We start from the raw sequence: 230686 nt of genomic DNA on the forward strand, positions 1-230686 counted from the left end.
TGATAGTGAATGCTGGCGGATTTGATGCCGATTTCAGCCGCGATGTCGCGAAAACTAAAGGCATAATAGCCGCCTTGTCGCGCCATTCGCTCGGCCACATTCAATATGCGATTGGCGGTTTCTGACAGGGGTTTTTCCGTTTTGGGCATCTGCGCCTCAATCTAAAAGTTACCTATCACTAGATAGGGGGTTGCAATTCATTTTCCAAGTTCAATATATCTACCTATCAGTAGATAGGGAATCTGATCATGACACAGAAAACAACACTCATCATCGGTGGATCCAGTGGAATGGGTTTGGCCACAGCACAACAGATCGTAGCCAATGGGGGACATGTAACCATTGTCGGGTCATCTGCTGCTAAGCTGGAAGCGGCAAAGACCGAACTTGGTAACGCAGCAGACACATATTGCGCGAACCTGCGAGATGCGGCAGACGTCGAAGGGCTGATCGTCCGCATCAAATCAGATGCCCGCCACATTCAGGGATTGGTAAATTCAGCCGGAACCTTTGCACCAAAACCATTTCTGGAACACACAGCCGAGGATTATGACAGCTATCTGGACCTGAATCGCGCGACCTTTTTCATCACGCAGGCCGTAGTAGAAAACATGAAGACCAATGGAGGTGGAAACATTGTCAATATAGGCTCTATGTGGGCAAAACAGGCGGTCCGCGCAACACCGTCCTCGGCCTATTCGATGGCCAAGGCCGGGCTTCATTCTCTGACACAGCACCTGGCTTTGGAATTGGCGGAACACAACATCCGGGTGAATGCGGTTTCACCGGCGGTGGTTGTGACCCCCATCTATGGAGCGTTCATCGCACCGGATCAAATCGAGGCAACCCTGACCGATGCCTTCGACGCGTTCCACCCGATCGGCCGCGTTGGTCGGCCTGCGGATGTGGCGCATACGGTCACGCATCTTCTGTCCGATAACGCGGATTGGGTTACCGGCGCAATCTGGGACGTTGATGGAGGCGTGATGGCGGGGCTCGTCTGACACTTCCCTTGCGGGCGGGCGCGCGTTAAGCCGGATGGCATGAAATTTGCCACCCCTTTGATCCCCGCCCGCCTGATCCGACGCTACAAACGTTTTCTGGCCGATTGCCAGTTGGAGGACGGGCGCGAAGTAACCGCACATTGCGCCAATCCGGGTTCCATGCTGGGTTTGGCCGAACCGGGTGAGAAGATCTGGCTGGAGCCCAACGACGACCCGAAGAAAAAGCTGAAATACGGCTGGCGCCTGGTCGATCATGAAAACGGGCATTTTACCGGGGTGGACACCTCTGTTCCAAACAAGGCTCTACGCAAAGCGTTAGAAGCCCGAGCGATCCCAGAGTTCGCCGATTATCAGACAGTGCGGGCAGAGGTGAAATACGGCCAGAACAGCCGCATAGACTTCCTGCTTACACAACCGGACTTGCCCAACGCCTATGTCGAGGTCAAAAGCGTGACCCTTTCCCGTGAGCCCGGCCTGGCAGAATTCCCCGACAGCGTCACCGCGCGTGGCACCAAACATCTGGGTGAGTTGTCGGACATGGTGGCGCAGGGACATCGCGCGATCATGCTGTATCTGGTGCAGCGCACGGATTGCGACCGATTTGGTTTGGCGGCGGATATTGACCCTGCCTATGCGGCGGCATTTGAAACGGCACAGGCGAAGGGTGTCGAGCGATTGGTGTGTGGTACGCAAATTTCGCCCGACGGTGTTTGGGTGGATACCACACGGTTCGGGGACTTTAACCTGCCCGGATAATGTCACTCGCCCCCGTCAGGTCCCGCTCACCCCTTGTTTTGGCATTCGAACTGGGTTGCTGAAAGGGGCATCACCATATCACTGGCCTCAAATCTGGACTGCAGCGCCGACAGCATTTCGGCTACAACCGCATCCGGATCGACACCTCCGCGCGCTCTGATTTCGTCAATCAACGGATTTCCATACACCAGGGCTGTTGCAAATTTCTCAAGATCGGCGATTGGTTTGTTCAACCTGATGGTTTCGTGCGCAACGGTCCCCCAACCTGCGGCCGCAAGGTCCGCGTGTACGATGTCGGGGTCGCCATAGTGGAACGGGACCTTGTAGAATCCGGGTGGGTTTTCGGGAAAGAACGTCATCGCCGCTTTGTGGGCTGTCTCGGAAAACGGGTTTTCGGACATATCGCTCCAGACATTGAACACGTACCGGCCACCTGGCTTCAGAACACGGGCAGCTTCGCGATATGACGCAGTTTTGTCAGGAAAGAACATCACGCCAAACTGGCAAACAATCAGGTCAAAACTGTTGTCTTCGAATGGCAGTTCCATTGCGTTCGCTTGGTCAAACTCGACATTCTCACTGCCGGCGAGCTTGGCTTTTGCAATCTCCAACATGGGCGGATTAAGGTCCGTAACCGTCAGTGAAACAGACGGATTTAACGCGTCGCGCAGCTTACGGCTGACAATTCCCGTTCCTGCGGCAAGCTCCAGAACGCGACCCGTTTCAAGGCCGCCACACAGCCCGGTTAACCTGTCGGCATAGTCTTCGAAAATGTTCGGTCCCAGCCCCTGATCGTAATGGTGTGGAATTTCACCGACAAAATTGGCAGAATTGCTGGACATTTCGATCCTCCAAAACGATCTCACTGGGGAAAAAACAACATTCTATCTGAAATTATGATTTTGAGCGAATTTGACAGACTTTGCAGCCTTGATCTGGGGGCGTTCCGGGCCATCTAACACCCGCAAACGCGCACCCTCTGGAACTTTCTGCACAAGCAGCGTAAAAGGCAGGCTGCGCGCAACATTTGGAGCTTAGCGTCGATGAAAGAACATCGTGGCCGCCTGACAAAAGACGGCATCCGCATTTACGAACAGGGTGACTTTGCTGGCATGCACGCCGCAGGGGCCTTGGCCGCGCGGATACTCGACGATATCGCAGAACATGTCTTTCCAGGCCAGACCACTGGGGCGCTTGACGGCATGATCACGCAGATGGTCGAGGATGCGGGCGCGACATCGGCGACGATTGGCTACAAGGGCTACCAGCACGCCAGCTGCATCAGCGTGAATCACGTGGTCTGCCACGGCATTCCCGGCGACAAACGGCTGAAGGATGGTGATATCCTGAATATCGATGTCACGGTCATCGTGGATGGCTGGTTCGGCGATACTTCGCGCATGTATGTTGCGGGAAAACTGCCCCGCAAGGCCGAACGTCTGATCCAAGTAACACATGATGCGCTGTTCAAGGGCATCGAAGCGGTCAAGCCGGGCAATACGTTCGGCGATATCGGTCACGCCATTCAGGCCTATGTCGAGGCGCACCGGATGAGCGTTGTCCGTGATTTCTGTGGTCACGGACTGGGCCGCGTGTTCCACGCGCCGCCGAACGTTCTGCACTATGGACGTCCGGGCACCGGCGCGGTTCTGGAAGAGGGCATGTTCTTCACCATCGAACCGATGGTGAATCTGGGTCGCCCTGAGACGAAAACGCTGGCCGATGACTGGACCGCTGTGACCCGCGACAAGTCGCTGTCAGCGCAGTTCGAGCACTCGGTGGGCGTTACATCAGATGGCGTCGACATTTTCACCCTGTCGCCAGGCGACAAATTTCATCCGACCTATTCGTCCTGATCGACGGCCTGTTCGCGCAGGAGTTTCAGCAGCAATGTCTCTGACCCCCACGGTGTGATTGCATCGTGGATGAAGACAGGCGCCTGCGTTGGCTTAGGCTCAGGGCCGGTGCGGGCTTCGGCGTCCTTCGAAGGTGTCCAGAGAGGTGAGGTCAAAGCGCGATCCATGGGCCGAGCTTACCATGGTCAGGTCAGATTCCCAAAAGGGTGGGAACCTCGGTCATATCGGAAAAAACCTCAGCTCCAATTCTGGCAAGTTGCGCGCCATCATCATGCGCTGCATAGCCCAGGCACCGCATACCGGCGCGGATTGCTGCTGTGGCACCGCTGGCGCTGTCTTCGATCACGACCGACGACTTGGCCCCGAAGTGGCGCGCTGCAGTCAGAAACATGGTTGGATCGGGCTTGCCAACACCCAAAGTATAGGCCGAGAACATCACGTCCTTGAAGCGATCCCAAAGGCCATTCTGCCCCAGCGTGACTCGCATTTTGTCCGGCCCACCATTGGAAGCAACGCAGAAAGGTATTCCCCGCTCATCCAAAAGCGTTAGCAATTCCGCAACGCCCGGGACCAAAGGAACACCCTGCCGCAAGCGGGCATTTGTTTCAGTATCGAAATCCTCGATCCAGTTCTCAGGCAGATTAGCGCCCAAATCGCGCGCGATATCCTGCACTTCCGGCATGGTCTTGCCGGTAAAAATCCTGTGGCACTCATCTTCTGTCAAAGAGAGTCCGTGTCGGGCAAAGTTCGCGACCATCACCTGATTGGACAGGGGCTCGCTGTCGACCAAGACACCATCGCAATCGAAAATGACGAGGTCATGCATCCGGATCGCCACTCCACATCAGCGCGATATGCGTGTCGCCGTACTTTCGGCTGTCTTGTAGAGTGAAACCTTCGGGCGGCTGCATTGGGGCGTTTTCCTCCCACACGATCAGCGCGCCATCAGCGATCCAGCCGTTGGACAAGGCCGCAACGGCCTTTTGACCGAGCCCCTTTCCGTATGGTGGATCCAGAAAGATCAGATCATAGGGCGCGTTTGTATTCTCGCTCAAGCGTGTCGCGTCGCGACGGATCAGGTCCGTACGGTCAGCGCTGCGCGTCAGATCAATGTTCTTGCGGATCAACCCCTGTGCTACCCGCCCGTCATCCACAAACGTCACATGCGCCGCTCCGCGCGAGAGCGCCTCTAGCCCCAATGCGCCGGTACCGGCAAACAGGTCGAGAACACGCAGCCCATCAAAGTCGATCTGATGGCTCAGCACATTGAACAGGCTTTCGCGCACCCGGTCCGTGGTGGGGCGCAGGTGCGCCCCGGCATCACCTTTGCCGACCGAAGCCAAGGCACGGCCCCGGAAATCTCCGGCGATGATCCTCACGCTTTGAGCAACGGTTTCAGGTCCGCGTCTGGGTCTGCCACGATCGTCGGATCGGCAGTCTTGCCCGCGTCTATCAGGCGTTTTCCGACCATGTAAGCGCGCGGGTCGTTCATGGCATCTACCGCAATCAGCTGATCGCCTTTGTAGTACCAGAAGGACACCGTCTGCCCGTCACCCTTACGGGTCACGACACGGTCATACCCGGCATTTAGACCCGCAATTTGCAATTTGACATCATACTGGTCCGACCAGAACCAGGGCGTTGCCACATAGTCCTTGGCGGCACCCAGCATGTTCTGCGCTACGATTTCGGCCTGATCAATTGCGTTCGGAACGCTTTCCAGCCGGATGCGGCCACTGCCATGCGGGAAGGACGCACAATCGCCCGCAGCCCAGATCGACGGATCGGACGTGCGGCCATGAGCGTCCGTTTTGATGCCGTTGTCCAGCTCCAGCCCAGCCATCTCGGCCAGTTGGGTCGACGGTGCAATGCCCACACCAACCACGACGAAATCGACTTCAAGCTCGGTGCCATCGGTCAGGACGGCTCCGGTGACTTTGCCGTCGTCGCCCACCAGACGATCCAGTCCGACGCCTTCGCGGATGTCGGCACCGTATTCGGTATGCAAAGCACGGAAGTAATCGCTGGTTTCCGGCGCCGCAACGCGTTGCAAAATACGCTCTGCCATCTCGACCAGTGTGACCTTGACCCCGCGCTTGGCGCATACGGCAGCCGCTTCAAGCCCGATATAGCCACCACCCACAATCAAGGCGCGCGCACCCTCGGACACGCGGGGCTCCATCTCGTCGATATGGGTCAGGTCGCGTACGACATGAACACCTTCAAGGTCACCGCCAATGGCCGCGGGCAGGTAACGCGGATCAGAACCGGTTGTCAGGGCCAGTTCGTCATACGCAATCACTTCGTCGCCCAGCGAAACAGTCTTGGCCTGCGGGTCGATCGCGGTCACGCGCTGACCTAGACGCAGGGTGATGTTGTTGTCGGCATAAAAGCTTTCAGGGCGCAGGAACAGGCGTTCAAGTTCCATCTCACCCAACAGATAAGCCTTAGACAGGGGCGGTCGCTGGTAAGGCAGGTGCGGTTCAGCACCGATCAACGTGATGTCGCCTTCAAACCCGTCCTTACGCAGCCTCGCAACAAGGGATGATCCCGCCTGCCCGGCTCCGATCACAACAATATGGCTCATCTTCGTTCTGCCCCGTCAAATTCCCGTGGTTTCATTCACTGGCTCACCTATATTGCGGCTGAGGCCGACTCTGCAAATCCAATCGACAGGAGGAACAAGATGATTTCAACCGGTGATACGCTTCCCGACGCAACGTTGACGCAAATGGGGGCAGAAGGACCCGAAGAGGTTCGGATTTCGGACAAGACCAAAGGCCGCAAAGTTGTGCTATTTGCGGTACCCGGTGCATTCACGCCGACCTGCCACTCAGCCCACGTGCCCAGCTTTATGCGCACCAAGGAACAGTTCGACGCAAAGGGCGTGGACGAGATCATCTGCATCTCGGTCAACGATCCCTTTGTAATGAACGCATGGGGCGAAGCTACTGGCGCGACAGCTGCCGGTCTAACCATGCTGGCCGACGCCGCGTCCGAGTTTACCAAAGCTATCGGCATGGATTTCGACGCCCCTCCCGTCGGACTGATTGCGCGTTCAAAACGCTATGCGATGTTGGTCGAAGATGGCAAAGTCGTTGCGCTGAACCTTGAAGAAAACCCTGGTGCCTGCGAGATTTCGGCGGGCGAGGGTCTGCTTGAGGCCATCTAAGTCACTCGGGCCCCGGTTCGGCCGGGGCCACGTTAACCCTATTTCACTTGATGCGAATTCCTGATGGGTCGATACTTGGCCCAGTCTTTCAGGGAGTTTTTTTGATGAAGCTCAAAATCATCACAGTCATTCTGGGTGCCACGGGTGCACTGGCCGCGTGTGGCCCTGCTCCGACACCTCAACAACAGCAGGCGCGGCAGCATGAAATTGCCTGCCTCGGCGGCACGTTGGGCGGCGCGCTGATCGGTGGCGCGATCGGCAATCAATTCGGCGGAGGCACGGGCAAAGACATCCTTACTGCGGCAGGCGCTGTGGCCGGTGGCGCCTCGGGCCAGCGTTTCGCGTGCTGAGAAGGGAATGATGATGAAAACAGCGATTTTGACGGCAACAGCGATAGTTTTGGCCAGTGCAACCTTTGCGGAAACCGTGGCCGAGCTGCATGAAAAACAACTGAATGCAATTGATGCAAATAATGACGGCTTCCTGTCCAAGGACGAGTTCAACGCCTTTTCGGATTATGCCTTTCAGGCAATGGACGAAGACAAGAACGGAACGCTGGGTCTGGAAGAGGCCAAGCCGTTCTTGGACATAAAGCAGTTTCAAAACGTTGACCGCAACAACGACAGCTTTATCTCACGATCAGAGTATGACCGGCAGATGGGCGATGATTTCTCTACCGCCGATCAGGACGGAAACGGCCAGTTGAATTGATCGAACGACCGGGTTGAACGATAGGAGCGTGGTATGAAAAAGTGGATAGCCCTCGGCATTCTGGGGTTTCTTGCCGCCTGTGATACGCAGCAAGCCCCTGTGGTGACCGGACCGGACGGTCAAGCCCGGATCCAGATCAATACTGCGGGCCTGACGTGCTATGATACGCGTTGTTTGGACATCAATCCAGCGGCGCGAAGCGTTCGATCGGTTGGGAATCGGACAACCGGAATTCCACGAGACATCGACGTTAGTAACGGCACGGTCACACCCGCCGATTTCCGACGTCTTGGTGAAATCGCTTCTCTGGCCGGCGGTATGGGCTCCAGAGGAGACCGTTAGACGAGGCTGTCCATTTTTCGCGCCAACTTGGCGTCCAGCGACGATAACCCACCAACATCATGTGTGGACAGGACCACCTCGACCGTGCGGTACACGTTTGACCATTCTGGGTGATGGTTCCATTTCTCGGCAAAGATCGCCACCTGGGTCATCCAGCCAAAGGCGTGGACAAAATCCTCGAAAATGAAGGTCTTGGTGATCGCGTCCCGGTCCGTGACCATGGTCCAGCCGTTGTCGAACAGCGGATCAAGAAGAGGGCCGCGAGTTTCGGTCGACAATAGTTCCGTCATTGCTGTTCCTCCGGATTCGATTTTCTGAACGGACCGTAATCCGTCAGAATCTCGATCTCTTCTCCCACTGCGTGGGCCTCGGCGTCCAGATATTTCTTTACCGCATCGGCAAAGCCCGGGTCATTGACCCAATGCAAGCTATGCGTGTACGTGGGCAGATAACCTCGCGCCAGCTTGTGTTCACCCTGCGCGCCTGCTTCGACCCGTGCCAGACCTTCCGCGATGGCAAAGTCGATCGCCCTATAATAGCACAATTCAAAATGCAGGCAGGCGTGATGCTCGGTGCAGCCCCAATAGCGACCAAAGAGCGTCTCGCGGCCGATGAAATTAAGCGCACCGGCAATTGCGTGCCCGTCCCTCTCTGCCAGAATCAAGGCCATGTCATCCGCCATAGTTTCATGTGCAATATCAAAGAACTGGCGGGTCAGGTAAGGCACACCCCATTTCCGCGATCCGGTGTCCTGATAGAATTGCCAGAAAGCGTCCCAGTGTTCGCGGCGCAGATCATCCCCTGACAGCGTGCGAACCTCGCCGCCAAAATCGTTGGCCTGCGCACGTTCTTTCCGGATGTTTTTGCGCTTGCGCGAAGATAAAGCCGCAAGAAACCCGCCAAAATCAGCATAATCATCATTCAGCCAGTGAAACTGCTGAGAATGGCGCAGCATCAGGCCCATCTGCTGGCCTGCCAGCGCCTCATCCTCGGTGCAGAAGGTTGCGTGAATCGAAGACACCTGATTGTCCGCGGCTAGTTGCTCCGCCCCCTGCACCAGGGCCGACATGCCCATTGCCTCATACCCGGGACGAACCAGAAACCTGCGCCCGGTGGCCGGGGTGAACGGAACTGCGATCTGCAGCTTGGGATAGTAACGCCCACCGGCGTTCTCATAAGCATGGGCCCAATTGTGGTCGAATATGTATTCACCCTGACTGTGGGATTTTGCATACATCGGAGCCGCCGCGACCAGCATGCCGTCGAGATAAGCCGTCAGGTATTGGGGCTGCCATCCGGTGCCGCGTCCGACCGAGCCACTGTGTTCCAATGCAAGAAGGAACCGATGCGTAGTGAACGGATCAAACGGTCGCCCGCCGTCTACGACCTCGGGACAGGCGCAGCTATCCCAATCCGCCGCAGATATCTGCGATAATGAGCTTAGTACCCGAACCTCAATCTGCGCCTGATCCATTTGTCCTCCGCGTCAGACCTTTATCTGTGACGTCGCAGGGTCGGTTCAACCCGGATGCGCGGCCAGGTAGCCTTCGAAGGTCACATTGTCGGCAATTGCGCGGGCTTTCGCCTCTTGTTCAGGCGATCGCACAGTCCAACACAAGATCGGCACACCACGCGCCTTCAGCTCGGCTACGCGAGGGCGTTCAAGGTCTTCGACCTCGTGACTGATGAAGCTGGCACCGACTCGGTCGAAATCGGGAATGTCGCGCAGATGGTCACAGACGCTCTGGGGTAAAAGTTCTACCTTTGGCTGGTAGGAACCTGTCACGATGCCGCGCGGCAGGTGCGGTGCCAACTGCGCCAGTTCCGCAACCGAATTAGGATTAAACGACATAACCGCCACCGGACCCGTATAGCCCTGTAAGGCGCGCACTGCGTCTTGTTCCATTGGGCCTACGGATGTGCCCATCGCGCCGTCCTGATCCTTGAACTCGATCAGCAGCGGGACCTTGCCCGCCACGATCTGCAGAACCTCATCCAACGTCGGGATGCCATCATCTGCGTGCAGCAGAGTGGTGCCTGACGCCTGCGCCGAAGTGATCTGCTGGATCGGTCCGGGCTGCCCGGTCAGGCGGGTCATGTCATAGTCATGAAACACCATAGCCCGGTTATCTGAGGTTCGTTGCAGATCAATCTCGATCCCATAACCGGCGTCGACCGCAGCCCGGATGGCCGCCCGGCTGTTTTCCGGGCGGTGGTCTTCTTTGTCATGCAGCGCCCGGTGCGCCAACGGGACTTGAAGAAATACGTCAGGTAGTTTGGGCGTCATTGAACTTCGAAAATACCTTCGATCTCAACCGCCACACCCAAAGGCAGCGCTGCCGCGCTGACAGCGGAACGCGAATGGCGACCCGCATCGCCCAGCGCCTCGACCAGAAAGTCCGACGCGCCGTTGATCACCTGCGGCTGGGCAGTGAAATCGGCGGTCGAATTCACGAATCCGGTCAGCTTGATCACGCGCACCAGCTTTTCGATGTCGCCTCCGCAAGCTGCTTTGACCTGTGCCAAAAGGTTGATCGCACACACCTTTGCAGCAGCAGCGCCAGCCTCGACCTCCATGTCGGCACCCAGCTTGCCGGTAATCAGGTCGTCATCCTTCGAGATCTGTCCCGAGACATAGACGATATTGCCCACGCGCACGAAGGGCACATAGTTGGCAGCTGGCGCAGGCGCGTCCGGCAGATTCACGCCCAGGCTTTCCAGTTTCGCCGCGATGCTCATGAGGTCTCCTCCCAGTTCTGAGTCGGGGCGAAGCTAACCGGGAAGGCGAGGATCGAAAAGTGCGAAAACGGCGATGTGACCTCAATCGTATGTGGGCGTAACTTTTCTTATTCCGAACTGTTGAACGTGTGTCACTTTACGTTGACCGCTTCGGCGGGTTAAACGCTATCTGTTTCATATTGGTGGCGAAACGCTTATGTGAATTTGGATAGGCCGGGCACAACGGCCAAAGATAGTATTGATTGAGTGTTCGGGTACGGATTGTCCCGACTTTTTGGAGTGGCAACGACCGTGTTGAGCAGAATCAGCCTGAAACCCCTGATCATTCTGTCCGTAATGGCAGTTCTCAGCGCCTGCGCAACGCGCCCTCCCGAAGGCGCGCCGCAGGGCGAAGTATTTGATCCGTATGAAAACAACAACCGGGGCATCCACAAGTTCAATCTTGGCGTCGACCGGTTTCTGTTTCGTCCGGCCTCGAAAGGGTACGTGAAGATCGTGCCTGACCCGATGGTGACAAGCTTCAACCATTTCGCTGAAAACCTGACGATGCCCGGCCAGGCAGTTGACTACCTGCTGCAAGGCAACGTCAAGCAATCCGGCAACGCACTGTTGCGGTTTGTGATCAATTCGACCGTTGGTGGGCTGGGGTTGTCAGCCCCCGCCGACGAGTTGAACCTTCCGCCTGTGGATACCGACTTTGGTGAAACACTGCACGTATGGGGGTTCGGAGAAGGCGCCTATGTCGAGCTGCCCCTATACGGCCCGTCAACGCAGCGGGATTCGATTGGCGTTATCGTCAACCTGTTCTCGAATCCGATAAACTTCTCTCCGGTCCGTCCCGTCGACAATATTGGCGTTTATGCCGAGGTCGTGCGCCGGATGGGTGATCGGGGCCGTTTCTCGGACACGGTCGACTCAATCCTGTATGAAAGCGCCGACAGTTACGCGCAGGCGCGGACCATTTACCTACAAAATCGCCGCTTCGAACTGGCGAGAGACGATGAGGAAGCCTATCTGGGTCTTTACGACGACCCTTATGCAGACAATGGAACCGACCCAGTCAGAGATCCCTACCTAGACCCATACGAGGACCCCTATGAGGACCCCTATGCCGAGTAACTCTATGAACCGTCGCGGTTTTGTCGCCACCGGCCTTACAGGTCTGGCACTTGCCGCCCTGCCCATTTCCGCCTTTGCCCAGACGGAAGCCAGCGCCAAGGCTCTGGTCGTCAGTGTCGTGGATGATATCAACCGTGTTATTGCTTCGGGCAAATCCGAAAAGGCAATGATCCGCGATTTCGAAAAGATCTTTGTGCAATATGCCGATGTGCCGATCATGGCACGTTATGTGCTGGGGGCAGATGCCCGTTCAGCCAGCCCATCACAGTTAAAAAAGTTCACCAGAGCGTTTCAGGGCTATATCTCGAACAAATATGGCCGACGTTTCCGCGAATTCATTGGTGGGCAGGTCACTGTCCGGAACGCCCGCAAGATCAAGGCTGGCTATGAAGTACGGACCTCGGTCAAGCTGCAAGGCTCGTCCCCCTTCGAGGTGACATTCCTGGTGTCTGACAAATCGGGGCGCGACAAGTTCTTCAACATGTTCATCGAAGGCGTGAATATGCTGCTGACCGAGCGGACCGAAATTGGCGCAATGCTGGACGCCCGTGGCGGCGACCTGAACCGTCTGATCAAGGACATGGGCTAAACCAAGGTTAGTCGACCCGGTTAAGAATTAGAAAAACGCCGCGCGATAGGGTTCGCGCGGCGTTTTTTTTGACTCAATTCAGTCGCTCGCCGGTCTCTTTGGCGAAATAGGACACCTTGCTCATGTCAAAGGCCAGGTTCAGCATTTTGCCTGCCTGGGCACTGGTTTCCGCGTGCAGACGCGCAGTGACCTGCTTGCCGCCCAGTTCCGAGACCACATAGGTGTCGGCCCCTGCGGGTTCAACCATATCAACCATGCACGCGGCTTCCTGTACGCCGTCACCAGCGCGGAATCCTGCCTCAGCGATGTCCTCGGGGCGCAGGCCCAGAATCACATCCTTGGGTAGCGACAGATCGCGCGCCTCGTTCAGAACCAGCGTCTCACCTGTTTCGCGCGAGATGGCAATTTGAGTACCCGACCCGTTTTTGGAGACCTGCGCCGGGATCAGGTTCATCGCGGGCGAGCCCATGAAATCAGCGACAAACAGATTGGCTGGATTGTTGTAAATTTCAGCCGGGCTACCGATTTGCTGAACGATACCGCCTTTCAGGACGACGATCTTTGTGGCCAGTGTCATCGCCTCGATCTGGTCATGGGTGACATACACTATGGATGCATCCAGCGTCTGGTGCAGCTTCTTGATCTCAGTTCGCATCTCAACCCGCAGCTTGGCGTCGAGGTTCGACAATGGCTCATCAAACAGGAACAGTTTCGGGTCACGCACCAGCGCACGACCCATCGCCACCCTCTGACGCTGACCACCGGACAGCTGGCTGGGGCGACGGTTCAACAGCGGCTCAATTTGCAGCAACGAGGCAACGTCCTTGAGCTTGGCATCCTGCGTCGCCTGATCGACCCCGCGGACCTTCATGCCGAAAGTGATGTTCTTGGCCACGCTCATCGTTGGATACAAAGCATATGACTGGAACACCATCGCGATGTCGCGGTCCTTGGGGCTGACATGAGTCATGTCCTTGCCACCAATCGCCAGGGTCCCGCCGGTGATTTCCTCCAGCCCTGCAATACAATTCAGCAGGGTGGATTTACCGCAACCCGAAGGGCCGACCAGCACCAGGAAATCGCCCGGTTCGATCGAGATGTTGATGTCTTTCAGAATTTCGGTCGCACCGTAATTCTTATAGAGTTTGTTAATATCGAGGATGGGAGCCATGGGTTATCCCTTCACTGAACCAGCGGTCAGGCCGCGGATGAAATATTTACCGGCAACGACATAGACAAGCAGCGTCGGCAGCCCCGCGATGATCGCGGCGGCCATGTCGACGTTGTACTCTTTGACGCCGGTGGTGGAGTTTACGATGTTGTTGAGCGCAACGGTCACGGGCTGAGTGCCTGCCTGGCTGAATGACACGCCGAACAGGAAGTCGTTCCAGATCTGCGTGAACTGCCAGATCACGGTCACCACGATGATGGGCAGCGACAGCGGCAGGAAAATCGACCAGAAAATCCGCATGAAGCCCGCGCCATCAACCCGCGCGGCCTTGGTCAGCTCGGCCGGAATGGTGACATAGTAGTTGCGGAAAAACAGCGTGGTGAAACCCAGTCCGTAGATTACGTGGACAAAGATCAGACCCGGAATGGTCCCGGCGATCCCCATCATGCCCAGCAGACGCGCCATCGGCAGCAGAACAACCTGAAACGGGATGAAGCAGCCAAACAGCATCAGCGAGAAGATGATGTTGGCCCCTTTGAACCGCCATTGCGCCACGACATAGCCGTTCAACGCACCCAGCAGGGTCGAGATGGCAACCGCAGGAACCGCAATCAGGACCGAGTTCCAGAAATAGGGCCGCAGGCCTTCACACTGGATACCGGTACAGGCGCCAGACCATGCCGTTTTCCAAGCATCGAAACTGACTTCGCGTGGCAGTGAGATCAACGATCCGGTGCGAATTTCCTCAAGGCTTTTCAGCGATGTGGTCAACATCACGAACAGCGGCATCAGGTAATACAGCGCAAACAGGCCAAGCAGGACATATAGCAACCAGCGCAAGGCAATCTTGCCAGTGGCACTTTGCGTGCGGGTTTGGGTTTGGGGCATCGACAGATCAGTCATTTTTCGCCCTCAGCTCTGAGTAAAGGTAGGGAACCACGATCGCAAACACGACAAGCATCATAATCATCGCGGACGAGGCCGCCTGACCAATATCGCCGCGCGAGAACGCCATGGCGTACATGTATGTTGCGGGCAAATCGGTTGCGTAACCCGGACCACCGCCTGTCAGGGCAATGACAAGGTCAAAGCTTTTGATCGCAAGGTGCGCCAGCACGATGAAGGCCGATAGGAAGATCGGAGCCATCGACGGGATGATGATCGCCGTATAGATGCGCCAAGTGGGAATACCATCGACCTGCGCGGCCTTGATGATTTCGCCGTCCACCGAACGCAGACCTGCCAGAAACAACGCCATGACAAAGCCCGAGCTCTGCCAGATCGCAGCGATTACGATCGTGTAGATCGCGTAGTCAGGGTTCACCAGCCAGTCGAACTCGAAATTCGGAAAGCCCCAGCCCTGCACCATGGATTCGATACCCAGACCCGGGTTCAGAATCCACTTCCACGCTGTGCCGGTCACGATCATCGACAGCGCCATCGGATATAGGTAAATCGTGCGGATCGCACCTTCGACGCGGATTTTCTGATCCAGCAGGATAGCAAGCAACAGGCCCAGCACCATCGCGATCACGATGAAAAGCGCGCCGAAAATATACAGGTTATTGATTGCCGTGTCCCAGCGGGGAGAATCAAACAGACGTTCATACTGAATGAAGCCCTTGATCTCGTATTTCGGCAGTAGTTTCGATCGTGTCAGCGACACCCATGCAGTCCATCCGATAAAGCCGTAGACAAAGATCAATACGGCGATGAACGACGGTGCCAGCACCACCTTGGGCAGGTGGTTTTCCAGCCATTCGGACATTTTAGCCTCCGGGGAAAGATGCTCTGCCCCTCAGTATAAGGGGGCAGAGCGTATTGGATCAGTAGCTGTTGGCCACTGCGTCCGCCAGTTGCTGAACAGCATCAGCCGAGGACATATCCGAGTTGAAGTGCGCGGTCACAACGTCGGTGATCGCACCCGACTGCGACCCGCGCAGCGCCATGCCGTGGGCATAGGACGGCAGCAGCGAACCTGCGTCCGAGGTCGAGCCCATGTCTTCGGCCGACAGGTTGGCGCAGATGTCGAAGTCATCCAATGCCACGTCGGTGCGCGCAGGGATCGAGCCTTTGTTCAAGTTGAACACTTTCTGGAAGTTCGGTGCCACGATCAGCTTGGCCAGCAGGTCCTGACCGGCTTTCTTGTCGTCACCGTCCACGTCGAACATGGCAAAGCTATCGACGTTGTACAGGTAGCCGTCACCGGGGGTCGAGGCGCACAGGAAGTCCTCGCCCGGCTTCTTGCCAGCCGCCAGGAATTCGCCCTTGGCCCAGTCACCCATGATCTGGAAGGCCGCTTCGCCGTTCATGACCATAGCTGTTGCCAGGTTCCAGTCACGACCCGAGAAGTTTTCGTCCACATAACCACGCAGGGTGCGCATCTGATCAAATACTTGGACCATCGTGTCCGAAGTCAGTGCCTCGGGGTCCAGATCAACCAGCGCTTTCTGGAAGAACTCAGGGCCACCAATGCCCAGAACTACGGTTTCGAATACAGTCGCGTCCTGCCACGCCTGACCACCATGGGCCAACGGGATCACGCCAGCGGCCTGCAGCTTTTCAGCGGCGGCGTTGAATTCGTCCCACGTGGTCGGCATTTCGATGCCATTGGCCGCCAGAACGTCGGCGTTGGCCCAGATCCAGTCTACGCGGTGCACGTTTACCGGTGCTGCACACCAGGTGCCTTCGCACTTCATGTGACCAGCGATCGATGCGGGCAGCACTTCGCCCCAGCCTTCGGCCTCAGCAACGGCCGAGATATCGGCCAGAACGCCTTCTTCATACCATTCCTGAATAGCGGGGCCCTTCAACTGAACGGCGGTCGGAGCATTGCCGGCCAGAACGCGGGCACGCAGCGCAGTCATTGCAGCGTCACCGCCACCGCCAGCAACGGGCATATCGGTCCAGGTGCCACCGTTCGAGGCGAACTCTTCCTGCAGAACGGCAACCGATTTGGCTTCACCGCCCGAGGTCCACCAGTGCAGAACTTCAGCCTGCGGCTCAGCCACAGCACCCGACGCGGCCGCAACGGCCAAGGTCGAAACGGTGGCAAATGCAAAACGATTCATTTCTTGTCTCCTCCCTGAGAACTCAGTGACTGCCGAGGCAGCGATGGCGCTATTACTGAGATCAGTTGCCCTTCTGACAACTTGGAAATCACGTTAAGACGCGGACACCGCCCAAATTTTCACCACTTCTGTTACAGCGTGTTACGTTGACATTGAATCTGTTTCCGTTCGTTACAATGGACGGAAACAGAACAAGAAGATTGGGAGGACAGACAGAGTGAGCATTCCGCGGCTGCTGGTGGTGGATGACGACCCTGATATGCGGTCGATGATGACCCAATTACTGCAAAAGAACGGGTTCATTGCCCTGCCTGCCAGCGCTGAGCGGGAAATCCGCGCGCACTTGTCCAATGGTCGGATCGACCTGATCCTGCTGGACGTCATGTTGGGGGATGAAAACGGCATCGACATCTGCGCACGGTTGCGACGCGAACAGGACGTGCCGATCATTCTGGTCTCGGCCTTGTCCGCCGACCATCAGCGCATGGCGGGGTACGAGGTCGGGGCAGACGACTACATCGCCAAACCATTCAACCCCCAACTGATGCTAGCCCGTGTCCGGGCAGTAATGCAGCGCGCAAGGCGGTCGTCTTCGTTGGCCTATCGCCGACGTACGCGTACTTTCCGGTTCAACGGTTGGGTCTTTGACGGCAAGCGCGACGACTTGCATTCGCCCGAAGGCTATCTGGTCGCGCTATCGCAAAGGGAAACCGCCCTACTCAAGGTCCTGCTGGCCAATCCGCACATACCACTGACCCGCGATGAAATCGTCGCGGCGCTGGATGTCACGGGCGACAGCGACAAGCCCGAAGCCCAGGGGCGCGCCATCGACATGCTGGTCGGCCGTTTGCGATCCAAGATTGAGGCCAACCCGAAAGATCCACAAATGCTGCGCACAGAACGCGGGGTCGGCTATATCTTTGCCGCCGACATTTCGGTCGAAGAATGACGCTGCGCCTGCGCAATTTGGGATGGCTGTGGACCCTCTCGGCCTTTGTGGCCGGGCTTGTCTCGGCCGGGATGTGGTTCGCATCGGCCCGCGCCTGGAACGACTACCTGCTGCAGTCCTTTGTCGCCGGTTTCACGGTCTACGAAGAACTTCGAACCGGCATGGCCCCGTCCGAAGGACTGTCGATCACTCGATTGCCACCCCAAGACACTGCCCTTGCCGAAAATGGTGAGTTCCAACGGTTGCCTGGGTTTTCAGACCGCCGCTTCGTCACCAACCTTTCGATCCTTACCGATAGTTCCTCACCGCTGAGCGGGCGTGAGTTAACCGTGGCGATTCTGTCTGATCGGCTGGTGTACCCGGTATCGGATATTGTGTCGGGCAATGATCAGACCGGACCCGAGAAAATGGGGAACCTGACCCGGTTGCTGGCGACATACTGCAGTGAACCAATCCTGATCGCGAAATTCGGACGCGAGGCCTGGCGTCAGGTCGACGGAACCAAGATCTGGGGCTGTCAGGCTGCGCCCGTTGACCTGCGCCTGCCTGCGGTTCTTTTGGGGATCGTCGCCCTGGCGATCATCCTGTCTTCGGTCAGCAATGTGTCAGAAACCTTCACCCGATTTGCCAGCGCGCTGCGCGAACGGCAGCGCCTTGGCGGGCCGGAAAGCTATGAAGTGGATGGCCCGGATGAGCTGCGCGACATCGTTTCGGCGGTGAACGCCAATCTCGAGGCCGAGCGCGCTCAGCTTGAAAAACGGGCGACGGTCCTGTCCGGTGTCAGCCACGATCTCGGCACACCTGCCACCCGCGTGCGACTCCGTGCAGCCCTGATCCCCGACGACGAACTGCGTGAGAAACTCGAGGCGGATGTCGATCAGATGACGGGCATGATCGAAAGCGTCCTGACCTACACACGGTCCGAACTGGATGTTGAAGAACCACGCCAGATCTCCCTGACATCGCTGGTCGAGTCTCTGGTCGCCGACTATCAAGACATGGACCTGCCGGTCACGCTGAAAAAGACCGAGCCGGTTTCAGTCGAAGGCGCCACCTCGGTTTTCATGTCCCGGCGCGGTCACGGACAGCTGACCGAAACACGTCGCGTTCTGGTCATGGCGCGCCCCATATCGCTCAAGCGCGCGCTGACCAATCTGATCGACAATGCGTTGAAATATGGTCGGCATGCCGAAGTGCAATTGGAAACCGATGCAACCACCGCAACGATCACGGTAGAAGACAAAGGCACCGATCTGTCTGTCTCGGACATCGAAAACCTGATGGCCCCATTTAGGCGCGGCTCTAACACCGGGTCATCCGATGGCTACGGCCTGGGCCTGACGATCGCTGCAACTGTGGCCGAGCAACACGGTGGAGAAATGCGATTTGAGGCTGGAGACTGCGGCCTGCGCGCCTGTTTGCAAATCGCCCGGCATTGAGAATGCTAGGTCGCATAGCTGCGCACCAGCGCGCCTGCGATCAGCGACCATCCGTCAGCGATGACAAAGAACGCCAACTTGAATGGCAACGAAACCGTGGCGGGCGGTACCATCATCATCCCCATCGACATCAGCACCGCCGCAACCACAAGGTCGATGATCAGAAACGGTAGAAAGACCAGAAACCCGATCTGAAAAGCTCGCGCAATTTCAGACAACATGAAGGACGGCATCAGGATGGACAGCGGCGCTTCGGGCGACAAGATTGTGGGGTCACCGTCGGGGCGCAAGGCGGCCATCGCTTGAAATGTATCGGGATCCAGCCGTGCAGCCATGAAATTGCGGAATGGCTGCAAGGCACGCTCTAATGCAGGCTCAACTTCCATCGTTTCGTCGACCAACGGCTGGATTCCTGTTGTCCAGGCCTCGGAAAAGACCGGTTCCATGATGAAATAGGTCAAAAACAGCGCCAAACTGACGATCAGCATATTGGGAGGAGATTGCTGCAACCCGATACCCTGACGCAAGATCGCCAAAACGGTGATCAGGAACGGAAAACATGTGATCATGATCGCCAGTCCCGGAGCCAGGCTGAGCACTGTGATCAAAAGGATCAACTGAATCGTGCGCGCAGATATCGAACCGCCCTCGCCCAGCGAAACAGATAAGTCCTGCGCCGTGGTTAAAGACGGGGTCAGCACTGCAAGCGCAACCGCCAGCATCATAATACGGCGCATCAGCCGATCCCGTTTTGAAGGTCCGCGATTTCAGTCAGTCGCACGGCCAACTGACCCGCTTGCTCTCCCTCCACTTCCTCCAGCAATCCGCGCGCAACAAGCTGGTCACCGACATACAAGTCAACCGGATCCTCAATACGTTTGTCCAGCATCAACACAGCGTTTTCCCCCATGCTCAGAAGGTCTCGGATCAGAGGACGCGCCCGGCCAACCGAAACGATGACTTCAATTGGAATGGCTTCGAATGGATTGGGCTTTTCGGAATTCGGGGTTTGCGGATCACTCATTGGTCACTGCCTCTTTTGCCTGAAACAAATACGCCTGAAAGGCTTGATCGACCGCAGCAAGCAATCCGCTGCAATCCACTTCGCGTTGGGATATCCCGACCTTGAGCCGGGCTTTACCCGCCTCCAGCGACGGATCTTCGATCACCTCCGCTGGCGAGGACAGTTCGACGGGGATCAGGCCCTCCACCTCGGGCGCACTGCCTACGGGCACGAATATCTGCATGGGTTGCCCGATCTGCGCACGCGCCATATCGACAAGCTGTTCAATAAGACGAAAAGCAAAGCCGCGGTCCAGCATTTCAGGCAATACCACCTTTGTTAGGCTCTGAAACATCGGCTCCAGCGACAAGGCCATCCGGGTGATGGCCTCATGGTAAGTAAAGGACATGTCTTCCAACGATTTGGCCAATTCGGCCGAGACCTGCCCCCGGCTTTGCTCTTGCGCGTGGATCGCGTCTTCCCAACCCGCGCTATAGCCTTGCTCGAACGAGGCCAGTCTCTGCTCTTCCAACGCGTCCTCATCAAGGACGTGCAACTGCCCGCCACTTGCCTGTAATGTGAAGTCTTCAAGAAGATGGGCTATCGACATCACACACGTTCCTCACCTTCTTCCAGCCAACTACGCAGGATTTCGACGGTCTCTTCCTGCTTGTCGCCGATCATCGCCCTGAGCCGATCCACCGGATCCGCCCCGGCAGCCGTTGCCAGCGCCGGAACGTTCCTGGTGGGCACTTGCCCCGGCAACGTGGTGAACTGCCCATCCTCTTCAGTCGAAATTTCGCCGTTCAGGTAAGAGTCAGGATCCTGATCGGCATCCGAAGGCAACAGCGCAGGTGCGGTTGCCGGCTGCGTCAAAATGGGGCGGATGACAAACACGCCAAGCACCAGCAAAACCAGCGCCAGCACCGCCATTTGAATCAGCGACATCGCGTCAATATGAACTTTCTGCCACAGCGAGGCGGTTGCCAGACTGCCCTGCGGCTCCACCACCGGAAGATCCAACGATTTCAATGTAATCACATCTCCACGTTCGGCATCGTAGCCTACCGCCGATGCCACCAGCTCTTGCAACGCATCCAGTTCGGTCTGCGGCATCGGCGTGAACGTTTCAATTCCGTCTGCGTCCTTGGTTTGCGTACCGTTTACCAAAACCGCAACTGTCAGCCGTTTGATCGCACCGGGACCATTGTGTACCTCAAGCTCTGTCTCGGAAACCTCGTAGTTGACCCTCTCTCGCGTCTGGGTCGCGTTCGAATTGGATTCGTCCCCGCCTGCGCCATCACCGTCCGGCAGGTTCGATGCAACCGTCACATCTCCGGACTGGTTGCGAGCGCTATCCGAACGCTCTTCGACATCGGTGCTGATGGCCACGCGGCCATTGGGATCAAAACGCCGTTCGCGGATTGACTCCGTCTTGGTGACTGTATCCACACTCACCTCGACCACAGCATTCCCCGCGCCAACACGAGCCTCGACCAGACGCAGAACCCGCTCACGCAGTTGGTGCGACTTGTCGTCCGCTGTATCCGCAGCCACCGGGCTGTCCTGCGCGCCGATGACTGCGCCATTCGAATCGATGACCGCAACATTTTCCGGAGCCAATCCGCTGACTGCAGACGATACCAGAAACCGAATCGCCTTTGCCTGATCGGACGTGATGTCCGTACCCGACGCGACCACGTAAACCGACGCTGTCGGCGCAATGCTGCGCTGAAACGGATTGGATGATCCGTTGGCAATATGCACACGCGCCTGACTGATATAGGGGCTGCCGACGATGGTTCTGGCCAGCTCTCCTTCTTTAGCGCGCCAATAGGCGGCGTCGAACATCTGCGAAGTTGTGCCAAACCCGCTGAGCGAATCCAGTAACTCATACCCGCGATTTCCGGTTGCAGGCAGGCCCTCGCTGGCTAGCGTCAAGCGCAACTCATCCCGTTGTGACCCCGGCACATAGATCGAGCCGCCGCGAATCTCATACTGCACACCGCGCTGATCCAGCGAGCGAACGATATCCCCCGCAGCGCCGCTTTCCAGCCCAGCATAAAGCAAGGTCATCGACGGCGTCGTCACCAGGCGCGACATCGCAAGGATGCCCAAAAATACCAGTACGGCCGCACCAGCGACGATGATTTGTTTACGCCTGTTCAAACTTGCCCAGACAGTTCCGATCTGCTGCACGATCACCTCCGACTCGCCGACATTCTGTGCGACGCATCCCTTGTTTGGACGATTGCCCTTAACAATCGGTTAGTCCCTGTCGGGTTATGACGACTGCAGATTAAGAAATGAGGACGTCATGACCGACGCGACTGCAGAACAGGCCGAAGCCCCAGAAATGTCTGAAAAAAAGGGAATGATTATTGGCGCGATTCTGGCTGTGGTCGGCGCTGTGGGCGGCTATTTCCTGACAACATCGGGCCTGTTGCCTATTGGCGGGAAGCCTGCGGCGGAAAAAGCCGAAGAGAACAAGCCCGCCAAGGCCTTGCCCAAGGTCGGTTTCGTTGACCTCGCGCCGGTCGTCGTTTCGGTAAACACCTCCGATTCGCGGCACCTGAAGTTTCATGCCCAGCTTGAGGTGAACGCGCCGTACATGGCGGATGTGGAAAAGATGAAACCCCGGATCATGGATGTTCTGAACGGATATCTGCGCGCGGTCGAGGTATCGGATCTTGAAGATTCCCTCGCACTTATACGCATCCGCGGACACCTGTTGCGACGTATCGAAATAGTCGTCGGCGAAGGCCGCGTTCGCGATGTTCTCGTCATGGAATTCGTACTGAACTAGGAGGCGAAGATGGAGCTGATTGCAGATATTTTGCTGGTCGCAGGCGCCTTGGGTGCGGGTCTTTATTGTTTCATTCTGTCCCGGCGGTTGAAACGCTTTACCGACCTTGAAAAGGGCGTCGGTGGTGCGGTGGCCGTGCTGTCTTCGCAAGCGGAAGAGTTGAAAAAGTCACTGGAGGCCGCGCGGGACGCCTCGGATCAGTCTGGCGTCATTCTTAAGGAATTGACCGAACGCGCCGAAACAGTGGCACAGCGGCTTGAACTGATGATGGCCTCAATGCATGACGTCGTGCCCAATGAGGTAACGGTGGACAAGACCTCCACGCCTGAGCCTGAGCCTGAGCCTGAGCCTGAGCCGAAGGTTTCCGAGGAGCAGGCCGAAACCAACAAAAAGTCCGAAAAGGAATATGCCGCTCCTGACGAACCGCGGGTCAAACGCTCAGGTGGGTTGATGTTCCTGCGCCACAGTCACAGCGAGGCAAAAACATGAGGCGAAAACGAGCAGATAGTCGCCCCAAAGGCGGCGTTCTCGCGGTGATTGCGATGCTTATGATTGGTTCCGCCGTGATCAGAATAGGATTCGAGGCCGGACCCGCGCTGGCCAAGGGATCCGACTCCTCCCCATCGCCCACAGGAACTGGCCAAACCAACCAGCCCGGTGCGCGAGAGTTGTTGAACGAATTGCTTCGCCGTGAAGACGCGCTCAAAAAAAGAGAGGCTGCTTTAGTAAACAAGGAAAAGGCGCTGGATATCGCGGATCAGGCGATTGAGACCAGATTGGCTGCCTTACAGGAGGCTGAAGAGTCGCTGCGACAAACGCTAGCCTTCGCCGAAAAGGCCGCCGAGACCGATCTTACGCGCTTGACCGATGTTTACCAAAGCATGAAGCCCAAGGACGCGGCCGCCCTATTTGAAACCATGGATCCCGGTTTTGCGGCGGGTTTTTTGTCGCGAATGCCGCCTGATTCTGCTGCTGGTGTTCTGGCCGGTCTCAGCCCCGAAGCCGCATACACGATCAGCGTGATAATGGCTGGTCGCAATGCTGCCGCCCCACAGCAATGACAGCCATGTATTTCACCCCCGCACGTGACATTGCAGGAGACCGCACATGATCGGAATCATTGGAATCGTCGTCATTTTCGCCATGGTGTTCGGCGGTTATCTAGCCGCTGGCGGCAAGATGACGATCATTTTGAAATCGCTCCCGTTCGAGATGATGATGATCGGGGGCGCCGCCGTTGGCGCGTTTATGATCAGCAACGACATGAGTGCCGTCAAACATACGATCAAGGACATGGGCAAAGTGTTCAAAGGTCCCAAGTGGAAACCGGAAGACTATCGCGACCTGCTGTGCCTTTTGTTTTCTCTGATCCGGATCGCGAAAGCCAACCCTGTCGAAGTGGAACAGCATATCGAAGACCCCGAAAACTCGACCCTGTTTTCGGCCTATCCAAAGATTCGGGCGGACAAGGAAGCGGTCGATCTGATCTGCGACACGATGCGATCCGCGTCGATGAACTACGACGATCCTCATCAGGTCGAGGAGGTTCTTGAAAAACGAATGGACGCGAACTTTAACCACGCCATGCATTCCAGCCACGCGCTGCAAACTGTCGCCGATGGCTTACCTGCGCTTGGAATCGTGGCTGCTGTTTTGGGCGTTATCAAGACGATGGGGTCCATCGACCAACCTCCTGAAGTGCTGGGCAAACTGATCGGCGGTGCATTGGTCGGGACGTTTCTGGGTGTGTTTCTGGCCTATGGCCTGGTTGGGCCGTTCGCCGGCAAACTGAAAGCGGTGGTCGAAGAAGACAACCATTTCTATCAACTGATCAAAGAGGTTTTGGTCGCCAACCTGCACAACCACAATGCGGCTATGTGCATCGAAGTCGGTCGCCAGAACACGCCAACGCATAACCGACCGGGGTTCTCGGAACTGGAAGATGCGCTGAAAGAACTCAAACAGGCAGCGGCATGATCCGGAAAGTTGCCCTTTCTTTCGTTTTAGCCACAGCGGCAGCGCAAGTTCAGGCACAGGATGTGCAGGTTCGTACGGGCGAGCATGATGGGTATACGCGGCTAGTCGCACAGATTCCGCCGGGCACTAAGTGGGAGCTGACGCAAAAGAAAAATGGTGCGCGTCTGAATGTCGAACTGGAAAAGGTGAACTTCGACACAACGACTGTGTTCCGGCGCCTTACTCAAAACCGCTTGGCCGCTATCTCTCAGTCAGAGCCGGGCGGAGCGCTTGATATGCAATTTGGTTGCGACTGTGCCGCTTCAGCCTTTTTGTATAAGGGCACAATGATCGTAGTAGATATTGCACCCGACTCGGCATTTGCCCCCATCAACACCAACGTACCACCGCCGGTTTTGCCCACGACACTGAAGAAAAGAAATCCGTTGGTTGCGCAAAATCTGGAGGACCTGGATTTACCATTACTTGACCTCAACGCAGAGCGCTTTGAAAAACAGCTTTCAACTCTGCTGCTGCGCGGCTCTGACCGGGAAGTTGTGGATTTAAGGCTTGCGCCAGTCGGGCCTCGGCTGTCGGTCCCCAGGGGGGATCTATCGATCCCCACAGACCTTAATGCCAATATTCATGTAACATCTGTTCTGGACGGGCTAAACGAACGTTTAGGGCCGTCCTTGCCGCAACTTGAGCACCGCCCACCCTGTATCACGAGCGAAGAGCTTGGGTTCGACGGTTGGTCTGGGACGGCCCCTTTTCCGGAACAGGTGGCTTTGCTGCGAGCGGCCTTGTTTGAGGAATTCGATCAGGTCGATGAAGAAACGGCGCTGAAACTGGCAAAGCTATATGCCCAATCCGGGTTCGGTGCAGAGGCCCTGCAGGCACTGGAATTGCTTGTACATCCTTCGCCGGACGAGAATCAGGTCGCTGCCATAGCCCGGCATCTGGATAGCGCTCAGCCATCGCAGCCGAATCCGTTTACCGGTCTTCAGCGATGCGAAAGCGATGCGGCGCTCTGGGCGCTTTTGATCGAAGGTGAGTTGCAGGAAGAGGCCCAGTTGCAATCGATCGAACGGTCATTTGTGCGTTTACCAGACCATTTGCGTCGTCACCTCGGGCCGACATTGGCAGAAATTTTGACGGATGCCGGAAAACTGGAACCGGCGAGGCGCGTGTTGCGCGCGGTCGACCGGGTGGAGAGTGAGAACAGCACTGATACATCCCAGGCCAAGGCCAAGGTGGCGGCTGCCGAAGGCGACAGTTACAAATCAGAAGCCCTGTTGAACGAAGTCATCGCCTCCCCGGGCGCAGAGTTGGAGGCACCATTGGCGCTTGCAAGATTGGTCGACAAACGATGGTCGGAACGCGGGGCCGTATCACCACAAGAGCTGGATCTTGCTGCATCCTACGTCGTGCAGTTTCGCCGATCTGAAATCGGGCCACGCATGTTACAAACACAGATTGTCGCTTTGAGTTTAGGTCATGAATTCGACAAAGCGATGGATCTGCTGAGCGCTCAGAATGCAAATGTCCAAGCCTCCGAAACACTAAACCGCGTCGCTCAGATCCTGACCGAACGCGCCGACGACGTGACATTCCTAAGGCGGGTGGTGACCCTGACACCCGAGCAGAAACATGCGCTTTTTACAAACACGAGCTTGGCGGTGGCCGAACGATTGGTCACTCTTGGCTTTGCTGACGCGGCGCTGGAGCTGGCCAATCGGCCGCAAGATAGAGCGCGGGGTGCTGAAAGGGCGCGAATACGGGCGAACGCCGCACTACTGCAACGACGACCACATCAAGCAATGTTAGAGCTGGCCGACGATCCATCGGATGCAGCCCGGCTTTTGCGGGGCCAGGCGTTGCAGATGACTGGTGACTACGTAGCAGCCGGTGAAGCTTTGCTTGCTTTGGGCGAGGATGAAAAAGCTGATAGGTACTTTTGGTTGGCCGATCACGCGAAAACGATCGGGCCCGAACGCGACACCAAGTTCCTTGCGGTTCAGCAATCAACGCAGCTCTTGTCTGTGCCGCCAGTCCGAGTACCGGACAAGCCATTGGCTGACGCAAAAGGCTTATTGGATGACAGCTCCAATATGCGCCAGCTCATTTTGAATTTGCTTTCAGGGGTGGGCCATTAACCAATTATGTCCGCGGTGCTGGTTTCCTTGGTTTGTCTTTCATCGGGAATCCATCAAGTTTCACGGATCAAAAACCAAAGGCATCAGGTCTGACAGTCTGGAAGCGGGCTCGACCAAACCCAATATGGCCCCGCAGATCGCGCCCGCGCGATCCGAACCGATGACGGGCGTGGCAAATTCGGTGTACTTGGCGATAACTTCGTCCCTGCTGAGCGGCGCCTCCGGCCCTCCGCGCGCATGAATGTCACCAGATTCGAACACCCGCCCATCCGTCGATTTCAAGGTGACATCGGCACAGCGCCCCTGTGGGAACCGCGCGCTATGACGCCGATCTTCCCGAACATGAATACGTGGTATCAACTCTGCCACGTTCGGGTCAGACAGGCCCGCGCCCGAGATATGTTCAACGCCGATCCGTCCATGGATCGCCTGAACGGCCACAGCAAAGGCCAACGAATACTGGGCCTGAGACGTGGTATCAGGCATCCCGCCATACAGGCAGGCCGCTTCGTGAAAACTGTTGATATGAACGGATTGGATATGGTCATGAGTCAGATCGTTTTCCATCATCAATGCCCGAACACCGTCAATAGCCGCATGTGCCCAGCGACATATCGGATAGGGTTTCACGTACTGATGTTCGACCTGCCAGAACTGACCCAAATCAGCCCAGAACGGTGCGACACTGGCATCCTCAATCGTGATTGCTGGGGCACCGGTGAAACCCCGCTCGGCCAGGATCGCCGAGGATATGCCGACCATCGCGCCCCAGCCCGATCCGTCGTGCAGCATCGTCGGATTCGCAATCTCGCGCATCATCTGGCTTCGGGGTCCGTGATACTCTGCTACTCCCAGTGCCTGTCGAAACTGATTGGGCGAGTGACCACGCATGCGCGAGGCCAGGGCAACCACACCAAGGGCATTCCAGGCACCCGAAGTGTGATAATCGCTGACCGACGCGTGCAGTGACAAACCGGCACGTCCCGCAATTTCATATCCCGTGATGACTGCAGCCAGGGCGTCTGGGCCGGACAAGCCGGGGCAATGTGCACCGAGTGAAACCAACGCGGGCAGAACAACAACACCGATATGTCCCTTGGTTGGGTTGTAGCCGTCATGCCCATCCAAGTTGTCGGTTTGTGTGGCCGCAGCATATGCTGCGCCTGCCATGCTGACAGTGCGGCCGTCAAACATCATCGGGACACTGAAGGCCGCATCGGTGCTGGCATAGAGCAATGCAGCTGTATCGCGGGCGATCACGCCAGCCTCCATTGGGCCGGACGCAATCAGGATTCCCATAGTATCCAGCATCATCAGGGCGGCAGCTTCTTTTGCACTGTCAGGCATCTCCTGCGCCGAAAGGTTCAGCGCAAAATCCGTGACCTGATCAAGCGTGCCCGTCATTTGGCCGGCTCCATCACCTTGAGTTGGACATCGCGCAGCCGGTGCCCTGATGGGTCAAAGGGTGGCTCGGCCAGAATTCTGGCTTTGTGCGATCTGCCAAGGATGAAAATTTCTACTGTATCCCCCGGCTGCGCAACTGCCGGATTTGCATAGCCGATTGCCAGGGACTTGCCGACCGAATAGCCATAGGCGCCAGACGTCACACGTCCGACAGGAGCGCCATCTGGGGTAAAAATGGGTTCGCCACCTGTCGCGTCAGCATCTGAGACTTCGACCTCAAAGATCGACAGAACCTCACGCGCGGCTAAATCTTTGACTTTCAGATAAGCCTCCTTATGCAGAAAATCTTTGTCCAACTTGATCAGGCCCGAAAGCCCAACCTCTTGTGGCCAGTATTCCTGAGAATACTCACGACCCCAGGACCCGTATCCTTTTTCGATGCGTAGCGAAGCAAGCGCACGGCCGCCAACCGGACCTCCACCCAACTCGTTGGCGGCATCCAAAAGCGCTGTATAGAGCCTAATCTGATCCTGTTCGGCGCAATGAAGTTCCCAACCCAGGTCCCCGGTAAAGCTAACGCGGATGGCAAGACAGGCGACGCCCGCCACTTCGATGGTTTGCGAACGCATGAACCGGAACGCCTCGTTCGACAGGTCAACATTTGTCAACCGCTGCAAAAGATCGCGCGATTTTGGTCCCGCAACGTTGAAGCCCGCGATCCTGTCTGTTGCCACCTCAAACGTGGTGCCTTGGGGCAGGTCGATCATATTGAAGAACCGCTGATGATAGCGCTCGGCCATCCCCGATCCGATCATCATGTATTCATCTTCAGCGACTTTGGTGATGGTGAAATCCCCGGCGACCCCGCCGCGGACTGAGATCAGCGGCGTCAGACAAGACCGCCCAATTTCGGTCGGCACCCGGTTGGCAACCAGACGATCCAACCAGTCATAGGCTGCGGAACCTTTGATGGCGTAGTTGGCGAAGTTAGAGATGTCGATCACGCCGACGTTTTCGCGCAGCATCTGCACCTCACGGCCAACCGGTTCCCACCAGTTTTGGCGGGTAAAGCCGATCGTCTCTTTCGTGTCGGGCTGATCGGCAAACCAAAGCGGGTGTTCCCAGCCACAGTTCAGGCCAAAGACACAGCCCATTTCCTTTTGCATCTCGTACGCCGGGCGAACGCGGGCGGGGCGGCCTGCGCTGCGTTCCTCGTTTGGGAAATGAATGGCGAAACGGTGGGTATACTGGTCCTCGACCCGCGCCTTGGTGAAATTCTTATCCGCCCAGTCGCCAAACCGTGCAAGATCCCAGGCGAACATGTCGTATTGCGGCTCACCCTCGATCATCCATTGCGCCGCCAGCAGACCCAATCCACCCGACTGCGAGAAGCCCGGGATCAGGCCGCCGCAGAGGAAATAGTTCTTCAACTCGGGAACCGGACCCCACAGGGCGGAACTGTCCGGAGACCAGATCATCGGCCCGTTGATCACCCGTTTCACACCAGCCGTCGCCGCCGCGGGCACACGTTCGGTTGCGCGGATCACGTTCTCCATAATCCGGTCCAGATCATCGGGAAACAGCTCGTGGGCAAAATCCAGCGGGGTGCCCTCTTCGGCCCAGAACTTCATGTCTTTCTCATAAGCTCCGATCAGCAGCCCGTTGCCTTCCTGACGGAAATAGTACTCGCCATCCCGATCGGCGATCGAGGGCAAGCGGCGGCCGAGGTTGGCGACTTCATCGATGGATTCGGTCACGAAATACTGATGCTCGGTCGGCTGCAACGGCAAGGTCAGACCTGCCAAGGCCGCTACTTCGCGCCCCCAGAGACCTGCAGCATTCACCACCCATTGCGTATGAATGTCACCCTTTTCGGTGCGCACTATCCAAGACCCGTCGGCCTGCTGATCAGTGCCTAATACTGGGCAAAATCGCTCAATCGTCGCACCCATCGCCCGGGCACCCGCCGCATAGGCGTGTGGCACGCCCGACGGGTCTACGTTGCCACCATCGGGTTCATACATGATACAGCGGATATCGTCGAACTGCGCCAGCGGGTGCAACTCCTTGGCCTGTTCGCGGCTGACCTCGTAAAAATTCAGCCCATAAAATCGAGCCTTGGCTTCCTGCAGACGCAGCTGATGTTCGCGGTCTTCGGTCTGGGCTAGGTAAAGCGAGCCGGGTTGAAAAACACCGCAACTTTGACCTGTTTCCTGCTCCAGCTCTTTATACAGGTTCATCGTGTAATGCTGGATGCGGGTGATGTTGTTGTTGTCGTGCAGTCCGTGAATGTTGGCCGCCGCATGCCAGGTTGATCCGCTGGTCAGCTCATCCCTCTCTAGCAGGACAACGTCCCGCCAACCGAGCTTGGCCAGATGATACAGGATCGAACAGCCTGCCAATCCTCCGCCGATGACTACGGCCTGCGCGTGCGTTTCCATGAACTTGACCTCCCGCCGATGGTGCCGAAAACAGCACCCTTGGGAGAAGTCAGCCACATGTCGTATGTGGCTTATGCTCTGTTCCCGACGCGAAATGTCGGGAACAGAGTTTGAATGGCCGGTTTTGATCAGTAAGGCGCTTCGACGTCGTTCATCGAAACGTAGACTGTCTTCATTTCACTGAAGTGATTGATCGCCAGTTTCGAGTTTTCGCGCCCGACACCTGACATTTTAGATCCACCAAAAGGGGCCTCGACCGGAGCCAGGTTATAGGTGTTGATATAGCAGGTGCCGGCCTCGAACCCGGCAACGATGCGATGCGCACGGGTCAGGTCGTTGGTGAAAACACCGGCGGCCAATCCAAACTCGGTGTCGTTGGCGCGGGCAATAACCTCTTCTTCGGTGTCAAAGTCCAGCACGGACATCACCGGGCCAAAGATTTCCTCGCGCGCGATGGCCATATCGTCGGTTACATCCGCAAAAACGGTGGGCTGCATGTAGAAACCGTCGCCTTCGATCCGCTTGCCGCCGAATACCAGACGTGCGCCCTCCGCCGTGCCCTTTCCAACGTAGCTTAGTGCGATATTCATCTGGTTTTCGCTGACCATAGGGCCAAAATTCACATCCTCATCCAGCGGATCGCCAATTTTCGCGGTGGCCAGACGTTCTGAAAGGCGGTTCAGGAACGCCTCTTTGATGCCTTTCTGCACAAAGACACGTGTGCCGTTCGAGCACACCTGACCCGAGGAATAGAAGTTCCCCAAAATCGCACCGGACACAGCGTTTTCGATATCTGCGTCATCAAAGACGATCATCGGGGACTTGCCGCCCAATTCCATCGTGACATGCTTCATGCCATCGGCGGCAGCTGCATAGACCTTGCGCCCGGTCGGGACTGAGCCAGTGAGCGAGACTTTGGCCACACGCGGATCGGTCACAAGCGATGCGCCAACATCGCCATAACCCTGAATAACGTTGTAGATCCCTTTGGGCGCGCCAGCCTCGATCAGGATCTCGGCCACTTTCAGCGCCGACAAAGGCGTGGTTTCCGAGGGCTTGAAGACCATCGTATTGCCGCAGGCCAGTGCGGGGGCCCCTTTCCAGCAGGCGATCTGAGTTGGGTAATTCCATGCGCCGATACCAACACAAACACCCAGCGCCTCGCGAATAGTGTAAACAAAGTCACCACCACCAAGCGGGATGTGCTCGCCCGTCAATGACGCGGCCAACCCACCGAAATATTCCAGCGCATCCGCCCCCGATGTCGCATCTGCAACAAGCGTTTCCTGCAAGGGTTTACCGGTATCATGAGTTTCAAGAACCGAAAGCTCGTGGTTGCGGTCTCGCATGATATCTGATGCGCGGCGCAGGATGCGACCACGCTCAGTCCCAGACATTGCGGCCCATTCGGCCTGGGCGCTTTTTGCACTTGTTAGAGCCTGATCTACGATGTCAGGCGTTGCGGAATGCAGCCGAGCGATGACTTCACCGGTGGCCGGGTAGATCACGTCTATCGGGGTTCCGCCAGTATCTTCGACATATGCGCCGTTGATAAAATGGCTCGCCTTAGGCTGGAATTTCATGCCGATTTCCTTCTCAGAAGTCCTTTCCTTCGCGTCTATATTTTATTGACTGGTCAGTCAACAAAAGTGAATCACGGCGGACTCCCGCTGATGTGAATCGGCCCCCTCTTGAATAAATAGGTTAATGTTCCATTTATGTTCTACATAGTCAGAGGAACATTCCGATGTCTTACCAAGCCCGAAACTCGGCCCTGAATGGCCCGTCGAACGACTATCACCTGCTGCCTGTCACCGACCGGCAAATGCGATACGCCCGTGCAATTGCACAGCAGTCAGCTCTGGAGATCCCGGTCGAAGCACAACGGGATCGCAAATCAATGTCAGCCTGGATTTCGGCGCACAAGCCGGTCGATCCGTCGCCCTTTGCGAACTATCCAACCGGTAAGCAGGTTGCCTTTGCCGAGAGGATTTCTCGCAGCAAGCGCAGACCTATTCCGTCAGAGTGTTTCCGCGACAAACAGATGATGTCCCGCTGGATTGATCAGAACAAATAGTGGCAGTCTAATGCTTGTGGTGGCGGGTATAGAGCGCAACCGTAGCAGCAACAAACATACCCAAAAGGATGTACCCGGTAACGGCCTCAGCGACGGCCAGTCCGCGACACAGGCCGGTTGGGATCATGTCACCATATCCGACTGTGGTGAAGGTGACGTATGAAAAATACAGGAAATCGGCTGGGGCATCTGCACCGACAACGCAATTATCGGTGTAGCCGAAAGCCCCATACGCCGCCGCGAATAAGAACGGCACGACCTGAATGAATGACACACCCATCAGAAACAAGCGTCGATGCGGTAGTTTCACCTGCGTCATGTAGTACCAAGATTGCGATGCGACCCAAACCACTAGGCAGACCGACACAATAGTACCAATGGTTTCGCCTGCGGCCGCTTCACTCAGGCGCGACAGACCATACCACGCGAAAAAACTGGCAATTACCAGTCCGACCGCTGCGATTAGCGTCGATTTCCACTCTTCCAGTGTTGTAGGTTCGCGGTGCATAAAACCTCCGATAGACTAGGTTTTTCCGCGATCATCAGGGTTCCGGCCTGTACCCGCAACCCAAATCATTCACCTGTCATTCGATGCCCAGATGTTCCTGCCCGCGCTGACGCGACAACAGGATCTGCTTTTGGCGTTCCCGGAATCTCGTCTTGTCCGCATCCGAAGTCTCGTTGATGCACCGATGACAAGACACGCCGTGCTCGTATTCCGCGCGCTTCATATCCTCTGGCAGAATCGGCCGGCGGCAGCCGTGGCACAACTTGTGCGGCCCCTCGACCAACCCGTGCCCGACCGACACGCGGTTGTCGAACACAAAGCACTCGCCCTGCCAGGTGCTGTCCTCGGCGGGCGTCTCTTCGAGATACCGCAGGATGCCGCCTTTCAGGTGGTACACATCTTCAACCCCTTGCCCCAGTAGGTAGTTGGTGGATTTCTCACAACGAATACCACCAGTGCAGAACATCGCGACCCGTTTGTTGTGAAAGCGGTCTTTGTTCTCTTCCCACCAGACTGGGAATTCACGGAAACTGGCCGTTTCAGGGTCTACTGCGCCCTCAAATGTGCCAATGGCCACTTCGTAGTCGTTGCGTGTGTCGATAACGACCACATCGTCAGACCGGATCAGATCATTCCAATCTTCGGGTTCGACGTAGTTGCCAACCCGGGCACGCGGATCGACGTCCGGCTGGCCCATGGTAACGATCTCTTTTTTCAGGCGCACCTTCATTTTGCCAAAGGGCGGGTGGTCAGATGTGGCCTCTTTCCACTCGAGATCCGCACATCCGGGCAGAGCTTTGATATGGGCCAGCACCGCGTCGATGCCACTGCGCGGGCCGGCAATAGTCCCGTTGATCCCCTCAGCGGCCAGCAACAAGGTACCTTTGACCGATTGATTACGGCAAAGATCCAGAAGCGGGTCACGCAGCGCTACGTGATCCGAAAAACGAGTGAAGTGATAGAGAGCAGCGATCGTATACATGCGCGCGGTCTAAACCCGCTGGGCCAGAGTCGCAAGGGACCGGATTGACGCCCCCCGCCCAGCCCCCTACCGATAGGGCAATGTGAGGAGACCCCGATGACCCATGCCTTGATTGTAGTTGACGTTCAGAACGATTTTTGCCCCGGTGGTGCGCTGGCCGTGCCCGGAGGTGACGAGATCGTGCCCCACATCAACGCTATGATGCCTGAGTTTGACGCCGTAATCCTGACACAGGACTGGCACCCTGAGGGGCATTCGTCCTTTGCCAGCGGACATGACGGCAAGTCCCCATTTGAAACAACCGATATGCATTACGGGCCGCAAGTTTTGTGGCCAGATCACTGTGTACAGGGCACCGAAGGTGCGGAATTCCACCCAGACCTGAAGACCCATGCCGATCTTGTCATTCGCAAGGGCTTTCGAAGCGGTATCGACAGCTATTCCGCATTTTTTGAGAACGACCAAAAGACACCGACCGGTTTAGAAGGTTACTTGAAATCACGCGGGATCACCAAACTGACCCTAGTTGGGCTTGCCACAGATTTCTGTGTTCATTTTTCGGCTGTTGATGCTGCCCGCTTGGGTTTTGATGTCACCGTGCGCATGGACGCATGTCGGGCGATAGACATGGATGGGTCACTGGCAGCCGCCAAGGCCGCGATGCGTGACGCCGGTGTTGCGCTGATCTAAGGCGCAGCGCCTTTTTCGGCAAGATACCTGAGCACTGCGAACAAGATCACCGCCAGTCCCAATGCAACGCCAATTCGTCCGGGCAATGTTCGGCGCTCGGGCGTTGCGGGTGATTTGTAGCGCGGGTTCGGCGTCCAATTCTCGACTTTTGGGCGCTGATCGTTGCGCGGTTTGGCCGTTTTGACATTGTCCAAAAAGCGATGAAAATCGAACTCACCGCAATATTCGCCACTGATGCCAAGTTCCCGAATATTCGTGAACAACGCGCGCAAAATCCGCTCGCGTTCGGCTACATCCCGTGGAGGGTAATACCCGTGCAACATGTCGCTGTCAGTTGAATCCAGATCGAACCCGGCTTCCTGAAAAATCAAACGAATCTTAGGTGACGCCGATCTGAGCGCGTCAGCCGTTTTCACATGACGGAATCGCGCGCGTGTGGCGCACTGGTCCAATTGCTCGGAACCGGTTTCCTCATCCGCTTGTTCGTTAACAACGATGTCAAAATCATACTCGAGAACCATTCACCAAATTAACCTCGTTCAACCATCCCTTTCTTTTCACTAAACTGTGAAAAGATCACACAATATGCTCGTAATGTGACCTGACCTTGTCATTGTTATCATTCTAGCGACTCTTGCCATTCCACGCACCGATTGATCTAACAACGGAAATCGCAGGAGTTCCCCATGGTCGATATTGCGACACGCGTGTACAATCATAAATGGAAGATTGACCCGATTGTACGGTCTTTGATCGACACGGATTTCTACAAACTGCTGATGTGCCAGTCAGTGTTTCGAAATAAGCCCCAAACGGATGTGGCTTTTTCGCTGATCAACCGGTCGAATCACATCCCATTGGCCAAACTTATCGACGAAGGCGAGCTGCGTGAGCAATTGGATCATATCCGATCGCTTAGCCTCAGCCGGGGCGAAAGCACTTGGCTGCGGGGCAATACATTCTACGGCAAACGCCAGATGTTCCGTTCGGATTTTATGGAGTGGTTCGAAAACATGCGGCTGCCACCGTATCACCTGGAACGGAAAGGCGATCAGTACGAGCTGACCTTTGAAGGCAAATGGCACGAGGTCATGCTGTGGGAAATCCCCGCGCTGGCGGTTCTGATGGAGTTGCGTTCACGCGCGGTGCTGAACGACATGCGGCGGTTCGAGCTGCAAGTGCTGTACGCCCGCGCCATGACCCGCGTCTGGGAGAAGATCGAGAAGCTGCGGGACATAGACGGGCTGGGGATCGCGGATTTCGGCACCCGGCGGCGACACAGCTTCCTTTGGCAAGATTGGTGCGTGCAGGCCATGATCGAGGGTTTGGGGCCGTCGTTTACCGGCACGTCGAACTGTTTGATCGCTATGCGGCGCGAAGTTGAGGCCATCGGCACAAACGCTCATGAATTGCCAATGGTGTATTCGGCGCTCGCCAATGACGATGCCGAACTGGCGCAGGCACCCTATGACGTACTGAGCGATTGGCATGAAGAACATGATGGCAATCTGCGCATCATTCTGCCCGACACCTATGGCACGCAAGGCTTTCTGGATCGCGCACCGGATTGGCTGGCCGGATGGACCGGCATTCGCATCGACAGCGGTGACCCCGCAGCAGGTGCAGAAACCGCGATCAAATGGTGGCAGTCTCGTGGAGAAGACCCGCTGGAAAAACGTGTGATTTTCTCAGATGGTCTGGATGTAGAAAAAATTCGCGAACTGCACGCTCAGTTTTCCCACAGGACCAAGATCTCGTTTGGGTGGGGCACATTGCTAACCAACGATTTCCGCGGGCTTGTGCCAAACGACGCGTTGGCACCGTTTTCACTGGTCTGCAAGGCCGTGTCAGCCAATGGTCATCCAACCGTGAAACTGTCGGACAACCCAGAAAAGGCGATGGGGCCGAAAGATCAGATCGAACGGTACAAACGTGTGTTCGGCGTCGGGGCGCAGCAGGCGATCGAGGTGATCGTTTAGGCTCTAACCATGGTAAGCCGCGACTGTTTTCAACTGTGAAAAACCATATAGGGCCTCAAATCCTTTCTCGCGGCCGTGACCAGATTTTCCGACACCACCAAACGGCAGCTCAACACCACCACCCGCCCCATAGTTGTTGATGAACACCTGCCCCGAGCGCAGTTGCTTTGCCAGCCGCATCTGCCGCGCCCCGTCGCGGGTCCAGATACTGGCGACCAGCCCGTAATCGGTGCCGTTAGCGATCTTCACCGCGTCTTCTTCGGTATCGAATGGGATTAGAACTTGAACGGGACCGAATATTTCGTCCTTGGCCAGGCTGTGATCAGGCGGAACATCGGCAAACAGGGTTGGCAAAACATAGGCACCTTCCGACGGGGTACCATCTAGAATCCGCCCCTGCCCTGCAATGGTCAGATCCGCACCCTTTGCCAAAAAGCTCGAAACAATGTCTTGCTGACGGGTTGATATCAACGGACCAACACGCAGATCGTCCATCGCGGGGCCGACAGTCAAATCCGCATAGGCTGCTGCCATGCCTTGCGTGACCTGCTCGTAAATCCCACGCTGAACCAAAATTCGGGATGAAGCCGAGCAAGTTTGTCCGGCATTCTGTATCCCGGCGTTGACCAGAAAAGGCAGCGCCGCATCCAGATCAGCATCGTCAAAGACCAGTTGAGGCGACTTGCCCCCAAGTTCCAGCGTCACAGGCACCACATTTTGACCTGCGGCCTGCTGAACCAGCGCCCCTGTGGCGACCGATCCGGTGAACGAGACATGGTGCACACCTGAATGACCGGCCAGCGCAGCCCCCGCCTCTGCCCCCAATCCGGGAACAACATTCAAGGCACCGGCGGGCAATCCGGCCGCTTGCGCCAATTGAGCAAAGCCCAGCGCGGTCAAGCAAGCCTCTTCCGCAGGTTTAAGAACGCAGGCATTGCCCATCGCCAGTGCAGCCCCGACCGACCGTCCGATAATCTGCATCGGATAGTTCCACGGCACGATATGCCCTGTCACACCATGTGGTTCGCGCAGCGTATAGACTGTATAGCCGTCGAGATACGGAATCGTATCCCCCATGACCTTATCAGCGGCCCCACCGTAGAATTCGCAATACCGGGCCAATGCAACTGCATCCGCACGTGCTTGCGTCAGAGGCTTGCCGACATCCATTGCCTCCAGTCTGGCTAGGTCCTCGACGTGGTCGGTCACCAACTGCCCGAGGCGGGTCAGGATACGTCCACGTTCCAACGCCGTCATACGGCCCCAATCCCCACCAAAGGCATGCTGTGCCGCTCTAACAGCAGCATCCACATCCTGCGCATCACCCTTTGCGATCTGACAGATCTCGGACCCGTCAGAGGGGTTAATCAAAGGCAATGTCTGTTCCGCGGCGGGTGCAACCCAGTTGCCGCCGATCAGACACAGGCCGGGGTCAAACCAAAGGGTTCTGGGCATAGAATACTCCTGTTTTTAGCTCCAAAAAGCAATTTATGCTACATTCTGACCAATATCCGGCAATTTCGGTGCGGCATTGATCAGGTTTTTCGTGTATTGGTGCTGCGGGTCAGAAAAGACACTTTCGGTGTCGCCTTCTTCGACGATCTTGCCGGCCCGCATCACCATGACACGGTCTGTGATGGTGCGCACAACACTCAGATCGTGGCTTATGAAAAGATAAGTAAGATCATAGGCTTCACACAGCTCCGCCAGCAGATCCAGGATCTGTGCGCGGACCGAAACGTCGAGGGCCGAGACAGCCTCATCAAAAAGGATCAATTCGGGGCGAATGATCAGGGCACGGGCGATGGCAATGCGCTGCCTTTGACCGCCCGAGAATTCGTGGATGTACTTACCCATGTCGTCGGGGGTTAGGCCCACTGCCGTCAGCATTTCGGCGATCCGGTCCTGTCGCTCGGATCCCGTAGGTGCGGGATCGAGCAGATAGAACGGCTCGGTAACCAGACGAGCCACGCGGTGACGTGGATTGAAGCTGCCATAAGGGTCCTGAAAGACCACCTGCATTTTGCGCCTTACGGCGAGATTCGGCTTGTGACCCGAGAAAACGAGTTGGCCATCCAGACGGATGGCGCCACCCTGAACATCTTCAAGACCCAATATTGCCTTTGTTAGGGTCGATTTTCCGCAACCTGACTCGCCGACCAAGCCCAGACGCTCTCCGCGATTGAGGGTAAAGCTGACATGATCCACCGCCCTGTGATGCTCTGGAGTATCGAATAGGCGCTTGCGGGGCAGACGATAGTCACGAATGACATTTGTCACTTCAAGCAAACGGCGGGATTTTGCCGGTTCGGGCAAAGATACTTGGTGTCCCGATGCCTCAAACAGCATGCGGGTATAGGGATGCTGCATGTGTTGCAGTATGTGACCGGTGGCCCCGGATTCGACCACTTCACCGTGACGCATAACAACGATTTGGTCGGCCATGTCCGCGACCACGGCAAGGTCATGGGTGATCATCAGCAGCCCCATGTTGTATTCGGTCACCAGCCCTTTCAGAAGTTCAAGAATCTGTGCCTGCGTCGTGACGTCCAGTGCCGTAGTCGGCTCATCCGCGATCAACAGCTTAGGGCGTAACGCTATTGCCATGGCAATAACGACGCGCTGGCGCTGACCGCCGGACAGTTCGTGCGGATAACGCGACAATGGGAACCGGTCTGGCGGCAAGCCCACGCGGGTTAGAACCTCCTCTGCGCGGGCACGGGCCTGCTTGGGCGGCATGGCCTTGTGGATAAGGATGGTTTCCATCACCTGATCACCGATAGTTTTGACCGGGTTCAAGGCGGTCATCGGTTCCTGAAACACCATTCCGATCGAAGCACCGCGCAGGGCGCACATATCTGCCTCGCTGCAGTTGAGAAGGCTTAGGTCGTTCAGTTGGACTGCACCATCGATCTCGGCCCCATTCGGCAAAAGTTGCATCACCGCAAGCGCAGTCATTGATTTGCCGGACCCACTTTCTCCAGTTACCGCTACAATCTGACCAGGCGCAATGGACAGACTGACCTGTTTCAGGATGCCCGTGCCGTGAATGGATAGCGACAGGTTGTTGACCTCAAGCAAACTCATGCGCGGGCCACCCTGATCCTGGGATCCAGCCAGTCGCGCAGCCCATCCCCCAAAAGGTTCAGCCCCAGCACCGTAACAATGATCGCAAGACCAGGAATCAGAGCCAAATGCGGAGAAAAACTGACCATTGTCTGCGCGTCGGCCAGCATTCTGCCCCAGCTGGGTGTGGGGGGTTGCGCACCCAAGCCGACATAGGACAGACCGGCCTCAGCCAGAATACCCAGCGAAAACTGGATGGTGCCCTGAACGATCAGAAGGTTGGCGACGTTGGGAAGGATATGTTCGGCCGAAATCCGTGCTGCACCCTTGCCAGAAACACGCGCAGCCAGGATGAACTCCCTCTCCCACAATGAAAGCGCCGCACCACGGGTGATGCGTGCGAAGACGGGGATGTTAAAGATGCCAATGGCGATAATGGCGTTGATGGCTCCGGCACCGAATACGGCGGTGATCAGGATAGCGATGACCAGAGACGGGAAGGCAAAGACCAGATCGTTGCCGCGCATAATCAGCTCGTCCAACAACGAGCCTTTGCGCGCAGCCGCTGTCAGACCCAAAGGCACACCCAACGCCATGCCAATCCCCACAGCCACCAGAGCCACAGCGATAGACGTGCGCGCACCGACCATAATCATCGAGAACATGTCGCGGCCGAAATGATCCGTACCGAACCAATGCCGAGCGTTTGGCGGTTGCAGCTTTTCGGGGATGTTCAGTGCAGCGTAGTCATAGGGCGTCCAGACAAAAGAAACCAAAGCCGCCAGCAGCACCAGCGAGGACAGGCAGGCTCCAAGGATCAGGCTGCGGCTCATGTCCGGCTCCTTAACCTTGGATCAACGGCGGCATAGGCCAGATCGACCAGAAAATTCACAGTGATGACCGCAAAGACCAGCAGCATGACCACGGATTCCACGACGATCAGATCGCGGGCCGAGATTGCCTGAAACACCAATCGTCCAAGGCCGGGCAGATAGAAAACCTGTTCAATGATGATCGATCCCGCCAGCAGGAATGAAAACTGCAGCCCGATGATGGTCAGTACCGGAATTAGTGCATTCCGCACGCCGTGCCGCCAGAGCGCTTGGCGTCGCGATAGCCCCTTGGCCCGCGCGGTGCGCATGAAATCCTCACCCAGTATGTCCAGCAGAGACGACCGCATGACGCGCGCCAGAATTGCAGCCTGTGGCAGTGCCAGCGCAATGGCCGGTAAGGTCAGCGAATGCAGGCCTACCCAGACCCCATTGTCCCAGCCCGCGAACCCTCCGGCATTGAACCAACGCAGGTTGATGGCAAAGATCAGCACCAGCATCATCGCGAACCAAAAATTTGGCACCGCTATCCCTAACTGTGTTGCCCCCATAACCGTCAAATCGCCCGGTCTACCCCGGCGCGCAGCGGCATAGATCCCCACCGGAAACGCAATCGCGGTGGACAGGGTCAGCGCATACAGTGCCAGGGGCAGCGAGACCCACAGCCGGTCTGTGATCATCTGCGAAACAGGCGTGCGATAGGTGTAAGAAGTTCCGAAATCCCCCACCATCATCCCGCCAACCCAGTTTAGGTACCGCTGCACCTTGGTGACGTCCAAACCCAGTTCGGCGCGCAGGGCGGCGAGCGTATCCTCTTGCGCGTTGACGCCCAACATGAACGACGCCGGATCGCCCGGTGCAACCTCGATCACGGCGAAAATAACCACCGAGGCAACAGCCAGGCTGATCATCAGCGAAATCAGACGTTTGAGGGTATAGCGAAGCATTGAGGCCAAGTTAGGATCACATGTGGCGCAGGTCCAGCATCTATGGCACCAATAGATAAGCAAAAATCGCGTAGCCAACGATAGCGGCATAGCCAAGCGGGTAGATCCACTTGATCGCGTAGTTATCCAGCTTTTTGGCCCCATCTTCGCGCCCCGAGACCTTGAGCTTGCGCAGCGCCACGTTGAAGACAATCAGCGCACCGGTCATCAGAAACATGCATTGCAGAACGAAATCCAGAAATGTCAGGTATCCCAACTTTGGCAGATCGGCCGAAATCGCCCAGTTGAAAGCCACAAACACCAGCAGGTTACCCCCGGCGATTTCGATACGTCGACGGTATTCATCCAGAAAGAACAGCGCCCAACCGACCGAGATCAGCACCAGCATCGGAAGAAAGACCCGAATGACATAGTAAGTCAGGTGCCGGTGGCCCTCGAAAACCAGCGCAACCTGATCGCTGTCCTGACCTGACAGGCCTACGACCTGAGAGGTTTCAATCCGTGGGTTGTCCAGTATCCACTCTTCTTCGCCCAACAGGTCCCCAAGACCCGAGAATTCCTCCAAGGGATGATAGGACACGTATTGGGACGGAAAGATCGAAACGATCTCGAAATGGAATTCCTGCGTGTCGAAGGGGTATTTGCGAAAGTCGAAATGCGGGGCTTGCAATGTCAGCGATGACTTCTCGGCGTACAGCACGCGCCCATCGTACCGCAGTGACGCTGCGGATTCGTGAATCCACCTGTTAGACTGCTGGTTGTGAATGACGAATGCAGGCACCACCGTCCCGATCTCAGCCGCATGATCGGCCAACGCCGGAGGGTTGAATACCCGGAATTCGCGCCCAGCCTCCTTCGGATCAAAAGCCAGCGCCGGATCAGTCCATTCAACGCGCAGCACAACAACTGCGCCGTAGTTTTCGGCCTTTTGATCAACGCTTGTGATCTGATCAATTTTGATGCCGATACCAACATCCAGCGGATTCTCGGGTGTTCCGATGGGCGTATCCAACCGGTTGTCCAGAATATTCTGCGCCCCGAGCGGTCCAACCGACGCTGCTGACAGGGCAGCGGTCACAAAAATCAGTAACAGGGCACGAAACAAAATCATCTGTGGCTCACTCGGTAACAGTAAAATGCAGGGGCCTTGAACCAGAGGCCCCTGCCTTGTTTTATTCGGACCAACTGATCTGCGTCAGATCGATTGCGGCTGTTGGTGCGTTTTCCCAAAGCCCTTGAACGCCGGCCTTGGCAACACCCAGTTTGGCCAGTTGGAACAGGTAGCCATTGACGTAATCGCTTGAGATCAGGCGCTGCGCCTCACCCAGCAGGCGGGTGCGTTCCTCGGGGTCGGTGGTCGAATTCAGCGTGTCCATCAGCGCCTGGAAATCGGTGCTGTCGTATTGGAAGTAATAATCGGGCCGCGCATAGATGCCGATATCCATCGGCTCGGTATGACTGACGATAGTCAGGCCGAAATCCTTGCCTTTGAAAACCGATTCCAGCCACTGGGCCCATTCGACGTTGACGATATTGGCCGTGATCCCGACTTCAGCCAGTTGGGCGGCAACGATCTCGCCCCCCCGCCGGGCATACGATGGCGGCGGCAGGTGCAGCGTTGTCTCAAATCCATCAGCATAACCCGCATCAGCCAGCATCTTGGCAGCCTTTTTGGGGTCGTAGGCCGAGTTCCCGGTCAAATCGACATAAGCCGGATTGTGCGGCGCGAAATGGGTGCCGATAGGCGTGCCATAGCCAAACATCGCTCCATCAATGATCGCCTGACGATCGATGGCATGTGCCAATGCCTGACGCACCTGGATGTCATCGAAAGGGGGCATCTTGTTGTTTGTAGACAGGATGGTTTCCCCTTCAGTCGAACCGACAAGCACCTGAAAACGGGGATCGGCCTCAAACTGAGGCAGATTTTCTGGCGCGGGGAAATTGTCGAACACATCAATATCTTCCGCCATCATCGCGGCAAAAGCCGCCGTCGGGTCCGAGATAAACTTGAAGGTTGCAGTCTCTAACGCGGGTTGATTGCCCCAATAGTTCGGGTTGCGGTTGAGGGTAATGCTGTCACCCTGCACCCATTCACCAAAGGTAAAGGCCCCGGTTCCAATGGGATTGGTTTTGATGCCCTCGATACTATCGGGCGCGACAATGACCGCGTCGCCCCAGGCCAGGTTGAAAAGAAAATTCCCATTCGGCTCGGATAGGGTCACCTTGACGGTCAGTGGGTCGACCACTTCGACATTTTCGATCCCCGCAAACAGGGCTTTCTGCGCGTTTGCGCTGTCCTCGGATCGGGCGCGATCCAGACTGAACTTAACGTCTTCGGCATCCATCGTGGTGCCGTCGTGAAAGGTCACCCCATCGTGCAGCTTGAAGGTATAGACCTTACCATCGTCAGAAATTTCCCAACTTTCAGCCAGTCCGGGAACCACCGAGCCGTCGCCCATAAAACGGGTCAGTCCTTCAAAGATATTGGTATAAACCACCGAATCGATGGCCTGCGCTGCAGCACTGGTCGGGTCCAGATGCGGCGGTTCAAGCTGCATCGCAATGGTGATGTCAGATTTGGCCAAAACCTGCGTGGCAAACAGGCTGGCGCTGACCGCCAGCACCGAGGCAAAGGACCGAAATGTCTGCTTTGTCATGTAAATTACTCCCTGCTGAAAACTGGACCCCTGTTGTATTTTGGGCCTTTCTGCACCCAATTTCCCTTTAAACCTTAGGTCATTCAAGGAAATGTTCGCGCAACCGGGGTTTCTATAGCCCGTTCCCATCTGTTATGCCGCGCTGCAACATGACAATCGGAGGAGCGACAATGAGCGCCACCGCCCGCAAAAAAGCCCCGAATGCGCAGGATATTCGCGCCCGCAAAGGCGGCGAGCCGCTGGTCAGCCTGACCGCCTATACGACGCCGATGGCGCGGTTGATGGATGACCATTGCGATTTTGTGCTGGTGGGCGACAGTGTCGGCATGGTGCTGCACGGGCTGGAATCAACGCTGGGCGTGACGATGGAGATGATGGTGATGCATGGCCAGGCTGTCGCGCGCGGTTTGGAAAGTGCGATGATGGTCATCGACATGCCCTTTGCCAGTTATGAGCATTCGCCTGCCGAGGCATTCCGGAACGCCGCCCGGCTGATGTCTGAAACTGGCGCAGGTGCAGTCAAGCTGGAAGGCGGCGTCGAAATGGCCGACACCATCCGCTTTCTGGTCAAGCGCGGCATCCCCGTCATGGCGCATATCGGCCTGACGCCCCAGTCGATCAACACGCTTGGTGGCTACAAGGTTCAGGGCCGCGACGAACAAGCCGAGGCCGTTCTGGACGATGCGCGTGCTGTGGCCGAGGCGGGCGCGTTTTCCATTGTGCTGGAAAAAGTCCCACAGGGTCTGGCCGATCAGATTACGGCAGAAATCGCGATCCCGACCATCGGCATCGGGGCCTCTGCCGGCTGCGACGGCCAGATACTGGTTGTGGACGACATGGTTGGCTTTTTCACGGCCTTCAAACCGAAATTCGTCAAACGTTATGCTGAGCTTGGCCCATTGGCCGAAGCCGCAATTGCCGAATACGCCGCCGAAGTACGTTCGCGAAGCTTCCCGGCGGACGAACATGTCTTTGCTGATCAAGCTCCGGCCAAAGGGCCCAAGACATGACTGCCCCAATCCTTCGGCGCCTGGCTGATCTGCGCGCTCTGACCTCGGATTGGAAGTGCAAAGGAGAGGCGATCGGCGTGGTTCCGACCATGGGTGCGCTGCATCAGGGGCATCTGTCGCTGGTTGAGGCCGCAAAGGCGAACTGCGACCGCGTGATCGTCACGATTTTTGTGAACCCGAAACAGTTCAACAACCCCGAGGATCTGGCGAAATACCCCCGCACCGAAAACGAGGATGCCGAAAAACTGGCGCCCTTTGGTGTTGATGCGATCTATGTCCCGGAGCCCGAAGAGATTTACCCGCAGGGCTTTGCCACCACCGTTTCCGTCGCGGGCCTGACCGATGTGATGGAAGGTGAATTCCGTCCCGGACATTTCGACGGCGTCGCCACAGTTGTGGCCAAACTGTTCCTGCAAACGCAGGCGGATAGAGCCTATTTTGGGGAAAAAGACTATCAGCAGCTGATGATCGTAACCCGCATGGCCCGCGATCTGGACATTCCGACCGAAGTCGTTGGATGCCCGACGGTTCGCGAACCCTCTGGTCTGGCCATGTCCTCGCGCAACCTGCGCCTGTCGCCTGAAGGGCTGGACGTTGCTGCCCACAAGAACCGGATCATGCGTGAGCTGGCGGCGGCGCTGAATAACGGCGCACAGTTTGATCCGTTAGCCTTACAGGCCGAAACCGATCTGCTGGCCGCCGGGTTCACGCAAGTGGAATACATCCAGTTGCGCTGTGCCGAAACGCTGGAACCTCTGACCCACGCCAACCGTCCTGCCCGTCTGTTCGCCGCAGCCTGGGCCGATGGGGTGCGACTGATCGACAACATTCCTGTCTGAACGCTCTGGCACGTGTGTCATTGTTTGCGCTAAAGTCCCGCAAAACGAAACGGGAGGGGCGCAGGCGTGACCTATATTCTTGCCATTGATCAGGGCACCACATCATCGCGGGCAATTCTGTTCGACGCAGACATGCAGCGCGCAGGCACCGCACAGCACGAATTCACCCAACACTTCCCGCAGGAAGGCTGGGTCGAACATGACGCAGAGGAAATCTGGGACAGCGTCCTGCGGGTTTGCCGCGAAGTAATGGACAGTGTCGGGGTAACCTCTGATCAGATCGCGGGTATCGGCATCACCAACCAGCGGGAAACCACCTTGGTCTGGGACCGCACCACCGGCGAGCCCATCCACAACGCCATCGTCTGGCAGGACCGTCGAACAGCCGAGATCTGCGCCCGCTACAAGCAGGCCGGGTGCGAGGATGACGTGACCGCCCAGACCGGGCTGCTGCTGGACCCCTATTTCTCGGGCACCAAGGTCAAATGGTTGCTGGACACCGTCCCCGGAGCGCGGGAAAGGGCCGAGGCCGGAGAGCTGATGTTCGGCACGATCGACAGCTTTTTGATCTGGCGCCTGACTGAAGGGCGCAGCCACGCCACCGACGCCACGAACGCTGCGCGCACCCTGCTGTTCGACATTCACAAGGGCGAGTGGAGCGCCGAGATTTGTGATCTGTTGGACGTTCCGATAAACATGCTGCCCGAAGTACACGATTGCGCGGCAGATTTTGGAAATACGACCCTGTTTGGGGGAAATATTCCTATTTTGGGCGTGGCCGGTGACCAGCAGGCCGCCACAATCGGGCAGGCCTGTTTCCAGCCGGGCATGATGAAATCGACCTATGGCACCGGTTGTTTTGCTCTGCTGAACACAGGGGAAAAACCGGTCGAGTCAAAGAACCGTCTGTTGACCACCATCGCCTATCAATTAGACGGCAAACGGACCTATGCGCTGGAAGGGTCGATCTTTGTAGCCGGAGCTGCCGTTCAATGGCTGCGTGATGCGTTGCAGATCATCGAATCCGCGCCAGAAAGCGGTGAGCTGGCCCAAAAGGCAGACCCAAACCAGCACGTGGTGCTGGTGCCTGCCTTCACAGGTCTCGGTGCGCCTTACTGGAAACCGGATTGCCGAGGTGCGGTGTTCGGACTGACGCGGAATTCGGGCCGCGCCGAATTTGCCAAGGCAACACTGGAAAGCATCGCGTACCAGACGCGCGATCTGTGGCACGCCATGCAGGGCGATTGGGGCGCGGATACTGACGTCACGCTGCGGGTGGACGGCGGGGCAAGCGCGTCCGACTGGGCGATGCAGGGATTGTCAGATTACCTCGGCGCAGAGGTCGACAGGCCAGTGATGCAGGAAACCACCGCATTGGGCGCAGCCTGGCTGGCCGGTATGCGCGCGGGTGTTTATCCGGATCAACAGGGATTTGCGGAAACCTGGGCGCTGGATCGCCGCTTTAAACCAGAACTTTCGTCTGAAGAGCGCGACGCAGCCTATGACCGTTGGAAGCGTGCGGTTTCGGCAGCAATGGCGTTCTGAAAGGAATGAAGGATCAGCTGTGATCCTTCATCAACCGCTGCTTTTGACGTGACCAGTCACGTTTGGCCTGGGTTTCACGCTTGTCATGGGTTTTCTTACCCTTGGCGATGCCGATTTTGATCTTGGCCATGCCCTTGTGATTAAAATACAGAACCAACGGCACCAGCGTCATGCCCTTGCGCTGGGTCGCATTCCACAAGTTCGACAATTCCTTTCGCGACACCAGCAACTTGCGACGGCGACGCTCTTCATGCTTGAACGTCTTGGCCTGCTCGTAAGGCGCGATGTAGCTGTTGATCAGCCACAACTCACCATCATCGACCGAGGCATAACTGTCGGCAATGTTCGAACCGCCAATTCGCAGAGACTTGACCTCGGACCCTTCCAGCACGATGCCGCACTCGATATCGTCCTCGATTGCATAATCGAAACGCGCACGCCGGTTTTCGGCGATGACTTTGTAATTCGGGTCTGTCTTTTGCTTGGCCATGAGGCGTTGATTTATGCGGCTTGAGCGGCCCTTGCAAGGCGTAGCCGTCAGGAGGTGGCCGAGATTATCAGATCCGGGCCGAATATCGTATCGGCGTGATTGTGCAAATAGATCTTGAGCCACGGCGTAAAACGCTCGGGATACCGCTGCACTTCGGCAAGAAGATCGTGATAATCGACCCAGCGGATTTCCATAACCTCTTCCGGGTTGGGCTCAATCTTCAGCGGGCCGCGTACATGGGCCAGAAAGATATCAACCACTTCGTGTTCGATCATGTTGTTGCCAACATCAGCGTGATATTCGAGCCGGTGTCGGTATTCCGGATAAAGTCCGGAGATTCCCAATTCCTCGCGCAAACGGCGCACAGCGCAAACAGATGGTGTTTCGCCCCAATCGGGATGGGTGCAACAGGTATTCGCCCACAGACCGGGGGTATGATATTTGCCCAACGCCCGACGCTGCATCAAAATCTCGGTCCCGCGCACGACAAAGACCGACACCGCCTTGTGCCGCAGGCCCTTTTCGTGCGCCTCAAGCTTGTCCACGGGGGTCAATTCGCCATCAACCCAGGCCGGGATCATGATTCCCATCTGTCGTCTCCTGCTGCCGATCCGCCTGAAGCGCCGGAAATTTGAGATTGGCTGCCGCCAGGTCGGCTTGGCTCTGCGAAGCTATGCGTGCATTGCACGAAAAACTGTGCGTTTTCAAATTGGCCCTGTTCAACGCGGTTATCAAGCGCACGAAAGGCCGCAGGGGCTGCGGCCTTTCTTCACTTTGAGCGGAGTTGTGCCTGACGACTTATTCGCCAGAAACGCTTACGATATAGGCGTAAACATCCTCGGCACCCTTCTTCAGCTTGAAGGTCATCTTGGATTTGGCCGAGGTTTCACCCAAGTAGTCTTTCAGAAACGCCTTGGGATCTTTTGCGTATTCCACAAAGGTTGTCTCATCCCAGACCAACCCATTTTCACCGGCGGCAACGATGCTATCGCCATATTTGAAATCTTCGACGGTCCCTGCGGTCCGGCCTGCTATCCCATAGAGGTTCGGTCCGGTTTTGCCGCCCTTTACGATAACTTCACCTTCAGAGTCGGCAATCTGGTGACAGGATTTGCATTTGTTGAAGGTCTTCTTGCCGGCTTCGGCGTCACCTTCGGCATATGCGGGAAGGGCCAGAAGGCCGGCGATTGCGGTCGCGAGGATGCGATTCATAGCTTTTGCTCCGATACGAATTGGCTGCACCGAATGGACCGTCGGCGCAAAAAAGAGTCAACGCGCAGATTGCCGCGCGAGGGCACTGTGCCACTGCGGCATATAGGCCGTCCTTAACTTAAGTCATGTAAGTCGGACCAACAGGGCAAAAGATCTCCCAGCGCGGGGACCGCCAAAAACACGGCTCGTGCGATCGCCCGCGCCAGACAGATCGAAGCCACGTGGCCGAGAAGCCCCAGTTCGCCCTCGGACAGCTGGTGATTGCCCGTGCTGACGCCGAACACCAGATCGCCATCTCCCGGCGTGTGCGCGGGAACAATCGCCCGCGCGATCCCGTCATGTGCCGCAACCGCCAACCGTTTGCACTGCGACTTGGACAGCGCGGCATCTGTCGCAACAATTGCAATGGTGGTATTGCCCTTGTCCGGTTCAGTCGGTCTCATTGCCGTTGCTTTGCGGCTAGTCATACTGCGACCGAGGCCAGTACTGGTATCAGGCCCTAATCCGCCGAACTCATCGCCCATTTCAAACGGTGCTGCCCAGAAATGACGGTCACCGGGCGTGGTGACACTGCCGAGCGGATTGGCGGCAACCAAGGCGCCAACCGTGACCCCGTTTTCCATCACAAACGAAGCAGATCCCAGCCCGCCTTTGTGCATGGCAGCCAATGCCCCGGTCCCAGCACCAGCGGTGCCCAGATCAAACTGATCGGACACGCCTTCAAATGCGCGACGCCCCAGCGCGCGATAGGGGTTCTCGGCCCAGGTTTTGTCGCCGCCGTTGAGCAGGTCAAACAGGATCGCCCCCGGAACGATGGGGACGACGACATTGCCAACCTCAAAACCGCGGTGTTGTGCGCGCAGGGCATCGGCCACCCCGGAACAGGCATCCAGACCGAAGGCCGACCCGCCGGACAAAACGATCGCATCCACACGCGACACCGACTTATCGGGCGCCAACAGGTCTGTTTCTCGCGTACCAGGTGCGCCGCCCATCACGTGAACGGAGGCCGTGAACGGATCAGCGGCCGTCAGAACTGTTGCGCCGGATTTGAGTGCATCATCCTGAGCGTTTCCAACCAAAAGGCCAGGGACGTCAGTGATCAGGTTTCTGGGTCCGGGGATCATTGGTTTTTAAGATGTTGGAGCAGAAGAGCACGCAAGCGCGCTGCCTCCGGCAGGGATTTTTTTTGCCAGATGAAGAGCGGATCAGATGCAGCGGCCACCGTCGACCTCCAATGCAGTGCCGGTGATCATGCTGGCCTCCTCGGAACACAGGAAACAGGCCGCGTTGGCCATGTCTTCAGGCGTTGAGAATCGGCCTAGCGGGATGGTCGACAGGAACTTGGCCCGCATCTCGGGCGTGTCCTCGCCCATGAAGGATTTGAGCAGTGGTGTCTCGCCCGCCACCGGGCAGATGGCATTCACCCGGACGCCTGATGGCGCCAGTTCGACAGCCATCGTCTTGGTCGCGGTAATCATCCAGCCTTTGGAGGCGTTGTACCAGTTGAGGTTCGGTCGTGGCGACAGCCCCGCCGTGGAGGCCACGTTCAGGATCGCGCCAGTACCACGCGATTTCATATGCGGAACGAGTGCGCGCGCCGTCAGATAGACGGACTTCATATTTATGTTGAAAACGCGGTCGAAGTCTTCCTCGCTGACTTCCTCTAACGGGGTAGGCATATGAGTGACCCCCGCGTTGTTGACCAGAATATCGATATGACCCAGACGATCAAAGGCCACGTCTGCCATCGACTGAACCGATGCGCCGTTGGCCAGATCGACCTGATGAGCAAATGCATTCGGGCCCAGCTGATTGGCCTGAACCTCAGCCGCATCGCCATTAATATCGGCAATCATGACCCGCGCGCCTTCGGACAGGAACTTGCGCGCGATCCCGGCACCAAAGCCTGACGCACTACCGGTCACGATTGCGGTTTTTCCCTCTAACCTCATGATCTTGTCCTTTTGCAGCTGCGCAAAATCAGAGTAGCGATGCGCCACAAAGATACCAGATCAATCTTCGGCTACCTTGCCGCGCAAAGCTTTGACGTCCGACCGTGCCTTTTTGGAAGCCAATCGTCGCTTGACCGACCCATAGGTGGGTTTGGTAGCGATACGGCGCTTGGGCTTAATCGTAGCGCGGACAATAAGCTCTGCCAGGCGCGTACGTGCAATTTCCCGGTTGCGCGCCTGACTGCGGGTCTCTTCGCATTGAATGATGATCGCACCCTCTTTGGTCCAACGTCGGCCCGCCAGCCGCTTAAGCCGTGACTTGACGGGATCGGGCAACGAAGGCGAGCGCGCCGCCTCGAACCGCAGTTCAACGGCCGTGGAGACTTTGTTCACGTTCTGCCCACCGGGGCCCGATGAGCGGACAAAGCTCTCGGTCATTTCCCAGTCTTGCAGGGTGATATCGTCGGTGATGCGCAACATAAGCGTGACTTTACAGTCTTGAAAGAAAAACAAAAAGGGCCGCCCCAAATGGGACGGCCCTTCGAAAGCTCAGGAGGTTGGGTCGGTTAGATCAATCGACCAGCCGGAGCGAGCGCTCCGCCAAGGGCTGCCTTAACAGGCGATCCCCCCGGTTGTTCCAACACCTTTCTCCAATCCCTTTCTCGACATTGGATCACCTCCTTTCAAACTGTTTCGGTTACTGGAATCGTGCCACGAGTTGCACGAAACGCAAAGTGTTTTTTTACGCCGGCTGAGCGGTCAACCGCGCGACGATCACTTTGAACGGGATCAGCGCGATCATCGCCAGCGACAATTTCACCAGCCAGTCAGCAAAGGCCAGCGTTACCCACAGGGGCGCCATCGGGCCGGTCAGCATGAATGGTACAGGCTCCCACGCCCAGCTGATTGCGGCGTCGGCGTCGGCACCAAAGAAGGTGATCGAAGCCGAGAATGCGATGGTGAAGAACAGCGTGGTGTCCAACGCCGAACCGATCAGGGTCGAGACCAGCGGCGCGCGCCACCAACGGCCGCCACGCAATGAGTTGAACACGGTGACGTCCGTGAGCTGTGCGAGCAGGAATGCGGTCCCGGACGCAACTGCGATTCGCAGCGGCACAGCGGCATAGGTGAATCCATCACCCTGCAGCATAATCTGGCTGCCGATCAGCGAGCAGATGATACCGGTGACAAACCCGGCAAACACGACTTTGCGGGCAGTCGCCACGCCGTAGACGCGGTTCATGATGTCGGTGACCAGAAAGGCCAGCGGATAGGTGAAAGCACCCCAGGTAAGCAGCCCGTCAAAGATCAGGAACTGAACCAGAAAGTTCGAGGCCACAACAATGGCAGCCATGGCAATAATGCCGGGTATATAAGCGCGTTGCATTTTCAGATGCCCGTTTTGACAAGGTAGCGGCGACTTGGCCAAGGGCTCATCCCAAGGCAAGCCGTGCGTTTAGACCTTTGCTTTAGGCAAGTCAATCGGGCAGCGTGTATTCGACCAGCTCGGTGCGCTGAAGTGCCAGAAAATTGTCATCCGATACCATTGTAGCGCGCAGCCGGCCCGATTCATCGCGCCAGACTGACAAACCTTCGAGGTTGTCATGCGCGCCGGCCCCCGTTTGAAACAGAACCTCTTCAGCGTGCAAGGTGTCGCCGTCTAACTGCCATCGCCGCAGACGCGAACGGAACCCGATCCAGCCGACATCGCGCTCCAAAACGTAGAACTTTCCGTCCGGTCCGAAATCTGCTGCGACCGGTAGAAATTTTCCCCGTTGCGGCAAGACGAAAGGCGTCGACCAGGCCCGACCGTCCCAGCGATAGACGGGGATATCGCCTGCCGCTGTTCGGTTTTCCTCGGGCATAGTGAAAAGGTGGCCGCGCTGATCAATGGCCAATGCCTCAAGCGACCCGTTGACGGCAAAGCCATCGAACGCATTGGGCCGCGGCAAAATCTGCGCTTTCGTTCCTGGTGCTGGGTAGTACGCCACACGGGACGTGCTTTCGAACGAGACAAAGAAGCCACCATCAGGCGCAATCGCAATACCTTCGGAATCCCCGGCACCGCCGATCAGGGCCCGCCCCGTACTGGAAATGAGCGGCCAATCTCCGGTGATATCGATACCGACGATTTCATCGCCACGACGCCTGACCTGTGCAGCGACCAACGTCGCCCGATCGGTCATGCCAATCAGATGGCGGCCATCATCCGAGAGGTGGATGGCCGAAAACCCGCCGAACCATTCGGCCGTGTGCCGCCACGTGTAACTGCCAAGATGGTTGGGCATTTTGTAATCAACTGCCCAAGCCACTCCGGCTAGCAATACCGCGATGATCAGTTGGATTGCAGAACTTGCGTGCATTGCTGAGGTAAATCGGCCAATCGATATTCACGCCGTTTCTTGGGCGCAGGTGCATTTGGGTCAGGCGGGGGCGGGTTGAGGATGTTGTTCACCCACTGCTGTGCATCGGCGCAGCCATCACCCTTTGGCGGCGGATCCTGATTAACGCAGCCCTTGGACCCACGCGGGCACTTCAGACGCACATGGAAGTGATAATGATGCCCCCACCACGGCCTTATTTTTCGCAGGTAAGCCCGATTGCCCTTTTCGTTTTTACACATCTCGACCTTTGCGCCGGGGAACACGAAAATTCGTGCGACGCGCTTGTCCTTTGCGGCCTCGCGCAGAACGGCGTGGTGCTGTTGCGTCCAGTTGCCGTTGACAAATGCCCCGTTGGAGCGGCGCAGCGAAATGGACGAGAGGTTCTCACGCGCTTTGCGGCTCAGCCGCATGTTGTCGCCGGGCAACATCCAGATGTCGATATCCAGACCCAGCTGATGGCTGCGATGCCCGGAAGTCATCGGTCCACCGCGCGGCTGGCTGATATCCCCAACATAGAGACCATTCCATCCCGGCTGCCTGGCAGCAAATTTGCTGAGGTCCTGAACGTAGTCGATCGCAACCGGATGCCCCCAGTTGCGGTTGCGCGACAACCGCATCGCCTGCCATGTCGGCCCGGTTTCGGGCAATTGCACCGACCCGGCAGCACATCCGCGCGAATAACTGCCGAAAGCCGCCGGTTTTTGCTGTGAACTTACTTTCTGTGCCCCAAACAACTGCTTTGCCAGAGGCTGTGCAGAGGCGGTGTTCGCTAGGGTTATTGATGCCAGTATTGCTAAAAAACGTAGTATTATCATCTGCTCTGATCCCCTTCCGGTTTCACCCAGCGCATCAGGAATAGCCCCAGAATAAACAACAGAACGATCGGTGACACCCCTAGTCTCGCGCTGCCAGTTACGGTTGTGGCAATTCCGATCAGCAAAGGGGCGGCAAAGGCGGTGGCACGGCCTGACAGCCCATAAAGGCCAAAGCTTTCAACGGGGGCATCGGGATCGGTGTGACGCACCATCATCGAGCGGCTGGCCGACTGCAAAATACCTCCCATACCGCCGATTAGTACGCCGCAACCAAAAAACACCAGATCAGGCAGGCCGGATCCTTCCGGTAGTGATATCCCAAAAATCTGTGTCCTATCCATCGACACGATGGTGGTGCAAACAAAGATTAACACCCAGATGGCCACTAAAATCACCGGTTTAGGGCCATATTTCTTGTCCAGTTTTCCGCCAACCCAGGAAAATGCAGCCGCCGCCAGAACGCTGACAATGCCAAAAACCCCAATCTTGATCAGGTCCCATTCCAGCACAAGACGCGCATAAACGCCGCCAAAGCTGTAGAGGCCATTCAATGCATCGCGGTAAAACATCGAAGATCCAAGGTACGTCGCCAGACTGACCCGGTGGCGCAGATTGGAAACCGATTTGGCCAGCAGACTCAGCGCTTCGCTTACGCTCCCTTTCTTGTCTGTGGGCGCGTCGTCTCGGACCCACAGGAAGTAGGGGATCATGAACAATACGAACCAACCCGCCGTAAACGGCCCCACGAAACGCGTGCCTTGCTGAGTTGAGGCATCCAACCCGAACATCGGATCCATCCCAATCAGCGTCTTGCCATTGCCCTGCTCAACAAACAAAGCCAGCATGATCGCAAGTGAGATCAACCCGCCAAAGTACCCAAAGGCAAAACCAGAACCCGAAATCTCGCCGACCTCATTGTCGTCACCCAGATCGGGCAATTGCGAGTTGATAAAGATCAGCGCATACTCCGCGCCCACAAAGCCAAGGCCAAATGCCGAAAGCATCAGCCACATATTCGATCCGTCCGGCAACGTGTACCACAGCGCAGCCGAGCCCACGGCGTACATCACCGAAAAGGCAAATATCCACGGAATGCGGCGACCCGAAACATCGGCCATGGCCCCCAATAACGGCGCACCAAACGCGATGATCAAACCGGTGATTGTCAGGCAATTGGCCCAAACCGTCTGTGCCTGCGCGGCGGCAGCATCTGCGTCCAAACCTGCGTTGGCGTAATACCCGGCGGCCACTCCGGCAAAGTAGGGGCCAAAAACAAAAGTCACCAGCAAGGTGTGATACGGCTGACTGGCCCAGTCGAAAAACCACCAGCCCCAAATGCGCTTGCGCTTGGAAATTTCTGCCATGACTGCCCCTGTTTATCGTTGTTTTCATAAGACGGGTCTTTGGCCTAATTCGCAAGCGTTCTGTTGGCTTACACTTGCTCTTTGCCGCAGGGGCGCTTACGTCTCAGCAAATGTGAAAACGGAGTGCCCATGCTGTCGCTGATCCAAATTCTCCTGCTGATCCTGGACATTGTCTGGTTCATCATCCTGGCCCATGTGATCATGAGCTGGCTGATCAACTTTCAGGTTCTCAACCTGCATCAACAGCTGGTGGCGCAAATCTGGTACGGGCTTAACCGCATATTAGAGCCTATCTACGGCCCGATCCGTCGTATTCTGCCCAACATGGGCGGGCTGGATCTGACGCCGTTGATAGTGTTGGTCGCTGTTTATGCGCTGCGGATTATCCTGATCAACAATGCGGTCTATTTCGTCTGAGGCCTTGTTCACCGAATCTTAGTATGTGATTGTCCTGTCTTAAGAGCAGATAGACCTTAAAACAGGGCAACACCGCACATGTTCGACGCCGCACCTATGCTGCGAGATGTCTTTGGATTCGACGACTTCCGCCCCGGGCAGGAAGAGATCGTCGATGCCGTGACCGCAGGCGAAAATGTGCTGGCGATCATGCCGACGGGCGGCGGCAAATCCCTGTGTTATCAATTGCCTGCGCTGATGCGCGATGGTGTGACGGTCGTGATCTCACCGCTGATCGCCTTGATGCGCGATCAGGTGCGCGGATTGCAGGAGGCCGGGGTTGAAGCCGGTGCCCTGACATCCGGAAACACGCCCGAGGAAACCGATGCCGTGTGGGAAGCGCTGGAGGCCGGGCGGCTAAAGCTGCTTTACATGGCCCCCGAACGTTTAGCAGCGGGGTCAGCATTGGGGATGCTACGGCGCATAAACGTCAACCTGATCGCCGTGGACGAGGCGCATTGTGTCAGCCAATGGGGCCACGATTTCCGCCCGGATTACCTGCAGATTGGGGAACTGCGGCGCACGTTGAACGTGCCCCTCGCCGCCTTCACGGCGACCGCAGATGCTGAAACGCAAGATGAAATCGTCGAGAAATTGTTCGACGGAACACCCCCCAACAAGTTCCTGCGCGGGTTCGATCGCCCCAACATCCATCTGGCTTTCGCCGCCAAGGATGGACCCCGCAAGCAAATCCTGGATTTCGCCCAGGCCCGCAAAGGTCAGTCGGGAATCGTCTATTGCGGCACCCGCAACAAGACCGAGGTTCTGGCGCAAGCGCTGCGCGCTGAGGGGCATTCTGCCTGCCATTATCACGGCGGAATGGAGGCCGAAGATCGCCGTATCGTCGAAACCCGATTTGCCCGCGAAGACGGATTGATCGTGGTTGCTACGGTGGCCTTCGGCATGGGCATCGATAAGCCGGACATCCGCTGGGTTGCCCATGCGGACCTGCCCAAGTCTATCGAAGCCTATTATCAGGAAATCGGTCGCGCCGGGCGTGATGGCGGACCCGCCGAGACCCTGACCCTGTTTGGCCCCGACGATATCCGCCTGCGCCGCTCGCAAGTCGACGAGGGGTTGGCCCCGCCAGAACGCCGTATGGCTGACCACGCGCGCCTGAATGCCTTGCTGGGCTTGGCCGAAGCTTTGGAATGCCGCCGTCAGACTCTGTTGGGCTATTTCGGTGAATTGGCTGAACCATGCGGAAAATGCGATCTGTGTGACACCCCGCCCGAGGTTTTCGACGGCACCACGCCCGTCCGGATGGCCCTGTCTGCGATCCTGCGCACTGAGGAATGGTTTGGCGCGGGTCACTTGATCGACATTCTTCTAGGCAACGAAACCGACAAAATTCGCGCGCGACGTCATGACCAGCTGTCGACGTATGGGGTCGGCAAAGAGTGGTCGCGCCCGCAATGGCAGGCCATCTTCCGGCAGATGATGGGGCATGACCTGGTTCGCCCCGACCCGGAACGCCATGGCGCACTGCAAATGACCGAGGCCGCCAAACCCATCCTGAAGGGAGAGGCGCAGATAAGCTTGCGTAAGGACACACTCCGCAAGGCGGGACGCCGTCCAGCGGTCAAAATGATGGTGTCCGAGGAAGATGCGCCGCTGTTATCGGCGCTCAAGGCCAAAAGGCGCGCTTTGGCCGAATCCGCGCGAGTCCCGGCCTATGTCATATTTCCCGACCGCACCCTGATCGAAATGGCCGAAAAACGCCCTGTGTCTTTGGATGACATGGCTCGAATTGGCGGGGTCGGCGCGAAAAAGCTGGAACGCTACGGCGATACCTTTCTTGAAGTCATTGCTGGCGAGGTCGAGGCCGTTCATCCCGCGCGCCGAAAATTGGCTGGTCGGGAACAGGGCGATATCTATGATCAACTTCTTGAAGTGCAATCGCAGCTGTCGCGGGGTCCGGACGGGATCGACAAACCTCTGACCTGCTCTGCTTCGCAATTGGCCAAGGTCGCACAGCTGCGATCAGGCGACCCCCGCGCGATAGAGCACGTTCTGGGCGAGCGCCGTCACGAAAGGTTTGGGGCCGCCTTTCTGGACGTGCTGCAACAGACGGACTAAATACGCCAAAACAGGCAAGGAAAGAGGGCGGATATGCTGGTAGTGATTTCCCCGGCCAAAAGGCTGGACTGGGCAGAACGAGACGTCGCAGTCACGCAGCCCGACTTTCAGGACGATGCCATCCGCTTGTCAAAAACAGCGCGCAACCTGACACTGGGTGATTTGAAAAAGCTGATGGACCTGAGCGATGATCTCGCTCGCCTGAACCGCGACCGGTATCGCGCATTCTCAGACGCACCCGAAGCGGATGCGACGCGCCCAGCCGCGCTAGCATTTGCGGGCGACACATATCAGGGGCTGGAAGCTGCGTCGCTGGATTCCGAGGAGATGGCTTGGGCGCAGGATCATCTTCGTATTCTGTCTGGCCTCTATGGCGTGCTACGCCCGCTTGATTCCATTCAGGCCTACCGTCTTGAGATGGGCAGCAAACTTAAGACCCGCCGCGGAAAGAACCTGTATGAGTATTGGCGCGATCAACTGAGCAAATCACTGAATGCGCAAGGTGCTGAGATTGGATCAGATGTGCTGGTGAACTGCGCCAGCCAGGAGTATTTCGGTGCAGTAGAGCCTAAAGCGCTGAAACTGCGCGTCGTCACGCCTGTCTTCATGGAAGACAAAGCCGGCACGCCTAAGATCGTGAGCTTCTTTGCCAAGAAGGCGCGTGGTGCGATGGCGCGGTATATCATTCAGCATAGGCTGGACGACCCAAAAGGGCTGTTGGACTTCGATACGGGCGGCTACGTATACCGCCCCGAGTTGTCAGAAGAAAACAAACCCGTTTTCGTGCGGCCCTATCAGGCCTGATCCGACATTGACGGATCGTATGCGACCAGCTCGACCGTGTTGCCTTCGGGGTCTTCGGTGAAGATGCCGCGCCAGCCGATCCACCCAAACTGCTCAACCCGATAAGGCTGGCCAAGGTCGTCGTACCACCGCATTACCGCCTCTTGTTCGCCGAAAGGCAGCGACAAGGCGATATGATGCAGGGATGACGCGCCACCCGTCACCGGGTTTTGCGATCCAGTAGGATGCAGGCCTGGTCGCGGGGCGGCAGTGTGGTGAAACAACGCTAGAACCTGCGTGTGGCCGCCGTATCCGGGCGCAATTTGGAAGAAGGTGATCGCGCTATTGTGGTCCCCGCTAAGACGCTCCAATCCGATCACGTTTTCATAAAACGCGACCATGGCCGCCATATCGGCGCAGCGGATGGCAATTTCACCCAGTGCACGGGGTCGAAATCCACGATCTTCAGACATGAGCTCAATCTAGTCAGCCCGGCTTTCCTCTGCAATGACCGGGCAAGAATCGTCAGGTTTATGGGCCAGGACCATCTGGTGGATCTTCCGTTTCTGTAGAGGTTTCGTCAGGTAATGATCCAGCCCGGCCGACAATATCCCCTGATCGTCACCCGCCATTGCATGTGCCGTCAGGGCGACAATGGGAACATGTCGACCAGTTTCAATTTCGCGACGCCGGATTTCGCCCGTCGCCTGTTTGCCATCCATTTTCGGCATCGAGATATCCATGAAAATCAAGTCAGGGTCAAAATCCTGATATTCCTGCACCGCTTCGATCCCATTGCCGGCAAACCGCAAGTCGATGTTCATATCCTTGACCATTTTTTTGAGGATCAACTGGTTGGTCCGGTTATCCTCCGCCGCGAGCACGCGCATGATGCGCTGCGTTTCAGCACATGCAGGCTTACTTAAATCCCGATCGTCTGGCGCGGTATCCGTAGGGCTTGCAAGGCTTTTCGATCGACCAAGCGACTGAAGGCGCGCGTATAGCTCGGCTCTGGGGATCGGCTTTTGCAAGACCCCTTCGATCAGGTTTCGCGCGGGATGGGCGTGAATCACCCCGGGATTGGCCGACATCACAACAATCGGCAGATTGGCCATTCCCCTTTCTTTCAGCGTGGTGGCCAGTTCCAGTCCGTCCATGTCGGGCAGGTCGTGATCGCACAGCAGAAGGTCGACGCTGTCGTCCAGCGTTTCCAGCGCCTCTCGACCGGATGCGCAAACAGAAACCTGTGACCCTAAGCGGCTCAATTGTTTGGACAGGATCGCCCGGTTGGCGGCCAGATCCTCGACGATCATCACATGGCGCAGGCATCCATCAAGATCCGGCGGGGCAGGTTGCGGACCTTCAACCGTCGGCAGCGGGAATCTAAATCCGAAGCAGGACCCCTGCCCCGGCTCGCTCTCCACCCAAATGGATCCGCCCATCAATGTGATCAGCCGTTTCGTTATCGCCAGACCCAAACCTGTGCCTTCAAACGCGCGATTTCGTTCGTCTTCGACCTGATTGAACTCGCCAAAAATGTGCCCGATTTTGTCTTCGTCAATTCCAATGCCGGTGTCTTCGATCGCAACATGCACATCGCAGGATTGGGCGTCCGGATTGGGCACGCCGGTAACGCGGATCAGGACATGGCCTTTGAACGTGAATTTTACCGCATTGCCGGCGAGATTAGTCAGAACCTGCCGCACCCGCCCCGGATCCCCGACAAACAAGGTGGGCAGGAACAGATCGTAATCCACCAATAGCGTCAGCCCTTTGTCGCGCACGCTGGGTTGCAACAGCATCGCAACCTCAAGAATGCAGCGTTCAAAGTCGAACTGTTCGGGATGCAGGATCAGTTTATCCGCCTCAATCTTGGAGTAGTCCAGAACGTCGTTGATAATCACCAAAAGCGCTTCGCCCGAGTTGCGAATGGTGTTCAGATACAATCGCTGTTCTTCATCTAGCGGCGTTTCTGACATCAACTCGGTCATGCCCACAATACCGTTCATCGGAGTTCGGATTTCATGGCTCATATTGGCCAGAAATGCCGATTTGGCGCGGTTTGCCGCCTCAGCCCGTTCACGGGCTGCGGTCAATTCGGCCTCATGCCGCACAGATGTGGTGATGTTCAGGGCCAGGCTGACCACATCGCCACCGTGACCACGCTGGTCGATCAGCTTGATGTAGTGGCCATTCCACAACCGGATAACCTCGGGCACAGGATGCGGCATTGCCCATCTCTGCAACATCCTGTCGCGCCAGGCCTGCATCGGTTCGGTACCGAGATCGATCAGCCCTTCGGTTGTCAGAATTTCCAGAATTTTCGGATAGGTCACACCTGGCGCAACCTCTTCCAGCCCGTCAAAAACGCTTAAATAGGCCGCATTAGCCCCTATCAGGCGGCTTTCCTCGTCGAAGAACGCGAACCCATCCTGAATGGTCTGGATCGAGTGCCATAGCCGGCGTTCGGCTACTTCGATCTTGGCGTTTGCCACCGTCAGATCGGATTTTACCTTTTCATTCTCATCCCGGACCGTTTCAACCTCGGCCTGGGTTTCTCCAATTCGCTTAGTCAACGCCATCGCATGCAGGCCCAGTTTCCGGTTTGCGGCCGAAAGCTCTGCCTGTTTCATTTCCAACAAACGTTCAGCCGCCAGACGCGCGCGCCGTTCTTGTGAGAGCTTTCCTGCAAGACTCATTTTTGGTGATCCCGGGATAATCTGCATTCAGTATTCGGGCAGAGAATGAAGAACTGTTTAAGCCGTTGCTCAAGGATTGAACCTCATGCCAGTCTTGGCCAAACGGAGGTGTAATATGCGAAGTTTCTTTGGTGCCCTGTTCGCCTGTGGAGCACTTTCCCAACCTGTCGCGGCGGGTTGCGCAACAGATGATCAGGTGGAGCAGTTTGTCGCGGATTACCTTTCAGGCACGCCAACTACTGCCCTTTCGGCAGGTGGCACGATGGAGGACGCGCTGTGTACACAAGCACACATAGTGACAGCGTTAGAGCCACATATAGGCCCGGTAATCGGCTATAAAGCCGGTCTGACCAGCGCGCCGGCCCAAGAAAGGTTTGGCGCATCCGAACCAGTTCAGGGCGTCTTATTCCGCGACATGATGCTGAATGACGGCGCGTCTGTTCCTTCAGACTGGGGCGCGCGGCCGGTGTTTGAGGCCGATCTGGTACTGGTCGTTGGATCGGCAGATATCAATCAGGCCGAAACGCCGGAAGATGTGGTTCATAACATCTCGGCAATCCGTCCTTTTATCGAATTGCCAGACTTGACCCTAGCCAAGCGCGAACCGATCACCCCGGTGACCCTGACCGCCATCGGTGTCGCGCCCAGACTGGGAGTCTTAGGTACAGAGATTCCAGTGACGAACCCAGCAAGTATGATGCGGGCCTTGGCGGATATGGCCGTCACACTTCGCGCCGCAGATGGAGATATACTGGCGCAAGCGCCGGGAACAGCCGTTCTGGGGCACCCGGCGAATGCGGCCCTTTGGTTGATGTCAAAAGGGATCGAATTTAAGCCCGGCGACCTGATTTCTGTCGGTTCTTTTGGGCCACTGTTCCCGCCCGAAAAGGGTATGGGCGGGGCATCAGTGACGTACGAAGGTTTGCCTGGCGACCCGACGGTCAGCGTGGTGTTCGAGTGACCTAGCGCCGCCCTTCGCGTAGCCATCCAGCCAGAAGGAATCCGCCCGCCAACAGCAAGACAAGCCAAGGCGGCAATAGTCCGGCCTGCGTCACGTCCCGTGTTTCATAGGCGTTGCGCGGGGTCAGACCGATCCACCCGCGCCCCGAAGCGGGGCGCCCGGCACGTACGTCGCGGATCGAGGGCAATCCTTGCTCCAGACGCACCGTACCGCCGCGCAAATCGGACATCACGGGTTCCAACACCTCAGCCGTTGCGATCGTACGCACGAATTCCTTGGGCGCAGCGGGGCCAAGGCCGATAACGGTGGACTGATCCCCTTCCTGCAAGCGATACAGGCCAATCTCAGGCCCGAAATACTGTGCTTCGAACCGCCCCGGAGAGACCTCAGCTAAAGTAACATCCTCTGTTTCACCGTTCGGACGGGTTACGGTGACCGGCCCGACTTCATCCCCCAGTGTCTGGCGGATAATACGCATCGTCTGACCATTGGCTTCGGCCCATAGCGCTTCTTCCTCAAGCTCAGGCTCTTTCATCATCCAATGCGCCAAACGGCGCAGCAACTCAAGCTGCGGTCCACCGCCTTCGAAACCACGGCTCCACAACCAGGCATGATCCGAGGCCAGCAACGCCACGCGCCCCTCGCCAACTCGGTTGAGCACCAGCAAGGGCCGTTCATCCACGCCCGTCATCAAAACCTCACCCGTGCGGTGATTGACATCGATCTGGCGCAGCCATGCGCCCCAGTTTTCCGAGTCACCAAGATCCGTCGTCACCGGATGGCGATGCCCCAGATCAGTCACCATCGGGACATAGCGTTCCTCGATCACCCGCGCGGTTGGCTGCGCTGGCAGGATCGGCGCCAGGGGTGAGCGGAAGATACTGTCGGCGCTGGCAAAATCCGGCCCGGCGGCAACAAGAACGGCACCGCCTTCGTTGATATAGTTGGTGACATTGTCCAGATAAATCGCAGGCAGGATGCCGCGCCGCTTGTATCGGTCAAAAATGATCAGGTCAAAATCGTTGATTTTTTCCAGAAACAGTTCGCGCGTCGGGAAGGCGATCAACGACAGCTCATCCACTGGCACCCCGTCCTGCTTTTCGGGGGGGCGCAGAATGGTAAAGTGCACCAGATCCACGGAACTGTCAGACTTTAGCAGGTTGCGCCATGTCCGCCCACCAGGATGCGGTTCACCCGATACCAGCAAAACCCGCAAACGGTCGCGGACCCCATTCATCTGGATCAGGGCGGTGTTGTTACGGTCGGTCAGTTCGCCCTCGGCCTCCGGAACGGTGAACTGAATCACGTTGCGCCCGCCATGAGGCAGCGTGATCGGCAGCTCAACATCAACGCCAATGGGAATCGTAAATTGTTCGGCTTCGGCCCCATCGACCGAGATTTCAAGAGGTGCCGTTGTGGCCCCAGCAGGTGCTGCACCACTATCCTCAACCCTTAGGGTCAGGGTGACAGGTTCATCAATGATAGCGAAGGCGGGCGCATTTCGGACGATCAGGCGACGATCCCAATCTGTTGCGCGCCCAGTCTGCATAAGGTGCATGGGCGCAGGCAAATCAGGGGCTTGATCGGCGTCATGCACGATACCGTCCGATACAACCAGAATGCCCGCGATCCGCGCGCGCGGCTCTTCGGCCAACGCTTCGTTCAACGCCGCCATCACTTGTGTGCCTTCGTCCCCGTCACCATCACCCACCTTGATCCGGCGCAGTTCCGTATTGTTGCGGGATTCAATCTCAACCGCCAGTGCCTCGGCGGCTTGTGCTGTCTGATCCGCCCGGTCTGAAAGTGTCTGACTTGCGCTTTCGTCCTCAATCATCAGAACGATATCGGTCAATGGCGCGCGATCTTCGATTTGGTACACCGGCCCCGACAAGGCCGCGATCACAACCAGCGCAGCAAGTCCACGCAAAGCCCAACCAGACAGACCGCGCCACAGGGCCAGAATAACCCCGGCGACAGCAATCGCGGCCACAATGACCAGAACGGACCACGGGATCAGCGGATCAAATATGACTGTTCCTGTCATTGTCCTAACCTGTCCAGCAAGGCAGGCACGTGCACCTGATCCGATTTGTAGTTCCCGGTCAGCACGTGCATCACCAGGTTGACGCCGAAACGACTTGCCAGCTCGCGCTGCCGTTCACCAGCATATCCGCGGCCAACCGGCAACAGCGCCTGACCATTGCGATCAATGGCCCAGGCCGCGCCCCAGTCATTGCCGCCAATCACCACCGGCGTCACGTTGTCATTAAGGTTGCGAAACGGCATACCCTCAATCTGCTCGGCATCCATCGGTGCAGCCTCGACCCACACTTCAGTGCCCGCATACCGACCCGGAAAATCCTGCAGAAGGTAGAAGGCGCGAGTTAGCACATGGTCACGTGGTACAGGCTCTAATGAAGGGATATTCAGCGGGGCTGCGATCTGTTGCAGTTTACGCCCATTCGGGCTGGCAGCACCAAAGCGCGCTACATCCGCGTCACGCGTGTCGAACAGGATCATTCCGCCCGAACGCAAGTAAGCGTTGAGCTTGGCATACGCTTCGGCCGACGGTTGCGGTTGATCAGGCGAGATAGGCCAATAGAGCAACGGGAAAAACGCCAGCTCGTCCCGCTCCAGATCCACGCCGATGGGTTCTGCCGGTTCAACCGAGGTGCGGTAAAACAACGTCTGAGCCAACCCACGCATCCCCGCGGCTGCAATATCGTCAACCTGCTGATCACCGGTCAGGACATGCGCCAGAACCAACTCCTGCGTGGCGCTTAAGGCGAAATCGGTACCCTCGGGCGTTTGCGCCTGCGCCTCGGGCACCAGTAAGACGGCTCCCAACGCGACCGCCGCTGCCTTAGCCAATCCCAGACGCCCGGACAATGCCAGCGAGGCGATGACGTCCACCGTCAGCAACAACAATGCAAGGCTCAGCAAGATGCCTCCTATGGGTGTCTCGGTGCTGACCTCCTGCCCCTTGATCGGAACATCCGATGGCCAGAGCGCCGGGCTAAGGACCGTTTCATCGTTCAGAACATTGCGGGCCAGCTTCTGTTTGCCGCTTTCATAAAGCCCGGGCCGTAGATCGGGACCGATCGGGCCGGTTACAAGTTCGACGCCATCGACACCCGCCAGATTGCCAGCATCAGACAGAACGCCAAAGCCATCCATAACCTGAATCGGTTCCCACGTGGTGCCTTGCAACTGCGACTCCTGCCTTGATTTTGCCGCTGATGCCACCGCTAGCCGGTCCAGCATTTCGACGAACAACCCCGACAAAGGCAGGCTGGACCATTCGGCATCCGCCGTCACATGGAACAACACCACCTGCCCCAGTCCCAGCGCTTTTCGGGTCACCAATGGTGTGCCATCCGACAGTGAGGCAATGACGCGATCCGCCAGATTAGGGTCTGGTTGCGCCATGACTTGTGTGGTCACCGTGACATCTTCTGGCACCTGCAGCCCATAGAAGGGCGAGTTTTCCGGGAAAGGTGCCAGCCCCTTGGCTTCGCCCCAGCTCATAGCACCACCGACCGAACGTCCGCCGCTGCGCAAACGCACCGGCAGCAAGGTATCTTCGGCATCCCGGCCAAGATCGCTGGCCGCCATACGCGGGCCGGCAAACCGCAATAGCAATCCCCCCTGTTCCACCCATTCAACCAATGCCACCTGTTCGGATCCGGCCAGATTGGCTACGTCAGCCATCACGATCACATCGGGATTGGCGGGCAGGACTTCCAGCAGGCCACCTTCGACGAAATCCGCCGTGGGGATCAGGACCTGGGTCAGGTAATGCAGCGGCGACAACAGCTCTAAACCTTCGCGGTTCAGGGTTCCGGCGATCAAGGCGACCTCGCGCCGCCGCAGGCTGTCGTCTGTCAGCGTGACGGCACCCGCCGAACGCTCGCCCTGAATTTCAAACCGGGTGATGCGCGCGCGCAATTCAGAAGGCAACGACAGTTCCACCTGCGCCTGTGTTTCACCGCTGGCAAACTCTAGCTCGGCGGATTGCAGGACACGCATTGCCCCGGCCGGATCACGTCCCTGCGCCAAAACAGTGATGCGGTCTGCCGGCCCGGGTTCTGCGCGTTGCGCCGTCAATTGAATGACGCCGTCCTGATACGTGGCAGGCAGAATGGCGATTGCAGGCGTCGGTGCCTGATAGACAGTAACATCGCCGCGCGCACGCAGGGCGGACAGGATCGCGTCATGCCCGTCATAGCTCAAACGGTCACTGAACCAATGGGTGTCGAACCTGCCATAGGCCTGATCCAAGGCCGTTAGAGCCAATTCGATCTGCGCTTCGGTCGGTTGCCACGGCGTCGGGGTCAATCCCGGCAGACGGCCGCGCCATGCTTCAGCAGCCTGAAACACAGGAGCTTCGGGTTCGGTCAGGCGAAGGATGGCGACGGTACGACCCGCGCGCCCGGCTTCGGTCAGTTGCGCATCAATCTGATCCAGCGTCGTAGACCAGCGGGTGGCACCCGCCCAACTGGCATCCAGCACCAGCAGCAACGGACCCGACCCCGCCTGATCGCGCGAAGGGTTCAGAACCGGCCCAGCCAATCCAATAATGATCGCAGCCGCCGCCAGCATCCGCAGCAACAACAACCACCACGGTGTCCGGTCCGAGACGCTCTCATCATCCTTCAGCCCCAACAGCAGCGTCACTGCCGGGAACAGCCGGCGGATCGGCGCAGGTGGCACGGCGCGCAGGATCAACCACAGGATCGGCAAGGTTAGTAGACCCAGCAACAACCAGGGTGCGGTAAAGCCGATGCCCGCCAGAACCGTCATCCCGTACCCCCATCCAGCGCACGATAGAGCCACAACAGAGCCGCTTGGGCACTTTCACCAGTGTGATGCAGCCCCAGCTGCCAGCCCGTTTCGCGGCACAAATGGGTCAGCGCATCCTTGCGTTTCGCAAGTCGTTCCAGATACCGCTCGCGCAGCTCTCCGGCCTTTAGCGTTTCATGGCGAACAGAACCGCCGACGCTTTCAAAGATCGTACGACCGCGATAGGGAAAAGTCTCTTCTCCGGGATCAAGAACCTGCAGGACCAAACCCCGCACACCGCGATCTGCAGCTTTGGTCAGGGCCAGTTCGACCTCTTCCAATGGGCCAAGGAAATCAGAAATGAACACGGCGCGGGCGTGTGGGATCATGGCGCGGTGTTCGGGGGGCGTGTAGTCGGTCTCGGCGTCTTCGGACCACGCCTCTGCCAGACGAATGATTTGGGCGTTGCCACGTCGTGGCGGCAAGGTCGTTCCGGTCAGGCCCACACGCTCGCCACCGCGCACAAGAAGAATAGCCGTAGCCAAACCCAGAAGGCGGGCGCGGTCGGCCTTGGTGGGCAGGTTTTTGTCGGAAGCAAACCGCATCGAAGCGCCCTGATCGACCCACAGCATTACCGATTGCGCAATCTGCCACTCGCGTTCCCGCACGAATTGCTGATCCCCACGTGCCGACCGACGATGGTCGATCATGCGGCGGCTGTCGCCAATCTGGGCCGGACGGTATTGCCAGAAATCATCGCCAAGTCCCGCGCGGCGTCGACCGTGATCACCCAGCAGGACCGTGCCGGCCAGCTGCTCGGCCCGCGCCAAGAGCGGCGGCAGCCGGGACGCCTCGGCTTCGGATCTTTCGCGAAGGGTCAGAGCGGCATTCACGCCGCAGCCTCGGTGCGCACCAGACCGGCGGCGGTGGACTCAATCAAGTCAGCAAGGCTGTCACCGCGCGCCCGTGCCGCAAAGTTCAAGGCCATCCGGTGGCTAAGCACCGGGCGGGCCATGTCCAGCACGTCCTCGGCATTCGGTGCCAATCGGCCCTGCAGCATCGCCCGTGCACGCACCGTCATCATCAGCGCTTGTGCAGCACGAGGGCCAGGACCCCAAGCCACGGTTTCAGCGACACGTTCAGAAACACCTGCCTCTTCAGGGCGGAAGGCGCGGACCAGATCAAGGATCAGCTCCACAACCGAATCCCCCACTGGCATCCGGCGCAAAAGCACCTGCGCGGCCAACAATTCCTCTTTGCTGAAAATCTCGTGCGCTTCTTCCTGTTCGACACCTGTCGTTGCCAAAAGAATGTCGCGCTCGGTCTGTCGATCCGGATAGTCCACGTCGATCCGCACCAGGAAACGGTCCAGTTGTGCCTCGGGCAACGGATAGGTGCCCTCTTGTTCGATCGGGTTTTGCGTCGCCAATACGTGGAACGGTTCACCCAACGATCGGTCTTCACCGGCCACAGTCACGGTGCGTTCCTGCATCGCCTGCAACAACGCCGACTGTGTACGCGGGCTGGCGCGGTTGATCTCGTCCGCCATCAGCAACTGGCAGAAGATCGGGCCGGAAATAAAGCGAAAGTGGCGGCTGCCATCCTCGGCGGTGTCCAAAACCTCGGACCCCAGAATATCGGCGGGCATCAGGTCGGGCGTGAACTGGATGCGGTTTCCATGCAGGCCCATCACGGTCGAAAGCGTCTCAACCAATCGCGTTTTGCCCAGACCTGGCAAACCGATCAGCAAGGCGTGCCCACCACACAGCAGCGCGGTCAGCGTCAGGTCCACGACCCTTTCCTGTCCGATAAAGCGACGGGTGATCGAGGCCTTGGCCTCTTGTAGTTTGAATTCCAGCGCTTCGATCTCGGACACGAGGTCGGCAGGTTCGGTCATGACTTTCCCTTCCGTGGACTAATATGATTGAAGTGTATCGCGCGAAAAGGAAATGGCAAAAGCAATGAGCGGACAAAAACCTGTGACACCCTCTCCGGACGGGCTGGCGGCCTCGGTCAAGGCGGCCAAAACCAGGGGTTTACCCCCTGTTCACCTTTGGAATCCTCCGTTTTGCGGCGATCTGGACATCCATATCGCAAAAGATGGGTCTTGGACTTATTTAGGGTCGCCCATCAATCGGTTCGAGCTTGTGAAGCTTTTTTCCTCAATTCTTAAGAAAGAAGGCGACAAATACTATCTGGTCACACCAGTGGAAAAAGTGGGAATCACTGTCGCAGATGCGCCGTTTTTGGCCGTAGACTTTGACGTAACGGGCGCGGGTCAGGCCCAAAACCTGACATTTACGACACAAGTCGGTGATATCGCGATTGCCGGCCCGGACCACCCGATCAGGATTGTCATTGATTCCGCGACAGATGAGCCATCCCCTTATGTATTGGTTCGCGCAAACCTAGAGGCTCGCATAGATCGCAAGAGCTTTTACCGCCTTGTGGATATCGCCACACACAAAGATGAGTGGTTCGGTGTCTGGTCCGGCGGGCAGTTTTTCCCGCTGATCCGCTCGGAAGACCTGACCGGTTAGGCGGCTCTGGCGGATCGCCGTTCCTGTGCCAGAATAACCGCCATTGCAACGATCCCTGCGCCCAGCGCACGGGTCCAGTTCCATTCTTCGCCCAGTACCAGCATGATCAGCATCACGTAGAAAGGGGCAACGTTGATGTGGAAGGACGACAGCGCGACGCCCAGTTTCCCAATCGAAGCGATGAACAGAACCTGACTCAGCCCCATCGACACCAGTGCGTAGATCACCAACATCCCGGCCTGCTGGATGTCAAATGATGTTGCGGGCATGAAATCCATTCCCAACTGCGCCGATCCGAACACAAGCAGCGACGCCATCAGCAAACCACCGACAAACGTGATGGTGGTGCGCCCGACCCTGCTCAGTTCCGGAAAATCCCGGGCGGTCGCCATGCTGGCCCAGCAGAACAAACCGGTCGAAACGACGGCGCACGCGGCACCCAACCCCAGCTGGGCAGGCGCCAAGGCGCTTGTGGCAATCAGGCCGCCGACAATTGAAACAACGACGCCCAGTGCAAAATTCCACCTCAGCCGGCGTGTCCCAGCAGCCAGTTCTAACAGCGTCGCCATCAAAGGCGCGCACGACGCGACAATCGCGACAGTCACCGGGTCAGTCAGTTTTTGCGCCACGATCATCAGGAACATCGCCACCCCAATGCCGCAACCGCCGACAATCATCGCGTGCCGCCAACGGGCGGAAAGAACCCGGCGCGGCCCGTCGATCAGCATCCAGATCGGCACCATAACGACCACGGCCAATGCCAGACGTGCGGTCAGCAAGGCGACGGGGGGCCACGTCTGCAACAACACCTCAGCCGCCGGAAAGCCAGCCGCCCAGGTCAGCATGGAGGCCACAGCCAACCCATTGCCCGACAAAGCAGAATTCTGTCCCGCAGACACAGATATGGTGTTCCCGCGCACGGGGTCAGGGCTCATCGCCATCGTGTTAAAACCTTTTGTTAGCACGGCGCTCTGAAATGATTCGCCGCGTTGTCCCGAACCTCGCTGATTCATTCGGCGCGTTCTGGTCGAATTTCGACAAACTGTCGTTTTCAGTCTCTTTCGCTGAAATCACCACGCGGATAAGGTCAGCGCAGCAGCAATCCAAAGGCCAAATATGCCAAAATTCGCAGCGAATATTTCCCTGCTCTTTGCCGAGCTTCCTTACCTCGACCGGTTTCAGGCCGCTGCGGAGGCCGGGTTTAAAGCTGTCGAGGTTTTGTTCCCCTACGAATTGGCTGCCAAGGAAACTCATCGCGCTCTGCTCGCCAACGGGCTCGATCTGGTTTTGATCAATGCCCCCCCGCCCAATTACACCGGGGGTGAACCCGGCTACGCCGCCATTCCAGGGGGTGAAGGTCGATTCCAATCGGATATCCGCCGCGTTCTGCGCTATGCTGAGGTTCTGCGCCCAAAGCTCATCCACATCATGTCAGGGTATTCCTCTGGTCCGGATGCGTTTGCGTGCTTGGTCCATAACCTGCAATGGGCGGCTGACCTGGCACCGCAACAACAGTTTACGATCGAGCCACTGAACCCGGTTTCTCAACCCGATTACTTCCTGAATGACTATGATCTGGCGGTCAGGGTTCTGGACTATGTGGACCGCCCGAATGTCGGATTGCAATATGACAGCTTTCACGCTCACATGATTCACGGTGACGCATTGGCCGTCTGGGAACAGTTTCACGACAAGATCACACATGCCCAGATCGGAGCAGCGCCCGACCGCTCTGAACCTGGGCGCGGCCCCATAGATTTCACGCGACTGTTTGCAGCGATGGAGAACAGTGGCTATGCCAATTGGGTCAGTGCCGAATACACCCCTTCTACACACCGCACGGCCACATCACTTGGCTGGATGGGACAACACGTCACCTGATCCTGTCTGGCAATTGAGCGGAAAGTATCTAAAAACGGGGCGTCGCGACCTTAAGGATACCCGAAATGATCCCTGCCCGTTTTGCCCATGCCGTATTTGGCCTGATCATGTCTGGCTTGATGTCCTGTATCGTCACCGGCATTGCAACTGTCAAAGCAGTTGGGTTCGGACCATCCACTTTAGGCGACTGGATGGGATCATGGGCATTTTGCTGGCCAATCGCCTTTGCCGTCATACTGACCCTTGGGCCCACCGTGAAACGCAAGGTCGAGGGCTGGGTCAGACCGCAGGACTGACCCGCTGCGAAGAGGGCCCGCCGGGCCTGATGAGCAGCGCCACCGTCTTTTCTAAAGCTAGTGCGCCTCGGCCCAATTTGCGCCTTGTCCGGCATCCACGCTCAGCTTGACGTCCAGTTTTACCGCCGGGTCCGAGGCCCCTTCCATGACGTCACGTGCGACGTCAATCACTTGATCCACTGAACCCTCGGCCACTTCGAACAGCAATTCGTCATGCACCTGCAGCAGCATTTTTGCAGGCAAACCGTTGATCGCATCCGGCATCCGTACCATCGCGCGTCGGATCACATCGGCCGCTGTGCCCTGAATCGGTGCGTTGATTGCCGCCCGGCGCGAGAAGCCTGCATGTGGTCCTTTGGCGTTGATCTCGGGCGTGTGGATTTTGCGACCGAAAAGCGTCTGCACATAGCCATGTTCTTTAGCGAAAGCGACGGTGTCGTCCATATACCGGCGAATACCCGGGAAGCGTTCGAAATAGCGGTCGATGAACCCCTGCGCCTCGGCCCGCGGAATGCGCAAGTTACGCGCCAGACCAAAGCCCGAAATGCCATAGATCACACCAAAGTTGATTGCCTTGGCTTGCCGGCGGATATCCGGCGTCATCTCGTCCAGCGGCACATCGAACATCTCGGACGCCGTCATGGCGTGAATGTCCAAACCATCCGAAAACGCCTGTTTCAGGGCCGAAATATCGGCAATATGGGCCAAAATCCGCAACTCAATCTGGCTATAGTCGAGGCTGACCATCACATTCCCCGGTTCGGCAACGAATGCCTCGCGAATACGGCGGCCTTCCTCAGTCCGAACTGGAATGTTTTGCAAGTTCGGATCGGTCGAAGCCAGGCGGCCCGTGTTCGCACCAGTGATCGAATAGGACGTGTGCACACGCCCGGTATCCGGGTTGATATGGGTCTGCAGCGCGTCCGTATAGGTCGACTTAAGCTTGCTCAACTGCCGCCAGTCCAACACCCGGCGCGGCAACTCATGCTCGGTCGCAAGATCCTCAAGAATGTCCGCACCAGTCGAGTATTTCCCGGTCTTGCCCTTCTTGCCTCCCTCAAGGCCCATCTTGTCGAACAGGATCTCACCCAGCTGCGCGGGCGAGCCGACGTTGAAATTCTCACCCGCCAATTCATGTATTTCAGCCTCTAATCCGGCCATTTTTTGCGCAAACGCGTTGGACATGCGGCTCAGAACATCGCGGTCGACCTTGATGCCATGCATTTCCATCTCGGCCAGAACCGGCACCAGCGGACGTTCGAGCGTCTCATATACCGTTGTCACCTGGACCTGATGCAGTTGCGGCTTGAACAGTTTCCACAGGCGCAGCGTTATATCAGCATCTTCGGCCGCATAGGCCGTTGCCTCATCGATCGGCACCTTGTCGAAGGTGATCGCTGACTTGCCCGAACCCAGCAGAGGCTTGATAGGGATCGGCGTGTGGCTCAGATAGCGTTCCGACAAGGTATCCATGCCATGCCCATGCTCACCCCCATGCATCGCATAAGACATCAGCATCGTGTCATCGATTGGGGCCACGTCGACGCCGTACCGCTTGAATATCTTGGCATCGTATTTCATGTTCTGCCCGATCTTCAGGATCGACGGGTCCTCAAGCATCGGTTTTAACAGTGTCAGAGCCTCATCCGGCGGCATCTGTCCTTCGGCCAATGCATCCGACCCGAACAAATCATCCGTTGCGCTTTCGCGGTGAATCAGAGGGACATAGCAAGCCTCACCTGCCTCAACGCACAGTGAAATACCAACCAGTTCAGCGATCATTTCATTCAGCCCGGTGGTTTCGGTATCCACCGCAACCCAGCCGCGTTCATACGTCTGATCAATCCACCTTTGCAGCGCGCTCGCATCGCGCACGCATTCATATTTCGTCGCATCAAAAGGGATGGCCTCAGCCTCGGCCTGTTCGACCACCGGTGCAGGCGCATCGGCGATCACCGGAGCCTCAGCCCCCAGCTTGTCAGCGATCCGCTTAGTGAGGGTGCGGAACTCCATCTCGGCCAGAAAACCCAGCAGGGTGTCCGGTTCGGGGTCTTTGACCTCTAGATCGTCCAGCGTGAAATCTAGCGGTGTGTTCTCGTCCAGCTGCACCAGTTTCTTCGACAGCTCGATCTGGTCGCGCTTTTCGATCAGCGTCTGGCGGCGTTTGGGTTGTTTGATCTCTTCCGCGCGGTCCAGCAGCGTTTCCAGATCGCCATATTCGTTGATCAGCAAGGCCGCCGTCTTGACCCCGATCCCCGGCGCGCCCGGCACGTTATCAACACTGTCCCCTGCTAAGGCCTGCACATCCACCACGCGCTCGGGTCCCACGCCAAACTTCTCAACCACGCCGTCCCGATCGATCCGCTTGTTCTTCATAGCGTCGAGCATTTCAACGCCGCCGCCAACCAGCTGCATCAGGTCTTTGTCGGAGCTGACGATGGTCACACGCCCACCCGCCTCGCGCGCCTGCACGGCCAGGGTCGCAATGATGTCGTCGGCCTCGTACCCTTCCAATTCCTTGCAGGCGATGTTGAACGCTTTGGTGGCCTCACGGGTCAGCGGCATCTGCGGTCGCAGGTCTTCGGGCATCGCCTCGCGATTGGCTTTATAGAGGTCGTACAAATCGTTACGGAACGTGTGCGAGCCCTTGTCGAAAATCACTGCCACGTGAGTCGGTGCATCCGGACCGGCGTTCCCCTCTACATATTTCTGCAACATGTTGCAAAAGCCCGAAACGGCGCCAATCGGCAAGCCATCCGATTTCCGTGTAAGCGGCGGCAGCGCATGGTAAGCCCTGAAAATAAAGGCCGATCCGTCGATCAGATGCAGATGACACCCTTTTCCAAAATTGCTCATGTGCGCGCTCCGTTCTGGTTGGAAACGGTTCTGCCACAGGGCCGCGCGGGTGGCCAGCAAAGAAGGTGATCAATCCGCACAAGAGTGCCGGGAAACTGCGCCGGATAGGTAACGCAGGTCGTCAGTCACGCGGCGCGGAATTCCTGTCGCGTCCTGTCCCAGATCAGTCCAACACGCTCGGCAATGCCGTTCATCTGCTTGTGCAGAGATCGGTCATTCAATCTGCGGCTCAGTGTGCGCAAGGGAACAAGATTGCGTTCTCCATACCCGTCGATCAGCAGAAACATTCGGGTTTGGTTGCGCAGCCCGTAAACGATGTTGGTCTCGTGAATATCGCGAGCAACCACCTGAAGCTGGAACAGCTTTTTGGCAAAACTGTTCAATTCATTCAAAAGATCTTTGCTCAACGCGCCTTTCTCGCACAACCGCGCAAGGGGATGTGCGAGTTGCCCGTCATCGGTTTCGATCCGTTCCACGATGATCGCCGGGCCAATGTCAGTTTGCGCTATGCCAAAACATCTTGCCAAGGGCAGGTGCTCGATATCAGTACCGCTTTTCAACGCGGCCTTCATCTCGCCCTCGATTTCCTTCAGCGCATTTCGATAAGCGGAATCGGGCATAAGCTGCCGTATCAGCCGTTTTGCGAAAGATCGGTTGGGCCGTTTACGCGGGCGCGTCACCTTTATCAGCAAATGTGATTGCCCCGGACAGGCATACACATCTCGGTGCCCGCCTGTGGCAATCGGGTCCTGATCCGACACTCGCAAAAGCTGCACTGCAAAAAGCATCCGGCCTCCGAGATTACTTTGCGTTCTGCTCCGACAGCACGTATTTGCAATCGCAGTAAGGGCATTCGACCCAGCCAGTATCCTCAGGGATCTGCAACCAAACGCGCGGATGTCCCAATGCGCCTTCGCCACCGTCACAGGCGACACGGGCGGTTTCGACAAACTTGGTTTCCGGTGCATCAAGTGTCACGGCTGGCGATCCTTCACTGGTTGTCGGCCTCGCGGGCATGCATTAGGTGCGTTTATGAGCGATGAGCAAACCGGGGGCAAGGGTCTCATGACTGATGCGGCAATCAGGATCGAAGGGCTGCGCAAAACCTATCGCGGCGGCAAAGGCCAGCCCGAGAAACAGGCGCTTAAGGGCATTGACCTGACCATTCCGCGCGGATCGGTGTTCGGCCTTCTGGGTCCGAACGGGGCCGGAAAATCGACCCTGATCAACATTCTGGCTGGTCTGGTGGTGAAATCGGCAGGTTCCGTGTCGATCTGGGGTTTTGATCAGGATCGAAATCCACGCCAATCCCGCGCCGCAATTGGCGTGATGCCACAGGAGTTGAACCTGGACCCGTTTTTCACTCCGCGTGGCGCATTGGAAGTCCAGGCAGGTCTGTACGGTGTGCCCAAATCCGAACGGTGCAGCAATGAAATCCTTGAGCTGGTCGGCCTCAGTGACAAGGCCGAGGCCTATGCCCGCACCCTGTCAGGCGGGATGCGGCGGCGGTTGCTGTTGGCCAAGGCGCTGGTACACCACCCCAAGATCCTTGTTCTGGACGAACCAACGGCGGGCGTGGATATTGAACTGCGTCAGATGCTGTGGGCCAATGTGCGCAAGCTGAACGAACAGGGCATGACCATCATCCTGACCACGCATTACCTGGAAGAAGCGCAAGAGATGTGTGACGAGATTGCCATTATCAACCACGGGGAAAAGATTGCGCAAGACAGCACTGCCAACCTGCTCGGGCGCATGGATAGTCGCACCATGGTCATCGTTCCCGATAGCCCCGTCATTGATCTTCCGGTAACTGAGGGAGTCGAGGCCACCTTGCGCGACGATGGCAGCCTTGTCCTGCAATACCGCAGCGCCCAAACCAGCGCCGAGGAGGCGCTGGAAGCTGTACGCACGGCAAATATCCGCATCCGCGACGTCCGTACCGAAGAGGCTGATCTAGAAGACGTGTTCCTCGCGCTGACGTCCAGCCGTTTAGAGGACGCACCGGCCGATGATCCGGATCAGCCGCGCCGGGGAATGCACAGGGTCAAGCTTTAGGCTCGGTCGATCCGCACCTGGTAGCAGTTGTTTCTCGCGGACCGGACGTGGATGTAAGCGACATCCGGGCGGGCAAAGATATCTCTGACTTGCGCACCGATCTGATCCGTAGGCGTGATCGCCCCAGTGCCATAAACGATGCGGTCATTTGTGCCATAACCTTTGATTAGGTAGTCAGGCGATGAGGTCAAAATTTCGGGCATCTCATTTTTGTCGAAACGTTCACAAGGCGCCGCACACAGAAAGATCGGGCCGGTTTCTGCGTAGGAATGTGTCTCTAAAAAAGGTCTATGGGCTAAAACCAGCATTTCTTCGCCCTCGGGGATGTTTTGCAAACAATGGCGGCAGGGATTGCCCGCGCCGGTCGAAATGGCGCGTTCGGGCGTTGCGCCATATGCATCGGGATGACCGGCCTGAAGGGCGCGCACGTCGTCAGTTGGTAATGCGGTGATCTTAAACATTTCGGGTCTCCTTTTTTCCTACATTGTCCATGAGGCCGACCCCAATCGACCCGTTTCCTGCGCAAAGGACTCGAAAAAGAACAAAACGTGAATATAATAGGGAATCGCCATGTATGCCGAACTGTCGATCACGTCCAACTTCACCTTCCTCACCGGGGCCTCTCACCCCGAGGAGTATATGGAGCGTGCCGTTACCCTGGGCCTCCCTGCCATTGCGATTGCCGATGACAACTCGGTCGCCGGGATTGTCCGCGCCCACACCCAAGGGCGCGAGATCGCCCGCAATGTACGCGAGCGGTTGGAGTGGGAGGCACAGAACACCTCTATCGGCCCGCCCTGCCCCGATCACATCCCCAAACCGCCCTCATATCCCGTCCACGCGGTGCCACGCCTGATCCCGGCCGCGCGCCTGATCTTCACCGATGCGCCCACTGTCACCGCCCTGCCCCTGAACCGGCAGGGCTGGGCCAACCTGTGCCGCATCCTCTCCAAAGGCCGTCTGCGCGCTGAGAAAGGTGACTGTATCCTGCACCTGTCCGACCTGTTGGAGTTCTCCGACGGTCTTCACCTGCTGCTCTGGCCACAGGCAACCCGATCTCCGGGCGGCGCGGACGCATGGCGGACACGGGCGCAACAGCTGACGCACCGCTTTGCCGGGCGGATGCATCTGTTGATGCACCCTCGGTATGATGGTGCCGATAGCACATATTTCCTTTTGTTAGAGACTGATTCAAAGCAGATCGGCATCCCCACCCTCGCCAGTGCCACGCCCCTGATGCACCACGGTGCACGCCGCAAGTTGGCAGATGTGCTGACCGCCATCCGCCTACGTCGCAAGGTGGATGAACTGGGCCGCGATGCGCTGACCAATGGGGAACAGCGCCTCCGGTCCGAGGCCGAGATGCTGCGCATTTTCAAAGGGCATGAAGGGGCCGTTGCCCGGGCCCACGTACTTAGCGAACAACTCACCTTCTCACTTGATGAGCTGCGCTATGAATATCCCAGCGAAGGCAGCGAACAGGAAACCCCGACCCAGCGCTTGCACCGTCTGGCGCATGAAGGGTTGAAATGGCGCTATCCGGCAGGCGCGTCCGAGAAGGCGCAAAAGATGTTGGCGCATGAGCTCACCTTGATCGGTAAGCTGAAATACGAGCCCTATTTCCTGACCGTCCGCGACATCGTCCATTTCGCCCGCTCGCGCGGCATCCTCTGCCAGGGGCGCGGCTCGGCGGCCAATTCGGTGGTCTGTTTCTGCCTCGGCATCACTGAGGTCAGCCCCGAGATGGGCACCATGGTTTTTGAGCGTTTCGTCTCGGAAGCGCGCGACGAGCCCCCCGATATCGATGTAGATTTTGAACATGAACGCCGCGAGGAAGTAATCCAGCACATCTATGACCGCTATGGCCGCGAACGCGCGGGCCTCTGTGCCACGGTCGTGCATTACCGCGGCAAACGTGCAATCCGCGAGGTTGGCCGCGCGATGGGGCTAACGGAAGACACCATCTCAGCTTTATCCTCACAGCTCTGGGGCTTCTTTTCCGCCTCTGGCCTTGAAGCCCAGCGCATGCGTGAAATCGGCCTCGACCCCGAGGATCGACGATTAAAACAGACTCTAATGCTGGTTTATGAGATCGACGGTTTCCCCCGTCACCTCTCACAACATGTCGGCGGTTTCATCATCACCGAAGGGCGCTTGGACGAGCTTGTTCCCATCGAGAACGCCACGATGGAGGACCGCACGGTCATCTGCTGGGACAAAGATGACATCGACTCCTTGGGCATTCTGAAGGTCGATGTCCTCAGCCTCGGGATGCTGACCTGCATCCGCAAGGCGTTCGACCTGATCGGCCAGCACCATCAGACCAGCTATACGCTGGCAACCCTGCCGCCCGAGGACCCGGTGGTCTATGACATGCTCTGCAAAGCAGACTCTGTTGGGGTGTTTCAGGTGGAATCGCGGGCACAGATGAACTTTCTGCCCCGGATGCGACCCCGCAATTTCTATGATCTGGTGATCGAGGTCGCCATCATCCGCCCCGGCCCGATTCAGGGCGACATGGTCCACCCCTATATCCGTCGTCGGAACGGAGAAGAGGAGGTCAGCTTCCCCTCGGACGAACTGGGCGAGGTGTTGGGCAAAACGCTGGGCGTGCCGCTGTTTCAGGAACAGGCGATGCAGATTGCCATTGTCGGCGCAGGTTTCACTCCAGAACAGGCGGACCGGCTGCGCCGCTCGCTGGCGACGTTCAAGAAACACGGCAATGTCAGCGAATTCCGCGCGCTGTTCCTGCGCGGGATGAAGCGTAACGGGTATGAAGACGACTTTGCCGAACGCTGCTTCTCGCAAATCGAAGGGTTCGGGTCCTATGGTTTCCCCGAAAGCCACGCGGCCAGCTTTGCGCTGCTGGTCTACGCCTCGGCCTGGATCAAATGCCATCATCCGGGGATATTCGCCTGCGCCCTGCTGAATTCGCAGCCAATGGGGTTCTATGCCCCCGCCCAGATCGTCCGCGATGCGCGCGAGCATGAGGTTCAAGTGCGCCCGGTCTGCATCAATGCCAGCTTTTGGGACAATGTGATGGAACCTGACGGTCAGGGCGGGCTGGCGCTGCGGCTGGGCTTCCGCCAGATCAAGGGCCTCAGCGAGGAAGATGCCAGCTGGCTGACAGCCGCGCGCGGCAATGGCTACCATCAGGTCGACGATGTCTGGCGCCGTGCCGGTTTGGGACCATCGGTGATCGAACGGCTGGCCGAGGCGGATGCCTTCGCCGCCTGCGACCTGACACGGCGCGAGGCGTTGTGGCAGGCCAAAGCGATCGCCACAGCCAAACCCCTGCCGCTGTTCTCGCAAGATCTGGAGGGGGAGGCGCTGGATGAACCCGAGGCCTACCTGCCGAAAATGACCTTGGGCGAGCAGGTGGTCGAGGACTACGTCGCCACTCGCCTCAGCCTACGGGCGCATCCCGTCGCCCTGCTGCGGCATATTCTGACACCGGACCCGCGCGACAAAACCACGCCTGTCGCATGACCGCAGAACGCGATAATGCCCCTGAACAGAGTCGAAATCGGACCATCCCAATGACCAGACCCACGCTGCCCCCACGCTTTCCCGCGACGCCAGATCAGATCAACGTGCAGGTCCGCGCCTTTTATGCCCGCGTGCGCGAAGACACAGTACTGGGACCGGTCTTCAACAAACATGTCCACGACTGGCCCGCCCATGAGGAAAAGATCGCCGCCTTCTGGCGCAACGCGATTTTGTTCGAGCGCAGTTATGACGGCAACCCGCAACGAGTCCATATCGAGCGGCCCGACGTAAAGCCCGAGTTCTTCGCCCTTTGGCTGGACCTGTTCGAAGAAGTCGCAACCCAGACGCTGCCCTCTGAAACCGCGACGCCTTGGGTCGCGCTGGCCCGTCGCATCGGGGTGGGAATGAAAGCGGGCGTGCAATCCGCACGCCAACCCAAGGACGCACCACCGATCCTGCGATGATCCCGCGTCATGGCGGCCATGCAATGTTAGCGGTAAATTAGGGGCTATGCGCGCCACCAAAATGGGTTTACTCAAAGGCAAGCCACCCGCGCACTTGCGGAGTGATGGCACAGTCACAACACCGATACATCACCCGGGGCCACAAAGATGAGCACTCAGAACTCCACCCTCCGGGGACTCGGCTATGCGTTTTTGGGCTTTGCGGTCTTTGCTAGCCATGACGCATTGATCAAGGCGCTTGGCGGCGTCTACTCGGTGATGCAGATCATCTTTTTCGCCACGCTGTTTTCTTTTGTGCCGATGGCCGTCACGATTCTGACCGACCGGACAACCGGGAACTTTCTGCCCCATCACCCATGGCTGGTGTTGCTGCGATCTGGCCTGATGGTCACCGCGATGTCCTGCGCGTTCTATGCCTTTTCGGTTTTGCCGCTGGCCGAGGTTTATTCGCTGCTGTTTTCCTTCCCGCTGATCGTGACAGTCCTGTCGATCCCCATTCTCGGCGAAGTGGTCCGCGCCCAGCGCTGGGCCGCCGTCGGCGTTGGCTTGATCGGCGTTCTGATTGTCCTGCGTCCAGGCGCAACGGATATCACGCTGGGCCATCTGGCCGCCCTGACAGCTGCCTTTTGCAGCGCCTTCGCATCCGTACTGGTACGCAAGATCGGGAATGAAGAACGTTCGGCGGTGCTGATCCTGTACCCCATGCTGTTGGCCATCGCGGTGATGAGCCTTGCACAACCCGTTGTCTATCAACCGCCGTCCTTGCTGCACCTGGCGATGATGGCGCTGGTCGGCGTTTTCTCGGTCATCGCCCAGCACCTGATCATTCTGGCCTATCGGGCCGCGCCCGCCGGAGTTATTGCCCCCAGCCAGTATAGCCAGATCATCTGGGCCACGATCTTTGGAATGGTATTCTTTGGTGAACGCCCGGATATCTGGGTCGCAGTGGGTGCAAGCGTCATCATCGCATCCGGTGTCTACGTTGTGTGGCGCGAAAGCCGGACCAACACCACTTCGGCGAACACCCCGGTTCTGCGTGTGCGGTCACCGCGTTCAGATACCGGGGCAACGCGGCCGGGGGAATAAGAAACGGCGCGTCATTTCAACGCGCCGCATCAGCATTTCCTGCAGGTTTAGAGCCTCAGTAAACGACCACAGACCGGATGCTTTCACCCTTATGCATCAGATCGAAACCATGGTTGATGTCGTCCAGACCCATTGTATGAGTGATCATCGGGTCGATCTCGATCTTGCCGTCCATGTACCAGTCGACAATCTTGGGCACGTCGGTGCGGCCCCGTGCGCCGCCAAAGGCCGTGCCGCGCCATGACCGGCCAGTAACCAGCTGGAACGGGCGGGTCGAGATTTCGGCTCCGGCAGGTGCCACACCGATGATGATGGACTCACCCCAGCCCTTATGCGCCGATTCCAGCGCGTCGCGCATCACGCCGACGTTGCCCGTGGCGTCAAAGGTATAGTCCGCACCGCCTTTGGTCAGGCTGACCAGATAGGGCACCAGGTCACCCTCGACTTCTTTTGGGTTCACAAAATCAGTCATGCCAAACTTGGTGGCCATTTCGACCTTTGACGGGTTGAGGTCCACGCCAACGATCTGATCTGCCCCGGCTAGGCGCAGACCCTGAATAACGTTCAGACCGATACCACCCAGACCAAACACGATGGCGCGGCTGCCGATTTCCACCTTTGCGGTGTTGATCACCGCACCGATACCGGTGGTCACACCGCAGCCGATATAGCAAATCTTGTCGAACGGCGCGTCCTCACGCACTTTCGCAAGCGCAATCTCGGGCAGAACCGTGTGGTTCGCGAAGGTCGAGCAGCCCATGTAGTGCAGGATCGGATCACCGTCCAAAGTCGAAAAGCGCGAGGTGCCATCAGGCATCAGGCCCTGGCCTTGGGTTTCGCGGATCGCCTGACACAGGTTCGTCTTGGGGTGCAGACAGTACTCACATTCACGACATTCCGGAGTGTAAAGCGGGATCACGTGATCGCCCGGCTTCAGGCTGGTCACGCCCGGGCCGACCTCGACCACAACGCCTGCGCCTTCATGGCCCAGAATGGCCGGGAACAGACCTTCGGGGTCGGCACCCGACAGGGTGAACTCATCAGTGTGGCAAATGCCGGTGGCTTTGATCTCGACCAGAACCTCACCCGCCTTGGGGCCTTCGAGGTTCACATCCATCACTTCCAAAGGTTTGCCCGCCTGAACGGCGACGGCGGCACGGGTACGCATTGTCGTTGTCTCCCTGTCTTCTTTGATCCGACCCTGCGTCAATTGCCGGGCGTTTTCAACTGCGCTTTGGTGACAGGTTGGCTAATTGTTTGATATTGCAGTAACGACATTGTCAGAAGGAGAAACGCCAATGCACCGATTTATTCCCGCTCTGGTCCTGCTGGCAGCCTGCGCCGAGACGACCGCGCCTGTTGCAACACCTGCGTCGACGGACGCCGCCTCGGTTGATCTGGCCTTTTGCCAGGGCGAAGCTTTTGCCGATTCCATTGGCCAACCGGTTTCGACTATTCAGACCCAGTTGCCTGAGCGGTCACGCGTTCTGGGCCCTGATGACATTGCCACACAGGATTACCGCATCGACCGGCTGAATGTTTTCGTGAGCGGCTCGGGGATCATTCAACGCCTGACCTGCGGGTAAGCGTGGACTCGGCGGGCGACTCTGGGATAAGAACAAAGTGAGAACACTTTGATGTCTGCCGATGCCAAAACGCCGAATACTCTCACTGTGGTTTCCCCGTCTGGGGGCTGAACGGCTGATCCGTGCTGCGCGGGGGCTGCATGCTGGCCCTTTGGCCGTGGTTGCGGAACAGTCAAACATGCAGGTGATTACCTCGCTGAATGTGGAAGCGCAGGCCGCCGGTCTGCGTGTGGGTCAACCCGTGCGTGATGCCCACGCCATGTGTGCAGCCCTGATCACGCGACACCGCAACGCCCCGGCTGAGGCCGCGTTTCTAACCGCGCTGCGCCGTTGGGCCGGCAAGTTCAGCCCCTGGGTGGCCGAAGAGGCCCCGGACGGGCTGGTCGTCGATCTGTCAGGCTGCACGCATCTGTTCGGCGGGGAAGAGGCACTACTGAGCGTCATTGAAACCGACTGTGCAGATATGGGGCTAAGCGTGCAGATGGGCATCGCCGACACGCTGGGCGCGGCCTGGGCGCTGGCGCGGTATGCAGGGCAAGAGGCCACATCAGATCGCAACGGTGACGCCATCAGTCAAGAGGCCCGCGCCACCCGCGCACGGGCGGGTAAACGGCGACACTGGACCAAGGGCGGGGCTGCACCGCAAGTGATGGCCCTGGGTGGCGGCGCACGGATCGCAGCACCAGGGCAATCTTATGGCGCGCTCAGCCCCCTGCCGATTGCAGCGCTGCGCCTTGAGGATCAGGTAGTCGCACAACTAAACCGACTGGGCCTGCGCCGGATCGGCGATCTGCTGGGCCAGCCGCGTGCAAGTTTGGCACGGCGATTTGGGCGAGGGCTGGTTCTGCGATTAGATCAGGCGATGGGCAGCGCTCCCGAGCCGGTCTCGCCCGCACGTCCGCCCCATCACTTTGCGGTGCGGATGACCCTGCCCAATCCGATCGGCCTGATCGAGGACGTGATGGCCGCAATCGACCGGGTGCTGCCCACGCTTTGCGCGAAGCTCGAAGAGAAGGCGCGCGGCGTGCGTACCCTGCGGCTTGAGGCGCATCGCGCCGATCAGGCGGCTGAGATCATCGAGGTTGGTCTGGCTCGCCCAACCTATGAAAAACACCGCATTCGCCCTTTGTTAGAGATGAAAGTTGATAAGATCGACGCAGGCTATGGCATCGACATGCTGCGGCTTGAGGCGATCCAGACCGAACCCATCCACGCCCGCACAGTGGCCGGTCACGCCGAGGCGCGTCGTGTAGCCCGCGCGCGGCTGGAGGGCAATACCGCCGTCGATGACCTGATCGGCAAACTGGGCGCCCGGGTCGGGTTGGACGTGATCACCCGGCGCCACCCGGCAGCCTCACATATCCCCGAAAAAACTGCGCAGACGTTGGCAGCGGCGTGGTCGGAACCCGCCCGTGACTGGCCTGCCCCGTCGCGCCCGCGTCCGTTGCAGATGTGGCAGCCCGAGCCGGTGATAGCCGCTGAAGCCCCGGAGGTTCCAGCCGCCTTTCGCTGGCGCGGGCGTGACTGGCAGTTGGCACAGGCCACCGGTCCGGAACGGATCGCACCCGAATGGTGGCTGGACGACCCCAACTGGCGCAGCGGCGTGCGGGACTACTGGGTGGTTGTCACCGAACAGGGTGAGCGGCTGTGGCTGTTTTACGGCCATGGCGGCACGATGTCGGCAGGCTGGTTCTGTCACGGGCAGTTTGGTTAGAACGCCAGATTAGAGTCTATTTTCCGCGGTAAATCAGCCAATCCGGCAGGTAATCCAGCAAACGGATAACCCAAGAGAACGGTGCCGGGAAATCGGTGCGGAACCGGCGGCGCGACATCGCCCTGACCACCCGGTCCGCCGCGTCCTCGGGTGTCATCAGCATCGGCATCTTGAAAGTGTTCTTTTCGGTCAGCCGGGTCTTAATGAATCCTGGATTGACGATCCGCACGGTTACCCCCGTGCCTGCCAAATCAAATCGCATCGTTTCAGCCAGAGAGACCAGCGCTGCCTTGCTCGCCGCATACCCAACCGCAGCCGGAAGCCCGCGATAACCAGACAAAGACCCGATCAGCGTGATGTCGCCTTGACCCGCGCGCACAAACCCAGGCACCGTCTCGCCCAACACGCGCAGCGCGCCAAGATAATTCACGTCTGTCATGGACAGAACCGCATCGGTGTTCCAGTCGGCTGATTTCATCGGCTCATAGGCCCCGGCATTGTAAACCAGACCATCCACAACACCGACCTCTGCCACGGCGCGGCGCACAGCCTTCAGGTCGGTCACGTCGAACGGCACCGCCCGCGCATTCGGAAGGGTTTCGCAGATCTCGGCTAGTCGTGCCGCATTGCGCGCCGACAGGACCAGATATGCCCCCTGACGGCTTAGCGCCTGAGCCAAGGATCGGCCCAGGCCCTCGCTGGCGCCAACAATCCAAATAGTTTTTCCGTCAAAACTGTTCATGCTTGGGCTATCCGCACTGTCGGGAACACATGATCCGGACATTGGTTTCGTGTTTTTCAGACATGTTAGGGATTTTACGGTCGGGTACCAAAGCTGGATCACGTGACTGCTCTAAAAATCGGGCAGACTTTACGAAGTAACGCACGCTCAAAAAAAGTCCAACGTGATTGATCCGTACCCGCAACTAGTACGTAATCCTTTTTAAATGTCGCACTAAGGGGATCACATGTTCGACGAACCACGGGGCTCACGCAAGAAAATCGCAATTGTAGGTGCAGGCATTTCAGGCTTATCCGCAGCTTACTACCTATCCGAAAACAATGATGTAACGGTCTATGAGGCCGAGCCACGACTGGGCGGACATGCCCGAACGGTGATGGCTGGCAAAAACGGGGATCAACCGGTCGACACCGGTTTTATCGTATTCAACTATTCCACCTACCCCAACCTCACCAAGCTGTTCGATGAATTGAACGTCCCTGTAATCAAAAGCGAGATGAGTTTTGGTGCGACGATCGACAATGGTCGCCTCGAATACGGGCTGAACAATCTGCGCACGCTGACCGCGCAAAAGCGTAACCTGATGCGACCGGCCTACTACAAGATGATCTCTGACATCCTGCGCTTTGGCAAAGAGGCGCCAGAAGCAGCCAAGGACGATGACACCACGATTGGGGAACTGATTGATCAACTGAGACTGGGCCACTGGTTCCGCCACAACTATCTGATGCCTATGTGCGGAGCGATCTGGTCCACCCCTGTCGAGTTCATTGACCGCTTTCCGGCGCGGTCACTGGTACGGTTCTTCCAAAACCATGCTTTGCTGGCCGGTGATCGAACCAAACAACACCAATGGTGGACGGTCAAAGGCGGCAGCATCGAATATGTCCGCCGCATCGAAGCCGCTCTGCGCGCCCGCGGTTGTGAGATCCGCGTTGCTGCTCCGGTTCAGAACGTTCAGCGGAATGAGCTGGGCGTAACCGTACTCAGCGAAGGTCAGGCGGATCTGTATGATGAGATTATCCTCGCAACCCATTCCGACCAATCGCTGGCCATTCTGGGCGACAGCGCCACACCCGAGGAAAAAGCCGCCCTCGGTGCGATCAAGTACCAACCCAACAAGGCCGTTTTGCATTGCGACCCGGGCCAGATGCCCAAAAGGCGGGCCTGCTGGTCCAGCTGGACCTATCGGTCGCAAGCCGGAAATGTCGGCGTCACCTATTGGATGAACAGGTTGCAGAACATTCCGGACAGCGATCCGATGTTTGTGACGCTCAATGTCTCGGCAGATATTCCCGCGGACAAGATCTATGACGAGGTCGAGTTTGCCCACCCGGTGTTCGATCAGGCAGCCCTGAAGGCACAAGGTCAAATTCGCGAGATGCAGGGACAGAACAAAACGTGGTTTGCCGGCGCATACAACCGGCACGGTTTTCACGAGGACGGGATTGCCAGCGCGATGCATGTTGTCGAGCGATTGAATGGCACCCCGCAAACCATCGGAGCTGACAATGGCGTTCTGGAAAAAGATCCGGTCATCCCTGTCGCGGCAGAGTAATCCATTCTGGCGCGCTATTCTTCTTTCATTGACTTTGCTGGCCCCAAGCGGGCTGGCCGCTTCAACCGTATCGAATGCATTGCCGAGCGCCGAATTGCGCGGATCGGCAACGTTCCGGTATCTGGGCCTGCCGATTTATGACGCGAAGCTGTTTACGGCCGGTGGCGCCCCGTTCAGCTGGAGTGAGGATTTCGGTTTGCAGCTGACCTACCGCAAGAACATCAAGCAGAAGGCTTTGATCGAATCCACGCTTGATGAAATGAAACGGCAGGGCAACAGCGGGCTGACACAGGCCAACCTGGGACAGTGCTTTGAGGCCGTCAGCAAAGGTGATGTTTATCTGGCTGTTTCGGATGGGCCGAACAAGGTTGGTTTCTGGCTCAACGGGCGCAAAACCTGCAACCTGACCGGACAGGGCATAAAAAAGACATTCATGTCGATCTTTCTTGGCGACAACACCAGGTCGGCAAGCTTTACGCGCCAGTTGAAGGGGCAATGATGCTGTATCCACGGGTCAGCCTCTATGCGCTGATGCTCGCGGCGGCGGGTATCCCCCTTTACATCCATCTGCCGCGCTTTGCGGCCGTCAACCTTGGAATTAGCCTGGGCGTGATCGGCACCGTTCTGCTGGTGATCCGACTGGTGGATCTGGTGCAGGATCCGCTGATTGGCTGGGCGATTGACCGCTGGCCGGGTGGCCAGTTGGCATTCGCCGCTGTGGCCGCAATTGGGCTGGCCATAGGCTTCCCGCTGCTCTTTGCTCTGCCTGAAGGCGCAAGCGTGACATCGCTGATCCTGATCCTAATCCTGCTGTTCTCGGCCTACAGCCTTGGAACCATACTGCTTTATGGGCGCAGCGCGACGCTGGCCAAAGCACCGGACGCGAAAGAGCTGATGACACTAGCGGCCTTTCGCGAAGGTGGACAACTGGCTGGGGTTGTCATTGCCGCCAGCGCGCCTGCTCTGTTCGTGGCTTTCGGGGCCGGTGCGCAGGGATATCCAGCCTTTGGCCTGTTCCTGGGCGTCCTGTCGATCGTCACCATCGCGGTGACCTTCCCGATGTGGCGGCGGACGCCGATCACGGGTGAGGGCCTGTCTTTCGCCGGATTGGGTCAGGCCGGCGCGCTGCGCCTTCTGGCGCTGGCTCTGGTCAACAGCCTGCCGGTCGCCATCACCTCGACCCTGTTTTTGTTTTTTGTGGAAGACAGGCTTCAACTGCCGGGCAAGGCGGGTCCGTTGCTGATCCTGTTCTTCCTTAGCGCCGGTGCTAGCGTTCCGCTTTGGGCCAAACTCAGCAACCGCATTGGCCCGAAACAGACTCTCATCATCGCCATGCCGCTGTCTATCGCCAGCTTTATTGGTGCTGCGATGTTGCCGGCCGGCGAACTGCTGAGCTTTGCCCTGATCTGCCTTGCTTCGGGCGCAGCACTTGGAGCCGATATGGTGGTTCTGCCCGCCATGTTCTCGGTTATTTTGACTCGCGCTGGGCTAAATGCCTCAGCCGCGTTCGGCATCTGGTCTTTCGCTGGCAAGCTTGGCCTTGCGCTCGCCGCCTTTTTCACTTTGCCGCTGCTGGAGCGCAGCGGCTTTTCGCCCGGACAGTCGAACTCCGTACAAGCCTTAGATACGCTTAATCTGGCTTATGCGGTGCTGCCCTGCATCCTTAAACTCGGCGCGTTTGGAATGGTCCTGACGCTGCCAACGGAGGTCACAGCCAAATGAAAACGCTTGTTGTTTTTCTGCTCGCCATCCTCGCGCTTTTCGTCGCCAAGAACCGGTTCCTGAGCTTTCGGTCGCAAACACCAGCCGATTACACCGGCACCGGGCCAGCGTTTAAGATGAAAGAGGTCCTGAACGGAGAGATCCTGTCGGAAGGGCTGATCTATGGGCCAAACGGCAAGATGTCGAACAGCTTTGTCGCCCGCATGGTTGGGAATTGGGATGGCAACACCGGCACGCTGGCCGAGCACTTCACCTATTCCAACGGCAAACAGATGACGCGCAAATGGTATCTGACGCTGGGCACCGGCAATACGTTCACGGCCACGGCCGATGACATCGTCGGAGAAGGCAAAGGCACGATATCGGGATCGACCGTCAAGCTGACCTACCGGATCATTCTTCCCGAAGATGCCGGGGGACACACATTGGACGTCACCGACTGGATGTACCTGACCGAAAACGGTGTGATCATGAATCGTTCCGAAATGCGCAAATTCGGGATCAAGGTCGCAGAGCTGATTGCCACGATGCGCCCTGCGCCCGAGGTCAAAGCCGCGCATGTTAGCGGCACGAACGGCTATGATGCCGACGCAGAACAGAGGCTGGTGCAATGATCTCACGCCGGGTCCTTATAGCGGGTCTGGCAATCGCTGGTTTTGCCCTTCTAACCGCCTGTTCGGCCAAACCGCGCATTCCCAAGACCTTTCTGTCAGACCGGCAGTTGAACCTTGAAGAGTTTTTTGAAGGTAAAACCGTCGCCTATGGTCAGTTTCAAGATGTTCTGGGCAACGTACCGCGCCGATTTACAGTGGATATCGACGGAACGTGGGATGGTGAAACCCTGACCCTGGTCGAGGATTTCCTCTATGATGACGGTGCCACCGAACAGCGTGTCTGGACGCTGACCAAAACCGGCGAGGATACTTGGACCGGCACCGCACCTGGCGTTCTGGGCACCGCCAGTGGGGTCGAGCGTGGCGATACGTTCAACTGGACATACAAGATCGATCTGCCGGTGAAAGAGGGCACGATGCGGGTCAACTTCGATGACTGGATGTGGTTGCTGGACGACGACCGCTTGCTGAACCGGGCCTATGTCTCGCGCTATGGTGTCCGGTTGGGCGAGGTCATTCTGTTTTTCGAAAAGAAATAGAACGCCAGAAACAGAAAAAAGGCGGACCTTAAGGCCCGCCCTTTCGGAAATCGGATTCAGATCAACTTAGAAGTTGAACTGAGCACCGAAGTCTGCGCGGATGCGCCCGTCTTCGTCACCCGTTTTGATTTCGCCGATACCACCACGCAGCGATGCACCGCCGCCCAGATCGTAGATTGCGCCAATACCGATGTTACGGGTATCGTTGTCAGCCGAACCGTCACCATAAGCAAACTGCAGGGTGGTTGCAGCGCCGAGGTTGTATGCCAGCGACAGACCGTATGCGGTACCGTTCTCGGCGTCATCAACAACGTCATCGTCCGCAACAAATAAGGTGCCCGAGAAGTCACCGAATTCTGCGCCCAGGGTCAGAACGGTCAGCGACTGCTTTTCGCTGGCGCTGTTCACGTTTGCCTTGGTCTGACCATAAGCCAGAGCGGCAGTGATGTTGTTGAAGGTGTAGGTTGCGCTGATGTCCCAGCGGTCTGCATCTTGCGGAACGCCATTAAACGCGATGGTTGCCTGGTCGTAAGACGCGCCAAAGGCAAAGTCGCCAATTGCGTACTGGAAGAACACGGCATTCGCACCCGAACCGGTCGATGTGTATTCCAGGAAGCTGTAGTCAACGCCCGAATACTGACCCAGGAATTCTTCTAGGCCCGGTTCGTTACCGAAGTAGTTGGCCAGGTTGTCGAAAGAACCGGCAACGTTGCCCGCGTCAACACGCAGACCACCGTAAATAACCGAGAAGCGTGCGCCGTTCAGACCCGCGCTGTTCTGTTCGCCGTTGCCGGAGTCGTCGTCGGCCTGCAGACGAACGCGCGCCTGGAACTCAACGCCGCCATCGGTTTCTGCGGTGCCGTCGATGTTCAGGCGGAAACGCGAGACCAGGATGGTGTTGTCGGTGTCGACGTCCGCGGTGCCATCAGCGACGATGTCGCCGTTTGCGTCCGTGGTAAAGTTGTTAACAGTACCGGTGCGATCTTCTTGGTAGCCAATACCAAAACGACCGTAGCCGCTGAATTTAACGTCGGCCGCTGCAACGCTTGCAGTTGCAATCAGAGCCGTCGATGCAATGAGAAGATTTTTCATGGTAAACCCACAAGTTTTGAGAGGAGTGCAGCCGCTAAGGCGACTGCTGGCCTACTCGGACAAATTCCGAGCGTGCGCAATGGTTTCGCTGCATTTCATTCTGGGCAAAGTTGGTATTTGTTGCATCTTTGCAAATGCAGAAAACCGTACAAAACCCAATTTCCTGAGTATTTACGTATGTTTCGCGATCAGCTGTGTTTCGTTACAAAAAGTTGATCAAAGAAATGCGACGATACCCCTTTAAATGCCAAAAAACGTACATGTATGCAATTGAGACTTCCCAAGTTTAGATCCCACCTGCCTAAAATGCGCAGATTCGGGCAAAATCCCGCTCAAAACGGGTTCCGTGTCGGGTGAACCGGGTGATGAATTCCACCAATCAATTGCTGGTGTAGAAGAAGGACAGTTTGCGGCTGACCCCACCCGGCGGCAGCGGAAAGGGCGAGGCCGCCTGAACCTGCGCCCTTGCGGCCCGGTCAACCTCGGACGATCCGGAACTGTCGATGACATCGACCCAAGCAAGCGTGCCATCTGGATTGATCTCAAAAAACACCTTGGCAAACCCTCGGGCGGCCACAAACACCGGGGGGGCACGGTTCAGGTGAACCAGGACCTCGCCCGCATAGTTCGTGGTGTCCGAATTGCCGGGGCCGCGCCCGCCCGCACGGCTACCGCTGCTGCCAGAGGTGAACGCATCCAGCCCTTCCCGTCTATAGGCATAAAGAGGTGACTCAACTTCTTCAGCTGGGAACTGCAATGCACTGAAGTCCCGCGCGCCGTTCAAAACGCCCTGCCTTTCGGGCACTTGCTGGCGTTCGGGGCGTTGCGGCCGGATCGAATTCGTCACGGCCAGTTCCGTACCGTCTTCGGTTGCGTCCTGTTCGGTCGGTTCAACCAGATCATCGGGATCAATCGCATCGGTTTCCAACGGAACGACGGGGATCGCCGCCTCGGGCGACGGGGTGACTGGCAAGGCAGCCAATTCTTGCGGTTCGGGTGCAACCGGCTGGACCTCGGTCGCGATCTCTGGCTCGGCCGCGTCTGCCTCAGGATTTCCTTGGGGCACTTCGGTCGTAGCTTCCGCCTGAACCGGTGGGGTTTCGTTAGTTTCTTCGCTGGCGGCGGCATCCCCGTCGGATGTGTTTTCAGTATCTGCCACATCGGGCTCAACAGGTTCCGTGGCAATCGGCTGAACCACCTCCGCCTCACCGATATCGGGCGCATAAACCTCTTGCGGGTTGTCAGACGCAACCAGCGCCTCACTGACCGGGATTTCAGGTTCCTCGGGCACCGATTCAACCGGAGGTTCCGGCGCCTCAGCCGGTTCAGGTTCAACCGGCTCGGCCACAATTTCGGCCAGGTCCTCGAATGTGGTGCTCAGCTCAATTGATTCCGGTGCCCGGCCGCCGGGCACGTCTTCCGCAAGCCGTTGCCCGGTCACGCTCAGACCCATCAGGTGCACAAACAGCGACACCAAAATGGCTGCCGCCGCAATCATGGCCGAGCGCCGGATCATTCCAGCGCCTTCTCGGTTACAACAAAGACTGACGTAGCGCCCAGCCGGCGTAGGGCACCGGTAACCTCAATCAAACGGGGACCCGGTGCGTTTCGATCAGGGACAATGCGCACGGCATCAGTCCTTTGGCCACGCATATGTGTTTCGGGGTCGGTTGGTACTCCACGAAAGCTTAGCATCCCATCGGCGTGCAGGATCAGCGCGTCGGGCGGCTCGCGCCCTTCAAGGTCTGAGGTATTGACCAGTTCAAGATCCGGATCCAGCGGCGGGGCCAGCGTGCCAGTGAGCAGGAAAAAAATCAGCATCAGGAAAACGACGTTGATCAGCGCAATAGTTGAGTCGCGTCTGCGTTTGGGGCGCCTGTACTTGATCATTCCAGCACCAGAACGCTTAAATCCTCGCGCCCGCGCAGTCGGACCAATACGTCGATGACGCGCTGCGCCGTAGTGTCCGGATCCAAACTGACCAGAACCTGCCCGGCCTCCAGTTGCGTTTCCAGATCATCAAGGGTCATCGGCTGCCCGTTCAGCACCAGTCGTTCGGCCCCCAACTGCAGGAACAGCCGCTCGGTCGGTGTGTCCGAAGTCGCGCTGCCGCCCACTGCGTTACTCAGTTCGATCTCGCCATATTTGGAAAAGGTCGAGGTCAGCATGAAGAACAGCAACAGCAGGAAAATCACGTCGATGAGAGGCGTCATCGACATGGGACGTCGGACAAAGGGCGCTGTGTTACGCATGTCCGGGGGCGGTCGCCACAGTCCGAGTATCGTCGGCCTGCGCAACAGCCTGCCCCGGCACCAGAATTGTCCGCAGCGCCTTGTCCGCGAAAACCCGCTCGCGCGCGGTGCGGCTTTCGAACCAGGACAGCAGCATCGAAGTCGGCATCGCCACGGCCAGACCCACTGCCGTTGTCAGCAGGGCCACCCAGATACCACCGGCAAGCAGAGATGGGTCGACAGACGACCCTGCGGATTGAAGGCTGCGAAATGCCTCGATCATCCCCAGAACCGTGCCGAACAGACCCAACAGCGGCGCAAGCTGTGCGACAGTGTCCAACAGGCGGAATCCACGCTCAAGCCCCGCAAGCGCCAGACCGGCCTCGGCATCCAGCCTTTGGTCCAGACCCGGTGTATCCGGGGCCTCCATCGCAACCTGTACCAGCGGGGCAAGGTAACTGCGGCTTTTGGCCAAACGTGCTTGGGCGGTTTGCAAATCGCCCGCATCCCAAGCCGCCAGTGCCTCGGACAACACCCGGTGGCGCCCGACGCCCGATGCGGCGAATTGCCAGAGTTTGTAAAGCGCGACCGCTACGGTCACCACGGACATTGCGATCAGGATCGCCACAACGGGACCGCCCAGATCAAGGACTTCGCGCAACGCATCAAAGGGGCTCATCCAATCAACTCCACATCTGTTCGGCTTTGCAGTTTCAGCCCGTCTTCGCATACCGAACTGTCAGCCCCGGCCACTTTGCATGAGTTTGTGCCGTTGATCAGGGCCTTCCCGACCGAGCCGCAATCTCTGCCGGGCAAGTCGAACTGGCGCACACGCGGGCGATCTGCTGGCAAATCACGGAAATTGAAAATCGACAGGCTGACCACGCTGCCAGAGGCGTCAAAGATCACCGTCTCAAAGCTGGCCTCGTCAATTGCGTTACCAGTTTTGTTTTCGACCACAAAAGTCAGCCGACAGGCTTGCCCGACATCCTGAACCGTATTCAGTTCTACTTGCAGACCTTCCGAAACCGCCACTTCGGACTGGGCCATCGCGGACATTGGCAATGCGCAAATTACAGCAAGTGCCGGACGGAGAAAGAACATTGGCGCGCTCCCGATAGCTCAACGCAGATATCAAGTGCCGGCGACGCTCCGCTGGCGTGCTTAAGACATAGCTAAGACCCAAACAGTGTTAAAGAGTTCTCGACATCATTGTGAAGTGGCGGCGAACCAGAACATTGAAATCCCAAGGTTGTCTGGCGGACCGATCGATCAGGCTGGCATTGTTGCAAGCGCACAAGCGACCAACCATTCCATCGCATTCGATTTGATCCCGTGCTCAGCTGCTATTGCGATACTGTGGCTTTCAAAAATCTGCGTGTATATCGGCCAGTCTTGTTGATCAGTTGGATAGAAGGCACCGGCGGTTTTGCGCAATTCCCAATCATACATCTTTCCACCCGCCACACCGAAACTGATCTGACCGGGGATTTTTTCACCGCCCCGCTGATCTGTCAAAAGAGGATCTGAAAATCCCCGATGACCCAGCCCTTGCACAAAACTCACGTTGGCGGGATTGCAACCCAGTCCGAACCACATACCTTCGATTGCGGCGCTATGTACCTCAGGGGTCACTTCACCCTCTAACGCAAACAACATCGCCATCTGGCCCGCTCGCCAGTTCGAGCCCGGACCAAAGCGCAACCAGCCCAGACCCCAGGGATAATCAGCGGTATTGTGCAGCCCGTAGTCACGCCCCATCCGTTGACCCTTCAGCGCGCGATATCTGATCCACTTTTCTATGGCTGCAGCAATTTCGGCGTTCACCTCTCGGCCTTCGCGCGCGGCTCGCACATATTCCAGATAGGCACTCGGGAAGACCTCTTTTTTCAACGAAGGGTCGGACTTTTCGGCTTGCGGGACGAACGGGTTCTGATCCTCAAAAACCTTGCGCGCCTGCTGATCACCACTGGCCCGGTAGACAACGGCAGCCGAGGCGCTTCGAATTTGGCTAACTCGTCCACGTGCAGCCTTAGACAAATGGTCAGTTGGCTGTCGTTCAGCCCACAGCCAGGCACGTGTCGCTTCGGCGACAATGGCACGCCCAAGAACGGTATCTCCGCAGACATGAAAGATCACATGGCCTAGCTTTGCGGCTCCATAAGCAAATCGATATGCAGCCCATTCCTCGGGGCCATAGGCATAAGTTTTCTGAACTGGATTCCAAGATACCGAGCCCAGAATCCCACTTACGGAATACTCGACGCCCCCGATAATGCCGCCATCTTCGCGTTGGGTTCGACGCCAAAGCGATGCGCCCCACAGTGCTTCATGAATGAGATCAGGTAGAACAGTTTCTCCGTCACCCATATCGGTATCGCTTTTGCGCGACACGACATCCGCATGCGAAAAGGGCTTACCGCTTTCCGGCAGGTTCAAATCCAGATTCTGGCAATGACGAAAAGTCTCAACAATATCGGCCATATGAAAGACAACATCCATATGCTGGACACGCCGATCCCAATCCCCCGCATCATGCCAGCCGCCCCAGGCATCAGGGCTGGGTTCCATAGAAGAGCGCTCGGGTGCGGTATCTGAACCACCCAGAGCATTCACATTTTCTGACAGTGCTTTTGGTGCCCTTGCATCTCCATAGCCGTCCCTCATGAAGCCAAGCTTCAGGTCCGTTTGCCAGACTGTCAGCCCATCTGCCGGGTGCCCATTGCGCGGTCGGGTTCGCCCCTCACCAAAGGGGGCGGTGATTTCACACCCGGATCTTTGGTGAAAATACCATCGGGCCGCCAGTCGAAGGGCTTCTTCATAGGGCACTGACGACACGATGAAGGGGAACGACCGCCCCAATCCTGTCACCTGAAGCTGGAATTCACCCTCTCGGTCAAGATCCGAGAAGTCGGCCTCGTAGATATCACAACCGTTAAAGTTCAGGCCCTCCCGATGCGGCTCCAATCCGGGCTTTGCCAAGGTCAGATGGCCGGATCGAACCACGGTATCATCCTGCGTAGAAACGAGGTTCCACTCTGTTTCGGGTGTCAGCAGTTTGTCGGTACTCCCGGACCCGCCTGCCGTATCCTGCCCAAACCAACTGCCGACATAAGCTTTTTTGGGGCCGACCAACGGGTAGCCTGCCTGGCATACATGAACGGATTCACTGCGCAGATCGGAGTTCTTAACAAACTCTTTCTCTGCAAAGGATGGGCCCTTTATGCGAACGACCGCACCTGAAGGAATGGCTTGGTCCAGTTCAAACGTCACCAAATGCCTCTTTGTGCTTTCCCATTGACGAACCGTCACAGCAAGAGTGCGAATAGGCGAAGATTTCCGCCAGAGACCGGCAATCCCGACGGGTTCTCCATCAATTTCGATGTTCCAGTTTTCTCGCCGGTCAGCAGCTGCTCGTGACTGACTTTCAGGGCGGCCGACACGGAAACCGTCCAATTGACTTTTCTTCACAACCTGAGGCCAAGCCGTGAACATTTGCGGCGCAGTGGCATGTACATCGCCCGAAAAATAGCCCGCCGTTCTATTCAATTTACCGACTGCGCCAAAGGCGTTTGTCGGATCCGGTGACCAGCGAACCCGATCCGCCTGCGTCACTTCGATCGGGGTCGACTCGTCGAATAACGTGTCGACTACTGTCAATTGCAACCCGTTGTTTCCTAAGAAACTGATATCCAATTTGAAATCAAAAGCCGCCGCAATACCAGGCAAGATCGCAGTTACAACCGGCGCAGCAACCAAAGATGTACCCAGCAACAAAAATGCCCGTCGTGAATATGGCATGTGCCCCATTCTCCCTGCGCGTACGAGACAGCCGTCGGCCTTGGCCTACGCCCTTCGATCCAAGCTGCGCACAAACCTGTAGATCAGTTTCGGACGAAACAGACTATCAGGATACATAAACATCCCACAGACACCTTCCAACAGTGCCATGGGTTTTCGCCCGTACTGGTATTGGTTTCGAACCCCCGACCAGAAAATATCAATCTTACGAGCGCGCAGAAAAAATGGCAGTCGCGAACCAAAAAACCTCCGCATTTCCGGGTTGGCAGATATCTTTTCAAGGCAGGGAACCCGGCGGGCAAATGCGGGATCGCGGGTTCTGAAATTCGCTCCGCTTGCTACTTGGCGATAATAAAGAAGCGGCGGCCCCTCAACGACACAAAACTTACCGATCAAGGCGACCCGGCACCAAAATTCCCAATCCTCGCCATGTACCAGATCTTCGTCGTAACCGCCGGATTGACGAACTGCATCGGCTTTTAGCGCCAGCGCTCCTCCGTTAACGATATAATTCTTCCGCAGTAGCGCCCCCAGTTGGTTCTCGCTGGGCACCAGCAGGCGGTTGTCAGCGCCGTTTATTTCTTCACCTTTGGAGTTAATTCGTTGAACGCCAGCCACAGCGCCGACTGCACCAGACTCCTCGAGAGCATTTGCGTAAAATTGCAAGGCTTCGGCGTGCAACAAATCGTCCGCGTCCAAAAACAGGATGTATTTGCCCTGCGCCAAACTCAAACCCAGATTGCGCGCGGCACTGACACCTTTGGCTGGTCCATTCACGGGGACAAAACGGGCATCACGATTGGCGAAACGATCCAGGATTTCGCGGGTGCCATCAATCGAGCCGTCATCGATACAAAGAACTTCAAAATCCTGCATCGTTTGATGGCACACGCTTTGTAGCGTTTCCTCGACATAGCGCTCCATATTCCGAGCTGGAATGATGATCGAAAACTCAGGCCTGGACTCGCTCATCTCAGCCCCCTCCTGCTCGGTCCAAGCGGACGGCAGCCGTATTGTATTCGTCGAAACGGATCTGCAAAAAGGCCGCCAGCATCCCGGCCCCACGATAAATTTCGAGCGCTCCTTTACAGCATCTTGCCTTTGACCCGAAACCAAGGAAAACGCACATCACAAGTCCCCAGCCTATCGCCGCAAAACCTTTTAACACACGTATCGGGATTCCCTTGCGACGGATTTGAGCTATACGCGCCAGTGTATGCCCCATGCGAAACCAACGGCGCCTGAGCCAATGCATCGTCGCCCGGTGAGCCGGGATATGGTCCCAGACCAGAGCCTGCGCAGCAGCACGGATGGTCCCGCCCGATTCGATCCGAAGTCGCGAAAAAAACTCCTCATCCTCTCCGCCAGTGGTGTTAAAGCGGGCGTCGAACCTCATGGTCTGTTTTCGAATGATGGCAGCATCCGCCATTGAATTGTTGGTGGCAGCTGATGGAAGTTCAGCCCCCTGCTCGTAGGGACCCATTCGGAACAGGTTCAGTTGTTCGACCCAAGCGGGCGGGGCCTCGTCGTAACGCGGCTCGACAGCTCCCTGAACCGCAACTGTGTTTGGTAAAACCATGGTTCCCAACAACTCTGCCAACCAGTTTTCAGAGGCGGTTTCATCATCATCTAAAAACGCGAAGTAGTCTGCATCCCGCGGAGCTTCAGCCAGTGTTCGGTTGCGCGCGGACACGATTCCGCGCTCATGTTCCAAAACGTAGATCACTGGCCAACGAGACAAATTTTGAATGTCTCCTAGAACCGAACGGGCCATGGCATCTGGGGCATTGTCTGCGATCACCAACGTGACGCGCACGTCACAGTCACCCAACTGCTGATTGTTCAAACTTTCAATCAAAGCCCGCAACCCCTCGGGGCGCAGATAGGTTGCAATGCAAATCGCAACGTGTAGTTCCGCCTGAGATCGTGCTTCAGCGCTCATAACTGGCCAACTCTAGCGCGTGCCCCGCTATTCTATCGAACCGCGTTTTTTTTCCATCGGACCAAGACGCCCAGCGCTTGACTGGATTGAAGTCCGCAGATTTAGTTTCTGGCTGCCAACGGTTATCGTCAGAGGCCGTGGATCGGGATGACCCTCGGACCGGTAGCTTTTCGATTTCGTCCCAGGGAAACGCAGCTGCATTCAAACCGATGTGATTCAGAAGTTTCTCGACGTATTTATTCGTATCAGCAAGGATATCTTCGTAACGAACAACTATCATATCCTCATTGTAATTCGGTCCACCTTCCGCATAGGTCATGATGGCCTCGGTCCCCAAGCGCCATTCATCTGCCAATTGGCGGAAGTTTTTGCTCGTAAGTGAAAACCGAGAAAATGTCTTGAGCGAAGAGTCTACGACATCACGCCCGTCCCGAATGCACAGGATGATTTTTGCATCGGGAAAGATGTACCGCGCCAGTGACAGGTCATGAACGTGGGGGCATTTCAGCAGTATGTGCTTACCATCAACCTGCGCTTGCAGCTCCCTGAACCAACTGCCAGCAAGCATGGCCAGCACGTCATACTGGCCCAAGACTTCTTCGTTTCTTGGGAAGTATCGCAAGAAATCCCGAGTAAAAGCCGCGGCATCCCCGGCCGCGTGCAATAGAGGGAACTCATATAGACGACCCGGATCAGCCCCAACATCAGGGTGCATTGCGATGAGGTCGCGCAAGAAATTGGTGCCTGATCGCGGCATCACACCGAGCACCAAAATCGGAGTCTCAATGCTGCCACGCGCTTTTCGAGCTAATGCGGCAAGCTTCTCCCCTTTCTCTGGAGAGATAACCGGCAGAAAATCCTCGCTATCCAGAAAGCGCGCGCCCAGCAAACGCCGGGTCATCCGCACCACTTGGTTCAAGCGCATATCCCCAGCCATGTTCAAAGTGTTTGATACGCTCATAATTCACTCATTCGCTGCAGAATTGACAAAACTCATATCGCGCCAGGTCGGCCAGGGTAGAACCGCACGCCCAGTAAGTTGCGCCACATACTCAACATCTGTTCGGAAATGCTCGACCAGCATCTCCCGCATTTCTGGCGTCGGAGGTGCTACCTTCGTCTTCAAGTGTTGCTTGTTCATCGAAAGAGCCTGCTTGAGCCCAGGCGCTTTTTTGAGGTTTTTCACCAAATCCTGCATCCCCAGCGAGCGCATCGCATCCCCTCCGTAGCGCAGCGTTTTTTGAACCGCTGGGTAAAGGTAAGTTACGTTTTCGTGATGCCGTTCTGTGAGTGACGCCGGGTGCCGTTTGGGTTCAACACCCAGATGACCACACACTTGCTCATATATTGCATTTGGATTCGAAGCGATGTCCTCGGAAAACAACACCAGCAGAGCATCGCGATCGAAATTCGCCAGCCAGGTCTCTAGATCAGCCTTGTATTGGCTTTGTAGTGAATATGCCGGATTTCGTTTCCATGCGGCTTCGAATGTTGTTTCTGGTGGGATATGGCCTTTGCGGATTTCGTGCATATGGTTCGAAAATGCCCGTTCGATTGGGTCTCGCAATATGCATATAAGCTTCAGATCCGGGCTATACTGGGCTGCGCGTTCGGCGGCGTCACGACTAAAGAAATAAGTCGGCGAGCACTCACCCTTGATCGCATTTTCAGCACTGTCACGGAAAAAGCTCTCGTACCATGTGTACCCACGGTCATAATTCGCCGTGAAAAAATTAAGCTCCTTGGGCTCGCTGGTCGCAATCAATGGATGCTCTGAGAGAACATGATGCAACCAAGTGGTTGCAGCTTTCTGCGCGCCAATTCCTATGAAATCCACTTTCGACACATGAATTCCCTTCTGAACAACTCAACTCACTAACAAGACAAGGGAAAAAGCCCCGAGCCTTTTCAACAATTCACTTTAACTTCAAAATATCTTTCTTAAGAACCACGCTGATCGTATGGGGGTACCTGCGAAAATGCCTCTTACGAATGTGACCGGGGCCAGTCGCGGTACGGTGAAGCCATTCCAGTCCGATTTTTTGCATCCAAACAGGCGCGCGTGCATAGTCTCCGACCACATAATGAAAGCAACCGCCGCAAGTCACGATCCAAGCGCAATGCTTCAGACGAGGCGTAATTTCGAGTGAAAAGAGTTGCTCTTTTGGCTTACCCAACCCGACCCAAAGAACATCGGCCTTACTGTCATTGATGTCCGCGACAACCGCGTCAACTTCAGACTCGTCAAAATAACCGTTCCTTCGACCTGCTATGGTCAAGCCGGGATGAAGCTCAATCAGCTTTTCAGCGCAGGAACGGTTGATCTCTTCCGTGCCACCCAACAGATAGTAGCTGATATCATGCTTAACGGCAGGCCCGGCTGCTGTGTGGATGAAATCCGTTGTCGCCGTGCGCTCTGGTATTGGCTTCGAACCTCGAGCAAATTTGGAAGCCCAGACAACGATCTGACCATCCGCATGCACTATGTCCGCAGAATTTATTGCCTTGGCAAATTGTGGGTCCTTTTCGTACAGCGAGATACCGTATGCGTTCGCATCGAAAACAGTCAACGCGCGTTGAGCCTCACCGCTTCGCCGGCGTTTGACATCTTCGACCATCGCTGAGCTAAGTTCGGTATCGCTGACAAGCGCAACTGGCATCCCACTTACAATCACATGTGGCAAGCGCATCTTCAGAACTCGCTCCATCGTTACTCACTCTCAAAACAAATAGTACAAATACTTCTAACTTGAGAAACACTATCAAAAACCGCATTTTTTTTGAAACTAAAATTGGCCTCTGATCCCGTATTGATCCTGGATGCGCTGACAAGGTCAGCAATCAAAGCCGGCACTTTTCGATTTCGGCTTCAATATGAGCGATTCCGATACATTGTTTTTGGTAAGTACAGTTTTTTCTGTTGCCGTCGCCCCTAAGCCTTTATTGTCCAGTTATCGTTGTTTGAGATTGTTTATTGTTATGACTGATCAGTACCGAAAAGTTTTGGACGCAGAGCTTTCCGGTTTAGGCGTTGCTCCGGCAGGAGACCCTGAACTGCGAGTGATTTCGAACATTGCTTGGGCGATCAGACGCTCGATCGGTTGGATTTTTCTGGCAGCCTTTGCAGTCGCGTTTGCCGCCTATGTTCTGACCTACACTTCCGATACCAAATACACCTCGAGTGCGAAGGTAATGATCGACACCCGCGTCCAAACCGAGACGCAGTTCACGACGCAAGTGTCCGGACTTCCATTGTCATTGACCTCTTTGGAGAGTGAGCTTGAACTGCTGCGCTCCACCGACATCATCGAAAGCGTTGTTGATCGTCTGCAATTGCAAGACGACCCCGAGTTTTCAGGCGCGGAAGGTGGGTTTTCCCTAAACCCAATCTCGTGGGCCCGCAGCTTGAAGGATGTGATTGTGAACGCAATCGGCGGAAGCAATGGTGCGGCAGGCGATCTTGAACCCGAGGAACTGCGTGAAATTCAACGCGCGGCAACTGTTGAAAAACTTCTTGAATCCAGACAGATAGAGCAGATCGGGGAAATATCAGCGGTTTACAGGATTAGCGTTACTTCGAAGTCCCCGCAAAAAGCAGCAAGTATCGCAAACTACCTGGCCTCTGAATACCTGACTGTTCTTACGCGAATGAAGCGCGATGACCTTGATCAGGCACAGCAATGGTTGTCGACACGGATTAACCAGATTCGCGAGGATCTTAATGTTCTAAGCTCCGAACTGGAGTCGCATTCGATCGAGACACCGTTTTCGCCTGAGGAATATGCAACAATCAAAGCGCAACGCATCAAATCAGAGAAGCGGGCGCAGCTGGTTGACGCAGAGATCGTCGAGCAGGCGGGACACCTCAGCACCATTCAAAACCTGATCAACGAGGGAAAAACACAGGAAGCCATTTCTTATGCTTCCGAAGTCGGTGTGATATTCCCCTCTGAAGCAATGGACACACCGGAGGAACAGGCCGAAGTGCTGGACACCGGGGTCAAGGCTCTGGAAACCAAACTAGAGGTTCTCAACGGCCAGAAGGTAACCCTCGAAAAGAGCATTGAAACCTTCAAGGAACAGCAAGTGCGTCAGGTTCAGCACGATTCGGTCACGAAGAGGATAGAAAATGAGATCCTTGTCGTAGAGACAATCTACAGGGACTTTGTTGCTCAACTTGGTCGCAGAGCCGAGCAAAGGAATTACCTTGATGCGGGAGCCCATATTATTGAACGGGCTCGCGTGTCCGTTGACCCATCTGCCCCCAAGAGGTCGTCCGTCGCTCTCACGACTATGTTTGCGGTTATATTCTTGGGCCTCGGTTTTACCGTGGTTCGCGAATTGCTGCAAAAGCGCCTGAGAACCACGTTTGAATTGGAGAATACAACGGGTGTAAAGCTTTCGGCGATCATTCCGGAGGTCAAAAACGAACCGCCGTTCGAAACTTTCTTTATGAAAAACGGAAAGCTTGACCCGACGTTGATGCATTACGGCCGGAAACTTTTGGCCAGCAGCGCCATCGGCCTGCGAACAATGCGACGCGATGACGAAACTGCGGCACCACAGTCGGCCGATCTATTTGCCAAAAATTCGGACAACAAACATAAAAAGCGGATCGCCGAAGAAGGATGTACTATTTTCTCTGGTGCAGCGGCTTTGCCAGATGAGGGAAATACCTCAACTCTTCTTCTGATCGGATCGGTGTGTGCGCAAGCAGGATATCGAACGCTAATCATCGATTGTGATACACTAACGTCCACTTATCGCGATCTGTCTCAGATGACTGCAGAGTCGCTGAAACTTGCGACAACTCATCCCCTTTCACTGGAAAACTATATCGTTGGAACACCTCAGGATGGCTTGGACATCCTTCCCTTGATCGGCACCCAAGAGAACGAAGGTCAAATAAAGTCCGTCGAGGATTTTCTGTGTTCTACAGCTTTTGTTAGCCTACTCCGTTCACTTTCCGGAACCTACAACACCATCCTTCTGGATACGCCACCGCTGTTGAGCGCCGTGGAATCAGGCTATCTTTCGCAGCTCTCTGATCGGGTGATCCTGTTTGCTCGATGGAACTCCACGCGGCGAAAGTCCATCCTTCAAGCCATGCGTGAACTTGAGAACGCCGGTGTACGACCCTCAGCCTTAGTTGCTACACGCGTAGACATGAAACGCGTCAAGCTCTACGGGGATCCATTTCTTGGGTAATCGCATTTTATGGTATTGCTGGACGCGCAGTTCACTAAAGTTTTTTGATATGGTGAGCGCAAGATCCGGCGCTCTCCAATCAGCACCCTAATTTGCGAACTGTTGCCTGATCTCAGAATGCCACCGTCGGCGCCATTCCTCATTGATGCGCTCGAAGCCTTCCAGCCGTTGCAGGGCAGCATCCCGCAGCATTTCACGAGTTTCATCGGGCATAAACATCTTCTTACCCTTAAAAACCCTAGGCGGTGCGTCGACTGCGGCGATCCGCTTCACAGCACCCTTCGCCGGGTCAATGAAGCTGACAATGCGGCTAAGTACTTCCGCAGGGTCCGCACTCAGGCTTTCCAAGTATTCTACAATCACATTATCGGGGCCATAGGCGTTCTGCCACCTTTCAACCAGATCGACATAGCGCCGGCAAATATTCATCTGATACTCGACTTTTTCCCGGTAAAATACGACCTCATCATCGATTCTGACGGCCCGAGTGGACATTCGACAATGCGACCACAATTGCTCGAAAGGGTTTCGCAGAAGGATCACTATTTTCAAGTTCGGTAAATGTTTTTTGAGGTTCTGAACCTCGTCGTCGTCAAGCATATGGTAACAAGGCGAGATGTCACCGCTTATTCGGTTCTTTGGAAAGAGGTTAAGATACCAGTCCAGGTCCCGCTGAGCGGTAGCAAAACTGACAGCCCAGTTTAAGCGCTTTAGATCCTCTTTTCCTGTCGCAACTTGTTTGGCTATCTGAGCGACTGCGCGGCGCTCTTGACGGGCCGCCCAGTGTTTCGAGAATAGAAAGTTCCTTAGACCCCCATCGTAGCCGATTTTATTGTGCGCAAAAAATTTGATTTCTTTTACAGGTGACACGTAGATCTCGGTGCGTTCCTTAAATAGAACCTGCAGGGTTGATGTGCCGCATTTTGGCATCCCGATGCACAGAAAATCGGGTCCGCGCCGAGACCTGATCGTCGCACTCATGTTTGCTTCATAACCCATTTCAGACGCCTACTGCCGTATGACGCCGCATACCCGTCAGGTTTTTCCGAACGTCAGTCCAACAAATTGGGGCACCGGGTTGCCGAACTCCCGGGCCAAAATACGCAGGAGGAATTGTACACAAATGCATAAACTTAACTCGTCAACTTTGAACTCATAAAATTTGGATTTGATGATCTACTATCTCACGTTCTAAGGGCATTATTTAGCCAGTATCTCGCTGTGCTCACTCGGTAAGTGGTGCATCTTCGGTGATTTCCTGAACAGAAATCTCCAGACTGTCACCCGGTCGCAATTGCGTCAGTTTATCCGCGACAAGTTGCTGAAGCTGGCTGTTTTCGGTTCGAAAAATTGTGACCGTATAGTCGATATCGGTTATGAGGCTTTCCGTTCCAATCTCATTTGACGCACCTGCCAAGTATTTCGAAATTGTGTCCAATTGATGCTTGGCGTCGCGTACGGATAGGCTTGCAACCCGGCGCTCTTGCAGCAACCTCAACGTCCGTTCTTGTTCGAACTGTTCCTCATCGCGGATTAGCCGGGTCAAAATGAGACTGGTTCCCGCCAGATCTTCTTCAACTTCCAGCAGGCGCGTCGCGGACAACACTGTTGTACGACGCGTATCCGCGAGCCGCGATCCGGGTGCTAATCCTTTGTCGACCAAACTGACCACGCGGGCCTCTTCTTCTTCATCAGCGTCCAACGCCTTCGCCAGTTCAGTTATTTGCTCTTCCAGAATTCTGACTCTCTCGGCCGCCTGCTGTCTCGCATCTTCAAAGAACTCGCGTTCACCGGCCTCGTTTTCCTGGTTGATACTGCGGATCCTGATTTGCTCGGCGATCAATTCGGCCAGAACACTAGGCGATACTGTGACGGACTCGGGGGCTGGCGGCTCAAGATCCATGTCCTGTGCGAGCTCACTCGAACTGCGCCAAGATTGCACAAGCGCTTGCGCATGTTGAAGGGCAGCCTGACCATACGCAGTTTGCCAGCGCAGCAACTGGATGGGGTCTATTGTCACATCATCGGCCAGCAACATGCTGCGGACCCCACCGGCCAACGCGACAGCCTCGCGCACGGTTATTGCTGGTCGGTAGTCTATTTCGCCGGTTCGGGCGACGTCGCCGCCGATTATGATGGGCCGGTATCCATTGCGAGCAATCTCAATCTCATCACCAGCGAGCTGGATTATGTAGATGTCGCCGTTAAGGTCATACTGTTTGACGATTTTACCTGCGGCATCTTGCTGGACGAGCAGTTCCAGTCTCTCCAGTGACAGCCCTTGCGCACGAAATTGCCCCAGCCATTTCAGGTTCACATCGCCATGAGCGTCAATTGTGGCGTTAAAGGACAGGTCATCCAACCCTGTTAGCGAAACGCTGACTTGATCTCCTGGTTCAAGGTCAAAGTCCGCCATCGCCGCTGTGGCTAGCATAAGGCAAGACAAACCAAGTGCGTATGCTGTGAATAGCTTCGACAAGTACCGGATCGGTTCAAGCATCCCAAACCACCTTTGCTACTTAATCTTCTCAACCATTAAGCCAAAATAAGCTCAGTCAGGGGCTCCGAATTCACTGTCCTGTTCCGTTGCACACCACACCAATGGTCCGAAACAAAATCTTAAGGTCGAACCAGAAGCCGACTTTTCGCACATATTCACTGTCGAAGATTGCGCGATGAGCAAACTCGACATCGTTGCGTTCGGACACCTGCCATGGACCGGTAATTCCTGGCTTCATCAGAGTGTAGTCCCCGCCCGGATACAGTTTCCGCTGCTCCGGCATCATCGGCCGCGGACCAACAAGGCTCATGTCGCCGATCAAGACATTCCAAAGCTGAGGCAGCTCATCCAAAGACGTCGCTCTAATAAAACGGCCAAATTTTGTAATACGGGGATCGTTGTCCAGCTTCTGCTTTGTTTCCCATTCGGCGACAGCAGATTCATTTTCAGCCAAATGTTGCCGCATGATTTCATCCGCGTCTACGACCATCGAGCGGAATTTCAGGAAATCAAATTCGTCCCCACCGATACCAATTCGTTTCTGGCGGTAGATTGCAGGACCGCCATCAAGCCTAACCAAAAATCCAATGGCAAGCATGAGCGGCAAAACAAAAGGAGCGCCGATCAATACTAGCGTAAGATCAAGCAGGCGCTTACCTTTCAACGCGTAGAAGCCCTTTAACCTTTGGCTGACATCACTCTTTACGCTAGATGTCTGATTTTTATTATAAATTCTAGGTTCTTCAAATCTAAACGAACCGGGAATATCACTCATATTAACCCCCTAACACGCAGGACAGCGACGTCCCCACACTAATAACTCGCGAACGGCCAAATAACGCTATGACCTAAAATGAGGCCAGAACGCTGCTGCCTAACTATTTTCCACTCAATAGACTTGGACTTGTAACCGTCTTAAACAGCCACCCACCCATAGTTATTACTCCGATTCGCACAAAAAACCGTACCGGAATTGCCCTGGCGACGAGCATCGCACTAAAGGCAACGTGAAACAACTTTTTTGTTGCTGAGGCTGAGCCCGCGAATACGCAATTGCACAAAAATTGTTCACAGGTCCACCAGGCTGTTCCCTGCGTTGCTAGCTTCTAAAGCAGCAAGGACGAGGCGACCAATAAATGTGAATTCACCACCAAGTCGGCACGTTCCCGCAATTTTGACTAGCTACCGGATTTCAAAGGGAGCTTACCTGCAAGTTTCAAGCGCATCTTGCTTCCCCACAAGATCTTGAGTCCCATGATCAGAAGAGGTGTGCACATCCCGATCAAAAAACCAAAAAGCAAAGCTGAGCTGACCCCCATGCCGTTGAGGGTGAACGCCACAAAACACAATGCGGCGACCAAAGGTCCGGACAGTAAGTAAACAATGACCATGTTCAGTGTTTGCTCTCAGTGTTTGTCATTTAGCCGGTACTTATCGATGCTCAGTTCAATTTGTGGTCTTTTTAAGGCAACCCCAGTGTTGTTGCCGTTGCGACGTCTTTTTGGTCGAAAACAGCAAGGCGACACGCACTCGATTGCCATCGATCGCCTACATAGTATTGACGCGCCCTGACTGCGACAGGTCTGACGAAGAAACCAAATCCACTCGGCAATAATATGCCAGAATTGCAACACCCAGTCTGCTTTAGGGTGTCAACCTGTCGCTGGGATTGAGCTATTTGGACGAAGGAAATACACCGATCAGCAAGTGCCGCTTTAGCTTTCGCACGACAGCCAATGCGGCGGTCTGGCCAACACACAGTAATGCAACGAACATTGTCGTCAGGCCAAGGGCCAAGATCGCAAATTGCTGCATCAAGCCCGTCGATGCGTTCGCCCACAACCCTAAGGGCGCAAATGCAACTAAGCCCACAAGAGCTTTGCCAAATTCTGCCAACGGGATGCTGATACGGTCAATCCGACGCCCGTATTGAAAATAGACCAGAAAGCTCAGTATTGCACTCACAAGGAATGCATATGCCGCTCCTTTCGCGCCCAGCCAATATATGAACAGATACGATAACGCCGCATGACCAAGCAGCGTTGTCACCGAGATAATCAGCTGCAGGACCGTCTTCTTTGATCGTGTAAACGCGAAACTAAGGTAGGCACCCTGTAATCCAAACACAAATGATGAGAGCGTCAGGATACGAATGTACCCGGCGGTCTGGTCTGCAAAGGCAGGCTCGAACAGAAGATTGGCAAAAACGTCCGCCGAAAATATCAACACGGCCAGGATCGGCATTGAGATCAGCATCAAAAACGAGAAATACCGGCAGAGAACCGCATCTGAGGAGGCTTTCCCCTGAACTTCTTGGGCCTCAAAGACCGACGGGCCAATCACTCGTGACAGCGTTCCCATTGGCAGGCGAAGTGTCCGTGCCGCAAGGGATTGTGCAGCGGCGAAGTATCCAACCGACTCCATCCCCGCCAAAATCGCCAATATCGACTGAGAAAACATGGCGAAGAATGTCGCGCTGGAGGACACAATGGCCAAAGGGAAGCCGAATGAGAGGTATGTTTTCAATTCGGCTAATTTGGGAACAACGATGCCTGAACGCCGAAACGCGATGAGCAATGCGTAACCTCCGGTCACAGCAGCCCCAATCGACATACCAATCACGGCACTTTCGTAGCCCCCTCCGTTCAGGATAAAGCCAACCGCCAGCGCGACCCCTAATGCGTGTCGCAACAAAGTCACCGCAGCATACTTTGGACCTTCGTGATACTGGCGCAGGCAAGCTGCCCCAAGCTCGTGCATCCCGTGGCTGATACAAAATATCGCTGCGAACTTAAGGTTTTCGACCCATTCTCCGGGCAAGACCAGCGTTACGAGGCTGGACAAAACCACAAGAAAAAATGCCAGCACAACCGATGCCCCCATAACGGTGGCAATTGTCCTACCCTCAAACTCCTTGGCGTGATGAAACCGGGCGATCGCAATAACCAGCCACAAAAACGAAAAGGAAAACAGGATCGTTCCGACCAAAAGTGTTAAGTTGTAGCGTCCAAACTCTGCCGGGCCCAGAACTTTCGTCATAACCATCAAAATGGCTATCGCAAAAACCGCAGACAGAACTCGAGGGACAAAAAACCACGTCATTTCAGAACGCCTTACAAGAAAAAATCTTTAACCATAGCTAGATACAATCGCCCATTTCCGGGCAACCGTGAGAATTGAATCGGCACAAATCGTTGGGCCGGTAATCGTGAACGACAAACGCCGACTGTTCGTCGCAATGCCCTATGCGTGATCTGAGTATATAACATCCTAGTTTTTAATCTTACATTTGGGATTAACTGGTCACTACTGTCTAGGAGAGCGATGTCTAAGCCTACGGCCGTGCTGCGAAACGGTGCTTGTAGACAAGCGCCTGCCATCTTTGTACGCTTTTGTAGCTTCAGCAGCGCTCTTCTGCTGAGTGATCCTTTTTTGTGCACGTCCCTTTCGTCAACCAGTTTTTGCCATGACACCTGTCACCCGCAGTTTCCCGTATCAATCTCACGCAGGATCATCGTTTAACCACCTTGTGCTCGCTTTTTGCCTGTGTGTTCTGGTGGTGATTGGCACGCACTTTCTGGCAATCGTGTTCTGGCAGAAAGGCATCGCGAACAAGATCGGAGTTCTTCTGCTAGTTCCTGTTCTTACGGTCACCCTATTGTATTTTCGGCACCTGATCCGCGGTGCGGTTTCATCCCCCGAAATCACACTGTTAGTTGTTTTTGCATTTTTTTCAGTGCTTTGGAGCGACTTCCCCAGACATTCTTTCGAGCGCGCGGTTCCACTGGTCGTAACAACCGCGCTTGGACTAATGCTGGCCAGCGTTATGTCCTTACGGGGCTTGCTTTTGTTTTTGGCGACGTTCTACGGCATCGTGATTTTGTTGGCTATGGCGGCCATCATAGCCTTGCCACAAGCACGAGGCATTCCACCGTGGGGGAATACATGGAACGGAATTTTCCTGCATAAGAACGGCCTGGGAACTGCGGGGATGTTTGCTTTGCTAACGTGTTCCTATGCATCGGGACAATTCACTGGCAAACTAAAGACTGTCTTTGTTGCGACGGCAATTTTGGGACTATTCCTATTGATTGCCTCAGAATCACGGTCATCTCAGATCATCGCCCTGTTCGCTGTGACCGCGCTGTATGTTAGTAAGATTATGCCTCGAATGGAGACAATTTGGGCCATTGGATACATACTGTTCTCAATGATCTTTGTAGGCATGGTCGCATTTGTACTAGCCTCGACACTTGCAGAGCCTCTGTTTTCACTGATCGGACGAAAGCCCACGTTGTCCGCCCGGATTCCAATTTGGGAATTGGTCTGGCCCAATATTATGGATCGGTTCTGGGTCGGTTACGGATATGCCGCCCACTGGTATGAAAATGCTTCGCATCTGAGTATGTATTCGAGCAAGGCCAATTTGGGCTTCCTGCCCCACTATTCCCACAATGGGTTGCTTGAAACATTTCTTAATGTGGGTTTTGTGGGAATTTCTCTTTTGCTTCTAGGGTTGTTTCGCTTTTTCTTCTCGATGTTTTATGGGTTACGCTTTATCCCGGACCGTGAACCCATAGTCTTCGTTTTCATTTTGGGGATGGTGTTCATCTTCTCAAACATCACTGAGAGCATGGTGATGGAAAGGATGAGCGCCAGTTGGATTTTCTTCGTTGCATACACCACAAAGATGAACCTTGTCGCGAAAGCGCTAAGGGCCTCGGCGCGGGCGAACTATGCCGCCGCCCATTAGTTTCGGTTTATGTGCGCGGACCAAAACCTGCGATTTCCTGCGACCGTTTCTTTAACGACAACCATTTCAGCAATATTTGGATCCAAGCGAGATTGACAGCTACGGCTGAGTGGTATGGAATTTAGGGATTATCTTTTTAAGCCTTAACGAGTTCCTATTCGGTGGGAGACCCACATGAAAACAGCTATTTTTGCAGGCGGCAAGGGCTCGCGCCTAATCGAAGAAACACGGGTTCGTCCCAAACCACTGGTTGAGATCGCGAACCGCCCGATTTTGTGGCACATCATGCAGCACTACTCGACCTATGGTCATCACGATTTTGTACTGGCCCTGGGGTACATGGGCGATCTGATTAAACAGTACATATCGGATCTTTGTCAGCATGACGGAAATCTGCGCGTCGATTTCGCCAAGCGCGAGCTGTTTGGCGAACCAGAGTATAGGAATTCAGCCATAGACACCCAGATGCCGCCCTGGACTGTCGATCTTATTGACACGGGCACCGAAACGATGACCGGGGGTCGGCTGGCCCGTTTGCAACCATATCTTGGCAATGACACGTTCATGCTGACATACGGCGACGGGGTTTCGAATGTTGATCTGGACGCGTTATTGGCTTTCCACAAATCTCATGGCAAACTGGCAACCATAACCATGGTCCGGCCGCTAACGACCTTCGGTCACCTTCAGGTGCGCGAAGATGGGCTAGTGGAAGGTTTCATGGAAAAACCAGAAGTAGCGACTGACTGGATCAATGGCGGCTTCTTCGTGCTCGAACCCGAAGTTTTCGACGCGGTTGCAAGCGTCAATGGCGACGACATCATGTGGGAAGAGGGGCCTCTTCCTAAATTGATGGAGCTGGGCGAATTGATGGCCTATCGCCATTCCGGTTTCTGGTACTGCATGGACCACCTAGCAGACAAAAGACGGTTAGAAGAAATGTGGAAAAGCGGGAACCGTCCGTGGGCGACTTGGGAAGAAAAAAATGGCGCTCGGGACGATGTGTCGGGGCAGAATGGAGACAGACACCGGCTGGGTATTGGTCGTGGCGCGCATCCCGGTGATTGGGTGCGATATAAATCACTTTAGTGCCGCCTGCCCTCGGGCTGCACAATGCTTCAAGTGGTTTCACCTATGCCAGACACCCATTGCTCCCTGCGGTACAGTCTGGACGATCACTCGTCATTGAGCGTCGTTTCGGACGGGTGAGAGATTTGTTAATTTTGTGTTTAGTAGGAGTATTAAGTTGACGAGTTCTATGAATTTCAAACAAGCCCGACGAGATGTCTTGATTTTCTCTCAACGCAAGTTGAACACAGGTATTTCACGCTGCTCTGGGTACGAATTCGAAGATGTGGTCGCTCAGGTCGAGGGCGCGGATATCTTGATGCCAGCCCGCGCCCAACAAACGCGCGTTCAGGTTAATCCCAAAAGATGGCTGTCTAAACACACGGGTCTTTTCAAATATTGGACATCTGGCGTGCCGAAGACACGGCTTGAAAAAGACTATGATGTCTTTGTTTGCAATGTCCAAAAACCAATTGAGCTGCTTGCCTTGGATGCTATCCCGAATTGGCGCGAAAGAACGGGTGTAGCAATCTGCGTTCTCGAAGAGGTGTGGGCTGCTGACGTCGCTCTTTATTCCCCTTTGATTAAATCCTTGTCCGAATTTGATCTGATAACCTGCGCGTTTGCTGAAACTTGCGAACTACTGCACCGCTTGACGGGTAAGCCCGTTATCCAAATGCCTGCAGCTGTAGATATGGTGCGATTTGCACCGGCTGCGTCACGTGTTGAAAGGCCTGTTGACGTCTATTCAATGGGTAGAAGGCGTCCAGAGCTGCATGAGAAGCTGGTAAAAGCAATGAAAGCCCGTGGCGGCTTCTACCTGTACGACACGGCGACTAAACCTCCGGTCACCGAGCAGCAATCCGCGCACCGCGAACTACTGGCCAGTATCATCCAACACAGTAAACTTTTCGTAGTGGACATCGCAAAATTTGGCCACAAGGACCAATGCTCAGGACATCTCGCATGGGGGCCCCGACAAATCGAAGGAATGGCGGGCGGTGCAGTTCAGGTTGGATACGCGCCAGAAACACCTGACTACTATCAGTACTTTGATTGGCCCGAAGCAGTGTTCCGTTTGCCTGAAGACTCGGACGAGGCCTTGGAAAGCCTTCTGGCGTTGCTGGACAACCCGGCTGAACAACATCGTAGGCGGAAAATAAACTTCGCCAATTCGCTGCAAAGGCACGACTGGGTGCACCGCTGGGCCAGTGTATTAGAGTATTTGGATCTGCCGGAAACCGTGGCCATGATAGATCGCCACAGTCGCCTGAATGACATGTCCCGACAGCTAGGTATAAGCCAGTCAGAACAGCCCGACCTCGAAACGATTTCCTAAAACGACTTCAAGCCAAGCAGTTTCGGGCGTTTATTCACGATCCAAACTGTGGACCACTTTGCGTTCTAGGCAATAAGTACGGCCATATTCCCTTGGGAACCCTCTTGCGCTCTCCACTCTCTCTGGATCGTTTGTCCGGCCAAGTCGCCCTCGGACGTTTGGGCGATCAGCGCACCAAACCCTGCAGCCCAATTCCTTCGTAATTCGCGACACTGTCTTTCGGGATCATCCGACGTCCGTCGATGACCAGCGGTTGTGGGACAAACGTTTTGACCAATTCGGGCAATTTTGAAAACTCGGGCCATCGGGTCACTATCATCACCGCGTCCGCACCTTCGATCGCCCGGCTCAGTTCGTCCTCGTAAGCAATTGAGTCGCTAAAATGAGCCTCAGCTTCGTGGCGCGCAACCGGATCATAGGCGACGACCTCAGCCTGTTCGGTCAGTAACTTGTGGACAATGGTCAAAGCTGGGCTTTCTCGGATATCATCAGTTCCCGGTTTAAAAGCCAGGCCCAAGACAGCAATCCGCTTGCCGCGAAGGTCAGGGAAATGAGATTTCAATCGGTCCAGCATCTGGCCGGGTTGCTTATTATTGGTCTGCATTACTGCATTCAGCAAAGGCATCGGAGATCCGGCGTTTTCTCCATACGCAATCAGCGCCTTTACATCTTTGGGGAAACAGCTGCCCCCAAAACCGCAACCGGCCGCCAGATAAGTTATGAAACCGGGCCAGATGCGCTCCGCTTTCTCCGGTAGGATGGGAGTAAAGCGTTTGTCCAGATGCATACCCTCCATCGCCTCGACTACATCAACTCCCACATTGGCGCAGAGATTTCCGATCTCGTTCGAGAATGAGATCAAAGTCGCCAACAAAGAGTTCGCGGTGTATTTTATCATTTCCGCGGTAGCAGGGTTTGTCCTTACGATATCAACATTAGGAAAAACGGAGTAAAGCTCGTCCATCGCGGCGATCGCACGGTCATCACCTCCGCCGATAACGATGCGGTCAGGATGCATGAAGTCCGTGATGGCTTCGCCCTCTTTGAGAAACTCAGGGTTCATGCCAATACCGAAATCTTGGCCCGCTCTTTTGCCCGAAGCCTCCTCCAGAATTGGCCTGACAACCGTGTCAGTTGTTCCCGGAACGACTGTGCTTTTTACCACTACGACGTGATAGGCATCCTTGTCCTTGATTACCTCACCAATCTGGCGCGACACGTCGCGGATATACCTCAGGTCGATTTCGTTGCCATCGAACGGCGTGCCTACAGCAATCAGCGAAATGTCCGAATACAAAACCGCATCGCGCAGATCTGTCGTTCCGTGCAGCGTTTGGCCTACAGTCTGGCACAAGATATCTGCCAACCCGTCTTCGTGAATAGGCGGCGTGCAGGCGTTGATCTGATCTATTTTCTGCTGAACCGTATCGACACAGACCACGTCGTGACCCTTCATTGCCAGACAAGCGCCCGAGACCAACCCAACATATCCCGTTCCTATGACTGATACACGCATCACATATCCTCTGCGTCTCGATTGCCGCTGTACCAAATCATTGCGCGACGCAGCCCCTCGTCCACTCCGATCTCGGGGTTGTAGCCAATATCGGACCGGGCTTTAGCGATGACCGGGCAACGACGATTGGGATTGTCGACAAGGTAGTCTTTGTCTTCCGAGACTTGAAAAACCGCTTTGCCCTGATAGCCAAATTCATCGCGGGCAATTGCGATAACACGCTCGGCCAAATTAGCCATAGAGATTTCGGGGTCTTCAATACCAATGTTGTAGGCTTCGCCCGGCTTTCCGTTCAACAGAATCTTGTAATAACCGCAGACGGCATCCGCGACATAGCAAAATGTCCGAGTGGGCGCGCCATCGCTGAACATCACGATATCGCGTTCAGCAAAGATATCGCGGGCAAAATCCGGCAGCACTCGGCGGTCCGAAATTTTCAGGCCTGGGCCGTAGTTATTGAACGGGCGCGCTATCGTGATCGGCAGATCGTGTTGTTGGGCGAACACGACGCAAAGCGTTTCGCCGTATCGCTTGGACTCGTCATAGCAAGCCCTTGGGCCAGTGCACGACACATTTCCCCGGTACGTTTCCTGAGTTGGAATGCTTTCGGGGGTTGGGTCACCGTAGATTTCGGATGTTGAAAAAAAGAGAAACCCTTTGATCGGTTTTTCCTTTGAATGCTGCGCCAAAGCGTAGTCCAACATATACCGCAATCCACCGACATTAGCGTCCATCGTCTTCAGCGCGTGTTGGCGGTAATAGATTGGCGAAGCGATTGAAGCCGCGTGGATGATGTAATCGAAATCGGCCATGTCGTCCGGCAACGGTTCCGTAATGTCATGGGTGACCAGTGTAACGTTGTCATCATCCTGTATGGACTTTAGCCAATCCGGTACGCCGCGCATGTAATTGTCAAACACAGTTATCTTGATCGGTGCTTGACCCGAAACGTTGTTCCAATGGACCACGGATTGCACCAAATAATACCCCAAAAAGCCTGCCCCTCCGATAATCAAAAGGCTTCGGCCTGACATGGTTTCAAATTCTGGTCCAAGCTTGGAAGCGATATATTCCAAATCGGTGGAGACAACTTCTTGAGCGGTTTTCACGAGGCTTCTCTCTACAAATACAATGACTGGTAATACGGCACTTTGAATCTCGCGTTGAACACGACGTTGCTTGCTGCAGGCAAACTCTTTCTGGTTCGAAGTCTTGAAACCAAACGGAGGCCTGGGTTGGTGCCGACTGTATTCAAATTGATTCACCGAAGAAAAATTTCATTTTGATCTTAGCATGCACCGCCGCGGATGAAGCAAAAGATTGTTAAGTGAGTTCAACTTGCGACCCCGCCAAGCCAAACGGATTGAATGCTGCAACCACCCAAGTTCCATTGTTGCAGCTTGGGTTTTTACCTGGACGGCTAGAACTTTTTAGCCGGGCGCACATGAATGTCGGTCACTTCCGCTGTGTTTGCCGACGACAAAGATTGAAGCACAATCTGCGATATGTCGTCCGGCTGCAGCAGAAGGTCTGGATTATAAGCTCGGTTCTCTTCTGCGAAAATACCTTGCTGCATGGCACTTGCCGTTCGACCAGGAAAGACGCTTAAGACACGGACGCCGACCGGGTTCAACTCATCACGCAAGGCGTCAGCAAAGGCTTTGAGCGCGTATTTGCTGGCTGAATAGGCGCCGGTGCCACCTCGGGCGTTGTTCCAGATCGATGAGTTCAAAAAAACTACCGATCCATGTCGGGCTGATAGCGCGCGTGATAACGCCTTCGTCAGAACCCAAGGGGCGCGCATATTAATTCTCCACATTCGGTCTAAATCCGTGATCGGCGAATGCGCAACGGTGCCCATGGCAAAGTCGCCAGCGGCGTGAACAAGTATATCAAGCTCATCGATAGTGGATGCAATTTGGTTGGCAGCAGCTTCCATCGCCCCGTCATCAGAGAGGTCAACTTTATGCCAGGTAAGTCGATCACTCTGTTTCGTCTTACGCGACAATGCATGAACTTCGGCACCTTCGGCCACCAAAGCCTCGGAAATTGCGCCGCCGATTCCACCGCTTGCCCCTGTAACCAAGGCAACTTGCGACTCAAATCGAGCCAACCTCATGACGCGCCTACCAGCAAGCCATGTTGCCGCAAAATTTCTGCCGCATGCGCCACACGATCAAACCCAAGTTGAGATCGCTCCGCGATATCCAAAAGACTGTGATCTCCATCCGAATAGTTCAGTACCCAAAGCAACGCCATCTGCTGCTCTTTGGAGTCCGATCTGCCACCAATCGCGTCATACAACCCGCGTCGTCCAAGCATCGGTTCCCCTTTCGGGTTGAGGTTCATGAACTTTTTGTCACGCTCAAGGATATCGATTACCTTCTCCAACCGGGTCAACGAGTCTTCCAACGCTTCCGGTCTGACGAATTCGGGATTGTCCGCCGAGGTATGATACTCTGGGAAACGGGAATATGGCGTTCGTGAAAAACAACCCATTGGCATGTCAAAACCCGGCGAACAGAACTGCCTTTCGTCGTAACCATAGGGTTCGAATTCCAGCATTTTGTGATCCGGTTGATCCTGAATCACCAATCTGACTGCCCGGTTGATTTCTGTGTCATCTCGGCGGCTTTTCTTGTAGTGAATCGCACCCGGATCGCCGAGGTTTGCCAGCACCAGACCATGCTTGACCCGGTCAACGGTAGCAGCGTTGCGCGCGAGCCAAGTGATCGCGCCAATTGTGGCGGGGATAAACAGAACACGGATTGTGTGCTGCGGCTGCGGCCCTTTCAATAGTCGACGTGCAAGTTCAGTCGCAACCACAATCGATGATAGGTTGTCATTGGCCAAAGAGGGATGGCAAATGTGGGCCGACAGTAGAATTTCATCCGTCGTTTGCCCTGGTATGACACACTCAGCGTAGGTGAGAGATCCGTCCTCAAGCGTTGCGTCCACGACGACCTCATATTCCCCTTCCTGCATAGCCTCAAGATCACGGTGCGGCAGGCAAAAACCCCAGTTCTCCGCGTAGTACCCGGTTCTATAGGGAATCCAGTCGGGATTCGAAGGATCCGAATGCAGGTGTGGCTTCAGTTCCGACAGTGACATGCGGGTGTGCACCGGACGACTATAGCTTACGATATGCAGATTGTGCTTTTGGAAATCGATCACCCTGTTCCCGGAGGCATCAGCAACCCAAGCGTCGCGAATGGTCCATTCCTTTGGAACATGCCAATCCAGAACGGGTTCGCCTGAAGGGACCTCGGTGACGGAAAGTGGAATATGCTCGCCTATCAGCGAGAGCGTTTCGCGCACACCTGGGCCCGTGATTGAACGGCATATTGGATATAGGCGAACGAGCTGAGAATGAAGCAACTCCCCGACGGGGGTATCCGCGCGGTCCGCCATCATCACTACTCCAAGACCTTTACTTCGGGCAATGGAACAACAAATCTTCCGCCCCATTCGACGATGCCCTTCATCGAGTCCATGATCTCTTCTTTGATGTTCCACGGAAGGATCAGCACATAGTCGGGCCGAGTCTCGAAAATCTTATCTGGCGCGTGGATCGGAATACGTGTTCCTGGCAGCAACTTGCCCATTTTGGCAGTGCTCACATCAACGGTGTACTCAAGAAGATCCGTCTTGACGCCACAAAAGTTCAAAAGGGTGTTTCCCTTGGCGGGTGCTCCGTACCCGACGACGGTTTTTCCAGCTTCCTGTGCGTCCATCAGGAACCTCAACAGATCCCGCTTTGTTTTGTGAACCTGTTTCGCGTAATCCCGGTATCGATTGAGCGACGTTAAACCCTCAGCCACTTCGCGAACTTCAAGTTCGGCCACGGATGGCAACACCGGATGATGGGTATCCACGTCCTCCGCACGGCAGGCGAACACTCTCAACGACCCACCTTGTGGCGCGATCTCTTGCACTTCGAAGACCTTGAGCTTGTGGCGTTCAAAAATCTCCCGAACTGCAATCAATGAGAGGTAGGAATAATGCTCGTGATAGATCGTGTCGTAGTAGTTCTTTTCGATCAGATTCAGCAGATGCGGGAACTCCATTGTAAGCACCCCGCCCTCTGCCAGGGCCGAATGGAAGCCGCTCACAAAATCGTCAATGTCCGGGACATGGGCCAGTACATTTGCACCGTGAAGAAGTTTAGCCTGCAGGCCTTCGCTTTGCAGCCATTCACCAGTTTCTCGGCCGAAAAAGCGAATTTCCGTTGGCAAACCTTTTTCGCGCGCGACCTTTGCGACTCCTGCCGATGGCTCAATCCCCAGCGTAGATACGCCATTTGCGTGAAAATATTGAAGCAGATAGCCGTCGTTGCTTGCGATCTCGACAACCCGGTGTTCCGGGCCGATCCCAAATCGTTCGGTCATCTCGGCGACATAGCCTTTTGCGTGATTCAGAATCGTCGACGAAAAGGACGAGAAATAAGCATAATCCTCATTGAATATGGTTTCGCGCTGTTCGACAGCTGGCAATTGGACTAGCCAACAGTCTGGGCAAACATATGCATGAAGCGAATAAAATGGCTCTGGCTCGAGAATTCTGGACGGATCTACATACGAATTCGCCAGCGGCGTGGCGCCCAGATCGACAAATGTTTCGGCTAAACCTTTGCCGCAACCTCGGCACGAAAGCTTGCCGCTCTTTGGAAAAATCTGATCAGGCATAACTACATTCAAAACAATGAACAAACACGAAATTGGTAGCATGGATGGAACGTCACCCAAAGCCATTTTTCCTGACCAAGCAGACTCTCAGGTCGCCAATCAAACCTAAGTATCGGTTTAATTGATCTGAGAAAAACGAGGCATATGAAACAGCTGGTCACCGTTTGTTTCTGGCTTTTCAAGATTAGTTAGGAATAATCGGCGCTTAGCGTTCTGGCCCTTAAACCGATTTTGGCACCTGCACTATGGTTGAAAATCAAAGCGTCAGCGCGCAGAGCATTACGCATCGGATTTCGGCCTACCCCAACAGATATGCATGCTCCCGGATCCAAAAAACGCAATTGTATCGGGCATGCCTTATTGTTTGCAAAAGTTTGACAATAAGGACATCAGGAGTGTCGGAACGGCCGAGTAGTTTGACCGGCCCAATTCAAGCATTGCGTCGTCCGCCAATGTATTTGTCAACCAACGCCTTCGTCCCACGAATATTTCCCGCGCTTGAAGCCCCAAACACAATCGATTCAACGCCCGGGAGCTCTGATATCCAGTGGATTGCTTCATCTGCTGGGATTGCCCCAGAGGCATAAACAGACATAGCGACAGCCCGCACACGTCCGGATTTCAATGCGTCAAGATAGGCATCATATCCGCCAGACATACGGAAGCCGATCTTGTTGATATTCGAGCAGATTATTGGGCGTTCAATGCCCTGCTTTTCCAGTATATCAAGAAGCAGCGGCATGTTCATTGTGATGTAAGCAGGCTCGGCGCCATATTTCTCTTGGATGTGATCGTGGAAAATTCGGAAAGCCCGATGGAACCCCACGCCAATCAATAAATCAGCAAAGACGTTCTGTATGAAAACAACAGGAGTTTTTGCTCCCGTGAACATTTTCATCTCCATATCAATCATTGCCCTGGCGATGCCATCCATTTCTTTTGAAGCTAGGGCTTTTGTCCCCGCAAGCGCGGTTGCAAACAGACCATCATTAGGCATGAGGTGTCTTATGGCCCCCAACATACCGTGGTCAGTTACGGCGTTGGCGTATTTATGCGCGTAGGGCATACAGGGGTAGAACTGGAAATCGCTGTAACGAACGGGATCGGCCCGAACACGATCAGCCACTTCTGAAATCTGATCATGGGTCGTACACATGAAAGTGCGAATACCCGCATCATAGGCAACATCCAGAACATCCATAATCGCGTCAGTTCTCTGAAAACGCATCGCTTGCGCCCGCGCTTTTTCTTCGGACATGTGGTTGACGCCAAAAAACTGATTATCGCCGAAAAGCAACTTATCCACGTCATGCACTCCTTAAAGACGAAACCATCCACGCCTTTTCGCGGGCGCGGGCTGCGTGACGATCGGGGCTTCACCAACAGGCATACCGGTGTCGGCATTGGCCAATATCATCGACATGGTTTTGTCGGTTTCGGTGGCAGAAGCAAAATCGTTTAAAATGAGGTCTGGTTTTCCTTGGGCCACAGCGGTGATAAATCCGTCAAGCTGGGCTGAGTATTCTTCGCCTCGCAGATAGAACCACACGTCGTCCGTAAGATCTGTCGTATATCTGACGTTCCAGCCTTTGGTATAAGTCGGCAATTCAGGATCAGCATTTCGTAGATAAAGCTGACACTCCTGACGGTCAGCGAAAAGGCGTCCGTTGGTTCCAATCATTGTGATCTTCGTCGACATTTTTCGATGGCTCTCGTCAGACCAGTTGACTGAAAGCTGTGCCGTGGGTCCATTATCCCATCGTAAGGTCGACATCACCTGATCATCTGCATCTTCTGAGAAAACGCGCGTGAGAACTGAGCCGGAAACCTGCGTTGGAGTACCAAAGAACCAGTTCAAAAGGTTCAAAGGGTGAGCCGCATAATCATAAAGGCAGCCGCCGCCTTCGGAATTGTCAGTGCGCCAGGTGCTACGCCGATGACGCAGTACGACGGGTCCATAAGCTTCGGCCTGCACGTGTGTGATATTACCCAGTGCTCCGGAATTCAGGATTCTACTGACTTCCCGGAACGCGCCAACATATCTGTAGTGATAGCCAACCTGCGTGACGACGCCCTTGTCTTTCGCCAACTCCGCCAAACGGAGGCTATCCTGCCAGTTAAGGCAAAACGGCTTTTCGCAAAAGACGTGCAAACCTTTTTCTAGGGCGGCGGAGGCCATGGACGCATGCAGACGTGACGGGGTCGCAATGACGACCGCATCCAAATCCTGAGTGGCAAGCATCTTTGCGTAGTCACTGTGAATTGTAACTTGCGCGTTCTTTTTCAGCACATCGCTGATGAATCTGGAGTCATCACAGGCTACTGCGTTGGCCATCGGATGCACATTGGCTATGGCATAGTGGGACAAGCCCATTTTACCCAGGCCAACAACGGCAATGTTGATTTTGTCCGCCATTCTCCAGTGCACCTCAAACTCATTAAAAAAATTGACGCATGTCGCCACGAAGGTTGCACAAACGTAGACAATTCCAGCGTCATACACCACCGGGCGAAATTCAAATTGCAATGCTAGTACTTTTTGACGCAGCGGACCTTCAGGTGGGTATGGGTGCCTCGACAATCATTCAAAATGAACCGGAACAACTTGAAGTTCTTTGTTACCAACGCTGTTACATGCTCAATTTGTTGGTGCGACAGTAAATTGAAGTCTGCAATTTCAGCCTCAGAATAAACACAGACGCCGCGTTGACAGCGCTACCTTCAATAAACGCAACTCGATTGGACGACACGAACAAAATCGGTAACAGTTTGAAACTACCCTAGTGTTATGTTTCTGGATTCGAAACACTCTTAGGCAGAATCACTCACACGAAGCCACATACAATGGCGACGCCAAAGGCTCATCGACATGACGCTTGGGCAATACCTTCGATCACCCCTGTGCAAAAAGACAAATAACATACGCGTGCCGGTTGGGGTTGACGTGCGCATCAAAAGGCCGCTGGACCAGATCCATTGAATTTGTGCATCACCCAGCATCTACTGCTCAATAGAGGCCGCTAACGTTTGGCAAAGGCCTTTTCGTATCGGGCGTCAGGCCAGACGCACAGCAGACCGTTACTGACCCGTGCCAAAAGTTCGGCGTCATCTTCGTGGTCCGTCACCACTGTGGCATCATCCAATTGTCCAGCATCAAAATACGCTTCGGCATTCGCAAGCTTGCCTGCGCGGCGCCACTTCCAGCCGGATCTTAGGGATGCTGCTGCAAGCTCAGGTCGGGTTCCGGGGTAGCATTGCAGTAAGGGCGCGATAATAGCTTCATAACCATTTGAGAAAACGACAAACCGCGCCGGTCGAGCCTTGCCTATTAGGTCTTCAAGTGCTGTGTTGGCGAAAGTGCGACCAAGCTTGGGAGCGATGCGTGCCCAACTGCGAAGGGTCCATGGCATCAACGTCGCGATGGCCATCACACGAAGCCAATCACGATAATCTCGCGCCCGTCGCCGCCCGCCAATGATCCTCCACGGGCGTGTCAAATCAAGACCGCGCAAGATTGCCGCCGCCAAAGGAGCAGGACGCGCATGGGCGAGAAAGCACTCGGTGGAATTTCGCAGCCAAAGTGTCTCGTCGAAATCGACGATCAGCAGCTTGCCCGCAGCTTTTTCCATGGCATGTGTAAGCTGTTCAGGAGAAGCAGTTTCGTAAAGGGGACGCTGCATCACCATTAACTGTCCATACTGCCTGAAGACGACCATTTGTCGTGCTGCACATGCTGCATCTCACGTACCACTTTTCTTGTTTGCTTGAACCCTCGCAAGCAGAGCCACCCCAGAATAATGCCCCCTTGAATAAGGTAGCTTTCGCTCAGATTGGATGGCAACAACAACAGCCAGATCGACAAGAACGAGAGTATTCGCAACACTTTAGACGGAAGTCCTACAAGGCCACTGCGTCCGTATCGGTACACGATGTATGGCACCCAACGGCGCAGGCATTGCGCAAATATGAGGGCTGCTCCCGCAGCAGGCAGGTAAAAGAACAGCAACGGAAACCCGTATTTCAGGATCTGTAAGGGTAAATAGACCCATACGCGGCTCAACTTATCGATACGGTTGTACGCATAATAGACCGCCCGAAGACAACCCAGTAAAGCGATCCAAGTAAGCAGGTATAAGAGTACAAATAGCCCGATTGCTTCAGGTTCTGTAACCCACGCAACCAGCAATGCCCCAGGCGCCGCAAACGCCACCGCCCACAACCAAGCCTGGCGTTCGGAGAAGTACGTCGCGGCCCTGTCAAAGCCAGGCGTTACCTTGGCTTCATGTTCAAGGCTTGCCGACACGGCGTCGTTTTCGAAGTAGCCGATCTCGTAGACGGTCCAGAAAGAAATGTGGAAGAAAAAAATGGCTAGGGCGACGCTGATTGGATCCGATGAAAATGGCACGAATGCCAACAGAACCAACAGCAAATCATCGCCAAGATTATCGAGAAAAAACGGTAGGCCGGTAGACTTGTTACGTTTGAAACGAAACGAGTAGTCTAGCGGAACATACCTGCGCGGACTTTTTACATTGTTATCCATAAAGAACCTTTTACCGGGGCATCAGACGCACACGCATATCAATCACTATTCATTTGTATATTGACGACTCTACGATTTTTTGACGTGCTCGCAAAACAGATCAAGTTTCGACATAAGACTGCTGCCGCTTTTGCAAGTAGATGCTGTTTCCCTAAATCATTGGAAGCAGCACGTTTCTTTCAGAGGTGAAGAAGGACAATTTTTGAATTCTCGATACAGTTTTGGATGTCGACTGCATTTCAGTTCAGGCCGTAAGACGGTGCTTTGCGCATCAACTTTGGCCCCGGTTCAATCTAGATACCTACTTTCACAATCGCGCAAACCAAAGCCTGAGACGCATGAAATTATTCTTTGGAAAAATCGCGCGCGACCATTTTTACCAATGCGAGTGGATATCGCTCTCCAATCCCGACCCGGCAACTGCGCCGCAAAATATCCAGTGTTCGCGGGCACATGTCCGGAGCATATTCGATCGGTCGCTGCGCCCATGCCCAAGGATCGACCTTTGGATGGAAGGTCCTTTTTTCAAGGATCGGATCCCAGTTTGAATAAACGTGCTTAGTGCTGTCAAAAACACGACTAACCCCGCGGCGTTCGGCAAAAGCCTCGGCTTCGTTTTCCGTATCAAATGTAACGACGACACCAAGTGCATTCTCGGGGTCATTTTGTGGAGCGAGGGGGAAGCGACCTTTTTCTAGCGCTTCTGTCACCACCTCGTATCGCCGCTTCATACGTGAGATAACGCGGTGCAGTTTAGACAGTTGCGTATTCATCATGGCACCAGAAATCTCGTTTGCCCGCAGACTCAGCCCAATGAACAAAGGAGAGGGTTCGGTAAACGCATCATTCCGATAGAAATCCCGATGTCGTGGTAGTTAAACGCACGAAAGTAGTCGTGATCGCTGCTTAACAAAACTGCGCCGCTTTCGCCGATGGTTATGTTTTTGTGCTGATTGAAACTGAAGGCGCCGGCGTCGCCAATTGCTCCGCAGTACTGACCCCTGTACTTTATCCCGACTGCCTGGCACGCATCCTCTACAACCAATAAACCGTGTTTCTTCGCGGTTTTAAGTATTGCGTCCATGTTGCACGGGCGGTTGCTCATGTGCACTGGCAAAATCGCCCGTGTGTAGGGTGAAATATTGTTTTCTATGTCCTTTGGATCAATTGCCTGAGTCTCATCAATTTCGACCAGAATTGGCACCGCCCCAACGTGGACGACTGCCGCAGCGCTTGCCATCCATGTATATGCAAGAACCAGTACCTCATCACCGGACCCGACACCCAAAGATGCAAGGGCCACGGTAAGGGCCAAAGTTCTGCTGTTAACCATCAGCGTTTGTTTCGCACCGGTCAGTTCGGACAATCGTTGCTCAAAACGACGACAATATTGGCCAGACCCAGAGATTCGAAGCAGATCACCCCGAGCGATCGCTGTTCCCGCTGCCAACCACTCACTAAATCCCAAACGCTGTACGCGACCGTCCCTCTGTCCCTGGTTTGGGATGGCCGTGCGAAGGTTTAGAGATCGCTAAAAGAATTTTCCAATATTCATCTCTAATTTACTCGCAAAATCCACCAATTAACTTTTTCCAATCGCGCCAGATAAAAAGCGCTCCAACACAACAATATGGAAATTATTCAACTTCAAGATGTACCGTATGAATAGGTGATCCGAACAGACGTACTGATCGTCGACGGCGGAGCCTACGGTTTGTCCAATGCCCGAGAGTTGATCGAGTCAGGTCTAAATGTGGTCGTGGCCGAAAGTGGTCTGCAACAAGAAACACCTGAACATTCAGCGCTCAACACCGTGGACATGCCCGATGCAGTTCGATCCCAAGCTCGGGCCAAATTCAATTCAGGTCTGGCGACACATTGGGATCAAGACAGCCAGCCATTCGGCGTCCGGTGTAGCGGCCTCGGTGGGTCCACATTGGCGTGGGCTGGGAAGTCTGCAGCTTTCAGCGAAATCGACTATCAGCAGCGGGAATGGGTTACAGGCTCGGACTGGCCGATTTCAAAGCGCAAGCTTGCACCATATATCGAGCGAGCCGGACAAATACTTAACCTTGGTCCACAGGTATAAGACTCTGCTTTGTGGGAGCTTTTAGGGACGACTCCGGCGCAACCTTCAATCGACCCGGCGGTATTCGAGGATTGTTTCTGGCAGTTTTCGCGTGGCAGAGAAAACCCTCTCGACCTTTTGCGAATGGGGAGCGAATTCGCCAATTTGGCCGCCAAAAACGTGCGTGTTCTGCTCAACGCTACTGCAACTAAGATAAACGTCGACACTACTTGAACCCGTTTCGAAAGCGTTAATTTTGCAACGCTGTCGCCAGAAATCCGTAATGTTACAATCCGTGCGGAAAGATGCGTCCTGTCAGCAGGAGCTATCGAAAACGCAAGGTTGCTGCTGGTATCCAACGATGTTCACCCAAATGGCTTGGGCAACCGTTTCGACTTGGTCGGACGCTATCTTTGTGACCATCTACAGGCGGAAATCGGTTATTTTGACGCCTCCGACGCACAGAGAATGACGCAGCGATTTGGCTTTTTTGACCTCCCCGCAAGTGGGCGCACGCATATGTACTCTAGTGGGCTTGCTACCTCCCCGGTAATTCAGCGAACCGAAAGGCTGTTAAACGGCGCTATCTTTTTTCTGGAGGAACGCTCTCAGGAAGATCCGGTCAGTGCGTTAGGTCGGTTATTGGGCGGCAAGAGCCAATCCAGATTGCAAGACGTGATGTTTGTGGCGCGAAGCCCGGTTTTTGCTCTTAAGGCCGCTGGAATGAAAGCACTGAATAGCGGAAAGCTCCCCAAATCCGTTCGCAATCAGATCGCCGAAGCTGCTGCTGCACTCATTCCAAATTCCTCTGTCCGCGAATTTCGTTATCGAGGGCTCCCACACAAGCTGGATGGCATCGTGGCCCATGCAATAATCGAACAAGCGCCCAATCCTGAAAACAGAGTCGTGCTTTCAGACCGTCAAGATCAACTGGGACAACACCTACCCAAGGTAAACTGGTCGACCGGTTTTGAAGAGCGCCACACACTGCTTCAAATGGGGAAGAACTTTGTTTCCGAGTTCAAGAAATGCGGCTTACCGTCCCCTCAGGTTTCCGAGTGGCTGCGCAATGGAAAGCCGGATCAGGCGGATATGTTTGATGTCGGGCACACCATGGGGACCACGCGAATGTCACTGTCACCAAGGGAAGGGGTCGTTACAACTGATTTGAGAATTCGAGATATTGAGGGACTTTATGCTGCCGGCGGTTCCGTTATGCCAACGACGGGACACGCAAATCCAACACTAATGATGATGTCCCTATCGATTCGCCTTGCAGATCACTTAAAACAAAAGGGGGCTTCTTAGGCTAAATACTCGTTTCGCAGTTGTTCAGGATGAGTCCATTCCCAAGCGGTGAACGGACGAACGATCCACTATTTTCTTTCGACTGAAATCAGATCCCTACATACAATGAATGCTACGGCGCTTCTTTGATCACTTTGTAGCAAGGATGGATAATTTAAGATGTGGTGAGCCGTGCAGGATTCGAACCTGCGACCCACCGATCAAAAGTTAGTTAAAATGGCTATTCCAGCGCTCTCCACGCCGCGCCATAATGAACCATACACAATTGTAATTTATTTCTTTTGATGGGATTTACTCGGCGCCCAACTCATATCTTTTGCCACGATGCGCTGCGCTAGATGGTTGCCGGGGCTGTTTTGAGGAACTGGAGCACGCGAAACTCACCAAATGACAAATCGACATTGCCGTATGTCATTGAGATAAGACAGCTTGATTGTGTTGTTAGAGTCTTGAAACTATCGAGTTCTTTGGTCTACGCATTCCGAAATTACAGAAGCGATCGATGCAAAAACGTCCGGTCGGCTCATGAGTTCCACATGCTTCATGTCCAGGCTGTAAAGGCGTTTGTCGCGTAAGTGCGTATCCAAAACGTCACCGCCCCTCAGAGAGGGATTGCCGCGTGACAAAAACACGTGTGCCGGGGGATCAAAGCGAGGCACGCGAAAATCACTGATTGCCAATTCGTGGGCAATTTCGACACCCCTGATCCTTGCTTCTTCGGCTTCAGGTTGCTCAGCTAGAATGCGCTTGATTTCAGGAACGACGCGCCGTGCTCTAAAGTGGCGCTTCCAGCCTTTGATGATGTAGCGCAGTCTTTTGTACGTGCGAAAGTACAAGGGCTGCAATTCAGGTTCTGCCCCGACCATTTTGAATGGAGGATCCAAAAGGACCATACCAAGGGTTTTTTCCTGCCCCAATTGCCTTGCCATTTCCATGGCAATCGGACATCCGGCGGAATACCCGCACAGAACAAATGGACCGGTCTTATTGGTCTGTTTAAGATTGGAAATAGCTTCGGATGCCAAGTCGCTGACAGACCAGTCAAACGGAACGGGAGTACCTTCTGTCCGATGGCTTGGGATATGGACAACAGAATGGTCTGGACCCAAGCTTCGGGCCATATACCGGCTGAAATTGACAGAGCAATGTACAATTAAGACTGTTGTTTTGCTCGTTCCTTGGCTGGAAATCTGAATAGCGTTTTCGCTCCCAGAGAACACCTCACCCGCGCGTCTTCCGGCTACCCTTTTGGCCAATTCAGCAACTGTTGGGCAACTAAAAAGATCGGTTGGTTCAAAGTGAATTCCTTGCTCGCAACCCCTGGCATAAGCCGAAAGCGTCGCCAAACTGTCGCCACCCAAATCAAAGAAATTGCCGTTTCTCGTCTGACATGGCGTATTCAGCGTTTCGGAAAAAATTAAGGCTATTTGCTCCTCAAGCTCTGTCTTCGGGGGTGCGCCCACGTGGGATTGCAGGTGCTCGGTGACTATGGCCTTGAGTGCGTTTTGATCCAACTTTCCGTTCGGAAGGATAGGAAACACTTCAACACCAACAACCGAACTTGGATGGAACGGTTCTGGAAGACTGGCCTCAATGTGACGTGCGGTGGCCTCACAAATCGGGTCGCTGGGTTCGCATTCTATCGCCAAGATAATACTGTTGGAGCCCGCAAGCGCCAACGAAACGGCAGCTATACGGCGTTGTTCAGTGACAATTTGAGCAGCAGCCTCAATTTCCGAAAGCTCGACTCGATGTCCGCGTATTTTGACTTGTTTGTCACGGCGGCCCAAGAATGTGATGCATCCCGAGGCGTCAACAACCCCAAGATCGCCTGTTCTATACGCCCGGATCCCTTCATCCCCAATTTCAAAGAACCGATTTTGTGTTTGTTCCGTATCGTGTAGATAGCCATTTGCGACTGTGTCGCCAGCAACAATGATTTCACCGGTCATCCCCGGTTCAGCGGGACAATCATCGTTATCGAAGACGCCCACCCAGGTTCCTGGAATTGCCTTCCCAATTGGAACAATCGGGCCCTCTTCAAAAGCGGTAGCATCAAACGAAGTGCACCAAACCGTACCCTCCGTCGGCCCATACTCATTCATCAATACGCAATTGGGCAGCAACTCTTTTAATTCGTGAGGCAAGCTGTCGTAGAGTGCCTCTCCTGCAGCGATTAGAACCTGCAGGCTTTGCAAATCACTTTGCGGTACAGACATCAGAAGCGCGCGAGCCAGACTCGGCAAGCACAAAGTATGGGTCACCCTGTGTCGGGAGATCAATTCTCCTAACTGGTTCGGATTTTGCTCGGCGCGTGTCTCGGCGACGACCAAATGCCCACCAGTGCAAAGTGTCCAGTAAATTCCGGCAACAGAGCTGTCAAACGCCAAAGAGGACAGCAATAGGTAGACTTCTGGCGCAGCACAGTAAACCTCATCTCGCGCGATCGTTGATGCGGCCAACGCCGAGTGAGAAATCTCAACACCTTTGGGTTTGTTTTCTGACCCGGACGTGAACATGACATAGGCACGCGCACCCAGCTTAACTTCGTCCGGGTGGATCGCTTGGTCGATCACGTCAATTAGAACAGGATGAGCAGATTTCGTGGGCAGGTTATTTTGCGACGCTCGTGACGTCACAATGAACTGTGGCTTGACCGTTTCCATCATCTGCGAGAGACGAATTTCCGGATAATTCAGATCCAGCGGAACATATGCTGCACCTGACATCATCACGCCTAAAAAGGCTGCAATTGCATCCACGCCACGTGGCAAAGCTACAGGGACTATATCGTCTTCAGTCACACCAGCTTTGCGCAGTGAAAAGGCTAGTTGCCGCGCGCGTTTCGACAGTTCGGAATAAGTTACCGTTTGGTGGTTGTCAGATATTGCGACCGCATTTGGCGAAGCGTCAGCGTGTTGCAGGAAGCGATGAATGACAGTTTCAGCTTTTGGCGCGGGTACGATGTAAACCGGGTTAGAACCGCCTTTCATCAAATTGCATATTGGCGTTGTAGGATCATGAGCAATTGCAAACAGGACGCGTTTGTAGCTTTCGAGGCATGACCGAATGGCTTCGGCGGAAATACGTTCTGGGTCGAAATAGACTTCAACATCGAAGTCTTTCTGCGGCGTCACAAGAAGCGCTAAGGGATAATTGCTGAACTGCGCTGTCTTAAGACCAGTGATCTCAATGTCGTCAAAGACGAAATCTTGTTTCTGAACGCCTTCATTCACAAACAGCGTATCGAAAACGGGGGTTCCACTGGCGAACGGGGCGCAGCTTTGAACGTCTGCGAGCGAGGCGTGCTCATGTTTAAGTCGTTTCAACTCGGTGCGAGCGTGGTCTTGCAGGAGCGCGCCCACTGGTTGGGACGGATCGATTTTGAAACGTACTGGCAGTGTGCTTATGAATGCACCAACGGCTTGAGAAATATTGGGGATTTCAGGTGGACGTCCTGCAGTCGTGGTACCAAACACGATGTCGTTTTGCCCGAGAAACCTGCGCAAGACCAATGCCCAAGCCACAGACAAAACCGTATTTGTTGTGACCTTCAATTCTGCCGAAGCCCGATTTACGCTCTCCATCAAGTCGCTGCCTAATCGCTCGGCGTACGAGACTTGGGTCGGAGACTGATTTCGGCTGTCCAGTTCAGGAAGCAAGCAGGGTGCTTCCAAGCCCACAAAGTAATCGGTCCAAAACGCAGTGTCCGTCAGTGGACCCTGTTTTTTGAGCCAGGTCAGATAGGTTTTGAAACTTGGCGCAATCGAACCGGCAGGGCTTTTTCCATGGTAAAGGTCGAAGAGATCTCTAATCGAAACGCCGGTCGACCACCCATCACTGATAAGGTGATGAATTGTCCACACAAACCGCCAGCAATCTTGCGCTTCCTTGATCAGTGTAACTGCCATCAAAGGAGGGCTCTTCAAATCAAATTGCCGTAGCTGCTCAAGTTTCAGAAGGTCGTCGAAACGCTGTTCCAAATCTGGATGCTCAGTCCAATCCAATTCGGTCCACGGCAGGTTAACCTGTTCCTGGATGACCTGAACGGGTTGCTTCACACCCTTCCAAATGAAACCGGTTCGGAAAACGTCGCGCGCTTTTACAAGAGCCTCCATCGCAACTTTCAGCTGCACTGGGTCCAGAGGGCCCCGCAACGTGCAACTGACTACAGCTACATATTGTCCGTGTAGCTGCGCCTCGCCATCGACATGAAACAATATCCCGCGCTGGGCGGAAGACAGCGGAAGAATGTCGGCTACACCTTGCGGATATCCCATGTCAGCCCAGCGCCTCCGAGATGCTTGAAAGATCATCATCGTCCAGATCGAGCAGAGCTTCTTCCGGGCCTTCCCCAATGCTGACTGACGACAAATTGTCTGCATGTGCAGCAAGTGCTCGAACGGTTCGGTATTCAAACAGCGAGGTCGCAGGCAGGGCATACCCCTGTTCATTGGCCTTCATAGCAATCTCTATCGCGGCAAGGCTGTCGACGCCTAGATCGAAAAAGTCATCGGTCGCACCGATCTGGAGTTTACCCATCACCGCAGACAGTATGTCGGCCAACTTTTGTTCCGTTTCCGTCTCAGGTGGAACCAAACCCGAGCGCTGCACGCCCCGCCTGCTTCCATTGGGCAGACGGGATGCATCAACCTTTCCATTGGGGCTAAGCGGCATATCCTTCACAACAACCACTTCGTCAGGCAGCAAGCCACTTGGAAAATGGGCCTCTAGTGTCTGCCAAACATCTTGTTCCGCGATATTGCGACCGGCCACGTAAACGGATAGCTTCTGTTGGTTGACGGGCTCGTCAAATCCGATCTCTTCTAGGATCGCCTCGACGCGCTGCGTATCGATGTCGTCATTAAGCTCTTCTAATGCCTGTTCGCGGGTTTTGTGACCTAAGCGCACATCCCAGGAATAGGGCAGTGCGTAGTTGTGGTACCCCTCGCGTGACTTGTGCAAGTGGATCCCGGTGTCATTGATCAGGCAATTGGTCGACCTACCAGTGTCCGATGGGCGTTGCCATGCAGTTTCCTTATCAAGAAACTCGTAAATCTCAGCTACGGGCACGTCGATGTAGCGGTAAATGTCGAGCACCTCGATCGGATCCAGAAAGCGTCCATCCTTCAGGTCATCCGTTTCCAAAAGCTTGGAAAGCGCGTCATCTTTTGCGTGATAGGCTTTACGCGCCTTGGTAACCATATCGTCCAGCTGGGAGCACGTTGGGGCTGCGTTGCGAAACAGGTCAGGGGTCAACCGTGTTTCAAAGAACTGCCCTCTGGACAATCCTGTCACCACCATAGGCGCGCCTTCGGCCAAAGCCGTGCGGAACGCCAAAGTGTATAGCGCCTTGAAACAACCCTGACACACGTTGGAGTGTGTTTTAAGGCTGTCGACGAATATCTGGTTCATCTTGTCAGTGCTGAGATAGCGATGATCCCAACCAAGATCGTCTGCTACCCTTTGAATATTCGTCTTCGATTTTTCAGAGATATAGCCATTGTCCAAAGTCACGGCGAGCACCCGCGACGTGTAATCAGCAAGCCGGTAGGCGGCGTACGTGCTGTCCTTGCCACCGCTCAGCATCATGACCGCGTCGTATTTCCCGGTGCTCGCTTCGGCTGCACGCGCTATTTCGCGTTGTAGCGCGGGTTCATCCTTAAAGTAGGCCTGCGCCCGGGCTTTGTAGTTGTCGAATTCTGCGCAAATTTGGCACAGATCGTTTTCAACAAAATCTACCCCGGGCACGGAATCCGTGAGGCCACATGTTTTACACTGCTTGTTTCTGCCAGTAGACGGCACTGATCCGAACGAGACATGAACGGCATTCACATTCGGCAATTGTCGCAAAACGCGGTCAATCTCTGCGACTTCGAAACGGACACCGCCGATTTTTATTTGTTGATCCGCCCGGCCAAGGTAATCAAATCGTCCGTTTCGATTGATACGACCCAAATCACCAGTTCCGTAAACCTTGCCCTGAATTGCTGTTGGATCCTCCAAGAATTTCCCTTGAGTTTCGGAGGGTGCGCCAAGATATCCCTCGGCCAAGCGGCCGCCGATAACGATTTCTCCGGTTACACCAATAGGGCACAGGTTCATGCCTTTATCCCTGACACTGACCGAAACACCTGCTGCCGGAGACCCTATTTGGACCGAGAGCTCGGTATCAGTTCCGGGGTCATATGTGTGGTGCATCGCGCCGACGACGGCTTCTGTAGGGCCGTATTCATTAATCAGAGTTAAGGACGGTGATAGATCTTGGGTCGCTTTGCGGCAGAGTTGAGATGTCAGGTTCTCACCACCCAGAACAAGCGTCTGAATACGCTCGACAACATGACCCTGTTTGCAAGCCAAGGCGAGGTGAGAGGGGGTCAATTTCACGACATCCACCGCGTCTTCGGTAAACACGTCCAGCACTGCAAGGTCAGGGTCGGAGTGCTCCGGGTAGATACGGATCGACCCACCGGTAGCCAACGGCGCGAACAAGGACGTCAGTGTCAGATCGAATGATATTGAAGAAAAGAATGCGTAGTGCGCAGGGCGGTTGCCTGTGAAAGTCTTTGCAGCCCAGTGAATGTAGCGTGACAGGTTTGTGTGATTGACCTCAACGCCTTTTGGTACACCTGTCGAACCAGAGGTAAACAGAACATAGGCAAGGTCACCGCCAGATGGTCTCTCAAAAGTGCGTGGTGTATCTGCATTGACCAGTGTGATGTTCAAGCTGCGACAAGCAAAAGCGCGGTTATCGTCAGGGGGCACGAATACTGCCGCAGCGCCTGATATTTTGACAATCTGTTCTGCACGCGCGTTTGGTGTGTTTGAAGCTATGGGCACAAAGCTGCAACTGGCTTTCAACACACCCAACATGACCAAAATGAAATCCATGGATCGCGGCAGATTGATCGCTATGGGAGACCCACGCGGGATTCCGAGGCCAATGAGGTAAGCTGCAATCTGATCGCTGCGCCGGTCAAGTTGTCGGAAAGTTATCTGGTCGTCGCCACACGACAGTGCGATTTCATCCGGGGATTTGACAACTTGTGCCGAGAACGCGTCCAAAACTGTTTCGGGCGCACCCGCAAAGTTTTGCCTTCCAAATACAATCGCCCGATCTTTTTCATCTGCAGCTATGTCCAGTTCTGCTATACGCGTATCCGGAGCCTCGACCGTAGCTTTCAGGACACGAAGGAAATGGTTCTGCAGGGCCCCAGCCAGTACGTTATCTAAGATTTCCTCATGTACATCCAGGAACAGCTCTGGCTTGCCGTTTCCTTGAAAATCCATGATATGGAGACGAATGGCATGGCCCGCGTCATGCGCACCGCTATGGAGCCATTTCACCGTTGCCGGCTTCCCGGCGAAGCTTCCAAACTCGGCTTGAATGTAGTTGCAAACGGCGCTTATGCCCGACGTGTCGATATTCGCAACCGCGCCGGGTTTCGCCCGCTTCAAAAACGTGCCCAGCCCGGTTTTGACCTTTACATGTACATCCAACAGCGTGTCTTCAGCGTCTAACTCCACAGTTAACGGCAAAACTTCGACAAATGGACCCACCGTTCTTTTGTCTTGGCTCGACAAGCGGTTATGGGATGGCAACCCAATGGTGATCTGGTCGTCGCCCGTGACCCGGTGCAAATAGCCGATATACGCCGTCAGGTAGACTGCCAGCTTCGACAAGTCTGGCGTGAACAGGCGGAATTCCGATTGGGTTACAGCGTGCTCAAGCGTGTCCTGTATATCCTGCGAAATCTCCACAGCAATACGTTTGGAAAAACCTGCTCGCTTGGCGTTACTACCGTATGGTGGGGACGATGGGTGGAAAGGCGAAGGCGTCGCAAGTACCTCGGCGGTGTTGAGCAGTGGCGGGCTTTCAAAAAAGCTTGGCAGCGGCTCAGCAGTGAAAACACCGTCATGATCGATAGCCGAATAGCGTTGCGACACTTGATCAAACAATAGAGCACCGGACTGTGCATCACACACGATGTGATGTTGACATACGGCCCAAACCCAATGGTCGTCCGCCAACTTGATCAGTTGGCTGCGCAGTGTTTCACGCCTTAGATCAAACGGAATTTGAACCCACGCATCGAGCTCACGCTCCAATTCAGTTACCGCATCAGGCGACTGACTGGCGTCCTTACACTCCAGAAGCCCTTCAACTGCATCTTTGACAACTTGAATGGGCGCATCAGTCCCTTCTCGAAAAACCGTGCGCAGAATTTCATTGTCCTGAACCGTTTCGAAAAGCGCTCGTCGAAACACATCGGGGTCCACCTCGAAGTTCAGGTCAAATCGCCAAGCCATATTGTAAGAAGGCAGGTCCGGTTGCAGAAGATGACCTTTCCAGAACCTCAGTTGGCTTTCAGACAATGGATGCGACATGTTGGCCACCTCAGGAAACTGCGATGCGCCGATTTTCGGCATAAACGGAAATTGCAGTGATAGAGCTGAGGTTTTCCAGCGTGACGTCCTCCAAAGGGATTTCAATGCTGTAGGTCTGTTCGACGAACGAAACCAAAGACATGACGCCCAACGAGTCGATCTTTCCGCTTAGCAACAGTTCTTCGTCGTCTGTCACTTTTTGGCCGCCCAACAGCGTGACGCAAACGTAATCGCGCAAAGCCCGAATTTGTTCTTCAGGCTGCATGCTGTGCATCTTTCTGCCCGGCGAGCTTGGCGCGGTCTATCTTGCCCGTCGAAGTGCGGGGCATTTCTTCAAGCCATTCGATGTGATGAGGCACGGCATAGCGCGGCAAAACAGCTTCTACTTTGGACCGAACGCTTGACAGATCTTCTTTTGAACCGCCGGTGACATACGCATGTATTTCATCGCCGCATACTGTCGCCACCGCCTCGATAACCAGTGGAGTGTTGACCAAAGCAAGTTCGACTTCATCCAGTTCGATGCGAAAACCCCTGAGTTTTACTTGGCGATCTTTGCGTCCGATCAAGAAAATTTCGTTGTTATCCGCTCTTCGAACGATATCGCCGGTACGGTAGAATCTACGCACATTTCCGTCGGTGTCCGGAAGATCGCAAAAAGCAGCGTCAGTTAATCCGGGATCGCGCCAGTATTCCAACATGACCTGTTCGGAAGCGATCAGGAGTTCTCCGGTTTCCTCGTCTTCAGATCCGGTGCCGATACGAGCGGCCACCCCAATATCCGGACGTCCAATAGGCAACGGGCTGGCTCCGTCCAACTCTGCATGCGTCATCATGGCTGTCGTGCAATGGTTCGTTTCTGTCGGACCGTATGCATTCAGAAATTTCGCATTTGGGGTATGTTTGGACAGCGCCTTCAAAGCAGCCGGAGGCATTTTTTCTCCGGCAAACATGACGATCCGCAACGCTTCCAGGTTTCGATCCTCCAGCACGCCGCGTTCTACCATTTGGATCAGGGCATATGGGACAGAGTACCAAACAGTGATCCTCTCCTTCTCCGTCAACTCCGAAAGGCTTGCAGGTAGTTTTGCATGCATTTCGGGAATAACTACGGTGCAAGCTCCGGCCTGGGCAGTGCTGAAGATATCAAAAATCGACATGTCGAAATGAATAGGGGTGTGGTGACTCACTCGATCTGACGCGCGTAACGCGCACAGTTTCGAGGCCATCTTTGCGTAGGCCAACCCGCTTTTATGGGTATGGACTATGCCCTTTGGTGCGCCGGTGGTCCCGGATGTCATAAGGATGTAAGCAGGATCCTCGGTACTCCTATCCGGACCGCAAGCGGGCTCTAGATTGCCCGAAAAATCATCCAGGGGCTGTGAAATGTCAAACAGCTCGCTTTCGGAAAGAACACTCGAAAACTTAGTTTTGCGCGCTGTGTCAGTGATGACCAATCTAGCCGAAACGATCGATACTTGCGCCTCAATGCGCTCGGTCGGTGCTGCGGGGTCAATCGGAACATAAACGCCTCCGATGCGGAGGATGGCGTAAATCGCCGCGATGGTTTCCGCGCCTTTGACCGAGCAGACAGCCACTCTGTCACCGCGTTCTATGCCCATGGTGATTAGTGCATTTGCAATCTTGTCGACTTTGGAGTTTAGCGCAGCGTAAGTGGTGATTTCCCCCAGCGTGCTGACCGCCGCAGCTTCGGGCGTTACTTGTGCGTACCGCCTGAGTGCATCGTCCAGGAACAAGCCCGCTTCGATCATTGGGTCACCATTACAACGGCGTCACCGAACTGCGGGAACCAGCCGATCGTTCGCTCGTAGAACCAGAACATTGCAATTGCGATCAGGGCGACGGAACCGAATTGCAAAAACACAACGCGGTAGGCCGTCAGGCGCCGCAAGGCGAAGAAGATGGGGAACAAAACGACCACAATGGCGAGTTGCCCGACCTCAACTCCAATATTAAATGTAGCCAGTCCAAGCGCCTTGCGTGTGGGGTCGAGGCCAAGTGGCTCGAGCACATTTGCGAAACCGAAGCCATGGAATATCCCGAACAGAAAGACGACCTTCCAAGAACTTGCGTGAAAACGAGGTACAAGGTTGCCGACGGCGACGGCAGCGATCGAGAAAGCGATAACCGCCTCCACCAGCGTCACAGGCAGGGTTATGACTTCGAAGGTTGCGAGACAAAGTGTGATAGTGTGGGCGATCGTGAACACCGTTACGATCTTGACGGTTTCCAACAGGCTTTCGCGGATGTTCTCGGAAGGAACCCAATGCCGGTTCTCGATCCGCATGACCGCTCCCAAAAGCAGAGTCACCAAAAACAGAACGTGATCAAACCCAAGCCAGATGTGCCAAACGCCGTGCACAAAGAACGTCCGCGCAATATCGCCTACCGGTTCATCATTCAGGTAAAGGGCCTTTGAGCCATCGCCCGGCGCGAAAATCAGTGAGATGTAGGCCTCGTTCTCGTCCATCCCGTTTCGGGTATTGCTACCAATCAGTGCATAACCTCGATGGGTTGGATCGACGTCAGAGAACAGGCCGTCATAGGCCATCTCGATAGTTGTCGGGGTTTGCTCGATGTCTAAGACAGTAAAATGCAGTTGAGCGAACGTATCGACCGACGAGTCAAAAAATGAGATGTCGTCAAATTCAACCTGAAGGGCTTGCCCATCCGACAAAAGTTTCATGCGATTTTCGAAATATTCGAAGAAGAACTCTTGTGATTGCCGGACTTCGTCCTCAGTCAGCGACGTCGAAACCTCCGGCGCCCCTAGCTGAATTCGGGTTAGATCCGTCAACGTTGCTTCAATCCTGCCACTCAGGGTGTCATCGGTGACGTCAAAATAAACGTAGCTCTCGTTGAACTTGTGGGCATGAACCGGCGTTGCGAAGGCTACCAGAATTAAGCCGCCTACCCACAGAAAGAGCGCAGCCAACGATCCACTAAACGAATTTGTCCAATTCGCGGCGCGGGTAGTGGATTCGCGATCAGCGTTTTGCATTGGTTTAGTCTCCCCCGTTTTTCGGTTGGGAACTTTTTCCAAGTTCCATCCTTGCAATTATTTCGCGTTGAATGTCCGAGGTACCCGAGTAGATGACACCGCCGAGGGCGTCATTCACATCGGTTCCTGAATTTGAACTTTGCAGATACCCACGACCGCCAAACGTTCGCATTGCATCCATGCTGGAACTTAGAAACGCCTCAGAAATGTGAAGGTTTGCCATCGCCGCAAACTGCGTCAGGGGTTGTCCGGTATCGTAAAGCTGTGCCGCGCGCGCCAACATTAGTTCGCAGGTTTCCAGACGTACGCGCATGTCTGCCAAGCGGTTGGAAACGGATTGGAATTCCGAGATCGACCTGCCAAATTGCTTACGAGAAACGGCATGCTCAGTGCACTCGTTCAATTGGCGGCGCATCGCGCCTACTTGCGCTGTTAGGATAAAGCACCTCTCCCAGTCGAGCGTGGCTTGTAAAATCGTAGCTCCGGCGCCTTCTCGTCCAATTCTGCGGGCCTCCGGAACCCAGCAGTCACGGAACTCAAGCTGTCCCATGGGGACGGAGTTCAATCCGACTTTTTCCTGCCTATCAGCTCGCAAAAACCCTTCATCATCGGCGCGCACAACGAAGGCCGACAAACCCCAACGACCTTTCTCGGGCGCGGTTTGTGCGAAAACGATCGCGAAATCGCAAACAGGCCCCATGCCGACAAATGCTTTTTGACCGTTCAGGATGTATCCCGTCCGATTGTGTTCAGCGGTCGTTTGCAGCGACAACGCGTCAGATCCCGCCGTAGGTTCGGTCAGTGCAAATGCGCCAATCAATTCGCCGGACAAGAGCCTCGATAAGTACCTGTCTTGTAGCTCTTGGGAAGCAAATCGAATAAGGGGGCTTTGAATAGTCCAAATCTGTGAGATTATGGCCATCGCCAAGCCGCTATCCGCGCATAACTCACCAAACAGCAACATTTCCTCAACGAATTCACTGGCACTATTAATTGAACCGCCAAGGCCTGGCGGTAAAACGAACTCAAAAGCGCCACATCCACCGGCGGCTTTCCACACTGTGCGTAAGTTCCCATCAGAAACGTCAGGGCTTGCTTTTGCAAAGTCCAGTCTAGCGCATCTGGTATCGCGGTTTGTATGGCGCGTCGCTTGGTTCACTGTCGTATTCGATTAGGTGTACTAAACCCAATACGCACGTCGAAGCTGGCCGGATCATCCTATTCAGAAATTGACATTTAAATGTTTGGACGGAAATACAGTGCAGAAAGCGCATTATTGTTTTTCATCAAACGGTGGACGGCGGTCTTGGCCACCCTTTGAGTCGATTGATAAATGCCTTAATGTTCTATTTTATTTGAATTTTTAGTTACTTTGGGTGGTGACGTTTTGCAAAAAAGCAGCCAGCCCTCCATCAACCTTCTCCTGCTGGCAAGAAGCCTGCAATGCCTTGCAGTTCTTTTTGTATTTTGGGTCGGTCAGCAGTTCTTGAATATCATTTTCGATCTTTTCGACAGTATCCGCGTGGCGCCCCGCGCGACCAATTCCATGAAAGACAGCTCTGGCTGCGCTGCCCTGCTGATCGTTGACATGCGGATACAAGAGAACAGGTGTTGCAGCCTCAACGGCTTCGATAAAACCGCCTGTGCCTCCGTGCATTATTGCAAGATGAGCATGCTTTAAAACCTGGTGTTGGGGGACCCACGCCACAACATCAACGTTTCGTGGGTAGTCACAACTGCCACCATCCTCCCAATTCTGACCTGCAGCAAACAGGAACTGCCACTCTGGATGCTTACGTGCGACTTCCCAAAGGTTAACAAGCAGATCGCTCTTAGGCTTCATCATTGTTCCGAAACCGACGAAAATGCGTTTCTTTGTGCCCTGCCCCGAACAGAACCTGCGCACTTTTTCGCGATCATGAGGCTTTTCCGGACGATTTTGTATTACCATCGCTCCGAGATACGAAAAATCTGAGTAAGGACGTGTTGGCAAGTCAACGGACCGCGGGAGAAACAAGACAGTGGGAATCTTGTAAGTCCATGGCATTTGCCAGCAAATCAGCCGTCTTATTCTTGCGATCGGAACGTTGTAACGCCGTGCCAGTTCAAGCAGCGCCGAAGTAAAATCTGCACCTTGATGTTTGAACTTGTTTCTTAGAATTTTTTTCACTTTCCAAATCAGGAAACTCATCCAAATAATTGAGACCCCAATTCGACTTCCCCGCATACCAACACCCGGACACACGCGTTTGTTCAAAGGAGGCGCCTGGGATCCGGGCGGCGACAAGAACATACTGCTATACTGAATGACCGGCGGCCCCAGAGACAAGCTGACTATTATGTGCGCGTGGAGTTCACAGTCGACAAAGATAACATCTGGTTGAAAACGGGACATTGAGGCAGAAAAATCATTAACACCAAGGGCATCCACTGCACAATCCAGACGATCATTTGATGATAATGTCCTTAACTGGTCTGCAGTCAGTAGGTCTGCGAAAGCATCAACTTTTGGAGTTGGAATCTCGCCGTACTCCAGACCGAAATGTGAAATTAGATCGAACGACGACTTTGGCGCAAAAACACACACCTCGTAACCGACTAGTTTTGCTTGCTTAGCAAACTCTACCGCACTGTTAAGCGGGCCGCTTATCCCACTTGATACTATCGCCAATCTTTTAGACATCGCCTTGCGAAACTGGGCCGGATGAATTTGTTGTCAAGATCAGGCGTGTTTTCCCAAGTTGCTTTTCGAGGAATAGATCGTGGGTGTGTTTCCCGATTCTGAAATTTTTCAAAGATATCATGGCGCTTGGGCAACCACGCAAAAACCCACGTGCCGAACAACAGTCTGCACATAAGTTCTTTACTTTTTCCACGCGAACGCAGAGCGACATAAGTTATTCGAAAAAGTGGTGAGCCGTGCAGGATTCGAACCTGCGACCCACTGATTAAAAGTCAGTTGCTCTACCAACTGAGCTAACGGCCCACTCTTTTGTTGGATCTTGTTGATCCGTGGCGCTCTTTAAGTCATTTTCCCGACCGGGTTCAAGACCTTAATTGCACCTCGTTTCGCCAAAGTAATCAGTGTTTCCGGCGACCCGATAGGCGGCCTAATTAGGCAGGTGGCGCAGGGGGGTCAACCCCCTTTTTTCAGGAATCTGCATCGCAGGGTGGATTCCTATCGGGCGCAGGGTTATATGCCCGCCATGCAAGGATTACAGAACACTGGTTTGCCCTTCATGAAGATGCACGGGCTGGGCAATGACTTTGTCGTTGTGGATGCGCGCGCGTCTTTGGCGCGGGTTACCCCAGCGCTTGCACAGGGAATCGGGCATCGTCAGTTCGGCGTTGGTTTCGACCAGCTTGCCATCATCGAAAACGGCGAATCGGATGCGCATCTGGTGTTCTATAATTCAGATGGATCCACCTCGGCGGCCTGTGGAAACGCCACCCGCTGCATCGCCCGTTTCCTGATGCAGGAATCGGGAAAAGCCGAGCTGACATTGACGACGGAACGCGGCACCCTTTACGCCCGGGACGCTGGCAACGGCCTGACATCAGTCAACATGGGACACCCGCAATTGAATTGGGCCGAAATTCCGCTGGCGGAGGAAGTCGACACACTGGAATTGCCGATCGAAGGTACACCGACAGCGACCGGTATGGGCAACCCACACTGCACCTTCTTTGTCGACGATGCTGAGGCCATTCCTCTGGCCGAGTTCGGCTCGCGTTATGAGTACCACCCGCTCTACCCCGAGCGCACCAATGTGCAAGTCGCACAGGTGATCGGACCAGATCATATCCGTATGCGTGTGTGGGAACGTGGCGTGGGTATCACGCTGGCGTCAGGCTCATCCTCTTGCGCCACGGCCGTTGCAGCCGCACGTCGCGGCCTAACCGGGCGCACAGTACAAATTGAGCTGGACGGCGGTACGATCTGGATCGATTGGCGCGACGATGGCGTCTGGATGACCGGACCCACCTGTCACGTCTTCTCGGGCACGCTGACATCGGAATTCCTGGAGTCGCTGGGATGAGTGCCCCCAAGTTCACCACTTTGGGCTGCCGCCTGAACGCCTATGAAACCGAAGCGATGAAAGAGCTGTCGGCGCAGGCCGGGCTGACCGACGCAGTGATCGTGAACACCTGCGCGGTTACGGCTGAGGCAGTGCGCAAAGCCCGGCAGGAAATCCGCAAACTGCGACGGGAAAACCCTGACGCGCGGTTGATCGTGACCGGCTGTGCGGCCCAAACCGAGCCCGAAACCTTTGCCCGGATGGACGAGGTCGATGCGGTCATTGGCAACACCGAAAAGATGCAACCCGAGACGTGGACTGGCATGACCGCTGATTTCATCGGCGAAACCGAAGCGGTGCAAGTCGATGACATCATGTCCGTGACTGAAACCGCGGGCCACCTGATTGACGGTTTTGGTACGCGCTCCCGGGCTTATGTGCAGGTCCAGAATGGCTGCGACCATCGCTGCACATTCTGCATCATTCCCTATGGCCGTGGGAACTCGCGCAGCGTTCCTGCGGGCGTAGTAGTGGACCAGATCAAACGGCTAGTGGACCGTGGTTACAACGAGGTCGTATTAACCGGCGTTGATTTGACTTCGTGGGGGGCTGACCTGCCGGCGGGGCCCAAACTGGGCGATTTGGTGATGCGGATTCTGAAACTGGTGCCGGACCTGCCCCGTTTGCGGATCAGCTCGATCGACTCGATCGAAGTGGACGAGAACCTGATGCAGGCCATCGCGACCGAACCGCGTCTGATGCCGCATCTGCACTTGTCCCTTCAGCACGGGGATGACCTGATCCTGAAACGGATGAAACGCCGCCACCTGCGCGATGACGCCATTCGTTTCACTGAAGACGCTCGCAAGCTACGCCCCGAGATGACCTTTGGCGCCGACATCATCGCAGGCTTTCCAACTGAATCGGACGAGCATTTCGAAAACTCGCTAAAGCTGGTGACAGAGTGCGATCTGACCTGGCTTCATGTCTTCCCCTATTCCAAGCGCGAAGGCACTCCGGCCGCGCGCATTCCACAGCAGGTCAACGGCAATGTGATCAAGAGCCGCGCTGCCCAATTGCGCGCAGCGGGCGAAGCGCAGGTGGAGAAACACCTGCAGGGCCAAGTCGGCAAAACCCATCACATCTTGATGGAAAACCCCCATATGGGTCGGACTGAGCAGTTTACTGAAGTGCGTTTCTCCAAGCCCCAGACTGAGGGCGAAATTGTTCAGGCGGTAATCACCGGCAGCGGTTCAACGCAGCTTCTGGCCTAAAGCCTCATGCGCTTCGATTACAGGTAGACGACGCCAAATTCCCGCTCGATCAGTTCGAAATCCAGTTCGCCTGTTTCATTTTGCCGGGAGGTTTCTGCCATGAATTCTTCGGCGCGATCGCCGGGAAAAATATAGCTGATCATTCGCACCGCCTGATCACTGTTGTTCTTCATGTAGTGCGAGACGCCGCGCGGACAGTGAATGGTGTCGCCCGCACTGGCAGTAACCCATGCATTCCCGATCTTGGCTTCAACTGTACCCTCGATGATGTGGAACGTCTGATCTTCCCATTTGTGATAATGGTCTGGCACCGCCCCGCCAGGAGCCATAACACCGTCTGAAATCACGTACTCACCGTTGGATGCGTCCTTGCCGACAACGACTCCAACATATTCATTTGGAGCCATCATGTACTTCTTGCTGCCGTCCCAGTGTCGGACAACAACCTGCTTGTTTGTGGTTTCGATCTGATCAGCCATAGACAACTCCTGCGGCAAAGTCTTTTGGGTATTTGGAGACTTAGCTTCAGTTTTCTAGACCCAGACAAAAAAGAAGCCCCCGCAACCAGTTGGTGCGGAGGCTCCGATTCTTAGTGAATTCACTAAATCAGACGGTCTTTTTGCCTTTGACGCCTGCCCACAGGCGCTTGTTCACCAGATAAAGCAGCACTGACAACATCGTCAGGAAGATCACGCCGACGAACCCAGAGTATTTGCGCTCCATCATTTTCGGCTCGGCAGTCCACATCAGGAAGGCTGAAACGTCCTCGGACAGGGCTTCGACCGTGGCCGGGTGGCCATCGGCGAATTCGACCTGATCGTCAGCCAGCGGCGGCGCCATCGAGATCCAGCCTCCGGGGAAAGCCTTGTTCTCATACAAGATGGTGCCTGCCTCTTCTTTTTCCTCACCGGTGTAACCGTCCAGCAGCGAGGCGATGTATTCCGCACCACCCATGCCCTTGAACAGCTGGTTGATCCCCAGACCGTAGGGGCCGTGGAAACCGGCGCGGGCCTTGGCCATCAGGCTCAGGTCCGGTGCACCAACACCGTCATTGGCCGGGAAGTGGTCAGTCGGAATGGCCGGACGGAAATCGTCCAGCTCAGGATCGAACACTTCGAAGTTGTCCGCTGAGTAGGCGATAACTTCTTCTTCCGAATATCCCAGCGCTTCGAGATCACGCAGAGGAACATAGCGCAGGCCGTGGCAGGCTGCGCAGACCTCGGTATAGATCTGAAGCCCGCGCTGCAGCTGGTTTTGATCCCAGGTGCCAAAGGGGCCTTCGAACGAGAAGTGGAAGTCTTCGATGTGCTGTTCGCCGCCACCCGCCGCAAAGGTCGAGGCAGGCGCAAGGGCCAAAGCAAACGCGGCACCGATTGCAAGTTTCTTGAACATGATTCCGGTCCCTCTTCTTACTCGGCCGGCGTGGCTTCGGCATCAGCCTTGCCATAATGCGCGTTGAAGTCTTCTTCGATGGTGTCGGGCTGCGGCAGCGGCTTTTCGATCACACCCAGGATCGGCAGGATCACCAGGAAGTAAGCGAACCAATAAGCCGATGCGATCAGCGAGAAGGTCGCATAGGGCTCTTCCGCGGGCATCGCACCCAGCCACATCAGGGCAAAGAAGTCGATGATCAGCAGATAGAACCACCATTTGAACATCGGACGGTACTTGCCCGAACGCACAGTCGAAGTATCCAGCCAGGGTGCCAGCGCCATCGCCAGGATCGCACCGAACATCGCCAGAACACCAAAGAATTTGGCGTCGATGATGCCACCAGTGATGAAGCTGGCGAATTGCACGACCCAAACCTCACCGGTGAAGGCCCGCAGGATCGCGTAGAACGGCAGGAAGTACCATTCAGGCACGATATGCGCAGGTGTGACCAGCGGGTTGGCTTCGATGTAGTTGTCTGGGTGGCCCAGATAGTTCGGCATGAACCCGACCACGGCCCAGAACACCACCATGATCACGGCCAGTGCGAACAGGTCTTTGATCACGAAGTAGGGCCAGAACGGCAGGGTGTCTTTCTCGGCCTCGGCCTTTGAACCACGACGTACTTCAACACCCGTGGGGTTGTTGTTGCCGGTAGTGTGGAAGGCCCAGATATGCACGATGACCAGCGCCGCAATCACGAACGGCAGCAGATAGTGCAGCGAGAAGAAGCGGTTCAGCGTGGCGTTGTCCACTGCGGGTCCGCCCAGCAGCCAGGTCTGGATCGCGTCGCCGACAAACGGGATCGCGCCAAACAGGCCGGTGATCACGGTCGCACCCCAGAAGGACATCTGACCCCAGGGCAGAACGTAGCCCATGAAGGCAGTACCCATCATCATCAGATAGATCAGCATACCGATGATCCATGTGATTTCACGCGGGGCTTTGTACGAGCCGTAGAACAGACCACGGAAGATGTGGATATAGACCGCGACAAAGAACAGCGATGCGCCGTTCATGTGCAGGTAGCGGATAAAGTAGCCACCATTCACGTTGCGCATGATGTGTTCGATACTGGCAAATGCCAGATCAACATGCGGGGTGTAGTGCATCACCAGAACGATACCGGTGACAATCTGCAACGCCAGGCAGAACGTAAGGACTATGCCCCAGATCCACATCCAATTTAGGTTCTTGGGGGTCGGGATCATCAGGGTGTCATACAGCAAGCCGACGATGGGCAGGCGGCTATTCAGCCACTTCTCGCCGTTTGTCTTCGGCTCGTAATGATCGTGGGGAATTCCGGACATCAGTTGGGTCTCCCTTAGCCGAGCTTGATGGTAGTGTTGTCAGTCCATTCCGCGGGCGGAACAGGCAGATTTTCCGGAGCGGGACCTTTCCGGATACGTCCGGCCAAATCATAGTGCGATCCGTGGCAGGGGCAAAACCAGCCGCCAAAATCACCGGCGTCGCCCAAAGGCACACAGCCGAGGTGCGTACAAACACCCATCTGTACAATCCATGCACCCGGCGCTTCGCCCTCAGGCGACGGCATCACGCGGTTCGCGTCAGTCGCAGGTGCGTCCGCGCTCAGGTTGAAGTTGCGGGCCAGCGGATCAGGCAGTGCGTCAACGCCTTCGGCGTCCTGCTCCTGTGCTTCCTGGATCTCGGCACCGGTGCGGTGGCGGACAAACACAGGTTTACCCAGCCATTTCACGGTCAACTGCGTACCTGGCTCAACGCCGCTCACATCCACGCGGATCGAGGACAGCGCCTGAACGTCTGCCGATGGGTTCATTTGATTGATCAGGGGCCATACGGCTGCACCCGTCGCAACGACACCTGCGCCGCCAGCGACGTAATAGAGGAAGTCTCTGCGAGTGCCTTCGTGGTCTTCTGCGTGGGACACGAGGTTTTCTCCGGTTTTCTGGCGCCCGCGTACGGGCAAATAGCTCGCGCACCGCACGAATGCGGTGTCTCATCGCGGCTATCTAGCTGGGAGAAATCCGTTCGTCCAGCGGTCATAGGCGCGCAGTACGTCACAACCGGGCATTCATGTCACAAAGATAAGGCAATTTTTCAAGTTTTGGACATGTTTAAGCAGGAAAGTCCGCCATTGAAGGACAATCGGATTCAATGTGATTCGGTTTGCACGATCATAGCGAAAGTTTAGCCCTCCGATCAGCTCACGAACCGGATTCAGAGCATCAGATCGCAATATCCTGACCATATTTTGCCACGCAAATTTCCACTTTCCACGAATGTGTTGCAGGATAAATATTGTATAAAAAATAGATATTTTACAAAGACATAGATGTGATCGATTTCGATTGCACTTTGTGCGCGCATGAAAGAATGGCCGGGGAATTCTCAACCTCAGCAGGACGCCCCCTATGTCAAAGCTCTTTGCAACCACCATGACCCTCGCACTGGCCATTTCGCCTCAGGCAATAGCGGCCGGCGATCCGGCAAAAGGCGAAAAACTCTACAATCGCTGCTCTTCTTGTCATGCGATCATCAAAGACGGCCAAGTTCTGGTCAAAGGCGGCATCACCGGCCCGAATCTATACGGAGTCGTCGGTCGCATCGCCGGAACCGAGTCAGATTACCTGAACGGAAGCGAGCGTTTGCCCATCGGAATGTTCACGGACGACATGATCCGCGCAGGTCAGGAAGGGCTGGTTTGGACGCAAGAGAATATTGCTACCTATTCCAAAAACCCGATCGTATTCATCCAGGAATATCTGGATGACGAGACCGCGCGCCCCAATATGAGCGTCAAGATAAAGAAGGGCGCTGATGACATCGCAGCCTATCTGGCGACTTTCAGCGAATAGAGGGCCTCGGTGGTCATTCTGATACCAGAATGACCAGCGCATTAATCGCGGATCAGACCGGCGGCTGCGTTGCGATCATCCCGGGACGCTCGGCAAACTTCTCATACCAAGCGGCCAGCGCGTCGTTACCCTTACGCCAGCCGCGAGCATCGTGACGAAAATCGAGATAGCCCAGCGCGCAAGCCACCGCGACCTGCCCCATATCGAGCGGTCCTGACAGATGGGCCATCCAGCGCTGGTTCAGCGCGGCGCAGGCCCGTACGATCTTGTCCCACTGTGCATCGGCCCAGTCATCCCATTGCTTGTCTTCGGGCCGCATTCGGCCCTCATAGGTAATCAGCAACGCCGCATCCAGAATGCCATCAGCCAACGCCTCAAGCGTAAGAACATCCCAATGCGCAGCACCGTCCTGATAAAGCCCGGCCTGCGCGCGCGAGTCCAAAAATGCGCAAATAACACGGCTGTCGAACAGAGTCGGCCCATCGGGGCGCTCTAACGCGGGCACTTTTGTCAGCGGAGCCTTGGCCAACAAAGACTCGGCCGGGGACATCGGCGTCGTTACAGCTGACAGCAGCTCAACATCTGGCAACTGATCTGTTTCATGCAACAAAACCATGACTTTACGAACATAAGGCGAGGTGGGGCTGAAATAGAGTTTCATATGCGGTCTCCCTGAATTGCCGGAACTCTACAGCACCATTTGCAAAACAAAACCCGTCAATTGGCGTCCCGCTCACTCCCGATCATCAACTTTTGAAGAACTTCAAGCTCGGACCCGATCCCCTCGTTGGCAATGTGGTCTGCCGCGCTCCGGCGGGCTGCATCGGGCTTGTTTTGATTCAGCTTCCAGGTGCCTTGAATGTCTTCAACATGAAAACGAAACGGCACGATCATACGCATCATCTTGTCCAACGCGTCCGGGCTCATCTTGCCGGTGGTCCAAAGAGGTTTGGGCCGCAAGCGTGCCTCGTAGAACGCAGACTGGCGATTAAGCAGTTCCAGCAACTCCTCAGGCGGGCGGCGCTCCAACTGACCGGTCAGGTGGACGGCGACATAGTTCCATGTCGGAACCTGATCGTCGATCCCATACCAATCCGGTGACACATATCCGTCTGGTCCAGTAACCGCGATTCGCGCTGTATTAGAGTCTTTCAATATGCGGGCGATCGGATTGGACCTGACAAGATGCAGTTCGGCCAGCGCGCCATCCTCAGACAGAAGAAACGGCACATGGCTGATCAGCGGAGCCTCGTCCGTCGACATCGCCAGAACCCCAAACGCGCGGTCCCGTGCAAAGACAATGTGGCGCGAAGTCTCTTCCGCGCGAAATGCTGGATTGGGATGCATAGCTGTCCTCCTGCAAAACCTCTTGCAGAACCCTTCGCACATTGGCAAGGTCCGCCCGTTCTCAGGGCGGGGCGAAATTCCCCACCGGCGGTATGCGGGTTGCGACCCGTAAGCCCGCGAGCGGCCCCGGTTAACGGGGTGTCAGCAGATCTGGTGAGAAACCAGAGCCGACGGTTACAGTCCGGATGAAAGAGAACGTGCAGCGCGCCGGCCTCGGCTTGCGCCTGCCCGTGATCGCCTTGGGTGACGTGTCTGTTGCGAAAGGAGATCATGATGACACACACCCGCTATGCTTTTGTAAAAGCCAATTGGCATTCCGATATCGTTGATCAGGCCCTAGAAGGGTTTCTGGAACTCATCCCCGCCGATCAGGTTGATGTTTTCGACGTTCCCGGCGCGTTTGAGATGCCGCTGCTGGCCCGCGATCTGGCCCAGACCGGCCGCTATGCCGCGGTCGCCTGCGCGGCGTTTGTCATGGATGGCGGTATTTACCGGCACGATTTCGTGGCTCAGGCCGTTGTCGATGGGTTGATGCGTGCTGGCATGGATTCAGGCGTGCCAGTCCTGTCCGTTTCCTTGACGCCGCATCAGTATCAGGAGACCGATCACCACAACACCATCTACCGTGCGCATTTTGTAGAGAAAGGCCGCGAAGCCGCACAAGCTGCGCTGAAAATCAACGCGACGCGTGCGCAACTGGCCACTGCTGCGTAAGCTCATTGGGTTGGGGCAAACACGCCCCAACCGCAAATCCGCTTGAGGCCAAGGGCCTTGCCCGCTAATCACGACGCTCAAAGGAGCATGCCCCATGTCGATGAACAGTTTTGGCCACCTCTTCCGCGTTACCACCTGGGGTGAAAGCCACGGACCTGCGTTGGGCGCGACCGTCGATGGCTGCCCTCCGGGCGTTGCGATCGATGAGGGCATGATTCAGCATTGGCTGGACAAGCGCAAACCAGGTCAGAACAAGTTCACGACCCAGCGGCGTGAACCTGATCAAGTGAAAATCCTGTCCGGCGTGTTCGAAGGCCAGACCACGGGTACGCCGGTGCAGCTGATGATCGAAAACACCGATCAGCGCTCGAAGGACTACGGCGATATCATGGACAAGTTCCGTCCGGGTCACGCTGACATCACCTATTGGCAGAAGTACGGCATCCGCGACTATCGCGGCGGCGGGCGCAGTTCGGCGCGTGAAACCGCATCTCGCGTTGCGGCAGGCGGTCTGGCGCGCGAGGCGATCAAACAGATCGCACCGAACGTGCAGATCACCGGCTATATGACTCAGATTGGGCCGCATAAGATCGACCGGGACAATTTTGACTGGTCCCAGATCGAACAGAACCCGTTCTGGACCCCCGATGCTCAAGCAGCCGAGGATTGGGCAGCTTACCTGGACGATCTGCGCAAGTCTGGAAACTCAGTTGGCGCAATTGTTGAGGTTGTGGCACGCGGCGTTCCTGCCGGGATCGGCGCGCCGGTTTATGCCAAGTTAGACACTGATCTGGCCGCTGCGATGATGTCGATCAACGCGGTGAAAGGCGTTGAGATCGGCGAAGGTATGGCCGCTGCCGAACTGACGGGTGAGGCAAACGCCGATGAGATCTTCATGGGTCAGAATGGCCCCCAATACAGTTCAAACCACGCGGGTGGTATTCTTGGCGGAATCTCAACCGGGCAGGACGTTGTTGTGCGGTTCGCAGTCAAACCGACATCGTCGATCCTGACCACCCGCAAGACCATTACCAAGTCCGGTGAAGAGACCGAGATTATCACCAAGGGTCGCCATGACCCCTGCGTCGGTATCCGTGCCGTTCCTGTGGGTGAGGCGATGATGGCCTGTGTGATCTTAGACCACCTGCTGCTGCACCGTGGCCAGATCGGAGAAAACCGTGGACGGATCGGCTGATCTGCGCACGCGCCTGCGCGCCGTCGTTGCGCAGCGCATGGAAACCGATCCCGCGCATGACCTGGCCCATCTGGACCGGGTCTGGGTAAACGCCCAGTCCATTGCCGATGATCAGACCGACATGCCTGTGCTGCTGGCTGCGGCTTATCTGCATGATCTGGTCAACCTGTCCAAAGATGACCCGGATCGCCATTTGGCATCGCGCCGATCAGCAGAAGAATCAGAGCCTATTCTTGCCAATTTCGGCTATTCTGAAGATCAGATCCAAGCGATCAAGCACGCGATCGAGGCACATAGTTTTTCGGCCAATATCACACCAGAATCACCTGAGGCCTGCATCCTGCGCGATGCGGACAGGCTGGACGCGTTGGGGGCCATTGGGGTCGCAAGGAACTTCTCGGTATCCGGGGCGTTGGGGCGGTCGCTTTATGACCCGGCGGATCCGTTTGCTGCCAATCGCCCGCTGGACGACCTGCATTTTTCGATCGATCACTGGAAGGTCAAACTGCTTCGCCTGCCCGGCGACATGCTGACAAAGACCGGCAAAGAGATCGCCGAGCGACGAATCCAACGGATGATCCGGTTTCTGGAAGAGTTCGCCCAAGAGATCGGCAGTCCTCTGCCACCCGATTGGACGAATCCGCAAACAACGCGTTGATCTTTCCCGGCCAAAAGCGCAGGTTCGCGCCGATGGCAAAACCCTTAACATCGCATCGACCTATATTGGCCGTCGCTCTGAAAACGAGCGCGGTGTTTCTGTTCACCGTCATGGCGGGGATAATCAAAGCCCAATCTGATCACTTCCCACCGGGCGAGATGGTTTTCTTTCGCTCTCTATTCGCCATTCCGGTAATTGTGATTTGGTTGATCGCGCGCGGAGAATTGGCTCAGGGCTTTGTCGTTCGTAAACCCTCCGGGCATTTTTGGCGCGGCGTTCTTGGGACCACCGCGATGGGGCTGACTTTCACTGGCCTCGGCTTGATCCCGCTGCCCGAAGCCACCGCAATTGGATACGCCACGCCTATTTTTACTCTAATTCTGGCAGCGATTATGTTGGGTGAACGCATCCGAACCATTCGAATCGCCGCCGTGGCCATCGGCCTGTTGGGCGTTCTGATCATGATTTGGCCTCGACTTGGGGGCAACAACATGGAAGCGGCCGCCACCATCGGCGCGTTGTGCATTCTGGGCGCGACCGTCGCCCGCGCCTTTGTGCAAATTCATATCCGACAGTTGGTGCAGGTCGACCACCCCGCCGCCATCGTGTTCTATTTCTCGATGACCGCGACCATTCTGTCCGGGCTGACCATCTTTTGGGGTTGGGTTGTTCCGACATGGGAGCAAGCAGGGTTCTTGATCCTGGCTGGTCTAGTCGGTGGCGTTGCCCAAATTCTGGTGACCTCATCCTATCGATTTGGTCAGGCTTCGATGCTGGCGCCATACGATTATACATCGATGATTTTTGCGATCGTCATTGGTTATGTCTGGTTCAGCGAGTTGCCGACATTGGTAATGCTGGCCGGTGCAGCACTTGTGATCGCGGGCAACATCGTGGTGATCTGGCGCGAACATCATTTGGGCTTGGAACGCGGAAAGGCCCGCGCCGTCACGGATCCCAAAGCCTGACCTTTACCTTTGCAGAACTTCCCCTAGGGTGTGGCCAACAGAAGATGAGGGTTTCCCATGAGCGACGCACAAGATCACAAGGAAAAGATGCAGAAGGTGCAAGCCCAGCACCGCAAGAAAGTGTCCGAGGCCGTCGACCCGGACCGCGGTCTGGTGCTGATCAACACCGGCAAAGGCAAAGGCAAATCCTCTGCCGCATTCGGCGTCGTAATACGCGCTTTGGGATGGGGCCAGAAGGTCGCCGTTGTTCAATTCATCAAGGGTAAATGGAAAACCGGCGAGCGTCGTTTTTTCGAAGAACGCGATCTGGTGACATGGCACACCATGGGCGAAGGTTTCACCTGGGACACTCAGGACCGCGAGCGCGACATCGCCGCTGCAAACGCCGCCTTCGACAAGGCGCGTGCCCTGATGTCCAGCGGCGAGTACGATCTGGTCGTATTGGATGAGATCAACATCGCGCTTCGATACGAGTACCTGTCCGTTGAACAAGTCATCGATGGCCTGAAAGAACGGTCTGACAAGACCAGTGTGTTACTGACGGGTCGGGATGCCCCACAGACGCTGCGCGACTATGCTGATCTGGTCACCGAAATGACTGAGGAAAAGCATCCGTTTCAGGCCGGAATCAAAGCCCAGCGCGGTGTGGATTTTTAAGAACAGAGTCTAAAAAGCCCCAAACCGGGGCTGTTACGCTTGCGGGTTCTCGTTGAGAAACCTGACAGATCCGCGTTGGCTGCCGGCGCTGTCTGGCAGCGGTTGTTCAACCTTGTCATCTTGTGCTGCATTTGGCTTGTCGACATAGGCGCAATAGTCGTCGTCGCAGCAACATCCGCAAGCGGTTGCTGCTTCGTGCCGTGCCATGATTTCGTCGAGCGGATCGCCCATCTTATAACCCTGTACCTTGCTTGCGCCTAAGTGACGCGTCGTTTTCGAGACGGTGGCGTGCCCTCACGTTACCATGTGCTATGCATGCAGACCGCCTCGAAATTCGGTGCTGGATGCATAAGCATCTGGCCTTGCCATTTATCTGATTATTTTTGTCGGAAATTGCAAGGTCAAAAATTGACACTTCGCACTCAGCCCGATTGATTATCATCGCCGAACCATTGGTGCATATGGGTTGAACCGCACACGTGTGGACGACAGTGCAAGTGCTTTGAAGCAAACTCGTATAAAATTCCCCTATTTAGTATCTATTTTTTCCAAACAGAGTGCCGCCCGTCGGCGGGACGGGCGGCATTGATCCAATGAACATTTGCTGCTGAGTTTAAGCCAAAGCGCGCTCGGATCAGGCAGTAACACCCTGCTCTGGCGCGCTAAGCGAGATGACTGCAACAACCGCAGCACCGTTCAGCCAGTAATAGATCGCATCCAGTCCCGAGAATCCAAACAGGCCGGGCGCCGCCAGAAACACGACGCCGATCAGCAGATCGACTGCCAAGTGAAACTTGTACGGAAGGACGCGCCATATCCCCAATTGGTGATCGGTCAAAACGGTTAGGACAAAAGCGGCAACGCCGGTGACCACCGACAGCCACAGCGCCATCGGGTTGGATTGTCCCAGTCCAAGCACAAAAGGCAGGCCAATCAGCGCAAAAGCGACAGGATAGTCCAGATAGGCGTGGATATTACGGGTGACAAAGCGGAGAGACATGAAAGTTCCTTTCCTGAATTGGGATGCCCTCAAGTTAGGAAAAGAACCAGGTACGTTTAATTCCGGATCGTCCGCGAAAAATTGCAGATCGTTCAGATCTCAGGTTCGATCAGTGCATTGATCGATAAGCTGCCGGTGACACCCCAACCTGTTTTTTGAACACGCGCGAAAATGCGGCCTCCGAGGCATATCCCACCTCGGCCGCTGCATCAGCCACGTTCCAGCGGGCCTCGATCAGGCCATGACACGCGATCTGCATCCGCCAATCAGTCAGGTATTGCATAGGCGTGGTCGCCATCTTCTCCGCAAAGAGTTGCGCGAAGGCGGTGCGTGACATTCCCGCCTCGCGTGCCAGGGTCTCAACGCTCCACTCTTGCGCGGGCGATTGGTGAACCGCAGTCAACGCCCGCGAGATACGGGGATCTGCAAATCCGGCCAAAGCTGTGTCGCTGGGGCTTTGATGTTCAAGATGGGCGCGAATGGCCTGCGCAAACAAGACTTCGGACAGTTTCAGCGCAATAAGGTCACCCCCTATCCGCGCTCCGTTAATCTCGGACCCGATCATACGCAAAGTTGCCTCGATCCAGGCCCCAGCTTCCTCACCATAGTTTTCAATCAGGATGTAAGAGGGAAGCCGGTCTATCAGCATATGCCCGGTTCCCTTTCGCCCCGGCGGTCCTGTGAATGAGAAATGACCGCAGATCAGTTGCGTATCGCGGCTTTTGTCTTCGCCGCCGTAAACCAGAACTCCATCACCCTGATATCCAGCATCTTCCAACACCTGTTCAAGCGGCAGGGCATCCATTGGCTGGACCTCATTGCACAGCAGTGCGTGGGCAGATCCGTGCGGGATCAGGATCAGATCGCCCTGCTTGAGACGCAAAGATTCCCCTGTATTAGAGACGAATACCTTTAACTCGCCACGCTGTACAAAGTGAAATCGGGCCACGTTTTGATAGGCCGGCACCTGTATGCCAAACGGCGGCGTAAACGAGGTTCGAAAGTAGAATGTGCCCTTCAAGGACAGGCGGGTGAGAATATCGCTAAGTAAATCCAACATTGGATTAAGATAGACACGGCCGCGCGTTCGTCCAGCTATGTGAACGATCTGCAAGGATTCTTGAACGTACGGCAATGAAAAAGCCCCCACGAAAACGCAAGGGCTTCAATCACAGCTGCAAGTCCGATCAAGCGCGCACGAGCGCCTCATAATCTGCCGCGATCTCACGAGTCAGATCTCCGACCTCAAACGTATAGTCGCCGATTTGGCCAACCGGCGTGACTTCGGCTGCCGTCCCGGTCAGCCAGCACTGTTCGAAATCGGCCATTTCCTCGGGCTTGATGCGGCGTTCGTGAACAGTGATGCCTTTGTCCTTAAGCATCTGAATGACGGTCTGGCGGGTGATCCCGTTCAGGAAGCAATCGGCCAGAGGTGTATGAACCTCACCATCTTTCACGAAGAACACATTCGCCCCAGTCGCCTCGGCCACGTAGCCGCGCCAATCCATGAACAGCGCGTCCGAGCAGCCTTTGGCCTCGGCCTTATGTTTTGAGATGGTGCAGATCATATAAAGACCCGCCGCCTTGGCGTGAACCGGGATGGTTTCCGGGCTTGGGCGTTTCCATTCCGCGATATCCAGCTTGGCGCCCTGCATCTTGGCGTCGCCATAATAGGCACCCCACGGCCAAACAGCCACGGCCATACGGACGGGGTTCTTAGCCGATGCCACACCCATATCGTCGCCCGAACCGCGCCAGACCAGTGCCCGGACATAGGCGTCCTGCAAACCGCTGGCTTTCAGAGCTTCTTCCTTGGCGGCCTCGATATCGTCCACCGAATAGGGCATCGGCATATCCAGCGCTTCGGCCGAGGCAATCAGGCGCTCAGAATGTTCGCGACTTTTGAAAATCTTGCCGTTATAAGCACGTTCACCTTCGAACACCGAAGACGCGTAGTGCATCGCATGGGTCAGGATGTGCACATTGGCTTCGCGCCAGGGCACCAGTTTGCCATCCAACCAGATGACACCGTCACGATCATCATACCCCGCCATGCGAAACCTCCTGACCTGGGACTAATTTCCGATTATTGCGCCAATTAAGTCCGTTTCGGACATAAAGTTACGCAAAAACTGCGATTCGATACCTGTCCACTCTTGGAATGTCAATAACGCTGACATAAACTCGAATAGAGTAACGAATGAGGCATACTATGTCGGATACCCGTCCCGCCCCAGCCTTTGGTGGCGAGAGCCTGTTGTTTTTGACCGACGAGCAGTTGCGGCAAGGAATTGAGGCGATGTTTTTTGCCTATCGCGGCTTTACCGCTGACCCTGATCGCATATTGACCGAAATGGCCTATGGACGGGCGCATCACCGGGCAATCCACTTCATCAACCGTGCACCGGGGACGACGGTCAATAATCTGCTGGCCATTCTCGGGGTAACAAAACAGTCTCTAAACCGTGTTCTGCGCACGCTGATCGAAGATGGGCTTGTGGAAAGCCGGGTCGGATCAGTGGACAAACGTGAAAGACACCTATTTCTGACAGAACAGGGCAAGTCGCTTGAAGCAAAACTGTCCGAGGCCCAGCGCGTACGGATGCGCGCAGCCTACAAAGAAGCGGGCCCTGAGGCGGTGTCGGGGTTTCGTAAAGTGCTTGAAGCGATGATGGATGCTGATATGCGTCATGCATATACGAAACTGCGGGAAACCACCTCATGAGCGATATGGACGCCCATCTGCTGATCGTCGACGATGATGAGCGCATTCGTGACCTGTTGAAGAAGTTTCTGATGCGGAACGGATTTTTGGTAACGGCCGCGCGAGATGCAGCGCATGCGCGACGAGTGTTGTCGGGGCTGGATTTCGACATGATCGTGCTCGACGTGATGATGCCGGGCGAAGATGGCGTCAGCCTGACGAAAGCCCTGCGGGAGACTCATGCAACTCCGATCCTGCTGCTGACAGCACGCGGCGAAACCGAGAACCGCATAGCCGGGCTTGAGGCTGGTGCGGATGACTACCTGGCGAAACCATTTGAGCCCAAAGAACTGCTGCTGCGGATCAACGCGATCTTGCGGCGGATGCCGGAAACACCCGCGCAGGATGCGACGGCAAAGATACTGAACCTTGGCCCGATCCGGTATGATATCGAACGTGGCGAGATGTGGCAGGGCGAAGACCCCGTGCGCCTAACGGCGACAGAAAGTCAGTTGATGAAGATTTTCTCGGCCCAGCCCGGAGAGCCGATCAGCCGAACCAAACTGGTCGAAGATCTGGGCCGCGACAAGGGTCAGGCGCAGGAACGCGCGGTGGACGTTCAAATCACCCGTCTGCGCCGCAAGATCGAACAGGACCCCAAGCAGCCGCGTTACCTGCAGACCGTCCGTGGCGCTGGATATATGCTGGCACCTGATTGATTCAGCCGCGGCGCCTTCTTGCCTTGGGCGAGGATAACTTTGGCCAGATGAAGATGGAATCCCGATGACAACCGCCCTTTTGACCCACGCCGATTGCCTTGATCACGTGACACCGCAAGGTCACCCCGAGCGGGTGGCACGGTTAGAGCACATTCTTCACGCATTAGAAGGCTTGGAACTGACACGTGTAACCGCCCCTTTGGCAGCGGATGACGACTTGCTGCGCGTGCATCCGGAAAGCCATATCCGTGAAATCCGTAACAACAGGCCCTCCGATGGCTTCAAACAGATTGACGGCGACACCTTCATGTCCCCGGGGTCGGTGGACGCGGCCTACCGGGCTGCCGGTGCGGTTGTGCGGGCGGTAGATATGGTTTTGGGTGGCGAAGCCGCAAATGCGTTTTGCGCCATCCGCCCGCCCGGTCACCACGCCGAAACCGAAACGGCAATGGGGTTCTGCCTGTTTGGAAACGCCGCGCTGGCGGCCAAGCACGCATTAGATCATCATGGATTGAAGCGCGTAGCTGTCGTTGATTTCGACGTTCACCACGGAAACGGCACGCAGGATCTGCTGTGGGATGAAAGACGTGCACTGGTGATCACCAGCCAGCAAATGCCGCTGTGGCCCGGATCAGGGCGCCCGGACGAAACCGGCTCTTATGAGACCGTTTTGAACATCCCGCTGGCGCCCGGCACAGGTGGGGCCGAGATGCGGACAGCGTACGAAACGCAAGCCTTCCCGAGACTGCGCGCATTCAAGCCGGAACTGATCATCATCTCGGCAGGTTTTGATGCGCATCAGGACGATCCGCTGGCCAACTTGAACTGGTCTACAGGCGATTTTGCTTGGGTCACGGCTGAGCTGTGCAAGATCGCCGATGAGCTATGTGAGGGTCGTATCGTCTCGACTTTGGAGGGCGGGTATGATCTGAACGCCCTTGCCGAGGCCACTCGTGCCCATGTGGAAGAACTGATGAAGGCAGCCCGATGACCGATACTCCTGTTGATCAGATGACATTCGAACAAGCGATGAAAGAGCTTGAGGCCGTTGTCGGCCAGTTGGAGCGTGGTGACGTGGCGCTGGATCAGTCCATCGCGCTATATGAACGTGGTGCCGCACTAAAAAAACGCTGTGAAGATGAGCTCAAGCGAGCCGAGGAAAAAGTGGCGGCGATCACCTTGGATGCCAACGGGCAGCCAACCGGGACTACACCTGTCGAAGGTCAGTAAATGTTCAAAGAAGTTCTGGCGCAGGATGCCACGCGGATTCAGGCTCAGTTCGATCTGGTTCTGAACGCGCTGGACGATTTGGACGTGACCCGGGCGATGGCCTACACCACCCAAGGCGGCAAGCGGTTGCGCGGGTTTCTGGTGCTGGAAAGCGCGCGGATGCACAGCGTCGATGGCGCAAAGGCGATCTGGCCTGCAACAGGGATCGAGGCGCTGCACGCCTATTCGCTGGTTCATGATGACCTGCCATGCATGGATGATGACGATCTGCGGCGCGGACGCCCTACAGTCCACGTGAAATGGGACGACGGCACAGCCGTTTTGGCTGGGGACGCGCTTCAGACACTGGCCTTCGAGCTGTGCGTCCGGCCCGAGGTTGGAAATTCCGAGGTTCGCGCAGATTTGGCTCTGACGCTTGCCAAAGCCAGCGGCGCGCAAGGGATGGTTTTGGGCCAGGCGCTGGATATGGCGGCCGAAACAGCGGCCGCGCCCCTGTCTCTGGAGCAGATCACCAAGTTGCAGGCGGGCAAAACCGGTGCTCTGATCGAATGGTCCGCCTGCGCCGGTGCGCGGTTGGCCCAAGCGGATCCTGAACCCTTGCGCCAATATGCCCAATCACTTGGCCTTGCTTTTCAAATCGCGGATGACATTCTGGATATCGAAGGTGATGCTGAGAAGGCCGGCAAACGACTGCAAAAGGACACCGATGCCGGCAAGGCCACGTTTGTATCGCTGTTGGGTTTGGACGCCGCTAAGACGCGTGCTGCAGATTTGGTAGAACAGGCCTGTGCAGCGTTGGACGGGTACGGTGCAAAGGCTGGTACCTTGAAGGACGCAGCACGCTTCGTTATTGCCCGGGACAGCTAAGCCAGGAACGCCATATGTCTGACCGCCCGAACACGCCCCTGCTGGACCTTGTGAACCGCCCCGCGGATCTCAAGCAGTTTTCGGACGCGCAGCTGCATCAGGTGGCGCAGGAATTGCGGTCTGAGACGATCTCGGCCGTGTCAGTTACCGGCGGACATCTGGGCGCAGGCCTGGGTGTTGTTGAACTGACGACCGCTCTGCACGCTGTTTTCGATACGCCGCGCGACAAGATCATCTGGGACGTTGGTCACCAGTGCTATCCGCACAAAATCCTGACTGAGCGGCGCGACCGTATCCGCACGCTTCGGATGAAGGACGGGCTAAGTGGTTTTACCAAACGCAGTGAAAGCCCCTATGACCCCTTTGGCGCGGCACATAGTTCAACCTCGATCAGCGCCGCACTGGGTTTCGCTGTTGCCCGCGATCTGGGCGGCGTAACACCTGAAGGTCTGGGCGACGCGATTGCCGTGATCGGCGACGGTTCGATGTCTGCGGGTATGGCCTTTGAGGCGATGAACAACGCAGGCCATCTGAAAAAACGCCTGATCGTCATCCTGAATGACAACGAGATGAGCATCGCCCCACCGGTGGGCGCGCTATCAAATTACCTGTCGCGCATTTACGCCGAAGAACCCTTTCATGATCTGAAAGCCGCCGCCAAAGGCGCGGTTTCCCTGTTGCCGGAACCGTTCCGCGAGGGGGCAAAACGGGCCAAAGAGATGCTTAAGGGCATGGCCGTGGGGGGAACGTTGTTCGAGGAGCTGGGTTTTTCCTATCTCGGCCCGATCGACGGGCACGACATGGATCAGCTGTTACCCGTCCTGCGAACGGTTAAGGCGCGCGCGGCCGGTCCGATCCTGATTCATGTGCTGACAAAAAAGGGCAAGGGCTACGCCCCTGCTGAGCAAGCCCGCGACAAGGGCCACGCTACCGCGAAATTCGACGTAGTAACGGGCGAACAGAAAAAAGCGCCATCGAATGCTCCGTCCTACACATCTGTTTTTGGCAAGGCGCTGGTTGAAGAAGCCGCGCGGGATGACAAGGTCGTCGCCGTGACCGCTGCGATGCCCGACGGCACCGGGCTGAACCTGTTTGCCGAACGCTACCCATCGCGCTGTTTTGATGTGGCGATTGCCGAGCAACACGGCGTAACCTTCGCCGCCGCGCTGGCGGCCGGGGGTATGAAACCGTTTTGCGCAATGTACTCCACCTTTTTGCAGCGCGGTTATGATCAGGTCGTGCATGACGTGGCCATTCAGCGCCTGCCCGTGCGTTTCGCCATAGACCGTGCCGGTCTGGTGGGTGCGGATGGTGCAACCCACGCCGGGTCATTCGATATCGCTTATTTGTCCAACCTGCCCGGCATTGTTGTCATGGCCGCAGCGGATGAGGCCGAGTTGGTGCATATGGTGGCCACCGCGGTGGCGCATGACGATGGCCCTATCGCCTTTCGCTACCCACGCGGGGAAGGCGTCGGCGTCGACTTGCCCGAACGCGGTGAGGTTTTGGAAATCGGCAAAGGCCGGATCATCCAGGAAGGCGCGCGCGTCGCGCTGTTGTCATTCGGAACCCGGCTGGCTGAAGTGCAAAAGGCAGCCGAGGCTCTGGCCGCACGCGGGATCACACCGACGATCGCCGACGCCAGGTTCGCCAAACCGCTGGACCGCGATTTGATATTGGATCTGGCCGCCAACCACGAAGCGTTGATCACCATCGAAGAGGGTGCCATTGGCGGCTTTGGCAGTCATGTTGCCCAGCTTTTGGCGGATGAAGGCGTTTTTGACCAAGGCCTCAAATATCGGTCCATGGTTTTGCCCGACACCTTTATCGACCAGGCCAACCCTGCGGACATGTATACCGTTGCGGGCCTGAACGCCGAGCAGATCGAGGCCAAAGTTTTGTCCGTCCTGGGCGTTGTATCCATCGGCGAAAAACGCGCCTGAGGCAGGATACGCAACACCCAAAAAGCTTGGTTGCTTGAAAAGCTGCAAGTGCCATGTTTGGAAATCCGCAGACTTCCTCTGGTTCAGGGTGGGTCTTTGAAGGCACAGGACACGCTTACGTCCGGGCGTGACGTTCCGGCGAGGCCGCTTTTCTGGTAGGAAATAGAAAAACGAAAACTCCACCCTTGAGCAGGCGGGCGGATGAGAAACATCATGGCAGCTTTGGCGGCGCTCTTTCTGATGAGCGTGGCGGCAACCTCAAAAGAGATACCGGTCGGCAATGATCCGGGTGGGCGGATAGTGGATCGCATGGTCCAGATAGAAATCGCCAACCAAACCGACGCGCAGTTTCAAATCATTGGAGACTACTGCCACTCTAGCTGCACCATGCTTCTGGGCGCGGACGATGTCTGCATTTCGCCCCAGACGATCTTCGGGTTTCACGGCCCCCATCGTTCGAACCGGAAAAAGATGTCGGCAGATGAGTTCGCCAGAAAAAGCGCGTCACTGTCGAGCTACTACCCAAGTCCTATCAGAAACTGGTTCATGTCCAAGGCGCGGTTCGCCGGCCCCAACGAGCTTTTGTTTGTGACCGGTGAGTACCTTATAGGCCTCGGCGTGCAGGAGTGCGCATAAGCACGCGATACCCACTTCCTTGGCGGGTATCGCAAACCCTGTGCCATCAGGAGCAACTATTCGGCATCTTCCATTTTGGTTGCATTTAGTTGCGCGAAGAGCTCGGCTCCGACGCGGTCATACAATTCAATCTGAGTCTCGAGGAAGTCGATATGGCCTTCTTCGTCCGACATCAGATTTTCGAACAAACTCATCGAGACATAATCTCCGGCCTCTTTGCAGACATCCCGCGCTTCTTTGTAAAGTGCACGCGCGCTTTGTTCCGCAGCAAGATCGCATTCCAGCGTTTCCCGGGGATTTTCACCAATCCGCAGGGGGTCAAGTTTTTGCAGGTTGGGATGGCCTTCCAGAAAGATAATACGCTCGATCAGTTTGTCAGCGTGCTCCATCTCTTCGATGGATTCTTCGCGGCTTTTCTTGGCCATGCTGCCAAGACCCCAATCGTCTTGCAAGCGGTAGTGCAGCCAGTACTGGCTGACGGCCGTCAGTTCGTGGCGCAGAGCTTTGTTCAGGTACTCAATTACCTTTTTGTCACCTTTCATGATGAAACTCCTTGGCTGTGTCTAAAAAACTGGTGCGGAAACAACTTTTTTAGGCTCAATGCTATCACCTGACCGACGGAACCCAAAACAGGCAAATATTTGTTTTGAAACAGGTATTTGCCACTTTCCTGACGATTCTCGTTTGAATTAGGGCACGATTTTCTCAGGCGCTAACAGTGCATTAGAAAAGGCTTAGTCGTTCCGAAGTGAGCGCCTTTCGACAGCGTCCCGCAGCCGCCCAAATCTTCGCCTTAAAATCCGTGTGATATCCACAAAGGGTCGAAGATAGATATCCATCAAGCGTGACGGATGTGCCTCAGACGGTTGCAAGCCGAATTTCAAATCTTCGTCGCGCCGCGACAGGTACAAAGACCCGAACAACCAGTCCCAAATGGCCAGCGCCACACCAAAATTCTTATCATGATGCTTGCGTGCGATTGAGTGATGCACCTGATGCTGCGCAGGTGATATCAGGATGTGTTCCAGCCATGGCCAATACTGGATCGATATGTGCGAGTGCCTGAGGTTCGATCCCGTCACATGAAAGACAAAGGACATGACGTTCACACCAAGTACCGTATAGAGGTCCACCGCACTGCCGAACAGGAACAGGAAAACTGCCATCGTCGTCCCCTGCGCCACCGCGCTGCGCAGGCTAAAGAGAATACCCTCCAGCGGGTGCGTTCTGTAGACCGTGATCGGTGTCAGAGTCTCGGCCGAATGATGGGTTTTGTGGATGGCCCACAGCAGAGGCCAATGATGCATCCATCTGTGCAGAAGGTATTTGGTAAAATCATCAAGAATGAAGATCGTAACTGTGAACAGGGCAACAATCACACCTATCGGGGCGTCCGAGAATACGCCCCTTTGCAGGAATGCAATGTCATGCAGCGCGTAGTATAGAGCCGTTGCAATCGCCAGCTGTGTCACCAGCAGTGGCGAGATGAACATCGTGAACACGCGGTTTATCAGGAAAATCTTGTAGTCCGCCTTTGCCGATGGCGAAAACAGGATTTTTCGGTCAAATATCTGCTGCAGCGCCAGCTTGAATGACGACCTTCGGACCGCAATCAGCCAAACCAGCGCAATGAGGACTGTCAAAAACAAATACCCCAAAAAGACACGCTTCTTGGGGTTGGAAAAATCGGTCAGGACAGAGCCTATATACTCGATAATATCCAAGTGGTGCCTTTCGGCTTGCTGTCCGGCGGCGCCTTTATGCGCGCCGCCGGATTAGAATCGCAGGATCCTTAGTCGTTTTCTGCCGACGCGTTTTCGCCCAGCTTGTCCGCCAGAGCGGCCAAATCAGCCGTGGCGTCATTGGCGCGGGATTCAATGCCGAATTTTTCGATCAGCAGTTTCTGAACTTTCAGCATGTTGACCTGATAGTCGTCCAGCGTCATTTCACGGCCACGTACAAAGTTGCCGTCTGCGTCAATGTCAGACACCATCTTCCCGTCCGGCATCGCCGGGCCAAAGCCGATCAGCCAGTTCAGGTCGATCGCGGTTGCGCCCAGATTGTTCTTGCCCGACTGCAGCGCCATCGAGAAGCCTTTCAGCTCACCCCAATGCTTGACGTAGTTACGCAGCGCTTTGTCGCTGTCTTCGCCCGATTTGATCTTGTCGATGTCTTTGTAAACCGAACCGGCATATTTGAACGTGGCTTCAGCCAGCGTCTTTTCCCAGTTGGTTTCGATGATATCGGCATAGTTCTTCAACTCGGCACGCTGTTCATCGGTCAGCGCTTCGCCATTTGCCGAGGCAATCAGCGCGCGGCCGTCGCGGAAGGCGTTGAAGATGGTGGTCATGTACTGGGTGTTCTTATTGCCACCTTTATCAGCACCTGCGGCGTAATATGCCGGACCAAAGACAAACTCAGTCTTCAGGTCGATGACGCCATCGCCATTGGCGTCCGCTGCTGCCAGGTCCTTTTGCTTGGACACGGCATAGTTTTGCTCGGGGGACAGGGTCACGGAATGCGCCGCGGCGCCGAAGTAACCGAACGCCTCATCCCATGAATGTTCTTTGCCTGTGTAATGCGCGCCCTCGGAATAGGGCTTGTCGTTGGGCTTGTTGTCGGCTTCCAGTTTTTCGTCGAGATAGTTGTCGACCGCCTGGTTATACGCCATCGCGCCCAACGTAAATTTTGAGATCAGCTGACCCCAGTCCATCCCGTTGACCGGGTCGTAACCCTGTTCGGACGCGGCGGCCATCTTGATCATCTGCAGCGCAACGTCGACACCCGACTGATTGCCAGGCCAAGCGGTCATTGCGCCGTTATAGAACTTGCCCGAGATGTTCTTGCCCTTGGAGATTTCATTTACAGTCGCTTGCTTGACTGGAAAGCCGTCTTTCGAGACCGGGGCGATGATTTCCAGATCTTCTTCGGATCCGTTGAAATAGGCCAGCATCAGCGCTTCGACTTCGGCTGCATTGTTGCCACCGTCACCTTTTGCAGCGGCTTTCTTCAGGCTGTCGTGCAGAACGTGGCGCGCAATCTGACCCGAATAGGATACGGAATCGGTTTTGTCGCCAGAATACCCTTTCACGGTGACGGGGAACGGACCATAGGCTTGCTCAGCAAACGCAGCGCCGCTGAAGAGCGTCGCGGCAACGAGCGCCGAGGTGAATTTCAGGTTGGACTTGGACATGAGATCCCTCTTCATTTTCAGACTAAAAAAGTCGGATATTTTTTGTTGATGTTTTTAGTCAGCTTTTTGACCGACATGTCAAGTGCAATCCGAACCGGTCATGCGTTTTGTTGGTGGGTTTACCCAACCAGAAGCGTGCTTCTTTTCACCGCAAGGCTTTGTTTCTGAATTATTTCAAAGGCTATTGCGTGGAACGTTTGATCTCCGTTTTGCGGAATTGGAAAGAAGTGGCTGAAATTGCGGAGCTCCAAATCACGTTTCTCTGAGATTTTGTGTTGTAGTAGGCCAGCGCCGGGGAACGAAGCTGCGGTTCCCCTCTACGTCTGCCTTGCACACATCACCATCAGCGAAATCACACCACGGGTGCGCTGCGGTCATTCTCTTTTGACCCGATTCAGGGGTTTAACATCACCTGAAACAGAAATTGGTATTTCAACTAAATCCAGAGGCACGTGACCAACCTGTGCTCTTTTCTTCCTTCCACCGACTGGTATCAAAGTGCAGAAATAGCTACCCTCCCGCGAAAAGATTTATTCTTGCGATCGGCACGAAAATAACAATTGAGTTCGCCGTTTAGTTGATTTCAGGAGCGTTTCTCTCGGGTCTTAAACACCTCGATTTCCTCGGGTAAACCGCGAACAGAATGATAGCCAGTTGACTGGATACTATGCGCCATGTGCCTGGCGACGCTCTGTGTCACCAATATCTTTTCGTCCAGTTTCTTGCACAGGTCCTGAACCCGACTGGCCACGTTCACGGCCTGACCGACGACCGTGAAATCCAAACGGTCCGGACTGCCGATGTTGCCAAAGGTGACGCGACCGAAATCAATGCCGACTACGAATTTGATTGGCTCTTTTTTCTTTTCGACTGCTGCATCGTTGTAGTCGCGCAGATTGGCCAGAGCTTGTTCTGCCGCCTGTACCGCAGATCTACACGAGGCTGCCACATCGTCATCAACGTTGAAAACAGCGAGTATGCCATCCCCCATGAATTTGAGAACGTCACCCCCATTGTCCTGGATGGGTGACACCGCCATCTCGAAATACTCACCCATCATGCAAAGCAAGTCGCTTTCGGACCAGGATGAAGCTTTCTCAGTGAAACCGCGCAGATCCGCAAACAGGATTGCGGCAGAAACTGTTCTGTGTTCGTTGCGCTTTATGTGCCCCTGATCGATTTCTTCCGCGGGGCCGTGCCCCAGATAGGTTTGAAGAAGGCTCTTTTGCGACTGGCGCATCGCAATGGGTTCCAAAGCAGCGGCAAGTGCGTATCGCGTGTCTTCGATGTATCGGATATGCGAGTCCGAAAACCCAGCATCTGCGTTAGAGGTAAAACTGGTGCCCTGAACCGAGCCGTTTCCATGTTCTAGCGGGATGGCCAGAAAATCGGTGGCGCCTGCTTCGGCCAGCTCGGCATAGACCGGATGTTCTGCCTGGACATCGAGATCGGTCAGACGCTTGCGCAATGGGCGCCGCTGGGTGACGACATATTCGAACGGACTGCCTTGCCACGCACTGGTCGACAAAACCGTGGTCGGTACGGTGTAACGGCGGGTTTCCTCGGGTGTCCAGATGATCCCCCACGCGCTGAGCAAAGGGTTAGAATAATTCTGTGCGATCCTTGCGCGGGCTAAAGGTACGCCAAGCGCGGTCAATCCTTCGCAATACCCTTTGACGATGAGCCTCTCGTCGCCCAGCAGGCGACCATCGGAAATCAACCAGTGGTTCAGGCGATCAATCTCGGTCACTGGGCTCTCACACTCTTGTTCCGCGCTGATAGTTTACCCGTCATTGGTCGTTAGAAAACCCGCGCCGGCTGAAAACCCCATGTTTTTCTGCCGGGCGCAGGATAGGTCGGCCTCAGCTTACTGCCGCTGCCAGTGAGGGGTCGTCTTCCAATTGTTTGAGCAAACGGGCCTGTCTCACCTTGGGGTCCAGTTCGGGGTCGCTCAAATACGCCAACATATGGGGGACGTTCGCGTCAATCTGCTCCTGAGTGGCCACAGCCATGCCATGAGCCACGAACGGCCTTAGATACGTCATTCCGGCCAGGTTCGCTGTCTGTTGGAACGGTTTCAGAAACTCGGCCATCGTAAAGTTGTTGTATCCGCCTGCGTGATAGCTGTGCTCGGGACCTCCGGTCGAGACAAGGATGAGGAACTCACGACCTTTTAGTTGGTCGCCGCCCGGCCCATATGCAAAGCCATAGTTCAGCACCTGATCCATCCAAACTTTCATCACCGGGGGTGCTGAATACCAGTAGAATGGAAACTGGAACACGATCCGGTCATGGGCCAGTAAGAGGGCCTGTTCGGCTTCGATGTCAAAGCGCATCTCACTGCCGCCGATGGCGGTCAGATCACGGGTCGTCACGTCGGCGGCTTCTGAAAGTGCATCAAACCATGCGCGGTTGATGCGCGATTTTCTTAGGTTCGGGTGAGCGGTGAGTACGAGGGTTCTCATGTCTCTGCCTCTTGCAGCAATTTTGCGGAATATTGGGTGATCAGCGGGCGGCCCTCGGGTCGGGTTTCAAAGCGCCAGTTTTCCTGAACGCGGGCTTCGATGTGCTCTCCGGCCACGGTCGTGGCGCGAAACAGAACTTCGAACTGTGCGGCACCGGGCTTGATTGCAACCTTGCTAACGTGATGCTCGGTTGGGCGCTGCAAAGTCTCAAGCACGCCACGATACCAGGCCCGCACGCGGTCATGCCCGCTGAGTGTGGTGTCGACGTCAGGCATGTCCCAGTGCACGTCTGGGTGGAGATCAGGCAGGAATTCTCCGATCGGGTCCAGCCTGTCAAATCGGGCAAACCAGTCTGCGATGAAACTGCGGATTTCGAGGTAATCGGGCACTTGAAACACCTGTTGATCGTTTATTTGGCCAGTCGCTCAGGGACCGGAGCCAGCGAGTATTGGGACCAGAAAAACGTGTTTGCCGCATCCTGATCGGCGGACAAGTTGGTTGCTTCGACGATCTTGCCATTCTCGATCCGATAGACGAGGGCCCATGTGGTATCGACATTCGGTTTGCCGTCTGCGTTCGACCAGCCACGGTGGATATCAACCACATGGGTCTCGTCCGCTCCGAAATAGACGGGTTCAGCCTGAAATCCGGCTGTGCCCAGTTGTTCGAAGAAGGCCAGCACCTCATCACGACCAATCTTAGTTCCGGACAAGGGGTGGCGGCCCGGGATGTGCCATTTGACGTTTTCGTCCATCACGGCTGCGATGCCGTCCAGATCACTGGTGCCATAGGCGGCAAAGAAGTCCTGTACGACTTTGAAATTGTCTTCGGGGGATGCGGCCATGGCGGTATCTCCTGCGATCAAGGCAGCGGTGAGGGCAGCAACTTTGGTCAGACTGTTCATCTTGTGTCCTCCTGAATACTTGGTGACAGCCTTCTGGGCTGCGATGACACGAAGATAATAACTCCGGCGATAAGTGATAATTCACTCTTCATTCACCTCTTTCATGTATAAAATCTAATAATGGAGTAATTCGGGGACACGATGCGCCTGCCACTTTCCACCCTCGAGATCTTTACCGCCATCGCGCGCCATGGGTCGTTGCGTGCTGCGGCAGAGGTGCTGGGCATCAAACCATCGACCGTCAGCCATCAGCTGAAAGCGCTGGAAGAACAGCTGGGCACCGCGCTTTTTGTCCGGACGACCCGCTCAATCAGCTTAACAGAATCCGGACGCGCCCTGATCCGTGGCGCGGGGCCTGCCTTTGACCAACTCTCCGAAGCAGTCGAAAGTGCCCGCAGCACCGGTCACGCCGCGCGGGGCACGTTGAAACTGGCGATGCCGGAATTCGCCTATCACCTGTATGTTGGCCCGATCCTCAAGAGGTTTTGTGCCGCGTATCCCGAAATCGAATTGGAACTGTCGCTGACCGATGCGCTGTCAGACATACTCGGCGAGGAGTTGCATGCTGGATTCCGTCTGGGGGATCGTGTGGCGCAAGACATGGTGGCGGTGCGGTTGACGCCGCCGCTTCCGGTGACCGTTGTCGCCAGTCCGAACTACCTTGCGGCACGGGGTATCCCGGAAACGCCGCGTGATCTACTTGGGCATAACTGCATCCGCTACAGGTTTCAGTCTTCAGGTCAGATTGCGCCATGGAGTTTCCAATCGAACGAGGGGGAGTACTCTGTCGATGTGCAAGGCAATCTGATCGCGAACGCTCTTCCAGCTTCTGTCGATCTGGCCAAGCGAGGACTGGGACTGGCCTATACGTTCAAAGCCTATGTCGACACGCAGATCGCTGCAGGAGAGTTGCAGCCGGTGCTGGATGACCATTTGGCCCCCACCCCAGGAATTTTCATGTATTTCCCGCGCGAGTATAAATCTATGATGCCCTTGAGGTTATTCATCGACCACATAAAGCACCAGCAACCTGTTTGACCTTGCACGCGCAGACCTCACATATCGAGTATTGCAAGCCGGAGCCGCTTATTGCCCCTAAGATACGCTGATATCTACCCGTCAGAACCTTTGCTGAACAGCGATGCGATGCAGCGCCCTTCGGCGGCTGGTTTGATGTCAGTGCGTTATTTTCGGGCCAAACCTGATCGGATGCCAGAGGAGGTGTTTGCGGAACACCATGTCCTTTTGAACCTGCAGGAAAAGGGGCATCGCGTGCAAAACTGGCGGGACGGCACGCCACGGGATTTCACCTTTTGCAAGGACGAGGTAATCGTGACCCCAGCAGGCATGAGGTCGGGGTGGCGGTGGTACGGACAGTCCGACGTTATTGTGGTCACCTTGCATCCAGACAAGGTTCAGCGCTTTGCCCAAACTGAGCTTGGTACGTTGTTAGCTCCGGAACAGTTTCACGATCAGCCGCAGTTTTCCGATCCCGACTTGTGTGCTGCTGGCGTCATTCTGCGCGACGCGCTTGCAACAGACGATATGTCCTCGGCTGTGATGTTCGAGGCAATGAGCCGGGTATTTCTGGTCAAACTGCTGCAGAAATACGGCAAACGCCGTGCTGAAGAGGTCGAACTGTCCGCGCGCTTTTCATCTCAGCACTATCAACGGGTGCTGGCCTATGTGCAGGACCGTTTGGATCAGACAATCACCGTCGATCAACTGGCCCACGAGGCAGGCATGAGCCCCTCGCACTTTGCGCGAGTTTTCAAGGAGACGCTCGGCTCGACCCCTATGCAATATGTCATGGCTTATCGGGTCGAGCAGGCGATGAAAATGATGGAGAACCCCGCGCGCCCTTTGGGCGACATCGCTTTGGCCTGTGGGTTCTCTGACCAGGCGCATTTTACGCGCAGTTTCAAACAGGTGGTGGGACAGACCCCGCGCGCGTTCCGTGCGGCAAATGCCGTCTAAAGCAGGATCTTTCAAAAACGCGGCAGTCCGGTGCAAGTATCGCTGCCGCCAGCAACGTATCTCAACTGTCATCGGGCTTGCGCCCATCCAGACAGTTTTTGGGAGATATCGCTATGAACACCCTCGCCCTGAACACCGCCGCTGCGCTTATGGCATCAACAGCAGCCGTCGCGCAGGTTGAAACCCGCACCGTTACCTTCGAGAACGAAGGCGCTATGCTGTCCGGCACGCTGTATCTACCGGAAGAGCGCGGATCAGAACCGCTGCCGACGGTCGTCGTGACCGGAGCATGGACATCGGTTCAGGAACAGATGCCCGCCAACTATGCCCGCGAGATGGCCGAGCGCGGCTTTGCCGCCTTCACCTTTGATTTCCGCGGTTGGGGCAAATCGGGCGATTTGCCGAAGAACGTGCGCTTCGTAGAAAGCCCCGAGGCCAAGACATCGGACATCAAAGCTGCCATCGCATTCGTCGCGACCCTGCCCGAAGTGGACGCCGATCACATCAACGGTCTGGGGATCTGCGCTTCGGCCGGGTACATGGTCGATGCGGTTTCCGGCAATCCGCTGATTCAGCGGCTGGGCTTGGTTGCACCATGGTTGCAGAATGAAGAGATCGTCGAGGCGGTCTATGGCGGTGCAGAAGGTGTCGCCGGGCTGATTAAGGTGTCCCACGCCGCCGAGGCCGCTGGTGGCCAGATCATTCCGGCGGCAGGCCCCGAGGGTGCCGAGGGCGTGCTGATGCCGATCGGCGGATACTACTATGAGGCCGACCGTGGCGCGATCCCGGAATATGATGACAAGTGGAACAATGCAGGCTGGGAAGGCTGGCTGACCTATCATCCCGCCGACAATCCGCAGCGATTGGATAAGGCACTGGCCATTGTGCACTCGGAAAGCGCGGCGATCCCGCAAGGCGTACAGACCTTCCTTGCCGGTTTCGCAGGCGAAGCGACGGCGGAATGGCTGGAAGATGTCACGCAGTTCGATTTCTACGACAACCCCGAGGATGTCACCCGTGCGGCAGATACCGTCGCTGACCACTTCCGCGCCGGTTCGAGCAACTAAGCCCTGTCCGGACGCCGAGCAGTCGTTCGGCGTCCACCTTCATCTATTCGGAGCATCCCCATGCGTAGAAAACTCACATCGACCCTTGCTGCCGTCTCCATGATCGGAACCGCGGCTCTTGCTGAACAACAGGCGGATATCTCGACCGCCATTACCGGCATCGCAGCAGGTGCTGACCGCCACGACTGGACCCGCGTACGCGACGCGTTTGCCGATACCGTCACGACGGATTACACCAGCCTCTGGGGCGGAGACCCGGTTACACAACCCGCAGATGAGCTTGTGGCGGGTTGGTCCGCTTTCTTGCCCGGTTTCGACGCGACGCATCATATGGTGACCAATCATACAATCACCTCTCTGTCCGATACATCCGCCACGGCACAGGCTGATTTCACAGCAACCCATCGTCTTGATGACGGCTTGTGGGTGCTGGGCGGCCGCTATGACTATGAGCTTGAAAAATCAGACGATCGCTGGGTTGTCACATCAATGACCATGACGGCAATCTGGGAATCCGGTGACCGTGGGCTTGTGGCTCTTGCCGGCCAACGCGCGGCCGAGGCGAATTGAAGGAGAGACCATGACCAGTCAGCGCATCGCACTCGTGACCGGCGCCAATCGCGGTATCGGTAAAGAAGTTTCCCGCCAATTGGCCCGAGATCACGGCATGAGGGTTCTGATCGGTGCGCGCGATCTGGCGAAAGGGAAGGCTGCCGCGGATGAGATCGGATATGGGGCGGAAGCCTTGGAATTGGATGTTTCAAGTCCGGACTCTGTTGCCGCCGCCTTCTTTTTGATGGTTGAATCTATCTATGGTCGTCTCGATGTTCTGGTGAACAATGCGGGTGTGGACTATGACACCGACCAACAGGTCCACCTCGCCGATCTGGATCGCGTTCGCCGCGCGTTTGATACGAACCTTTTCGGCCCTTGGGATACCACGATTGCGGCGGTGCCACTGTTACAACGAGGCACGGATGCCCGGATCGTCAACGTCTCATCTGGCGCAGGGTCTCTGACCAATATGTCCGCCGGCACGCCCGGCTATGGCGTGTCCAAAGCGGCTCTGAACGCGCTCACCCTCAAGACCGCTGCCGCCTTGAAACCTCAGGGTATTCTCGTCAATGCCGTGTGCCCCGGCTGGGTTGCGACGGATATGGGCGGCGGAGGACGTCCGATTTCCGAGGGCGCCAAGGGCGTTGTCTGGGCCGCAACCTTGCCGAAAGGCGGCCCGACCGGTGGGTTTTTTCGCGATGGCATTGCAATTGATTGGTAGGTTCAGTCAGGTGTCATGAAATCAATCAGCTTCCTGACCCGCGCAGGCAAAAGGCGACGACCGGGATAGACGGCGAACATGTCCCGCGTCATTGGTGTGGCGTCTGTGACCAGCAGCCGTTGCAAATCACCGTCCATCATATCCAAAGGCAGCATCGCTACACCCAGATTGCGGCGAACTGCCTGCGCAATGACATCAAGGTCGGACAGGCTGTGCGCGATCTGCTTCGGATGCAGCGTTTCCCCACTCTCTAGCACCCAGGGCTGTCCAGCCGTCAGCGCGGGCTGCGCCAGAAACTTACGCCGCGATACTGGACCGTCCAACCCACGTTCTTGGATGAATCCTTGTCCTGCGCAAAAGCAGTAGGGAACAGACCAAAGCCGTTTCGCGACAAGACTGGAATCCGTCAGCGGGCCGACCCGAAAGGCCAGATCGATATTGTCACGAAAGAAATCCAGCATGACATTTGTTGTCGTCATCTCAAGTGCCACATCCGGATTCTGCTCCGCAAATTCTAACAGCCGAGGACCAATGGTCGTACGTGCAGCCAACGGCGGTGCCGTGATGCGGATGCTCTGGCGTCTGGTATCGTCGGCAAAACCCGCAATACCTTGCAGCGCCTCGATCGGGTTCTGACATCGGTCCAGAAGGCGACGGCCCTCCTCCGTCAGGCGAACCTGGCGAGTTGTCCGCTCGAGCAGTTTGGCACCCAGATGGTCTTCCAACTCTGCGATCCTTCGGCTGACCCGGCTGAGCGGTATGCCCAAACGGTCCGCAGCCTTGGAAAAGCTGAGGTGGTTGGCGACGACAGTAAACAGGGCAAGGTCGTTATAGATCATTATCCTATTTTTGGGATTATATCTCTCAATATCAAATATTATCATTTGATGGCGTGATTTCTACCTTCTGCGCAACAGAAGGAGACAGCTCATGCCTTTCGCCGTTGAAATCACCCAGACCGGCAAACCGGACGTTTTGCGCAAGACCAACCGGCCGACCCCTTCCCCTGATGCCGGGGAAATCCTGATCCGCAATAAAGCCGGGGCGGTCAATTTTATTGACACGATCATCCGTCGCGGTGAGATGCCTGAGGGGATGATGCCCAATCTGCCTCATGTACCCGGGGTCGAAGGGGCCGGAGTGGTCGAAGCGCTGGGTACGCGTGTCGAAGGCTTCTCTGTGGGGGATCGCGTGGCGTGGATGGGGCCGATTGGCGCTGGTGCATACGGTACGCATTCGGTGATTGCAGCACCCTATGTCACCCGGTTGGCCGATACCGTGAAGTTCGAAACCGCCGCGGCAATCCCCGTCAACGGGATGACCGCCTATCACATGCTGGTCAATCTGGGCGGCGCTGCGGCGGGCAAATCCGTACTGGTTCACGCGGCAGCCGGGGGTGTCGGCACCATGGCCCTGCACATCGCAAAGCATCTGGGCATGACAGTGATCGCCTCGACCAGCACCGACAAGGTTGGGTATGCCAAAGATCAAGGTGCCGATCACGTCATCGACTATCGCACCGAGGACGTTACTGCGCGGGTGATGGAACTCACCGACGGGCGCGGCGTGGATCTGACGCTGAACCCAATCTCGGGCGAGTCTCTGAAATCAGATCTCGATGCGCTGGCGCCTCTGGGCACTGCAGTTCTGTTCGGGTTCCTTGCCGGCCCGCCATCAGGCAGTTTTGCCGAAGACTTGGCGAAGCACTTCCAGAAATCCGTCTCGATCCGAGTCAGCGACATATACACATATTTTGGTAACCGACCCGATCAATTTAGCGCGGATATGGCCACAGTGTTTAATCTGCTTGAGACGGGCGTTCTGCGTCCGCAGGTCACGGCTCTGCCTATTGCCGAAGCCGCCGAGGCACACCGCCGTCTGGAAGCCGGTGAAACCACCGGCAAGCTGGTGCTGAGCATCGACTGATCAATCCAACAAAAACGAGGAGCCATAACAATGAGTACGGTTTTCGAAACCGCCCTGAAAGGCAAGCACATTGTCATTGTCGGCGGTAGCAGTGGTATGGGGAAGGCAACGGCAAAGATGGCCACCGCCCTCGGGGCAAAGATCACTATCGCCAGCCGAAGCGGTGCCAAGTTGCATGCGGCGGCAGACGAAATCGGCGGCGGAGTGCAGATCGCACCGGTCGATACAACTGATGAGGCCGGCGTGAGATCATGGGTCGGGGCCCTGGGCGCGGTGGATCACCTAGTGATCTCAGCTTCAAGTGCTGCGCATGGTGCGTTCACCGATCTGCCCACAGACGATCTGCGCGCCATGTTCGAAGCCAAGTTTATAGGGCCCTATTTGGCTGCGCGCGAAGTGTTGCCTGTGTTGGTTGAAGGCGGCTCGATCACGTTCTTTTCCGGTGTGCTCAGCCGTCGCCCATCCGCCGGAGCCACTGGCCTCGGCGCGGTAAATGCCGCAGTCGAGGCACTGGCGAAAGGATTGGCGCTGGAGTTGGCTGGTCGGGCACGGGTGAATTGCATCAGCCCTGGCATGGTCGCGACTGAAGCCTATGCCGAAATGTCGGAAAAAGCACGTGAAGGCATGTATGCGCAAGTTGGTGGCACCCTGCCCGTAGGCCGAGTCGGAGAGGCCGACGACATCGCGCAAGCAGTGATCGTGGCGATGACAAACGGGTTCTTAACCGGCACTGTGCTGGATGTAGACGGCGGCCACCTGGTGCGTGCTTGATGCCTGGCCTAAGTCCTGTGTTAAGAGCAAAGTGCGCCCAACATTGCGGCCAACCATTTCAGTGGGTGAGAGGATTACCGATTTCCACTTCCTCAGCAAAGCTGCCGTTCACCCCGAGTGCAGCGATAGTCTGCTTCCGACCCTGAGCGACGATTGCTACGTTCGTCATCTATGTCGTCTTTGGGCGCGAAGCAGTCATTTGCTGCACCAGGCCTGAATGACGGCTCGGCGGACAAAGGCCTTTCACAATAGCTTTCTCAAGGTGGTAGCAGACCGAAGTAACTCCGTTCAATACAGTATGAAAGTATCGTGCAATGAGTCGCAAAGATCGTTCAACGAATGCCGCTGAACGAACTAAAACTTCAAGATTTTTGCGCGACTATATAGCGGCTCTGGAGCATTGAGGCTTGATCGGACGTAAAAAGGATATCGAAGCCTGCGGACGCAATCTTCCTTTCAAGCGCTGAACCAGACACAAAATGCACAAATGGGGCTTTCCCAAGAGCCTGCATAATTGGGATCGCGACCCGACTGATCATCGCATATTTGAAACCACCGCCCTCAGGTGCGCAGACGGTTTTGGATATGAAAAACCCACCGGGTTTTGTAAGCGCGGAAATGTGCTGGAGCGCTTTGTCCAAATCGGGCAGGAGATGAAGCAAATTATGCGCCAGGATCACGTCGTAAGAACCGTCATCAAGACCGTGCTCGAGAACTTCAGCCACCTTGAAAGTGACATTCTCCAATCTTTCTTTAGCACGCTTCTCATCGGCAATCTTGATCATGCCCGGAGCGAGATCCGTGGCAGTGATATGGGCAACATGCGGTGCGAGCAGCAGCGCGGTTGAACCCGTTCCGCACCCGATTTCCAGTACGTTGTCCTCTGCTTTCAGGTACGACTTCGTAACCTCGAGTGTTTTCAGATACCCTTCCATGTTGCGGATTGGGTCTGCCGCATACTTTTGCGAGATTTTGCTCCAGAACGCGGCATCCTTGGACAAAGCAGCCATTTCATCACTCTCTTACAAGGTCGTTGTCGTATGCTTTACTTCCAAACAATCATTTATGGAATTGCCGCAATCTGCAGAAGTGTTATGCATAAATGCATGAACTGGAAAGCCATCAATTTCGACTGGAATCAAGTGCGGTCCTTTCTTGCGACAGCCGAAGAAGGCTCGTTTTCCGCGGCGGCGCGCGTTCTTGAGCAAACTCAACCCACTGTCGGCCGTCAAGTTGCGGCGCTGGAAACGGCGCTTGGCATCACCCTGTTTGAAAGAGTAGGAAAGTCGCTTAATCTGACAACTGCTGGTGCCGAGCTTTTGTTGCATGTCAGAGAAATGGCGGATGTAGCAAACAGGATTTCACTTACTGCTACAAGCCAGTCGCAAGCTGTTGAAGGTCAAGTCAGGATTACCGCGTCCGATGTGATGTCTGCATATCAGCTGCCGCCTATCCTGAAAAAGATCCGACTTGCGGCACCGCGACTGGAGATAGACATCGTTGCTGCAAATGACATACGAGACATACAGCGACGTGAGGCTGATATCGCCATCCGACATGTACGTCCGACGCAGCCGGATCTGACAGCAAAGCTCGTCGCCGAGGCCACGGCTCATTTTTACGCGGTACCGTCGTATCTTGATCAGGTGGGACGGCCAAAAAATGAAAACGAACTTGCGAAATTGGACTTTGTCGGGTTTGGGGACATCGACACGATGATCGGCTTTCTCGATCCGGCGGGCATAAATGTCACCCGAAAAAGCTTCAGGATTGGCTCACAAAGCGGGATTGTATCCTGGGAACTGGTGCGCCAAGGTTTTGGCATAAGTGTAATGTCGGACGATGTGGCTGCCTTAACACCAGGAGTGGAGCGCGTGCTTCCCGACCGCGAGCCGTTTAAGTTCCCGATTTGGCTGGCGACGCACTCCGAGTTACATACTGCACGAAGGATCAGACTGGTGTTTGATCAACTCGCGGACCAACTTAGCTCAGGGATCATCAGGTAAACCGGGAGTTCGTTTTATGTCACAGATCATTCCAACGCTCCACTTGCTATGTGGCAAAGTCGCTTCCGGAAAATCAACCCTAGCAGCGGAACTGGCGGAAAGAGACGCGGCCGTGCTCATTTCAGAAGATGAATGGCTTAGCGCCCTTTTTGGCGACCAGATGAAGTCCCTGCAGGATTATGTGAATTGCGCTTTCAAACTGCGACTGGTCATGGGTCGTCACGTAGCGACCCTGCTGAAGGCTGGCGTTTCAGTCGTTCTCGATTTTCCAGCGAACACAATTGAAAACAGGGCCTGGATGCGCGACCTGCTGAAAGACACTGCCGCGCAGCACCACCTTCACTTTTTGGATTTGCCCGATGAGGTTTGTCTGCGTCGGCTGCAAAAGCGCAACAGAGAAGGAGCGCATGCCTTTGCAGCAACAGAAGATCAATATCGCCGTATTGCCCGGCATTTCGTGCCACCATCACCCGAGGAAGGTTTTAATATCATAACTCACCGTTAGCAGCTCCAGACATTCAAAAATGTTGCGGCAGGAATTGGGTATTTTGGCCAACCGCTCTCAATCGAAAAGTGAACAAATGCTCACAGACACACTTTACCGGGTCTTAAGTCTGGAGTTTGCGGTGTAACGGAAGGCGTATTCCAACTTTCACTTGCCGCCCATTGCTCGCAGTCCACAAAAACATCGGGCCAAGCATCATTTCTATCCCAATGATATAAAGAGTGCTTTCGGGTGGCCTTTTTCAAGCACAAGCTTGGAAAAGCACCCCGTGGCAGAGGCTATCAGCGTTCAAAAAAGAGTCCGCTTTGGGCTGTAGGCAGCCTATTGCACTCGCAGCTACCAATCACTTGCCTACGTCCGGTCCGAGCTCAATGCATCAGCTCGGGCGCGTCGCAGAGAATGTCGGCAAGGAGCCCGTTCTTCGATTATGGTTTTTTCGCTGCGCACGCTCGCTGCGGATATTTTGCTGCATGGAAATCGGCCGTTTTAGCGCAGCGCGGCGAGAAAACTGAGCGTTCACACCTCGGGCGGCATTGTTGACCTGCCCAATTTGGGATGGAGCTGACATTTAGAGTGTTGAACTCCAATATCTGCTGCAACAACCCATAGCGGTATGGGCGGACATCAACGTCACAGGAAAGCCCTTTTCAAAAGCGACGCATTCACTGGCTTGAGATAACCGAGCTGTTGCGATGAGACTCATACAGCGCAAAGCAACGCTAAAGACCTTTCGTGAATTTTGTTCACCAACTGAGCCGGTTTATTGAATTCTCAACACAAAACAATTGCGCTTTATTGGTGTCGTTGAGGGGCGTAGATGGTTAGACGCACGCGAAGACAAGAGACATCAGAAACCGGATTGGAACCGGGCGCACTGCCTGCACTTCAGATTGGGGGTGCTTTGAGGCCGCTGTCGTCCTTGGAATTGGCAGCCATCGAAGCGCATGCCTATGACATTCTTTCGACAGTGGGTATGGTCGGCTTGCCGGCAGAGGCGACCGAACGGGCGATTGCTGCAGGGGCGTGGCATCGCCCTGACGGACGCCTTTGTTTTTCAAATGAGATGATCAGAAATGCACTGTCTCGTGCTCCAAGAAAGATCACGTTACCGGGGTTCACTGCAGACAGGGATTTGCAGATCGGCGGCAGCCGGGTTCACATCGGGACCGGCGGAGCGGCGGTTCAGACTCTGGATGCCGCAACCGGCGCCTACAAGCACAGCTCGCTGAGCGATCTCTACGATCTGATGCGCGTATTGGATGCATCTTCGAACATCCACTATGGTGTACGGCCCGTTGTTGCCAGGGATTTGACAGACCCGTTCGAGCTGGACATCAACACCGCGTTTGCCTGCCTCAAAGCCACTTCGAAACCAATTGGCATCAGCTTTTGCGAGCCTGTTCACATCGACCCGATAGTTGAGTTGTTCGATATAGCGCTCGGCCACAAACATGCATTTCGGGAAAGACCGTTTTGCATGGCAGTGATTGTCCATGTGGTTCCCCCGCTGACCTATAGCGCCGAAGGAATACTGATGCTGGAGAAGGCCGTGAGGGCAGGCATGATCCCGCAGATTTGTTCGGCTGGCCAGGCAGGCGCGACAAGTCCGGTCACTTTGGCCGGCGCATTGGCACAGGGCTTGGCAGAGTCGCTCGCTGGCCTAGTGGTGGTTGACGGTATCCAGGCGGGTAGCCCGTGCATTTATGCGCTGATGCCCTTCATTTCCGATTTACGCACCGGAGCCATGAGCGGTGGCAGCGGTGAAGCAGCGATCGCCAATGCTGCCGCGGCCCAGCTTCTGGCCCATATCGGCCTACCATCCACAGTCTCGGCGGGCATGACGGATTCCAAGATGGTGGATGCCCAAGCGGGCTATGAAAAAGGCTACACCGTCGCCCTGGCCGGACATGGCGGCGCCGACATGATCAACCTTTCCGTGGGGATGCTGGGCTCGATCATGGTGGCCAGCCCCGAAGCGATGGTGATCGATGACGACATGTGCGGGGCAATCCTGCGCAGCATCAGGGGGATTGAAGTGAGTTTGGAGACACTCGATCTGGACGCGGTGGAACGCGTCGTCACCCAGGACGGGCATTATCTTGGGGAAATCGAAACGCTCAAGCGCATGAAGTCAGACTATCATTATCCGGCTCTTGCCGATCGCCAAAGTGTCGATGACTGGGTTGCTGCAGGCCGTCTTTCGATCTGGGATCAGGCACGGACCCGCGTGACCGAGATTCTGGCAGCACCGCATTCGGCCCATCTTGATGCAGAGGCTGAAGCACGTATTCGAGCCAGCTATCCCATCCATCTTCAGCCCTAAAAAGGAGCCGACATGCACGTCTTCAGAAGTATGGTCATCGACAGTGACATAAACAGAGTCTGGGCGGCCGTTCGCGCCTTTGACGGTGTAGTGCATTGGAATCCGGGCGTGGCAGGTGTTGGCCTGGAGAACGGATCACCGACCGCCACCGGCACCATCCGCAAGCTGGACATCGCCGATGGCACAGTGTTCCGGGAAACATTGTTGGCCCATTCTGATACCGATCATTCCTATACCTATGACATCCTCGAAAGTGCGCTTCCCGTGACCGGGTACGTGTCCACGCATCGATTCATTCCGATCACCCATACCGGCCAAACTCTGGGCATCTGGGAAAGCCATTTCGACTGCGCCCCCGGGGTCGCTGATGAAATGGAAAGGACCGTCGGTGACATGATCTATGTCGGTGGCATGATCGGACTGAACCAATTCCTGAAGGAGACTGAGAATGGCTGACACCCTTGCCCCTCGCGCCGTAATTGGCGTCATGACGCCTGCGATGAATACCGTGGTCCAGCCCGAGTTGGAATTGCTGCGACCGAAGGGTGTGACCAACCAGATGCAGCGCTTTCGTTTGGGGGGCGATGCGGTGTCGGATGACCTGCCCGACGAAGCGGCAAAGTTGATGGACTGTGCGCCGTCGGCAATCGCCATCGGCCTGACAACCGACGCAGGGCCCGGCGGGCCGGACAAACTGAAGGCGCGGTGCGAAGATATCGCACAGCAGGTCGGCGTACCGGTGATTGGCGCTTCGCAGGCCGATTATGCGGGGTTGCGCGCCTTTGGGGCGACGCGTGTTGGCATTGTCACGCCGTTCAACGCTGAAGTCGATGCTGTGGTGAAAGCAAACACTGAAAACGCCGGGTTCGAGGTGGTCGCGATCAAGGGCACCGAAGCGCCCTCGCTTCCTGCCATCTGTGAAACTCCGTTGGACGATATCCGGTCCGTCTTTGCTGAAGTCGCTTCCTCGGATTGCGATGTTATCCTTCAGGTCGGAACCGCGCTGCCCGTGGTGGCCATGATCGGCGCGTTGGAAGACACCCACGGCAAGCCAATCGTGGCCTGCAATGCGGCGGTCTATTGGCAAGCGCTGCGCGCCGTCGGCATAACCGATCCGATCACTGGTTTTGGTAGACTGTTGGAGTCGCACTGAATGCAAAGCCATGCAGAGGTTGTTGTCATTGGCGGAGGCGCAGTTGGTTCTGCCATCCTGTACCATCTGGCTAAGGCAGGCATCACCGATGCCGTTGTACTTGAAAAGAATGAACTGACTGCGGGGTCGACGTGGCATGCCGCGGGCAATATTCCCACTTACGCTAACTCGTGGTTGGGCATGCGCGCCGGAAACTATGCCTGGCAGCTTTACAAGGAGCTTGCCAAAGACCCGGTCGCGCCGATCACCTATCGGCATACATCCGCTATCTGGCCTGCTCACACGCCTGAGCGGATGCAACTATTCCAACACCTGTGCGGTGTGTCTCGATCGGCGGGGTTTGAGCTGTCGATGCTGACGCCGTCACAGATTGAAGAGATGCATCCTTATTGGCAGGCGGATGATACAATCCATGGTGGGATATTTGATCCCTATGAGGGCGACATCGATCCCAGCCAGTTGACCCAGGCACTAGCCAAACACGCCCGTGACTTAGGTGCAAAGGTTCATCGGTTCACGCCGGTCACAGGATTGCGACAGCATGCGTCGGGGGAATGGGTGGTTGAAACATCGACTGGCACCATTGTCGCGGGAACCGTGATAAATGCGGCGGGCTCAAGCGGCGGACGGATTGCGGCAATGGCGGGGTTGCACGTGCCTGTCGTCACCCTTGAACACCAATATATGGTGACATCGCCTCTGGCGGTTCTCGAGAAGGACACCGACACGTTTCCTTTGATCCGAGACCCCGACATGCGCTTTTACCTCAGGCGCGAACGAAACGCCTTGTTGCTCGGGTCCTATGCCCACGAAGGCCGCCCGGTCTGGCAAGACGGGGTTCCTCAGGACTTTGACCATCAGTTGTTTGCAGATGATATCGACGGGATGATGGCGGTGTTCGAAGCGGCCTCAGCCCATGTGCCTCTGCTTGCCGAAGCGGGTGCCCAGCGTTTCGTTAATGGCCCGATCCCCTATTCGCCTGACGCACTTCCCCTTGTAGGGCCCGCCGCAGGTGTTCGAAACTTCTACCATGCGACAGGCGTTCAGATTGGCATCACGCATTCAGCGGCCATTGGCAAAGCCATGGCCGAATGGCTGACGACAGGCGAAACCGAATGGGATCTGTCCGCCTGGGATCCCCGCCGGTTCGGGTCATGGGCCACGCAAGACTATGCAGCGGCACGCGCGTCCGAGCATTATGACCTGCAATATGCGATCCCCTATCCTCATCGTCATATGGATTCTGGGCGACCGCTCAACAAGACCTCGCTCTATAAGCAACTTGTCGAACAGGGCGCGGTCATGGGACAAATCGGCGGCTGGGAACGGGCATTCTGGTTCGATCTGGGCAAGACAAACGATCCAAGCGCTTTGAGCTTCGGACACGAGCCTTGGCAGGATGCCGTGCGGATTGAATGCGAAACGGTTCGTGATCGAGTCGGGATCATGGACCATGGCGGCTTCACAAAATTCACCCTGGATGGGCCCGACGCGGCCAAGGTGCTTGATAAAGTTGTCTGCGGAACGCTGCCGCCTGTCGGTCGGGTGCGTCTGTCCTATATACTGACACCCAAGGGACACATATGGTCAGAAGCGACAATTGCCCGTTTGGCCGACGACAGATTTCTCTTGTGTGGCCCTACCCTGGCTGTTGATCGAGACTTCGACTGGATTTCGACCGCTTGCGGCGATGCCGATGTTCGTTTGACCAAGGGTTACGCTCGCGATGGCGTGCTTTTGGTGATGGGTCCGAAATCCCGCGATCTGTTGCAGGGCCTCACTGCCGATGACCTGAGCGCGGCCAATGCACCCTGGATGAGCCTGGCCGAAATCGAGATCGCAGGTATGCCGGTCACGGCCATGCGGGTCAGCTTCGCGGGCGAGTTGGGTTGGGAGCTACATGTCGCCTCGTCAGATCTGGTGGCCCTTTACGATGCGATCTGGGCGACGGGCAAGCCGCATGGCATCTGCAATTTCGGTTCTTACGCGCTTAATGCCATGCGCGTCGAAAAGGGGTATCACGGCTGGGGCGCGGACTTTGGCGTTGAATACACGCTGTTCGATGCTGGTCTTTCCAGATTCGCGAACATGTCCAAGCCTTTCACCGGTCGACAGGCCGTTGAAGAACAGGCAATGCAGGAAGCTGCATGGGCCTTTATCGGGTTGGAGATCACCGATCTCGGGCCAGAGCCATTGCCATCCGACCCGATCATCCGAGAGGGGCGGGTCATCGGTTACTTGACGTCGGTCTCGATGGGCTATCGAACCGGCAAGTTGTTGGCGCTCGGCTATGTTGAAAATGGTTCGCTCGAGATGGGAGAGGACTGTTTGGTTCAGGCTTTCGGCGAGATGCGCGCGGCAACGCGTCATTCTCACCATGTGTACGATCCAAAAAACGAGAGGCTCCGGTCCTAACCGAACCCGCCGTTTGCCGAAGACCAGCGCGCAAGAGCTTGGGCGACTTCCAGAATGGGGCCTGTGCCCTTGTCTTCGGATCGTATCATTGCGACCCAAGGCACTTCGATTCCGTCCTTGCCGACGCGCAGGCCGACTATACGTCCAGCTTCGATGGCCGGGCGCACGGCCCAGCCAGCAAGCACGCTGCTGCCCTGACCGGCGGCCACAAGTTCGACGATGGCTTCGGGCATCTCTACCGTTGTGGTCCAGCGTGGATAGCGCCCGGACGGGCGGAACAACCGGGCAAATTCACGATCCGGCTCAGGGGTCAGGGCGTAGGTGATGAAGTCTTCCCCTTCGATGTCCTTGCCTTCGATATGAGTTTTTGCGGCAAGCGGGTGATCTGGTGCGAAGATGAACAGCAACTCGTCCCTGAACAATGGAATGCAATGCGTTCCAATGGGCGTTGTCTCCTCTGACGTCACAATGATGTCGGCGTGCCTGTTTGCAAGTGCGCCAACAGGTTTGCGCGTCACGCTTGCCATGACCTGAAGCTCAATTCCCGGTAGCCGCGTTCGCAGATAGCGGATGAAATCGGGCAACCAATGCGACGCGCTGTAGGTTTCGACCGCGATGCGCACAACATGCTCCACACCGCGGTCCATTCGCCGAACATCGCGCTCGGCCCGGTCCATTTCGGTCAGAACGCGATCCGCGACATCGGCAAGATATTCTGCCGCCGGGGTCATGCGCAGGCGCTTGTGGATGCGCGTGAACAGAACCAGATCCAACCGTCGCTCGGCTTCTTTGATGCGATGCGAAAGAGCCGACGAAGTGACCCCTAAAGCCTCGGCCGCATCGTTGACACGCCCGTGTTCGGCAATCGCGCGGATCATCTTCAGATGACGCAAATCAAGAAAGGGGCCTTCTGCCATTTGAACCTGAGCAGATTTCACATAACAGGTGATTTTCTTTATCTCTATTCATCATAGGTCAAGTCGAAACTTTGATCGAGTGAGACCGTCCGTTTTAAGCCTCGGACGAACATTCCAGCATCAACACGCTTGCGCCCTTTTCTCGGGCTGCGTGCGCGGCACAAAGATCCGTGTTACCAGCGTCGATGATAATGGAGCCCAGGCGCTCATGCCTTTGCCCCATTCCGCGGTGCCCTGAACAGGTCCTTGCGCAGCGTCATGAGCGCGCCCGGATCGATCTTGGCTTGGATAACAGTGGTTTGGTCCGATGCGATAGCCTTTTGCAGGGCGGGGCCCATACCGCCGGGGCCGTCAACCCAAATGCCTTTGCCACCGCAGAGTTCGGCGAATTTGTCAAAGCGGGGGCTTTCTATTTCCGCGCCCAAAAGGCGGCCCCCGTAAAACTCTTGCTGATAGGCTTTCTCAGCGCCCCATGCCTCGTTGTCGAGCACCACGACGGTAATCGGAAGCCTGTGCGAAATGGCGGTTTGAATCTCGATCATAGTGTAACCAACAGCACCGTCGCCCATGATCGCAACAACCGGACGCTCAGGGGCCGCGGCTTTTGCGCCGATCGCTGCGGCAAGACCAAAGCCGACTAGACCAAAATCCAGCGGTGTGATCAGTGACATTGGTTCGTAATGGGCCAGGCGATCCGCGGCCTGAAGGCAGGTGTTGCCGGTATCAAGTGTAACAATGGCGTCTTCAGGTAAGGCATTGCGCAGCTCCGCCAAAGCGCGGCGAGGGTGCAAGGGCAGCGTTTCGATCAGGGCCTCTTCGGCCCGTTCAGCCCAAAGACTGTCCATATCCGCCTTGAAGCTCTCGCGCCATGCGTCGCAATTTGGCCTATGGCCTGCATCGGTCAGCGCTTCGGCCGTAAGGCGCGCGTCACCTTGAGCCGCGATTTCAGCAGGGAAATATCGACCAACGGCAGAGCCTTCGACATCAACATGCGCGATGCGAGTATCTGCACCAACGTAGTCGTTGGAATGGAAGGTTGAATTGAAGCCAAGACGAGCGCCAATCACGACCATCACATCTGCTTCTTTCGTCAGACGGCTGGCCACGCGGTTGCCGCGCGGTCCGGCTTGTCCGGCAAACCAGGGGTGGCCATGGCGCATCACATCTGCATGGCCGGTCGAGGCCACAACGGGCACTTCAAGTGTTTCTGCCAGCGCGGTCAGCGCATCACGACCCGCGCCCCATTTGAAACCACCTCCGGCAAAGATCACCGGGCGTTCCGCCCCGGCCAGCAACGCGGCAATGGTGGTGACGTCAGCAGGCGCGGCCGGACCCGGGCGCGCAATCCGTAGCGGTCTGGGATCAATGGCGGGGATCTCTTCAGCAAAAAGGTCGCGTGGGACATGCAGCACAACGGGGCCTCGGCGACCGGTATTGGACAGACGGATCGCATCCTCAAGCATCGGAGCCAGCCGCGAAGGATCTGTCACCATCACCGAGCGTTTGCAGATCGGTGCAAAGAGGGTAACCTGATCGACCTCCTGAAACGTGTCCTTGCATTGATCCGCGCGGGTGATTGCGCCCGCGATGACAACCATCGGCGAATAGGCCAGATGTGCCTCGGCCACGGCAGTCACGATATTCACCACGCCGGGACCGGCCTGCGCGCCTAAAACCACGCCTGGCTTGCCGGTCATACGCGCCCAAGCATCGGCCATGTGACCCGCCGCGCGTTCATCGCGCGCACCGACATAGGCAATCTCTCCGCCCTGATATAGCGCGTCATAAAGTTCCAACATTGATCCACCCAAGAGGCCGAACACAGTGTCGATCCCATTGGCCTTCAAAACGCGATAGACGGCCTCGCCGCCGGATATATTAGTCATCTCTCAGTCCTCGGCTCTTGGGCGCAGGTTGTCGGCATCAAACAGCGGGGCGTCATGTATCGTCACCGGATAAGCATCATTCAAAATCTGAACCGTAAGATTTGCGCGCGGCGTCCCTTTCTTTACAAAGAGCCACCCGAGCGATTTGCCCACCGTGTAGCCGTAGCCACCCGACGTGGTCAGACCTACGATCCGGTCTTTCAACAAGACCGGCTCTCCGCCATAAATATCGAGACTGTCAGCATGAAGCTCTGCATAAAGCAGCTCCCATTCCGGATTACGCGCCAGCATCGCGTCCTTGCCGATGAAATCACGATCCTTGGCCACGATGAACCTTTCAAGCCCAACATCCAGCGGACCGACATCAGTCGTCATTTCACCGCTGGCGCGATAAGCTTTTTCCATCCGCAATCCGTTGAAAGCATAGGACCCCAGATCGGCCAGTCCAAACTTGGCACCTGCCTCGAACAGAGCATCATAGATGTCTGCAATGCGCTCCAGCGGGGCGTGAAGTTCCCAGCCCAATTCGCCCACGAATGAAACGCGCAACGCATAGCAGGGCACCTGGGCGACCGTGATTTCCTGCCCTGAAAGCCATGGGAAAGCTGCATTGGACAGATCGGCCTCTGTCAGTTCAGACAAAATGCGCCGCGAAGCAGGGCCTGACATAGCCAGCATTCCCCAATCGGCGCTGTGATCAACAATCTGCACGTCTTCACCCGGCTGGATATGGCTTTGTATCCAGGCGAAATCCGGGTTAGCGCGAGCAATTGGGGAGCCTGTGAAATAGCGATCCTTATCCATACGCCAAATGGTGATCTCAGTCTCGAACCGGCCCTTTTCGGTCAACAGATGGTTGAGGCTCATCCGCCCGTTTTTGCAAGGGATACGGTTGGCAGACAGGCGATCCAACAGTTTGCCCGAATCCTTGCCAGTGATCTCGAATTGGGCGAATGCGCAAAGGTCGATCACACCAGCGGCTTCACGGGTAGCTTTTGCCTCGGCCAGCGCATTTTCATGCCAGGGCTGATGGCCCCAACCGATTTTCTCAACTTCACCGACATCCCCGAAGTAACGCGGACGCTCCCACCCTGCAATCTCACCAAACACCGCCCCTTTGGCAGCCAGCCGATCATAGAGAGGATGCCGGTTCACAGGGCGCAAGCTATTGAACTGTTTTCCGGGGCACGGCGTGTCATGACGGCGCATGAATTCGTCTTTGGTGCGCTCAACGATGTAATGATCCGATGCAAAATCTCCGTAACGGCGGGGATCAAGGCTGCGCGTGTTGATCGAGGTTTCGCCGTGCACCATCCAGTCGGCCAGTACTTTGCCAGCACCGCCGCCCCACGCAAGACCAATGGATGAGCCACAAGACAGCCAGACATTGGGCGCACCAGAAGGCCCGACCAGCATTCCTCCATCCGGCGTATGGGTGATCGCGCCGCGCACAACGCGTTTGATTCCAAGCTCGGCCAGGATCGGCATCTTGTCGAAAGCGACCATCAGGAAATCGCCAATCGAGTCGTAATCCGCAGCAAACAGCTCGTTCTCGGCGGCCCATGGCGCGCCTTCAGGCATTTCCCAAACGGTCGGGCAAACATGGCCCTCGTAAATACCAATCAATCCGGATTTCTGTTCCTGCCGGATATAGCCACCATAAGAGTTGTCGCGCATCACCGGCAATTCCGGGCGGCCTTCGAATTCGGGCACTGTGTCGGTGACAAGGTAGTGATGTAGGCAAGAGACCGAGGGGATCTTGAGCCCGAACCATTCGCCGACCTGATTGGCGTAGGAACCGGCGGCAATCACGATATGCTCGGCCAATACGTCGCCCTTTTGGGTCTTGAGCAGCCACATATCGCCCCTGCGACTGGCACCCAGAACCTGATTGTGCCGCTCGATCTTTGCCCCTCGAGCACGGGTAGCAGCGGCCAGTGCCATCGTCACGCCAGACGGGTCTATGTGCCCATCCTCATAGGTTCGTACGGCAGCTTTAACGTTATCGACATTGTAGAACGGGTTGCCTTTCGCAACCTCATCCGGCCCCACCAAATCCATCGGCAGATCCAGCAATCTGCCGACGCCCATGATCGATTTCATCCAGTCGACTTCATCATCGGTTGTGGCAATGCGGAACCCACCGACCTCATGCCAACCGATGCTTTGCCCCGTTTCCAACTCGACGCGCTTGTAGGTCTCGATCGAGGTCTTGTTGATCCAGCCTGCAACACGGCTGCCCACGGCATGGGCAATTTGCCCTGCTGCGTGCCATGTGGACCCGCTGGTCAGTTCAGCCTTTTCAAACAGGATCGTGTCGGTCCAGCCATTTTCAGCGAGTTGGAACTGGGCCGCAACGCCCATAATACCGCCGCCAATGATCGCAACGCGGGTCGTGCGTGCCGTCTGCGACATCAAAACGCCTCCTTGGCGGGTTGTAGCGAACATTTTGCGGAATAGCGGGTACAGGCGATTTCCACCTCGAACCCCGTCACAACGTCATGCCCCGCAATCAGATCCAACGGCGCGTTTATCATCGCCAGCGCAGCAGAGCGGTCAAAACGATAGCTCCACGCCGCAGAAGTTATCTGTCCAACGACGCGGCCATCATAGTAAATCGCTTCATCATGAATCGGGATCGCGTTCGGGTCATCGAACATAAGCGAAACGATCTGACGCTTGGGTGGACCCGCTTTAATCAGCGCCTCCTCACCTACGAAGCCGGTGCCAAAAGCGCAGAACGCACCCAACCCGGCCTCTTGCGGGGTTGTGCCCGGTGTCAATTCATGGCCGAAGGCACGAAACCCACTTTCGATCCGCAAGCTGCCGCTGGCAAAGAGGCCCGCATGAGAGGCACCTGCCACGACAAGCGCCTCATGCGCGGCCATGGCCATGTCAGCAGGAACATAAAGTTCATACCCCACTTCACCGGTAAAGCTCAGACGACCAGCCCAACCGCGCGCCAACCCGATCTCGACCGGCGCAAAACCAAAGCGTTTGAGGTCAGGTACTGACGCATTGCTGGTGGCCTGCAATACGTCGTGCGCTTTAGCCCCGGCGAGGCCAATCACGGCATAGCCGCTTGTCACATCGGTAAACTCGACACGGAAGTCACCTTTGGTGTCGTGCATACGTTTCATGACACGGACAACTTCGCCCGCGCCGACGATCATCAGATAAGTCGCCGGGCCATGACGTTGCACGGTCAGATCGCTTTCAACACCACCTCGCGCATTCAGGATTTGGGTATAGGCGATGCGCCCTTCGGCGATGTCCATCTGCGCGGCACATAGCCGGTTGAGAAAGGCGCAGGCGTCCGGCCCCTGTATCATGATCTTGCCAAAGGCGGATTGATCAAGAATGGCCGCGCCATTGCGGCAGGCGTCTACTTCCCGCTTCACCTGACCGCGCCATTTCGGTGCGGCGAAGGTGAGTGGCAGGTGCGTTGCATCTCCACCAAAATGCATGGCGCGTTCCCAGCCCCCTCGCGCTTCAAAACGCGCGCCCGCGGCCATCAGCCCCTGGTGAATTGGCGAGCGGCGCTGACCGCGCGCAGTGTCCATTGACCGACCCGGATAGGGATTGTCGTAGTGCCGACCCAGCACCTCGGGAATGCGGGCTTCTAGCGCGCCCAACACGTTCATTTCGGGACTGAAACGGCGTATATCAGCTTCGTTCAGTTCCATCGTCGGCTCGCCGGCGATGATCCATTCTGCCATCGCCTTGCCCGCGCCACCAGCCAAAGCGATCCCGGTAGAGTTCATGCCCCCCATCAGGAAGAGACCCGGCACCTCAGGGCTTTCCCCCAACATGAACTGGCTGTCGAGTGTAAAGCTTTCGGGGCCGTTCAGCAGCATCCGCACTTCGGCGGTTTCCAGAGCGGGAATGCGGCGCAGCGCATTCTCCATCATCGGCATGAAGTGGTCCCAATCCTCATCCAGCAGATCGAATGAAAAATCCGTAGGCAGATCGCGCGTAGAAATGCCCTTGGCATGAGGCTCAAACGAGCCGACCAGCAAGCCCTCAACATCGTCGCGGGCATAAAGATAAGCGTCCTGATCGTTCAGCGTTGGCAGATGCACACCTTTGCCTAACGCTTGTACCTCGGCCAGCGGCTTCGTCAGAATGTAGAAATGCTCGCAGGCATAAAGCGGCATATGCGCACCAGCCATTTCAGCCACTTCGCGCGACCAGAGACCGCTGGCGATCACGACCTCTTCGGCCTCAATCACGTACTCACCGATTTCGACGCCCGAGATGCGACCATCTTTCTTTTGCAACCCGGTCACACGGGTGTCTTCGAAAAATTTCACACCGCGCGCCTTGGCTCCTTTGGACAAGGCAAGCGCCACATCTGACGGGTTCACGCGCCCATCAGCAGGCGACCAAACGGCACCGATCACGTCGTCCACTTCAATCAACGGCCAAAGTTCTTGTGCGTGGGCGGCATCGACCACCTCGGCCTCCAGCCCAAAAGCACGACCAAGCGATACCTGCCGTTTGATGTTGGTCAGTCGGTCCTCATTGGTCGCCAGCGTCAGCGATCCCGTTTGTGTCCAGCCAGTGGCTTGTCCGGTCTCAACTTCCAACTCGCCGTAAAGGTCAATCGAGTAGTTGATCAATTTCGTCAGCGTCGCCGACGGGCGCAAACGCCGAACCAGACCGGCGGCATGCCATGTGGTGCCTGACGTCAGTTTCGAACGCTCCAGCACCACGATATCTTTGCGCCCTTCGCGGGCCAGGTGATAGGCGATGGAACACCCGATAACGCCACCGCCGATGACGACGGTGCGGGCGGAGGACGGGAGGGTCATTGCAATGCTCCGTCGCGGATCATATCCGACAAAGTGTCGTCAAAGGCCCAGAGCGCTTCATCAACCAGTTCGGGTGTATGCGCGGCTGAGGTCAAACCAGAAGTATAGGCCATCATATCCACGCCGCGCGTCAGCATGCCGTCGCGATAGGCTTTGACCAAGGGTTTCGGTAGCCCCCTAATTTCGGCAGGGCTAAGTCCATCCAGACTGCTACGGCCGAAAAACACGTGGAAAACCGAACTGTCGCCATAGGCAATGCCCGCGATGCCCCGCCTCTTCATGGCGGCATTCATACCATCGCGCATGCGTGCGGCCATGGTATCGGCCTGCGCCTGCGCCTCGCCGCTGGCCAAGAGCGAAATCGCGGCACAGGCTGTAGCCGCAATCAGGGGCGAGCCGTTAAAAGTGCCCTTGTGGCTGACCGCAGGCCCAAAACCACCTCGCACGGTTGCATTGTTCAAAAGCTCCATGATTTCGGTGCGACCACAAATCACGCCACCGGGCAAACCGCCTGTCGCGATTTTTGCCAAAGTGGTGAGGTCGGGTACGATCCCGTCGCGTGCCTGACGCCCACCAGGCGACCAGCGAAATCCGGTGATGATCTCATCAAAGATCAGTACAACACCGGCGGCACGCGCAACGTCGTGCAGCGCCATCAAGGTATCGGTGGCCAAGGGGACGCAGCCATAATTCGCGCCCGAGGCTTCAATGATTACCGTGCCAATACGGTCATCCCGTAGCGCGCCTTCCATAGCCTGAGGATCGGCTGCACAGATATGGATCAGATCGTTGATGGCATCCGGGATACCCAAAGACGGCGCCTGATCGCTGCCCGGCCTTGCCCCTTTCAATGCGTGATCATGCCAACCATGGAAATGGCCCTCAACACGCAGCACGTGATCCTTGCCCGAATATGCCCTCCCAAGTCGCAATGCCAGCATCGTGGATTCCGTACCCGATGCAGTGAAACGTGTACGTTCGGCAGAAGGAATTACCCGGTTGACCCACTCGGCCCACTCAATTTCCTGGGTGTGGCAGTCCGCGCTGAAAATCGAACGTTCGGCCTGTCTCTGCACCGCTTCCACAATTGCCGGGTGACAATGCCCTAACATCTGACTGGCGCTGCCCATTTTGAAATCAATATAGCGGTGTCCTTCAACGTCCCACTTTTCGGCACCTAGCGCGCGATCAATGTATATTGGGTGCGGATCACGAAATCGTAGCTCATGGCTGACACCGCCTGGCAGGCTCGCGCGGGCGCGGGTGCTAAGATCTTGGTTCATCATTCCGGCCGTCCGATTTGTGCCCGTGTCAGGCGGATATCAAAATTCATCCTAAGCGTGCGATCCACTTCGTCCGGCAGGTGGCTGGGAAAATGCGTACTCAGGATCTCTCTCGCCCTCTCCCGCGCAACGTCGCCAATCCGCTGAGCACCATCATCTTGCCAGTCGCGAGGCGCGCGCCGATCGCCGATCTCGGGATAGAAGTAATCTGACTTCATTCGGCCGAATGTGTGTTGCTCACCCAAAAAGTGCCCTTCACCCCGACAGACATCTGCGATGACATCAGCGGCGATATTTTCGGGTGTTGCTTCGACGCCGCGTACAGTGCGCAGGATGTTACCCAAAAGGTCATTGTCGCTGACATAGGCCGCGTGACTCACCCCCAAAAGGCTCGACATCATACCGGCGGCCTGGGTAATGATATTTGATCCGGCATGCGCCGCCATTGTCACCGCCAGCGATTTCTCGGCCCCATATTGGGCATCCAGCCGTTTTGCATCTGTGATCCCGGCAATCGAAGAGGTCGGCAAATCCCAACGCCGTCCCATCTGCGCCGCACCGGCCATCAGGATGGCCTGTTCGCCTCCGCCGCCGCTCATCGACCCGGTGCGCAGGTCGGCCACAAGGGGTTTAGGGGCAAAAATCGCCTTGACCTTTGGATCGACCAAACGCGCAAAGACCAGACCTGCCAGCGTTTCCGCTACCGCCTGCACCAGCGATCCGGCAATCGTTGCCGGGCTGGTGGCCCCGGCCTGTCCGGCGCTGATCAGCTGCACCGGGAACCCGGCCTTGATTGCCAACTCCAGCACCTCACAGGCTTCTTCGGCAAAACGCATGGGCGGAACCACATGGCACACCATGATCGTTAGGAAGGGACGGGCACGAAATGCCTCTTCGCCACCGGCGATTTCATAGCAAAGCCTTGCAATATCGGCGACGTTCTGCGGCTCGGTAACCGAAATCGAAACGTGCTTGGACGTGCCCGTAAGACAGGCGTAAGCGGTGTTCAGATCCATCGACGCGTTGTCTTCGACATCGCGTGCCACAACCGATCGGCTAAAGTGGTGAATATTGTCCATCCGGTCCACGATCCGCGCTGCATCGTAGAGGTCCTGCAATGTCGAATCTCGATATTCATGAGTGTCGAGATCAAACACGCCAGGCGCCGCGCCGCCGGTAGACATATGCACGCGGGCGGCTTCAATCTTCAGGTCGTTCTCGGGACGCTGGCCACATAAGGTGAACCCCCGCTGCGCTCCGTCCATCGCACATTTCACCAGCGCGCGCGGGAACAACAGCCGACCATCATCCGTCATGGCCCCGCCAGCAGCAGTGACTTTTTCGATCATCGAGGGAATGGCCTGACTAAGCCCTAGGTCTTCAAGAAGCTTATATGCGGCTTCCTCGACCATACTTTCTTCGTCAGGCAAGAGCGGTTTAAGACGCCCACCAATCACCCCTGGCCATACCGGTGGCTGCGGGCCAGTCTCCGAGACTTGCTTTAAGCGGTCTTTACGACCGCGCCGACGGTTTGCCATGGTCATCGATTCATGAGCTCAGGTTTATGCAGCCCTATCCTGCCCCGGAAATAGCAGAGTTTACAAAAGCAACATTCTCAGCAATGAATGAGAAAAACTCATCTATTGGATTGCCGTGACTGCTTCCCTTACAGCTTTACGTGCCTTTGACGCCGCCGCCCGGAATGGCAGTTTTCGAGCAGCCGCGGCGGACCTAACTGTGACCCCGACTGCGATCAGTCATCATATTCGCGGATTGGAGGATCAGTTTGGCGTCAAGCTATTCAGGCGCGAGGGTCGTGATGTCACCCTGACAGCTGAAGGCAGGCGCTTGGCCCATGCGACCAGTCAGGCCTTTGGCCTGTTGGACAGTGCGGTTCAATCCATGCATCGAAGCGCACGCAAAGCGGTGCGAGTTTCGGCGGGACCGATCTTTACGGCGCGCTGGCTCATGCCGCGGATTAGTGATTTTTGGGAAGCCCATCCCGAGATCGAATTGGAAGTGGTGCCAGCCCTTTATCCCGGCGCGCACGAACGCGAGAATGTCGATATCATAATCCGCTGGGACCGCATCGCCGACATGGCAGAAGGTGCAATCAAGCTGCTTGAGCTTAGCCCGGTCGCCATAGCATCCGAAGAATTTGTCATTACACGAGGACCTATCGATCACCCAAAGGATCTACTAACCTTGCCCCTTCTGCATCAAAGAAATCACTGGGGATGGCGGGACTGGTTTGAGGCAATGGGCGTTTCAATAGCCGATCTGCTGTACGGGCCGATCTTCGAGGACGCAAACGTGCTGCTGCGCGGCGCTGCCGAAGGCCAGGGAGCAATCATTGGCTGGCTTCCACTGATCGACCAGGATCTGGCGGAAAACAGAGTCGTTCGGATTTTTGATGAGCGTATAGCCCCAACCCATGGCTACTTTATCGATATCCAGCATACCAGCAGGACACGTTCTGAGGTTCGAGAAGTTGAGGATTGGCTTGTCACACAATCATGATTGACAAGTGCATCAGTTGTTGAGCGATTGGCCATCATGTTTTCATGAAGCTGTCGATCTGCAATTGCTCACAGATGCCACGCCAGCTAACACCCTGAAGGGCAACGACAGCTCCATCCGCAGATCGGTCAGGCGCCCAATTTCGATTAACGCCTGTTGTTCATGAAGGCTGCCGTCGGAGCCTAACCTCGTTAATAAGTGCAGAACCTAGGTCGGCGTGCCCGTCTTAGTTGGGACCTTTTCACAGCCCTAACTCTAACAAAAACCAACATTCACCATCATCAAACATATTAGAGGAATGCGTATCAAGGGAATCGATGGCAAGAAAATCGGGGCGCATATCCATCAACAAAATAACAGGGGATACACAATAACACACTATAAAAAATATTAAATTACAGCGCCTTATCTTCAAATATGGTGCCTCAAGAGGGACTCGAACCCCCGACCTTGTCCTTACGAAGGACCTGCTCTACCAGCTGAGCTATTGAGGCAAGCGATGGTGTCCTTAAACCCTAGTGCTGATGCGTGCAAGTCTCGTTAGCCGTGGACGCTTTCAATGCGCGTGATGATGATTCGGACAGCGCAAATCGCTGGCATCCCACTCCATTCCTGAACTGCTACAAAAAAACCAACCTTGCAAAGTACTTAGCCTCGTCTCCGTTGCTGCGTCGTTTAGATTGACTGATTTGTATTATTTCTATATTTCATGAAATATGATAGAACGAATAACAAACCAATTGGCCATCCTGGGTCATCCGCAGCGCATCCTTGTGTTTCGCATGTTGATCCGGCGTTTTCCTGACAGCGTCCCTGCGGGAGAGTTGGCGGATGAGCTCGACCTGAAGGCCAGCACTCTATCCAATTACCTGAACGCGCTGCAGCGTTCCGGGTTGGTCAAGCAGGAACGTTCCGGGACGTCCCTGCTCTATTCGGTAGAAATGAAAAACGTGCAGCAGATGCTTGATTATCTGATCGTTGATTGCTGCCGTGGTCGCCCGGATATCTGCATGCCTTTTGCTCAGGGAAGTGAGACGGTGACAGATCGTAAGTTCAATGTCTTGTTTCTGTGCGTGGGCAATTCTGCCCGCTCGATATTTGCGGAATCTTTGCTGCGCCAGTTGGGCGGTGACCGGTTCAACGTTTATTCGGCCGGTACCCAACCCACGTCCCAGCTCAACCCATTCGCTTTGCAGGTCCTGAGCGACAAGGGGCATGACACCTCTATCCTGCGGTCCAAACATATGTCCGAGTTTGCGGAGCCCGACGCGCCCGAGATGGATTTTGTCTTTACCGTCTGCAATCAGGCCGCAAACGAGGAATGTCCTGCCTGGGAAGGCCAGCCAATCAGCGGCCATTGGGGAATGCCCGACCCGGTAAATGCCACAGGAACGGATGCCGAGAAAAGCCTGGCCTTTCAAAACGCCTACGGCGCACTCAAGCGCCGGATCGAGGCCTTTACGTCTTTGCCGGTCGAAAGCCTCGACCGGATCGCATTGCAATCTGCTGTTGATGATATTGGCAGGACACCCACTGAGGACATCAAATGACGACTTATGCTGTGAACGGGCTGGGCCGGATGGGAAAGCTGGCCCTGAAGCCGTTGTTGGACAAAAGCGCAAAGATTGCATGGATCAATGACGCGGTTGGCGATCCTGAAATGCACGCACACCTTCTGGAGTTTGATACTGTGCATGGGCGTTGGGACGCCACGTTCGAGCATGATGTCGACAGCGTTACGATCAACGGAACCCGTCTGCCATTTATCGGCACCAAAGACCTGTCTGAACTGCCGCTGGACGGCGTCGATGTGGTGATCGACTGCACCGGTGTCTTCAAGACCGAAGCCAAATTGGCGCCGTATTTCGAAGCTGGTGTGAAGAAGGTTGTTGTCTCGGCCCCGGTCAAGGATGGCCCGGCTGCCAACATCGTCATGGGCGTGAATGAGACTACTTATGATCCAGCTGCCCATAGCATCGTAACGGCGGCGTCCTGCACAACCAATTGCCTGGCACCTGTGGTCAAGGTCATCCACGAAAACCTGGGCATTCGCCATGGGTCGATGACCACGATCCATGACGTGACCAACACACAAACCATCGTGGACCGCCCCGCCAAAGATCTGCGCCGGGCGCGCTCGGCGTTGAACTCTTTGATTCCAACCACCACCGGTTCGGCCACGGCGATTACGCTGATCTACCCGGAACTCAAAGGGCGGCTGAACGGGCATGCCGTGCGCGTGCCGCTGTTGAACGCGTCGTTGACCGATTGCGTTTTCGAGGTTGAGCGTGAGACAACCGTCGAAGAGGTCAACGCGTTATTCAAAACCGCTGCTGACGGTGATCTGAATGGCATCCTCGGCTATGAGACGCGGCCGCTGGTTTCTACCGATTACACCAATGACGAACGGTCTTCGATTGTTGATGCGCCCTCGACCATGGTGGTCAATGGCACACAGGTGAAAATCTATGCCTGGTACGACAACGAAATGGGCTATGCGCACCGCTTGGTCGATGTCGCGCTGATGGTGGGTGCTTCGCTGTGACCCAACGGCCCGCAGGACTGTCGGCCTATATCGCGGTCACGGCGGCCTATTGGGCCTTTATGCTGACCGACGGGGCCCTGCGTATGCTGGTGCTGTTGCACTTTCACACGATGGGGTTTTCGCCGGTTCAACTGGCATATCTGTTTGTACTTTATGAGATCGCCGGCATCGGCACGAACCTTGCCGCGGGTTGGATCGCGGCCCGGTTCGGTTTGACATCGACACTTTATGCTGGGCTGACATTGCAGGTTGGGGCGCTGTTGGTTCTCACTCAATTAGACCCTAATTGGGCGATTCCGACCAAAGTTGTCTTTGTGATGATCGTGCAAGGGGCCAGTGGAGTCGCCAAGGACTTGGCCAAGATGTCCTCAAAATCCGCGGTCAAACTGTTGGCCCCAACTGACGGCGGGGGGCTGTTCCGCTGGGTTGCGGCCTTAACCGGGTCAAAGAACGCCGTTAAGGGGCTTGGCTTTCTGCTTGGGGCTGCGTTGCTGGCTACCTTGGGTTTTATGTGGGCCGTTCTCGCAATGGCGGTGATACTGGCGTTGATTCTTGTCGCCGTCATCCTGTTCATGCCGCCCGGCCTGCCCGAGGGTCGCAAAGACGCCAAATTCTCTGAGGTCTTTTCGAAATCCGCCAACGTGAATTGGTTATCAGCTGCTCGAGTCTTCTTGTTTGGTGCACGGGACGTTTGGTTCGTGGTCGGCATCCCGATCTACTTTTATGCCGTACTCTCGGACGGCACCGAAGAGGGCAACCGCGCTGCGTTTTTCATGATCGGCACATTCATGGCTGTTTGGGTGATCCTTTACGGGGCCGTTCAGGCCGCTGCACCGAAAATCCTGCGCGCGAGTGAACGGACCGAAGGTGACCTGATCCAAGCGGCCCGAAACTGGGCCGCGGCGCTGTTCTGCGTACCCGCGTCCCTGACCATCGCGGTTCTGCTGTCATCCGGTCCCGAGGCATGGCTGACTGCCACGCTGGTCGTCGGCCTTTTGGCCTTCGGGGCAATTTTCGCGGTCAACTCATCACTGCATTCCTACCTGATCCTCGCTTTCACCAAGTCCGAGCGGGTGACAATGGATGTGGGCTTTTATTACATGGCCAATGCAACGGGCCGCCTTGTCGGCACAGTCTTATCTGGTTTGACATATCAAATCGGTGGACTTTCACTGGTTCTGGGCACCGCAGCCGCGATGGTCGCCTTGGCCGCACTGACGTCCGGCAAATTGACCGATCAGACAAAAAAGGCATATCCATGAGCATCTTCGAACGCTACCTGACTGTCTGGGTCGCACTTGCCATGGTTGGCGGCGTGCTGATCGGGTTGGCAGTACCCGGCCTGGTCCAACTGATCGCTTCGGCCGAAGTGGCCAGTGTCAATCTGGTCGTGGCTCTTTTGATCTGGGCGATGGTTTATCCAATGATGGTCGGCGTCGATTTCGGTGCGGTGGCAGGCGTTGCACGCCAACCGCGCGGGTTGATCGTAACGCTCGTCGTCAACTGGCTGATCAAACCGTTCACAATGGCCTTTCTGGCGGTTTTGTTCTTTGACCACGTTTTCGCACCGTGGATTAAACCCGAAGACGCCGCACAATACACCGCCGGGCTGATCCTGCTGGGTGCCGCGCCCTGCACCGCGATGGTCTTTGTCTGGTCACAACTCACCAAGGGCGACGCGACTTACACATTGGTGCAGGTATCTGTGAACGATCTGATCATGGTCGTGGCATTTGCCCCCATCGTGGCATTTCTGCTGGGCGTGACTGACATCCAGGTCCCTTGGCAGACACTGGTCCTGGCAACTGTGTTGTATGTCGTATTGCCGCTGATCGCCGGCCTCTTCACCCGACGCAAACTGGGATCGCAGGAGGCAATCGATGCGTTTTCCGCACGCGTCAAACCGTGGTCGGTCATGGGCCTGATCGCCACCGTCGTCATCCTTTTCGGTCTGCAGGGGCAAACCATCCTGGCCAAACCAATGGTGATCGTCCTGATCGCCATACCAATCCTGATCCAGAGCTACGGTATCTTCGCCTTGGCTTACGGCGCAGCATTTGCCCTAAAGGTGCCACACCGGATCGCCGCACCCTGCGCAATGATTGGTACGTCCAATTTCTTTGAGCTGGCTGTCGCTGTGGCCATCAGCCTGTTCGGCCTGAACTCGGGCGCGGCACTGGCAACGGTTGTCGGCGTTCTGGTTGAAGTTCCGGTAATGCTGTCATTGGTCGCATTTGCAAACCGCACTCGCGCGCGTTTCCCCGAACCCGCGCCAACATAAATTGAGTTGGCGCATTCAAACCTGCGTCAAAGAACTGGAACGAAGAACGGTTTTAAACGTTCTTTTGCCGAGATTGCGGACAGCACGGCCTGAGCGGTATCCAGCGACTCGCGGATCGTGACGTCCATATCCAGATACCGATAGGTTCCCAGACGACCGACAAACGTGACGTTTTGCGTGCTTTCAGCAAGCGCAACATACTCACCCAGCAGCGCTTTTTCCTTTAGCTGACGGATCGGGTAATACGGTATGTCGTCCGGACCAGCAGCACGGGAAAACTCGCGATAGCAGACCGAGCCGTCATGCGTTTCCCATGGCGAGAAGTGCTTATGTTCGGTAATCCGGGTAAAGGGCACCTCTTCCTCGCCATAATTCATCACCGCGCAGCCTTGATAGTCGCCCTCATAGGTGAACCGTTCGAAATCAAGCGTGCGATAACCCAGGCGCCCAAGCTCGTAGTCGAAATAGCCATCCAGCGGGCCAGAATAGAACACGTGATCGAAACCATCCGCCATGTCGCGATCGAAAGTGGTATTCAGCTTCACCGTGATACCAGGGTGATCAAGTATACCGGCAATCATGTCGGTATAGCCGTTTTCGGGCATGCCCTGAAATTTATGAAAAAAGTAGTTGTCGTCGTAGTTGAACCGTACTGGCAGGCGCTTGAGGATCGACGCCGGCAGCTCGGACGGGTGACAGCCCCATTGCTTGATCGTGTAGCCTTTGAAAAACGCCTCATACAGATCGCGACCGACGAACCGCATCGCCTGTTCCTCGAAACTCTGCGGGTCGGTGATGGATGTGTCGGCCTGCTCTTCGGTGATAAACGCATGCGCTTCGTCCGGGCGCATGGTCTTGCCGAAGAACTGGTTGATCGTATGCAGGTTCACTGGCAGCGAGTAGACCTGCCCTTGGGACGTGGTTTTGACCCGGTTCTTATAGGGCAGGAAGTTGGCGTATTGGTTCACATACTGCCAGACCTCTTCATCGTCAGTATGGAAGATGTGTGGCCCGTAGACATGAACCATGACGCCGGTATCGGCATCACGTTCCGTGTGGCAATTGCCGCCGATATGGTCGCGGCTGTCCACAACTGTAATGACGTGCCCCTGTTCAGAAAGCTTGCGACCGATCACGGCACCGGACAGACCGGCCCCCACCATCAAAAACCGCATATCAGGTACTTTCCCGTTTCAGCGAAATTGTCGTCATGTCCAGGGGTTTGATCAACTGACGGCGTGCAATCTTGAAAATTCCGGACCGCGCCTCACTGGCACTGCGGAACTTAGGCAGGACCGACATCCATGCCCGGCACATATGCCACCCCAACTGCAAGCGACCCGAGATTGGCTGCCCACCCTGCAGGATCGCGGCAAAAACGACAGGAACGGTACGCCGCGACAGATCAAACATCTGCTTTAGGACGGCCTCTTCCTCTTCCGAACTGAGGTTGTTCGACTCAGCCATCGCAACTTTCAGGTTCTTTCCAATCGGCCTTGTGTGATGCATCGCAATTTCGTCCAAAATTGCTGTTCGAAACGCGCCGGCCTCAGCCCAGCGGCACCAGATATAGTCCAAGCCATACCCGCTCATCGTACCCTGAAACAGCGGCAGTGCTTTTTTCAGGATATCTTTGTGCAGGCACGGGGCCATGATCTCGATATAGTTCGTGTACCTTAGTACAAACCCCGGGCATTGGCTGAACACAAAATGCGAGAAATAGCTTTCTGGGGTCAATGATGGTTGCGCAATGCGCAAGCCGTGAAGCTGCATGGCATCGAACAGCGCATTTACGTCTGCAGCGCTGATATCCAGATCGTCATCGGGCAGCCAATAGTAGTCATACTGATCAAGGTCACGATCTGCGAGGGTCTTGAATAACCCGTCCCACTTGCCGCCCTTCACCAGCACGGCCTCGACGCCTGGCTCAGGTTTGAAAGCAGCAAAAGCCTCGTCCGAGAAATAGCTGATCAGAAGGTCGAAGTTGCGATCTTCATAGGGAATTTCCTGCCACCGGTGGTGCAATGACTTGTTGCCCGCACGGACAACCACAAGGCTATTCTTCATGCGCGGTTCCGAACCCGATTTCCGGCCTGCATCAACGGGCCAAGCCCTTCTATCATGTCTGGGTTCAACGGATGGCTCAACCGTCCATACGTGTACTTTGTCTGGTACATTAAGTTTCGAACGAACCTGGCCATAGGCGAGCCGGGTTTCATCTTGCTGCGGCAGGGGTCAATTGTGCTGTCTGTCTCTTTGCGCTCTGCGACCATCTGCTCGCCCAGCGTGAGGATTGGCACATTGTGTTCCCAATAGAATTTTAGGTCGATGTCGATGGGACGCGCAATCGGGGCCTCAATCGCCAATAACCGGGCAGCTGCGCGTCGGCCGATAATGTAACCTGTGGTTCTCGGTGGCAGACGATCTGACAAGACAAGATCCTGATCTGCAACGGATTTAATAACCTGGCCATTGTTGCCTGACACGCCGTCGATCTTGATCATGACGTCTTCGAAACATTCGCCGCATTCAGCCAGTTCATTAAAAAAAGGCCTGGGATCCTGAACGAAAGTTGCGTCATCTTCCAAAACAAGACTCACATAGTCGGAAGAGTCCGCAACTTCCTGCCAAATCTGGCGGTGCCCCAGGGTGCAAGCGACTTCGTTAGGGCTGAGAGGACGTTTGAATTTGATCCGGTTCATGTCTGCGTCATACAGATGACGCAACTCAGAGTTGTTCAGTTGATCTCCGGCAATGGCGTCGCAAAATTCATGGTTCAAGCCAAAGCGGGCAAATTCGCTTTCGCAGAAACGTCGCCGTTCAACATCTTTCGGCAAACTCAGAATGACAGCCTTAATCGACACTGTTCCAATACCATTTATATTTGCGCCACGTTACTATGAGCCGTATTTACCAAGCACAAGCGCAAAAGGTCTATCTTTTTCCCATGACGCGTCAAGGAGTTCCTGCGGCAAAAAACCGCTGAATTTCAATCGTTACTCTCACACTACAGCTATCTGCCCCACAATATCAGAGCTTCCAATCTCTTCACCCTTATACATATCACAATGAAAGAAAAAAGAAAATCGCATGACCTTATCAATCGAGGTAGCGCGGCTTTCTGCCAACACCTCATAGGTTTCGTCATGACTGAGGGATCTCACGTCGCAGGATATTCGTAAAGGACGCTCAAAAGTTGTGTAGACAAATTCAAACTTTGCCCCAGAAGCGCCCCCCTGGAAACCAGCCGAAAAGCCAACAATCCACGGCGCCACCTCTCCGAATGGGTCATCAAAACCTTGCACAACGCAAAGTTAGCCCTTATCTGACGCAGCCTCTGCGCGACCTGTTGATTGGGTACCTGTGAAGCGTCGTTTGATCTGCCCTTTAGGCCGGAAAGATTATAGGTTATCTGAGCGAGCGCATGATTTCATGATCTGGAGAATGCAATGATTAAGCGTGCCTGGACCGAATGGCGATCAGGCTATATGGGCCGCCTCATCACCGAGAGCTTTTTTGCCCAAGGTCATCTTTATGCCGTTGCCATCGTTGCAATGATCGCCGTTGCGGCGACCACCGCTGGCTCTGCCTTCATGATGGAATACATCGTAGATGCCATGACCAGTCCTGAAATGCGGGACTGGGCTGTTGCGATCGCGTTCGGCGTTGTTCTGCTGTTTTTGACCAAGGCGGTCGCCTCTTACATCCAATCCATCTATCTTGCGCGTGCGGGAAACCGGATTATTGCGATGCAACAAGACCGGGTTTATCGCAAATTGCTGCGACACGGCGTTTCATTCTTTGCTGAAAACGAATCGTCCGATCTGCTCATGCGAACAACGCATGGTGCGCAAGCGGCGCGTACGCTTATTGATGTTGTCGTCACCGGCTTTGTTCGTGACGCACTGACGCTGGTGGGCCTCGTAGTCGTCATGGTGTATCAGCAACCTGTCCTATCGGTCATGTTCTTCATAGTTGGTCCGATTGCCTTGCTGGGTGTTCGATATCTCCTAAAGAGTGTCCGGGCGATCATGCAGGCCGAGTTCAAGTCATTGGCAGAAATTATCCGCGTCCTACAGGAGACATCCGCCGGCATCAAAGTGATCAAGGTGTTCTCGCTTGAAGATCGAATGATCAACCGAATGGAGACAGCCATCCTTAAGGTCGAAGAGCGTTCCAATGACATTGCCAGATTGCAATCGATCGCCAGTCCGTTGATGGAGTTTTTGGCAGGTTTGGCGGTTGCAGGCGTTCTGGTTGTCAGCACGCTCGGGATTGCAGGCAGTGAACAGCCAACAGCCGGTCAGTTGATGTCGTTCATCACTGCTTTGTTGATGGCTTATGAACCCGCTAAACGATTGTCGAAAATGCGTGTCCAGATTGAAGCTGCCATGGTCGGCGTGGGATTGCTATTTGGCTTACTTGACCAAGAAGACACAATGCAAGAGAACCCCGAGGCACGCGATTTACTTGATGGCCCTGGCGAAATTGCCCTTCGAAACGTCACTTTCGGCTACCAGGGCTCAATTCCTGTGATCGAAGGTATGAACGTGACATTCGAGGCAGGGAAAACGACTGCCTTAGTTGGCCAATCCGGGGGCGGAAAGTCAACTATTTTTGGTCTGATAATGCGGTTCTACGATCCCGATGAGGGAAGCGTCGAAATAGATAGCCAAAACCTGCAAGATGCCAGCTATTCGTCTCTTCGACGCAAAATATCTTATGTGGGCCAGGACACCTTTCTGTTTTCCGCCTCTGTGATGGAAAACCTGCGCTGCTCGGCCCCTGATGCAACGGACGATGAGGTCATCGAGGCCGCGAAAGCGGCGCATGCTCACGACTTCATATGCGAGCTTTCCGACGGCTACGATACGCATGTCGGGGAAAACGGCGCCTTCCTGTCCGGTGGTCAGAAGCAACGTATTGCCATCGCTCGCGCTATCTTGCGCAATGCCGAGATATTGCTGTTGGACGAAGCAACCAGCGCACTGGACGCAGAATCAGAGGCGCTTGTGAAAGCGGCACTGGATGCACTGACACAAAGTATGACCGTCGTCGTAATCGCGCACCGCCTGTCGACGATTCTTGAAGCCGACAAAATTATGGTGGTTCAGGATGGGGCAGTTGTAGAACAGGGCAACCTAGATGAGCTCATGGAACTCGATGGTCAGTTCCGTAATCTGTTTGACCAGCAATTCAAGAAACGCGAACCTGCAGCCGTAGAGTGAAAAATCACTGCAAACGACATAGACGATGAATTCAGCGCTAAAAACATCGGAGGCTAGCCGCACCTGACAGGGTGTCAAAATCCAGCCTCGTTCCAAACTAACGGGTCGGGAGTTGATTGAGCTTTTGGTTTTCGATCAGTTTTGGCCATTTGCGCCAATGCTCCGCTTGTTCGACCCGCCTTAATGTGATTGCCCTGAAAGGAACTGCAACTTGCTTGTCTACCAATGTGTCTTGGAGAAGTGGTTGATGCAAAGATAGGCGTTTTCTCCGACCGAGACACTGTCGATTTAGGGAAACGATTTCAGATATCGGAGACACCTTGGTGTTGGCGGAAGGTACTTAAAGTACTCTGCGAGAAACCTCACTGTATCGAACAACTCACCGAGCTGGCCTGGACCCAAGTAGCAAAGGTGTCAAAATTCAATCTATTCTGGCAATCCAAAAACGATTCAGTACTAGCGGGCAAGGAATCCAAAGCTTACGAACTAGTATCAGAATTCAACAGTGTGGCGGCAGTAGCAACATCAATGATTAAGCGGAACAGTCGGATCGTCTTAGACAGAATAAATGATCAACGTTCGAGCGTTGATTCTTCTTTCGCGAATAAAACGATAGAAATCTGCTTGGCGTTCGATCGAAATTTTGTTCAACATGCGGCCGTAACTCTGCTGTCAGCTGCACAGGCGTTAAGCCCGGAAGAAAACCTGATCGTACATGTCTTACAGGCGGGCGACATCAGTTCTTACGACCGGGACGCATTCTCTAGGGTTGCACCAGAATGCGCGATTCATTGGCATGAAATCGACGTTGAACGCTTCAACAAGATGCCGGACAATAGAGATCATGTTTCGTTGGCCACCTATCTCAGGTTATTTATTCCCGAGGTTTTGGGGGATATCGCCGCACGAGTGATTTACCTGGATTGCGATACAATCGTGTCGGATCGCCTTGCCAAGCTATGGAATCTGGATGTTGGTGGTTGTCCCATTGCAGCCGCTCCGGACGAAGGCGGACTTACGCAGGCAAAACGGTTGAGTTTTGACAGCGAAACATTCTACTTCAATGCAGGAGTCTTGGTCTTTAACTTAGACGAATTGGATCCCAAAGAGTTTTGGCACTCGGTTACGTCAGTTGTTTCCGACGAAAACATCAACCTTGAGCTTCAAGATCAAGACATATTAAATATTGTCTTCAAAAAGAAAACTCATCGCCTTCATTTGCGCTGGAATGCAAACACTCGCCTGTACACTCCAGACGAAATAGAGCCTGCGTATCGAGAAGAAGAAGCCCGTGAAGCAGCATTTGCACCGGGGATCCTTCATTTTACAGACAAAAGGAAACCGTGGAACGACAACTGCAACCACCCATTCCGCCAACTCTATTGGGATCTAAGAAATCAGACACCCTGGCAAGAGAGCAGTTCAGAACGAGCAATTCGACAAACTAAGGACTTTCTCCGCAATCGATTTAGCAAGTCTCGAAAGGCCGTAAACCGTGTCTGGTAAAAAGAGTTCCAAACTAATTCGAGAGATCGTACGACCCGCTAAACAATTTGGGGAACTGGCGCACAGGTCTGCATCGCGGCTCTATTCACCTTATGTCTATGATCTGATTGCACGTAAACGCGTTCGTGTGTCGCGCGGAGCACTGGAGTTAAAGAACAATGTCGCGATTTATGTAGTTGCACCTTTTTGTGGCATATGGCCTTCTCACCTGCAGGCGCTGGATTTTATTGTGGGATCGGACGTTGCTCCGGTCGTCGTTTCGAATGTTCCGTTGTCCGTTCAGGACAAAAACGACATCTCTGATCGTGCTGCTCTGGTTATTGAAAGGCCGAACCAGGGATACGATTTCGGCGCCTTCCGCGAAGGTGTCCTTCATTTGCGCGATCGCATTGAGGAGTTGTCGCGTATTACTTTGCTTAACGACTCTGTTTGGTTTCCTACCCCCAATTCATCCGACTGGTTTGAAGACCTAGAAGCACAGAATTCACTTTTTACGGGAGCGACCTCCAACTATGGTGGCTCACTTAAAGTGCCTAGATCATTGGAACCGGAAATTTGGGCGTACAGTCCACAAGCAAAGAACTTCCACTATCAATCTTATGCAGTTTCGTTCTCGGAGCGCGCAATTAGAAATCCGGCATTTTTGAAGTTCTGGGCAACCTACCCACTTACAAACAACAAAGGATTAACGGTTCGACGCGGCGAGATTGGCCTGTCACAGTGGGCGATTTCTCAAGGATGGTCCACGTCTTCAACCTACCCTATCGAACAAATGGACTTGTTAGTAGAGACCCTATCCGAACCACGTTTGAGGAAAATCGCAGAAAGCCTGATTGTACTTGGTAACCCGGAATTTCTTGCTCTCAAGCACCGCGTTCTAAAAGAGAAAACCGATAAGGAATGCCTTCGCCAATTGATACTTGCCGCGGCACGTTGTCTTGGCGTCGCCTATGCGACGCCTGAGTTCAACCTTCGTGAAATGAAATTTCCGTTCCTCAAAAAATCGCCTGTTTGGCATCAAAAAGAGGCTTCAGATATTACTCTGCGTATTGTTCGCGAACACAGCGACAAATGGGACATTTTGGAGGAAGTGGAGTTTCTCAGGCGATCATTACCTTAGTATCCAATGGATAGCAGGTCTTAATCAGAGGTCGAACACTGCCGCACTGTCGCAGCACCGATTTGGTGACCGGAGTAATATAGCAAGTCGCCCGGCATTGATTTTGAAACGACGGTAGCCAAAAAGAGTAGTTAAACTTTTGCGAGAAACAAACAGACCAAAAAAATACGCCCGAGATACCTGAGTGCATCTCGAGCGTACCAAGCTGTTTCATCCAGTTAGAAAGAGAAAACGTCGTCTTCCAGGAGATTAAAAACGTCCAAAATGATGTTTTCCGGGTTCTTAGCCCCTTGTTTGAGAATCGGTTCAACCTCATCGGAATTACCAGAGGTCAGAAGCGCATAGTCATACTCGTCCGCTGAATCACCGGCCGTAGTCTGATCTGGCAGGGCCGAGCGGAACTCGAATTCATCTGGATCCACGAGATTAACCTTTTGGGGGTTTTGAACCTGCCTATCGCTGACCGATTGGGTTAGTTTTGGCTCTTCGTAACCAACCGTGCCACTTCCGTTGATGTCGTAGCCATAGAAACTTTCGACATCTATGACATCGGCAATATTTTCACTGCTTTGATATCGCCCCTGGCCGTCAACGGTCCATTCACTATATCGCCCGTCGGTGTGTTTCCAAAGAACACGATACCCGTCGCCTGCTGCTTCTGCATGGATGGCCTGCCAGTCAGGGTAACTATCAGGCCCTATGTCGTTTCCATTCAAAGATAGCGTAACGCTGTTGTCCAGAATGTAGTGACCACGCGTTGGCGATCCCGCCAACGATGTTGCGCCGTTTGTTTCAATGACGTTTGTTACGTGCCCTATGGTGCCATCCGCGTTTAGGTCGACACCATAGAAACTTTCCACGTCAACAACATTTTCAATGGTGGTATTGCCTGTATGTGCCCCAGTGCCATTGACCGTCCATTCTGAGTACTGTCCGTTCGGGTTTTTCCAAAGAACGCGGAAACCTCCGCCGTCTGCCTCAGCTTGGATGGCCTTCCAGTCTGCATAGCTGTCGGCACCAATGTCGTTGCCATTCAAAGACAGTTCCACGCTGTTGTTCAACAGGTAGTACCCGTGCGTGGATGAGGCCAACGATGTGGAGCCGTCGGACTCGATGGCGGTCGTCTTGTGCCCGATCGTGCCGTCGTTGTTGAGATCCGCGCTGTAGAAAACTTCAACATCGACAACATTATCAATGTTGGAGTTCCCTGTATGATCTCCAAAACGGCTTACGGTCCATTCTGCGTATTGCCCATTCAGGTTTTTCCAAAGGACGCGGAAATCATCGCCATCTGCCTCGGCTTGAATAGCCTTCCAATCCGCGTAGCTATCGGGGCCGATGGCATCTCCCTTTAACCGTAGCGGAAGTCTGTCGTCTAACTGGTAGTACCCATGTGTAGATGAGGCCAAAGACGTCGAACCATCCGACTCAATGGTAGTCGTCTTGTGACCGATCGTACCGTCGTTGTTGAGGTCTGTTTGGTAGAAAATTTCACGGTCGACAACATTGTCAACGTCCCGATTCCACAGGTACTGGCCAGAACTATTGACGGTCCACTCACTGTACTGGCCGTTATTGTGCTGCCATAGGATTTCGTATCGTCCAAGGTTGCCAGCCTCTGCTTGAATCGCACGCCAGCCTGAAAAGGTCGTCTCGCCAACGGCTGCACCGTTAAAAGTAACTGCAATGTTGGATGCAGCACCGTTCAACAGGTAAATGCCCTGGGCTGCATGCTGCAAAGCTGTCCCGGTGAGTTCGATATCACGCACACTCATAGCAGAAGTAAGACCTGCAAAGTCAAATTGCTGTGCACCGCTGGCGAACTGAAAGCGTTCAACATCCGTACCAACTGTAAAGCCGACCCGAGCGATCACGTTGAAGAAGCTATAGTTTCCACCGACGATTGAAAACAAGTAGCCCTTTGTTGAAGCTGCAAAAGACACGGTGTCAAAGCCTTCGCCGCCGAAGAAAGAACCCGAGTTGGTTTTCACAAACGCCGTATCGTTCCCTGCTTCGCCGTGAACCGTATCTGCCCCAACTCCGTCCGCCAGATGGATGGCATCGTGACCATGTCCGCCAAGGAGACTGTTGTTATTGGAACCGTTTGATGCAGAATAGATTGTGTCGTTTCCGAGATGTCCCCAGATTGTGTTTTCTGCACTATTTCCAAGGATCGTGTCGTCGCCGGAACCGCCAGATGCGTTCTCTATGACTGCGCCGGCTGCGATGGTAAAGCCGCCCTTTACTCCGCCAACAAATGAAACGCCACCACCGCCAAGAACAGAATAGTCCAATGTGGCAGGCCGCAAGTCCAACACAGCGTTCTGACTTCCGGCGTGACGAAGCGCATCTATCCCTCCCGTATCCCAGATAGCCTGATACCCGACCCCGGCTGAGTTTGACGACGGAAGAGTATAGATATTAGACCCGGAGTTGGCACTTGTATTCGCTCCGTACATTGCCTGGAGCGCAGCGATATCCAGCGCCCCCAGACCCGTTGAGCCGCCGTAAGTCGCTGAAACAGGCAGAACCCCATCTCTTGATGTCCAGCCATCATTGTACGACATCACGGTAAAGACACCTTGGTTCAAATTTCCGGTACCAAATGAATCAAACGGTGAGGTAACACCCTGCATCACGCCCGTTGAAAGACCCGTATCGTGTGGATGCCCCAGTCCGAGCGCATGGCCAAGTTCATGAAGGATTGTCGTGAAAAAGAACCCACCCGGATCACCATTTTCGCCCGCAATCCAAAAGTCAGTATTGAACGCACCTTCCGATGGCAGTGATGAGGGCGTGTAATGATAACCAAGGGTATTATTGGAATTAAAAAATGAACCAGGAGCGATGTATTCTACAAGGTCAGCAGTGGCTGAATTCGATGTCTCGACAAAGCGAATATTGGCAACGGCTTCAATTGCGGAAAGCGCAGCCCGAAAATCATCCTTATAGGCTTGGCTCCAGAAACGCGCGCCTGCTTTATACCCAAAGTTATAGGTGATGGTTGTAGTAGTCGCAGGGTTGCCATCGCCATAAGCAAATGAGCCTTGAATTGCGTCAAGAGGTGACGAAGAAGATGGTCCGGGTATATATGAAATCATCGTTCGATCCTGAAAGTACTAGGCTTATTGATTTGTTGCTGATTTGCGTGCAGGTTCATGCATCGGGGCAATATATATTGCTTCCCTGTATTTGGAGCGATCCGCCAATGCTAAGGTACTCCGCGAATGGTGACATTTTTGCCGGGGCATCACTTCCCATCTGATATCATCCTTGTTTCTGCGAAGAGCCGTTACGTTTACTTCACCAACGACCAGCGATTTGGGTGCTCGCTTGATCCTGCATCCACACCTAAAGACAGAGTCTTTTGGAAGATCACTTTTTCTCTTCATACGATCGAGTTCACAGCGGCTTCCAAGGTAAGTATCAGGCTTGCAAAAGGTTTGAGCTTGGCATGAGATTGAGGCAATACGCATAACGCGACGCCAGTGCGTGGAAGAGCATTCCAATCTCGTTTTCGCTGCCCTCGGCTGGGCACGAAAACGAAGCAACATGACCGGCTGGAACACAGAGCTTGCGGCGCTCCAGCTTCGGTTCAGGTGGACTTGTAAAGAGCAATCAGGGATACGCTTCGGTACTTTTGCTCTACCCCTGACCAAAGTCGGAGGTCCTCCGACCGACTTTCCGGTTTCGCGGGCAATTATAGATTGCCGCTGATGACGGTCAAACTGGCATTTCTGCCCACCGTTAACTAGAACCGACTGATTGGCAAAATCAAATATCTCGCCGGGAAAGGCCAGCAGCCTAGTGGGGTTCAGCGAGAAAGGCTTTAGCACGTTAATCATGTTTAATCTGTAATTCATCGCCTTCTAGTTGTGAACCCTATTGTGTTGGATTCATAATCAATTTTCCGGTTATCATGCGACCAAACGTCAGCTTAGGCAGCAAAACCGCCACCACCCCTAAAATGCGGAAATACTGTGCCGTATCGGCGAATTCCGCACCGTCACGTCACAGGACAGCCCGATTTGCCGCCCCCTGAACACAGCAAAAACATCAAAATCCCAAATTAATCTTTTTTGATTGTTTTTTTCGAATAGTAGCGACCTTGATGAAAAGAACTATCGCTCAGAGAAACTGTCGTTCTCTTTGGTTTACGCATCCCACTAATACACAAATCGTCCAGTTGCAGGCATCGCGCCAAATCAACTGGAATCGTATGAGTTTCCGCCGATCAACACCATCGAATGGCATTTCCACGACCAAAAAACGCGACTCGAGAGACCTCAAACGAGAAGCCGGTTCAATGCCTCTAGGATTTTTGACATGTCACTCTTTTGGTATCTTTGGTCGATCGGAATATGGACGGTGTTTATCGCCAGTTCCTTTTCGAATTCGGTCAGTCCATCTCTGGAATCCAATCCAGGCCACAGGGCGGGCGTGTAAACCCTGCTTTCAATCAATTTCTGGCGTAGTTGCCTTCCGTTTTCGACAAAAAATGGGTAGCTATAGGGAACAAAACTTGCGCGTGCGTACGCCTTGTCAATCTGCGCCGCCAAGCCGTTTAAATGATGTAGGTGTGAGTGCAACTCTCCAAAGTTCGAGACCCGTCGCGCCTTGATGCTCGAATAATCTAGCGTCGAAAGAACCGCCTTGGAAAAGTTCGACATTCCGCGAACTTCACCGGAATAGATCTGGTCTTCCCAGCGCTGGTATGCGCCATATCCCATTTCTGCGCCTTGGTCGTGGCGCATTAACAAAAAGAGAGCCTTGTCATCGATGCAAAACGGCTTTCCCGGATTTATGCTTAATCGACTTCTTAAGTGAGCTCCGTCTGGAACTCCGATAAACTTCCGTGCGCTGTACAGCGCATGTTGTCTTGGATCAGGTTCGGAAAAGTATGCATGCGCGTTGTCAACTATAGCGCCAACGCGCGTCTCTGGGTCTGAAAGCCCGAACACGTTGTAGCTATAAAAGAGGTCCCCCTCATTTAGCTCGCATATGTCCGGTTTGAGGTCAGGCCGAATATTGTATCTGCGCAATACGATGCGATCCTGCAAACTCTCAAATACCACGTCTACAGACGGGCACATAAAATGCGGAAACCAGAGTGTCGTTTGTTTGTTTTCAGGCGCCAAACATTCCAACAATGCAAACAACGCGCCGCGAATGGTATGAAACCCAAGTCTTTCGTCACTCTTGCGATCGCCGGGCAACTCCAGTCCAAAGTACCCGCCGATTGCTTTTCCATTTGTCACTCTGGTACCCCCAGTCGACTTGCCTTGATCGTGTAAACGTTATTGCTTTCGTGATCACAGCGAGAATTTACCTTGAAACTATTGCGCTCCAGGATCTGAATAATTTCATCTGGAGATTCAAAATGTGTTTCCACAACTACGGCATCTATTTTGTCGAACGCTCCGGCTAATTCGAGTGATCGGAAAACGGCAAATTCGCTACCCTGCGTATCGCATTTCAATGCGACCCGCTTCTCACCGATCGAATCAATAATTTTCCTAACCTCTACGCTGGCCGGGGCGACTTCAACTTCGGTAGTTTTTGCTTCGGTTCGGGACCCTTCCTCACTGTGCTTCAAAAAGGAATCCAGCTTTTGGTTGTCAGTCGAAAATGCCGTAGTCCAATCCTCAAAAAACTCGACTGTCTTGATCGCATACTCGTCGGACAGACCAATTTGTTTCAGCTCAATGGGAACCGGGTTCGGGTTAGCCTTAAAGTTTGTTCGCGCGATGTCGGCCACGGCGCTCAATGGCTCGTAAGCAAACACTTTTTTGATGTTGGTGTACCGATTGCGCAGGTAGAGAGACGCCATGCCGACGTTAGCTCCAATATCAATCAGCACATACTCCTGCTGTTGGTCGAGCAGAAGATCATAGTCGCGTCGTTCATAGATCTCGTAAAGAACCGAATAAAACTCTGAACCCAGATGTTGAACGATCAGATTATCGGGTGTGGAAACGACTTGCTTGTCGCCAGGCTTACCGTTGTGAAATCGGAAAGCTCTTTCTTTTTCAAAGTACTCACGAAGGTTATCAAACAGTTCAATTTGAGAAGACTGAGGAGATGGGGCATGATCAACTACACCATCAACAAGATCTTCAAAATTCTTTTTGCTTATCTCGCGGGAATAGGTTTCACGCAGCAACTCTTGCAGTTCACTCGATGTCCGATCGTATAGATCCGGATCTTCCAGATACTTGGGAACGTTCTCTTTGATCAACTGCATCAGAGAAGACCAATCTTGCGCCACTGTCGGCGCGTCTATGAAGTTTTTTGGAAAGAATATGTCGTTATATACTGCAAACGAGACACCGCCGCTGAGAATGGGCTCGATGAAGTATCCATCCATTCCCTCGCCGAACGTGATCGAGAACATAGTTCGCGACGCCAGATCCAAGTATTCGGCAAGCGTCAAATTTTCTACAACGACAATTTCGAATTCCGGCAGCAATTCTTGGATTTCGTCAATGACGGTTTGCTGCGTCAAGCCGCTGACTGCGTCATCCAAAACGTCAGGAGACACCATAAAAACCGGCTTGCGTTCGACAGCACTATGGCGCGCCATATCCGGCAAAATAGGTGTCAATTGCTTGACCGGAAGGCCGGTTTTGACCGCCAGCGCCTTAGTGCAGTATCGCGGGTGCGCCGTGGCAATCGTTACCGACTTTGTCAGGTGCAGTGCTGGCGGATTGAAGTCCTCCGGCTCAGGCATCAATTCGTTATTTTGGTTCAGAACAATTATCTCTAGGTTTGGTCGGCTCTTAAACCAGTATCGAAGCACATCGTTTCTGAAAACGTCATCGATCATTGCCTTGGAGAAAACTTCCGGCAAAAAGACCTTTAACTTCAACGGGTCGGTGTTCTGCGCAAGCCACAGAAGGTGGAGCATCGGAAGCCGTTGTTTGAACCTGGTGTATTCAACAGCCTTTTCCGTTAACGGCACACCTGAAATTACAACGGACGTACTTGGATGTTCGGCCGCAGTTTCAATCGCAACATCCGCAAATCGATTGATTGACAACATGCCACCACTCAATGCCGTGGTTGTCGCGACATTAAAAAACACCCAAAGTGTTTCGCTATTGACCAATGAATCCAGGTACTTTTGGTCTATATGGTCTACTTTGAGAAATCGCTTGGGTGCCTGCGGCTTCTTAAAGCGCTGTTTTGGCAAACGAACTGGCAATTTGGATGCGTCAAACCAGCTTGACGGCTGACGGTTTTCGGCAAGCCCGTAGCGGATAAAATGCATCAAAGGCGACAACCGGTGCTCTGCCGCGTCAGGGTAGGCATTGACGTACCAATCCGCGTCGAAGTTTCTGAGCAGATTCATATTTCGGCGCAACAATGGTATCGATGGAGCAAGTTTTTTGAGGTCACTTGGTCTCATTACAGGTCATCCAACTTGGCGTATTCATTAAGAGCATCTTTTAACGAGCCCCGGTAATCAGCGTGCGTGCGACGCAACAAAGCCTCACTGCGGGCCCGAATATTTGGTATGTCAAAAAAGTCCTGCTGCAAGGCCTTGTACTTGATAAAAGGAAACCCCAGTGACGGCAGTAAAAACGCATCTTCAGTATACAACGCAACGTGATGGAACATCCTAGGAAACAATGTTGCCGTCGAAACGTTGTTCCGCCAAAGACGCCGTGAAAAACCGCGTTCGTATTTGTGGCAGACGTCCAGTCGGCTGTCTTCGGATTGTATCGTGTTAATAAAATTCTCGAACAAATCACTTCGAAACAGGTCTCGGCGCAAGCTCCAAAAAATACTCGCATACATTACGCTGCGTGTGTGTTTGTCATATCTATTTTCATAGTCCTCAATAAATGCATCAGGACCCGGGTAATCTTCATCGAGCATCAGCGGAGCAAAAAAGTCCTCTGCTTTGCTGGAGCGAACAGCGAATAAGTGGTCCAGCTTGTCCAGCAGCAGAAGAGAGTTGTTCGTCAGCACCAATTCGTCGTACGCATCCAACTGGTTACCCGTAAACGTCTGGTAAAGAAACTTCCACGAACCAAAATCGTACTGTTCGTGTCTTCTCACTGAAATGCTCGCTGCGTATTCCCGTATCGTGGACAGGCTCTCATCCGCGACCGACTTATTATCATACCAGCAATGAACATCTCCAAAACGTGACAACTCACGAATAAGCTCAATATCGGATCTCCTGATGGCTCCAGTGTTTGCATTGTAACCAGCAAAAAGGATCAAGCGTTTTGGTGACGGCTGCGCGCTCATTGAATCCACCTTTTAAGGGCTTGCGAACCTTCCACATCAAATACGGGGATGCCGAATTTTTGCTGCACTTCCCGCCTTTCAGCGAATGCATTGTCAATAAGGATCGCGCCGTCAGGATCGATATGTTCGCTTTTGTGCGTTTCGTCGTGAATATGCACAATCTCGTCAAAAAGCGCCGCGGATAAATGGTGGCGCTGCATGTTTTCACTCAGATCATAGGCGTGCCGTGTAATCAGGACGACCCGAATGCCCTCGCGCTTGAATTGGTAGATCAATCCAATAATTTCCGGGTCGACGCCGTCTTTGTGCACAAGCGTGTCATCATAGTCGACGTAGGCGGTTCTGACATCGTAGTCAAAATCGAACATCGGGATGAGCAGTCGGTCCATTCTTAGCTTCACGTTGTTTTCTGACACGGCCACATCATTTCCCATGGCCGTATAGACACTAAGCAACGGCAAATTTACGCCTCTTGCCCGTGTCAAACATTGTGTGCCTGAACATCGAGCTGATATCTCAAGTAGTTTCCAGTTGCCGTTGACGGCGCGCTTTATCTGAAAAAACCACAGACCCAGAAAGTCCAACTCATCGTTAATTCGATCTGCAATGGCTTGAATTTCTGGTGTAGATTCAAGACTTGTTCCCGCTACCGATATTCCACCCAATACTCGGTCTCGGGATCGCGGAAACACACCCAAAAGATCTCCGTGGCGGTCGGTAAAGCAATCGACTGTCAATTCCTCTCCTGGCAAGTATTCGCAGACAAGTTCGGTTTCCCAGTCGATTTCGGAAATGGCTTGTGACCCAGGATTAATCATGCGAGCACCAACCGCGCCCTGTCCGCGTTTGGGTTTCACAAAAAACGGGTTAGCAGGCAAATCTTCCTCCGTCAGATAGACTGACGGCGTGAAGGCGTCTTCATTGAATAATTCCATCGCATAGTCTTTATCACGGCAAGCACGTGCCGTTTTCTCGGATGGGATAAGGAGCTTGCACGAGAACTTGTCACGGCTCTCAGACAGGAATTCCACGACGGAATCATGTGTAGGAATCAGGACGTCAATTTTCCATTCTGCTAACTGGGCCTGGAAAACATCCATGAACGTAGGATCATTGATCAAAGGAAGATCGTTGCGATAGTTCTTGAACAGATGCCGACCCATTCGTTCGATCGATGAGGCGCCGTATAATTCGATGTTAACTTGCCGGGACAAAGCAAAGCACAGCTCGGCTGAGTTCATTTCACCGGCGGGAAATACCATCACGCGTATAGTCATGCGTTTAGCGTGCCTCTTTGGCTAAGTTTTTGTTTTAAGACGTCCGGGGAAACCCACATCAATGCGTCCAGAATGGAAAGATACGGAACAAAATCCCGTCCTGCGGTCTCATACTCAATTGCATCTGAAGAGGTAAAAGCCAATGCCAGCCCTTCTTTCTCGAAATCACCTGATGAGTACAACGCCCGCCCGCCCGGCACGTTCAAATAGCGTTCTGCCTGAGTGATCTTACAGATATCCAGCACTTTCGTGAGGGCATTGCCATTTTGGTCATATGTCATTTCGGAAGACTTTTTGACGGTGCAATCAAGACCAATGTATTTCGCGCACAACTCGACACTGGCGATTGCGACACTTGCCAGATCATCTTCGCTGTTTGCAAACGTCTTTTCGACAAGATCCATAACGGGCTGATAGAACGGGGCTTTTTTATATTGGGCTAGTTGCTGCAACAGTTTTGCCCGGTCTTTTTCCTTATCTGCCAATATCACTAGATTACATGGCGTTTGTAGCGGGGATTTTCGTACCGCAAGGCGGATGTATTCCCATTCTCTTGAAGGGTTATAAATGCGGTTGCGGTTATACCAGCCATTTTTTGAAAATGCCGCATCGTCGTAGAACACGAAAACATCCGAACTGGACAGCAGGTCAAAATATCCCAAATAGGGAAAGAAATACGGCTGCATCAACGAAACGGTGTACATCAGAAACTCGCCAGATATCTATTGCATGCTTGCAGTTAATGCTTTGAGAACGCGAATTCGGTCTTCCTCGATAAGCCCTGGATAGATCGGCAGGCAGAGCACACGGGCTCCAATATCTTGGGCCACCGGCAAGTTTTCCGGATCCGCCGATGGTAGCGACCGGTACATTTCCAGATCCGACATTATTGGAGAGAAGTATCGTCTGGACATGACCCCCACTTCGCTCATGGATTCAAAAACTTGATCCCGATTCCTCGGAGCATCTTCAGATATCAATATGGGGAAATACGAGTAGTTCGGCTCTACCCCCTCCCTTTGAGGGCAGATATTGACGTAGTTCAAGCCCGACAGTTCCTGCTTGTACCAGTCATGGACTTCTTTTCGCATCGAACGAACTTTTTCAAAGTGTTCAAGCTGAACCAACCCGATAGCCGCGTTAAGTTCGCTCATTTTTCCGTTGAATCCGACCAATGGTATTTCGTTTTCTCCACGAATACCAAAGTTCTTAATCATGTTGATTTTTGCTTCCATTTCGCTTGTCGACGAAATGACAGCACCGCCCTCAAATGTATTGAATGACTTAGTCGCATGAAAACTCAGGGTCGCCATATCGCCGTAAGACAGCAGGCTTCGCCCATTGTACGTTACGCCGAACGCATGCGAGGCATCATAGATAAGGACCAGATTGTGCTTTTTTGCGACCTCAGCCAGACCGTCGACATCACAGGGCGTACCATATGTATGAACCGCTAGAATAGCCGACGTTTCGGGGGTGATAGCAGCTTCAACCGCTTCGGGCGTCAGTCCATAATAAAGCGGATCAATATCCGCAAAGACGGGCTGCAGCCCCAGCATTTCTAACGAGTGCGTAGTCGCGGCAAAGGTAAAGGGCGTAGTGACAACTTGGCTATTCTTTGGAAGCGCCAACAAGGGACCTATCAGGGCCGAAGTCCCATTGTTCATCAACGAAACACCTGGAACACCAAAGTAGTTTCTGAGGTTTTCCTCAAGCTCTTGGTGCAGTGGTCCATTGTTCGTGAGAATCTTCCGCTCCCAGATGCCTTCAAGATAGGGCATCACTTCTTCTAGCGGAGGAAGATACGGGCGAGTAACAAAGATTGGCGGTTGACTCATGTCGTGTTCAGCGCTTTCACATCGCCCCATCAGGGCCATCGGTTTGGGAAGGATTTGCAGCAATTTCAAATAGATATTGCCCGTACGTGTTTTTCTTTAGCTTTGTCGCAAGCGCTTCAAGCTCAGATGCATCGATCCAGCCTTTGCTGAATGCGATTTCCTCAGGACTGCCAACCTGTTGACCCTGCCGCTCGGACAGCGTCCTGACAAAGTTTCCGGCGTCTAGAAGACTTGCATGGGTTCCGGTGTCCAACCATGCATAACCTCGGCCCATTTGCTGAACGTCCAGTACGCCCTCGTCGAGATAGCTTTGCAGGAGATCGACAATTTCCAACTCCCCGCGGGGCGAAGGCTTGACCTTCCGTGCACGTTTTGGGGCCGACCCATCCATAAAGTAAAGGCCAGTCACGGCATAATTCGACGGAGGTGATGATGGCTTTTCCACAATTTCAGTCACCCGACCGCTGGGATCATATCCCACGACGCCATACCGCTGAGGATCAGATACCCTATAGCCAAACACCGTCGCGCCTTGATCACGGGAGCCAGCTGCCGCCAGAACCTCGGGCAGACCGTGTCCGAAGAACAGATTGTCACCCAGCACCAATGCCGATGGAGCACCATCCAGAAACTCTTCTGCCAAAACATAAGCTTGCGCCAACCCATCCGGGCTTGGTTGTTCAATATAAGTAAATGAAACACCCCAGTTGCTTCCGTCACCCAATACGCGCCTGAACTGGTCTTGGTCACGAGGCGTCGTGATAATCGCGATCTCACGGATACCTGCCAGCATTAAGACACTGATCGGATAATAGATCATCGGTTTGTCATAGATTGGCAGCAGCTGCTTTGAAACGCCGATTGTTATAGGATAAAGCCGCGTCCCTGACCCGCCCGCCAGGATAATACCTTTGCGATTTCTCATGATTTTAAAGCTCCTAATTCGATAAGAGTATCCTTTAACCCCTTGTGCCAACTCGGCCTTTGGAGCTCAAAATTGTTCTCAAAACTGCTGTTGTCCAAACGCGAGTTCAAGGGGCGCTTGGCCGGGGTGGGAAATGCGCTGCTGGGAATGTCGGTAACCTGACACTGTGTTCCACTCAGCCGAAAAATCTCTCGTGCGAAATCGGCCCAGCTTACATCCGGGCCACCAGATAGGTGGTAAGTTCCTGACTTTTCTGGGTGACGCAAAAGTTGCCCAATACTTCTCAGGCAAGCACCCGCAATGTCCTTGGCTGCGGTCGGCCCGCCGACCTGATCTGCTACAACCGAGATCTCGTCGCGCTCGCTGCCAAGCCGCAACATTGTTTTCACGAAGTTTTTGCCATGAACCGAAAAAATCCATGACGTTCGCAGTATCAAGTGTACTCCTCCGGCAGCGCGAACGAGTTCCTCACCTTCTAACTTCGTACGCCCATAGGCTCCCAAAGGATCTGTTGGACTGTCTGGAAAAAAAGGGTTGTTCCCGCTCCCATTAAAAACATAGTCACTCGAAATGTGAAGGAACGGCAATCCACGAGCGGCCGCAGCCTCAGCAATTGCACCAGGAGTTACGGCATTCACAACGTGGGCTGCCGTCTCCTCCTCTTCAGCCCCATCAACTGCCGTGAATGCGACCGCGTTTATCACCACATCAGCTTCGGTGTCCCTAACGCGTTCTGCACAGGTATCGGGGTCGGAAAACTCAGCAGCATCTCTGCCAACAACTTCCAATTCGATGTCGCCTGCACACCGCTGAAGCTCCTGACCAACCTGCCCAGTTTTTCCGAAAACCAGAACTTTCATACCTTGGTTCCAAGACGTATCCCGACGCCCTCACGCTGTTGAAGCGGTCGCCACCATGCCTCGTTGTCCAGATACCATCGCACTGTTTTTTGCAGCCCTTCTTCAAGAGTGACCGTAGGCTCCCAACCCAATTCGTCCCGGATACGAGTTGCATCAATGGCATAACGAGCGTCGTGGCCTGGCCTGTCAGCAACAAATGTTATCTGATCCGCATAGGTGCCCATGCTCTGTGGGCGAAGTTCATCGAGAATTGCGCAAAGGGTGTTAACAAGATCAAGATTGGAGGATTCGTTATTGCCCCCGATATTGTAAGAGCGCCCAATCCGCCCGTTTTTCATAACTTCGATTAGCGCCGCAGCGTGATCTTCGACAAAGAGCCAGTCCCGAACATTCGACCCGTCCCCGTAGATCGGCAAAGGCTTACCAGCCAGCGCATTCAGAATAGTCACCGGAATCAGTTTTTCGGGAAAGTGGTATGGACCATAGTTGTTCGAACAATTGCTAAGAACAACTGGCAAACCGTAAGTCGCGTTCCAAGCGCGAACCAGATGATCACTTGCAGCCTTAGAGGCGGAATAAGGCGATCTCGGGTCATAAGGTGTTTCTTCAGTAAATTTTACCGACATGTCCATCGGAAGTGATCCGTACACTTCATCAGTGGAAATGTGATGAAATCTGAAGTTTTCCGGGCGACCAATTCGCTCCCAATAGCTGCGCGCAGCCTCTAGGATATTGTAGGTTCCTTTTATGTTGGTATCTATAAAGTCCTCAGGTCCGTCAATCGATCGGTCCACGTGACTTTCGGCAGCCAAGTGCATTATCGCATCTGGCTTGTGTTTCTCAACAGCTTCGTCGACTGCGTTGCGCTGGCGCAAATCCACTTTTTCAAAAAAGTAGTTAGGTTGACCTTCAATGCTAGCTAGGTTTTCGAGACAAGCTGCGTAAGTCAGCGCGTCCAAGTTTACGACGTCATATCCTCGGCTTACGGCCAAGCGCACGACAGCCGATCCAATAAATCCGGCCCCACCAGTTACCAGAATTTTCATTTCTGCGACCCTTCATAAAAGAATGGACTATTGAAGTCTTTCAACAATGGAGCCGAGGCATCTTTTTCCGATAGAACTGGTTCTAGGCCCCCAATATCCCAGTCTACATTGATGTCTGGATCATCAAAACGCACCGATCCATCACACTCAGGCGAATAGTAATTCGAGCATTTGTACACAATTTCGGTATTCGGTTCACGGGTCACAAACCCGTGCAAGAATCCCGTTGGAATGTACAACTGCTTACCGTTCTCAAAACTAAGTTCTTCACCTATCCACTTTCCATAAGTGGGGCTGCCGACACGTATGTCCACAACCACGTCAAACAGGCGACCGCGGCCACAACGTACCAATTTGGCTTGTGCAAACGGAGGGGATTGAAAGTGAAGTCCGCGTATCGTCCCTGGAGACGCGGAAAGGGAATGGTTATCTTGTACAAATTGCATGTCAACACCATGCATTTTCATACTCTTGTAGTTCCAACTCTCGCTGAAAAAGCCACGACCATCTTTGAACCGCTCGGGCATTATTATTAATACCCCGGGCAAAGCAGATCTTTCCACCTTCATTCAACGCTCCATGTTTAATACCGCAGACTTTAGTGCGTCGTTAGAAAACAGGTTCGACACAGTATTCGCAATGCCTCACAGCTACTGAATTCCAGTTTTGCAGACACTGCGAACTTCGCAGGGACGTTTAGTTAACTTACTAGTCCATCACAAGAGCTTTACTTCAAGGGCAAGCCGAGTAAGCTGTTCGTTGCGCGTCTGCGGGACAAGTATTTAACCGCCTCACAAGATTGTCTTTTCAACAATTTTTTTGCCTGCCTAACATCTTGTCTGCCCGATCTGTCGATCTCGTTCAGGTCAGCGCCGGCTTAATATTCAATTCCCATCAGGCCGTGCGGTATGGTCAGTTGGTAAACCTTAATGTCGATCTCTGCAATTAATTCACTGCCGATCTGAATACCGCTCCTCTAACTTCCAGATGATATGTGTCTATTCGAACCCGTGGAGGCGGCCATCAGGGTCCCATTGGCGTTTACCTGTGTGATGTGATAGCAATTATCTGAACCAGTCCTTCCCCTGGTGCCTTCTATTGAGGCACAGGAAGCATCTAAGGCATGGTCAATTTGGTTTTTTTAGAAAAGTTTGGCGACCCCGGCAGGATTCGAACCTGCAACCTGCCCCTTAGGAGGGGGCTGCTCTATCCAGTTGAGCCACGGGGCCGCACAACGCTCTCTGTAGCCGGGTTTTTTGGCCTTGTCATGGTCTTTGCGCGGTGGTTGTAAAACTTGTTCTGTTCACGCTACCATCGGGCAAATCAATATCGCAGGTGCCTCAGTGACAACAGATACCAAACGCCCACTTACCCTTCGTGATGTCTCGGAAGCGTCCGGAGTATCAGAAATGACGGTCAGTCGGGTTCTGCGAAACAGGGGCGATGTCTCAGACGCGACGCGCACGCGTGTTTTGGCTGCGGCAAAAGAGCTGGGCTATGTTCCCAACAAGATCGCGGGCGCGTTGGCGTCCAGCCGAGTAAATCTGGTGGCGGTGATCATCCCTTCGCTATCCAACATGGTCTTCCCTGAGGTCCTGACCGGCATCAACCAGGTTCTAGAAGATACCGAGTTGCAACCTGTTGTCGGCGTCACCGATTATATGCCGGAAAAAGAGGAAAAAGTGCTGTACGAGATGCTCTCGTGGCGACCTTCCGGTGTAATCATTGCCGGTCTGGAGCACACCGAGGCGGCGCGGGCAATGTTGGACTCTGCCGGTATCCCAGTGGTCGAGATTATGGACACCGACGGCAAGCCAGTGGATGCGATGGTTGGGATTTCGCATCGTCGAGCAGGTCGCGAAATGGCGCAGGCCATCCTGAAGGCTGGGTACGAACATATTGGCTTCATGGGCACGAAAATGCCGCTGGATCACCGGGCTCGCAAACGGTTCGAAGGTTTCACCGAAGTTCTGGGCAAACACGGGATCGAGATCGAGGATCGTGAGTTCTATTCAGGTGGGTCGGCGCTGGCTAAAGGGCGTGAGATGACCCAGACCATGCTGGAACGATCGCCCGATCTGGATTTTCTCTATTACTCCAATGACATGATCGGAGCTGGCGGGCTGTTGTACCTGCTGGATCAGGGCATTGATGTGCCAGGGCAGATCGGTCTGGCCGGGTTCAACAACGTCGAGCTTTTGCAGGGCCTGCCGCGCAAACTGGCGACTATGGACGCTTGCCGGTTAGAGATTGGCCGCAAGGCCGCTGAAATCATTGCATCGCAATTGGCCGACCCAACGGCTGAAGTCGACACGCGTGTGACCCTGACCCCCAAGATCAGCTACGGCGACACGCTAAAGCGGCGTTAAATTTATGGCACTGCAGCGGCTGGACAACCGGGCAGCCCGCGCGCTGTTCATGGATCGCCACGCGCTGGCCGAGCCGCCCTCGGGCGGTGCGAAAGGCGCGGATTTGCTGGGTTTGATCCATCGGCTTGGCTTTGTACAACTGGACAGCATCAACACTGTCTCGCGAGCGCATGACATGATCCTGTTTTCGCGCCGTCCATCCTATCGCGCCGGCAATCTCAAACGCCTTTATGAACGCGACCGCGCACTGTTCGAACACTGGACCCACGACGCGGCTGTCATTCCGATGGAATTCTATCCGCACTGGCATTTGCGGTTTCAACGCGATGCAGACCTTTTGAAGTCCCGATGGAAAAACTGGCGCCGCGACGGGTTCGAGCAGCGGTTTGCAACCGTTCTTCAACATATCCAGGACCACGGGCCTGTATCCTCGTCGGATGTTGGCAAGGATGAGAAAAAGGGATCTGGCGGTTGGTGGGACTGGCATCCGTCAAAAACAGCGTTGGAGTTTCTGTGGCGCTCGGGCGCATTGACAGTCATCGGGCGACAAGGATTTCAAAAACGATATGACCTGACCGAGCGCGTAATTGAAACGCATCTATGCCCAGGGAACGCGCCTTGCGACGAGGACGCTACCGTCGACTGGCTGTGCAATGCAGCCTTGGATCGTTTGGGGTTTGCGACTTCTGGGGAACTGGCCTCGTTTTGGGATACCGTAACTGTTACCGAGGCAAAATCCTGGTGTGAACAGGGTCTAACACGGGGCATTTTGGAGGAAATCGAAATCACCTGCGCGGATGGAAAACTGCGCAAGTTGATTGCCCGACCCACCGTTTCCGAGGACGCAGGGGCCGTTACCCGCCCCTCAGGCCGCATACGGATCCTCAGCCCATTTGACCCAATGCTGCGGGACCGTAACCGAGCCCAGCGCCTGTTTGGTTTCCACTATCGGATTGAGGTCTTCGTACCAGCCCCCAAACGCACCTATGGGTATTACGTGTTCCCGCTGCTTGAGGGCGACCGGATGGTTGGGCGAATTGATATGAAAGCCAACCGGGATCGCGGTGTGCTGCAGGTTAGCGCCTTATGGCCGGAACGGGATGTGCGCTGGTCCAATGCAAGGACCAAAAGGTTAGAATCCGAACTTGACCGTGTCCGCCGATTTGCCGGGTTGGACAGCGTGGAATTCGCCCGAGATTGGCTGAACGCCTCTAAATAGAGCCCGTTTTATACCAGTGTCATTTTGATCGGCTGTAACCCGTCGATGCCTCCTTCCAGCACATCACCCGCCTGAACCGGGCCAACCCCTGCCGGCGTGCCGGTCAGGATCAGATCGCCAGGTCGCAGATGGTAGTATCCGGACAGATGGCAGACGATCTCATCAATCTTCCAGATCAATTCTTCCAGCGTCGCGTCCTGACGCGTTTCCCCGTTCACGTTCAGGTAGATGCGCTTGTCGTTGGTCGGGGACCAGTCCTCCGCTCGGGTCAACGGGGCAAAAACGGTGCCGTTTTCCAGATCTTTACCCAGATCCCACGGGCGCTGTTTGTTCCGTTCGCGGATTTGCAGGTCACGGCGCGTCATGTCCAGTGCGCAGCCATAGCCATAAACCGCATCCAGCGCCTCTAAGCTTGTCGCGCGGAAAACGGGTTTGCCGATCGCAACCGCCAGCTCCATCTCGTGGTGAAAATTCTCGGTTCCCGGCGGATAGGGCACGGTTGCCCCCGACATGACCGCGTTCGGGGCCGATTTCGTAAAGTAGAAGGGCGCTTCACGATCGACCTCGTTCCCCATTTCGGCCGCGTGGGCTGCGTAGTTGCGGCCAACACAGAAAATGCGCCCAACGGGATATGTCGACAATTCCCCCTCAACCGGAATTGAAATCGGGTCTGGTAAGGAAAACAGGTTGTCCGGCATCGAAGCCCCCTAACTGCAGTTGGCAGCTTGTTTCTAAGTGGGCGGGATCACTTGGGCAAGCCACACAGGATCGCGCCTGACATCACCATGATGCGAACAGGTGCTTGTCGCAGGCTGTTCACAATTCTTGGTTTCGCCTTGGAATGCACCAGGCGCGCGCTACCATTGGTTGTAACATGGGTCTTGTCATCATCGTTTGTGACACTCATCACTTGGCGCGCACCTAAATCCACCCGTCACCGATCAGGCTATTTGCCTGTAGCCGGGTGTAACTGAATCAGAGAGTGACGGCCAAAGACCTGTACCCCCACACTGTCTTTGGGTCCGGATGTCCGCCTGTTTTAAAGCGGCCACTTCTCTGAGGCGTGTGCCGGGTGACAAGGGCAACCTGAACCACTCGGCCACGGGCCAGACACGCAGTCCAGTCAAAGTCTGGCCACCCCGCCGGAGGATACCCATACTTCTCTGGCGGGGGCAAAAGCCATCCGAGACGCGCGATCAGGTCTTCAGATCATGTAGATCGTTCAGCAGGTCCAGCAGGGCCTCGTGCCGATCCGGACCAAGCTGTGTCTTGATCTCTTCGGCCAAGCGCAGCGTCACCTGCATATTCTCTTGGATGATCTTTTCACCTTTAGCGGTGATATCGACGATCTGGCGGCGCTTGTCCTCGGGATGGGCCCGGCGCTGGATTAAATCCTTGCCTTCCAGTTTTTGCAAAATTCGCGTCAGACTGGGCAGCAAAAGACACGCACGATCCGCAATACGCGTTGGCTCTTGCGGGCCTTCTTCTTTCAAAACACGCAGAACGCGCCATTGTTGTTCAGTAACACCCGCATCAGCCAGCATATTCCGAATGGGCCCCATGACCCTTTCGCGCGCCCGCAACAGTGCAATTGGCAATGAGCGAGACGTTTTAGGCAAGTCGCTGGTCATGATGGAATTTTCGCCCAAATTAGGCCAAACTGCAACTGGCCAAACATTTTACGCATGATATCAGTATATTGGCTGCGCATTACGCGACCATTTCAAGCACCTCCCAGCATTGAGGCACAGTTCAAAATTAGTAAACAAAGCAATTAATATTGACGTTTTCATCAGAATGGCCATCACTGGGCGCAGGAACAAACACAATCCCGGTCCGATCCCGGGGTTGGCAGAGATCTGAGGGTTAAGATGAAGTGGGATGAATTTTCGGATTGGGGCAAGAGAATTGCCGAGTGGACACAGGATTACCACCTGACTGTAGGTGACAAACCCGTCCGCTCACGAACCGAGCCGGGGGATATCCTCAACGCCCTGCCCGCGTTGCCACCCGAGAACGCGCAGCCACTAGAGGATGTGTTTCAGGATTTCGAACAGATCGTGATGCCTGGGATCACCCATTGGCAACATCCTCGGTTTTTTGCCTATTTCAACTCGAACGCGTCTGCCCCATCGGTCCTGGCCGAGTTTCTGGCCAGCGCCATCGCACCGCAATGTATGTTGTGGCAAACCTCACCAGCCGCCACA

The 230686-nt window shown here is 55.4% G+C and carries 216 protein-coding genes, 3 tRNA genes, 1 pseudogene and 1 riboswitch (2 of these 221 only partly in view); of the genes and pseudogenes, 85 read left to right on the forward strand and 135 right to left on the reverse strand.

The genetic code is table 11. From position 1 onward, the window contains the following. A protein-coding gene (locus ACR0AK_RS19480) for a TetR/AcrR family transcriptional regulator (protein WP_170562063.1) crosses the window boundary here: on the reverse strand, positions 1-149 show its beginning. The gene continues 415 nt to the left of window position 1, outside the view; only the first 149 of its 564 coding nucleotides appear in the window; it begins with the start codon at positions 147-149; the stop codon falls past the left edge of the window. 99 nt (positions 150-248) lie between these two features. Between ACR0AK_RS19480 and ACR0AK_RS19485 the strand changes: the two genes are divergently transcribed. Further along, on the forward strand, positions 249-1004 hold the full coding sequence (locus ACR0AK_RS19485) for an SDR family NAD(P)-dependent oxidoreductase (protein WP_480794621.1): 756 nt from the start codon (positions 249-251) through the stop codon (positions 1002-1004). Positions 1005-1043: 39 nt separating this feature from the next. After that, complete coding sequence (sfsA, locus tag ACR0AK_RS19490) at positions 1044-1760, forward strand: DNA/RNA nuclease SfsA (RefSeq protein WP_480794622.1); 717 nt, start codon at positions 1044-1046, stop codon at positions 1758-1760. A 26-nt stretch (positions 1761-1786) separates the two neighbouring features. On the opposite strand, the gene ACR0AK_RS19495 is transcribed toward sfsA, so the two are convergent. Further along, entirely contained in the window at positions 1787-2602 is an 816-nt protein-coding gene (locus ACR0AK_RS19495) for a class I SAM-dependent methyltransferase (RefSeq protein ID WP_480794623.1), read from the reverse strand. A 201-nt stretch (positions 2603-2803) separates the two neighbouring features. Here ACR0AK_RS19495 and map point away from each other — a divergent pair, with 201 nt between their 5' ends. Further along, positions 2804-3616: a type I methionyl aminopeptidase gene (gene map / locus ACR0AK_RS19500; protein ID WP_480794624.1), complete on the forward strand. Its 813-nt coding sequence runs from the start codon at positions 2804-2806 to the stop codon at positions 3614-3616. Here map and ACR0AK_RS19505 read toward each other — a convergent pair. Genes ACR0AK_RS19505 through ACR0AK_RS19520 form a run of 4 tightly spaced genes read right to left on the reverse strand, consistent with a single transcriptional unit; the run spans position 3604 to position 6203 of the window. Then, positions 3604-3783, reverse strand: coding sequence for a hypothetical protein (locus ACR0AK_RS19505; RefSeq protein ID WP_480794625.1), 180 nt, complete (start codon positions 3781-3783; stop codon positions 3604-3606). The two genes, map and ACR0AK_RS19505, sit on opposite strands and share 13 nt — an antisense overlap. Before the next feature lie 23 nt (positions 3784-3806). Continuing rightward, a complete protein-coding gene (locus ACR0AK_RS19510) occupies positions 3807-4442 on the reverse strand; it encodes an HAD family hydrolase (RefSeq protein WP_480794626.1) in 636 nt (211 codons plus the stop codon). Beyond that, the gene (rsmD, locus tag ACR0AK_RS19515; RefSeq protein ID WP_480794627.1) at positions 4435-4995 is read right to left on the reverse strand and encodes a 16S rRNA (guanine(966)-N(2))-methyltransferase RsmD; all 561 of its coding nucleotides are present in this window, start codon (positions 4993-4995) and stop codon (positions 4435-4437) included. The genes ACR0AK_RS19510 and rsmD overlap by 8 nt, the downstream gene beginning before the upstream one ends. Then, positions 4992-6203 (reverse strand): NAD(P)/FAD-dependent oxidoreductase, encoded by a 1212-nt coding sequence (locus ACR0AK_RS19520; RefSeq protein WP_480794628.1) that lies wholly within the window; start codon positions 6201-6203, stop codon positions 4992-4994. Before ACR0AK_RS19520 ends, rsmD begins: the two co-directional genes overlap by 4 nt. 99 nt (positions 6204-6302) lie before the next feature. Between ACR0AK_RS19520 and ACR0AK_RS19525 the strand changes: the two genes are divergently transcribed. From ACR0AK_RS19525 to ACR0AK_RS19540, 4 genes are all read left to right on the forward strand, one after another. Further along, positions 6303-6788, forward strand: coding sequence for a peroxiredoxin (locus tag ACR0AK_RS19525; protein ID WP_170562035.1), 486 nt, complete (start codon positions 6303-6305; stop codon positions 6786-6788). Positions 6789-6892: 104 nt separating this feature from the next. Further along, the gene (locus ACR0AK_RS19530) at positions 6893-7138 is read left to right on the forward strand and encodes a glycine zipper 2TM domain-containing protein (RefSeq protein ID WP_170562032.1); all 246 of its coding nucleotides are present in this window, start codon (positions 6893-6895) and stop codon (positions 7136-7138) included. 13 nt (positions 7139-7151) lie between these two features. Further along, on the forward strand, positions 7152-7499 hold the full coding sequence (locus tag ACR0AK_RS19535; protein ID WP_170562029.1) for a CREC-EF hand family protein: 348 nt from the start codon (positions 7152-7154) through the stop codon (positions 7497-7499). Positions 7500-7532: 33 nt separating this feature from the next. Next, complete coding sequence (locus ACR0AK_RS19540) at positions 7533-7841, forward strand: hypothetical protein (protein ID WP_170562026.1); 309 nt, start codon at positions 7533-7535, stop codon at positions 7839-7841. Here ACR0AK_RS19540 and ACR0AK_RS19545 read toward each other — a convergent pair. The 4 genes from ACR0AK_RS19545 to ACR0AK_RS19560 are packed head-to-tail and all read right to left on the reverse strand — an operon-like array spanning position 7838 to position 10580. Further along, the gene (locus ACR0AK_RS19545; RefSeq protein ID WP_170411625.1) at positions 7838-8131 is read right to left on the reverse strand and encodes a 4a-hydroxytetrahydrobiopterin dehydratase; all 294 of its coding nucleotides are present in this window, start codon (positions 8129-8131) and stop codon (positions 7838-7840) included. The genes ACR0AK_RS19540 and ACR0AK_RS19545 overlap by 4 nt on opposite strands. Then, positions 8128-9315: a GNAT family N-acetyltransferase gene (locus ACR0AK_RS19550; RefSeq protein WP_480794629.1), complete on the reverse strand. Its 1188-nt coding sequence runs from the start codon at positions 9313-9315 to the stop codon at positions 8128-8130. The genes ACR0AK_RS19545 and ACR0AK_RS19550 overlap by 4 nt, the downstream gene beginning before the upstream one ends. A 45-nt stretch (positions 9316-9360) precedes the next feature. Continuing rightward, positions 9361-10128 (reverse strand): glycerophosphodiester phosphodiesterase family protein, encoded by a 768-nt coding sequence (locus tag ACR0AK_RS19555; RefSeq protein WP_480794630.1) that lies wholly within the window; start codon positions 10126-10128, stop codon positions 9361-9363. Then, a complete protein-coding gene (locus ACR0AK_RS19560) occupies positions 10125-10580 on the reverse strand; it encodes a RidA family protein (RefSeq protein ID WP_170562018.1) in 456 nt (151 codons plus the stop codon). The genes ACR0AK_RS19555 and ACR0AK_RS19560 overlap by 4 nt, the downstream gene beginning before the upstream one ends. A 336-nt stretch (positions 10581-10916) precedes the next feature. Between ACR0AK_RS19560 and ACR0AK_RS19565 the strand changes: the two genes are divergently transcribed. Together ACR0AK_RS19565 and ACR0AK_RS19570 are read left to right on the forward strand one after the other, a co-directional pair. Beyond that, the gene (locus ACR0AK_RS19565; RefSeq protein ID WP_170562380.1) at positions 10917-11699 is read left to right on the forward strand and encodes an MlaA family lipoprotein; all 783 of its coding nucleotides are present in this window, start codon (positions 10917-10919) and stop codon (positions 11697-11699) included. Next, positions 11689-12288, forward strand: coding sequence for an MlaC/ttg2D family ABC transporter substrate-binding protein (locus tag ACR0AK_RS19570; protein WP_170562015.1), 600 nt, complete (start codon positions 11689-11691; stop codon positions 12286-12288). The genes ACR0AK_RS19565 and ACR0AK_RS19570 overlap by 11 nt, the downstream gene beginning before the upstream one ends. Positions 12289-12361: 73 nt before the next feature. Here ACR0AK_RS19570 and ACR0AK_RS19575 read toward each other — a convergent pair whose 3' ends face one another. The 4 genes from ACR0AK_RS19575 to ACR0AK_RS19590 are packed head-to-tail and all read right to left on the reverse strand — an operon-like array spanning position 12362 to position 16530. Further along, positions 12362-13459: an ABC transporter ATP-binding protein gene (locus tag ACR0AK_RS19575; RefSeq protein ID WP_480794631.1), complete on the reverse strand. Its 1098-nt coding sequence runs from the start codon at positions 13457-13459 to the stop codon at positions 12362-12364. Between the two features lie 3 nt (positions 13460-13462). Continuing rightward, entirely contained in the window at positions 13463-14362 is a 900-nt protein-coding gene (locus tag ACR0AK_RS19580; RefSeq protein WP_170562010.1) for a carbohydrate ABC transporter permease, read from the reverse strand. Next, the gene (locus tag ACR0AK_RS19585; RefSeq protein ID WP_039543053.1) at positions 14355-15227 is read right to left on the reverse strand and encodes a carbohydrate ABC transporter permease; all 873 of its coding nucleotides are present in this window, start codon (positions 15225-15227) and stop codon (positions 14355-14357) included. The genes ACR0AK_RS19580 and ACR0AK_RS19585 overlap by 8 nt, the downstream gene beginning before the upstream one ends. Positions 15228-15285: 58 nt before the next feature. Beyond that, entirely contained in the window at positions 15286-16530 is a 1245-nt protein-coding gene (locus ACR0AK_RS19590; protein ID WP_170562008.1) for an ABC transporter substrate-binding protein, read from the reverse strand. A gap of 217 nt (positions 16531-16747) precedes the next feature. On the opposite strand from ACR0AK_RS19590, the gene ACR0AK_RS19595 reads away from it, so the two are divergent. Both ACR0AK_RS19595 and ACR0AK_RS19600 read left to right on the forward strand, forming a co-directional pair. Next, positions 16748-17479: a response regulator transcription factor gene (locus tag ACR0AK_RS19595; protein ID WP_170562005.1), complete on the forward strand. Its 732-nt coding sequence runs from the start codon at positions 16748-16750 to the stop codon at positions 17477-17479. Then, complete coding sequence (locus ACR0AK_RS19600; protein ID WP_480794632.1) at positions 17476-18918, forward strand: sensor histidine kinase; 1443 nt, start codon at positions 17476-17478, stop codon at positions 18916-18918. Before ACR0AK_RS19595 ends, ACR0AK_RS19600 begins: the two co-directional genes overlap by 4 nt. A 5-nt stretch (positions 18919-18923) precedes the next feature. Here ACR0AK_RS19600 and fliP read toward each other — a convergent pair whose 3' ends face one another. The 4 genes from fliP to fliF are packed head-to-tail and all read right to left on the reverse strand — an operon-like array spanning position 18924 to position 22120. Continuing rightward, a complete protein-coding gene (gene fliP / locus ACR0AK_RS19605) occupies positions 18924-19655 on the reverse strand; it encodes a flagellar type III secretion system pore protein FliP (protein ID WP_480794633.1) in 732 nt (243 codons plus the stop codon). Next, positions 19655-19942 (reverse strand): FliM/FliN family flagellar motor switch protein, encoded by a 288-nt coding sequence (locus ACR0AK_RS19610; RefSeq protein WP_480794634.1) that lies wholly within the window; start codon positions 19940-19942, stop codon positions 19655-19657. Before ACR0AK_RS19610 ends, fliP begins: the two co-directional genes overlap by 1 nt. Further along, positions 19935-20531: a FliH/SctL family protein gene (locus ACR0AK_RS19615; protein ID WP_480794635.1), complete on the reverse strand. Its 597-nt coding sequence runs from the start codon at positions 20529-20531 to the stop codon at positions 19935-19937. Before ACR0AK_RS19615 ends, ACR0AK_RS19610 begins: the two co-directional genes overlap by 8 nt. Continuing rightward, a complete protein-coding gene (gene fliF / locus ACR0AK_RS19620) occupies positions 20531-22120 on the reverse strand; it encodes a flagellar basal-body MS-ring/collar protein FliF (protein ID WP_480794636.1) in 1590 nt (529 codons plus the stop codon). Before fliF ends, ACR0AK_RS19615 begins: the two co-directional genes overlap by 1 nt. Positions 22121-22238: 118 nt before the next feature. Between fliF and ACR0AK_RS19625 the strand changes: the two genes are divergently transcribed. From ACR0AK_RS19625 to ACR0AK_RS19645, 5 genes are read left to right on the forward strand one after another with little or no spacing between them, the layout of a single operon-like run. After that, positions 22239-22727 carry a flagellar basal body-associated FliL family protein gene (locus ACR0AK_RS19625; RefSeq protein WP_480794637.1) on the forward strand — a complete coding sequence of 163 codons (489 nt, stop codon included), beginning with the start codon at positions 22239-22241 and terminating at the stop codon, positions 22725-22727. A gap of 9 nt (positions 22728-22736) precedes the next feature. After that, a complete protein-coding gene (locus tag ACR0AK_RS19630) occupies positions 22737-23216 on the forward strand; it encodes a hypothetical protein (protein WP_480794638.1) in 480 nt (159 codons plus the stop codon). Then, positions 23213-23788 carry a MotE family protein gene (locus ACR0AK_RS19635; protein ID WP_480794639.1) on the forward strand — a complete coding sequence of 192 codons (576 nt, stop codon included), beginning with the start codon at positions 23213-23215 and terminating at the stop codon, positions 23786-23788. Before ACR0AK_RS19630 ends, ACR0AK_RS19635 begins: the two co-directional genes overlap by 4 nt. Before the next feature lie 46 nt (positions 23789-23834). Then, positions 23835-24704 (forward strand): flagellar motor stator protein MotA, encoded by an 870-nt coding sequence (gene motA / locus ACR0AK_RS19640; RefSeq protein ID WP_480794640.1) that lies wholly within the window; start codon positions 23835-23837, stop codon positions 24702-24704. After that, complete coding sequence (locus ACR0AK_RS19645) at positions 24701-26839, forward strand: hypothetical protein (RefSeq protein WP_480794641.1); 2139 nt, start codon at positions 24701-24703, stop codon at positions 26837-26839. The genes motA and ACR0AK_RS19645 overlap by 4 nt, the downstream gene beginning before the upstream one ends. 60 nt (positions 26840-26899) lie before the next feature. Here ACR0AK_RS19645 and ACR0AK_RS19650 read toward each other — a convergent pair whose 3' ends face one another. The 3 genes from ACR0AK_RS19650 to betB all read right to left on the reverse strand — a co-directional run bounded on the left by ACR0AK_RS19650 (position 26900) and on the right by betB (position 32267). Next, positions 26900-28243 carry an MmgE/PrpD family protein gene (locus ACR0AK_RS19650; RefSeq protein ID WP_480794642.1) on the reverse strand — a complete coding sequence of 448 codons (1344 nt, stop codon included), beginning with the start codon at positions 28241-28243 and terminating at the stop codon, positions 26900-26902. After that, entirely contained in the window at positions 28240-30684 is a 2445-nt protein-coding gene (locus tag ACR0AK_RS19655) for a GcvT family protein (RefSeq protein WP_480794643.1), read from the reverse strand. Before ACR0AK_RS19655 ends, ACR0AK_RS19650 begins: the two co-directional genes overlap by 4 nt. A 128-nt stretch (positions 30685-30812) precedes the next feature. Then, the gene (gene betB / locus ACR0AK_RS19660; RefSeq protein WP_480794644.1) at positions 30813-32267 is read right to left on the reverse strand and encodes a betaine-aldehyde dehydrogenase; all 1455 of its coding nucleotides are present in this window, start codon (positions 32265-32267) and stop codon (positions 30813-30815) included. 164 nt (positions 32268-32431) lie between these two features. Between betB and ACR0AK_RS19665 the strand changes: the two genes are divergently transcribed. Beyond that, positions 32432-32761 (forward strand): hypothetical protein, encoded by a 330-nt coding sequence (locus ACR0AK_RS19665; RefSeq protein ID WP_170561955.1) that lies wholly within the window; start codon positions 32432-32434, stop codon positions 32759-32761. A 7-nt stretch (positions 32762-32768) separates the two neighbouring features. Here the strand turns inward: ACR0AK_RS19665 and ACR0AK_RS19670 are convergent, their stop codons facing one another. Together ACR0AK_RS19670 and trhO are read right to left on the reverse strand one after the other, a co-directional pair. Next, positions 32769-33269 (reverse strand): potassium channel family protein, encoded by a 501-nt coding sequence (locus ACR0AK_RS19670; protein WP_480794645.1) that lies wholly within the window; start codon positions 33267-33269, stop codon positions 32769-32771. 76 nt (positions 33270-33345) lie between these two features. Further along, on the reverse strand, positions 33346-34251 hold the full coding sequence (gene trhO, locus ACR0AK_RS19675; RefSeq protein WP_480794646.1) for an oxygen-dependent tRNA uridine(34) hydroxylase TrhO: 906 nt from the start codon (positions 34249-34251) through the stop codon (positions 33346-33348). A 96-nt stretch (positions 34252-34347) separates the two neighbouring features. Between trhO and pncA the strand changes: the two genes are divergently transcribed. Continuing rightward, positions 34348-34941: a bifunctional nicotinamidase/pyrazinamidase gene (gene pncA / locus ACR0AK_RS19680; RefSeq protein WP_480794647.1), complete on the forward strand. Its 594-nt coding sequence runs from the start codon at positions 34348-34350 to the stop codon at positions 34939-34941. Here the strand turns inward: pncA and ACR0AK_RS19685 are convergent. Beyond that, positions 34938-35462, reverse strand: a complete 525-nt coding sequence (locus ACR0AK_RS19685) for a hypothetical protein (RefSeq protein ID WP_480794648.1) — start codon at positions 35460-35462, stop codon at positions 34938-34940. The two genes, pncA and ACR0AK_RS19685, sit on opposite strands and share 4 nt — an antisense overlap. A gap of 165 nt (positions 35463-35627) precedes the next feature. On the opposite strand from ACR0AK_RS19685, the gene pncB reads away from it, so the two are divergent. Then, complete coding sequence (gene pncB, locus ACR0AK_RS19690; protein WP_170561942.1) at positions 35628-36920, forward strand: nicotinate phosphoribosyltransferase; 1293 nt, start codon at positions 35628-35630, stop codon at positions 36918-36920. A 3-nt stretch (positions 36921-36923) separates the two neighbouring features. Here pncB and ACR0AK_RS19695 read toward each other — a convergent pair whose 3' ends face one another. The 6 genes from ACR0AK_RS19695 to ACR0AK_RS19720 form a co-directional block, all read right to left on the reverse strand. After that, entirely contained in the window at positions 36924-38375 is a 1452-nt protein-coding gene (locus ACR0AK_RS19695; RefSeq protein ID WP_480794649.1) for an aldehyde dehydrogenase family protein, read from the reverse strand. A gap of 33 nt (positions 38376-38408) precedes the next feature. Next, on the reverse strand, positions 38409-40007 hold the full coding sequence (locus ACR0AK_RS19700) for an ABC transporter ATP-binding protein (RefSeq protein ID WP_480794650.1): 1599 nt from the start codon (positions 40005-40007) through the stop codon (positions 38409-38411). Further along, positions 40004-40819, reverse strand: coding sequence for an ABC transporter permease (locus ACR0AK_RS19705; RefSeq protein ID WP_480794651.1), 816 nt, complete (start codon positions 40817-40819; stop codon positions 40004-40006). Before ACR0AK_RS19705 ends, ACR0AK_RS19700 begins: the two co-directional genes overlap by 4 nt. Beyond that, complete coding sequence (locus tag ACR0AK_RS19710; protein WP_480794652.1) at positions 40816-41763, reverse strand: ABC transporter permease; 948 nt, start codon at positions 41761-41763, stop codon at positions 40816-40818. Before ACR0AK_RS19710 ends, ACR0AK_RS19705 begins: the two co-directional genes overlap by 4 nt. A gap of 40 nt (positions 41764-41803) precedes the next feature. Beyond that, positions 41804-42874: a ligand-gated ion channel gene (locus ACR0AK_RS19715; protein WP_170561927.1), complete on the reverse strand. Its 1071-nt coding sequence runs from the start codon at positions 42872-42874 to the stop codon at positions 41804-41806. Positions 42875-42935: 61 nt separating this feature from the next. Continuing rightward, a complete protein-coding gene (locus tag ACR0AK_RS19720; RefSeq protein WP_480794653.1) occupies positions 42936-44423 on the reverse strand; it encodes an ABC transporter substrate-binding protein in 1488 nt (495 codons plus the stop codon). Positions 44424-44593: 170 nt separating this feature from the next. On the opposite strand from ACR0AK_RS19720, the gene panB reads away from it, so the two are divergent. The 3 genes from panB to glpK all read left to right on the forward strand — a co-directional run bounded on the left by panB (position 44594) and on the right by glpK (position 47817). Then, on the forward strand, positions 44594-45433 hold the full coding sequence (panB, locus tag ACR0AK_RS19725; RefSeq protein WP_480794654.1) for a 3-methyl-2-oxobutanoate hydroxymethyltransferase: 840 nt from the start codon (positions 44594-44596) through the stop codon (positions 45431-45433). Continuing rightward, positions 45430-46272 carry a pantoate--beta-alanine ligase gene (gene panC / locus ACR0AK_RS19730; RefSeq protein WP_480794655.1) on the forward strand — a complete coding sequence of 281 codons (843 nt, stop codon included), beginning with the start codon at positions 45430-45432 and terminating at the stop codon, positions 46270-46272. Before panB ends, panC begins: the two co-directional genes overlap by 4 nt. A gap of 66 nt (positions 46273-46338) precedes the next feature. Beyond that, on the forward strand, positions 46339-47817 hold the full coding sequence (gene glpK / locus ACR0AK_RS19735) for a glycerol kinase GlpK (protein ID WP_480794656.1): 1479 nt from the start codon (positions 46339-46341) through the stop codon (positions 47815-47817). Between the two features lie 13 nt (positions 47818-47830). On the opposite strand, the gene smpB is transcribed toward glpK, so the two are convergent. The 10 genes from smpB to ACR0AK_RS19785 form a co-directional block, all read right to left on the reverse strand. Beyond that, positions 47831-48307 (reverse strand): SsrA-binding protein SmpB, encoded by a 477-nt coding sequence (gene smpB / locus ACR0AK_RS19740; protein ID WP_170561912.1) that lies wholly within the window; start codon positions 48305-48307, stop codon positions 47831-47833. Between the two features lie 47 nt (positions 48308-48354). Beyond that, positions 48355-48897 carry an isopentenyl-diphosphate Delta-isomerase gene (gene idi / locus ACR0AK_RS19745; RefSeq protein ID WP_170561909.1) on the reverse strand — a complete coding sequence of 181 codons (543 nt, stop codon included), beginning with the start codon at positions 48895-48897 and terminating at the stop codon, positions 48355-48357. Positions 48898-49105: 208 nt separating this feature from the next. Continuing rightward, complete coding sequence (locus ACR0AK_RS19750) at positions 49106-49519, reverse strand: c-type cytochrome (protein WP_170561906.1); 414 nt, start codon at positions 49517-49519, stop codon at positions 49106-49108. 113 nt (positions 49520-49632) lie between these two features. Beyond that, complete coding sequence (locus tag ACR0AK_RS19755; protein WP_480794657.1) at positions 49633-50646, reverse strand: P1 family peptidase; 1014 nt, start codon at positions 50644-50646, stop codon at positions 49633-49635. 81 nt (positions 50647-50727) lie between these two features. Further along, positions 50728-51474, reverse strand: a complete 747-nt coding sequence (locus ACR0AK_RS19760) for an SDR family oxidoreductase (protein WP_480794658.1) — start codon at positions 51472-51474, stop codon at positions 50728-50730. Positions 51475-51534: 60 nt separating this feature from the next. Continuing rightward, complete coding sequence (arfB, locus tag ACR0AK_RS19765; RefSeq protein WP_480794659.1) at positions 51535-51954, reverse strand: alternative ribosome rescue aminoacyl-tRNA hydrolase ArfB; 420 nt, start codon at positions 51952-51954, stop codon at positions 51535-51537. Positions 51955-52216: 262 nt separating this feature from the next. Then, a complete protein-coding gene (locus tag ACR0AK_RS19770; RefSeq protein ID WP_170561893.1) occupies positions 52217-52861 on the reverse strand; it encodes a queuosine precursor transporter in 645 nt (214 codons plus the stop codon). A 91-nt stretch (positions 52862-52952) separates the two neighbouring features. Beyond that, positions 52953-53837 carry an esterase-like activity of phytase family protein gene (locus tag ACR0AK_RS19775; protein ID WP_170561890.1) on the reverse strand — a complete coding sequence of 295 codons (885 nt, stop codon included), beginning with the start codon at positions 53835-53837 and terminating at the stop codon, positions 52953-52955. Beyond that, positions 53810-54673, reverse strand: coding sequence for a penicillin-insensitive murein endopeptidase (mepA, locus tag ACR0AK_RS19780; protein ID WP_480794660.1), 864 nt, complete (start codon positions 54671-54673; stop codon positions 53810-53812). The genes ACR0AK_RS19775 and mepA overlap by 28 nt, the downstream gene beginning before the upstream one ends. Further along, on the reverse strand, positions 54670-56037 hold the full coding sequence (locus tag ACR0AK_RS19785; protein WP_480794661.1) for an MFS transporter: 1368 nt from the start codon (positions 56035-56037) through the stop codon (positions 54670-54672). The genes mepA and ACR0AK_RS19785 overlap by 4 nt, the downstream gene beginning before the upstream one ends. Before the next feature lie 129 nt (positions 56038-56166). Here ACR0AK_RS19785 and ACR0AK_RS19790 point away from each other — a divergent pair, with 129 nt between their 5' ends. The 3 genes from ACR0AK_RS19790 to yaaA all read left to right on the forward strand — a co-directional run bounded on the left by ACR0AK_RS19790 (position 56167) and on the right by yaaA (position 59376). After that, a complete protein-coding gene (locus ACR0AK_RS19790; protein ID WP_170561880.1) occupies positions 56167-56454 on the forward strand; it encodes a YggT family protein in 288 nt (95 codons plus the stop codon). Between the two features lie 78 nt (positions 56455-56532). Next, positions 56533-58572 carry a DNA helicase RecQ gene (gene recQ, locus ACR0AK_RS19795; protein ID WP_480794662.1) on the forward strand — a complete coding sequence of 680 codons (2040 nt, stop codon included), beginning with the start codon at positions 56533-56535 and terminating at the stop codon, positions 58570-58572. A 33-nt stretch (positions 58573-58605) separates the two neighbouring features. After that, the gene (gene yaaA / locus ACR0AK_RS19800; protein ID WP_480794663.1) at positions 58606-59376 is read left to right on the forward strand and encodes a peroxide stress protein YaaA; all 771 of its coding nucleotides are present in this window, start codon (positions 58606-58608) and stop codon (positions 59374-59376) included. Here the strand turns inward: yaaA and ACR0AK_RS19805 are convergent. Further along, on the reverse strand, positions 59367-59828 hold the full coding sequence (locus ACR0AK_RS19805; protein WP_480794664.1) for a VOC family protein: 462 nt from the start codon (positions 59826-59828) through the stop codon (positions 59367-59369). The genes yaaA and ACR0AK_RS19805 overlap by 10 nt on opposite strands. A gap of 9 nt (positions 59829-59837) precedes the next feature. Then, positions 59838-62054: a response regulator gene (locus ACR0AK_RS19810; RefSeq protein ID WP_480794665.1), complete on the reverse strand. Its 2217-nt coding sequence runs from the start codon at positions 62052-62054 to the stop codon at positions 59838-59840. 115 nt (positions 62055-62169) lie between these two features. On the opposite strand from ACR0AK_RS19810, the gene ACR0AK_RS19815 reads away from it, so the two are divergent. Continuing rightward, positions 62170-63015: a 2-keto-4-pentenoate hydratase gene (locus tag ACR0AK_RS19815; RefSeq protein ID WP_480794666.1), complete on the forward strand. Its 846-nt coding sequence runs from the start codon at positions 62170-62172 to the stop codon at positions 63013-63015. A 1-nt stretch (position 63016) separates the two neighbouring features. Here the strand turns inward: ACR0AK_RS19815 and ACR0AK_RS19820 are convergent, their stop codons facing one another. The 4 genes from ACR0AK_RS19820 to ACR0AK_RS19835 are packed head-to-tail and all read right to left on the reverse strand — an operon-like array spanning position 63017 to position 69694. After that, positions 63017-65059 (reverse strand): hypothetical protein, encoded by a 2043-nt coding sequence (locus ACR0AK_RS19820; protein WP_480794667.1) that lies wholly within the window; start codon positions 65057-65059, stop codon positions 63017-63019. After that, a complete protein-coding gene (locus tag ACR0AK_RS19825; RefSeq protein WP_480794668.1) occupies positions 65056-67818 on the reverse strand; it encodes a DUF4159 domain-containing protein in 2763 nt (920 codons plus the stop codon). Before ACR0AK_RS19825 ends, ACR0AK_RS19820 begins: the two co-directional genes overlap by 4 nt. Continuing rightward, complete coding sequence (locus ACR0AK_RS19830) at positions 67815-68690, reverse strand: DUF58 domain-containing protein (protein ID WP_170561857.1); 876 nt, start codon at positions 68688-68690, stop codon at positions 67815-67817. Before ACR0AK_RS19830 ends, ACR0AK_RS19825 begins: the two co-directional genes overlap by 4 nt. Further along, complete coding sequence (locus ACR0AK_RS19835) at positions 68687-69694, reverse strand: AAA family ATPase (RefSeq protein WP_480794669.1); 1008 nt, start codon at positions 69692-69694, stop codon at positions 68687-68689. Before ACR0AK_RS19835 ends, ACR0AK_RS19830 begins: the two co-directional genes overlap by 4 nt. A gap of 64 nt (positions 69695-69758) precedes the next feature. Between ACR0AK_RS19835 and ACR0AK_RS19840 the strand changes: the two genes are divergently transcribed. Then, positions 69759-70337 carry a DUF1285 domain-containing protein gene (locus tag ACR0AK_RS19840; protein WP_480794670.1) on the forward strand — a complete coding sequence of 193 codons (579 nt, stop codon included), beginning with the start codon at positions 69759-69761 and terminating at the stop codon, positions 70335-70337. Here ACR0AK_RS19840 and ACR0AK_RS19845 read toward each other — a convergent pair. Continuing rightward, complete coding sequence (locus ACR0AK_RS19845) at positions 70334-71272, reverse strand: DMT family transporter (RefSeq protein WP_480794671.1); 939 nt, start codon at positions 71270-71272, stop codon at positions 70334-70336. The genes ACR0AK_RS19840 and ACR0AK_RS19845 overlap by 4 nt on opposite strands. 181 nt (positions 71273-71453) lie before the next feature. On the opposite strand from ACR0AK_RS19845, the gene ACR0AK_RS19850 reads away from it, so the two are divergent. Then, positions 71454-72218: a hydroxypyruvate isomerase family protein gene (locus ACR0AK_RS19850; RefSeq protein ID WP_480794672.1), complete on the forward strand. Its 765-nt coding sequence runs from the start codon at positions 71454-71456 to the stop codon at positions 72216-72218. 65 nt (positions 72219-72283) lie between these two features. Further along, positions 72284-72514: a DUF2798 domain-containing protein gene (locus ACR0AK_RS19855; protein WP_170561845.1), complete on the forward strand. Its 231-nt coding sequence runs from the start codon at positions 72284-72286 to the stop codon at positions 72512-72514. A 57-nt stretch (positions 72515-72571) separates the two neighbouring features. On the opposite strand, the gene polA is transcribed toward ACR0AK_RS19855, so the two are convergent. From polA to ACR0AK_RS19870, 3 genes are all read right to left on the reverse strand, one after another. Further along, entirely contained in the window at positions 72572-75370 is a 2799-nt protein-coding gene (gene polA, locus ACR0AK_RS19860; protein ID WP_480794673.1) for a DNA polymerase I, read from the reverse strand. Between the two features lie 125 nt (positions 75371-75495). Then, complete coding sequence (locus tag ACR0AK_RS19865) at positions 75496-76158, reverse strand: YrbL family protein (protein ID WP_480794674.1); 663 nt, start codon at positions 76156-76158, stop codon at positions 75496-75498. Positions 76159-76171: 13 nt separating this feature from the next. Next, entirely contained in the window at positions 76172-76348 is a 177-nt protein-coding gene (locus ACR0AK_RS19870; protein ID WP_480794675.1) for a zinc-finger domain-containing protein, read from the reverse strand. Positions 76349-76435: 87 nt separating this feature from the next. On the opposite strand from ACR0AK_RS19870, the gene ACR0AK_RS19875 reads away from it, so the two are divergent. Beyond that, positions 76436-77428, forward strand: a complete 993-nt coding sequence (locus ACR0AK_RS19875) for an ABC transporter ATP-binding protein (RefSeq protein ID WP_480794874.1) — start codon at positions 76436-76438, stop codon at positions 77426-77428. Here the strand turns inward: ACR0AK_RS19875 and ACR0AK_RS19880 are convergent. Further along, positions 77425-77889 (reverse strand): DUF1203 domain-containing protein, encoded by a 465-nt coding sequence (locus ACR0AK_RS19880; protein ID WP_480794676.1) that lies wholly within the window; start codon positions 77887-77889, stop codon positions 77425-77427. The two genes, ACR0AK_RS19875 and ACR0AK_RS19880, sit on opposite strands and share 4 nt — an antisense overlap. Before the next feature lie 109 nt (positions 77890-77998). Between ACR0AK_RS19880 and ACR0AK_RS19885 the strand changes: the two genes are divergently transcribed. The 3 genes from ACR0AK_RS19885 to ACR0AK_RS19895 all read left to right on the forward strand — a co-directional run bounded on the left by ACR0AK_RS19885 (position 77999) and on the right by ACR0AK_RS19895 (position 82467). Continuing rightward, a complete protein-coding gene (locus ACR0AK_RS19885) occupies positions 77999-80917 on the forward strand; it encodes an error-prone DNA polymerase (protein WP_480794677.1) in 2919 nt (972 codons plus the stop codon). 50 nt (positions 80918-80967) lie between these two features. Next, the gene (locus ACR0AK_RS19890) at positions 80968-81381 is read left to right on the forward strand and encodes a group III truncated hemoglobin (protein ID WP_480794678.1); all 414 of its coding nucleotides are present in this window, start codon (positions 80968-80970) and stop codon (positions 81379-81381) included. Between the two features lie 147 nt (positions 81382-81528). Then, positions 81529-82467 carry a DMT family transporter gene (locus ACR0AK_RS19895; protein ID WP_480794679.1) on the forward strand — a complete coding sequence of 313 codons (939 nt, stop codon included), beginning with the start codon at positions 81529-81531 and terminating at the stop codon, positions 82465-82467. 55 nt (positions 82468-82522) lie between these two features. Here ACR0AK_RS19895 and ACR0AK_RS19900 read toward each other — a convergent pair whose 3' ends face one another. Next, complete coding sequence (locus tag ACR0AK_RS19900; RefSeq protein ID WP_480794680.1) at positions 82523-83635, reverse strand: S-(hydroxymethyl)glutathione dehydrogenase/class III alcohol dehydrogenase; 1113 nt, start codon at positions 83633-83635, stop codon at positions 82523-82525. A 130-nt stretch (positions 83636-83765) separates the two neighbouring features. Here ACR0AK_RS19900 and ACR0AK_RS19905 point away from each other — a divergent pair, with 130 nt between their 5' ends. Next, positions 83766-84053 carry an I78 family peptidase inhibitor gene (locus ACR0AK_RS19905; protein WP_480794681.1) on the forward strand — a complete coding sequence of 96 codons (288 nt, stop codon included), beginning with the start codon at positions 83766-83768 and terminating at the stop codon, positions 84051-84053. A 61-nt stretch (positions 84054-84114) separates the two neighbouring features. Next, a complete protein-coding gene (locus tag ACR0AK_RS19910; RefSeq protein WP_480794682.1) occupies positions 84115-85767 on the forward strand; it encodes a Y-family DNA polymerase in 1653 nt (550 codons plus the stop codon). Positions 85768-85783: 16 nt separating this feature from the next. On the opposite strand, the gene ACR0AK_RS19915 is transcribed toward ACR0AK_RS19910, so the two are convergent. After that, a complete protein-coding gene (locus ACR0AK_RS19915; protein WP_480794683.1) occupies positions 85784-86509 on the reverse strand; it encodes an SDR family NAD(P)-dependent oxidoreductase in 726 nt (241 codons plus the stop codon). Between the two features lie 226 nt (positions 86510-86735). On the opposite strand from ACR0AK_RS19915, the gene ACR0AK_RS19920 reads away from it, so the two are divergent. The 5 genes from ACR0AK_RS19920 to ACR0AK_RS19940 are packed head-to-tail and all read left to right on the forward strand — an operon-like array spanning position 86736 to position 90942. After that, entirely contained in the window at positions 86736-88067 is a 1332-nt protein-coding gene (locus tag ACR0AK_RS19920) for an NAD(P)/FAD-dependent oxidoreductase (RefSeq protein WP_480794684.1), read from the forward strand. Next, complete coding sequence (locus ACR0AK_RS19925; protein WP_480794685.1) at positions 88021-88566, forward strand: hypothetical protein; 546 nt, start codon at positions 88021-88023, stop codon at positions 88564-88566. Before ACR0AK_RS19920 ends, ACR0AK_RS19925 begins: the two co-directional genes overlap by 47 nt. Further along, positions 88566-89789 carry an MFS transporter gene (locus tag ACR0AK_RS19930; RefSeq protein WP_480794686.1) on the forward strand — a complete coding sequence of 408 codons (1224 nt, stop codon included), beginning with the start codon at positions 88566-88568 and terminating at the stop codon, positions 89787-89789. The genes ACR0AK_RS19925 and ACR0AK_RS19930 overlap by 1 nt, the downstream gene beginning before the upstream one ends. Next, on the forward strand, positions 89786-90403 hold the full coding sequence (locus tag ACR0AK_RS19935; protein ID WP_480794687.1) for a DUF3833 domain-containing protein: 618 nt from the start codon (positions 89786-89788) through the stop codon (positions 90401-90403). Before ACR0AK_RS19930 ends, ACR0AK_RS19935 begins: the two co-directional genes overlap by 4 nt. Then, the gene (locus ACR0AK_RS19940) at positions 90400-90942 is read left to right on the forward strand and encodes a DUF3833 family protein (protein ID WP_480794688.1); all 543 of its coding nucleotides are present in this window, start codon (positions 90400-90402) and stop codon (positions 90940-90942) included. The genes ACR0AK_RS19935 and ACR0AK_RS19940 overlap by 4 nt, the downstream gene beginning before the upstream one ends. 66 nt (positions 90943-91008) lie before the next feature. Here ACR0AK_RS19940 and ACR0AK_RS19945 read toward each other — a convergent pair whose 3' ends face one another. The 12 genes from ACR0AK_RS19945 to ACR0AK_RS20000 form a co-directional block, all read right to left on the reverse strand. Further along, the gene (locus ACR0AK_RS19945; RefSeq protein WP_170561806.1) at positions 91009-92034 is read right to left on the reverse strand and encodes a porin; all 1026 of its coding nucleotides are present in this window, start codon (positions 92032-92034) and stop codon (positions 91009-91011) included. Between the two features lie 379 nt (positions 92035-92413). Then, positions 92414-93550, reverse strand: a complete 1137-nt coding sequence (locus tag ACR0AK_RS19950) for an energy transducer TonB family protein (protein WP_480794689.1) — start codon at positions 93548-93550, stop codon at positions 92414-92416. Continuing rightward, on the reverse strand, positions 93547-93924 hold the full coding sequence (locus ACR0AK_RS19955) for an ExbD/TolR family protein (protein WP_480794690.1): 378 nt from the start codon (positions 93922-93924) through the stop codon (positions 93547-93549). The genes ACR0AK_RS19950 and ACR0AK_RS19955 overlap by 4 nt, the downstream gene beginning before the upstream one ends. Continuing rightward, on the reverse strand, positions 93921-94286 hold the full coding sequence (locus tag ACR0AK_RS19960) for an ExbD/TolR family protein (RefSeq protein WP_480794691.1): 366 nt from the start codon (positions 94284-94286) through the stop codon (positions 93921-93923). The genes ACR0AK_RS19955 and ACR0AK_RS19960 overlap by 4 nt, the downstream gene beginning before the upstream one ends. After that, on the reverse strand, positions 94279-94944 hold the full coding sequence (locus ACR0AK_RS19965) for a MotA/TolQ/ExbB proton channel family protein (RefSeq protein ID WP_480794692.1): 666 nt from the start codon (positions 94942-94944) through the stop codon (positions 94279-94281). Before ACR0AK_RS19965 ends, ACR0AK_RS19960 begins: the two co-directional genes overlap by 8 nt. Further along, complete coding sequence (locus tag ACR0AK_RS19970; RefSeq protein WP_480794693.1) at positions 94941-95369, reverse strand: hypothetical protein; 429 nt, start codon at positions 95367-95369, stop codon at positions 94941-94943. The genes ACR0AK_RS19965 and ACR0AK_RS19970 overlap by 4 nt, the downstream gene beginning before the upstream one ends. 168 nt (positions 95370-95537) lie before the next feature. Continuing rightward, positions 95538-98066, reverse strand: a complete 2529-nt coding sequence (locus ACR0AK_RS19975; RefSeq protein ID WP_480794694.1) for a glycoside hydrolase family 9 protein — start codon at positions 98064-98066, stop codon at positions 95538-95540. A gap of 45 nt (positions 98067-98111) precedes the next feature. Then, positions 98112-99038 carry a glycosyltransferase family 2 protein gene (locus ACR0AK_RS19980; RefSeq protein WP_480794695.1) on the reverse strand — a complete coding sequence of 309 codons (927 nt, stop codon included), beginning with the start codon at positions 99036-99038 and terminating at the stop codon, positions 98112-98114. A gap of 1 nt (position 99039) precedes the next feature. Next, a complete protein-coding gene (locus ACR0AK_RS19985; protein ID WP_480794696.1) occupies positions 99040-100008 on the reverse strand; it encodes a glycosyltransferase family 2 protein in 969 nt (322 codons plus the stop codon). Continuing rightward, positions 99998-100969: a sulfotransferase family protein gene (locus ACR0AK_RS19990; RefSeq protein ID WP_170561783.1), complete on the reverse strand. Its 972-nt coding sequence runs from the start codon at positions 100967-100969 to the stop codon at positions 99998-100000. Before ACR0AK_RS19990 ends, ACR0AK_RS19985 begins: the two co-directional genes overlap by 11 nt. Positions 100970-100972: 3 nt before the next feature. Then, positions 100973-101854 carry a sulfotransferase family protein gene (locus ACR0AK_RS19995; RefSeq protein ID WP_480794697.1) on the reverse strand — a complete coding sequence of 294 codons (882 nt, stop codon included), beginning with the start codon at positions 101852-101854 and terminating at the stop codon, positions 100973-100975. Between the two features lie 70 nt (positions 101855-101924). Beyond that, positions 101925-102716: a WecB/TagA/CpsF family glycosyltransferase gene (locus ACR0AK_RS20000; protein ID WP_480794698.1), complete on the reverse strand. Its 792-nt coding sequence runs from the start codon at positions 102714-102716 to the stop codon at positions 101925-101927. Between the two features lie 166 nt (positions 102717-102882). Here ACR0AK_RS20000 and ACR0AK_RS20005 point away from each other — a divergent pair, with 166 nt between their 5' ends. After that, positions 102883-105216: an exopolysaccharide transport family protein gene (locus ACR0AK_RS20005; RefSeq protein WP_480794699.1), complete on the forward strand. Its 2334-nt coding sequence runs from the start codon at positions 102883-102885 to the stop codon at positions 105214-105216. An 87-nt stretch (positions 105217-105303) separates the two neighbouring features. Here ACR0AK_RS20005 and ACR0AK_RS20010 read toward each other — a convergent pair whose 3' ends face one another. From ACR0AK_RS20010 to ACR0AK_RS20030, 5 genes are all read right to left on the reverse strand, one after another. Next, positions 105304-106215, reverse strand: a complete 912-nt coding sequence (locus ACR0AK_RS20010) for a sulfotransferase (RefSeq protein ID WP_480794700.1) — start codon at positions 106213-106215, stop codon at positions 105304-105306. Between the two features lie 226 nt (positions 106216-106441). Continuing rightward, on the reverse strand, positions 106442-107716 hold the full coding sequence (locus ACR0AK_RS20015) for a polysaccharide biosynthesis/export family protein (protein ID WP_170561768.1): 1275 nt from the start codon (positions 107714-107716) through the stop codon (positions 106442-106444). Between the two features lie 70 nt (positions 107717-107786). Further along, positions 107787-108491 (reverse strand): sugar transferase, encoded by a 705-nt coding sequence (locus tag ACR0AK_RS20020; protein ID WP_170561765.1) that lies wholly within the window; start codon positions 108489-108491, stop codon positions 107787-107789. 403 nt (positions 108492-108894) lie between these two features. Further along, positions 108895-109107 (reverse strand): hypothetical protein, encoded by a 213-nt coding sequence (locus ACR0AK_RS20025; RefSeq protein WP_480794701.1) that lies wholly within the window; start codon positions 109105-109107, stop codon positions 108895-108897. Between the two features lie 283 nt (positions 109108-109390). After that, positions 109391-110818: an oligosaccharide flippase family protein gene (locus ACR0AK_RS20030; RefSeq protein WP_480794702.1), complete on the reverse strand. Its 1428-nt coding sequence runs from the start codon at positions 110816-110818 to the stop codon at positions 109391-109393. A gap of 364 nt (positions 110819-111182) precedes the next feature. On the opposite strand from ACR0AK_RS20030, the gene ACR0AK_RS20035 reads away from it, so the two are divergent. The 3 genes from ACR0AK_RS20035 (at position 111183) to ACR0AK_RS20045 (ending at position 114876) form a co-directional block, all read left to right on the forward strand. Further along, positions 111183-112469 carry an O-antigen ligase family protein gene (locus ACR0AK_RS20035; RefSeq protein WP_480794703.1) on the forward strand — a complete coding sequence of 429 codons (1287 nt, stop codon included), beginning with the start codon at positions 111183-111185 and terminating at the stop codon, positions 112467-112469. A gap of 174 nt (positions 112470-112643) precedes the next feature. Continuing rightward, positions 112644-113558, forward strand: coding sequence for a sugar phosphate nucleotidyltransferase (locus ACR0AK_RS20040; protein ID WP_282170098.1), 915 nt, complete (start codon positions 112644-112646; stop codon positions 113556-113558). 169 nt (positions 113559-113727) lie between these two features. Next, complete coding sequence (locus tag ACR0AK_RS20045) at positions 113728-114876, forward strand: glycosyltransferase family protein (protein WP_480794704.1); 1149 nt, start codon at positions 113728-113730, stop codon at positions 114874-114876. 166 nt (positions 114877-115042) lie between these two features. Here ACR0AK_RS20045 and ACR0AK_RS20050 read toward each other — a convergent pair whose 3' ends face one another. The 11 genes from ACR0AK_RS20050 to ACR0AK_RS20100 form a co-directional block, all read right to left on the reverse strand. Further along, positions 115043-116392 carry a UDP-glucose dehydrogenase family protein gene (locus ACR0AK_RS20050; RefSeq protein WP_480794705.1) on the reverse strand — a complete coding sequence of 450 codons (1350 nt, stop codon included), beginning with the start codon at positions 116390-116392 and terminating at the stop codon, positions 115043-115045. Continuing rightward, complete coding sequence (locus tag ACR0AK_RS20055; protein WP_480794706.1) at positions 116392-117501, reverse strand: NAD-dependent epimerase/dehydratase family protein; 1110 nt, start codon at positions 117499-117501, stop codon at positions 116392-116394. Before ACR0AK_RS20055 ends, ACR0AK_RS20050 begins: the two co-directional genes overlap by 1 nt. 311 nt (positions 117502-117812) lie before the next feature. Then, positions 117813-118511: an SDR family NAD(P)-dependent oxidoreductase gene (locus tag ACR0AK_RS20060; RefSeq protein WP_170561746.1), complete on the reverse strand. Its 699-nt coding sequence runs from the start codon at positions 118509-118511 to the stop codon at positions 117813-117815. Further along, positions 118508-119860: a DUF4910 domain-containing protein gene (locus tag ACR0AK_RS20065; protein WP_480794707.1), complete on the reverse strand. Its 1353-nt coding sequence runs from the start codon at positions 119858-119860 to the stop codon at positions 118508-118510. The genes ACR0AK_RS20060 and ACR0AK_RS20065 overlap by 4 nt, the downstream gene beginning before the upstream one ends. Continuing rightward, positions 119809-121143, reverse strand: a complete 1335-nt coding sequence (locus ACR0AK_RS20070; protein WP_480794708.1) for a methyltransferase domain-containing protein — start codon at positions 121141-121143, stop codon at positions 119809-119811. Before ACR0AK_RS20070 ends, ACR0AK_RS20065 begins: the two co-directional genes overlap by 52 nt. A 364-nt stretch (positions 121144-121507) precedes the next feature. Next, complete coding sequence (locus ACR0AK_RS20075; RefSeq protein ID WP_480794709.1) at positions 121508-122383, reverse strand: hypothetical protein; 876 nt, start codon at positions 122381-122383, stop codon at positions 121508-121510. A 12-nt stretch (positions 122384-122395) separates the two neighbouring features. Beyond that, a complete protein-coding gene (locus ACR0AK_RS20080; protein WP_480794710.1) occupies positions 122396-123493 on the reverse strand; it encodes a Gfo/Idh/MocA family protein in 1098 nt (365 codons plus the stop codon). A gap of 604 nt (positions 123494-124097) precedes the next feature. Further along, positions 124098-124757, reverse strand: a complete 660-nt coding sequence (locus tag ACR0AK_RS20085) for a hypothetical protein (RefSeq protein ID WP_170561735.1) — start codon at positions 124755-124757, stop codon at positions 124098-124100. Between the two features lie 5 nt (positions 124758-124762). Beyond that, the gene (locus ACR0AK_RS20090) at positions 124763-125620 is read right to left on the reverse strand and encodes a hypothetical protein (RefSeq protein WP_480794711.1); all 858 of its coding nucleotides are present in this window, start codon (positions 125618-125620) and stop codon (positions 124763-124765) included. 344 nt (positions 125621-125964) lie between these two features. Beyond that, positions 125965-126393, reverse strand: a complete 429-nt coding sequence (locus ACR0AK_RS20095) for a hypothetical protein (RefSeq protein WP_480794712.1) — start codon at positions 126391-126393, stop codon at positions 125965-125967. A 32-nt stretch (positions 126394-126425) separates the two neighbouring features. Continuing rightward, a complete protein-coding gene (locus ACR0AK_RS20100; RefSeq protein ID WP_480794713.1) occupies positions 126426-127088 on the reverse strand; it encodes an aminotransferase class V-fold PLP-dependent enzyme in 663 nt (220 codons plus the stop codon). Between the two features lie 201 nt (positions 127089-127289). On the opposite strand from ACR0AK_RS20100, the gene ACR0AK_RS20105 reads away from it, so the two are divergent. Together ACR0AK_RS20105 and ACR0AK_RS20110 are read left to right on the forward strand one after the other, a co-directional pair. Further along, complete coding sequence (locus ACR0AK_RS20105; protein WP_480794714.1) at positions 127290-127709, forward strand: hypothetical protein; 420 nt, start codon at positions 127290-127292, stop codon at positions 127707-127709. A gap of 321 nt (positions 127710-128030) precedes the next feature. Beyond that, a complete protein-coding gene (locus ACR0AK_RS20110; protein ID WP_480794715.1) occupies positions 128031-128996 on the forward strand; it encodes a GMC oxidoreductase in 966 nt (321 codons plus the stop codon). Positions 128997-129451: 455 nt separating this feature from the next. Here ACR0AK_RS20110 and ACR0AK_RS20115 read toward each other — a convergent pair whose 3' ends face one another. The 9 genes and pseudogenes from ACR0AK_RS20115 to ACR0AK_RS20155 form a co-directional block, all read right to left on the reverse strand. Continuing rightward, the gene (locus ACR0AK_RS20115; protein WP_480794875.1) at positions 129452-133381 is read right to left on the reverse strand and encodes an amino acid adenylation domain-containing protein; all 3930 of its coding nucleotides are present in this window, start codon (positions 133379-133381) and stop codon (positions 129452-129454) included. Further along, positions 133278-137384, reverse strand: coding sequence for an amino acid adenylation domain-containing protein (locus ACR0AK_RS20120; protein WP_480794716.1), 4107 nt, complete (start codon positions 137382-137384; stop codon positions 133278-133280). Before ACR0AK_RS20120 ends, ACR0AK_RS20115 begins: the two co-directional genes overlap by 104 nt. A gap of 10 nt (positions 137385-137394) precedes the next feature. Continuing rightward, a complete protein-coding gene (locus ACR0AK_RS20125) occupies positions 137395-137649 on the reverse strand; it encodes an acyl carrier protein (protein ID WP_480794717.1) in 255 nt (84 codons plus the stop codon). Next, entirely contained in the window at positions 137639-139156 is a 1518-nt protein-coding gene (locus ACR0AK_RS20130; protein ID WP_480794718.1) for an amino acid adenylation domain-containing protein, read from the reverse strand. Before ACR0AK_RS20130 ends, ACR0AK_RS20125 begins: the two co-directional genes overlap by 11 nt. Beyond that, the gene (locus ACR0AK_RS20135; protein ID WP_480794719.1) at positions 139153-140340 is read right to left on the reverse strand and encodes a HupE/UreJ family protein; all 1188 of its coding nucleotides are present in this window, start codon (positions 140338-140340) and stop codon (positions 139153-139155) included. Before ACR0AK_RS20135 ends, ACR0AK_RS20130 begins: the two co-directional genes overlap by 4 nt. A 70-nt stretch (positions 140341-140410) precedes the next feature. Beyond that, the gene (locus ACR0AK_RS20140; protein WP_480794876.1) at positions 140411-141238 is read right to left on the reverse strand and encodes an acyl-CoA dehydrogenase family protein; all 828 of its coding nucleotides are present in this window, start codon (positions 141236-141238) and stop codon (positions 140411-140413) included. Further along, positions 141239-141565, reverse strand: a pseudogene (locus ACR0AK_RS20145) (acyl-CoA dehydrogenase family protein); the annotation flags it as partial. Between the two features lie 204 nt (positions 141566-141769). Next, positions 141770-143089 (reverse strand): glycosyltransferase, encoded by a 1320-nt coding sequence (locus ACR0AK_RS20150; protein WP_480794720.1) that lies wholly within the window; start codon positions 143087-143089, stop codon positions 141770-141772. A 227-nt stretch (positions 143090-143316) separates the two neighbouring features. Beyond that, positions 143317-143392 (reverse strand) — tRNA-Lys (locus ACR0AK_RS20155). 211 nt (positions 143393-143603) lie between these two features. Between ACR0AK_RS20155 and dapF the strand changes: the two genes are divergently transcribed. Beyond that, the gene (gene dapF, locus ACR0AK_RS20160; protein WP_480794721.1) at positions 143604-144446 is read left to right on the forward strand and encodes a diaminopimelate epimerase; all 843 of its coding nucleotides are present in this window, start codon (positions 143604-143606) and stop codon (positions 144444-144446) included. After that, positions 144443-145699, forward strand: coding sequence for a tRNA (N(6)-L-threonylcarbamoyladenosine(37)-C(2))-methylthiotransferase MtaB (gene mtaB, locus ACR0AK_RS20165; RefSeq protein ID WP_480794722.1), 1257 nt, complete (start codon positions 144443-144445; stop codon positions 145697-145699). The genes dapF and mtaB overlap by 4 nt, the downstream gene beginning before the upstream one ends. 17 nt (positions 145700-145716) lie before the next feature. On the opposite strand, the gene ACR0AK_RS20170 is transcribed toward mtaB, so the two are convergent. From ACR0AK_RS20170 to petA, 4 genes are all read right to left on the reverse strand, one after another. Beyond that, entirely contained in the window at positions 145717-146178 is a 462-nt protein-coding gene (locus tag ACR0AK_RS20170; RefSeq protein ID WP_170561703.1) for a cupin domain-containing protein, read from the reverse strand. A gap of 127 nt (positions 146179-146305) precedes the next feature. Beyond that, positions 146306-147091: a cytochrome c1 gene (locus tag ACR0AK_RS20175; RefSeq protein WP_480794723.1), complete on the reverse strand. Its 786-nt coding sequence runs from the start codon at positions 147089-147091 to the stop codon at positions 146306-146308. Positions 147092-147108: 17 nt separating this feature from the next. Beyond that, the gene (gene petB / locus ACR0AK_RS20180) at positions 147109-148440 is read right to left on the reverse strand and encodes a cytochrome b (protein WP_170561697.1); all 1332 of its coding nucleotides are present in this window, start codon (positions 148438-148440) and stop codon (positions 147109-147111) included. A 14-nt stretch (positions 148441-148454) separates the two neighbouring features. After that, positions 148455-149039 (reverse strand): ubiquinol-cytochrome c reductase iron-sulfur subunit, encoded by a 585-nt coding sequence (gene petA / locus ACR0AK_RS20185; RefSeq protein WP_170561694.1) that lies wholly within the window; start codon positions 149037-149039, stop codon positions 148455-148457. 484 nt (positions 149040-149523) lie between these two features. Between petA and ACR0AK_RS20190 the strand changes: the two genes are divergently transcribed. Beyond that, entirely contained in the window at positions 149524-149967 is a 444-nt protein-coding gene (locus ACR0AK_RS20190; RefSeq protein WP_480794724.1) for a c-type cytochrome, read from the forward strand. 52 nt (positions 149968-150019) lie between these two features. Here ACR0AK_RS20190 and ACR0AK_RS20195 read toward each other — a convergent pair whose 3' ends face one another. Both ACR0AK_RS20195 and ACR0AK_RS20200 read right to left on the reverse strand, forming a co-directional pair. After that, entirely contained in the window at positions 150020-150628 is a 609-nt protein-coding gene (locus ACR0AK_RS20195; RefSeq protein WP_480794725.1) for a glutathione S-transferase, read from the reverse strand. 56 nt (positions 150629-150684) lie between these two features. Continuing rightward, the gene (locus ACR0AK_RS20200) at positions 150685-151314 is read right to left on the reverse strand and encodes an FMN-binding negative transcriptional regulator (protein WP_480794726.1); all 630 of its coding nucleotides are present in this window, start codon (positions 151312-151314) and stop codon (positions 150685-150687) included. A 53-nt stretch (positions 151315-151367) separates the two neighbouring features. Then, a riboswitch (FMN riboswitch) is annotated at positions 151368-151515 on the forward strand. A 72-nt stretch (positions 151516-151587) separates the two neighbouring features. On the opposite strand from ACR0AK_RS20200, the gene ACR0AK_RS20205 reads away from it, so the two are divergent. From ACR0AK_RS20205 to cobO, 5 genes are all read left to right on the forward strand, one after another. Beyond that, positions 151588-152028, forward strand: coding sequence for a 6,7-dimethyl-8-ribityllumazine synthase (locus ACR0AK_RS20205; RefSeq protein WP_480794727.1), 441 nt, complete (start codon positions 151588-151590; stop codon positions 152026-152028). A 94-nt stretch (positions 152029-152122) separates the two neighbouring features. Beyond that, positions 152123-153223, forward strand: a complete 1101-nt coding sequence (gene aroC / locus ACR0AK_RS20210; RefSeq protein ID WP_170561682.1) for a chorismate synthase — start codon at positions 152123-152125, stop codon at positions 153221-153223. Further along, positions 153207-153881: an HD domain-containing protein gene (locus tag ACR0AK_RS20215; protein WP_480794728.1), complete on the forward strand. Its 675-nt coding sequence runs from the start codon at positions 153207-153209 to the stop codon at positions 153879-153881. Before aroC ends, ACR0AK_RS20215 begins: the two co-directional genes overlap by 17 nt. Before the next feature lie 32 nt (positions 153882-153913). Continuing rightward, a complete protein-coding gene (locus ACR0AK_RS20220) occupies positions 153914-154849 on the forward strand; it encodes a DMT family transporter (RefSeq protein WP_480794729.1) in 936 nt (311 codons plus the stop codon). Positions 154850-154906: 57 nt separating this feature from the next. Beyond that, entirely contained in the window at positions 154907-155506 is a 600-nt protein-coding gene (gene cobO / locus ACR0AK_RS20225; protein WP_480794730.1) for a cob(I)yrinic acid a,c-diamide adenosyltransferase, read from the forward strand. A gap of 33 nt (positions 155507-155539) precedes the next feature. Here the strand turns inward: cobO and ACR0AK_RS20230 are convergent, their stop codons facing one another. The 4 genes from ACR0AK_RS20230 to ACR0AK_RS20245 form a co-directional block, all read right to left on the reverse strand. Beyond that, complete coding sequence (locus ACR0AK_RS20230) at positions 155540-155737, reverse strand: hypothetical protein (RefSeq protein WP_170561670.1); 198 nt, start codon at positions 155735-155737, stop codon at positions 155540-155542. A 403-nt stretch (positions 155738-156140) separates the two neighbouring features. Next, positions 156141-156506: an SPW repeat domain-containing protein gene (locus tag ACR0AK_RS20235; protein WP_480794731.1), complete on the reverse strand. Its 366-nt coding sequence runs from the start codon at positions 156504-156506 to the stop codon at positions 156141-156143. 109 nt (positions 156507-156615) lie between these two features. After that, positions 156616-157566, reverse strand: coding sequence for an AraC family transcriptional regulator (locus tag ACR0AK_RS20240; protein ID WP_480794732.1), 951 nt, complete (start codon positions 157564-157566; stop codon positions 156616-156618). Between the two features lie 127 nt (positions 157567-157693). Further along, a complete protein-coding gene (locus ACR0AK_RS20245; RefSeq protein ID WP_170561661.1) occupies positions 157694-158560 on the reverse strand; it encodes a branched-chain amino acid aminotransferase in 867 nt (288 codons plus the stop codon). Between the two features lie 158 nt (positions 158561-158718). On the opposite strand from ACR0AK_RS20245, the gene ACR0AK_RS20250 reads away from it, so the two are divergent. The 7 genes from ACR0AK_RS20250 to ACR0AK_RS20280 all read left to right on the forward strand — a co-directional run bounded on the left by ACR0AK_RS20250 (position 158719) and on the right by ACR0AK_RS20280 (position 164605). After that, positions 158719-159231 (forward strand): MarR family winged helix-turn-helix transcriptional regulator, encoded by a 513-nt coding sequence (locus ACR0AK_RS20250; RefSeq protein WP_170561659.1) that lies wholly within the window; start codon positions 158719-158721, stop codon positions 159229-159231. Beyond that, entirely contained in the window at positions 159228-159929 is a 702-nt protein-coding gene (locus ACR0AK_RS20255) for a response regulator (RefSeq protein WP_480794733.1), read from the forward strand. The genes ACR0AK_RS20250 and ACR0AK_RS20255 overlap by 4 nt, the downstream gene beginning before the upstream one ends. A gap of 64 nt (positions 159930-159993) precedes the next feature. Next, the gene (locus ACR0AK_RS20260) at positions 159994-160920 is read left to right on the forward strand and encodes a histone deacetylase family protein (RefSeq protein ID WP_480794734.1); all 927 of its coding nucleotides are present in this window, start codon (positions 159994-159996) and stop codon (positions 160918-160920) included. After that, complete coding sequence (locus tag ACR0AK_RS20265; protein ID WP_058272726.1) at positions 160917-161159, forward strand: exodeoxyribonuclease VII small subunit; 243 nt, start codon at positions 160917-160919, stop codon at positions 161157-161159. Before ACR0AK_RS20260 ends, ACR0AK_RS20265 begins: the two co-directional genes overlap by 4 nt. Beyond that, entirely contained in the window at positions 161160-162026 is an 867-nt protein-coding gene (locus ACR0AK_RS20270; protein ID WP_480794735.1) for a polyprenyl synthetase family protein, read from the forward strand. 14 nt (positions 162027-162040) lie between these two features. Next, positions 162041-163969 carry a 1-deoxy-D-xylulose-5-phosphate synthase gene (gene dxs / locus ACR0AK_RS20275; RefSeq protein WP_480794736.1) on the forward strand — a complete coding sequence of 643 codons (1929 nt, stop codon included), beginning with the start codon at positions 162041-162043 and terminating at the stop codon, positions 163967-163969. A gap of 213 nt (positions 163970-164182) precedes the next feature. After that, complete coding sequence (locus ACR0AK_RS20280; RefSeq protein ID WP_480794737.1) at positions 164183-164605, forward strand: hypothetical protein; 423 nt, start codon at positions 164183-164185, stop codon at positions 164603-164605. Positions 164606-164661: 56 nt separating this feature from the next. On the opposite strand, the gene bfr is transcribed toward ACR0AK_RS20280, so the two are convergent. The 7 genes from bfr to ACR0AK_RS20315 form a co-directional block, all read right to left on the reverse strand. Further along, on the reverse strand, positions 164662-165147 hold the full coding sequence (bfr, locus tag ACR0AK_RS20285) for a bacterioferritin (protein ID WP_480794738.1): 486 nt from the start codon (positions 165145-165147) through the stop codon (positions 164662-164664). Between the two features lie 192 nt (positions 165148-165339). Further along, entirely contained in the window at positions 165340-166329 is a 990-nt protein-coding gene (locus tag ACR0AK_RS20290; protein ID WP_480794739.1) for a sterol desaturase family protein, read from the reverse strand. 68 nt (positions 166330-166397) lie between these two features. Next, positions 166398-167798 carry a DUF4856 domain-containing protein gene (locus tag ACR0AK_RS20295; protein WP_480794740.1) on the reverse strand — a complete coding sequence of 467 codons (1401 nt, stop codon included), beginning with the start codon at positions 167796-167798 and terminating at the stop codon, positions 166398-166400. Positions 167799-168381: 583 nt separating this feature from the next. After that, entirely contained in the window at positions 168382-169548 is a 1167-nt protein-coding gene (locus tag ACR0AK_RS20300; protein ID WP_480794741.1) for an adenylate/guanylate cyclase domain-containing protein, read from the reverse strand. Positions 169549-169660: 112 nt separating this feature from the next. After that, positions 169661-170263: an NAD(P)H-dependent oxidoreductase gene (locus tag ACR0AK_RS20305; RefSeq protein WP_480794742.1), complete on the reverse strand. Its 603-nt coding sequence runs from the start codon at positions 170261-170263 to the stop codon at positions 169661-169663. Further along, complete coding sequence (locus ACR0AK_RS20310; RefSeq protein WP_480794743.1) at positions 170260-170652, reverse strand: nuclear transport factor 2 family protein; 393 nt, start codon at positions 170650-170652, stop codon at positions 170260-170262. Before ACR0AK_RS20310 ends, ACR0AK_RS20305 begins: the two co-directional genes overlap by 4 nt. A 20-nt stretch (positions 170653-170672) precedes the next feature. Further along, positions 170673-171167 carry a nuclear transport factor 2 family protein gene (locus ACR0AK_RS20315; protein WP_480794744.1) on the reverse strand — a complete coding sequence of 165 codons (495 nt, stop codon included), beginning with the start codon at positions 171165-171167 and terminating at the stop codon, positions 170673-170675. Positions 171168-171308: 141 nt separating this feature from the next. Between ACR0AK_RS20315 and ACR0AK_RS20320 the strand changes: the two genes are divergently transcribed. The 5 genes from ACR0AK_RS20320 (at position 171309) to ACR0AK_RS20340 (ending at position 175487) form a co-directional block, all read left to right on the forward strand. Further along, positions 171309-172205, forward strand: a complete 897-nt coding sequence (locus tag ACR0AK_RS20320; RefSeq protein ID WP_480794745.1) for a LysR family transcriptional regulator — start codon at positions 171309-171311, stop codon at positions 172203-172205. Between the two features lie 51 nt (positions 172206-172256). Beyond that, positions 172257-173144, forward strand: a complete 888-nt coding sequence (locus tag ACR0AK_RS20325) for a helix-turn-helix domain-containing protein (protein WP_480794746.1) — start codon at positions 172257-172259, stop codon at positions 173142-173144. Positions 173145-173257: 113 nt separating this feature from the next. After that, the gene (locus tag ACR0AK_RS20330) at positions 173258-174211 is read left to right on the forward strand and encodes an alpha/beta hydrolase (protein ID WP_480794747.1); all 954 of its coding nucleotides are present in this window, start codon (positions 173258-173260) and stop codon (positions 174209-174211) included. Between the two features lie 60 nt (positions 174212-174271). Continuing rightward, positions 174272-174781, forward strand: coding sequence for a nuclear transport factor 2 family protein (locus tag ACR0AK_RS20335; protein WP_480794748.1), 510 nt, complete (start codon positions 174272-174274; stop codon positions 174779-174781). Positions 174782-174791: 10 nt separating this feature from the next. Then, positions 174792-175487: an SDR family oxidoreductase gene (locus ACR0AK_RS20340; protein WP_480794749.1), complete on the forward strand. Its 696-nt coding sequence runs from the start codon at positions 174792-174794 to the stop codon at positions 175485-175487. 2 nt (positions 175488-175489) lie between these two features. Here the strand turns inward: ACR0AK_RS20340 and ACR0AK_RS20345 are convergent, their stop codons facing one another. Continuing rightward, positions 175490-176326, reverse strand: coding sequence for a LysR family transcriptional regulator (locus tag ACR0AK_RS20345; RefSeq protein WP_480794750.1), 837 nt, complete (start codon positions 176324-176326; stop codon positions 175490-175492). A gap of 91 nt (positions 176327-176417) precedes the next feature. On the opposite strand from ACR0AK_RS20345, the gene ACR0AK_RS20350 reads away from it, so the two are divergent. Then, complete coding sequence (locus ACR0AK_RS20350) at positions 176418-177413, forward strand: quinone oxidoreductase family protein (RefSeq protein ID WP_170561623.1); 996 nt, start codon at positions 176418-176420, stop codon at positions 177411-177413. A 30-nt stretch (positions 177414-177443) separates the two neighbouring features. Then, entirely contained in the window at positions 177444-178184 is a 741-nt protein-coding gene (locus tag ACR0AK_RS20355; RefSeq protein WP_170561622.1) for an SDR family oxidoreductase, read from the forward strand. 362 nt (positions 178185-178546) lie between these two features. On the opposite strand, the gene ACR0AK_RS20360 is transcribed toward ACR0AK_RS20355, so the two are convergent. Further along, complete coding sequence (locus ACR0AK_RS20360) at positions 178547-179194, reverse strand: class I SAM-dependent methyltransferase (RefSeq protein WP_480794751.1); 648 nt, start codon at positions 179192-179194, stop codon at positions 178547-178549. Between the two features lie 96 nt (positions 179195-179290). On the opposite strand from ACR0AK_RS20360, the gene ACR0AK_RS20365 reads away from it, so the two are divergent. The 6 genes from ACR0AK_RS20365 to ACR0AK_RS20390 all read left to right on the forward strand — a co-directional run bounded on the left by ACR0AK_RS20365 (position 179291) and on the right by ACR0AK_RS20390 (position 186586). Beyond that, complete coding sequence (locus ACR0AK_RS20365) at positions 179291-180190, forward strand: LysR family transcriptional regulator (RefSeq protein ID WP_480794752.1); 900 nt, start codon at positions 179291-179293, stop codon at positions 180188-180190. Further along, on the forward strand, positions 180147-180695 hold the full coding sequence (locus ACR0AK_RS20370; RefSeq protein ID WP_480794753.1) for a P-loop nucleotide/nucleoside kinase family protein: 549 nt from the start codon (positions 180147-180149) through the stop codon (positions 180693-180695). Before ACR0AK_RS20365 ends, ACR0AK_RS20370 begins: the two co-directional genes overlap by 44 nt. 817 nt (positions 180696-181512) lie before the next feature. Then, positions 181513-183018, forward strand: coding sequence for a trimethylamine methyltransferase family protein (locus ACR0AK_RS20375; protein WP_480794754.1), 1506 nt, complete (start codon positions 181513-181515; stop codon positions 183016-183018). 12 nt (positions 183019-183030) lie between these two features. Next, positions 183031-183474, forward strand: coding sequence for an SRPBCC family protein (locus tag ACR0AK_RS20380; RefSeq protein ID WP_170561614.1), 444 nt, complete (start codon positions 183031-183033; stop codon positions 183472-183474). Continuing rightward, positions 183467-184171: a maleate cis-trans isomerase family protein gene (locus tag ACR0AK_RS20385; RefSeq protein ID WP_480794755.1), complete on the forward strand. Its 705-nt coding sequence runs from the start codon at positions 183467-183469 to the stop codon at positions 184169-184171. The genes ACR0AK_RS20380 and ACR0AK_RS20385 overlap by 8 nt, the downstream gene beginning before the upstream one ends. Next, the gene (locus tag ACR0AK_RS20390; protein WP_480794756.1) at positions 184172-186586 is read left to right on the forward strand and encodes a GcvT family protein; all 2415 of its coding nucleotides are present in this window, start codon (positions 184172-184174) and stop codon (positions 186584-186586) included. Here ACR0AK_RS20390 and ACR0AK_RS20395 read toward each other — a convergent pair. The 6 genes from ACR0AK_RS20395 to ACR0AK_RS20420 form a co-directional block, all read right to left on the reverse strand. Next, the gene (locus ACR0AK_RS20395; protein ID WP_480794757.1) at positions 186583-187503 is read right to left on the reverse strand and encodes a LysR family transcriptional regulator; all 921 of its coding nucleotides are present in this window, start codon (positions 187501-187503) and stop codon (positions 186583-186585) included. The genes ACR0AK_RS20390 and ACR0AK_RS20395 overlap by 4 nt on opposite strands. Positions 187504-187709: 206 nt before the next feature. After that, the gene (locus ACR0AK_RS20400) at positions 187710-189389 is read right to left on the reverse strand and encodes a thiamine pyrophosphate-binding protein (protein WP_480794758.1); all 1680 of its coding nucleotides are present in this window, start codon (positions 189387-189389) and stop codon (positions 187710-187712) included. Between the two features lie 3 nt (positions 189390-189392). Beyond that, positions 189393-191804 (reverse strand): FAD-dependent oxidoreductase, encoded by a 2412-nt coding sequence (locus tag ACR0AK_RS20405; protein WP_480794759.1) that lies wholly within the window; start codon positions 191802-191804, stop codon positions 189393-189395. Next, a complete protein-coding gene (locus tag ACR0AK_RS20410; protein WP_480794760.1) occupies positions 191804-194203 on the reverse strand; it encodes a GcvT family protein in 2400 nt (799 codons plus the stop codon). Before ACR0AK_RS20410 ends, ACR0AK_RS20405 begins: the two co-directional genes overlap by 1 nt. Beyond that, a complete protein-coding gene (locus ACR0AK_RS20415) occupies positions 194200-195486 on the reverse strand; it encodes an aspartate aminotransferase family protein (RefSeq protein WP_480794761.1) in 1287 nt (428 codons plus the stop codon). Before ACR0AK_RS20415 ends, ACR0AK_RS20410 begins: the two co-directional genes overlap by 4 nt. Beyond that, positions 195486-197030 carry a trimethylamine methyltransferase family protein gene (locus tag ACR0AK_RS20420; RefSeq protein ID WP_480794762.1) on the reverse strand — a complete coding sequence of 515 codons (1545 nt, stop codon included), beginning with the start codon at positions 197028-197030 and terminating at the stop codon, positions 195486-195488. The genes ACR0AK_RS20415 and ACR0AK_RS20420 overlap by 1 nt, the downstream gene beginning before the upstream one ends. Positions 197031-197139: 109 nt before the next feature. On the opposite strand from ACR0AK_RS20420, the gene ACR0AK_RS20425 reads away from it, so the two are divergent. After that, positions 197140-198006: a LysR family transcriptional regulator gene (locus ACR0AK_RS20425; RefSeq protein ID WP_480794763.1), complete on the forward strand. Its 867-nt coding sequence runs from the start codon at positions 197140-197142 to the stop codon at positions 198004-198006. Between the two features lie 418 nt (positions 198007-198424). Here the strand turns inward: ACR0AK_RS20425 and ACR0AK_RS20430 are convergent. Next, positions 198425-198500: transfer RNA gene (locus ACR0AK_RS20430), tRNA-Thr, on the reverse strand. A 222-nt stretch (positions 198501-198722) separates the two neighbouring features. Here ACR0AK_RS20430 and ACR0AK_RS20435 point away from each other — a divergent pair. From ACR0AK_RS20435 to arsB, 4 genes are read left to right on the forward strand one after another with little or no spacing between them, the layout of a single operon-like run. Continuing rightward, on the forward strand, positions 198723-199556 hold the full coding sequence (locus ACR0AK_RS20435; protein WP_480794764.1) for an arsenate reductase/protein-tyrosine-phosphatase family protein: 834 nt from the start codon (positions 198723-198725) through the stop codon (positions 199554-199556). Continuing rightward, complete coding sequence (locus tag ACR0AK_RS20440; protein ID WP_480794765.1) at positions 199553-200551, forward strand: ArsJ-associated glyceraldehyde-3-phosphate dehydrogenase; 999 nt, start codon at positions 199553-199555, stop codon at positions 200549-200551. The genes ACR0AK_RS20435 and ACR0AK_RS20440 overlap by 4 nt, the downstream gene beginning before the upstream one ends. After that, the gene (gene arsJ / locus ACR0AK_RS20445) at positions 200548-201813 is read left to right on the forward strand and encodes an organoarsenical effux MFS transporter ArsJ (RefSeq protein WP_480794766.1); all 1266 of its coding nucleotides are present in this window, start codon (positions 200548-200550) and stop codon (positions 201811-201813) included. Before ACR0AK_RS20440 ends, arsJ begins: the two co-directional genes overlap by 4 nt. Further along, complete coding sequence (gene arsB / locus ACR0AK_RS20450; RefSeq protein WP_480794767.1) at positions 201810-202832, forward strand: ACR3 family arsenite efflux transporter; 1023 nt, start codon at positions 201810-201812, stop codon at positions 202830-202832. Before arsJ ends, arsB begins: the two co-directional genes overlap by 4 nt. A 26-nt stretch (positions 202833-202858) precedes the next feature. On the opposite strand, the gene glf is transcribed toward arsB, so the two are convergent. The 4 genes from glf to ACR0AK_RS20470 all read right to left on the reverse strand — a co-directional run bounded on the left by glf (position 202859) and on the right by ACR0AK_RS20470 (position 206137). Then, positions 202859-204007 (reverse strand): UDP-galactopyranose mutase, encoded by a 1149-nt coding sequence (gene glf, locus ACR0AK_RS20455; RefSeq protein WP_480794768.1) that lies wholly within the window; start codon positions 204005-204007, stop codon positions 202859-202861. A gap of 1 nt (position 204008) precedes the next feature. Next, entirely contained in the window at positions 204009-204899 is an 891-nt protein-coding gene (locus tag ACR0AK_RS20460) for a hypothetical protein (protein WP_480794769.1), read from the reverse strand. Then, positions 204896-205696 (reverse strand): glycosyltransferase family 25 protein, encoded by an 801-nt coding sequence (locus ACR0AK_RS20465; protein WP_480794770.1) that lies wholly within the window; start codon positions 205694-205696, stop codon positions 204896-204898. The genes ACR0AK_RS20460 and ACR0AK_RS20465 overlap by 4 nt, the downstream gene beginning before the upstream one ends. Positions 205697-205834: 138 nt before the next feature. Beyond that, positions 205835-206137, reverse strand: coding sequence for a hypothetical protein (locus ACR0AK_RS20470; protein ID WP_480794771.1), 303 nt, complete (start codon positions 206135-206137; stop codon positions 205835-205837). A 144-nt stretch (positions 206138-206281) separates the two neighbouring features. Here ACR0AK_RS20470 and ACR0AK_RS20475 point away from each other — a divergent pair, with 144 nt between their 5' ends. From ACR0AK_RS20475 to ACR0AK_RS20485, 3 genes are all read left to right on the forward strand, one after another. After that, positions 206282-208060 (forward strand): ABC transporter ATP-binding protein, encoded by a 1779-nt coding sequence (locus tag ACR0AK_RS20475; RefSeq protein WP_480794772.1) that lies wholly within the window; start codon positions 206282-206284, stop codon positions 208058-208060. A 240-nt stretch (positions 208061-208300) separates the two neighbouring features. Then, positions 208301-209566, forward strand: coding sequence for a glycosyltransferase family 8 protein (locus ACR0AK_RS20480; protein WP_480794773.1), 1266 nt, complete (start codon positions 208301-208303; stop codon positions 209564-209566). Beyond that, positions 209556-210686: a rhamnan synthesis F family protein gene (locus ACR0AK_RS20485; protein ID WP_480794774.1), complete on the forward strand. Its 1131-nt coding sequence runs from the start codon at positions 209556-209558 to the stop codon at positions 210684-210686. The genes ACR0AK_RS20480 and ACR0AK_RS20485 overlap by 11 nt, the downstream gene beginning before the upstream one ends. A gap of 218 nt (positions 210687-210904) precedes the next feature. On the opposite strand, the gene ACR0AK_RS20490 is transcribed toward ACR0AK_RS20485, so the two are convergent. The 12 genes from ACR0AK_RS20490 to ACR0AK_RS20545 form a co-directional block, all read right to left on the reverse strand. After that, entirely contained in the window at positions 210905-213787 is a 2883-nt protein-coding gene (locus ACR0AK_RS20490; RefSeq protein ID WP_480794775.1) for a M10 family metallopeptidase C-terminal domain-containing protein, read from the reverse strand. Positions 213788-214972: 1185 nt separating this feature from the next. Beyond that, positions 214973-215944, reverse strand: coding sequence for a hypothetical protein (locus ACR0AK_RS20495; RefSeq protein ID WP_480794776.1), 972 nt, complete (start codon positions 215942-215944; stop codon positions 214973-214975). After that, a complete protein-coding gene (locus tag ACR0AK_RS20500; protein ID WP_480794777.1) occupies positions 215941-218094 on the reverse strand; it encodes an FkbM family methyltransferase in 2154 nt (717 codons plus the stop codon). The genes ACR0AK_RS20495 and ACR0AK_RS20500 overlap by 4 nt, the downstream gene beginning before the upstream one ends. Continuing rightward, positions 218094-218945: a rhamnan synthesis F family protein gene (locus tag ACR0AK_RS20505; protein WP_480794778.1), complete on the reverse strand. Its 852-nt coding sequence runs from the start codon at positions 218943-218945 to the stop codon at positions 218094-218096. The genes ACR0AK_RS20500 and ACR0AK_RS20505 overlap by 1 nt, the downstream gene beginning before the upstream one ends. Continuing rightward, positions 218942-220222, reverse strand: a complete 1281-nt coding sequence (locus tag ACR0AK_RS20510) for an ATP-grasp domain-containing protein (protein WP_480794779.1) — start codon at positions 220220-220222, stop codon at positions 218942-218944. Before ACR0AK_RS20510 ends, ACR0AK_RS20505 begins: the two co-directional genes overlap by 4 nt. After that, positions 220219-220926: a WbqC family protein gene (locus ACR0AK_RS20515; protein ID WP_480794780.1), complete on the reverse strand. Its 708-nt coding sequence runs from the start codon at positions 220924-220926 to the stop codon at positions 220219-220221. The genes ACR0AK_RS20510 and ACR0AK_RS20515 overlap by 4 nt, the downstream gene beginning before the upstream one ends. A gap of 18 nt (positions 220927-220944) precedes the next feature. Next, a complete protein-coding gene (locus ACR0AK_RS20520) occupies positions 220945-222129 on the reverse strand; it encodes a DegT/DnrJ/EryC1/StrS family aminotransferase (protein WP_480794781.1) in 1185 nt (394 codons plus the stop codon). Continuing rightward, the gene (gene rfbA / locus ACR0AK_RS20525; protein WP_480794782.1) at positions 222077-222985 is read right to left on the reverse strand and encodes a glucose-1-phosphate thymidylyltransferase RfbA; all 909 of its coding nucleotides are present in this window, start codon (positions 222983-222985) and stop codon (positions 222077-222079) included. The genes ACR0AK_RS20520 and rfbA overlap by 53 nt, the downstream gene beginning before the upstream one ends. Beyond that, entirely contained in the window at positions 222982-223845 is an 864-nt protein-coding gene (rfbD, locus tag ACR0AK_RS20530) for a dTDP-4-dehydrorhamnose reductase (protein ID WP_480794783.1), read from the reverse strand. Before rfbD ends, rfbA begins: the two co-directional genes overlap by 4 nt. Further along, entirely contained in the window at positions 223842-224891 is a 1050-nt protein-coding gene (gene rfbB / locus ACR0AK_RS20535) for a dTDP-glucose 4,6-dehydratase (RefSeq protein ID WP_480794784.1), read from the reverse strand. The genes rfbD and rfbB overlap by 4 nt, the downstream gene beginning before the upstream one ends. Next, complete coding sequence (rfbC, locus tag ACR0AK_RS20540) at positions 224888-225460, reverse strand: dTDP-4-dehydrorhamnose 3,5-epimerase (RefSeq protein ID WP_480794785.1); 573 nt, start codon at positions 225458-225460, stop codon at positions 224888-224890. Before rfbC ends, rfbB begins: the two co-directional genes overlap by 4 nt. A 583-nt stretch (positions 225461-226043) precedes the next feature. Next, a tRNA-Arg gene (locus ACR0AK_RS20545) sits at positions 226044-226120 on the reverse strand. A gap of 114 nt (positions 226121-226234) precedes the next feature. On the opposite strand from ACR0AK_RS20545, the gene ACR0AK_RS20550 reads away from it, so the two are divergent. Both ACR0AK_RS20550 and ACR0AK_RS20555 read left to right on the forward strand, forming a co-directional pair. After that, positions 226235-227260 carry a LacI family DNA-binding transcriptional regulator gene (locus ACR0AK_RS20550; protein ID WP_480794786.1) on the forward strand — a complete coding sequence of 342 codons (1026 nt, stop codon included), beginning with the start codon at positions 226235-226237 and terminating at the stop codon, positions 227258-227260. Positions 227261-227264: 4 nt separating this feature from the next. Further along, the gene (locus tag ACR0AK_RS20555) at positions 227265-228479 is read left to right on the forward strand and encodes a winged helix-turn-helix domain-containing protein (protein WP_480794787.1); all 1215 of its coding nucleotides are present in this window, start codon (positions 227265-227267) and stop codon (positions 228477-228479) included. 8 nt (positions 228480-228487) lie between these two features. Here ACR0AK_RS20555 and ACR0AK_RS20560 read toward each other — a convergent pair whose 3' ends face one another. The 3 genes from ACR0AK_RS20560 to hpaR form a co-directional block, all read right to left on the reverse strand. Next, positions 228488-229177, reverse strand: coding sequence for a fumarylacetoacetate hydrolase family protein (locus tag ACR0AK_RS20560; RefSeq protein WP_480794788.1), 690 nt, complete (start codon positions 229175-229177; stop codon positions 228488-228490). Between the two features lie 47 nt (positions 229178-229224). Next, a complete protein-coding gene (locus tag ACR0AK_RS20565) occupies positions 229225-229386 on the reverse strand; it encodes a hypothetical protein (RefSeq protein WP_480794789.1) in 162 nt (53 codons plus the stop codon). Positions 229387-229675: 289 nt separating this feature from the next. Next, positions 229676-230110 (reverse strand): homoprotocatechuate degradation operon regulator HpaR, encoded by a 435-nt coding sequence (gene hpaR, locus ACR0AK_RS20570; protein ID WP_170564255.1) that lies wholly within the window; start codon positions 230108-230110, stop codon positions 229676-229678. A 240-nt stretch (positions 230111-230350) separates the two neighbouring features. On the opposite strand from hpaR, the gene ACR0AK_RS20575 reads away from it, so the two are divergent. After that, positions 230351-230686, forward strand: partial view of a pyridoxal phosphate-dependent decarboxylase family protein gene (locus tag ACR0AK_RS20575; protein ID WP_480794790.1) — the start only. 1077 nt of this gene lie beyond the right edge of the window; 336 of the gene's 1413 nt are visible here — the first part of the coding sequence; it begins with the start codon at positions 230351-230353; its stop codon lies beyond the right edge, outside the window.

It is taken from the genome of Ruegeria sp. BI12, assembly GCF_056537985.1.

What these genes read in the sequence shown, in the direction of transcription:
- ACR0AK_RS19485 (WP_480794621.1), top strand. Translation starts at nt 249, where the DNA reads ATGACACAGAAAACAACACTCATCATCGGTGGATCCAGTGGAATGGGT.
- sfsA (WP_480794622.1), top strand. Translation starts at nt 1,044, where the DNA reads ATGAAATTTGCCACCCCTTTGATCCCCGCCCGCCTGATCCGACGCTAC.
- ACR0AK_RS19495 (WP_480794623.1), bottom strand. Translation starts at nt 2,602, where the DNA reads ATGTCCAGCAATTCTGCCAATTTTGTCGGTGAAATTCCACACCATTAC.
- map (WP_480794624.1), top strand. Translation starts at nt 2,804, where the DNA reads ATGAAAGAACATCGTGGCCGCCTGACAAAAGACGGCATCCGCATTTAC.
- ACR0AK_RS19505 (WP_480794625.1), bottom strand. Translation starts at nt 3,783, where the DNA reads ATGGATCGCGCTTTGACCTCACCTCTCTGGACACCTTCGAAGGACGCC.
- ACR0AK_RS19510 (WP_480794626.1), bottom strand. Translation starts at nt 4,442, where the DNA reads ATGCATGACCTCGTCATTTTCGATTGCGATGGTGTCTTGGTCGACAGC.
- ACR0AK_RS19520 (WP_480794628.1), bottom strand. Translation starts at nt 6,203, where the DNA reads ATGAGCCATATTGTTGTGATCGGAGCCGGGCAGGCGGGATCATCCCTT.
- ACR0AK_RS19525 (WP_170562035.1), top strand. Translation starts at nt 6,303, where the DNA reads ATGATTTCAACCGGTGATACGCTTCCCGACGCAACGTTGACGCAAATG.
- ACR0AK_RS19530 (WP_170562032.1), top strand. Translation starts at nt 6,893, where the DNA reads ATGAAGCTCAAAATCATCACAGTCATTCTGGGTGCCACGGGTGCACTG.
- ACR0AK_RS19535 (WP_170562029.1), top strand. Translation starts at nt 7,152, where the DNA reads ATGAAAACAGCGATTTTGACGGCAACAGCGATAGTTTTGGCCAGTGCA.
- ACR0AK_RS19540 (WP_170562026.1), top strand. Translation starts at nt 7,533, where the DNA reads ATGAAAAAGTGGATAGCCCTCGGCATTCTGGGGTTTCTTGCCGCCTGT.
- ACR0AK_RS19545 (WP_170411625.1), bottom strand. Translation starts at nt 8,131, where the DNA reads ATGACGGAACTATTGTCGACCGAAACTCGCGGCCCTCTTCTTGATCCG.
- ACR0AK_RS19550 (WP_480794629.1), bottom strand. Translation starts at nt 9,315, where the DNA reads ATGGATCAGGCGCAGATTGAGGTTCGGGTACTAAGCTCATTATCGCAG.
- ACR0AK_RS19555 (WP_480794630.1), bottom strand. Translation starts at nt 10,128, where the DNA reads ATGACGCCCAAACTACCTGACGTATTTCTTCAAGTCCCGTTGGCGCAC.
- ACR0AK_RS19560 (WP_170562018.1), bottom strand. Translation starts at nt 10,580, where the DNA reads ATGAGCATCGCGGCGAAACTGGAAAGCCTGGGCGTGAATCTGCCGGAC.
- ACR0AK_RS19565 (WP_170562380.1), top strand. Translation starts at nt 10,917, where the DNA reads ATGGCAGTTCTCAGCGCCTGCGCAACGCGCCCTCCCGAAGGCGCGCCG.
- ACR0AK_RS19570 (WP_170562015.1), top strand. Translation starts at nt 11,689, where the DNA reads ATGCCGAGTAACTCTATGAACCGTCGCGGTTTTGTCGCCACCGGCCTT.
- ACR0AK_RS19575 (WP_480794631.1), bottom strand. Translation starts at nt 13,459, where the DNA reads ATGGCTCCCATCCTCGATATTAACAAACTCTATAAGAATTACGGTGCG.
- ACR0AK_RS19580 (WP_170562010.1), bottom strand. Translation starts at nt 14,362, where the DNA reads ATGACTGATCTGTCGATGCCCCAAACCCAAACCCGCACGCAAAGTGCC.
- ACR0AK_RS19585 (WP_039543053.1), bottom strand. Translation starts at nt 15,227, where the DNA reads ATGTCCGAATGGCTGGAAAACCACCTGCCCAAGGTGGTGCTGGCACCG.
- ACR0AK_RS19590 (WP_170562008.1), bottom strand. Translation starts at nt 16,530, where the DNA reads ATGAATCGTTTTGCATTTGCCACCGTTTCGACCTTGGCCGTTGCGGCC.
- ACR0AK_RS19600 (WP_480794632.1), top strand. Translation starts at nt 17,476, where the DNA reads ATGACGCTGCGCCTGCGCAATTTGGGATGGCTGTGGACCCTCTCGGCC.
- fliP (WP_480794633.1), bottom strand. Translation starts at nt 19,655, where the DNA reads ATGCGCCGTATTATGATGCTGGCGGTTGCGCTTGCAGTGCTGACCCCG.
- ACR0AK_RS19610 (WP_480794634.1), bottom strand. Translation starts at nt 19,942, where the DNA reads ATGAGTGATCCGCAAACCCCGAATTCCGAAAAGCCCAATCCATTCGAA.
- ACR0AK_RS19615 (WP_480794635.1), bottom strand. Translation starts at nt 20,531, where the DNA reads ATGTCGATAGCCCATCTTCTTGAAGACTTCACATTACAGGCAAGTGGC.
- ACR0AK_RS19625 (WP_480794637.1), top strand. Translation starts at nt 22,239, where the DNA reads ATGACCGACGCGACTGCAGAACAGGCCGAAGCCCCAGAAATGTCTGAA.
- ACR0AK_RS19630 (WP_480794638.1), top strand. Translation starts at nt 22,737, where the DNA reads ATGGAGCTGATTGCAGATATTTTGCTGGTCGCAGGCGCCTTGGGTGCG.
- ACR0AK_RS19635 (WP_480794639.1), top strand. Translation starts at nt 23,213, where the DNA reads ATGAGGCGAAAACGAGCAGATAGTCGCCCCAAAGGCGGCGTTCTCGCG.
- motA (WP_480794640.1), top strand. Translation starts at nt 23,835, where the DNA reads ATGATCGGAATCATTGGAATCGTCGTCATTTTCGCCATGGTGTTCGGC.
- ACR0AK_RS19645 (WP_480794641.1), top strand. Translation starts at nt 24,701, where the DNA reads ATGATCCGGAAAGTTGCCCTTTCTTTCGTTTTAGCCACAGCGGCAGCG.
- ACR0AK_RS19650 (WP_480794642.1), bottom strand. Translation starts at nt 28,243, where the DNA reads ATGACGGGCACGCTTGATCAGGTCACGGATTTTGCGCTGAACCTTTCG.
- ACR0AK_RS19655 (WP_480794643.1), bottom strand. Translation starts at nt 30,684, where the DNA reads ATGGAAACGCACGCGCAGGCCGTAGTCATCGGCGGAGGATTGGCAGGC.
- betB (WP_480794644.1), bottom strand. Translation starts at nt 32,267, where the DNA reads ATGAAATTCCAGCCTAAGGCGAGCCATTTTATCAACGGCGCATATGTC.
- ACR0AK_RS19665 (WP_170561955.1), top strand. Translation starts at nt 32,432, where the DNA reads ATGTCTTACCAAGCCCGAAACTCGGCCCTGAATGGCCCGTCGAACGAC.
- ACR0AK_RS19670 (WP_480794645.1), bottom strand. Translation starts at nt 33,269, where the DNA reads ATGCACCGCGAACCTACAACACTGGAAGAGTGGAAATCGACGCTAATC.
- trhO (WP_480794646.1), bottom strand. Translation starts at nt 34,251, where the DNA reads ATGTATACGATCGCTGCTCTCTATCACTTCACTCGTTTTTCGGATCAC.
- pncA (WP_480794647.1), top strand. Translation starts at nt 34,348, where the DNA reads ATGACCCATGCCTTGATTGTAGTTGACGTTCAGAACGATTTTTGCCCC.
- ACR0AK_RS19685 (WP_480794648.1), bottom strand. Translation starts at nt 35,462, where the DNA reads ATGGTTCTCGAGTATGATTTTGACATCGTTGTTAACGAACAAGCGGAT.
- pncB (WP_170561942.1), top strand. Translation starts at nt 35,628, where the DNA reads ATGGTCGATATTGCGACACGCGTGTACAATCATAAATGGAAGATTGAC.
- ACR0AK_RS19695 (WP_480794649.1), bottom strand. Translation starts at nt 38,375, where the DNA reads ATGCCCAGAACCCTTTGGTTTGACCCCGGCCTGTGTCTGATCGGCGGC.
- ACR0AK_RS19700 (WP_480794650.1), bottom strand. Translation starts at nt 40,007, where the DNA reads ATGAGTTTGCTTGAGGTCAACAACCTGTCGCTATCCATTCACGGCACG.
- ACR0AK_RS19705 (WP_480794651.1), bottom strand. Translation starts at nt 40,819, where the DNA reads ATGAGCCGCAGCCTGATCCTTGGAGCCTGCCTGTCCTCGCTGGTGCTG.
- ACR0AK_RS19710 (WP_480794652.1), bottom strand. Translation starts at nt 41,763, where the DNA reads ATGCTTCGCTATACCCTCAAACGTCTGATTTCGCTGATGATCAGCCTG.
- ACR0AK_RS19715 (WP_170561927.1), bottom strand. Translation starts at nt 42,874, where the DNA reads ATGATTTTGTTTCGTGCCCTGTTACTGATTTTTGTGACCGCTGCCCTG.
- ACR0AK_RS19720 (WP_480794653.1), bottom strand. Translation starts at nt 44,423, where the DNA reads ATGACAAAGCAGACATTTCGGTCCTTTGCCTCGGTGCTGGCGGTCAGC.
- panB (WP_480794654.1), top strand. Translation starts at nt 44,594, where the DNA reads ATGAGCGCCACCGCCCGCAAAAAAGCCCCGAATGCGCAGGATATTCGC.
- panC (WP_480794655.1), top strand. Translation starts at nt 45,430, where the DNA reads ATGACTGCCCCAATCCTTCGGCGCCTGGCTGATCTGCGCGCTCTGACC.
- smpB (WP_170561912.1), bottom strand. Translation starts at nt 48,307, where the DNA reads ATGGCCAAGCAAAAGACAGACCCGAATTACAAAGTCATCGCCGAAAAC.
- idi (WP_170561909.1), bottom strand. Translation starts at nt 48,897, where the DNA reads ATGGGAATCATGATCCCGGCCTGGGTTGATGGCGAATTGACCCCCGTG.
- ACR0AK_RS19750 (WP_170561906.1), bottom strand. Translation starts at nt 49,519, where the DNA reads ATGAATCGCATCCTCGCGACCGCAATCGCCGGCCTTCTGGCCCTTCCC.
- ACR0AK_RS19755 (WP_480794657.1), bottom strand. Translation starts at nt 50,646, where the DNA reads ATGATCCCCGGACCCAGAAACCTGATCACTGACGTCCCTGGCCTTTTG.
- ACR0AK_RS19760 (WP_480794658.1), bottom strand. Translation starts at nt 51,474, where the DNA reads ATGAGGTTAGAGGGAAAAACCGCAATCGTGACCGGTAGTGCGTCAGGC.
- arfB (WP_480794659.1), bottom strand. Translation starts at nt 51,954, where the DNA reads ATGTTGCGCATCACCGACGATATCACCCTGCAAGACTGGGAAATGACC.
- ACR0AK_RS19770 (WP_170561893.1), bottom strand. Translation starts at nt 52,861, where the DNA reads ATGCAACGCGCTTATATACCCGGCATTATTGCCATGGCTGCCATTGTT.
- ACR0AK_RS19775 (WP_170561890.1), bottom strand. Translation starts at nt 53,837, where the DNA reads ATGCACGCAAGTTCTGCAATCCAACTGATCATCGCGGTATTGCTAGCC.
- mepA (WP_480794660.1), bottom strand. Translation starts at nt 54,673, where the DNA reads ATGATAATACTACGTTTTTTAGCAATACTGGCATCAATAACCCTAGCG.
- ACR0AK_RS19785 (WP_480794661.1), bottom strand. Translation starts at nt 56,037, where the DNA reads ATGGCAGAAATTTCCAAGCGCAAGCGCATTTGGGGCTGGTGGTTTTTC.
- ACR0AK_RS19790 (WP_170561880.1), top strand. Translation starts at nt 56,167, where the DNA reads ATGCTGTCGCTGATCCAAATTCTCCTGCTGATCCTGGACATTGTCTGG.
- recQ (WP_480794662.1), top strand. Translation starts at nt 56,533, where the DNA reads ATGTTCGACGCCGCACCTATGCTGCGAGATGTCTTTGGATTCGACGAC.
- yaaA (WP_480794663.1), top strand. Translation starts at nt 58,606, where the DNA reads ATGCTGGTAGTGATTTCCCCGGCCAAAAGGCTGGACTGGGCAGAACGA.
- ACR0AK_RS19805 (WP_480794664.1), bottom strand. Translation starts at nt 59,828, where the DNA reads ATGTCTGAAGATCGTGGATTTCGACCCCGTGCACTGGGTGAAATTGCC.
- ACR0AK_RS19810 (WP_480794665.1), bottom strand. Translation starts at nt 62,054, where the DNA reads ATGAGTCTTGCAGGAAAGCTCTCACAAGAACGGCGCGCGCGTCTGGCG.
- ACR0AK_RS19815 (WP_480794666.1), top strand. Translation starts at nt 62,170, where the DNA reads ATGCGAAGTTTCTTTGGTGCCCTGTTCGCCTGTGGAGCACTTTCCCAA.
- ACR0AK_RS19820 (WP_480794667.1), bottom strand. Translation starts at nt 65,059, where the DNA reads ATGACAGGAACAGTCATATTTGATCCGCTGATCCCGTGGTCCGTTCTG.
- ACR0AK_RS19825 (WP_480794668.1), bottom strand. Translation starts at nt 67,818, where the DNA reads ATGACGGTTCTGGCGGGCATCGGCTTTACCGCACCCTGGTTGTTGCTG.
- ACR0AK_RS19835 (WP_480794669.1), bottom strand. Translation starts at nt 69,694, where the DNA reads ATGACCGAACCTGCCGACCTCGTGTCCGAGATCGAAGCGCTGGAATTC.
- ACR0AK_RS19840 (WP_480794670.1), top strand. Translation starts at nt 69,759, where the DNA reads ATGAGCGGACAAAAACCTGTGACACCCTCTCCGGACGGGCTGGCGGCC.
- ACR0AK_RS19845 (WP_480794671.1), bottom strand. Translation starts at nt 71,272, where the DNA reads ATGAGCCCTGACCCCGTGCGCGGGAACACCATATCTGTGTCTGCGGGA.
- ACR0AK_RS19850 (WP_480794672.1), top strand. Translation starts at nt 71,454, where the DNA reads ATGCCAAAATTCGCAGCGAATATTTCCCTGCTCTTTGCCGAGCTTCCT.
- ACR0AK_RS19855 (WP_170561845.1), top strand. Translation starts at nt 72,284, where the DNA reads ATGATCCCTGCCCGTTTTGCCCATGCCGTATTTGGCCTGATCATGTCT.
- polA (WP_480794673.1), bottom strand. Translation starts at nt 75,370, where the DNA reads ATGAGCAATTTTGGAAAAGGGTGTCATCTGCATCTGATCGACGGATCG.
- ACR0AK_RS19865 (WP_480794674.1), bottom strand. Translation starts at nt 76,158, where the DNA reads ATGCTTTTTGCAGTGCAGCTTTTGCGAGTGTCGGATCAGGACCCGATT.
- ACR0AK_RS19875 (WP_480794874.1), top strand. Translation starts at nt 76,436, where the DNA reads ATGACTGATGCGGCAATCAGGATCGAAGGGCTGCGCAAAACCTATCGC.
- ACR0AK_RS19880 (WP_480794676.1), bottom strand. Translation starts at nt 77,889, where the DNA reads ATGTTTAAGATCACCGCATTACCAACTGACGACGTGCGCGCCCTTCAG.
- ACR0AK_RS19885 (WP_480794677.1), top strand. Translation starts at nt 77,999, where the DNA reads ATGTATGCCGAACTGTCGATCACGTCCAACTTCACCTTCCTCACCGGG.
- ACR0AK_RS19890 (WP_480794678.1), top strand. Translation starts at nt 80,968, where the DNA reads ATGACCAGACCCACGCTGCCCCCACGCTTTCCCGCGACGCCAGATCAG.
- ACR0AK_RS19895 (WP_480794679.1), top strand. Translation starts at nt 81,529, where the DNA reads ATGAGCACTCAGAACTCCACCCTCCGGGGACTCGGCTATGCGTTTTTG.
- ACR0AK_RS19900 (WP_480794680.1), bottom strand. Translation starts at nt 83,635, where the DNA reads ATGCGTACCCGTGCCGCCGTCGCCGTTCAGGCGGGCAAACCTTTGGAA.
- ACR0AK_RS19905 (WP_480794681.1), top strand. Translation starts at nt 83,766, where the DNA reads ATGCACCGATTTATTCCCGCTCTGGTCCTGCTGGCAGCCTGCGCCGAG.
- ACR0AK_RS19910 (WP_480794682.1), top strand. Translation starts at nt 84,115, where the DNA reads ATGCCAAAACGCCGAATACTCTCACTGTGGTTTCCCCGTCTGGGGGCT.
- ACR0AK_RS19915 (WP_480794683.1), bottom strand. Translation starts at nt 86,509, where the DNA reads ATGAACAGTTTTGACGGAAAAACTATTTGGATTGTTGGCGCCAGCGAG.
- ACR0AK_RS19920 (WP_480794684.1), top strand. Translation starts at nt 86,736, where the DNA reads ATGTTCGACGAACCACGGGGCTCACGCAAGAAAATCGCAATTGTAGGT.
- ACR0AK_RS19925 (WP_480794685.1), top strand. Translation starts at nt 88,021, where the DNA reads ATGGCGTTCTGGAAAAAGATCCGGTCATCCCTGTCGCGGCAGAGTAAT.
- ACR0AK_RS19930 (WP_480794686.1), top strand. Translation starts at nt 88,566, where the DNA reads ATGCTGTATCCACGGGTCAGCCTCTATGCGCTGATGCTCGCGGCGGCG.
- ACR0AK_RS19935 (WP_480794687.1), top strand. Translation starts at nt 89,786, where the DNA reads ATGAAAACGCTTGTTGTTTTTCTGCTCGCCATCCTCGCGCTTTTCGTC.
- ACR0AK_RS19940 (WP_480794688.1), top strand. Translation starts at nt 90,400, where the DNA reads ATGATCTCACGCCGGGTCCTTATAGCGGGTCTGGCAATCGCTGGTTTT.
- ACR0AK_RS19945 (WP_170561806.1), bottom strand. Translation starts at nt 92,034, where the DNA reads ATGAAAAATCTTCTCATTGCATCGACGGCTCTGATTGCAACTGCAAGC.
- ACR0AK_RS19950 (WP_480794689.1), bottom strand. Translation starts at nt 93,550, where the DNA reads ATGATCCGGCGCTCGGCCATGATTGCGGCGGCAGCCATTTTGGTGTCG.
- ACR0AK_RS19955 (WP_480794690.1), bottom strand. Translation starts at nt 93,924, where the DNA reads ATGATCAAGTACAGGCGCCCCAAACGCAGACGCGACTCAACTATTGCG.
- ACR0AK_RS19960 (WP_480794691.1), bottom strand. Translation starts at nt 94,286, where the DNA reads ATGCGTAACACAGCGCCCTTTGTCCGACGTCCCATGTCGATGACGCCT.
- ACR0AK_RS19965 (WP_480794692.1), bottom strand. Translation starts at nt 94,944, where the DNA reads ATGAGCCCCTTTGATGCGTTGCGCGAAGTCCTTGATCTGGGCGGTCCC.
- ACR0AK_RS19970 (WP_480794693.1), bottom strand. Translation starts at nt 95,369, where the DNA reads ATGTTCTTTCTCCGTCCGGCACTTGCTGTAATTTGCGCATTGCCAATG.
- ACR0AK_RS19975 (WP_480794694.1), bottom strand. Translation starts at nt 98,066, where the DNA reads ATGCCATATTCACGACGGGCATTTTTGTTGCTGGGTACATCTTTGGTT.
- ACR0AK_RS19980 (WP_480794695.1), bottom strand. Translation starts at nt 99,038, where the DNA reads ATGAGCGAGTCCAGGCCTGAGTTTTCGATCATCATTCCAGCTCGGAAT.
- ACR0AK_RS19985 (WP_480794696.1), bottom strand. Translation starts at nt 100,008, where the DNA reads ATGAGCGCTGAAGCACGATCTCAGGCGGAACTACACGTTGCGATTTGC.
- ACR0AK_RS19990 (WP_170561783.1), bottom strand. Translation starts at nt 100,969, where the DNA reads ATGAGCGTATCAAACACTTTGAACATGGCTGGGGATATGCGCTTGAAC.
- ACR0AK_RS20000 (WP_480794698.1), bottom strand. Translation starts at nt 102,716, where the DNA reads ATGGAGCGAGTTCTGAAGATGCGCTTGCCACATGTGATTGTAAGTGGG.
- ACR0AK_RS20005 (WP_480794699.1), top strand. Translation starts at nt 102,883, where the DNA reads ATGAGCGATTCCGATACATTGTTTTTGGTAAGTACAGTTTTTTCTGTT.
- ACR0AK_RS20010 (WP_480794700.1), bottom strand. Translation starts at nt 106,215, where the DNA reads ATGGGTTATGAAGCAAACATGAGTGCGACGATCAGGTCTCGGCGCGGA.
- ACR0AK_RS20015 (WP_170561768.1), bottom strand. Translation starts at nt 107,716, where the DNA reads ATGCTTGAACCGATCCGGTACTTGTCGAAGCTATTCACAGCATACGCA.
- ACR0AK_RS20020 (WP_170561765.1), bottom strand. Translation starts at nt 108,491, where the DNA reads ATGAGTGATATTCCCGGTTCGTTTAGATTTGAAGAACCTAGAATTTAT.
- ACR0AK_RS20025 (WP_480794701.1), bottom strand. Translation starts at nt 109,107, where the DNA reads ATGGTCATTGTTTACTTACTGTCCGGACCTTTGGTCGCCGCATTGTGT.
- ACR0AK_RS20030 (WP_480794702.1), bottom strand. Translation starts at nt 110,818, where the DNA reads ATGACGTGGTTTTTTGTCCCTCGAGTTCTGTCTGCGGTTTTTGCGATA.
- ACR0AK_RS20035 (WP_480794703.1), top strand. Translation starts at nt 111,183, where the DNA reads ATGACACCTGTCACCCGCAGTTTCCCGTATCAATCTCACGCAGGATCA.
- ACR0AK_RS20040 (WP_282170098.1), top strand. Translation starts at nt 112,644, where the DNA reads ATGAAAACAGCTATTTTTGCAGGCGGCAAGGGCTCGCGCCTAATCGAA.
- ACR0AK_RS20045 (WP_480794704.1), top strand. Translation starts at nt 113,728, where the DNA reads ATGAATTTCAAACAAGCCCGACGAGATGTCTTGATTTTCTCTCAACGC.
- ACR0AK_RS20050 (WP_480794705.1), bottom strand. Translation starts at nt 116,392, where the DNA reads ATGCGTGTATCAGTCATAGGAACGGGATATGTTGGGTTGGTCTCGGGC.
- ACR0AK_RS20060 (WP_170561746.1), bottom strand. Translation starts at nt 118,511, where the DNA reads ATGAGGTTGGCTCGATTTGAGTCGCAAGTTGCCTTGGTTACAGGGGCA.
- ACR0AK_RS20065 (WP_480794707.1), bottom strand. Translation starts at nt 119,860, where the DNA reads ATGGGGCGGAAGATTTGTTGTTCCATTGCCCGAAGTAAAGGTCTTGGA.
- ACR0AK_RS20070 (WP_480794708.1), bottom strand. Translation starts at nt 121,143, where the DNA reads ATGGCTTTGGGTGACGTTCCATCCATGCTACCAATTTCGTGTTTGTTC.
- ACR0AK_RS20080 (WP_480794710.1), bottom strand. Translation starts at nt 123,493, where the DNA reads ATGGCGGACAAAATCAACATTGCCGTTGTTGGCCTGGGTAAAATGGGC.
- ACR0AK_RS20085 (WP_170561735.1), bottom strand. Translation starts at nt 124,757, where the DNA reads ATGCAGCGTCCCCTTTACGAAACTGCTTCTCCTGAACAGCTTACACAT.
- ACR0AK_RS20090 (WP_480794711.1), bottom strand. Translation starts at nt 125,620, where the DNA reads ATGGATAACAATGTAAAAAGTCCGCGCAGGTATGTTCCGCTAGACTAC.
- ACR0AK_RS20095 (WP_480794712.1), bottom strand. Translation starts at nt 126,393, where the DNA reads ATGAATACGCAACTGTCTAAACTGCACCGCGTTATCTCACGTATGAAG.
- ACR0AK_RS20115 (WP_480794875.1), bottom strand. Translation starts at nt 133,381, where the DNA reads ATGCAGACAATTTGTCGTCAGTCAGCATTGGGGAAGGCCCGGAAGAAG.
- ACR0AK_RS20120 (WP_480794716.1), bottom strand. Translation starts at nt 137,384, where the DNA reads ATGTCGCATCCATTGTCTGAAAGCCAACTGAGGTTCTGGAAAGGTCAT.
- ACR0AK_RS20125 (WP_480794717.1), bottom strand. Translation starts at nt 137,649, where the DNA reads ATGCAGCCTGAAGAACAAATTCGGGCTTTGCGCGATTACGTTTGCGTC.
- ACR0AK_RS20130 (WP_480794718.1), bottom strand. Translation starts at nt 139,156, where the DNA reads ATGATCGAAGCGGGCTTGTTCCTGGACGATGCACTCAGGCGGTACGCA.
- ACR0AK_RS20150 (WP_480794720.1), bottom strand. Translation starts at nt 143,089, where the DNA reads ATGTCTAAAAGATTGGCGATAGTATCAAGTGGGATAAGCGGCCCGCTT.
- dapF (WP_480794721.1), top strand. Translation starts at nt 143,604, where the DNA reads ATGCCCGCCATGCAAGGATTACAGAACACTGGTTTGCCCTTCATGAAG.
- mtaB (WP_480794722.1), top strand. Translation starts at nt 144,443, where the DNA reads ATGAGTGCCCCCAAGTTCACCACTTTGGGCTGCCGCCTGAACGCCTAT.
- ACR0AK_RS20170 (WP_170561703.1), bottom strand. Translation starts at nt 146,178, where the DNA reads ATGGCTGATCAGATCGAAACCACAAACAAGCAGGTTGTTGTCCGACAC.
- ACR0AK_RS20175 (WP_480794723.1), bottom strand. Translation starts at nt 147,091, where the DNA reads ATGTTCAAGAAACTTGCAATCGGTGCCGCGTTTGCTTTGGCCCTTGCG.
- petB (WP_170561697.1), bottom strand. Translation starts at nt 148,440, where the DNA reads ATGTCCGGAATTCCCCACGATCATTACGAGCCGAAGACAAACGGCGAG.
- ACR0AK_RS20190 (WP_480794724.1), top strand. Translation starts at nt 149,524, where the DNA reads ATGTCAAAGCTCTTTGCAACCACCATGACCCTCGCACTGGCCATTTCG.
- ACR0AK_RS20195 (WP_480794725.1), bottom strand. Translation starts at nt 150,628, where the DNA reads ATGAAACTCTATTTCAGCCCCACCTCGCCTTATGTTCGTAAAGTCATG.
- ACR0AK_RS20200 (WP_480794726.1), bottom strand. Translation starts at nt 151,314, where the DNA reads ATGCATCCCAATCCAGCATTTCGCGCGGAAGAGACTTCGCGCCACATT.
- ACR0AK_RS20205 (WP_480794727.1), top strand. Translation starts at nt 151,588, where the DNA reads ATGACACACACCCGCTATGCTTTTGTAAAAGCCAATTGGCATTCCGAT.
- aroC (WP_170561682.1), top strand. Translation starts at nt 152,123, where the DNA reads ATGTCGATGAACAGTTTTGGCCACCTCTTCCGCGTTACCACCTGGGGT.
- ACR0AK_RS20220 (WP_480794729.1), top strand. Translation starts at nt 153,914, where the DNA reads ATGGCAAAACCCTTAACATCGCATCGACCTATATTGGCCGTCGCTCTG.
- cobO (WP_480794730.1), top strand. Translation starts at nt 154,907, where the DNA reads ATGAGCGACGCACAAGATCACAAGGAAAAGATGCAGAAGGTGCAAGCC.
- ACR0AK_RS20230 (WP_170561670.1), bottom strand. Translation starts at nt 155,737, where the DNA reads ATGGGCGATCCGCTCGACGAAATCATGGCACGGCACGAAGCAGCAACC.
- ACR0AK_RS20235 (WP_480794731.1), bottom strand. Translation starts at nt 156,506, where the DNA reads ATGTCTCTCCGCTTTGTCACCCGTAATATCCACGCCTATCTGGACTAT.
- ACR0AK_RS20240 (WP_480794732.1), bottom strand. Translation starts at nt 157,566, where the DNA reads ATGTTGGATTTACTTAGCGATATTCTCACCCGCCTGTCCTTGAAGGGC.
- ACR0AK_RS20245 (WP_170561661.1), bottom strand. Translation starts at nt 158,560, where the DNA reads ATGGCGGGGTATGATGATCGTGACGGTGTCATCTGGTTGGATGGCAAA.
- ACR0AK_RS20250 (WP_170561659.1), top strand. Translation starts at nt 158,719, where the DNA reads ATGTCGGATACCCGTCCCGCCCCAGCCTTTGGTGGCGAGAGCCTGTTG.
- ACR0AK_RS20255 (WP_480794733.1), top strand. Translation starts at nt 159,228, where the DNA reads ATGAGCGATATGGACGCCCATCTGCTGATCGTCGACGATGATGAGCGC.
- ACR0AK_RS20260 (WP_480794734.1), top strand. Translation starts at nt 159,994, where the DNA reads ATGACAACCGCCCTTTTGACCCACGCCGATTGCCTTGATCACGTGACA.
- ACR0AK_RS20265 (WP_058272726.1), top strand. Translation starts at nt 160,917, where the DNA reads ATGACCGATACTCCTGTTGATCAGATGACATTCGAACAAGCGATGAAA.
- ACR0AK_RS20270 (WP_480794735.1), top strand. Translation starts at nt 161,160, where the DNA reads ATGTTCAAAGAAGTTCTGGCGCAGGATGCCACGCGGATTCAGGCTCAG.
- dxs (WP_480794736.1), top strand. Translation starts at nt 162,041, where the DNA reads ATGTCTGACCGCCCGAACACGCCCCTGCTGGACCTTGTGAACCGCCCC.
- ACR0AK_RS20280 (WP_480794737.1), top strand. Translation starts at nt 164,183, where the DNA reads ATGGCAGCTTTGGCGGCGCTCTTTCTGATGAGCGTGGCGGCAACCTCA.
- bfr (WP_480794738.1), bottom strand. Translation starts at nt 165,147, where the DNA reads ATGAAAGGTGACAAAAAGGTAATTGAGTACCTGAACAAAGCTCTGCGC.
- ACR0AK_RS20295 (WP_480794740.1), bottom strand. Translation starts at nt 167,798, where the DNA reads ATGTCCAAGTCCAACCTGAAATTCACCTCGGCGCTCGTTGCCGCGACG.
- ACR0AK_RS20305 (WP_480794742.1), bottom strand. Translation starts at nt 170,263, where the DNA reads ATGAGAACCCTCGTACTCACCGCTCACCCGAACCTAAGAAAATCGCGC.
- ACR0AK_RS20315 (WP_480794744.1), bottom strand. Translation starts at nt 171,167, where the DNA reads ATGAACAGTCTGACCAAAGTTGCTGCCCTCACCGCTGCCTTGATCGCA.
- ACR0AK_RS20320 (WP_480794745.1), top strand. Translation starts at nt 171,309, where the DNA reads ATGCGCCTGCCACTTTCCACCCTCGAGATCTTTACCGCCATCGCGCGC.
- ACR0AK_RS20330 (WP_480794747.1), top strand. Translation starts at nt 173,258, where the DNA reads ATGAACACCCTCGCCCTGAACACCGCCGCTGCGCTTATGGCATCAACA.
- ACR0AK_RS20335 (WP_480794748.1), top strand. Translation starts at nt 174,272, where the DNA reads ATGCGTAGAAAACTCACATCGACCCTTGCTGCCGTCTCCATGATCGGA.
- ACR0AK_RS20340 (WP_480794749.1), top strand. Translation starts at nt 174,792, where the DNA reads ATGACCAGTCAGCGCATCGCACTCGTGACCGGCGCCAATCGCGGTATC.
- ACR0AK_RS20345 (WP_480794750.1), bottom strand. Translation starts at nt 176,326, where the DNA reads ATGATCTATAACGACCTTGCCCTGTTTACTGTCGTCGCCAACCACCTC.
- ACR0AK_RS20350 (WP_170561623.1), top strand. Translation starts at nt 176,418, where the DNA reads ATGCCTTTCGCCGTTGAAATCACCCAGACCGGCAAACCGGACGTTTTG.
- ACR0AK_RS20355 (WP_170561622.1), top strand. Translation starts at nt 177,444, where the DNA reads ATGAGTACGGTTTTCGAAACCGCCCTGAAAGGCAAGCACATTGTCATT.
- ACR0AK_RS20360 (WP_480794751.1), bottom strand. Translation starts at nt 179,194, where the DNA reads ATGGCTGCTTTGTCCAAGGATGCCGCGTTCTGGAGCAAAATCTCGCAA.
- ACR0AK_RS20365 (WP_480794752.1), top strand. Translation starts at nt 179,291, where the DNA reads ATGAACTGGAAAGCCATCAATTTCGACTGGAATCAAGTGCGGTCCTTT.
- ACR0AK_RS20375 (WP_480794754.1), top strand. Translation starts at nt 181,513, where the DNA reads ATGGTTAGACGCACGCGAAGACAAGAGACATCAGAAACCGGATTGGAA.
- ACR0AK_RS20380 (WP_170561614.1), top strand. Translation starts at nt 183,031, where the DNA reads ATGCACGTCTTCAGAAGTATGGTCATCGACAGTGACATAAACAGAGTC.
- ACR0AK_RS20385 (WP_480794755.1), top strand. Translation starts at nt 183,467, where the DNA reads ATGGCTGACACCCTTGCCCCTCGCGCCGTAATTGGCGTCATGACGCCT.
- ACR0AK_RS20390 (WP_480794756.1), top strand. Translation starts at nt 184,172, where the DNA reads ATGCAAAGCCATGCAGAGGTTGTTGTCATTGGCGGAGGCGCAGTTGGT.
- ACR0AK_RS20395 (WP_480794757.1), bottom strand. Translation starts at nt 187,503, where the DNA reads ATGGCAGAAGGCCCCTTTCTTGATTTGCGTCATCTGAAGATGATCCGC.
- ACR0AK_RS20400 (WP_480794758.1), bottom strand. Translation starts at nt 189,389, where the DNA reads ATGACTAATATATCCGGCGGCGAGGCCGTCTATCGCGTTTTGAAGGCC.
- ACR0AK_RS20405 (WP_480794759.1), bottom strand. Translation starts at nt 191,804, where the DNA reads ATGTCGCAGACGGCACGCACGACCCGCGTTGCGATCATTGGCGGCGGT.
- ACR0AK_RS20410 (WP_480794760.1), bottom strand. Translation starts at nt 194,203, where the DNA reads ATGACCCTCCCGTCCTCCGCCCGCACCGTCGTCATCGGCGGTGGCGTT.
- ACR0AK_RS20415 (WP_480794761.1), bottom strand. Translation starts at nt 195,486, where the DNA reads ATGAACCAAGATCTTAGCACCCGCGCCCGCGCGAGCCTGCCAGGCGGT.
- ACR0AK_RS20420 (WP_480794762.1), bottom strand. Translation starts at nt 197,030, where the DNA reads ATGACCATGGCAAACCGTCGGCGCGGTCGTAAAGACCGCTTAAAGCAA.
- ACR0AK_RS20435 (WP_480794764.1), top strand. Translation starts at nt 198,723, where the DNA reads ATGATAGAACGAATAACAAACCAATTGGCCATCCTGGGTCATCCGCAG.
- ACR0AK_RS20440 (WP_480794765.1), top strand. Translation starts at nt 199,553, where the DNA reads ATGACGACTTATGCTGTGAACGGGCTGGGCCGGATGGGAAAGCTGGCC.
- arsB (WP_480794767.1), top strand. Translation starts at nt 201,810, where the DNA reads ATGAGCATCTTCGAACGCTACCTGACTGTCTGGGTCGCACTTGCCATG.
- glf (WP_480794768.1), bottom strand. Translation starts at nt 204,007, where the DNA reads ATGCGGTTTTTGATGGTGGGGGCCGGTCTGTCCGGTGCCGTGATCGGT.
- ACR0AK_RS20460 (WP_480794769.1), bottom strand. Translation starts at nt 204,899, where the DNA reads ATGAAGAATAGCCTTGTGGTTGTCCGTGCGGGCAACAAGTCATTGCAC.
- ACR0AK_RS20475 (WP_480794772.1), top strand. Translation starts at nt 206,282, where the DNA reads ATGATTAAGCGTGCCTGGACCGAATGGCGATCAGGCTATATGGGCCGC.
- ACR0AK_RS20490 (WP_480794775.1), bottom strand. Translation starts at nt 213,787, where the DNA reads ATGATTTCATATATACCCGGACCATCTTCTTCGTCACCTCTTGACGCA.
- ACR0AK_RS20500 (WP_480794777.1), bottom strand. Translation starts at nt 218,094, where the DNA reads ATGAGACCAAGTGACCTCAAAAAACTTGCTCCATCGATACCATTGTTG.
- ACR0AK_RS20505 (WP_480794778.1), bottom strand. Translation starts at nt 218,945, where the DNA reads ATGAGCGCGCAGCCGTCACCAAAACGCTTGATCCTTTTTGCTGGTTAC.
- ACR0AK_RS20510 (WP_480794779.1), bottom strand. Translation starts at nt 220,222, where the DNA reads ATGACTATACGCGTGATGGTATTTCCCGCCGGTGAAATGAACTCAGCC.
- ACR0AK_RS20515 (WP_480794780.1), bottom strand. Translation starts at nt 220,926, where the DNA reads ATGTACACCGTTTCGTTGATGCAGCCGTATTTCTTTCCCTATTTGGGA.
- rfbA (WP_480794782.1), bottom strand. Translation starts at nt 222,985, where the DNA reads ATGAGAAATCGCAAAGGTATTATCCTGGCGGGCGGGTCAGGGACGCGG.
- rfbD (WP_480794783.1), bottom strand. Translation starts at nt 223,845, where the DNA reads ATGAAAGTTCTGGTTTTCGGAAAAACTGGGCAGGTTGGTCAGGAGCTT.
- rfbB (WP_480794784.1), bottom strand. Translation starts at nt 224,891, where the DNA reads ATGAAAATTCTGGTAACTGGTGGGGCCGGATTTATTGGATCGGCTGTC.
- rfbC (WP_480794785.1), bottom strand. Translation starts at nt 225,460, where the DNA reads ATGAAGGTGGAAAGATCTGCTTTGCCCGGGGTATTAATAATAATGCCC.
- ACR0AK_RS20555 (WP_480794787.1), top strand. Translation starts at nt 227,265, where the DNA reads ATGGCACTGCAGCGGCTGGACAACCGGGCAGCCCGCGCGCTGTTCATG.
- ACR0AK_RS20560 (WP_480794788.1), bottom strand. Translation starts at nt 229,177, where the DNA reads ATGCCGGACAACCTGTTTTCCTTACCAGACCCGATTTCAATTCCGGTT.
- ACR0AK_RS20565 (WP_480794789.1), bottom strand. Translation starts at nt 229,386, where the DNA reads ATGAGTGTCACAAACGATGATGACAAGACCCATGTTACAACCAATGGT.
- hpaR (WP_170564255.1), bottom strand. Translation starts at nt 230,110, where the DNA reads ATGACCAGCGACTTGCCTAAAACGTCTCGCTCATTGCCAATTGCACTG.